We start from the raw sequence: 230,686 nt of genomic DNA, 5'->3' as shown, positions 1-230,686 counted from the left end.
AGGTGCAGGTCTACGAGTTCAACGAACTGGCCCGCAACGTCAACATCATGTCCCAGTTCCTGAAAAACAGGGACGCCGAGATCAAGAAGAACTACCAGGACATGGAGCGCACCTTCGACGAGCTGCAGGCCTCCTACCGCAAGCTGGAGAAGCTCTCCACCGATCTCGAGCGCTCCGAGGAGCTGTACAAGTCGCTCATGGAGGACGCAAGCGACGCCATAGTGGTGATCGGGGCCGACGAGTGCATCCGCATGGTCAACAAGATGGCCGAGGAGTTCTTCGGCTACGAGGCCAAGGAGCTGGTGGGGCTGCCGCTCACCAAGATGCTGCTCCTTTTGAACATCAGCAACATCCCCAAGGTGCACCGGATCTTCCGCGAGGCCGCCGAAGGGGCCCACATAGCCGAGGAGATGCAGCTTTCCCGCAAGGAGGGGGGCGCCATGGTCGCCATGCTGCACGCCTCCAGCATCAAGAGCGGCTCGGAGACCCTGGTGCAGGCGATCTTCCGCGACGTGACCCGCGAGCGCGAGATCATCCTCAACCTGGAGAAGAGCTCCGCCGACCTCGCGCGCCTGAACCGGATGAAGGACTCCTTCCTGGGACTCGCCTCCCACGAGCTGAAGACCCCGCTCACCGTGATCATGGGATACTCCGAACTGATCACCACCGACCTCGCCGACAAGGTGGACAAGACCGTGCTGGAGATGGTGGTCAACATCGCCAACGCCGCGGCTCGCCTGGACAACATCATCAAGGACATGGTGGACGTGTCCATGATCGACGAGAAAAGGCTGCAGCTCAAGGTCGAGGAAATCCAGCTGAACCGCCTCATCGAGGCGAGCGTGAACGAGCTGCGCTTCTTCTTCTCCATGAGGAAACAGGAGGTGGTGCTGAGCCTGGACGAGTCGCTTCCCACCATCCGCGGCGACGCGCTGCGCCTCATGCAGCTCCTCTCCAACATCCTGGGCAACGCCATCAAGTTCACCCCCGACGGCGGCCGCATCACGGTCAGCACCTCGGCCAAGTACCTGCTGCGCGGGCCGGCCGGCGCCACCGACGAAAGCCACCCCGGGCGGGAGCACCACCTGTTCCTGGAAATCACGGTCACCGACACCGGCATCGGTATCGATCGCGAGGACCAGCTGCGCGTCTTCGACAAGTTCTACGAGGTGGGCAACATCCAGGAGCATTCCAGCGGCAAGGTCGCCTTCAAGGCGAAAGGGGCGGGGCTCGGCCTCTCCATCGCCAAGGGGATCGTCGACATGCACGGCGGCGAGATCTGGGTGGAGTCCACCGGCTACAACCCGGACCGCTTCCCCGGCTCCACCTTCCATATCCTGCTCCCCGTTTCCCCCGGGCTGAACGCGGGAACCACGGACTACAGCAGGCTTTTGCGTTAACCAAATCTCAGCAACTTCATCTTGAATCTGCCGACCAACTCCTGTATAAAAATAAGGTTTTTCTGCCGTTCATGAGTCCCCGTTGCCGGGGTGATTCACGCTTAGTTTGGAGGGATGCATGAGGCTCAGCCTCTTGGCAAGTGGCAGCAAGGGGAATTCCCTTTTTCTGGAAACCGATTCCTGCCGTTTGCTGATCGATGCCGGCCTCTCCGGTCGGGAGACCACCAACCGGCTCGCCTCCATCGGCGTCGACGCCGCCACCCTGGACGGCATCCTGGTCACCCACGAGCACACCGACCATATTCGCAGCGTCGGCACGCTGGCCCGGCGCCTGAAGATTCCCGTGCTCGGCTCGAGCCGGATGCTGCAGGCGGCGCACCACGTCATCGGCAAGGCCGAGTGCATCGAGTTCGAAGCGGGCGCGCCCTTCACCTTCAAGGGGGTCTCCATCGATCCCTTCCCGGTGACGCACGACGCCTGCGACCCGGTCGGCTTCCGGATCGAGAGCGGCGAGGGGTGCATCGGCTTCGCCACCGACCTCGGCATCGCCACCCGGCTCACCCAGGAGAAACTGAAGGGGTGCCGGGCGCTGGTGCTGGAGTTCAACCACGACGAGCAGATGCTGCAGGACGGGCCGTATCCCTGGCACCTCAAGCAGCGCATCCGCTCCCGCCACGGGCACCTCTCCAACGCCGAGGGGGCGAACCTTCTGGAGGAACTTCTGCACGGCGACCTGCAGGGGGTCTTTCTCTCCCATCTTTCCGAGGTGAACAACGATCCGGCGCTGGCGCTTGCCGCCGCGCGCGGGCTTTTGAGCCGCCAGAACCTGTGCGGCCCCGATCTCTTCCTGGGGTGTCAGCACCAGGTAAGCGGCGTGTTTAAAGCAGATTAAGATAAAGATTAAGATTAAGATGCTGGTTACTGTGCCCTAGGCACCGTCCTGGTACTTGGTCAGCCTTTATCTTTTCTTTATCTCAATCTCAATCTCAATCTTAGTCTTAGTCTTAGTCTTAGTCTTAATCTCAATCTAATCCATCAGTACCAAGGGGGAAGAATTCGTGATCGAACGTTACAGCCGTCCTGAAATGACCCGCATCTGGGAACCCGAGAACCGCTATGCCAAGTGGCTCGAGATAGAGATCTACGCCTGCGAGGCGCACGCCGAGATGGGGCGCATCCCGAAAGAGGCGGTAGCCCGCATCAGGGCCAAGGCGAGCTTCGACGTGGCGCGCATCGACGAGATCGAGCGCACCGTAAAGCACGACGTCATCGCGTTCCTCACCTCGGTTGCCGACTACATCGGCGACGACTCCCGCTTCGTACACCTCGGCCTCACTTCCTCCGACATCCTCGACACCTCCTTCGCCATGCTCTTGAAAGAAGCGGGCGAACTGATCATCTCCGACATCAAGCGCCTCATGGCCGTGATCAAGACCCGCGCTTACGAGCACAAGATGACCCCGCAGATGGGCCGCTCGCACGGCATCCACGCCGAGCCGGTCACCTTCGGCCTCAAGATGGCGCTCTGGTACGACGAGATGGCCCGTAACCTCAAGCGCATGGAATCGGCCCTGGAGACCATCTCCTACGGCAAGATCTCCGGCGCCGTCGGCACCTTCGCCAACATCGACCCGCAGGTCGAGGAGTACGTCTGCAAGAAGGCAGGCCTGAAGCCCGCTCCCTGCTCCACCCAGGTGCTGCAGCGCGACCGTCACGCCGAGTACTTCACCACCCTCGCCATCATCGCTTCCTCCATCGAGAAGTTCGCCGTCGAGATCAGGCACCTGCAGAGGACCGAGGTGCTCGAGGCCGAGGAGTTTTTCAGCAAAGGGCAGAAGGGCTCTTCCGCCATGCCGCACAAGAGGAACCCGGTGCTTTCCGAGAACCTGACCGGCCTGGCCCGCCTGATCCGCGGCTACGCGCTTTCCGCGATCGAGAACGTGCCGCTGTGGCACGAGCGTGACATCTCCCACTCCTCCGTCGAGCGCATCATCGGCCCGGACGCCACCGTTACCCTGGACTTCATGCTCAACCGCGCCATCGGCCTCATCGAGAACCTGGTGGTCTACCCGGAAAACATGATGCGCAACCTGAACCAGATGCGCGGCCTGATCTTCTCCCAGCGCGTGCTCCTGAAACTCGCCGAGGCGGGCGCTTCCCGCGAGAAGGCCTACGCCCTGGTGCAGAGAAACGCCATGAAGGTGTGGGAAGAGGGCAAAGACTTCCAGACCGAGCTCCTGAACGACGAGGAAGTCACCTCGTTCCTGCCGGCCGAGGAGATCAAGGAAGCCTTCGATCTCGGTTACCACATGAAGCACGTCGACACCATTTTCACGAGGGTCTTTGGTGGATAGCCTCCTCTACTACCTGAAACCGGACGAGATGGACCCGTTCTATCTCTTCTGGGCCAAGCAGGCGCTGATTTCCGTCGTCATCATCGCCGTTTTCTACCTCCTCTCCAGGCTGCTGCAGGTGCTGATCGCCAAGATCGGCACCCGCCTGTGCGCTGCCACGGAGACGGATCTCGACGACAGGATCCTTGAGCGGGTCTCCGGACCCGCCATGCTCCTGGTCAACTGCGCGGGCCTGTACCTGGCCATCAAGCGTCTGCCGCTGCACGACAAGGTCGGCATCGCCGCCTCCGGGCTCTTGTTCGTGGTGAACATCACCATCCTCACCGTGATCGCCTACCGGGTGCTGGACGAGCTCCTCAAGGCGTACGGGGCGCGGGTGGCCGGGGCCGAGGTGAGCCGCCAGATCATGCCGCTGGTGGAGAAGCTGTGCACCATCTTCCTGGTGGTCACCGCGCTCATCATCACCCTCAAGCACTTCAACTACGACATCCTGTCGCTGGTCACCGCCCTGGGCGTCGGCTCCCTGGCCATCGGCCTTGCCGCCAAGGACACCCTGGCGAACATGGTGTCCGGCTTCACGCTCATGATCGACCGTCCCTTCCGGATCGGCGACCGCATCCAGCTGGGCGCCCAGGTGGGGGACGTCATCGACATCGGCCTGCGGAGCACCAAGATCAAAGCGCTCGACAACACCTACCTGATCATCCCGAATTCCGAGCTTTGCAACAGCACTCTGATCAACATGGCCTTCCCCGACGTGCGCGGCAAGGGCAGGATCAACGTCGGTATCGGCTACGGCTGTGATGTCGCACTCGCCAAGGAACTGATGGTGCGGAGCGCCATCGAGATCCCCGAGGTGCTTAAGGAACCCGCTCCGGAGGCGTTCCTCGTCAACTTCGGGGACAGCGCGCTGAACCTCTCACTCTTTTTCTGGGTCGCCGACTACACTCATGTTTTCGCCGCCTCCGACAAGATCAACAGCGCCATCCTGAAGAGCTTCCACAGTAACGGCATCACCATCCCGTACCCGACGCGTACGGTTATCCATGAAAAGGACACCAACAATGCCCCACAGGATTGAGATCACCCTTAAGGACGAGGTCCGCGACCCGCGCGGTGAGCGCATCAAGCGCGAGATCGCGCACTTCCTCCACCTTGAAGTGGCCGACGTGCGCACCATCGACGTCTACACCGTCGACGCGCCGCTCTCCGCCGACGAACTGGCCCAGGTTGCCGCAGGTCCCTTCAGCGACCCGGTCATCCAGAACTATTCGATCGACAAGCCGGCTGCCGCCGGTTTCGATTACCTGGTCGAAGTCGGCTTCCGTCCCGGCGTCACCGACAACGTCGGCCGCACCGCGGGCGAGGCGATCGGCTACCTGCTGGGTCGCCCGCTGGCGGCAGGGGAGGGGGTCTACACCTCCGTACAGTACCTGATCTCCGGCAAGCTGGCCCAGTCCGACGCCGAGAAGATCGCCACCGGCCTGCTCTGCAACACGCTGATCCAGCGCTACCAGATCCTGGACGCGGCCACCTTCAAGGCCCAGGGGGGCGTCGCTCCCTTCGTCCCCAAGGTGCAGGTCGAGGCGAAGGTCGAGGTGAACACCATCAACCTGGAAGTCTCCGACGAGGAGCTGATGCGCATCAGCCGCGACGGCGTGCTGGCGCTCACCTTGGACGAGATGAAGATCATCCAGGCGCACTACCGCGACCCGCAGGTGGTCGAGAAGCGCAAGGCTCTCGGCCTGGGCGCGGCGCCCACCGACGTCGAGCTGGAGGCGCTGGCCCAGACCTGGTCCGAGCACTGCAAGCACAAGATCTTCTCCGCCGACGTCACCTACGACGACGGCACCGGCAGGACCGAGAAGATCAACTCCCTGTTCAAGAGCTACATCCAGAAGACCACCGCCGACGTGCGCGCCGCCCAGGGCGACAAGGACTACTGCCTCTCCGTCTTCAAGGACAACGCGGGGGTCATCAAGTTCAACGACGACTGGTCCCTGGTATTCAAGGTGGAGACCCACAACTCCCCGTCGGCACTGGACCCCTACGGCGGGGCGCTGACCGGCATCGTCGGCGTCAACCGCGACCCGTTCGGCACCGGCAAGGGCGCCAAGCTCATCTTCAACACCGACGTGTTCTGCTTCGCCGACCCGTTCTACGAGAAGGAACTCCCGAAGCGCCTCCTGCACCCGCGCCGCATCTACGAAGGCGTGGTCGAGGGTGTGGAGCACGGCGGCAACAAGAGCGGCATCCCGACCGTGAACGGCTCGCTGGTGTTCGACGAGCGCTTTGCCGGCAAGCCGCTGGTATTCTGCGGCACCGCCGGACTCATGCCCGCCACCATCAAAGGTGAGGCGTCCCACAAGAAGAACATCATCCCGGGCGATCTGATCGTGATGACCGGTGGCCGCATCGGCAAGGACGGCATCCACGGCGCCACCTTCTCCTCGGAAGAGCTGAACGAGAACTCGCCGGTATCCGCGGTGCAGATCGGTGACCCGATCACCCAGAAGCGGATGTTCGACTTCCTGATCCGCGCCCGCGACAAGGCGCTGTATCGCTTCATCACCGACAACGGGGCAGGGGGGCTTTCCTCTTCCATCGGCGAGATGTCCGAGGAGTGCGGCGGCTGCCAGCTCGACCTCTCCAAGGCTCCGCTCAAGTACCCGGGCCTGGCCCCGTGGGAGATCCTGATCTCCGAGGCGCAGGAGAGGATGAGCCTCGCCGTGCCGCCCGAGAAGATCGACGAGTTCATGGAAATGGCCAAGCGCTACGGCGTCGAGGCCACCGTACTCGGCACCTTCACCGATTCCGGCATCTTCCACATGCTCTACGGCGACAAGACCGTCGCGTACCTGCCGCTTTCCTTCATGCACGCCGGTTTGCCGCCGATGCAGATCCCGGCGCGCTGGGAAAAGCCGGTGCACGAAGAGCCGAAACTGGTCCCGGCCGCGGATTACACCACCGACGTCAAGGCGCTCCTTTCCTCTTTGAACATCTGCTCCAAGGAGAGCGTGGTGCGCCGCTACGACCACGAAGTCCAGGGTGGCTCCGTCGTCAAGCCGTTCACCGGCGTTGACAACGACGGCCCGTCCGACGCCGCCGTGGTGCGCCCCATCCTCGACTCCTTCGAGGGGGTCGTCGTCGGTCACGGCATCTGCCCGCGCTACAGCGACATCGACGCTTACGACATGGCCGCCAACGCCATCGACGAGGGCTTGAGGAACTACGTGGCCGTGGGCGGCTCGCTCGACCTCGTCGCCGGCCTGGACAACTTCTGCTGGTGCGATCCGGTCCTGTCCGATCGGACCCCGGACGGCCCCTACAAGATGGCCCAGCTGGTGCGCGCCAACAAGGCGCTCTACGACTACTGCACCGTCTTCTCCATGCCGCTCATCTCCGGCAAGGATTCCATGAAGAACGACTTCTACGACGGCACCACCAAGATCTCCATCCCGCCGACCCTGCTCTTCTCGGTCATCGGCAAGATGGAGGATGCGCGTCTCGCCGTGACCATGGACGTGAAGCGCGCCGGTGACCAGGTGTACCTGCTGGGCGCCACCGCCAACGAACTGGGCGCCTCGGAGTACCTGGCGCAGAAGGGCTTCATCGGCAACAACGTCCCCAAGGTAGACGCACAGGCGGCGCTGGCAACCTACCGCGCCTACGGTGCGGCGCTGAAGGCCGGGCTGGTCGCTTCCTGCCACGACCTCTCCGACGGCGGCCTTGCGGTTGCCGCGGCCGAGTCCGCTTTTGCCGGCGGCTTCGGCATCGAGCTCGACCTGGCGCAGGTGCCCTTCAAGGGCGACGCGGCCGACAAGAGCGACATCGTGCTCCTCTTCTCCGAGTCCGCGTCCCGCCTGCTGGTGACGGTGCGCGCCGAGAAGGCGGCCGACTTCGAGAAGGCCATGGCCGGCACCGCCTGCGCCAAGATCGGCGCCGTCACCGCCGAGCCGGCCGTGAAGGTCAAGGGCCTGGCAGGCAACGTGGTGGTCAACGCCGCCAATGCCGAACTGAAGGCCGCCTGGCAGGAGCCGCTCAAGGACCTCTAGGAACTTCTTCCGCTCCTATCCCATACCCTCGCCCTCCGGGAGAGGGTGGCCGAAGGCCGGGTGAGGGAGGTGCCACGAAGTGAGGACCGCGCAGCTGCCGACGCCCTCACCCCGGCCCTCTCCCAGGGGGAGAGGGAGGAATTGGAGCATCTGACAAGCCCCTCACCCCACCTTTTCCGGGGGGAGAGGGAGGATGTGGACCTGGACGTTGTATCGCGAATCTTTTATATGCAGAAAAAAAGCGGGTTGTGTAATAATGAGAACCGCTGTGCCCGCTACTAACCATCCGATAGAGGACTTTATTGATGACCAAGGCTAAAGCGCTTGTCATAACAGGCAACGGCACCAACTGCGAAACCGAGGCGGCCCACGCCTGCAAGCTGGGCGGCTTCGACGAGGCGCGCATCGCCCATATAGCTGAACTGCTGACCGGTGAGGTCACCCTGGACGATTACCACTTTCTGAACCTGACCGGCGGCTTCCTGGACGGCGACGACCTCGGGAGCGCCAAGGCCCAGGCCAACCGCCTGCGCTACGCAGCCGTGGAAGGCAAGGAAGAGCGCCTGGTGGACCAGATCACCCGCTTCATCGCGGACGGCAAGTTGATCCTCGGCGTTTGCAACGGGTTCCAGCTCCTGGTGAAGATGGGGATGCTCCCGGCCCTGGGCGGCAACTACCTGAACCAGACCGCGACGCTGACCTACAACGAATGCGGCCGCTTCCAGGACCGCTGGTGCTACCTGAAGGTCGATGCTGCTTCCCCGTCGCTGTACACCCGCGGCATCGAAGGGGGCGTCTACCTCCCGGTGCGCCATGGCGAAGGGAAGTTCCTGGTCGACGACGCCAAGACCCTGGAGGCGATCGAGACCAAGCATCTCTCCTGCCTCAAGTACTCCGACAAGAACTACACCGCCGCGAGCATGGAGTTCCCCGAGAACCCCAACGGTTCCGTGAACGCCATCGCCGGCATCTGCGACGAGACCGGCAGGATCATGGGGCTCATGCCGCACCCGGAGGCATTCGTGCACCGCACCCAGCACCCGCGGTGGACCCGCGAGGAACTGCCGGAAGAGGGCGAAGGCCTGATCTTCTTCAAGAACGCGGCGAAGTACGTGAAAGAGAACTTCTAGTATCAGGTAAAGAGAAGTATCTCCCTCACCCGGCCTTCGGCCACCCCTCTCCCGCCTGCGGGCCGTAGCCCTACGGTGGGCGCAGGCCCGGAGGGCGAGGGTACTCGGTCCCTTCTCCCCCCGGGAGAAGGTGCCCCGTAGGGGCGGATGAGGGCGCTTGCCAAACCTCAAATGCTGAATAAGCAGCGACATTAGACAGCAGTTCTTTTGAATAAGGAGCAGTCGTGGAAGAAATGATGATGCGCAGGCCCGAAGAAGAGTGCGGCATTTTCGGTGTATTCAACCACCCGGAGGCGTCGAACCTCACCTACCTCGGGCTCTACGCCTTGCAGCACAGGGGACAGGAAAGTTGCGGTATCGTCTCCTCGGACGGAAGCAATCTGCACGCGCATAAAAGCATGGGACTCGTAGCCGACGTCTTCGGCAATCCCGAAATCTTCAAGACTCTGCCCGGCCGTTCCGCCATCGGTCACGTGCGTTACTCGACCACCGGCTCCTCGGTGATCAAGAACGTCCAGCCCATCAACGTGGACTACTCCCGCGGCTCCATCGCCATAGCCCACAACGGCAACATCGTCAACGCCCAGATCATCAAGGACGAGTTGGAGGCCTACGGTTCCATCTTCCAGACCACCATGGACACCGAGATCATCGTCCACCTGCTCGCCACTTCCAAGCAGAACTCGCTGCTGGACCGCATCACGGACGCACTCTCCCGCATCCAGGGCGCTTACTGCCTTCTTTTCCTGACCGAGAGCCGCATGGTCGCTGCGCGTGATCCCAACGGCTTCCGTCCGCTTTGCCTGGGTCGCCAGGGGAGCGCCTACGTGGTCGCCTCCGAGAGCTGCGCCCTCGACCTGATCGACGCCGAGTTCATCCGCGAGATCGAGCCGGGCGAGGTGATCGTCATCGACAAGAACGGCCTGACCTCCTTCTTCCCGCTCAAGAAGGTCGAACCGACCCCCTGCATCTTCGAGTTCGTCTACTTCGCCCGTCCCGACTCGCTCATTTTCGGCAAGAACGTGTACCAGGTGCGCAAAGAGCAGGGGCGCCAGCTGGCCCGTGAGCACAAGGTCGATGCGGACATCGTCATTCCGATCCCGGATTCCGGCGTCCCCGCGGCGCTGGGCTATGCCGAGGAGTCCGGCATCCCGTTCGAACTGGGCCTGATCCGCAACCACTACGTCGGCCGTACCTTCATCGAGCCGCAGCAGGCGATCCGCCACTTCGGCGTCAAGATCAAGCTGAACCCGGTGCGCGAGGTGCTCAAGGGCAAACGCGTCGTGGTCATCGACGACTCCATCGTGCGCGGCACCACATCCCGCAAGATCGTCAAGATGATCAGGAACGCCGGGGCCGCCGAGGTGCACGTGCGCATCTCTTCGCCGCCGACCAGCTACCCCTGCTACTACGGCATCGATACCCCGAACCGCAAGGAGCTGATCTCCTCGTCGCACTCGATCGATGAGATCCGCCGCTACATAACTGCGGACTCGCTCGGCTACCTTTCCGAAGAAGGTCTCATGTCTACCGTCGGCGCCGAGAATGCCGGCTTCTGCACCGCCTGCTTTACCGGGGGGTACCCGGTTAAATTCCCGCGTCTGATGGATCAGGATGAGCCGCAGATGGGACTATTCGAAAAGGAGACCGCCGAGCAATGACCGAAAAGGAAAGACTGAAAAAGATCATCATTGAGCTGTCCTACGAGAAGAGGAACGTGACCCTGGCTTCCGGTCGTCAGAGCGATTTTTACTTTGACGGGAAGCAGACCACGCTGCACCCCGAGGGCGGCTACCTGACCGGCAAGCTTTTCTTCGAGGCCATCAAGGACGTGGAAGGTGTGGAAGGGGTAGGCGGGCTTACCCTGGGCGCCGACCCGATCGCCACCGCGACCTCCGTGGTCAGCTTCCTGGAAGGGAAGCCGGTCCCCGGCTTCATCATCCGCAAGGAGCCCAAGGGGCACGGCACCGGCGCCTGGCTGGAAGGGCGCAAGAACCTGAAGCCCGGCTCCAAGGTGGTCATCGTCGAGGACGTCGTGACCAGCGGCGGTTCTTCTTTGAAGGCCATCAAGCGCGCCGAAGAGGAAGGGCTGGTGGTGCTTGGCGTGGTCACCCTCGTTGATCGTGAGGAAGGCGGCCGTGAGAACATCGAGGCCGAAGGGTACTGGCTGAAATCCATCTTCACCAAGGCCGAGATTCTCGCATAATCTCCGGCGTCACCTGTGTTACCGAAGGCGGCAATTATCCATTGCCGCCTTTTTTTGAACCTCAAACTCGGAACACAGAGGACTCGGAGGTGCACAGAGGTCACAGAGGAAAATCTTTAAAGCGGGTTTTGTTTTTCCCCTCGTTTTGCCTTTTCCCTGTGTACTCCGTGTACCTCTGTGACCTCTGTGTTAATGCTTTTGCCTTAGGTTTTTATGCAAGAAATCCTGGAAAGAAATCGCGCCTTGCTAGCGCAGGTGGATGACTGGTTCGCCCGCTGCATGACGGCTCACCCGGAGCACATCGCCTGCCAGGGCGGCTGCTCGGGCTGCTGCCGGGGCACCTTCGACATCACGCTGCTGGACGCGTACTACCTCAAGCGCGGCTTCGATGCGCTCGCCGACGAGGTGAAGGAGCGCGTGCTGGTGAAGTGCCGGCAGCGCCTTACCCTGATGCGGCAACAGTGGCCGGAACTCGACCACCCCTTCGTGCTCAATTACCGCCCGGAGGAGGACTGGGAACTGCTCATGCCGGACGAGGACGAGACGCCCTGCGTGCTGCTCGGCGAGGACGGCCGCTGCCTGGTCTACCAGCACCGGCCGATGACCTGCCGGCTGCATGGGATCCCGCTGGTGGACACGGAAGGGGAGGTGATGCACGACGAGTGGTGCACCATGAACTTCACCGCTGTGGACCCTCTCGAACTCCCCGCGCTCACCGCTCCCTTCGATGCCATCTTCACAGAGGAGGTGGCGCTGTTCCGGGATTTCACCCAGAAGCTGCTCGGGCAGAGGGTGAGTGAGCTGGACACCTTCATTCCGTTGGCGCTGATGATCGACTTCGACCGGTTTGATTGGAAACGCTTTAACTCTCCCTCTCCCTTCGGGAGAGGGTTGGGGTGAGGGCGTCGCTCTCTCATCGGAACTGATAGTTGCTGCATAGCCCATGGCCCTCACCCGGCCTCCGGCCACCCTCTCCCGGAGGGAGAGGGGATGGGCAAGACGAATCTTTTTAAAGGATATCAATATGGCCCTTCCTTCCACCATTTACCGCGCCTCCGTTCAACTCTCTGATCTGGACCGCCAGATCTACGCCGATATCCAAACGACCATCGCCCAGCACCCGTCCGAAACTGCGGAACGACTGCTGGCGCGGCTGTTGGCGTATGCGCTTTGCTACGACGAGGAACTCGCGTTCACCAAGGGAGTCGGTTCCGGCGACGAGCCGGATCTGCGGAGCAAGGGGCCGGACGGGCGGGTAAAGCTCTGGGTCGAGGTGGGCCAACCGGATCCGGAGCGGCTCGCCAAATCGAGCCGCCACGTCGAGCGCGCTTTCCTGTTCGCCTTCGGCGCCAACGTCAGCCGTTGGCTGCCCCAGCATCAGCCAAAACTGGCCGGCATCAAGAACCTCTCCGTTTTCACCCTCGATTTCAAGTTTCTCACCCTGCTTTCTGCTAAACTGGAACGGGTCATCAACTGGTCCGTCACTGTCACAGAGGGAAACATCTATCTAACCGCCGGCGATCAGACCATTGAGACTACACTGGAACATGTCTGCGGTCCTCCCCTGGTAGGCTGATAGAGGGAGGAGAGGAGGGGGCAATACTATGTTTGTGCCTCGTTACGTCATTTCTCTGTCACTGCTCCTGCTAGTCAACGTCACCTCGTCCTCTGGTCTTGCCGCCTCCTGTCCGCCCACCCCATGGGACGAGATCGGTCCCTTCTACCGACCCAACGCGCCGGTGCGCGACACCATCGGCAAAGGTTATCTCCTGAGCGGCACGGTCCGCTCCTCAGCCGATTGCTCGCCCATCCCCAAGGCCCGCATCGAGTTCTGGCAGGCCGGTCCTGATGGCCGGTATGACGATGCCTACCGCGCGACCGTCTACTCCGACAGCAACGGGGGTTACCGCCTGCAGACCAATCCGGCCGTTCCCTACGCCAACCGCCCGCCGCATATCCATATCCTGGTGGACGTGAAGGACTTCGAGGGACTGGTGACGCAGCATTATCCCAAACGAGGGGCCAAAGGGGCGCAACTTGACCTGGTGCTGGTGCCGGAAGGAAAGGATGGAGGGGAGTCGAAAGGCCGGGCCGGTGACCTGGTCCGGCCCGGAAAGGGAACCCGCTAGGTTTACTCTTTGTCCAGCGGCGCCTGCATCATTACAGCCAGATCCTTGGCGTTCTGCGGTGCAGCGCCACCCATGTCATTGTTGAAATAGATATAGACATCCAGGCCGCGGCTCAAATATTTCCTGATCCTCACCACGTCCTTCTCCAGCTGTTCCCTGGTGTAGAACCCGTTGTAGCTCCCCTCCATACCATGCCGCCTGATATAGACGAAGTCCGCCGTAATCGGCGGCGCGTCGATGAATACCGGGTGGTCCGCCATGCACAGCGACACGTTGCGGCTTTTGCACAGGCCGACGACCTCGTCGGTGAGCCAGCTTTCGTTTCTGAATTCCAGCGTGTGCCTGCCATGGTACGGCGCGACCTGGTCCAGGAAACTCTCCAGCCTCTTCAGGTCCACCTTGAACTGCGGTGGGAACTGCCAGAGCACGACCTGCAGTTTCTCCTGTAGCTGACGGGTAGGCCCGAAGAATTTCGACAGGGCATCTTGGATGTCGTGCAATCTCTTGATGTGGGTGATGTACCGGCTCCCTTTGACCGCGAAGGAGAAGTTCGGCTCGCTCTCGTCGTGCCAATGTTTGAACATGGCGGCCGTAGGAGTCCGGTAAAAGGTGACGTTGAGCTCGACCGTGTCGAAGACGGACCGGTAGTGTTCGAACCAGTCCTTGGTCTTCAGTTCCGGCGGGTAGAAGTTGCCGCGCCAATGGTTGTAGCTGAAACCGCTGCAGCCGAGATAGAGCTTTGCCATTGCCTTGCCTCCTCTTTACCAGGAACGCTGCCAGCGCATGCCGAGCCAGTCCGGTCCTATCACCGGAGCGATGTGAGTGGCGTTTTCAGGGGTGACGAAGAGCTTGCCGACGCCGTAGGACAAAAGCCCGGAGGCGATTACGTCACGCCAGCGGTGACTGTTGTTGTCGACGCGATTGTACCCCACGTATGCCGTGGCGATCCAGGCGGGCACCCCGTATTTCCAGCCGTAGCGCTCGCTGAGGAAGGCAGCGCCGGAACCGGCGAAAGCAACGTGACCGGATGGGAACCCGTAGGGATGACCGTTGGGGCGCCGGCCCCAGTCGGTCTCGTTGAAGCCGAGCCGGGCCACGGAGGTGAGTGCCTGGTTGGCAGCAAGGTTGCGCAGCCATTGTTTCTCTCCTTCCGTGTCGTGCTTGAAGAATGCGATCGCGATGGCGGACACGGGGATGGCTGCCATGACCGTGTGGCCGATGAGCGCGCTGTCGGCAGAGGCTGTCGAGACTCTGAACAGCGAGAACCAGAGGACCAGCATTACCAGGAACGAGCGTGATGATGACATCTGCGGCCTCCTTCTGGTGGCATCCGGTGTTGGCACACCGGCTGCGGGCTATGCGACCTGGCGCGACGGTGACGTTAAAATTTACAAACCTGGCAAGTATACCCGATGCTGTTGTAGGGGCCAGTTTTCGAGGATGGCAGAGATTCTCCCCCCTCCCGCAAGGGGAGGGGGCACGACGGCCGCCCTTGACTGGCCCATTCCGCTCAGCCACCTTACCCACCCCCCTAAGGGGACAGGCACCTTGCGGAGCCAGTCCCCTCCTTCGGTGAAGGGCGGGCGCGGGCAATAAAAAAGGCGGGACCTTTCGGTCCCGCCTCGGTGTTCGTCGTGTACTGCCTGTTACATCTTGTGGCACCTGTCGCACTCGCCGCTGGAGGTGAAGGCGTCCTTGCCGTTGTGGCAGGCACCGCAGGAAAGACCCTTCTCCATGTCGCCCATGGTGTGGTGCTTGGCGCCGGCCTGCATCGGGAAGATCTTGTTGTGGCAGTCAGCGCACTTGTAGGCTTCCAGGTGGAAGTCGTGGCTGAACTTCACTTCGCCGCCTTCGTTCTTGAAGAGAATGTTGCCCGGTTTGTAGCCTTTGTGGCACTTGTTGCAATCGCCGGCTACGGAGAACGCCTCTTTGCCGTTGTGGCAGCCGCCGCAGGACTTGCCTTTGTTCATCTCGGCCATGGTGAAGTGCTTGGCGCCGGCCTTGAAGGCGAAGAGCTTGGTGTGGCAGTCCTTGCAGCTGAAGGCTTCCAGGTGGAAGTCGTGGCTGAACTTGGCGTCGGTCACCCCTTTTGCTTTCCAGGTGATCTCGCGCGGCTTCATGCCGGCGTGGCACTTGCCGCAGTTGCCGACGACGGTGAAGGCCCTCTTGCCGTTGTGGCAGGCCCCGCAGGTCTTGCCTTTTTCCATCTGCGCCATGGTCACGCGGCCGTCTTTGCCGGTGATCACGGTGCCGTTATGGCATGCTCTGCAGCCGTCGCTGATTTTGGCGAGGTGCGTGGCGTGGCTGAACACAGTCTGGCCGACACCTTTGACTTTGAACTCTACGTTACGCGGTTTGCCCTTGTGACATTTGACGCAGCTCTTTTCATCGGCTACGCTAAAAGCCTTGATGCCGGTGTGACAGGCACCGCAGGACTTGGTCTTTTCCATCTCCGCCATGGTGAAGTGACGCTTTGCCTTCAGATTGAAGATGGCGTTGTGACAGATCCTGCAATTGTTGTTATATTTCAACAGGTGCACGTCGTGACTGAAGACAACGGCTTCTCCGTTCTTAAGAGGGAACTTGACGTCTTTGGTCTCCTTGGCAAAAAGCGCAACCGGCGACGCACAGACGATAAGAACCATAAGCAAGGCGAGGCGAAACTGCATGGTACACTCCTTCTGGCTGTTTATTTGCTATCCACCTAGGGCAATAGCCGGGATAATATACACATCGCAAAGGGCATCGTCAATTCAAAACTATTGATTGTTTTTTATGTTTGGCCAATTTGGCGTCTTGATAAGGAGGGAAGATGAAAACGATTTTGCTCTCCCTTTTGCTGCTTTCTCTGCTGATCCCCTCCGCTGCCCGCGCTGCTTTCTACCAGTGGACCGACGCCCAGGGCGTCGTTCACTTCACCGATAATCGCAACAACATCCCCAAGCAGTACCGCGACAAGGCACACCGGGTCGAGGTCTCTGACAGCGCTCCGGTTGTCGTGTCTCCTGGCGCCACAGCCGCTCCCCGGCCGGCAGCCACCCCGGAACAGGCTCCGGGCGGGCATGACGAACGCTGGTGGCGGGACCGCTACAAGTCGCTGCGCAGCGAACTGAAGTCGCTCCAGGACCAGCGCACCGCCTTGCAACAGCAGCTGGTAGAGCTGCGCCGCAAGCGCACCATCTTCCAGCGCGCCCGGGACCGGGAGGCGATCAACACCATGGAAGCACAGGTCTCCACCATCGACGCCAAGATCAGCGACATGCTGAACCGCATAGCCGCCCTCGACCTCGCCGCAGCCCAGGCCGCGGTGCCGCTAGAGTGGCGTCAGTAGCTTCCTCGCGCAATTTATTAGCGGTTGCGGGCCTAGTTAAGCTGTGCTATAAAAAACTGCCGCTCAACTCAGGGAGAATCCGGATTATATGAACCAAATCGATAACATAATCGACAACGCCCTTGCCGAGGACATCCATACCGGCGACATCACCACTCTCTCCGTGGTTGCCAAGCCGCGCCGCATGCGCGCCAGGCTGGTCGCCAAGGAGGAGATGGTGCTCTCCGGCGTCGACGTGGCCCGCCGCGTCTTCGCCAGGCTCGACTCCGGCATCGTTTTCACCGCCCACTTCGAGGACGGCGCCCGGCTGACCAAAGGCGACATCATCGCCGTGATGGAGGGGAACGCCGCAACGCTGTTGCAGGGGGAGCGTGTCTCCCTCAACCTGCTGCAGAGGATGAGCGGTATCGCCACCCAGACCGCCGCGTACGTGAAGGAACTGGAAGGGACCGGCGCCCGCGTCGTCGACACCAGGAAGACCACCCCCGGCCTGCGCGTGCTGGAGAAGTACTCGGTCCGGGTGGGCGGCGGCACCAACCACCGTACCGGTCTCTACGACGGGGTCCTCATCAAGGAAAACCATATCGCCGCAGCAGGCGGCATCGCCGAGGCGGTGCGTGCCGCGCGTGCCTACATCCCGCACACCCTGAAGATCGAGGTGGAGACCGAGACGCTGGACGAGGTCAAGCAGGCGCTCGAGGCGGGTGCCGACATCATCATGCTGGACAACATGTCCCTGGAGCAGATGACCGAGGCCGTGCAGATAATAAATAAGAGGGCGCTGGTCGAGGCGTCCGGGGGGGTGAACCTGAAAACGATCAGGTCCATAGCCCAGACCGGTGTGGACATCATATCGGTCGGAGCGCTCACCCACTCGGTACGCGCGACCGATATTTCCATGCTGATGGAGGGCGTTTGAAAGACTCCGGGGTCGACGGCAGGATAATCGAGCTGTTCCGCTCCGGCGACGGGGTGGTTTCCGGCGCTGCGCTGAGCCGCCTCCTGGGGGTATCGCGAACCGCAGTCTGGAAGCACGTCAAGGGGCTCCGCGCCAGCGGATACCTGATCGAAGCCGTCCCCTCCAAGGGTTACCGGTTGGTCTCTTCACCCAAAGTTCTCACCCAGTTGGATCTCTCAGCAGGCCTCGAAACCAAGAGGGTCGGCTCCAGCATCATCTGTCTCAAGGAAACCGAGTCCACCAACAAGGTCGCCTTCACGTTGGCCGAGGAAGACGCCGCGGAAGGGACCGTGGTCATCGCCGACGCCCAGAGCGCCGGCAAGGGGCGGCTCGGGCGCATCTGGCTTTCCCCGCCGGGTGTGAACCTGTATTGCTCAGTGGTGCTGCGTCCCGCTATCGCGCCGATGGCGGCCTGCCAGCTCACCTTTCTCTCCGTGGTCGCCGTGGCCCGCGCCATAGAAAGCTGCACTACGCTCACGCCGCAGATCAAGTGGCCCAACGACATCCTGATCAACGGCAAGAAGGTCGCCGGGCTCTTGAACGAGATGAACGCGGAGACCGAGAAGGTGAACTTCGTGGTGCTCGGCATCGGCGTCAACCTCAACCTGGACATGGCGTCGATATCGGAGTCGCTCCTGCGCCATCCGGCCACCTCGCTTTTACAGGAGGGGGGCGTCGAGGTGGACCGGCTCGCCTTCACCCGGGCGCTGCTGGTCGAGTTGGACCGGCTTTACGACGTGTTTCTGGCCGAGGGGGAGGCGCCGGTGCGTGCCGAATGGCTGGAGCGCTCCGCCATCAAGGGGCGCCGTGTCAAGGTGAGCCAGGGGGAGCGCGAGTTCGTTGGCATGGTGCAGGGGGTGGACGCCTTCGGCGCCCTGTTGGTGCAGCTGTCCGACGGCAAGGTCGAGACCGTGCTCTCCGGCGACGTCGCCCTGGTTTGAGACCAGAAAGAAAAAGGCGTTTATTTAACGCAATGACGCGAAGGCGCAAAGGAAATACCTATCTTTTCAGGTCTTAAAGCTTTTGCAGTTCGATATCCCGTTTCTGATTTTCTTTGCGGCTTTGCGGCTTTGCGTTAAAAAACTGGTTGTGGTTTCAGGAGGTTTGACTTGCTTTTGGTGATCGACGTCGGGAACAGCAACATCGTTCTCGGGATTTACGATGAGGAACGATTGGTTCAGGACTGGCGGGTTTCCACCGACAAGTCCAAGACCATTGACGAGTACGGCATCCTGTTCCACGACCTGTTCCGCCTGTCGGGCATCGTGTTCTCGGACGTGAAGGACATCATCGTTTCCTCGGTGGTGCCGACCCTGACCGGGGTCCTGGAGAAACTGGCCCGCCAGTACTTCAAGATCACCCCGTACGTGGTCGGCCCCGGCATCAAGACCGGGATGCCGATCCACTACGACAACCCGAAAGAGGTGGGGGCGGACCGCATCGTGAACGCCATCGCGGGCTTCGAGAAGTACCGTTCGCCGCTCATCATCGTGGACTTCGGCACCGCCACCACCTTCGACTACGTGAACAAGAAGGGCGAGTACTGCGGCGGCGCCATCGCCCCCGGGCTTGCCATCTCCATGGAGGCCCTGTTCCAGAAGGCGAGCAAGCTGCCCCGGGTGGACATCGCCCGCCCGCCGGCCATCATCGCCAAGAACACGGTCAACTCGATGCAGGCCGGCATCTTCTTCGGCTACGTGGGGCTCGTGGACGGCATCGTGCAGCGCATGAAGGCCGAGGGGAAGGAAAACGTCAAGGTGATCGCCACCGGCGGGCTGGCCTCGCTGATCGCGCCGGAATCTACCACCATCGAGGCGGTGGACGAGTTCCTCACCCTGGAGGGGTTGCGCATCATCTACAAAAGGAACAAGCCGTAAGGTCGGCGGAAGGGACTGGCTCCGTTAGGTGCCTGTCCCTCTAGCGGAACGCTTCTTTCCGCTCAGCCGGCTTCTCCAAGAACTAAGGGGACAGGCACCTGGCGGAGCCAGTCCCCTCCTTGGCGGAGCGTTGTTGATCTCGTTCCCAAGGTCCACCTTGGGAACGCAAAGACTCTGCGAAGTTCCAACTTCCCTCGGATGCGAAGCTGGAGCTTCGCGCCATATGGGGTTCCCAAGCTGGAGCTTGGGAACCAGGAAAACCAGGAAAACAAGCCGTAAGGGGTTAAAAGGTCACGCGCTAGATAGCGGGTGAGGGAGGTACGTCAAAATCCAGTGAGAGTTCAGCCAGGTAGTTGGTAGTTCGTTGTTTGTTTCGTCTGCTTTACTCAAGTCGGTTTCTCGTTGAAGCGTAGGTCATTCATGATCTTCATTCTAAAGGGAGGGCGTTATGGGAAGGTATGAAACGGCAAAACTGCGTAACCTCGGTATTGTTGCTCACGGCGGCGCCGGCAAGACCTCGCTGGCCGAGGCGATCCTGTTCGACACGGGCATGATCGACCGGCTGGGGCGGGTCGACGACGGCAGCTCCACCATGGATTTCGAACCGGAAGAGATCAAGCGCCGCATCTCGATCACCTCTTCCCTGGACCACTGCGAGTGGAAAGGGCACTCCATCCACATTGTCGACACCCCGGGATACGGCAACTTCATCGCCGACACCCGCGCCTGCATGAGGACGCTCGACTGCGCCGTCGTCATCCTGTCGGCCATCTCCGGCGTCAAGGTCCAGACCGAGGAGGTCTGGCAGTGGGCCAACGAGTTCGAGATCCCGCGCATCGCCTTCGTCAACAAGATGGACCGCGAACGGGCCAGCTTCCTGCGCGCCATCGACGACATGGAGAAGGCGCTGGGCGCACGCGGCGTCGCGGTGCAGATGCCCCTGGGCGCGGAGGAGAACTTCGAAGGGGTCATCGACCTGGTGCGCATGAAGGCCTACCGCTACCAGAAGGATTTGTCCGGGAAGTTCACGGAAGGGGAGATCCCGGCCGAGTACCTCGATGATGCCAAGCGCCTCAGGGAGATGATGGTCGAGACGGTGGCGGAGGCGTACGACGCCCTGACCGAGAAGTTCCTCGACACCGGCGAGCTCTCCGAAGAGGAGATCCTGGACGGGCTCAGGGTCGGCACCATGCGCAGCACCTTCACCCCGGTATTCTGCGGCTCGGCGGCCATGAACATCGGCGTGGCGCAGCTTTTGGACGCGATCTGCGACTTCCTGCCGTCGCCCCTGGATCGGACGGCGGCGGTTGGGGTGGATCCCAAGACCGAGCAGGTCATCGAGCGCGCCCCGTCCGAGAGCGAGCCGTTCTCGGCGCTGGTGTTCAAGACCACCTCGGACCCCTACACCGGCAAGATCACCATCTTCCGCGTGTACTCCGGCGTGCTCAATTCCGACTCCCTGGTCTACAACTCGACCAAGGGGGTCCAGGAGCGCATCGGGCAGATCTTCGAGCTGGAAGGGAAGAAGCAGCACCCGATCAAGCAGGCCGTGGCCGGCGACATCGTGGCGGTGGCCAAGCTCAAGGAGACGGTTACCGGCGACACGCTCTGCGACGAGGCCAAGGCAATCGTCTACGAGCCGGCCCAGCCGCTGCAACCGGTGATCTCCTACGCCATCGAGCCCAAGACCAAGAACGACGAGGATAAGATCCACGGCGCCCTGCAGCGCATGATCGAAGAGGATCCCACCATCGAAAGCCACCGCGACCCGCAGACCCGCGAGTTCATCATCTCCGGTATGGGGCAGGTGCACCTTGAAGTCGTGGTCGAGAAGTTGAAGCGCAAGTTCGGCGTCGACGTCATCCTGAAGACCCCCAAGGTCCCGTACCTGGAGACCATCCGCGGCTCGGCCAAGGTGCAGGGGAAATACAAGAAGCAGTCCGGCGGGCGCGGCCAGTACGGCGACTGCTGGATCGAACTGTCACCGCTGCCGCGCGGCGAGGGGTACAGGTTCGAGGACAAGATCGTGGGCGGCGTCATCCCGCGCCAGTACATCCCCGCGGTCGACAAGGGGATCCAGGAGGCGGCCAAGGAAGGGTTCCTGGCCGGCAACCCGGTGGTGGACTTCAAGGTCGCGCTCTTCGACGGCTCGTTCCACACCGTCGACTCCTCGGAGATGGCCTTCAAAGTCGCCGGTTCCATGGCCTTCAAGAAGGCGATGGAGCAGTGCAAGCCGGTCCTTCTGGAGCCGATCGTCAACATGAAGATCACCGTCCCCGACGAGAACATGGGCGACGTGATCGGCGATCTCAACTCCAGGCGCGGCAAGGTGGTCGGGGTCGAGCCCAAGGCGAACTCGCAGATCATCAGGAGCGTGGTGCCCATGTCGGAGGTGCTGACCTACTCCAACGACCTGCGCTCCATGACCAGCGACCGCGGCATGTTCACTTCGGAATTCTCCCACTACGAGGAGGTCCCGAGCCACCTGGCCCAGAAGATCATCGCCGAGGCGCAGGACCAGAAGAACAACAACCACAAGAGCGCATAGCTGACCTTTCAGCCCACCTTCGCCAAGGCTACGGTGGGCAGGCCCCACCTTCGCCAAGGCTACGGCCGGCAGGCCCCCAGTAAGCCTTGACCAAGGGGGCTCGCCCACGAAGCCTTGACCAAGGGGGCTCGCCCCACGAAGCCTTTGCCAAGGGGGCTTGCCCCACGAAGCCTTTGCCAAGGGGGGCTTGCCCCACGAAGCCTTGGCGAAGTGGGGTTAATTTCGAATGTCATGACAGGGAGGATGAGCCAGATGGCGAAGCAATTTACACCCGATGAAGATGAAACTGTAGACCCCAAGAAGAGTTCGCAACAGCGACTCCTTTTGCTTCTGCTGCTGCTCATCGCCCTTTTTGCCTACCTTTACTTCTTCACCGGGCTGATCAAGCCGCGCGAAGAAGCGCCCGCGCCTGCGCCGCCTGCGCCCGCACCGGCCGTTGTGAAAAAGCCGCTGCCGCCGCGCCCGCAGGGCGCCGCTTCTTCGGCCTCCGCCAAGGCTACGGCCGACAAGTCGGCTGCCGGTGCTGCTGCTAAACCGGCTGGGGAGGCTGCGGCCGGCAAGCCGGCTGAGGCGAAACCCGCCCCGGCCAAGCCGGGTGCGCCCGCGGCAGCGCCGGCAAAGCCCGAAGCGCCCGCAGCCAAGCCCGGGGCACCTGCCGCCAAGCCCGGAGCACCGGCAGCCAAGCCCGAGGCGCCCGTTGCCAAGCCCGGTGCACCCGCTGCAAAACCTGGGGCGCCTGCGGCGAAGCCGGGTCAGCCCGCAGCAGCGCCCGCCGCAGCTGCCAAGGAGGCCAAGCCTGCCGCTGCAGCGAAAGAAGCCAAGCCTGCCGCCGGCAAGGAGGCCAAACCGGCCGCCAAGGAAGCCAAAGCCGCGGCAGCGGGTAAGGAGGCCAAACCCGCTACCGAGGCCAAAGAAGCCAAGCCCGCCAAGCCGGCGGCCAAGGCCGCTGCCAAGGCCGCTGCCAAGGCCGCTGCCAAGGCGAAAGCAGGTGCCTTCGCACTGGAACTCGACAGCGAGGTCGCCGAGAGCGAGGTCCCCTCGGTCACCGCGAAGCTGAAAAAAGCCGGCGTCACGCCGGTGGTCACCACCAAAACCCACAAGGGCGAGCCGATGCACCGCCTGTTCCTGGCCGACTTCGCCAACCGCGACGAGGCCGCCGAAGAGCTGTCACGCCTCAAAGGCGTCGCGCCCAACGCCTTCATGCTCAAGGAAGGCGGCCGCTACGCGGTCTACGCCGGTTCCTTCATGAGGGAAGGCAAGGCCGCCGTGGAGCAGGACCGCCTCTATGACAAGGGGGTCCGCCTGGTGCTCAAGAAGGCCAACATCCCGGTGACGGTGGTGAAGGTGCGCGGCGGCAGCTTCGCCGATCCCTCCAGCGCGGAGAAGGCGGCAGCGAACCTCAAGAAGACCGGCCTCAACGCCAAGGTCGTCAAGGCAGGGAAGTAAGCAACGTGTCGAAGGTCACCTTCAGGATTTCTGCGGCTGCGGCCCCGTACGTCGGGGCCGACAAGCCCAGGGAGAACCGGCTGCAGGCCGCCGCAGGACGGGTGGTGCTCCCGCCGGGTGACCTGGTGCTGCTGCTGTACTACCTCTGCCACGACCCGGACCCGGAGGTGAAGCAGCAGGCGATGGGGACGCTGCGCTCGCTGCAACGGCCGCTGTTGGAGCAGATCCTGGCCGACCGCGAGCTCCATCCGCAGATCCTGGATGCGCTGGTGCAACTGCATGGCAGGAAACCCGAGATCGCGCCGCTACTCGCCGGACATCAAAACCTCAGCGAAAAGGCCGCCGCCTTCTTGAAGGCGCAGGGGGGGGCCGCAACTGCCGCTGATCCCCGGGCCGCGGCGCCGCATGCGGCGCCCCACAAGGAGCACGACCTGGAGGAGGCCGACGAGAAGACCGGTCCCGATGGCGACGAGCCTATCGACGAGGAGGAGTACCAGTCCAAGTACCAGATGGCCCAGTCGATGGGGGTGAGCGACAAGATCAAGGTGGCCATGACCGGGGACAAGGAGTGGCGCGCCATCATGATCAAGGACAACAACAAGCTGGTCTCCGGCGCCGCCATCAAGAATCCGCGCATGACGGAGTCTGAGGTGCTGGGGATCGCCAAGTCCCAGATCCAAAACGACGAGGTGATCCGCGTCATCTGCGCCAACAAGGATTGGATCAAGAACCCGCAGATCAGGAAGGCCCTGGTGGAGAACCACAAGACCCCTCTGCCCAACGCGCTCCGCTTCCTGGGGACCTTGGGTGAGAAGGACCTCGCCAACCTCGCCAAAAGCAAGAACATCAACAGCATCATTGCGACGCAGGCGCGCAAGATTTTGCTGAGCAAGAAGGAAAATAGGTAATTCAGGGGGATCTCGAATGGCTCTGGTGAACCAGGCAAAGCGTGAAATCAACGCGAAGATAGTCTTTTTCGGCCCCGGTCAGGCAGGTAAAGGTACCAGCCTCAGGCACGTCTTCAATAAACTCAAGCCGGAGTTCCGCGGCGCGTTGAAGGTGATGAGCGTGCAGGGCGCCCGCATGCTCTTCTTCGACTTCACCCCGCCCGGCGACGGCAACGTCGACGGCTTCCGGGTCCGTTTCCACCTCTACACCGTCTCCGGCCCGCTGGTGGACCCGGCGGCGTGGAAGATGGTGCTGAAGGGCGCCGACGGCGTCGTGTTCGTGGCCGACTCGGCGCCGCAGCGTCTGGCCGACAACCAGGCCGCCCTGGGGCAGCTGGTCGAGTACCTGAAGGGGTACGGGCAGAGCCTGACCACCATGCCGACCATCCTGCAGTACAACAAGAGCGATCTCGCCGACGCCGCTGCCCTGGCGGAACTGGAGCAGCAGCTGAACCCGTCGCGGCTGGTCAGCTTCAAGACCAGCAGCCACACCGGTGAAGGGGTACTGCAGGGGCTCATGGCGCTGGTAAAGAGCATCCTGACCGGGCTGCGCGCCAAGGGGACCGATGCCATCGCCAGCAGCGAAGGACTGCAGCAGATGGTGGAACCGCCGGCAGCCGCGGCCCGTCCCGCTGTGGAGCCCCCCGCTGCGCCCGCGCCCGCTCGACCCGCCGCTGCCGCTGTTCCCGAGCCTCCGGTCGCACCGGTGACACCGTCTGCGCCGGCGGCGCCGGAGGAAGCCCCGCTATCGCTGGAGATAGCCGGTGACCCGGTGGCCACCGGCGATGTGGTCCGGGTGCCCCTGACCATCCGCAGCGGGGACCGGGAAAAGACCGTGGTGCTGACCCTGTCGCTTGGGCTTTCCGAGGAATAGCCGTTGGGGCCCGACTTCGATATCTACCTGCTGTGCCGGCTGCTGCTGGCCTCGTTCCTGGGCGGACTGATCGGCCTGGAGCGGGAGATTCACGGCCGTCCGGCCGGGTTCCGGACCCACCTGCTGGTCTCGCTCGGCGCGTGCCTGTTCACCATCACCTCCATCGAGATCTACCGCATCTTCGGTAACTTCACCGGGGGGGCGGTCGGGGTCGACCCGGGGCGCGTGGCCGCCCAGGTGGTCACCGGTATCGGTTTTTTGGGGGCGGGCGCCATCATCAGGGAGCGCGCCTCCATCCGCGGGCTTACCACCGCGGCCTGCCTCTGGGTCGCCGCCGCTCTCGGCGTTGCCTGCGGCATAGGTCTATTTTGGCTTGCGGTTTCGGTCACCCTGGTGGCCCTGGCGAACCTGCTGCTGCTCAAGGAAGTTGAGAAACGGTTGTCGCGCGACACCTACGTGCTGGTCAAGGTGTGGGGTGAGGACCGGGCCGACTTCGTCACCCGCGTCTACGAGGCTCTCAGCGGCGCCGGGGTCGCGAGGGTGGACGCCAAACTGCAGAAGGACATCGAGCACGGCGTGATATTCATGGAGTTCCAGGTCAAGCAGCCCAAGAAATCGAGCGCGGCCGACCTCATGGCGCGCCTGAGCGTAGTGCACGGGGTAAAGAGGATCGGAATCGACTGACCCAAAAGGGGACAGGCTAGTTTTGCAACCGCTAGGCTGCATACAGATAGAAATGTAGCCTGTCCCCTTTTAATTCCCCGTTTAAAAGCAGGTAACAAAGGAAAGGAGAACAGAGCATGGCGGAACTGAAAGGAAGCAAGACGGAGAAGAACCTGCAGGAAGCGTTCGCCGGCGAGTCGATGGCGCGCAACAAGTACACCTACTACGCGGCGGTGGCCAAGAAGGAAGGGTACGAGCAGATCGCGGCACTGTTCCTCGAAACGGCCGACAACGAGAAGGAGCATGCCAAGCTGCACTTCAAGGCGCTCTCCGGGCTCGGCGACACCATCACCAACCTCAAAGCTGCGGCAGCAGGGGAGTACGCCGAGTGGGTGGACATGTACCCGCGCATGGCCAAGGAGGCCCGTGAAGAGGGGTTCACCGCCATCGCCGCCATGTTCGACGGCATTGCCGCCATCGAGAAGGCGCACCAGGAGCGTTACAAGGCTCTGCTCGCAGCGATAGAAGAGGGGACCGTGTTCAAGGAAGATGCCCCGACCAGCTGGAAGTGCCGTAATTGCGGCCACATCCACGAGGGGACCGACGCACCCGACATCTGCCCGGTGTGCCATCACCCCAAGGCGCACTTCGAGCGTCTCGCCGAAAACTACTGACCTGCCGGGGTGGGGGAGGCACCTTCTCCCTCACCCCTGTTCCGCTCCATCCCCGTTGGGCCTGCCTCCACGCTGCGTGCAGTTCATCCAAGACAGCAAAATCCCTTGTATACGGCAGACTTTACGTGTTATGATGCGGCGGTTTCTCATTAGCAAAGGAGGCTTGCATGGCAATCATCACAATTTCCAGGGAGATGGGTACCGGCGCCTACGCCATTGCCAAGGAACTGGCAAAGAAGCTCAAGTACACCCTCGTTGACCGGGTAAAGATCGAGGAACTGGCCCCTGCCTACGGGCTCACCCCCGAGATCCTGGAAAGGGTGGACGAGAAGCCGCCGTCCTATCGCACCGCCGAAGACCGCCTCCAAGCCGCGCATCTTGCCACCATGGAGCTCATCCTGCTGGACTGCGCCAAGAAGGGTAACGTGATCCTTTACGGAAGGGGGGCGCAGGATCTGATCAAGGTGCTCACCAACGTGCTGAGGGTCCGCTTCATTGCGCCCTTTGAGGACAGGGTGGAGAAGTTCGCCGAGAGGGAGTGGATCGATCCGGACCTGGCCCGCGAACTGATCAGGAGGAGCGATCACCAGTTGGGCGGCTTCATTCATTTCTACTTCAACCGCGACTGGAACGATCCGCTGGCGTACGACCTCATTTTCAATACCGAAGCTTCCAGCTCCCACGCCATGATCGAGGCCATCATCGCGGCCTCCAAGGATCCCCGCCTCAAGGAAGGGGAGGAGGAGTCTATGGCGCTGCTCGAGGACCTCATCATTGCCAAGAGGGTTGAGGCCGAGCTGCTCAAGTCTTCGCTGGCCCGTGCCCTCAAGTTCTGCATCAGCTGCGAGGACGGGGTGGTCACACTTGCCGGCCACGTGCAGACCGAGGAGGAGATCGAGGAAGCGATCGAACTGGCCCGGTCGGTCGAAGGCGTCACCGACGTCGAAAACGAGCTGGATGTGCTGAGCTACAAGCCGGTGAAAGACTAAGACTAAGATTAAGACTAAGATTAAGATTAAGATTAAGATTAAGATTAAGATTAAGATTAAGAATAACAAAGGGGCTGGAACGAGGAATACACCTCATCTCCAGCCCCTTTTTCATCATCTTATTAAATCTCAATGCAGTCTTAATCTTAATCTAGCCGTTAGGCTCTTTGTTTTTGCGCCCGATTCAGCGCCTCCACGCAGCTGTAGGGGATGGCCATACTCCCCTTGCCGGTGCCCATGCTGATCCCTTCCTCTATGCCGTGATAATCGGAGCCGCCGGTCCAGATCAGCCCCTTCTTTTCGGCCGTAGCTACCAGGAAGGCGCTTTCCTGCTCGTTGCAGACGTTGTTGAAGGCCTCGACGCCGGCAAGCCCCATCGTGCACAGTTCGTCGATGATGCGGTTCAGGGTGTCGCGGTCGTTGGTGATGGTGGTGGGATGGGCCAGCACCGCGACCCCGCCCAGCCTCTGCACCGCTGCCAGGGCCTCTTCCATCGGGAAGTAGCGCTTGGGGACGTCGCACGGGAGCAGGTAGCGCACGAAGGCGTCCTGCATGTCCCTGGCGTACCCCTTGCCCATGAGGACCTGGGCGATGTGGGGGCGACCCAGCGCCCCTCCCGCCAGTGCGGCCGCTTCGGCGCTGGATATGGGGGCTCTCCCTTCCGTCGCCAGCTTCTCGTTGATGCGTCCCACGATCGCCTCGCCGCGGGCCTCCCTGCGGTCCCTGAATTCCTTGAGAATCAACTGCAATTGAGCATCGCGGTGGTCGAGCAGGTATCCCAGCAGATGGACGTCCTTGAAGGAACTGTACGCCACCGAGAACTCCAACGCGGGCAGCACCTCCACGCCGGCGGCTGCGCCTGCCGCGACCGCCTCGTCGATGCCGTCCACCGTGTCGTGGTCAGCCAGCGCGATCGCCTTGAGGCCCAGCCCTTTGGCCATGGCCACCAGTTCGGTGGGGGTGCGTACCCCGTCGGAAAAGGTGGAGTGTAAATGCAGATCTACCAGTTCTTTCATGTATCTCCCTCATTTTTGATCTGGCCATTATAGGGGTTTCTCACGTTTGTGCAACCGTTAAGGATGCACTTAGCAGTTGCCTTGGCGGGTACCATCTTGTATAAGGAAGCATTACTTTTTGGAACAACAGGGGTGTGTGTGGCAAAGACCAAGGGGATGGCAGGAGCGGTATTCGCACTGTCCACGTTCATCATAGGGGGGATTCTCACTTTCACGGGATTGGGGCTCATAGCGTTTATGAAAAACCAGGATCTGCTTGGCTGGGGGGAAGGGCGCAGTATCGGTATACTGTTCGTGTGTGTGGGCCTTCTCGCTTCCATCATGGGCGTACTGGTAATGCGTGTGATCAACAACAGGTTGTAACATGAAGGACGACCAGATCCACCAGGCGATAGCGATCCTCACCGAGGCCGTCAAGGCGTGGGTGAGCCCCGCGGTGACCATCGTAGCCACCCAGGGCAAGGATCCTTTCAAGGTGCTGGTCTCCTGCATCCTGTCGCTGCGGACCCGCGACCAGGTCACCGCCGTGGCATCGGCCAGGATTTTTGCACTGGCGGATTCTCCGGAAAAGATGTCCCGCCTGGATGTGCCGCAGATCGAGGCCGCCATTTACCCGGTCGGCTTCTACCGCGTCAAGGCCGAGCAGATCCTCGAGATCTCGCGCTCCTTGTGTGAACTGTATCGGGGCGCGGTGCCGGACGACCTGGAAACGCTGTTGAAGTTCAAGGGGGTAGGGCGGAAGACGGCCAACCTGGTGCTCACCCTCGGTTTCGGCAAGCCCGGTATCTGCGTCGACATCCACGTGCACCGGATCTGCAACCGCTGGGGCTACGTCACGACCCGCACTCCGGAGCAGACTGAATTTGCCCTGCGAGAGAAGCTGCCGGCTGAGTACTGGATCATAATCAACGATCTTCTGGTAACTTTCGGACAGAACCAGTGCACGCCGCTTTCACCTAAATGCTCTACCTGCCCGTTGTACGATCTGTGTGATAGGGTGTCAGTTACTAAATCAAGATAAAACAGTGTTGCACAAACTGGCTCTTTGAGTATAATGGGGCCTTGAGTTTTTACAGCAAAGCGATAATGCTATCCGCTGGTGCCGAGCATCAGCCACTCTGGGGGGATTATGCTTAAGAAGATAGGTTTCGTCGGTCTGGGCACCGTCGGTGTTCACATGGCAGCTAACCTTGCCAAGTCGGACTACCAGTTAACGGTGTTTGACCAAGACGCAAATGCGATGGCTGAGCTTGCCAAGCTGGGCGTGAAAGTCGGCGAATCGCCGATGGCGACTGCCAAGGGGCAGGACCTGGTCATCGTGATCGTGCCGGAGAGCAAGTACCTGGTCTTTGGCGAGAACGGCGTCCTGGAAGGGATCGATCCCGGCACCATCCTGGTCGACATGGGCACCCACTGCCTGGAGACCATCGAGCGCATGGCCGAGGAAGCGAAGAAGCGCCGCGTCATGTTCCTCGAGGCGCCGGTGTGGGGGAGCAAGGAGCATGCGGCCAACGGGCTGCTGACCATCCTGGCCGGTGGCGACGAGGCCCTTTTGGGGCGCTGCCGCGAGCCGTTCTCCTATTTCGGCCTCAATATCATCCACATCGGCAAGATCGGCGACGCCACCCGCATGAAGCTGATCGTCAACCTGCTGCAGGCCGAGATGATGCAATCCCTCTCCGAAGGTCTCGTCTTCGGCGAGAAGATGGGCTTCAAGCCGGACAAGATCCTCGAGGTGCTCGACTCCGGCGGGGTTGCCTCGCCGCTGTTCCACTCCAAGGGGCGTTCCATTGCGCGCGGCGACTTCAGCCGTAACCTGGCGCTCAAGTACGTCGATTCGCAGATGCGGCGCGTACTGGAGATGGCCGAGAAGCTGGAGCTCGACCTGCCGGCCGCGAAGACCGTCTCCTCCATTTACGACCAGGCCGTCAAGGACGGCAGAGGCGAAGAGGATTTCTCCGCCATCGTGAAGCTGCTGCGCAAGTAATTACGTTCCGATACCGCTGTCAAAAGAGGCGCCCCCAAAAAGGGCGCCTCTTTTTTTTGTCCTGTAGGGGCGAATAAATCATTCGCCCTCTTTGCTGGAAGGGACTGGCTCCGCACCTGTCCCTCTAGCGGAACGCTCCATCCCGCTCTCCACAATATCGAAACATAAGGGGACAGGCACCTGGCGCCAGTCCCCCAAGCCCAAAGGGGACAGGCACCTGGCGGAGCCAGTCCCCCTCAAGCACCGCCCGAGCCTAACGTTCCCCTCTTTGCGAAGGGGGGACAGGGGGGATTTGCCTCTCCGCCGCCGCTGCGTCAAAGGCGGGCGAATAGTTATTCGCCCCTACAGACGGTCGTAACACCTCCTTTGATTTACAACTGCTGCTGAAAATGAAAAAAAATTGTGTGTACAAAAATCAGCCAGCTGCAGTAAAAATAGATATTCAATTTTTTAAAGCGCGATTGCAGCGGTTTTAGCATGTGCTAATTGTTGTTCGTGTGCAGTAATAACAATAAGCACTATTCACTGTTACGGTTATCAAAGCTGAACATAGTATTGTATAAGCCGTGACGTTATTACTACTACAGTAGTAATGGGAGAACTATGGGGAACACGAGAAACAAGAAGCTTATGTTGTTGGGGCTGTCTTTGAGCTTTTTGGCCGTCGCTGGCTACGGCTTCTATTCCTGGCAACAGTCACATGCGGACCATAGCAGGCAGATCAGCTACACCACCTTCATCCAGAAAGTTTCGGCCGGCAACATAGCCAAGGTGAGGATTGTCGGGGACGAGATCACCGCACACGCCAAAAACGGCGAAAAATTCAGTCTCTATCTCCCGGCCGGAGCCTACCTGGGCGATCTGCTCATCGCCAAGAAGGTAGACTTTTCCTCCACACCTCCTTCCGGCGGGCCGAACTGGTTCGAGATCGGCTTCCTGGTAGCCATAGGCATCTTCCTGTTTGCCATTTTGAGGCGTTTTACCGGTATCGGTAGGAGCCGCGCCCGCATGGTCGACTACTCCGAATCGACCACCCGTTTCGGCGATGTCGCCGGCGCCGAGGAGGCCAAGGCGGAACTGCTGGATACGGTCGAGTTCCTCAAGGACCCGGAGAAGTTCTCGACCTTGGGCGGCAAGATGCCCACCGGCGTGCTCCTCGTGGGCCCTCCGGGCACCGGCAAGACCCTGATCGCCAGGGCGGTCGCCGGCGAGGCCGACGTCCCGTTCTTCTCCATCTCCGGTTCCGAGTTCGTTGAGATGTACGTAGGCGTGGGGGCTTCCCGCGTCAGGGACCTCTTCGCCCAGGCCAAGAAGGCCGCACCCTGCATCGTCTTCATCGACGAGATCGACGCGGTGGGGCGCAAGCGTGACGCCGCCGCTGGTGGCGGCGCCAGCGACGAGCGTGACCAGACGCTGAACCAGTTGCTGGTGGAGATGGACGGCTTCGAGGTCAACTCCGGTGTGGTGGTGCTGGCTGCCACCAACCGACCCGAGATCCTGGACGCCGCGCTGCTCCGTTCCGGGCGCTTCGACCGCCAGGTAACTGTCGGTTCCCCCGACATCAGGGGGCGCGAAGCCATCCTCAAGGTGCACGCCAAGAACGTCCCGCTGCACGACGAGGTCGACCTGATGGTGATCGCCCGCGGCACTCCCGGCTTCTCGGGCGCCGACCTGGCCAACGTGGTCAACGAGGCCGCCATTCTCGCCGCGCGCTCCAACAAGGGCGTGGTGGAGATGATCGACTTCGACCTGGCCAAGGACAAGGTGCTTATGGGCGCCGAGAAAAAGTCCATGGTCCTCTCGGACAAGCTGAAGCTTTCCACCGCGTACCACGAGGCGGGCCACGTGCTGGTCGCCAAACTGACCCCGGGTTCCGATCCGGTGCACAAGGTGACCATCATACCCAGGGGCAGGGCGATGGGGGTGACGGTGCAGATCCCCGAGGACGACATCTACTGCTACACCAAGGAGATGCTGGTCGCCCACCTCAAGGTGCTCATGGGGGGACGCGCCGCCGAGGAGCTGATCTACAGCACGACCACCACCGGAGCCGGCAACGACCTGGCGCGCGCCACGGACACCGCGCGCAGGATGGTCAGCGAGTGGGGCATGTCGCGTGCCTTCGGCCCGGTCGCTTTCGGGCATAACGAGAACACCGACAACGGCGGGAAGAAAGGCTTCAGTGACGTCACCGCGCGCGAGATGGACAACGAGATCCGCTCCATCGTCAGTGGTTGTTACCAGGACGTCGTGACCCTGTTGCAGGCCAACATGGACGCACTGGAGCGGCTGACCAGGGAACTGGTAGTCAAAGAGACCCTTGACGCTGCAGAGATCGACGCCATTCTCGGATTCGGCGGCGACGACAGCGACGAGCCCATATCTGCAGCAGCCTAACCACTCCTGTCCGCGACCAACCGGGGGGACCGGCGCGCTCTTCACCAAGCGCCTGTCCCCCCTCACTTTTCCCGCCAGCAGCAAAAGCTTGCCCCCCCAGCCGATCGATGTTATGAAAGAGCCTGGCTTTGGCCGATCAGAATCGAGGAGCACCCGATGACCAATAACGACGTCTTCCGCAGACTGCGCTATGCGCTCAACCTCAACACCCAGGCTGTCGTGGAGGCTTTCCGCCTGGCGGACATGAAGATGGGGCAGGCTGACATCACCAGCCTGGTCAAGAAGGACGACGAGGAAGGGTTCCGCGAGTGCGGCGACGACGTTCTGCAGGCCTTCCTGGACGGCCTGATCGCGTTGAAGCGGGGTAAGCGCGAAGGGGCGGAGGGCAAGGCGGCAGCGCCAGCGGAGCAGCTGACCAACAACGACATCCTCAAGAAGATCCGCATTGCACTGAGCCTGAAAGAGGACGAGATGCTGGCGATCTTCAAGCTGGCCAAGTTCCCGGTTTCCAAATCCGAACTGAGCGCGGTCTTTCGTGCCAAGGGGCAGGAAAACTACAAGCCCTGCGGCGACCAGATGCTGCGCAATTTCCTGAAGGGGCTGACCATGAAATACCGGGAAGGTGCCCAGAACTAAAGGCTGAAGGGAGGTTCGCTTGGACCGTCACGAAGTCGAAGATGCCGCCGCCGCGGCCGGAACTGCCGAAGCCGAAGCTGCCGAAGCTGCCGAAGCTGCCGAAGCTGCCGAAGCTGCCGAAGCTGCCGAAGCTGCCGAAGCGGAAACTGCCGAAATTGCTGCTGCGGGAAATACCAAAGTCAAAGCTGCCGAAGTCGTCGACCCGGTTGCCATCGCCACCGGCTTAGCAGTAGTACGCAAGCGCCGCTGGTGCCTCTGGATCGTCCTCATCGTTTACCTGCCCACCATGTACGTGACCCAGAAGATTACCCATTCCTTCAGCGGATCCATGCCGGTGTTTTTCTGCTGGTTCGCGGTGCTGCTTGGCGTCATGTTCTATTCCGCCACCGCTCGTTGCCCGCGCTGCCGCAACTATTACCACATGCACGGCATGATGCTGCTTTACCTGCGCAAGTGCCTGCACTGTCAACTTCCCCTCACCGCCGACAAAGGCGACAAGCTCTAGGGCGGGGTTGCTCCTTTTCCCTGGGCCGTTTCACTGTAAGCCCTCTGCGCCCTGTCCACCACTGAGAGCTCCGCCTCCAGTGCGTACAAGAGGCTGTCCCCATCCACCTCGCTCTTGCGCATCAATACTTCCATGTCCCTCACCCCTTGCTCGCTCAACTCATGGGACAGGTACTCCTCAATGGCCTCGATGTCGAATTCGAAGGCGCGGTAGGCGCGCTGTACCGCCTGCCCCTGCTCGGCGATGGGCTCGAATGCGTCTCCCAATTCCATGCGCGGCAGCCGCGCATTGCGCGAAAGCCTCGGGTAGCGGCACTCTCCGGCGGATTTTTCCGCCTCGACCAGGTAGGAGTTCCCCTGGTAGTTCATCCCGTCGGCGTGCTGCACCAGTTTTTCACCGGCACCGGTCATGGTGTTGACTTCTTCCCTGAAGGCCCGGTAGGCCCGCGGCAGGTCGGCCTCGTCGGCGAACTTTATATCCTCAAGCGCCTTACGTGTTTCCTGTGTCTTTAGCTGTGCGTACTGCAGGTCCTCCTGCACCGTCTGCAGCGAGGCACTGCTTCCTTGCCGCGATCCACCCCACCACGATGTGCATCCCGTCAATGAAATCCCAATGAAGACTACTGCCAGCCAAACGAGAGAGCGCGGTGAGTTCAGTTGTCTCATGACAGGCTCCTGTTATGCTAATGCGATTGGTTAATCGTACTTAATGTGCAGCAGGTGTCAACGCGGCTGGTGGAACAATATCCATGCCGCCGTATGAGCCGTGCTGGCTACGACTCTTACCAAGAAGGCGCTGCGGCAGAATGTGCTTTTTGGTAAAATGAGCGTACTTAGCTCTCATGCTAATGAGACTGAAAGCGCTTCAATTACAGCTGCGTTTGCCGTTTTCATTGGTGATCAGCAGCGTGGAGGAGATCATGAAAAAGTATCTTTTGGCTTTGATGATGACACTGGTGGCGCAAGGAGCCGGGGCCGCCGTGGTTGGGCACAACGTGGAGTACCGCCAGGGGGACACGGTCCTCGAGGGCTACCTGGCCTATGACGACACCATCAAGGAGAAGCGCCCCGGCGTGCTCATCATCCATGAATGGACCGGCGTGAGCCCATACGAGAAGATGCGTGCCGAGCAGCTTGCCAAGCTGGGGTACGTTGCCTTTGCCGCCGACATCTATGGCAAGGGGGTGCGCCCGGTCGGGCCCGAGCAGGCGGCCAAGGAAGCTGCCAAGTACCGGGGTAACGACCGGAGCCTGATCCGCGCACGTGCCGCGGCTGGGCTTGAGAAGCTGGCGGGGTTACCCAAGGTCGATCCCAGGCGGATGGCGGTCATGGGGTACTGCTTCGGCGGCACGGCCGCGCTGGAGTTGGCCAGAAGCGGCGCCGACGTGCTCGGTACGGTCAGCTTCCACGGCGGGCTTAGCACTCCCAACCCGGCCGACGCCAGGAACATACGCGGCAAGGTGCTCGCGCTGCACGGAGCCGACGACCCGTACGTGAAGCCGGACGAAGTGGCCGCGTTCCAGAAGGAGATGCGGGACGCCAAGGTCGACTGGCAGATGAACTTTTACGGCAACGCCGTGCACAGCTTCACCAATCCGAAGTCAGGCAATGACAACAGTAAAGGGGCCGCCTACAACGAGAAGGCCGACCGGCGCTCCTTCGAGGCCATGAAGCTGTTCTTCAACGAGATATTCGCAAATCGTTGAAAGGCAAAAGAAGTGGTGATCATGGGTGGCGCTCCGCCCCTGGTCCACCGGACGCTGTAGGGGCAAATAATCATTTGCCCAGCCCCGGTGCCCGACCACCGCGTTCGGCCAGAGCGGCATCTGTGCGGCAGAGGGGGCGAATGATTATTCGCCCCTACGTTGATACCGTGCAGACATAGCGGATTCGACCGATTCAGTTAGATACCGTGCAGACATGGGCGGATCGTTCGAGGGCGTGCAGAAATGGCGGATCCAACCGATAAATCGCCGCACCAACAAGGCCTGCAACGCTACCGGGAGATGCGGGACTTTAGCCGCACCCCCGAGCCCTCCGGTTCACAATCGCCTCCCGGTGACATCTTCGTGGTACAAAAGCACGCAGCCTCCCACCTCCACTACGACTTCCGCCTGCGCCTGCACGGCGCCCTCAAAAGCTGGGCCCTCAGCAAGGGCCCATCCCTCGATCCGGGCCAACACAGGCTCGCCAGCCAGACCGAAGACCATCCCCTGGACTATGCCTCCTTCGAAGGAATCATCCCCGCCGGCAACTACGGCGCCGGCACGGTGCTGATCTGGGACCAGGGCACCTGGGAACCCTTGGAAGGCGGGAAGGGTGATTACTACCGCGGCAGGCTGCATTTCATACTGCACGGGGAGCGGCTCAAGGGGCGCTGGACCCTGACCCGGCAGCAGGACGATCCGAAGAAGTGGATGCTCACCAAGGACAACGACGAGTACGCCACCCAGCAGGACCCGCTCAGCCAGGAGACCAGCGTGGTCAGCGGACGAACGCTCGAGGAGATTGCGCAGGACCGGGACCGGCTCTGGACCTCGGACCAGGGGGAGGTCGCTTCCCGTGCCGGCTTCGGGCACGTCCCGGGAGGGAGTCTCCCCGCCTATCTTGAACCGCAGGCTGCCACGCTGGTGGAGCAGGTGCCGGTTGGAGACGAATGGCTGCATGAGATAAAGTACGACGGCTACCGCATGGTGTGCCGGATCGACAAGCCGGGCAACGGGGTCCGTTTCTACAGCCGGAAGGGGTACGACTTTACCGGGCGGCTCAAAAGCCTGAAGCAGGCGATGCTGGCTCTGCCGCTTGAGCAGGGATGGTTCGACGGCGAAATCCTCGTTTTCAGCGCCTCGGGAGGGAGCGATTTTCACGCGCTGCAGCAGGCGTTCAAGGAAGGGAAGGAAGCCGGCATCGTCTACCTGGTCTTCGACCTGATGAACTACGAAGGGTATGACCTGAGGGGGGCGCCGCTGGTCGAGCGCAAGGCGCTCTTGCAGGAGTTGCTTCCCCCGGACGGCCCGGTGCGGTTCGTGGATCACGTGGTAGGGCAGGGGAGAGAATTCTTCGCCGCCGTATGCGAGCAGCGCCTGGAAGGGGTACTCTCCAAGCGTCTTGACGCGGAGTACCAGTCGCAACGGACCAAGACGTGGCTCAAGGTGAAGTGCGCGCAGCGTCAGGAGTTCGTGGTCGGCGGCTTCACCGAGTCCGATGCCGGGCGTCCTTTCGGCTCCATGCTCGCCGGCTACTACAACGACAGGGACGAACTGGTCTTTGCCGGGAAGATCAAGACCGGGTACAGCATCGATGCAAGCCTGGCGCTGTTGCAGACCATGCAGCCTTACGAGCAGCCCGAGCCTTCCTTCGTGAACCCGCCCAGCGGCGAGGAGTACCGGAACCCGCACTGGCTGAAACCCGAGCTGGTTGCTGAAGTGGCCTTTGTGGAGCTTTCGGGGAGCGGCTTGCTGCGTCATGCCTCGTTTAAGGGGCTGCGGGAGGACAAGAAGGCGATCGAGGTGCGGTTGGAGGAGCCCGAACTGCTGCAGGACGAACCGGTGCCACCCACCCCCCAGCCCCCTCCCGCCTTCGCGGACCGGAGCGCTACGGCGCGCAGGCCCGTCAAGGGAGGGGGAGTCCCATCTGTCGACGATGTCCACGACGTCCACCACGTCCGCCATACCGGCGAACAAGCCGAGGCGCCGCCCTCACCCCCGCCCCTCTCCCGGAGGGCGAGGGGAGAACTACCGCGGCCGGGGAAGGTGGTGCCGGTGTTCCCCCACGAGCGCATTACCCGGGAGGACATAGAGCGCTACTACGAAGCGGTGGCCCCGCGCATGCTCCCTTACCTGGCCGACCGGCCGCTGACGCTCATCTCCTGCCGCACCAACATCTACGCCTGCAAGTTCACCAAGCACGCGACCAACATCCCCGCGCCGGTCAAGGCGGTGGACGCCGGACACGAGGAACGCTACATCGCCATTGATTCGTGGCCCGCGCTGCAGGTCCTGGTACGGTTGGGCGTGGTCGAGATCCATGCCTGGCAGTCGCGCTACACCGACCTGGAACACCCCGACCGGATGCTCTTCGACCTCGACCCGCCCGAAGACGAGAGCCTGCCGTGGGAGCGCCTCGTCGAGGCGGCACTGATGCTGCGCATCCACCTGCAGGAGTACGGTCTGGAGAGCTACCTGCAGACCACGGGAGGGAAAGGGTACTACGTGGTGGTGCCGCTTCTTCCCGCTGCCGCCTGGCCGGAGATGACCGGCTTCTCCAAGCGGATTTCCAAGGAGATGGAGGCGAAGTACCCGGACCGTTTCACCGCCCAACTCGCCAAGGAGAAGAGAGGGGGGCGGATCTACCTGGACTGGATGCGCAACGGCCGGGGCGCCAACGCCGCGGAGCCTTATTCACTGCGGGCCCGCCCCGGTGCGCCGGTCGCCACGCCGATCACCTGGGAGGAAATGGTGGCCGGGGCAAGGCCCGCCTACTTCAACCTGCGCAACATCCCTGAACGCCTCGCGGCACTATCGCAGGACCCGTGGCCGGGATACTTCGAGCTTCGTCAAAAGTTGCCAGGTTAGAGAGCTTGACTTGCCCCCGCGGGCGGCGTTATACCTGTGCAATTCACTTTTCCCGGAGCATGCATGCCCGTTCGCTTCATCCACACCTCCGACGTTCATCTCGGCAAGACCTACCGCGCCTCCGGCTGTGACGCCCAGCGTTACCAGGACTTCTTCACCACCTTCGCCGCCATCGTCACCGACGCCGTGCGCGAGCAGGTCGACTTCGTCCTCATCGGCGGCGACCTGTTCCACACCGGCCAGATTCTCCCCAGGACCTTCGCCAAGACCATCGAGATCCTGCAGCCCTTGAAGGATGCCGGCATCCCCTGCCTTGCCGTGGAAGGTAACCACGACTGGATCCACCGCCGCGACAGCATCTCCTGGATGGAAGCGCTCTCGCAGTTGGGCTACATCTACCTGCTGCGCCCCTCCAGGAGCGCCGATGGCGGCTACCTCTTCGACGCGTTCGACCCGGAGCAGGGGAGCGGCGGGCACATCGAGGTCAAAGGGGTGAACATCTACGGCCTCGGTTATATCGGCTCCCAGGCGGGCAACCATGTCCCCCGCATTTGCGACGCCATCAGCACCAGGCGCAACATCCTGCTCTTCCACGTCGGTGTCTGGACCTATTCTCCGGTCGAGATCGGCAACATAAAGCCCGAAGAGGCGCAACCCCTGGCGGCATGCTTCGATTACGTCGCTCTGGGCCACGGGCATAAGCCCTACATCGTCAACGATGCCGACGGTCGCCCCTACGCCTTCAACCCCGGCTCGCCCGATTGCGTCAACTTCGGGGAGGAGCGCTACGACAAAGGGTACTACCTGGTCGCGCTGGATCAGGACGGGAAGGTTCAGCATGAATTCCGCCGCACCACGCCGCGGCCGATGCTGGTGGTCACCGCCAACCTGGACGGGGCGGGCAACGCAACGGACGCCCTGGAGCTGTTCAAAGCTCAAATGGCGCAGAAGCTCGCCGGTTGCGCGGATGACCGGGCACCGCTTGTCGAAGTGCGCCTGGCCGGTAAGGTTGGTTTCCACCCCTTCGAGTTGAGCCGCGACCGTCTGCGCGCGTCGCTGTGCGAGATCTGCGAGCCGTTGCACCTGGAGATCAAGAACCACCTCTCCCTGGTCGCCGGCGGGGGAGGGGAGGAGAAGGTCAAGAAGAGCCTCGCTGAGATAGAGCGGGACGTCTTGGGCGAGCTGATCGGGGCCAACAGCCACTACCAGGGGCGCGTGGATGAATTGACGCGCCTGAGCCTGGCGCTGCGGGACCTGGTGCTCAAGGGAGACGTGGAAGGCGAGGAGCTTTTAAGTCTGCTCTCTTCGGGAGGTGACCAGTGCGCATAGTCTCGGTCCACCTCAGGAACATCAAGTCGCACCGCGACAAGGAACTGGTCTTCTCCCCGGGGATCAACGTCCTTTCCGGCGCCAACGGCTCGGGCAAGAGCACCATCTTCGAGGCGATCGGCTACGCCCTCTTCGGCGTCGACGCCAAGGATTTCGTCTCCAATGCGGAACGCTTCCTTACCATCGGCGCCAAGCGCGGCGAGATCGCAGTAGTTTTCGAACCCGCGCCGGGCGAGATGTACCGGGTGACGCGCACCGTGGGGGCTGCCGGCAAATGGCTCCTGGCCAGGGAGATCGGCGGCGAGTTCGAAGTCGAGGAACACGCCAACATGGAGGAGACCGAGGCGCGTATCGCGCAACTGCTCGGACTCTCCGCCGGGCGGCCGCTGTCGGAACAGTTCAAGCTGGTGATCGGCCCCTTCCAGAACGACTTCCTCGGCCCCTTCGTGATCAAGCAGCCCGCCAAGCGCCAGGATGCCTTTGACGAGATCCTCGGCATCGATGCATGGCGCAAGACACAAGACAAAACAAAGGTTTTGACCAGCACCATTAAGGCAAAGGTCGACGTGCTGCAGGCCGAGGTGGATAGCAAGTCGGAGCAGGTTGCCGTCCTCCCCGCCAAGGAAGAGGAGCTGGCGCTCCTACGGGCGCAGGGCGAGTCCAAGCGGACCGAGCTGGCGACGAAGACCGCGGAGCTTGAGCATGCGACGGCCTTGTTGGCCACGCTGGAGTCGAAGAAGGAGGCGATCCAGGCCATCCAGCAGGAGGTGCAGGGGCTGGAAGAGCGGGTCGAATCCGGCAAGAACTACGTCTCCACCCAACAACTGCTGGTCGAGCAATCGCGTCAGGCGGCGGCGGTGGTCGCGGCGTCGGCCGCGGGGAAGCAGGGATACGACGCGGCCGAGGCCAAGCTCAAAGAACTGCGCGAGCAGCAACAGCAGAAGCATCAACTGGAAAAGAAGCTTGCCGACCTGGAGCGGGAGCAGGGGAGCGTTCAGGCGATGTTGGACGCGGAGAGCCGCGAACTCGAACTGGCCAGGTCGACGATGGACGCGGAGCGCACGCGCCTGAAGAGCGACCAGGACGCACTGGCGACGGCCCTGGCGGAGCAGAAAAAGCTCGAGACCGTGGCGGCCCAGGGACTGGCTGCGGCGGAGCAGAGCCGGATTCTTTTCCGCAAGCTCCCCATGCACAACCTTGAGACGACGCTCCCGTACCTCAACGTCGCCCTGAGCCGGATCGAAGATATCGACCGGCAGATCAGCGAACGCGAGAGCGTGTTGGCGGGGGCTGCGCCGCTCAAGGCGGAGGCAGAACAGTTGGCGGCGCGCCAGCTTCAACTGGAGCAGATCCAGACGCAGCGGTCCGAACTCGCCGGGCGCAGGCATTCCCTGATCGAGGGGCGCGACAAGATCGGGGCAGGGGCCTGCCCGTTCTTCCAGGAGCCCTGCCAGATCCTGCAGGGGGGTGACCCGGCAGATCTCTTCGATGCCCGCATCGCCGCCCTCGATGATGAGATAGCAGCCCTGGACCGTAAGGCGGCTGACCTAGCGGCACAGGTCAGCACCGCGCAGCAGGCCGCTCGTGAGTTGGCAGGGGTGGAGCAGGTGGCCCTGGAGTTGACCAAGGCGGGGCTGGAGCGGACCAGGCAGGAGGAAGAATTCAGCCGCAACTACGCCCAGATCGCCACACCAGCACTTCGTGCTCCGCTTGAAGAGTGGTTGGCAACTGCCGGTGTTACCGGGATTTCTCTTGCGGAATTGTCCGGCGCCGACGTCGAACTGGCGGCCGCACCACAGCAGCGCCGGAGCGCACTGGCCCAGGCGACGGATGCCTGGCAGGGTGTTATCAGCAAGCTGGAAACGGCCCTGGAAGAGCGTGTGAAGCAGGCGGCCGAGCCGGTCCAGGAATGTGCACGCAAGCTCGCCGAACTGTCGGCACGAGGGGAGGCGCTGGAACAAAAGGAGCGCGAGATGGCCGACGCGCAAAAAAAGGCTGTCCTGCGCGAGCAGTCTGTGGCGCAACACGGCGCGCGGCTTGCCGCGTTGCTCACGGAGGTGGGAGCGCGGAAAACCGAAGTCGCCGCTTTCGCCGATGTGGAGCGGAGCCTGAAGGACGCCGAGGAAGAGCTGGTTCGTTTCCAGCCCGCGCGCGATACCTACATCGCCAACCAGAAGGCGGCGGAAGAGCTGGGCAAGCACCAGGAGACGCTGGAGAAATACCAACGTGGACTGCAGGCGCTCGCCACGACACTGGCCGCCAAGCAGGCCGAACTGGCAAAGCTCGTGGCCGATTATCGCCCTGAGCAGCACGAGGCCGCGAAGAACGATCGCGAGCAACTGGTGATGGCGGCTACGAGGCTGAAATCCGAGATTGGCGCCATAGCCGAAGGGGTGGTGCGGCTGGAAGGGGAGACCTCGGCGCTGCGCGCCGTCGCCGCCGAGATCGAGCAGAAACTGGCGGCCATCGAGAAGCTGAAGGAGCAGGCCGACCTGGTCAAGTTCCTGCGCAACCAGGTCTTCAAGAATGTATCGGCCCAGCTTTCCGAGCGGTTCCGCGAAGAGATCAGCTTCCGCGCCGACCGCATTTACCGCAGCATCAGCGAGTCCGACGAGGAACTGCTCTGGGGCGAAAATTACCAGATCGTGCTCAAGGACATGGTGGACGGTAACATGAGGGAGCGCAGCGACGACCAGCTCTCCGGAGGGCAGATGATGAGCGCCGTCGTGGCGCTGCGCCTGGCCCTGCTGCAAACCATCGGCGCCCGCATCGCCTTCTTCGACGAGCCCACCTCGAACCTCGACGCCGAGCGGCGCGAGAACCTGGCCAAGGCCTTCCGCGCCATCGACGTCGGCCAGGAGGAAGTCACCGAACACTGGTACGACCAGCTCTTCCTGGTCAGTCACGACGTGAGCTTCACCGAGATTACCGACCAGACCATACAACTCGACTAACCCTCATTCATACGCCCCCTCTCCCTCTGGGAGAGGGCTGGGGTGAGGGCGCTGCAATAGGCGATGATCCCCCTTCGTGGTACCTCCCTCACCCGCCCTTCGGGCACCCTCTCCCGGAGGGAGAGGGCATTAGCGGAAGATTTTCGCGCGTTGCTAATCAATAAGGACATTTGTTCATGAATAACAAACACCGTGGAGCCTGGTTCATCGTCGCGTCGGCGGCGGGATTCGCCACGCTCGGCATCCTCATAAAAAGCGCGTTCGCCGGCGGCGCCAATATCAGCACGGTACTGGCCGGGCGTTTCCTGCTGGCTGGCCTCTTTCTCTTCGGCATCCTGCGCGCCCGCGGCATCAACTGCAGCCTGGACCGCAGGACCGCGCTGCAGCTCATCCTCATGGGCGCGGTCGGCTACGGCGGCATGTCCGGGCTTTACGCCAACGCCATCCATTACCTCCCCGCGTCGCTCACCGGCATGCTCCTGTACACCTATCCCGCCCTAGTCACCATTCTGGCGCTGATCGTGGGGGACGAGCGCTTCAACGCGCCCAAGGGGATCGCACTCGTGGTCTGTTCGGTAGGACTCGTCCTGGTGCTGGGGGCGTCGTTCGAAGGGGCGCAGCTTGCAGGCGTCCTTTCCGTCCTTGGGGCCGCGGTGATCTACAGCTGCTACATCATCATCGGCAATCGAATCCTCAAGAACATCGATCCCATGGTGACCTCGCTCTGGGTCTGCACCGCCGCCGGGCTTGCCTTCTTCTGCTATGGCGCCGCCAAGGGTGAATTGATCCTGGATGTTAGCCTGCGTGGGTGGCTTTCCATCGTCGGTATCGCCGTCTTCCCGACGTTGTTCGGCGTCATGGGATTCTTTGCCGGCCTGCGCCTGATCGGCGCCACCAACGCCTCCATCATCAGCATGTTGGAGCCGCTGATCACCGTGCTCCTGTCCGTCATCCTGCTCGGCGAGCGCATCACCCCGCTGCAGGGATTCGGCGGTGCTGTGCTCCTTTTCGGCGGGTTGATCCTGCAGCTTTGGGGGCACGAGGCAAGGCACGAGACGGTCACAGAAGTTTAGAGGACCGTCGGCTTTCGTCCACTCTCCCTCTCCCCCCGGGAGAGGGTTGGGGTGAGGGCACTGCCTTAGGCTAGATATCGCTTCGTGGCGCCGCCCTCACCCGGCCTCCGGCCACCCTCTCCCAGAGGGAGAGGGGACACGGTGAAGCGCTCATCCCCGCCAATCGCCTGCTATCGTTGACTTTCCGGCACCGATCTGCTAGAGACATAGGGCTTGTAGCTAACCCGGCTTAAAGGAAGACATGGAAGAGTTCTTCATAAAGTTGTCCATCATGTTGGTTCCCGCGTTGATGGCAATTACCTGCCATGAGGTGTCGCACGGCTGGGTCGCAGACAGGTTCGGCGACAACACGGCGAGATACCTGGGGCGCCTGACGCTCAACCCGCTGAAACACCTCGATATCCTGGGCACGCTGATGATCTTCGTGATCGGGATCGGTTGGGCCAAACCGGTGCCGGTCAACTTCGGCAACCTGCGTCACCCCAAACGGGACATGATCTGGGTCGCAGCCGCCGGCCCCATCACCAACTTCTGCCTGGCAACGGTTTCGGCTGTTGCCATGCGCGCCGTGATAGCCGGCACCCAGGGCGCCGCCGACGGGTCGATGCTGGCCGCCTTCGCCGACCCGATCACCCTGATGCTTGCGTTCTCGGTCTACATCAACCTGCTGCTGGGCGTGTTCAACCTGATCCCGGTGCCGCCCCTGGACGGGGGACGGGTCGCGGTCGGATTGCTGCCGTACGGGCTGTCCATGGCGCTGGCAAGGGTGGAGCCGTTCGGCATGATCATCATCGTGGCGTTGGTGTTTCTAACCAATGCCTTTAGTTATGTAATTGCACCCGCCCTCAACTTCGGCGTGCACCTGCTGGCCGGTCCCTACGCGAACCTGGTCTTCGGTGTCACCAAGCTGATGATGAAGGGGTAGGGGAGCAGAATCCAAAAAGGAGTTCGATTCTATGAGCAACAACCGTATCGTTAGCGGCATGAGACCGACCGGAAAGCTGCACCTGGGGCACTACCACGGGGTTCTGTCCAACTGGATGGAACTGCAGCGCAACTTCGAGTGCTTCTTCTTTGCCGCCGACTGGCACTCGCTGACCACCGAGTACGCCAGCACGGACGGTATCCAGGACAGCATCAACGAGATGGTGCTCGACTGGCTCGCTTTCGGAATCGACCCGGAGCAGAGCGTGATCTTCAAGCAGAGCCGGGTGCCGCAGCATGCGGAGCTGAACCTGATCCTCTCCATGATCACCCCGGTCTCCTGGCTGGAGCGCAACCCGACCTACAAGGAGATGCAGGAGAACCTGACCACCAAGGACCTCTCCACCTTCGGCTTCCTCGGCTACCCGGTGCTGATGGCTTCCGACATCATCGTGTACAAGGCCGCGCGCGTCCCCGTGGGGCAGGACCAGATCCCGCACCTGGAGATCACCCGCGAGATCGCCCGCCGCTTCAACTACCTCTACGGCGAGGTCTTCCCGGAGCCGGCCGCGCTCTTGACCGAGACCCCGAAGGTGCTGGGCATCGACGGCCGCAAGATGAGCAAGAGCTACGGCAACGCCATCTTCCTGTCCGATGACGCCGAGGAGACCAGGAAGAAGGTCATGTCCATGGTCACCGACACCCTGCGCCCCTTCAAGCGTGATCCGGGCGAGCCGGACCGCTGCGTGGCCTTCACCCTGCATTCCCTCTACGTCGATGCCGACAAGCGTGCCGAGATCGTCGAAGGGTGCCGCGGCGCGCAGCTTGGCTGCGTAGACTGCAAGAAGATCCTGGCCCAGGCCATGGTCGATACCCTGGCGCCGTTCCGCGAGAAGCGCGTGGAGCTGGCCGAGAAGCCGGGCCTGGTGGATGAAGTGCTGGCCGAAGGGAGCCGCAAGGCCGAAGTCGTCGCCAAGCAGACCATGGACGAGGCCCGCGCGGCGCTCAAAGTCTAACGGCTTTAACGGCTTTAACGGACGTTCAAGGTTCAACGTTCAACGTTCGATGTACCTTCTGCCTGTGGGGAGCGGCATCTCGGCGGCACCTTTGTCACGTTGAGCGGTCAGGGGAGTAACAAGTAACGGCGACCTCGCCCGTCGCGGAAATCCCTCTCGAACGTTGAACATTGAACGTTGAACCGCTTTTTAGGAGTTTTTTTGTCGCTCGAAGAGATGCAAAGCAACCTTTTCTCCGAAGCCCTGGAGCAGTCGTACCGGGTGCAGATCGAGGAGTTCGAGGGACCGTTGGACCTCCTGCTCCACCTCATCAAGAAGAACGAGGTGGACATCTACAACATCCCTATCGCTGCCATTACCAGGCAGTACCTCGACTACATGGAGATCATGAAGGATCTCAACCTGGATATCGCGGGTGAGTTCCTCGTGATGGCGGCGACGCTGCTGCAGATCAAGTCGCGCATGCTCCTGCCGGTTACCCCGGAGGAGGACGCCGATGGCGAGGTGGAGGACCCGCGCGCGGAACTGGTGCGGCGCCTCCTGGAGTACCAGCGCTACCGCGACGCTTCGCAGATGCTCAACTGCCGCAACCTCCTGGGGCGCGAGGTCTTTGCCCGCAAGTTCGACTCCCCCGAACTGGGTGAACTGGATCCGGTGGAAGAGCCGGCCGACGTCGAGCTGTTCGAGTTGATCGAGGCCTTCCAGAAGGTGCTGGCGCGCGTCTCGGTCGACACCTTCCACGACGTCGTAGCCGACGGCATCTCCATCGCCGACCGCATCGGCGAAGTGCTCTCCATCCTGCATGCCGAGAAGACCGTCTGTTTCGACTCGCTCTTCAACACCGGCATGACCCGCGATCTCCTGGTGGTCACCTTCCTCTCCATCCTCGAGCTGTGCAAGCTCAAGCTGATCAAGGTAGTGCAGATGGACAGCATGGGCTCCATCTGGCTCCATCTGGCAGCCAAAGAGGAAGGAGAGGGTGAGGGAGGCGAAGAGGGCGAGGGCGTTGCGGAAGGGACTGGCTCCGTTTAGGTGCCTGTCCCTCTAGCGGAACGCTCCATTCCGCCCAGCCACGTTACCCAACCCCTAAGGGGACAGGCACCTGCAAGCCCCTCTCCCTCCGGGAGAGGGTGCCCGAAGGGCGGGTGAGGGAGGTGCCACGAAGGAGGATCATTGCCTATTGCAGCACCCTCACCCCAGCCCTCTCCCGGAGGGAGAGGGGGGTTGGCATCTTGGCGGAAGTTCATCGCTAGTCAGGTTTGGTTTTTAAGGTCTACGGAGGCATCTGTTGTCGGGAAAGTCGCTAAAAGGAATCGTTGAAAGCATCCTGTTCGTCCACGACCAGCCGCTCACGCTGGACCGGTTGGCCGGCATCCTGGAGGAGTACGACCGTGCCGACCTGCGCGCCGCGCTGGACGAGTTGATCCAGGATTACGAAACCGCCGAGCGCGGCATAGTGTTGATCCAGGTGGCCGGGGGCTACCAGCTGCGCAGCCGTCCCGAGCACGGCGACTACATCCGCAGGCTCAACAAGACCAAAGGCGTGAAATTCAGCCAGTCCGCCCTGGAGACACTGGCCATCGTCGCCTATCGCCAACCCATCACCCGCGCCGAGGTGGAGTACCTGCGCGGCGTCGATTCCGGCGGGGTCATGAAGAGCCTCCTGGAAAAGAAGCTGCTGCGCATCATGGGCAAGAAGGACGTTCCCGGCAAGCCGCTCATCTACGGCACCAGCCGTGAATTCCTGGAACTCTTCGGCCTGAAGGACCTGAACCAGCTCCCGACGCTCAAGGAGATCCAGGAACTGGTGCCGCCCGATCCGTTCGCCGACCAGCCGGCGCTCCCGCTGGGATCCGGCGTTGCCACCGACTCCGCGCCTGCCGCCGACTCTGTGGAAACCGACGCTTCCCTCGAATCCGTTGATTCCATTGACTCCTTGGAACCCGTTGAAGGGTAATCGCTGCTGAGTTAAAATATTGCCTGGTGCGCTGTTCATTAGCATTTCCGCAAAAGGAGGCTGGTATGGTACGGCAACCTGCAGTAGCTGGTAAGTTCTACACCGGCGATCCCAACCGGCTCCGCCGGGAGCTCGCAGAGATGATGCCGCAGGGTGAGACCCGCAAGGCAATCGGCATCATTGCCCCGCATGCGGGCTACGTCTATTCCGGCAAGGCGGCAGGCAAGGTCTACGCCGCGATCGAGGTCCCCGATGCCGTGCTGATCCTGGGGCCGAACCACACCGGCGCCGGTGTAGCCGCGGCGCTCGCCCCGGAGAACGAATGGCTCACGCCGCTGGGCCCGGTGCCGGTCAACCGGCGCCTGTCGCAACTCATCCTCGAAAACGCCCCGCTGGTCCGTGAGGATCCGCTGGCGCACCGCTTCGAGCACTCCCTGGAAGTCCAGGTCCCTTTCCTGCAGTACCGTAACCCCCGCGTCTCCATCGCCGCCCTCTGCCTGGCGCTCCCCGACTATCCCTCCATCGCCCGGATCGGCGAGGGGATCGCCCGTGCCATCGCCGCCTACGGCGAAGACGTGCTCATCGTGGCCAGCTCCGACATGACCCACTACGAGTCCGCCGCCGCTGCCAAGGTGAAGGACGACCAGGCGCTGGCCCGGCTCGCCGACCTGGATCCGGAGGGACTTTTGAAAGTCTGCCGCGAGAAGAACATCACCATGTGCGGGGTCATCCCGGCCACCGCGCTCCTGGTCGCGGCCAAGATCATGGGAGCCGACTCCTGCCGCCTGGTGCACTACACCACCAGCGGCGAGGTGAACGGCGACCTGAACAGCGTCGTCGCCTACGCCGCCCTGATGGTTTCCTGATGGAGATAATCACCACCCACGTCAACGCCGATTTCGACTGCATCGGGTCCATGGTCGCTGCCAAAAAGCTCCATCCCGATGCGGTCCTGGTCTTTTCCGGCGCCCAGGAAAAAGGGGTGCGGGACTTCTTCCAGAAAGCGCCACACCCTGAATTCGAGTCCCTGCGCATCAAGGACGTGGATTTCTCCACCGTAACCCGTCTCATCGTCGTCGACTGCCAGCACTCCGCCCGCCTGGCCAAGTTGGGCGAGCTCGCCCAGAAGGAGGGGGTGGAGCTGCTGATCTACGACCATCACCCCATCAGTTCCGGCGATCTCAAGGCCGACGGCGGCATCATCCGTCCCTGCGGCTCCACCACCACCATCCTCGCGACGCTTTTGATGCAGCGCGGCATCGAGGTGAGTCCCGCTGAGGCCACCCTGATGATGCTCGGCATCCACGAGGACACCGGCAACCTCACCTTCCCCTCGACCACGGCCGAAGACTACGCGGTGGCGGCCTGGCTCCTGGAGCGCGGCGCCCAGCTGAACGAGGTCGCCGACTCCATCGGCCGGGAACTGACCGTGGAACAGGTCTCGCTGCTGAACGACCTGCTCACCTCGCTGAAGACCAGTTCGCTCAAGGGGGTGGACGTCTCGGTTGCGCACGCCTCGGTGGACCGCTATATCGGCGACATCGCCTCGCTGGCGCACATGATCCGCGACATGGAGAACCTGCAGGTGCTGTTCCTGGTGGTGGGGATGCAGGACCGGGTCTTCATCGTCGGCCGCAGCCGCATCCCGGAGGTGAGGGTGGGCGAGATCCTGCGCGAACTGGGCGGGGGAGGGCACGCTACCGCGGCGTCGGCCACGGTGCGCGGGTTTACCCTGATCCAGGTGCTGGAGCAGCTGGACGCCGTGCTGAAAAAACGGGTCGATCCGATCCGCGTCGCGCGCAGCATCATGTCCTCGCCGGTCAAGACGCTTCCCCCCGACTGCACCATCGAGGAGGCGCGCGAGCGACTGGTGCGCTACAACGTGAGCGCCATGCCGGTGCTCTCGGGCGACCAGGTGCTGGGCATCATCTCGCGCAAGACGGTGGAGAAGGCCCTCTACCACAACCTCAACGCGGTGCCCATTTCCGAGTACATGCACTCGGAGTTTTACGCCGCCAACCCGGAAACGCCGATCAGCGAGATCCAGAGCTACATGGTGGGGGGCGATTCCCGCCTGGTGCCGGTCCTCGACCAGGGGCGGCTGGTGGGCGTAATCACCCGGACCGACCTTTTGCGCTACAGCCTGGGGGGCGAGGCGATCTACGACCTGTCCCGCGACGCCATCCAGGTGAAGAACCGCGAGGTCGAGGGGATGATGAGGCGCTACCTCCCCAAGAGCTCGGTCGAGATCCTGCACAACCTGGGGCGGGTCGGCGACCGGCTCGATCTCCCGGTCTACGCGGTCGGCGGCTTCGTGCGCGACCTGCTGCTCGGGCAGCAGAATGCCGATGTCGACGTCACCGTCGACGGTGACGGCATCCTTTTCGCCGAGACCTTTGCCGCCGAGTTCGGCTGCCGGGTGAAGAGCCACGAGAAGTTCGGCACCGCCGTGATCGTCTTCCCCAACGGCTTCAAGATCGACGTGGCCAGCACCAGGCTCGAGTACTACGTCTCGCCCGGAGCACTCCCCACCGTGGAGCGCTCCTCGCTGAAGATGGACCTGTACCGCCGCGACTTCACCGTGAACACCCTGGCCATCGCGCTCAACAGCCAGTCCTTCGGGAAGCTGATCGACTATTTCGGAGCCTACCGCGACCTGCAGGCCAAGGTGATCCGCGTGCTGCACAACCTCTCCTTCGTCGAGGACCCGACCCGGGTGTTCCGCGCCATCCGCTTCGAGCAGCGCCTCAACTTCAAGATCGCCAAGCACACCGAGGACCTGATCAAGAACGCGGTGAAGATGGACTTCCTGGTGAAGCTCGGCGGCAGGAGGCTCCTCTCCGAACTGGTGCAGATCCTGAGGGAAAAGGAACCGCTGCAGGGCATCGGCCGCATGGCCTCGCTGGGGCTTTTGCGCTTTATCCATCCCTCCATCGAGTTGACGCCGGAATTGCAGGCCGCCCTGGAGGAAGTGCGCTACGTGGTGTCCTGGTTCGACCTCTTGTACCTGGAGCGTCCCTACGAGCGCTGGGCGGTGTACTTCCTCGCGCTGTGCGAGGTGCTCTCGCATGAACAGTTCTGGGCCACCTGCACCAGGCTTGCCGTCAGTGAGCACCAGAGGGAGCACCTGGCCGAGATGCGGCGCCAGGGCGAGGAACTGATCGGCGCCATGGAGCGCAAACTCGCGCGGCAGGAGCGGCTGGAGAGCAGCGAGATCTACTTCACCCTGCGCGTGCTTTCCGTCGAGATCCTGCTCTATCACATGGCCAGAAGCCACAACCCCGAAACCAAGCGCTGCATCTCCCTTTATTTCACCAAGCTGCACGGTATGGAGCCCCTCATCGGAGGGGAAGAGCTGAAACGGCTGGGCATCAAACCCGGTCCGATCTACCGGGAACTTCTGGACGCGGTGTTGAGCGCAAGGATGAACGGAAAGGTCTCCAGCAAGGACGACGAAATCCGGTGGGTGCTTAAGCTTATCGCGTAGCTGTTGCAAATTTGCCACACCACCGTCTTTTCACGGTGGTGACGTAAAATCCCGGTTAATAACGTTTTTTGTCAGAAGAGCCAGTGATGTGAGGCGTTTACAGCACATTAAAGAACCCTTCCCCAGTGTTTCACCTTTTCCCCTTTAGTTCATCTTGACGTGTCGCTTACGTAATTTCAGATGGTTAGCGGATTATTGTGGTGTCATACCTTTTTTGGCCTCTGATTTGCAGTAGTGATGGCGCATCTCTGCATGAACCGGAAAAGGGGAACGTATGAAGAACCTGAAGCGCGCCGTGGCTATCGTAGTAACCCTCCTCTCTATTGCAACTCCCTGTTTCGCAGACGAAAACGCAATGAAGACCATCTTCGAGGATTCTTTCTACGGCGGTCTCGCCGGCGGCCTGGTCGGCGCCGCCATGCTCGCTTTCACCGACAAGCCCGGTGACCATTTGCAGAACGTAGGCATCGGCGCGGGTATCGGTGTCATCGTTGGCGCCGTCTACGGCGCGGTCACCACTTCCAGGTCCCTGGCCGAATACGACAACGGCAAGGTGAAGTTCGCCATTCCCACCATCCACCCCGAATTCAGGGAAGGGAACGTCAAGGGGCAGAGCAACATCGTCGCCATGGCCGAACTGCTGCGCGGCAAGTTCTGATCCAAAACCCTCATCCAAACGACCCAAAGGGAGGCTCTTGCCTCCCTTTTTTTTTGCACCCGCGCCGGGCGTGGGATAAACTTCACGGGTTTGCAGTTCACCAGCCGGGGGTGCCCATTGGCGGAAATCGAAACTCGCACCGATTTGCTTTCCTATACCGACGCCATGCTCACCTGGGTCAGCGGACGAGGCCGCATCCTCATCGTGGTGCACGACAATCCCGACCCGGACTCGCTCGCCTCGGCCATGGCGCTCAGGCACCTCTTCGCGGTACGACTGAACCGTGAGGCGGTGATCGCCTTCTCCGGCATGATAGGGCGAAGCGAGAACCTGGCCATGGCGAAGCTGCTGCAGATCCCGCTCACGCCGTTCCCGCTGATCGACCTGAAGGCCTTCCCCGTAATCTGTCTTTTGGACACCCAGCCCGGCACCGGCAACAACTCGCTTCCCCCCGAGGTGCGCGCCGACATCGTCATCGACCACCATCCCATGCGCGACAGCAGCGCGTCCTGTCGCTGGGTCGATATCCGCCCCAACTACGGCACCACCGCCACCATCCTGTACGAGTATCTGAAGGTGCAGGGGGTCTCGGTGGGGACCAAGCTGGCCACCGCGCTCTTCTACGCCATCAAGTCGGAGACCCAGGACCTGGGGCGCGAGGCAACCAGGCCGGACCGGGACGCTTACCTGGTCCTCTTCCCCCTGGCCAACAAGACCCTGCTGAACAGCATCACCCGGCCCAACCTCCCCAGGGAGTACTTCATCGCGCTGCACAGCGCGCTGGAACATGCCAGCCTCTACGGCAAGGTCCTGGTCGCCTCCCTGGACGGGGTGCAGTTCCCCGAGGTAGTCTCGGAGCTGGCCGACCTCCTGGTGCGGCTGGAGGGGACCGAGACCGTTCTCTGCCTGGGGCACTACAGCCAGGAACTGATTCTCTCCATCCGGACCACCAGCGAGGAGATCAACGCTGGCGAACTGATCCGCAAGCTCGTGGCCGGCATCGGCGCCGCCGGCGGACATGGCATGATGGCGGGGGGAAAGATCGACAACGTGGCGCCGGAGCGGGTCGCGGAACTCGAAGCGGTGCTGACTCAGAGGTTCCTGGCGGAGCTCCAGGTGACCGACCCACCATTAGCGTTAGTCCCGTAAACAATTCATGAAAGCGGTTGCCAAAGCCCCCTTAAAATGCTAGTAAATACGGTATGTCCGTATTCCTAGATAACGCAGCGACTTCATTCCCGAAACCGGATGCCGTGTACCAGGCGATGGACGCTGCCATGCGGGAAGTCGGTGTCGCGCCGGGTAGGGGAGGGTACCGCCAGTCGCTTGCCGCCGCCCGCATCGTCTTCGAAGCACGCTCCGCATTAGCCCGCTTTTTCGGGGTCTCGGACTCCTCCCGCCTCGTCTTCACCCACAGCGCAACGGAATCGATCAACATCGCCGTGTTCGGACTGCTGAAACCCGGCGACCACGTGGTCTCCACCAGCGTCGAGCACAACGCGCTGTCGCGTCCGCTGCACCTGGCAGCGAAGCGCGGCGTCGAGGTCACCTTCGTGCCGTCGGAGGCCTGCGGCGTGGTGTCGGAACAGGACATCGCCCGCGCCATGCGCCCCAACACCAGGCTGGTCGCGCTGGCGCACTGCTCCAACGTCACCGGCGCGGTGCAGCCCATCGCCGGGATCGCCCGGGTGGCGCGGCAGGGGGGCGCGCTGTTCCTCGTCGACGCAGCGCAAAGCGCCGGCTTCTTCCCCATCGATGTGGAACAGATAGGGATCGACCTCCTGGCGGCGCCTGGCCACAAAGGCCTTTACGGTCCTCCCGGCACCGGCATCCTCGCCGTCGGCCCGGGCATAGTCCTGGAACCGCTGCAGGTGGGCGGGACCGGCGGCAGTGCCAGCAACCCCGAGCCCCCGGAGCAGATGCCCGAGCGGCTGGAGAGCGGCACCATCAACACACCGGCCATCGCCGGTCTCAAGGCGGGGCTGGAGTTCATCGAGGCGACCGGCCTCGACGTGATCCGGGCCCGGGAGACCGCCTTGGTGGACCAACTGCTGGCAGGACTGTCGGGTATCACCGGGGTGCGGCTGTACGGCCCGCTCCAGGGCGAGCGCGGCGCCGCCGTCTCCTTCAACGTGGAGGGGCACGATCCGGCCGCCCTTGGTTACCTGCTCGACAGCGAGTACGACATCAGCGTGCGGGTGGGGCTCCATTGCGCACCGGACGTGCATCGCAGCATCGGCAGCTTTCCCGAGGGGACCGTGCGGGTGAGCCCCGGCTTTTTCAACACCGAATCGGATATCGACTTTTTTATTAAGGCGCTGCGTGAGATAATATCATGAGCGCCGCGCCGACTCATTAGTCGGGCGCAGCACGTCACCATGCTGCACGAGCCTGCGAGGGTATTGCTGATGAGGACGGCGCCGGGCGAATGATCATTCGCCCCTACCATTAACCAGCACGAGACGGCCATGGAGCCGTGGAAGGGGATACTACGAAAAGTTCAGCTTTGTTGGTCAGGGATGAGGTATTCGGTTTTTCTGAAGGCAGCAACGTACAGGGAGTGGATATGAAGAAAATCTATGTTCTTGATACAAATGTACTTCTGTACGACCCGCAGGCTCTCACCAAGTTCGAAGACAACTCCATCATCATACCCATCACGGTTATCGAGGAAATCGACCGGTTCAAGAAGGACATGAACGAGACCGGCCGCAACGCCCGCCAGGTGTCCCGGCTCATGGACGCCTTCCGCAAGGAGGGGTCGCTGTCGCAGGGGCTCGAGTTGGATAGCGGCGGCACCCTGAAGATCGAGATCTACGAAGAAAAGGTGATGAAGCGGCTCCCGCCTGAGTTGCGCGAGGAAAGGGGCGATAACCGCATTCTGGCGGTGGCCGTGGACCTCATGGAATCGCAGAAAGAGATGCCGGTCATCCTGGTCACCAAGGACACCAACCTGCGCATCAAGGCCGACGCCCTGGGGCTCTCGGCACAGGATTACGAATCCGACAAGGTCGCCATCGACGAGCTCTACACCGGCTGCGCCACCCTCGAGGTGGGCGCCGATGCCATCGACCGCTTCTACAGCCAGGGATGGCTGGACATGGATACCAACGGCTACCTGCCCAACCAGTACCTGTGCCTCACCGAGGTCGGCAACCCGTCGCACAGCGCCGTGGGGCGCTTCGACCACGTCTCGCGCAGGATGGTGCCGCTCTCCAAGCTGGACCGGGAAGGGGTCTGGAGCCTCTTCCCCAGGAACCTGGAGCAGTCCCTCGCGCTGGACGCCCTGTTGGACGACGACATCAAGATCGTGACGCTGGTCGGGAAAGCCGGTACCGGCAAGACGCTCCTCGCCATCGCCGCCGGCCTGCAGAAGACCGCCGAAGAGAACGTCTACAACCGCCTGCTGGTATCGCGCCCGGTGTTCCCGATGGGGCGCGACCTGGGCTTTCTTCCCGGCGACATCGAGGAGAAGCTTTCCCCCTGGATGCAGCCGATCTTCGACAACGTCGAGCTCCTTCTCAGCGGGCACGAAGGGGAGAAGCGCCACAGCAAGGGGTACAAGGAACTGATGGCGATGGGGATCCTCGAGATCGAGCCGCTCACCTACATCAGGGGGCGCTCCATTCCGAACCAGTACATGATCGTCGACGAGGCGCAGAACCTCACCCCGCACGAGATCAAGACCATCGTGACCCGCGCCGGCGAGGGGACCAAGATCATCCTGACCGGCGACCCGTACCAGATCGACAACCCCTACGTGGATGCCGAGAGCAACGGTCTCACCTACGTGGTCGAACGCCTGAAGGAACAGGCCATCTCCGCCCACGTCACCATGACCAAGGGGGAACGCAGCGACCTGGCCGAACTGGCGGCGAACCTGCTGTAACGGACGCGAAAACCTTAGAACGGGAGAAAAAAGGGGGCACGCTGCTGGTGCCCTCTCTATTTTTTTATGCTTTTACTTGCGCTGGAATCTTCATGTGACGAAACCGCGGCGGCGGTGGTTAGGGACGGCAGGACCGTCCTCTCCAGCATCGTGGCAAGCCAGATCAGCACCCATGCCGAGTACGGCGGGGTGGTCCCCGAGATCGCCTCGCGGCAGCACCTGGAGGCGGTCTCCATCGTGGTGGAGCAGGCGCTCCAGGAAGCGGGGGTGGGGATCGCGGACATCGAGGGGGTGGCGGTGACCCAGGGGCCGGGGCTTGCCGGTGCGCTCCTGGTCGGCATCTCCGCCGCCAAGGGGCTCTCCTTCGGGAGAAGGATCCCGCTGGTCGGGGTGAACCACATCGAGGGGCACCTGCTGGCCGTGTTCCTGGAGCGTCCGGTGGAGTTCCCCTTCATCGCCCTGGCGGTCTCCGGGGGGCACTCGCACCTGTACCGGGTCGACGGCATCGGCCGCTACACGACGCTGGGGCAGACGGTGGATGACGCCGCCGGCGAGGCGTTCGACAAGGTTGCCAAGCTGATCGGACTTCCCTACCCGGGGGGCGTGGCCATCGACCGTCTCTCCGCCGGTGGCGATCCGCAGGCCATCAAGTTCCCGCGACCGCTTTTGCACGACGGCACCTTCAACTTCAGCTTCTCGGGGCTGAAGACCGCGGTGCTCACCCACGTGAGCAAGCACCCGGAGGCAAAAGAGGCGGGCATCAACGACCTGGCCGCCTCCTTCCAGGCAGCGGTGTGCGAGGTGCTCACCAAGAAGACGGCGGCGGCGATCGCCGAGACCGGCATCAAACGGCTGGTGGTGGCGGGCGGGGTGGCGTGCAACAGCGGCCTGCGCCGCTCCATGGCGCAGTACGCCGAGGCCAACGGGGTGGAGCTTTCCATCCCCTCGCCGAAGCTGTGCGCCGACAACGCGGCCATGATCGCGGTCCCCGGCGACTTTTACCTGGGCGCCGGTTACCAGAGCGGCTTCGACTTGGACGCGCTTCCGGTCTGGCCCCTCGACAAACTCGCGGCGCGTTTCCAGGGAGGGAAGTGATGGAGAAAAAGATCAAGGCCAAGAAGGAGTTCGGCCAGAACTTCCTGGTGGACGACAACGTGCTGCACCGCATCGTTTCCTGCGTGGCGCCGGCAAGCGACGACTGCATCCTCGAGGTCGGGCCGGGGAGGGGGGCGCTGTCACGCCTCCTGGTGGCCAGCGGGGCGCGCTTCGTGGCGGTCGAGTGGGACCGCGAGCTGATACCCTTTCTGCATGCCGAGTTCGCCGGCAACGACCGCGTCGAGATCGGCCACGGCGACATCCTGAGGGTGGACCTCCCTCAGATCCTCAGCACCCGGGCTCCGGGGCGCAAGTGGAAGGTCGCCGCGAACCTCCCCTACAACATCTCCTCCCAGGTGCTCTTCAAATTCATGGAGCACTGCGACCTCTTCGAATCGCTGGTGCTCATGCTGCAAAAGGAGGTCGGCGACCGCCTCACCGCGCCTCCCGCCTGCAAGGACTACGGCGCTCTCACCGTGCTGCTCAGGCTGCACTTCGACATCCGCCGCGAGTTCATCGTGAAGCCCGGCTCTTTCCGTCCCGTCCCCAAGGTCGATTCGGCGGTGCTCACCTTCACGCCGCTGGCCGCCCCGCGGGTCGAGGTGGGGGACGAGGAGCTGTTCCGCCGCGTGGTGAAGGGTGCTTTCATCCAGCGCAGAAAGACGCTGTTGAACTCGCTGCGCTCGGCCGGTTTCGATGACGGCGACGGCTCACTTAGCGCCGCGCTCTCCCGCTGCGGCATCGACGGGCTCAGGCGCGGGGAAACCCTGTCGCTGGAAGAGTTCGCGGCGCTCTCCAGGGACTTGTGCTCGGGGAAAAGTCTGGCATAAACACACATGAGTGTGCTATATAAGAACGCTAATTTTTTGTCATAAGAGGAGTGCGCCTCATGAAAGTATGCGTGATCGGTTCCGGATACGTCGGCCTCGTGGCCGGCACCTGTTTCGCCGAGAGCGGTAACGACGTCATCTGCGTCGACGTCGACCAGGAAAAGATCGAAGGTCTCAAGCGTGGCGTAATCCCCATCTACGAGCCCGGGCTGAAGGAAATGGTGCTCAGAAACGGCGAGGAAGGGCGCCTGAAGTTCACCACGGACCTGGATGCCGCCGTCAAGGAGTCCCTGGTCTGCTTCATCGCGGTAGGGACCCCGCCCGGCGCGGACGGCTCCGCCGACCTGCAGTACGTCCTTTCGGTGGCCCGCAACATCGGCCGCTCCATGGATAGCTTCAAGATCATTGTGGATAAGTCCACGGTCCCCGTGGGGACTGCGGACAAGGTGCGCGCGGCGGTGAAGGAAGAGCTCGACGGCCGCGGCCTGCACATCGAGTTCGACGTGGTCTCCAACCCCGAGTTCCTGAAAGAAGGGGCGGCCATCGACGATTTCATGAAGCCTGACCGCGTCGTGATCGGGACCGACAACGTGCGCACCGCGGAAATAATGAAAGAGCTGTACTCGGCCTTCATGCGCAAGTCCAACCGCATGCTGGTCATGGACATCCGGAGCGCCGAGATGACCAAGTACGCCGCCAACGCCATGCTGGCGACCCGGATCACCTTCATGAACCAGATCGCCAACCTGTGCGAGATGATGGGCGCCGACGTCATGGCCGTGCGCGAGGGGATCGGCTCGGACTCCCGCATCGGCTACGACTTCCTCTTCCCCGGTGTCGGCTACGGCGGCTCCTGCTTCCCCAAGGACGTGAAGGCGCTGGTGCGGACCGCGGACGAGTGCAACTACGACTTCGTTCTCTTGAAGGCGGTGGAGGAGGCCAACGAGCGCCAGAAGCGGATCCTCTCCGACAAGATCGAGCGTCGCCTGGGGCAGGGGGGCGGCAAGCCGCTCGCCGGCATGAGCATCGCCGTCTGGGGCCTGTCCTTCAAGCCGCGCACCGACGACATGAGGGAGGCACCCTCGCTCACCATCATCAACCGGCTCCTGGAGCTGGGCGCTACCGTGCAGGCCCACGACCCCGAGGCCCTCAACGAGGCCAAGAAGCACTTCGGCGACCGCATCGGCTACCACATGAACCAGTACGAGCCGCTCAAGGGCGCCAACGCCCTGGTTATCATCACCGAGTGGAACGAGTACAGAAACCCCGACTTCGACCGGATCAAGGCGCTCTTGGTCAACCCGCTCATCTTCGACGGCAGGAACCTGTACCAGCCCGGCCGCATGCGCGAGATCGGCTACGAGTACCACCCCATCGGCAGAAACGGTGCGGCATCGTGTGAAATGGAATAACGGCCGTTCAACGTTCTACGTTCAACGTTCGCCCAGTTTTTTTGCTTTGGCTCTTTTCTTCCTGGCGGCAGCTGGTGTCCCTGCCGCCAAGGCACAGTTCTTCGAAGGCAGGGAACCTGTCGAACGTTGAACGTTGAACGTCGAACGGGTTTTGAGAGGTTTTATGCGCATACTGGTCACCGGCGGTGCCGGTTTCATCGGATCACATCTTTGCGAGAGGCTCCTGAAGGAAGGGCACGACGTCATCTGCCTCGACAACTTCTTCACCGGCAGCAAGCGCAACATCGCACACATGCTGGACCACAGCAGCTTCGAGTTGATCCGCCACGACGTCACCGAGCCCATCCTCCTCGAGGTGGACCGGATCTACAACCTGGCCTGTCCCGCTTCGCCGATCCACTACCAGTACAACCCCGTGAAGACCACCAAGACCAGCGTCATGGGCGCCATCAACATGCTGGGGATCGCCAAGAGGGTAAGGGCCAGGATCCTGCAGGCCTCGACCTCGGAGGTGTACGGCGACCCGCAGGTGCACCCGCAGACCGAGGCCTACTGGGGCAACGTCAACACCCTGGGACTGAGAAGCTGCTACGACGAGGGGAAACGCGTCGCCGAGACCCTGATGATGGATTACCACCGCCAGAACCACGTCGATGTCAGGATCATCAGGATCTTCAACACCTACGGCCCCAAGATGGCCGAAAACGACGGCCGCGTGGTCTCCAACTTCATCCTGCAGGCCCTCAAGGGGGAGGACATCACCGTCTACGGCGAGGGGGAACAGACCCGTTCCTTCTGCTTCGTCTCCGACCTCGTGGAAGGGATGGTGCGCATGATGGAGACCCCCGGCTTCACCGGCCCGGTCAACCTCGGCAACCCCGCCGAGACCACCATCCTGGAATTCGCCAAGAAGATCATAGCTCTCACCGGGTCCACCTCGCGCATCGTCTATCGCCCGCTTCCGGCGGATGACCCCAAACAGAGGCAGCCGGACATCACCCTGGCCAAGCAGATGCTGGGCTGGGAGCCCAAAGTGAGCGTGGACGACGGGCTCAAGCAAACCATCGACTATTTCCGCTCCGTCCTCACCTCGGCATAGGAACGCATGCAGAAACGATTTTTTCTAGTACCGGCCGCAGTGATCATCTTCATTCTCTGCTTCACCGTCTTCGGTGACCGGGGACTTTTGCGCATCAACCACCTGCACCGCGACCTGGACGAGACGCAGAAGCGCCTGAACGAGTTGAAAGAGGAAAACGACAAGCTGAAGCGGGAGATCGCCGCGCTGCAGTCGGACCGGCGCTACCTGGAGAGCATCGCCAGACGCGACTTCGGCCTGGTGCGCAGCAACGAGGTGATCTACCAGTTCCCGGGAGGCGGCAAACCCGCTGCTGCCGGCACTCCGGCACCGGGGCCCGCGGCGGCAAAACCGGCCCAGCCTGCGCAGCCGGCGCCGCGCTCCGGCAAGTAACCAAGCCCCCAGCGGGCATTTTGAGGGAAAAGGTATGACTCAGGCTGGAAAGCAACACTGCGTGGTCTGCGCCTGGCGCGAACACTGCTCCAAGAAATTCTGCGTGCCCGACGGCGGCGCCCGCTGCCCGGACTTCACACGCGACGTGACCATAAAACCCGTGCCCGACGCGGAAAAGGATAAGGAAAGGGAGGAGAAGATATGAAGGAGCAGCTGCGCGCATGCATCCTGAAGGGAATCGAGGGGTGTTTCGCCGACGGCACGCTCACCTCTGGTGCGGTCCCGGCCATCAACGTGGAGAAGCCGGCGCACGCCGAGCACGGAGATTTCGCTACCAACGTCGCCATGCAGATGGCCAAGCTGGAGCGCAAGGCGCCCCGCGCCGTGGCTGAGGCCCTGGTCAAGAAGCTCGCCGAGGCGTCCGACCTGATCCAGTCGGTTGAGATCGCGGGGCCGGGCTTCATCAACTTCTTCATCAAGGACAGCGCCTGGAGAAAGATCCTCACCGACATCGACCGCGCCGGTGACGGCTACGGCAAGAGCAGGGTGGGCGCCGGCAAGAAGGTCCAGGTCGAGTTCGTCAGCGCGAACCCCACCGGCCCGCTGCACATCGGCCACGGCCGTGGCGCCGCCACCGGGGATGCGGTGGCATCGCTGCTCTCCGCCGCCGGTTTCGACGTGCAACGCGAGTACTACATCAACGACGCCGGCAACCAGATGAACACCCTGGGTCTCTCCGGTCTCCTGCGCTACAAGGAGCTCCTGGGCGAAAAGATCGATTTCCCGGAGAACTGCTACCAGGGCGACTACATCAAGGACATCGCGCGGGACGCCATCACCAAGCACGGCGACCGCTTCCTCAAGGCGCCCCAGGAAGAGGGCGTCGCCTTCTTCGCCAAGATGGGGGGCGACCTGATCCTCAAGGGGATCGACGACGACCTGCAGGACTTCGGCATCCGCTTCGACAACTGGTTCTCCGAGCAGTCCCTGTTCGACGAGGGGAAGGTGACCTCCGCCATCGCCGAGATGCAGGAGAAGGGGCACATCTACGAGCAGGAAGGGGCGCTCTGGTTCAGGACCACGGCCTTTGGCGACGACAAGGATCGCGTCGTGGTGCGCAGTAACGGCGTCACCACCTACTTCGCCTCCGACATCGCCTACCACCGCGACAAGTACGCGCGCGGCTTTGACTGGGTCATCGACGTATGGGGCGCCGACCACCACGGTTACGTACCCAGGCTGAAGAGCGTCGTGCAGGGGCTCGGCCGCCCGGCGGACGATCTGGGCATCATCCTGGTGCAGCTGGTATCGCTTTTGCGCGACGGCCAGCCGGTGGCCATGTCCACCAGGAGCGGCGAGTTCGTCACGCTCAAGGAGGTCGTGGACGAGGTGGGCCGCGATGCCGCCCGCTTCTTCTTCCTGATGCGCCGCTCCGACAGCCAGCTCGACTTCGACCTCGAGCTCGCCAAGCGTCAGAGCAACGACAACCCGGTCTATTACGTCCAGTACGCCCATGCGAGGATCAAGAGCATCTTCGACACGGCAAAAGAGCGCGGCGTGGAGCCGAACTTCTCCGGCGTGCGCCTGGAGCTTCTGCAAACGGCCGACGACATGAGCCTGATCAAGAAGCTCTCCCTCTACCCGGAGATCCTGGAAGGGGCGGCGGTGAACTTCGAACCGCACCGGATCACCTACTACCTGCAGGACCTGGCCGGCGAGTTCCACAGCTTCTACAACAAGAGCCGCGTGATCACGCCGGAGGAGCCGGAGTTGACCCAGGCCCGTCTGTTCCTCTTGCACTGCGTGGCGGTCACCTTGAAGAACGCGCTGACCGTGCTTGGCATTTCGGCTCCGGAGAGGATGTAGGAGGAGCGCATGCGGCTTGACTACAGCGACAAGATGAAGGCGGTCAGGGAGAGCGCGGAGCGCGTGAAGCCCGTGCAGAAGAACCGCCCGCGCCGCGAACCGATCGGCACCTTTGCGGTGGTCGGCCTGTTGCTGCTTGCCCTGGGGTACGGCGCCGGGGTGCTGACCGGATGGTTCCTGTTCAAGGGGAAGGTCGACGCCAAGGCCCTTGCCGCGGCGCAGGCCGCGGCCCAGCAGAAGGCACAGGCCGCAGCCGTGGCGCAGCCGGCGCCCGCCGCTCAACCGGGGCAGGCGGTTCCGCCCGGCCAGCCGGGGCAGCCCGCTCCCGACGTCCCCCTTACCTTTTACAAGACCCTCCCTTCCGGCGGCAAGGGGGCCATGGGGAGCGGCATCAACACCAAGCTTCCCGAGGTGCAGTCCAAGGCGGCAGCACCGGCGCCGGCCGCGAACGCGGCGCCCGCTGCCGAACCGGCATCGGCCAAGCCCGCGGCTGCCGCTGCGGCCGCCAAGGCGCCCGAGGCGAAACCGGTTGACATGGCCGGCGACAAGGCTGCCGATACCGCCGCTGACAAGCCGGCCGCTGAAAAGCAGGGGGGCGAGGCGCGCTACCTGGTGCAGGTCGCTTCCTACAAGGACAGGAAAGAGGCCGACGCGGTGCGCGCCAAGCTGGTCGCCAAGGGGGTGGCCGCCTACCTGGTGGAATCGAAGCTGCCGGACAAGGGGGTGTGGTACCGGATCAGGGTAGGGCGGCACCTCTCCAGGCAGGAGGCGCAGCAAGTGGCCGGGAAGGTGGGGAGCGGGGCGACCGTGGTCGCCGAATAGCTTTTTTGCCCCCTCGGTAGTTTTTTTTCTCTCCCCGAGCTACAGTTAACCCCGGGATGGGGAGGCACTATGGAAAAGCGAAAAAAGCTGGGCGAAATATTCGTCGAGAACGGGCTGCTCACCGAGAAAACGGTGGAGCGGATGCTGGCGGTGTCCAAGAAGCTGGGCAAACGCTTCGGGACGGTCCTGGAAGACCTGGAACTGGTCACCGGTGAGGAACTGGCCCAGGCCCTGGCGACGCAGTATGGCTGCCGCGTTGCCAGCAACTTTGCCGGCTACAGCTTCTCGCCGCAGCTGCTGAGGATCATCTCGGTGGACGTGGCGATGCAGAACAACATCTTCCCGCTCAAGCTGGACGAGAAGAGGCTGGCGCTGGCCATGGCCGACCCCACCGAAACGCGGGTGGTGCGCAACATCTCGGCCAACCTCGGTTTGACCATCACCCCCTTCATCGCCACCAGGAAGGAAATCTACGCCGCGATCTGCAGGAACTACCTGCAGAAAGAGGTGTCCAGCGCCGCAGCCCACACGGTGCTGGTGGTCGAAGACGACAAGTTGATCGGGACCATGTTCGGCGATTTCCTGGGGCGGGAAGGGTTTCGCGTCATCCATGCCGCGGATGGCCTGGAGGCCTACAAGGCGGTGCTCACCGAGAAGCCGCACGTGGTGCTCACCGACCTGATGATGCCCAAGCTGGACGGCTTCGGGCTCTTCGACGCGCTACGCAGCGTGCCCGATTTCAACGCCATACCGGTGATACTGATCACGAGCTCTTTGCAGCCCGAAGACGAGGTGAAGGCCTTCGAGAAGGGGTTCTTCGACTTCATCGAGAAGCCGGTGCGGGAGGAGACCCTGATCACCCGGGTGAAGAGGGCGCTGCAGTTCAGGGAGCGCAAGTACCAGTTGACCTAAGCGGTTCGCCGCAATCTGACCAGGACCACGCACCCTCCAGCCCCGTCCGGCGCTGGAGGTATTTATTTGAGGAAGAGCCATGTGCGCCATACAGACCGTCAAGTGCCCGCACTGCCGCAAGGAAACCCCGCTGGCCGGGAACCCGTACCGCCCCTTCTGCTCGGAAAGATGCAAGATGATCGACCTCGGCACCTGGGCCAGCGAAGGGTACCGCATCCCCGGCGAGAAGGCGCCGCAGCACCAGGATGACGATGAGGACGAGGGGTAGCAGGACCGTTTCCACCACCGTTTGAGACACATCATTTTATTGCAGCCATGCAATGATCAAAGCAGTAAAGGAGCCTTTCATGTCAGAAGTACGTCTCCGTTTCGCACCGAGCCCGACCGGTTTTCTCCACGTTGGAGGGGCGCGCACGGCGCTTTTCAACTGGCTTTTGGCCAGGAAGCAGCACGGCACGTTCGTGCTCAGGATCGAGGATACCGACGTGACCCGGTCCACCCAGCAGTCGGTCGACGCCATCTTCGAAGGGATGAAGTGGCTGGGCCTGGACTGGGACGAGGGGCCGTTCTTCCAGTCCGACTACTTCCCGGTGTACAAGGAGTACATCGACAAGCTGGTCGCGGAGGGCAAGGCGTACAAGTGCTACTGCAGCGTCGAGGAGCTCGAGGCGAAGCGCGAGAAGGCGCTCGCGGAAGGGGGAAAACCCAAGTACGACGGTACCTGCCGTGATCTCCCTCCCCAGGAGGACGACGGCCGTCCCTACGTGATCCGTTTCAAGACCCCCAAGGAAGGCGCCACCACCTGGAACGACCTGATCAAGGGGAAGGTCTCCTTCGAGAACGCGGAGCTGGACGACCTGATCATCCAGCGCACCGACGGCACCCCGACCTACAACTTCGTCGTGGTCATCGACGACGTCACCATGAAGATCACCACCGTGATCCGCGGTGACGACCACGTCAACAACACGCCGCGCCAGATCCTGATCTACCAGGCGCTCGGTGCGCCGGTCCCGGTCTTCGCCCACGTGCCGATGATCCTCGGCGCCGACAAGGCCCGTCTCTCCAAGCGCCACGGCGCCACCTCGGTCATGGCCTACCGCGACATGGGCTTTCTCCCCGAGGCGATGGTCAACTACCTGGTGCGCCTGGGGTGGAGCTACGGCGACGAGGAGATCTTCTCCCTGCAGGACCTGATCGAGAAGTTCTCCATCGAGAACGTCGGGCGCTCCGCCGGGGTCTTCAACCCGGACAAGCTCCTGTGGCTGAACGCGCACTACATCAAGACCGGCGACCCGGCGCGCCTGGCCGACCTTCTGATACCGTTTTTGAAGGAACGCGGCGTCGATCCGGCCCAGGGGGGACCGGACCTGGTGGCCGTGATCAAGACCCTGCAGGAGCGCGCGAAAACCATGCTGGAGCTCGCCGACGGTGCGCTGTTCTACTACAGGGACGAGCTTTCCTACGACGAGCAGGGTGTCGCCAAGGCGTTCAACGCCGACACGCCGGCGCTGCTGACGGCTCTGGTTGAGAAGTTGGCGGCCCTGCCGGCCCTGGACCAGGCTAACATCGAGTTCGCCTTCAAGGAACTGATGGCGGAGAAGGGGATCAAGCTGGGCCAGGTCGGCCCCGCCGTGCGTCTCGCCCTTTCCGGCACCACCGCGTCCCCGGGGATCTACGAGATGATCGAGGTGCTCGGCCTGGAGCAGACCAAAAAGCGCATCGAACGCGCCATCGCCGTGCTGGCGAAGTAGCGCGAGGGTAGGGCGGAAAAGAAAAGGAGGGCGCCCCCACGGGGCGCCCTCCTTTTTTCATCGCTGTGCCGCAAAAAATGAGGCCTGCAGCGGACGAGCCGGCTGCAGGCCATGGCATTACATGTTTCTTGTGGTGCGGTTGCTGATTAGGCCGGGGAGATTGCGGACACCGGGCAGGTGTCGACGCAAGCGCCGCAGTCGATGCAGGTATCTGCAGCGATGGTCCTCTTGCTGCCAGCCTCGCTGATAGCGTTGACCGGGCAGGAATCGTCGCAGGCGCCGCAGTTGATGCATTCGTCGCTGATGGTATGTGCCAAAGTATTCACCTCCTTCACCTGGAGTTAAAAGTTGAGGTGGAAACTAGCACAGCGCTCGCAAAAAGTCCACCATAAAGCTGTAGACAATAAACTGCTAATCGGGAGAAAAATCTTGAACTGCGGGCCACTCTCCTGTATATATAAAAAAAGGTTTTATTTGTGTACTTTTTGTCCGGTGCGGATCTTCCTCGTATCACTGGGCAAACTACAATCACGGGGGTTGTTAATCGATGGATATTCTGGCACTTAACTGCGGGAGTTCTTCTGTAAAATACCAGTTGTTTGACTGGGATAAAAAAGTGGTTGTGGCAAAGGGGATGGTGGAACGCGTCGTCATCGGCGACTCCTTCATCCTGCACGAGGTCCCCGGGCAGGAGACCTACCGTGAAGACTCCGACTGCCCGGACCACAAGACCGCAGTGGACCTGATCCTGAGAACCCTGACCTCCCCGACCCACGGTGTACTGAAGGACATCAAGCAGATCGCGGCAGTGGGTCACCGCGTGGTGCACGGCGGTGAGAAGTTCACCAAGTCGGTGCTGATCGACGACGAGGTGCTGGCCGCCGTCACCGAGGTGCAGCACCTGGCGCCGCTGCACAACCCGCCCAACATCGCCGGCATCGAAGGCGCCATGGCGGTGCTCCCCGGCGTGCCGCAGGTCGCCATCTTCGATACGGCGTTTCATCAGACCATGCCCGAGCATGCCTACCTCTACCCGCTCCCGTACGAGTGGTACGAGAAGTACGGCGTACGCCGCTACGGCTTCCACGGTACCTCGCACCTCTACGTTTCCAAGCGCATCGCCGCGATCCTGGGCAAGCCCGCCAACCAGTGCAACGTCATCACCATGCACATCGGCAACGGCGTCTCCCACTGTGCCATCAAGAACGGGGTATCGGTCGACACCAGCATGGGGCTCACCCCGCTGGAAGGCGCCATGATGGGGACCCGCTGCGGCGATATCGACCCTGCCATCCCCGCTTTCATGATGCAGAAGGAGAACCTCTCCGCCAAGGAGATCGACTCCATCCTGAACAAGAAGAGCGGCGTCATCGGCATCACCGGCCGCTTCACCGACCGCCGCGACGTCATCGAGAACGCCAATGGCGGAGACCGTCTCTGTTCGCTGGCGCTGGACATCGAGGCCTACCGTCTCAAGAAGTACATCGGCACCTACATGGCGGTCGTGGGCAGGCTGGATGCGGTCGTCTTTACCGCCGGGGTAGGGGAGATGGGGGCGCCGATCAGGGAGCGTGCCATCGCCGGGCTCGAGCACCTGGGCATCGTTCTGGACAAGGAGCGCAACGCCTCGGCCATGACCAGGAAGCGCGAGACGCTGATCACCACCGACGATTCGCCGGTGAAGGTGTACGTCATCCCGACCGACGAGGAACTGGTCTTTACCGAAGACGTGGCCGCCATCCTCAACGGCACCTACACCGACCACATGAACTTCGAGTACAGCTTCTCCAGGCCGGACTTCGTCAGGAAGTAGGTGGCAGGCGAGGGCAAGACAGCAAAATGCAAGGCACTAAAAAGGCCGGCGGGGTAACCCCGCCGGCCTTTTTCTCTATTTTACTGCGATTGTTGCCCGTCCTTCATTGCCCCCTCTCCCTCCGGGAGAGGGTTGGGGTGAGGGCATCGCAATCGGCAAGAAATAAATTCTGGCAGCACCCTCACCCGCCCTACGGGCACCCTCTCCCGGAGGGAGAGGGGACTTGGTGCAAGCCTCTGCAGAATGCGGCGGGTTACCCTTGCGCCTGCACCGCGGTGATGGCGGTGACGTCGACGATGTCCTGCACGGAGCAGCCGCGGGAGAGGTCGTTGACCGGCTTGGCCAGGCCCTGGATCACAGGGCCGATCGCCTTGGCGCCGGCCAGGCGTTCGACCAGCTTATAGGCGATGTTGCCGGCGTCGAGGGTCGGGAAGACAAGCACGTTGGCCTTGCCGGCCACGCCGCTACCGGGGGCCTTCTTGGCGCCCACCGCGGGGATGAGGGCGGCGTCGGCCTGCAACTCGCCGTCGATGGAAAGCTGCGGGTCCATTCCCTTGGCCAGTTCCAGCGCCTTCAGTACCTTGTCCGCGTCGGGGTGGCTGGCGCTCCCCTTGGTGGAGAAGGAAAGCATGGCGACGCGGGCCGGGACGTCGAGGAAGGACTTGCAGTTGCGCGCGGTGGCGATGGCAATCTCTGCCAGCGCCTGGGCGTCCGGGTTCGGGTTCACGGCGCAGTCGGCGAAGAGAATGACGCCGTTCTCACCGAAGTTGGGGGTCTGGGTGGCCATCAGGAAGAAGGAGGAAACGGTCTTGATGCCGGGAGCGGGACCGACGGTCTGGAAAGCGGCACGCAACACGTCACCGGTGGTGCCAGTGGCGCCGGCCACCTCGCCGTCGGCGTCCCCTTCGCGCACCATCATACCGGCGAAGTAGAGGTTGTCCGGTGCGGTCAGCATCTCCTGGGCCTGCTGGGGGGTGAGCCCCTTGGACTTCCTCAGTTCCACGAGTTTGCCGACGTAGGCGTCGAGCTTGGGCGAAGTGGCGGGGTCTACCAGTTCCACGCCGGCCAGGTTGATACCCTTGGCCGCGGCCGCTGCCTGGATCGCCTCCGGCTTGCCCAAAAGCACGATCTTGGCCAAACCTTGTTCCACGATCTGCTGCGCGGCGAAGAGCATCCTCTCGTCATAGCTCTCCGGCAGAACCACCGTCTTGAGTTTTGATTTCGCCTTCTCGTGAATCTGCTTAACCAACGGCATGAGCATTCCTCCGTAATTGAATTATAAAACCGTGTTAGTTATATAACCCAGCAGGCGGGATCGGTCAATAAAAAAGCCGCCTTTGGCGCTCAGCGGGGGAGGGGCGTCCCGCACTCTTCAGGGTCTCCCTGAAGTTTGGCGACCGCGTGCGGCACCGCCGCCCACACGAAGCCGATGTTCTCGGTGGCGCCTTTGGGGCTGCCTGGGAGGTTGATGATCAGGCTGTTCCTGCGGATGCCGGCGACGGCGCGCGAGATGATGGCGTGCGGGGTCTTCTTGAGGCTTTCCATGCGCATCACCTCGCCGAAACCGGGGAGCAGCCGCTCCACCACGCGCTCGGTCGCCTCCGGGGTAACGTCGCGCGGCGAGACGCCGGTGCCGCCGGTGGTGAGGATGAGGTCGTAGAGGCCGCTGTCGGCCCACTCTGTGAGTTTGGCGGAGATGAGGGCGCCCTCGTCGGGGATCACGTCGGTGCAGGTGACGGTGACGCCGCGCTCTTCGAGCCAGGCACGCAGGGCGGGGCCGCTGCCGTCGGCACGCTCCCCGGTGGAACAGCGGTCGCTGAGGGTGAGAATGGCTGCTCGCATGTAGAGGCTCCTTTTGCTGGGTGGACGTTTGACGTCCGACTGGTCTGAGGCAGCGGAAGGGGGACAGGCACCTGCGGAGCCAGTCCCCATCGACGCGTGTCTTAGTTCTCGCGCTTAAAGACGCCGCTCTTGCCGCCTTCTTTGTAGTGCAGCTTCACGTCGGATATGACGATGCCCTTGTCGGTCCCCTTGCACATGTCGTACACGGTGAGCGCGGCCACGGTGGCGGAGGTCATGGCTTCCATCTCCACACCGGTGCGCTCGAAGGCGCGCACGGTGGCCATGACGCCGATGGTCCCCTTCGCCTCGTCCACCTCGAACTCTATGGCGACGTGGTGGATGGCCAGCGGGTGGGAGAGGGGGATCAGGTCGGGGGTCTTCTTGGCGCCGGCGATGCCGGCCAGCCTTGCCACGCCGAGGACGTCGCCCTTGGCCATCTTGCCGGACACGATGGACTGCACGGTCTCGGGTTTCAGGGTCAGCACGGCGCCGGCTACGGCGGTGCGCATGGTCGGGGTCTTCTGGCTTACGTCGACCATGATGGCGTTGCCGCTGGCGTCAAAGTGGTTGAACGACATGTTAAACCTCCATTTCCAAGGTGGGATCGAGCAGGTGCAGATCGACTTCCGCGCCGGCGGCGAACTCGGTCGCCTCGGCTGGGAGGATGGCGAGCGCGTTGCAGCGCAGCATGGTCTTCAGTATCCCGGTGTTCTGATCTCCGGAGGTGCTGGCGATATAGCGCCCTGCCTCGATGGCGACGTGGACGCGCAGGAAGTTGACCTTGCCCGCCTTCTTGCGGGCCCCTTCCTTCAATACCCCGCGCACGGTGCGGCGGAACACCTTTTCGTGCCCCATCATGCGCAGGATGGCAGGGCGGGCGAACTCCTCGAAGGTGATCATGGTTGAGACCGGGTTGCCGGGGAGGGAGAAGACCGGGACGTTCCCCTTCATGCCGAAGGCGGTGGGGCCGCCGGGCTTGATGCCGGGCTTCCAGAACTGTTCCACCACGCCCAGCTCTGCCAGTACCTCGCGCACCAGGTCGCGGTCGCCGGCGGAGACCCCTGCCGAAGTGATCAGCACGTCGGCCTTGAGTCCCTCGGCGAGCAGGGCCCGGTGGCTGTCGCGGTCGTCGCGGGCGATGCCCAGGATGACCGGCTCGGCGCCGCAGAGCTTGATGGCGGTGGCGAGAGCAAGCGTGTTGCTGTTGACGATCTGGCTCTCCTTGGGCTCGGTGCCCACTTCGACCAGTTCGTCACCGGTGGAGAGGATGGCGACGCGCACCTTGCGGTAGACCGGGACGAGGACCGTGGAGAAGGAGGCCAAGAGGCTCACCTGGGGCGCGCCGATCACGGTGCCCCGCGCCATGATCGCCTCGCCGCTGCGCACGTCCTCGCCCTGGAAGCGGATATGGTCGTGCTTTTTCACCTGCTGCAGCAGCTTAACGGTCTCCGCCGTGTTCTCGGTCTCCTCTATCGGCACGACCGCGTCGGCGCCCGGCGGGATGGGGGCTCCAGTCATGATGCGCGCGGCGCATCCCGGCGTCACCGCGTCCTCGGAGCTGACCCCCGCGGGGATGTAGTCGGTGACCTTGAGCACGGTGCCCGGCGCACAGTCGGCGCTCCTGACTGCGAACCCGTCCATGGCGGAGTTGTCCCAGCGCGGCATGTCCTTGGGCGCCACGTACTCTTCGGCCAGCACCCGTCCGGCTGCTTCCAGAAGCAGCACCCTTTCCACGCCAACGGGCGCCACCTTTTCGATGACCATGCGTCTGGCTTGCTCGTAGTTCGTCATCTGTCCCTCTTTGTTTGGTGGTAATGGCAGAAACGAAAAAGGGCCCGACTCCGTGAAGGAAGAGGGGCCCGTGCGCTGATGCGGCGGTGCTTCTCCTTTCCAAGAGGGAGGCGGTGCCGTTTCCGGCAGCACCCATCGGCTGCGGCGCCTTGGGGTTTTTCCCTTTAGACGACCGCCGCTCGGAGACGTTCTGCATATTTCCCAAAGCCATAGCATATTTGGGCGAAAATAAACAATTATTTTACCTTAAGGGTGGCACCCCTGGGCGTGCCCCTAGGACGGTAACTCCGCGTGATTCAGCTGTTTTTGCTCGCGGTCCTGCCTTGCCGTGGAGCCGTATACTTTTCCTGTCCCTCTGCAGGTGCACCTGTAGCTGGCTCATTAAAGTGGTTGATTTCCGTTTGACAAACAGGGTATGGTTTTTTAGCGTGTACCCGGCAGTCGAGCGGGATATGCTGGCTGCGGGATGACCCTCCGCTTGAGGTTAAGTGGTTCAAACACCTGGAATCAGGAAATAATTATGTCATTGGTAGATACCTACGGCAGGCGTATCAACTACCTGCGTCTCTCGGTCACCGACCGCTGCAACCTCCGCTGCAGCTACTGCATGCCGGAAGAGGGCGTCGAGAAGCTGAGTCACTGCGAGATGCTCTCTTACGAGGATCTGCTCAGGATCTCGGCCGAGGCGGTCGCCGCCGGGATAGAGAAGATCCGCGTCACCGGCGGTGAGCCGCTGGTGCGCAAGGGGATCGTCGATTTCCTGGGGCGGCTGGCGGCCTTGCCGGGCCTGAAGGAACTGGTGCTGACCACTAACGGCCTGCTGCTGAAGGAGATGGCCCAGGGGCTGAGGGACGCCGGGGTGCAGAGGCTCAACGTAAGCCTCGATTCGCTCAAGCCGGAAACGTTTGCCGCCATAACCCGCGGAGGGGACCTGCAACGGGTGCTGGACGGGCTCGACGAGGCAGAGCGGGTGGGCTTCCCGCCGCACAAGATCAACGTGGTGGTGATGCGCGGGGTGAACGACGACGAGATCCTCGACTTCGTGGCGCTGACCCTGAAGCGTCCCTATGCGGTCCGCTTCATCGAGTACATGCCTACCTGCGGCGACGCGGACTGGCGTGACCTCACCGTGCCCGGCGCCGAGATCAGGGAGCGCATCGCACGCGAGTACACCATCGAGGAGAGCACCAACAGCGAGCGCTCCGGCCCGTCCAAGAACTTCCGGGTCCAGGGAGCGCCGGGGTCGCTGGGGATCATCACCGCCATGACCGGGCACTTCTGCGACGGCTGCAACCGCCTCAGGGTGACCGCGTCCGGAGTGGCCAAGGGGTGCCTGTTCTCCGGGACCGGTGTCGACCTGAAGCCGGTGCTGGCAACCGGAGATGACGAACTGTTACGCAAGGAAATCCGGCGCATCGTGGCCGCCAAGCCGGGGCGGCACGAGGTGACCGATGAAGGTGTGGAAACCAAACCATTCGCAATGTCCCGCGTAGGCGGGTAGAGGAGAAGGCATGATCGGAAAGGTAATCGCCGTCAATATCAGCAAGAACAAGGGGGAGAGGAAGACCCCGGTCCCCGAGGTCACCCTGCGCGAGGAGCACGGCATCGTCGGCGACGGCCATGCCGGGGACTGGCACCGCCAGGTGAGCCTGCTGGCCCAGGAGAGCATCGCCAAGATGCAGGCGCTCGGGCTGGACGTGAAGGAGGGCGATTTCGCCGAGAACATCACCACCGAAGGGGTGGATCTGGTAAGCCTCCCGATCGGTGCCAAAATCGAGCTGGGGGAGACGCTTCTGGAGGTTACCCAGATCGGCAAGGAGTGCCATACCCGCTGCGCCATCTACTACCAGGCAGGCGACTGCGTCATGCCCAAGGAGGGGATCTTCGCCAGGGTGCTCAAGGGCGGGGTGGTGAGGCCGGGGGATAGGGTGGTGGTGTAAGACCGACCGGCAGCGGTGGACTGGCGTGCGGCTTTCTGGTGGACCACATGGACCCGGTGGACTCAGTGGACCTTGTGGACGCTGCAACTGATATAAACTGAAAAGCCGCGAGGCGCTACGCGCTCGCGGCTTTTTTGCATAAATCTGCGGACTTCTCAGTGCTCGCAGGGGAGCAGCACGGTGAAACTGCTGCCGCGACCGGGGACGCTTTCCACGTCGATGCAGCCGCCGTGCTCCCTGATGATGCCGTAACTCACCGACAACCCCAGCCCGGTGCCGTTGGCCTTGGTGGTGTAGAAGGGGTTGAATACCTGCCTCAGGTTCTCCAACTGGATGCCGACACCGGTGTCCGATATCTTCACCTCGTAGTTGTCCCCACTCCCCACCGGCGCGCTCCTGATATCGAGCACGCCTCCTTCGGGCATGGCCTGCACGGCGTTCAGGATCAGGTTGGTAAATACCTGCCGCAACTGGTCCTGGTCCCCTTCGACGACGGCCACCTCCTCGGCGTAGAACTCGAACACCTCGATCTTCTCTAGGGAAACCTGGTGCCCGATCTGCCCCACGATCTCGTGCAAAAGCTCGTTCAGGTGCACTTCGCCACGCTCCATCTGCTCGCGCCGCGCGAACTTCAACAGGTTGGAGACGATGCGCTCCACGCGCTTCACCTGCTGGAAGATGGTGTCCACTTCCTCGCGGTTGGGCGCATCCTCCGGTACCGAGAGCTGCAAGAGTTCGGTGTTGCCGCGGATGATCGCCATCGGGTTGTTGATCTCGTGGGCGACGCCTGCCGCCAACTCGCCGATAGCAGCGAGCTTCTCGACTCTTAGCAGTTCTTCGCGCGTCTGCACCAGGAGCCGGTTCTTCTCTTCCAACTCCGCGGTCCTCAGCTGCACCTTCTGCTCCAGGTTCCGGTTCAGCTCGATGATACTGTCCTCGCGCTCGGCAAGCGACTGGCTCATGTCGTTGAAGCGCTCGGCCAGATCGCCTATCTCGTCGCGCGAGTCGATCGTGCTCTTCACGTCCCGCTCGCCCGCCGCCACCCGCCGCGTCAACAGCTCCAGTTCCTTGATGGGCTGTGCCAGCTTGCGTCCCAGAAAGCCGGACATGGAAACCCCGGTCAGCCCGCTCAGGAGGAGCACGAAGCTTAGCAGCACGGCCATATCGGTCTTCACCGCCGAGTAGTGGCTCTCCAGCATCCCCACGTACAGCGCCCCGATGGGGACCCCCTGCAGGGAGAGAATCGGCTCGTAGGCGGTCAGGTACCAGTCGTTGACCACGAAGGCCCGGCCCACCCACTTGGCTCCCTTCAACAGGACGCGGTCGTACACCGGCGCCGAGAGCTTGGTGCCGATGGCGCGGCTGCCGTCGGTGTTGGGGACGTTGGTGGCGATCCGGACGTCCCCCTGGAAGATGGTCGAGTTGCCCACGTCGCGGCCGTTCAGTTTGGCCCCCTCGTAGACCACCGTCTTGATCTTGTCCACCAGCTTCTTGTTGTTGTTCAGCAACACGCCGCCGTAGAGGGCGCCCACCACGTTGCCGGCGGGGTCGCGCACCGGCGCGGCCACAAACAGGAACATGGCGCCGTTGAGCGGCGCGGGCGGGGTGGGGTCGGAGCGGGTCCCGGTCACCTGGACGTGCGCCTGGCGCACCAGTTCCTCCCCCTCCAGCGCCAGTTCTGCGGTGGGGATGATGGTGGTGCCGCTCACCAGTTCCCCCTTCAACGCCCGCGCGACGAACTGGTTGCGCAGCTTGTCGTCGCCGAACTGCTGCGGGTTGTTGGCGCGGAAGATCACCCTGCCGGAGGCGTCCACCGCCGCCAGGACGTCGAGGTGCTCGCTTTTGCGCACCGGCGCAAGGGTGGCGGCCAGGGCGCGCTGGTCCGCGGCGACCACGGTCTCCGAGGTCCTGCCGAAGGAGGCGGAGAGCTTCACCGCGTCGTAGAGGCGGGTCAGCTCGTTCAGGTATGCCTCGCGCGCCACGGAGAGGTCGTAGCGCACCTTCTCCTGGGCCTGCGCGGCCACCTTGGCGCTCAGGATGAAGACGCCGGCCATCCAGCAGATCAGGATGGCGATCGCCAGCGGGATCAGCGTGGCGACCGTGAGCTTGGTCTTGATGGGGAAACGGAGCCTGGGGATGTTCATGAGGGGATGGTGATCTCGTACTCGACGATCTTGCGGTCCAGGGTCTTCCTGGATATGCCCAGGATCTCGGCGGAGCGGCTCTTGTGGTAGCCGGTCCCGAGCAGGGTGCGCTCGATGTGCGCCTTCTCCATGTTCTCAAGGGAAACCAGCTGCGGTTCGACGGGCGCCGCCGAAGCTTTTTGCTGCCTACGCCAGATGGGGAGCTCCTTGGGGGTGACCAGCGGGGTGCGCGCCAGGATCACGGCGCGCTCCATCACGTTCTCCAACTCGCGAATGTTGCCTGGCCAGTCGTAGCCGCACAGGAGGTGCAGCGCCTCCGGGGTGACGCCGGTCACTTCTTTTTTCATCTTGAGGCTGTACTTCTTGAGGAAGTGCTGCGCCAGCGGCTCGATGTCGTCCTTGCGCTCGCGCAGGGGGGGGAGGGGGATGTTGATCACGTTAAGGCGGTAGTAGAGGTCCTCGCGGAACCTGCCGGCGCGCACCTCCTCCTCGAGGTCCTTGTTGGTTGCGGCGACGAAGCGGATGTCGGCGCTCTTGGCGCGGGTGGCGCCCACGGGAATGAAGTCGCGCTCCTGGATCACGCGCAAAAGCTTCGCCTGGATGGGAAGGCTCATGTCTCCGATCTCGTCCATGAACAGGGTGCCGCCGTCGGCTTCCTCCAAAAGTCCCTTCTGGTGGGTGATGGCACCGGTGAAGGCGCCGCGCACGTGCCCGAAAAGCTGGCTTTCCAACAGGGTCTCGGTGAGGGCGGCGCAGTTGATGGAGAGGAAGCGGCGCTCGCGCCGCGGGCTGTTGTAGTGGATGGCCCCGGCGATCAGTTCCTTGCCGGTGCCGGACTCCCCCAGCACCAGGATGTTCGCCTCGCTGGCCGCGACCTGCAGGGTGAGGTCGTAGGTCTCCTGGAACACGGCACTTCTGAAGATGATGGCGTCCTGCAGGATCGGCTTGCCCAGCTCGGTCTTGAGAGCCCGGTTTTCCTGCAACAGCTGCTCCTTCTCCAGGGCGTTCTTCAGGACGCTCAGGATCTTCTCCTTGGGGAAGGGCTTGGTGACGTAGTCGTAGGCGCCCAGCTTGATCGCCTCCACCGCGGCGTCGATGGTGCCGAAGGCGGTCATGATGATGATGGGAAGTGAGGGGCGGAGCTGCTTCACCTCCTGCAGCACGCTGATGCCGTCCAGGTCGGGCATCCTGACGTCCTGCAGGATCAGGTCGGCGTCGCCGGGATCCCCCTCGCGTAGGCGGCGCAAAAGCTGCGCGCCGGCATTGAAGGTCTCCACGAGGTAGCCCTGGGTCTGCAACAGCTTCTTCAGGTAGATGAGGATCCCTTCCTCGTCATCGCAGATGAGAATTCGTTCTTGTGTCATTTTGGGGCGTTCCTCGCTTCTTTCCCGCGCCGTTGCTGGAGGGGCCGTCTTGGACAAAATGTCACACGTTTTGACAAAACGTCACAATTGTTAATTAAAGTTAATCTTCTGAAAATTCCCGACTAGCGCAGACAACATTATCATTTCGGACGTTTACGGTACACAACTATTTTTCTCGTAAACGTTTACGGGCTGGCATGGCAATTGCCGTATACGCGGTGCTTATCCGGCGTCGACGACGTTTATCATGGAAAAAGGAGAGATTCAACATGGCAGTTTCACGACGGGAGTTTCTGCAGGGGGGGGCGGCTGCTGCGGCACTGATCCTCTCCGGCAAAAAAGCAGAAGCGGGCGGCGCAGACAGCTCGCAGATGCGCACCAAGGGGCTGAAAAGCTCGACCACCATCTGTCCTTTCTGCGCGGTAGGTTGCGGGCTTGTGGTGCATACCAAGAACGGCAAGATCGTGAACATCGAGGGGGACACCCAGCACCCGATCAACCAGGGTGCGCTCTGCTCGAAGGGTAGCGCGCTGTTCCAGGTGGCCAACAACGAGCGTCGCCTGCAGAAGGTGATGTACCGCGCCCCCGGTAGCGACAAGTTCGAAGAGAAGTCGTGGGACTGGGCCCTGGAGCGTATCGCGCAGAAGATGAAGGATACGCGCGACAAGTCCTTCAAGGCCAAAGAGATCAACAAGAAAGACAACAAGGAGTACGTGGTCAACCGCACCGAAGGGATGGCATTCCTGGGCGGCGCAGGTCTGGACAACGAGGAGTGCTACCTCTGGAGCAAGTTCGCCCGCTCCATGGGGGTCGCCAACCTCGAACACCAAGCCCGAATATGACACTCCGCTACAGTCGCCGGTCTGGCGGCTTCGTTTGGACGTGGGGCAATGACCAACCACTGGATCGACCTGAGAAACGCTGACGCGATTCTCGCCATCGGCTGCAACCCGGCCGAGAACCACCCGATTTCCATGAAATGGATCGAGGCGGCCATGGATCAGGGCGGCAAGCTGATCGCCGTCGATCCCCGCTTCACCAGGACCGCCTCCAAGGCGGACCACTACGCGCAGATCCGTCCCGGCACCGACATCGCCTTCCTGGGCGGCATGATCAACTACGCGCTGCAGAACAACATGGTTCACGAGGAGTACGTCCGCGAGTACACCAATGCCACTTTCATCGTGAACGACAAGTACGACTTCAACGAAGGGATCTTCTGCGCGTTCGACGACCAGGAGAAGACCTACGATGCCAAGGCTTGGGCCTACGCTGTCGACGGCGCCGGCAACCCCAAGCGCGACCACTCCATGAAGGATCCGCGCTGCGTGTACCAGCTCCTGAAGAAGCACTACTCCCGTTACACCGTGGACATGGTCTGCAACATCACCGGCACCAAGAAGGAAGACTACCTCGCTGTCGCCAAGACCTACTGCTCCACCGGCCGCGCCGACAAGGCGGGCACCATCCTCTACGCCATGGGCATCACCCAGTCCACCCACGGTTCCCAGAACGTCCGCGCTACCGCCATGCTGCAGATGCTGCTCGGTAACATCGGCATCGCCGGCGGCGGCGTCAACGCGCTGCGCGGTGAGTCCAACGTCCAGGGGTCGACCGACTACGGTCTGCTGTTCCACCTCCTGCCGGGCTACCTGAAGTCCCCGGAGTTCGACAACGTCGACCTGAAGGCCTACCTCGAGAAGTGGACCCCGAAAACCAAGGACGCGAAGAGCGCCAACTGGTGGGGCAACACCCCGAAGTACACCGTGAGTCTGCTGAAAGCCTGGTACGGCGACAACGCCACCAAGGAAAACAACTTCTGCTACGACTACCTCCCCAAGAGAAGCGGCAACTACTCCTTCGTGAAGCTGATGGAGAAGATGGGTAAAGGGGAACTGCAGGGCCTGGTCTGCATGGGCCAGAACCCGGCCGTCGGCGGTCCGGACTCCCTGAAGACCCGCGAGGCCCTGGGCAAACTCGACTGGCTCGTCACCGTCGACCTCTGGGAGACCGAGACCTCGATCTTCTGGAAGCGCCCCGGCGTCAACCCGAAGGACATCAAGACCGAAGTCTTCATGCTGCCGGCAGCCTCCTCCGTCGAGAAGGAAGGTTCCATCTCCAACTCCGGCCGCTGGGCCCAGTGGCGCTACAAGGCCGCCGAGCCGGTCGGTGACGCGAAGAGCGACCTCTGGATCATCGATCAGTTCGCCAAGCGCATGAAGAAGGCATACGAGAAAGGGGGTGTATTCCCCGAGCCGATCACCAAGCTGGCGTGGAACTATGGGCAGGGCGAGGAGCCGGAAGTGCACATGGTCGCCAAGGAGATCAACGGCTACTTCACCAAGGACATGACCATCGTCGACAAGGACAAGACCCTGGAGTTCAAGGCCGGCGACCAGGTCCCGATGTTCAAGTATCTGCAGGACGACGGCTCCACCGTCTCCGGCAACTGGATCTACTGCGGTTCCTACACCAAGGACGGCAATCTGATGGCGCGTCGCGACCTCGCCGACCCGACCGGCCTGGGCATGTACCCGAAGTGGTCCTGGGCTTGGCCGGTAAACCGCCGCATCATCTACAACCGCGCCTCGGTCAACCCGGACGGCGTGCCGTTCAACCCCAAGCGCGTCGTCATCACTTGGGACGCCCTGGAGAAGAAATGGAAAGGCGACGTGCCCGACGGTCCGTGGCCGCCGATGAACGACGCCAAGGAAGGGAAGTACCCGTTCATCATGCTGGCTGAAGGCCACGGCCGTCTCTACGCTCTGGACATGAAGGACGGTCCGTTCCCCGAGCACTACGAGCCGATCGAAAGCCCGGCCAAGAACCTTCTCTCCAAAACCCAGACCAACCCGGCGGTGAAGGTGCCGGCCAACATGACCAGCGACACGGCGAAGTTCCCGTACGTCGGCACCACCTACAGGATGACCGAGCACTGGCAGGCAGGCGCCATGACCCGTTCGCTCCCGTGGCTTGTGGAACTGGTCCCGACCATGTTCGTGGAGATTTCCCAGACCCTGGCCCGCGCCAAGGGGATCAACAACGGCGACATGGTGAAGGTTACCAGCGAGCGCGGTTCCATCGAGGCGAAGGCCCTGGTCACCTCCAGGCTGAAGCCGTTCAATGTGCAGGGGAAAGAGGTAGAGCAGGTGGGTCTCCCCTGGCACTTCGGTTATGCAGGTCTGGCTACCGGCGACTCCGGCAACGTCCTTACGCCGTCGGTCGGTTGCGCGAACACAAGCATCCCCGAGTTCAAGGCATTCCTCTGCAACATCGAGAAAGGGGGTAAACGCGCATGAGCAGCGAGAACCAGGATTTCAACAAAAGCAAGGCATTTTTGATCGACATGACCAAGTGCACCGGCTGCCGCGGCTGCCAGGTTGCCTGCAAGCAGTGGAACCAGCTGGGCGCCGAGAAGACCGAGTTCTTCACCGGCGAAGGCTACCAGAACCCGCCGCTCATGTCGGAATACACCTTTACCCGCATCAAGTTCCGGGACTACGAGAAGAACGGGCAGAACGAGTTCGCCTTCTACAAAGAGATGTGCATGCACTGCAACGAGCCGGCCTGCGCATCGGTCTGCCCGGTAGGCGCCTTCAAGAAGACCAAGGAAGGCCCGGTCACCTATGACGCGGATCGCTGCATCGGCTGCCGCTTCTGCATGGTCGCCTGCCCGTTCGGGGTGCCCAAGTACGAGTGGAGCAAGGCGCTGCCGCTGGTGAGAAAGTGCACCGGCTGCTACTCCAGGGTGAAGGAAGGGCTGAAGCCGGCCTGCGCCACCACCTGTGTCTCCGCCATCACCTACGGCAACCGCGATGAGATGATCAAGGAAGCCAACAAGAGGATCGCGGCACGTCCGGAGAAGTACCTGAAGAAGCTCTACGGCTCCGAAGAGGCGGGCGGCACCTCGGTCATCTACCTGACCGCGCTTCCCTTCGACGAGCTCGGCTTCAAGCCGGTCACCAAGCGTCCGCTCCCGTCCTACACCTGGCAGGCGCTGCGCCTGGTCCCGGGCATCTTCCTCACCGTCGGCAGCTCGCTGTCGCTGCTGTCCTGGTTCAACCACAGGAAGGAGAGGATCGCCAAGGAAGAGGAGCAGAGAAAATCCGGCGCTACGCCGAAGGAGGAGAGCTAGATGACCGCTGCAAAGATAATCGCTAACGAGATCAAGGGCTACCACCGCTTCGTGCAGTTCCTGATCGTCCTGGTGGCTGTGGGCGCGCTCGCCTCCCTGGCCCGCTTCGTGTTCGGCCTGGGCGTCACCACCAACCTGAACGACACCTTCCCGTGGGGTCTCTGGATCTCCTTCGACGTCGTCACCGCGGTACCGCTTGCGGCCGGCGCCTTCACCCTCGGGGCCATCGTGCACTGCTTCCACATCAAGAAGCTCGAGCCGCTGGTACGTCCGGCCATCGTGACCGGCTTCCTCGGTTACTCCCTGGTCTGCGTCGGTCTGCTGCTCGACCTGGGGCAGCCGCAGCGCGGCTGGCACACCCTGGTGTACTGGAACCCGCACTCCCCGATGTTCGAGGTTTCCATGTGCGTCATGGCGTACACCACGGTGCTCTTCCTCGAGTTCCTGTCGCCGGTGTGCGAGAAGTTCGGCTACCACGTGCCGCTGCGTCTTTTGCGTACCCTGGAGATGCCGCTGGTGGTCGCCGCGGCCTCCATCTCCACCCTGCACCAGTCCTCGCTGGGCACCTTCTTCCTGATCGCGGTCGACAAACTGCACAGCCTCTGGTACAACCCGCTGCTGCCGCTGCTGTTCTGGCTTTCCGCGATGTGCGCCGGTATCTCCATCATCATCGTGGAGGCCACCATGAGCCACAAGTACATGGGGCAGCCGGACGAGAGCGAACTACTCGAGACCCTGGCCAAGATCCTCCCGTGGGTCATCACCGTGTACCTGACCGTGAAGTTCTTCTCCCTCTTCGCTCTGACCGAGGGGCCGCTCACCAACCGTCCCGGCCTGCTGATCCTCTTCGTGGTTGAAGTGGTCGGCGGCATGATCATCCCGCTCTTCATGCTGATGAGCAGGAAGGTTCGCGAAGACGGCCGCCTGCGCGCCACCGCCGCCTGGCTGGTGATCGCGGGCATCATCCTGAACCGCTTCAACGTTTCCATGTTCGGCATGGAGGCTCCGGGCACCTTCTACTACCCGTCTTTCATCGAGACCCTGGTCACCGTCGGCATCATCGCTGCGCACGTCCTGTTCTTCGTGCTGATCGCGAAGTACTTCCCGATCTTCGAGCACCATCCGGAAACCGTCGACTACTCGATTCCGGACCACTTCCACAAAACCGAGAAAGGCCACGCTCACGGTGCGGCCAAGGCCTAGCGGAAGTTGCAGCAGCAGTTTGAATCTTTCGCAGTAACAGCTTAGAAGTACGAGGAAACCCTCCCGAAGTCCCCTCTCCCGCACAGGCGGGGGAGGGGCAGGGCGGGGGAGCAACAGCTTTAAGCCAGATCAGATTCAAGGAGTGCGCAGGTGGCAACCATTTACAGTTTCAAGAAGGGCGTCATGGAGCAGGTGGAAGGCGGGGTGGTGACCGAGTACCCCCTGCAGTTGGTGGTGAACGGGCGCGAGATGGCCACCCTGATCGCTTCACCCCACGACCTGCGTTTTCTGGTCGCCGGCTTCCTGCGCCTGCAGGGCTTCGTCTCCAAGGTGGACGACTTCCTGGCGCTGGCCATCTGCCAGGACTTCGGCGCCGCCAGCGTCACCATCCGGGGCGAGCTTCCCGAGCGTCTCAAGCCGGTGCTTACTTCCGGCTGCGGCACCGGGATCAGCTTCAACATGCCCAGGCCGGTCGAGAAGTCCGGCCCCTCCCGGGTGCACGCACCCGAGACCATCTTCGCGCTGATGAACCAGCTGGCGCAGCAGTGCGAAGGGTACAAGAACCACGGCGGGATGCACTCCGCGGGTGTGGGGAGCGACACGCTGCTCCTGCATGCCGAGGACATCGGCCGCCACAATACCATTGACAGAATTGCCGGCGAGGCCCTCCTGAAGGGGATCTCGCTGGCTGGAACCATATTGGTCACCTCTGGGCGGGTTTCCACCGAACTGGTCGCCAAGGCATCCATGCTCGGCATCGACCTGATCGCGTCGCGCACCTCGCCCACGGACATGGCGGTGAAGATGGCCGAGGAGGCCGGCATCACCCTGGTGGGGTACGTGCGGGCCGACAGCTTCAAGGTATACACCCACGCCGAAGCCATCAGCGTGTCGGGGCAGGAGAAGATCGCAGGCGTTACCGGCGTCATCCTCGCTGGGGGCGCTTCCAGCCGCATGGGGAGCAACAAGGCCCTCCTGCCGCACAAGGGTGGGCGCTTCATCGAGAGCATCTACCGGGAACTCTCCGAGATCTTCCCCGAGGTGATCCTGGTGACCAACACCCCGGAGCAGTACCAGTTTCTGCCCTGCCGCAAGGTGCCCGACCTCTACCCGGGCATGGGGGCCCTGGCAGGGATCCACGCGGGGCTCGCCCAGGCCGGCACCCCGAGCGTCTTCACCGTCGCCTGCGACATGCCGCACCTCGATCCCGCCCTGATCAGGCATATCGCCGGGCGTCGCGGCGACTGCGACCTGGTGCTCCCCAAGAGCGAGCACGGCTACGAGCCGCTGCACGCCCTGTACAACAAGAGCGCCCTGGCCGCCATGGAAGAGTGCCTGGAGCAGGGGAAGCGGCGCATCGTCTCCATCCTGCCGCAGCTGAAGGTGAACGAGATCGCCGCCGAGGAGGTGGCGGGCTTCGACCCGAGTTTCGACTCCTTCAGCAACATCAACACCCCGCAGGAATACTACGAGTTGAGAAACGGCGACAAGGCGAGGCCGGGCATCGAGAGCCTCCCTGCCGCGGAAGAAGCACAGCAAGCGCAGGCCTAGCCCAGGGGGCGGTCTGAACCAAGAGGCGTCAACGCAACAGCTCCCCGGCGCGGGAGTTCAAAGGAGAAGGTAAATGTTTGGATTCGGTATGCCGGAAATGATCATCGTGCTCGTGATAGCCCTCGTTGTTGTCGGCCCCGCCAAGCTCCCGCAGCTGGGACAGGCACTGGGGAGCAGCATCAAGAATTTCAAGAAAGCCTCCGCAGGCGAGGACTTGGTCCAGCTGAACGAGGAGAAAAAGGCCTAGCCTCGGCAAAGGCCGGTCAATACTTTCAAGGCCCTGGGGTTTCCCGGGGCCTTTTTTTTTAACGAAAGTTCTCAAGGAAGTGGGGGCGTCTGCCGATCTAAACGATAACCGGTTGAAAAAGCCGGTTCTGCGGTTTCGGTGGCAATGATTGCCGCCGTGTCGTGACAAGGAGACGGTAGATGCTGACGCAGTGGCACGAGGATATGGCGACGGGCAGCGAGGCGGTGGACAAGCAGCACAAGGAGCTGCTGCGCCGCGTCGACGACCTGCTCAAGGGGGCCAAGAGCAGGAAGGGCGCCGACGAGATCGGCAGGTTGATGTGGTTTTTGAAAAAGTACGTGCGGTGGCACTTCCGGGACGAGGAGAAGCTGATGCTGGAAGCCGGCTATCCCGGCTACCACTCCCATAAGACCCAGCACGAGATCTTTTTCCGGGAGGTGCTGCGGCTGGAGACGTTGCACGCCGAGCAGGGGGACAACACTCTGATGATCGTGGCCGTCATTACCGCCATGTGCGAGTGGCTCCGCTCCCACTTCAACAAGCTGGACAAGGAGTTCATCGATTTTGTGAAGCAGACCGGCCAGAACGGCAACGGCAACGGCAACGGTCACAGCGATAGCCCCGAGGGGAACGGCGAGCAATAGCGGGTGGTTCGGGCGCGGCAGCAGAGATGTTAGCCCGGCAGCAGCATATATATAAAGGGGAGCCCGGTTGATCGGGCTCCCCTTTGTGTTTAGCCCTGCCAGCGTATCTGAGTCCCTCTCCCTCCGGGAGAGGGTGGCCGAAGGCCGGGTGAGGGCGCCGGCCTCCGGTTACGCTGTCTCCTTGTGGCAACGCCCTCACCCCAACCCTCTCCCGAAGGGAGAGGGTTGGGGGGGGGAGATCAAGGGAGCCGCCGTATCTGCCGTATATCCCTCTACGACCGGTGCACCGCCAGGGGACCCCAGGCCTGCTGCACGCACATCACCTCGACGCTATTGATGTTGACCCGCGCCGGGACCGAGGCCACCCAGACCACGATATCGGCGATGTCCTCCGGTCGCAGCGGCTCGGTCCCCGTGTACACCCGCTGCGCCTTCTCGTCTTCTCCCTTGAAGCGGACCCTGGAAAACTCGGTCTCCGCCATGCCCGGCTCGATGTTGGTCACCCGCACCGCCGTCCCCAAGAGGTCGGCGCGCAGGTTCCGGGAGAACTGCTGCACGAAGGCCTTGGTGGCGCCGTAGACGTTGCCGCCGGGGTAGGGCCAGCTTCCGGCCACCGAGCCGATGTTGACCACGTGGCCGCGGTTGCGGGCCACCATCCCGGGAAGGATGGCGCGGGTGCAGTACATGACCCCCTTGACGTTGGTGTCCACCATGGTCTCCCAGTCCTCGAGCGACGCCTGGTGGGCCGGCTCCAGCCCGAGGGCGAGGCCGGCGTTGTTGACCAGCAGGTCCACCTCAGCGAACTCCGGCGGCAGACCGGCGCAGGCGGCGGCAACGGCGTTGCCGTCGCGCACGTCCAGGGTCAGCGCGTGTACTTTGGTCTTGCCGGCAAGCTCCTCCCTGAGGGCCTGCAGCTTGTCTTCCCGCCGCGCGGTGAGCACCAGTTTCCAGCCCAACTCAGCCAGCGCCCGCGCGCAGGCGGCCCCAAATCCCGACGATGCTCCTGTAATGAGGGCACATTTCTCCATGTCGTTCCTCCTGGGCGCAGTCGCGCCGTTGCGGGCGTTATATTAATTTAGATCGACGTCCAACACAAGGCGTAGCTTGCCTTGTTCCCACCCTGGCTGTGCTGCACTCCCGTTGCCGCCAGCCGCCGCGCCCCTGCGGCATTTTCCCATGAAAAATCCGCCGGTCGGTCGTTGCTGGCCCCCGACAATCGGGTAAAGTATTCCAGTTGTTTCACTTGGGGGATACAATATCTAATGAGCCCTCGGGGGCAAAGCGAGCGGGAGGTGCACGCCATGCGCAAAATCTCTCATAGCTGCGAAGTACACGCTGCGCTTGATACCGTGTGGAAGCTTCTCATCGAGAAAATGGAACAGCCGCATTCCTACCTGCCGGGGGTGACGCAGTCGCGCACCCTGCAACACTACGGCAACGGTCTGCTGCGTGAAATAAGAGGGGAGGGGATACTGATCACCGAGAAGGTGGTCCTCGACAAGACTCACGGGGAGGTGCGCTACTTTCTCCTGGAGCACCCGCTGTTTACCGGTCGGGTGGTGAACCGGGTGGTGCCGTCCTCGGTGCAAAGCCCGGTGGCGCCGCAGGTGCTGACCATTGAAGTGGACTGGGCGCCCAAGGACGACGAGGCCGAGCGGATGATCCGCAGCGACCTCCCGGAGCAAATCCAGAGAGAGGTGATCAGTTTGAAAGAAAAAGCCGAAGCGATGGAGGCGCAGGAGGCGAAACCCCTTTCCACATCGTACGCATTCGGCGTCACCATGGCGCTCCCCTTTGCCGATGCCCTGCCCAGGGTGCACCAGGAGCTGCAAAGGGAGGGGTTCGGGGTGCTGTTCGAGATCGACGTGAAACAGAAGTTCAAGGAGAAGCTCGACAAGGACTTCCGCAACTACCACATCCTCGGGGCCTGCAACCCGGGCCTCGCCTACCAGGCCTTCGGCGCGGAGATCGACATCGGGACGCTGCTCCCCTGCAACGTCGCGGTCTACTCGGTGAGCGAAGCGCGTACCGTGGTCATGGTGATGGATCCCGTGGCGGGACTCTCCCTGGTGGGGAACAGTCAACTGAACGAGCTCTCGGTCACGGTCAAGCAGGGCCTGCAGCGGGTCTTGGCGGGGCTGCACCCCGTTGCGGTGTGAAGCCATGGTCCGGATAAAGAGAATATACGACGAGCCGGCAGCGCAGGATGGTGTGCGCGTGCTGGTAGACCGGCTCTGGCCCCGGGGGGTCTCCAAGGACGGGGCGCACCTGGATCGCTGGGAGAAGGAACTCGCTCCCTCGGACGAGCTGCGCCACTGGTTCGGGCACGATCCCGAGAAATGGCAGGATTTCCGGGCGCGCTACCGCCAGGAATTGCAGGGGCAGGGGGCGCTGCTCAAGGAGCTGGCAGGAGTGTGCGCCCACAGCACGGTGACCCTGCTCTATGCCGCGAAGGACGAAGAGCACAACAATGCGGTCGTACTGAAGGAACTCCTGGAGGACTCCAGCATCGGCTGAGGCCGCGGCCAGCCCGCGGTTTAGGAGGCTAAGATGGGAGAGAACCTGGCTAGAAAGATACTGAAGGAACACCTGGTGGAAGGGGAGCTGGTGCCGGGGCGGGAAATCGCGATCCGGATCGACCAGACCCTGCTGCAGGACGCGACCGGCACCATGGCCATGCTGGAGTTCATGGCCACCGGTATCCCCAGGGTGAAGGTGGGGCTGGCGGCGCAGTACGTCGACCACAACCTTCTGCAGACCGATAACAAGAACGCGGACGACCACGTCTTTCTCGCCACGGCGGCACAGAAGTTCGGGGTCCATCTCTCCAAGCCGGGCAACGGCGTCTCGCACCAGGTGCACCTGGAGCGTTTCGGCGTCCCCGGCACCACGCTCCTTGGCGCCGACTCGCACACCCCCACGGCCGCAGGTCTCGGACAGCTCGCCATCGGCGCCGGGGGGCTCGACGTGGCGCTGGCCATGGCGGGGTATCCCTTCCACCTCACCTGCCCCAAAATCTGGGGTGTCAAGCTGACCGGGCAGTTGCAACCCTGGGTCTCCGGCAAGGACGTGATCCTGGAGATGCTCAGGCGTCACACGGTTAAGGGCGGGGTAGGAAAGATCATCGAATATTACGGGCCGGGCATCGCCACCCTATCGGCAACCGACCGCGCCACCATCGGCAACATGGGGGCGGAATTGGGCGCGACGACGACTGTGTTCCCAAGCGACGATAACACCCGGGCGTTTCTGGAGGCGCAGGGACGCGGCGACGTCTGGCGCGAACTCTCAGCCGACGCGGACGCATCTTACGACGAGTACGACGAGATCGACCTGTCCCAGGTGGTGCCGCTGATCGCCTGCCCGTCTTCGCCGGACAACGTGGTGCCGGTCTCCGAGATCGAGGGGCTCAAGGTGGACCAGGTCATCGTCGGCAGTTCGGTCAACTCCTCCTTCCGCGACCTGATGACCGTCTGCCGCATCCTGGAGGGGCGCCGCATCGCCCCCGGACTTGCCTTCCACATCAACCCCGGCAGCCGCCAGGTGCTGGAGAACGTGGTGGCCCACGGCGGCTTCATGATGCTCCTTTTGGCCGGCGGCCAGGTGCACCAGCCCGGCTGCCTGGGCTGCATCGGCATGGGGCAGGCCCCCGGCACCAACCAGGTCTCGCTTAGAACCTTCCCGCGCAACTTCCCGGGACGCAGCGGCACCAAGGAGGACCGGGTCTACCTCTGCTCCCCGGAAACGGCCGCCGCGGCAGGTGTCTTCGGCGTGGTCACCGACCCGCGCAAGCTCTCGGAACTGCTCCCCTGGCCGGACGTGAAGAACCCGGACCGCTACCTGGTGGACGACGCCGGCATCCAGGCGCCGCCGGAGGACGGCGGCCCGGTCGAGATCGTCACCGGTCCCAACATCGTCCCCTTCCCGGAGTTCCCCGCACTCCCGGACCAGCTCGACGTGGAGGTGATCATCAAGGTGGGGGACAACGTCTCCACCGACACCATCATGCCGGCCGGGAACAAGGTGCTCCCTTTCCGCAGCAACATTCCCGCCATCAGCAAGTTCGTCTTCGAGCAGGCCGATCCCGAGTTCGCGATCAGGGCGGCGGAAAAGGGGGACGGTGCGGTGGTGGGGGGCGAGAACTACGGCCAAGGGTCGTCGCGCGAGCATGCGGCGCTCGCGCCGCGCTACCTCGGCATCCGGGTGAAGATCGCCAAGAGCTTCGCCAGGATCCACCGCTCCAACCTGATCAACTTCGGCATCCTGCCGCTGGTCTTCAAGGACCCCGCCGACTACGACCGCATCAAGCAGGGGGACCGCATCACCATCCCGCGGCTGCGGGAACTGACCGAGAGCGGCGCCACCGAGATCCCGATCCGGGTCGATGGAGCCGAGATCGTGACCCTCCTGAACGCGTCGCAACGCGAGCGTCGCGAGCTGGTGGCGGGGGGACTGCTCAATACAGTAAAGGAGGAGAATCATGGCTGAGACCCTTAGGGAGCTGCTCTCCGAGGAAGAGCTGCTTGGTTTCTACGAGCAGATGGTGCTATGCCGCGAGTTTGAGGAGAGCTGCGCCGAGCAGTACTCCAAGGGGCACATCACCGGCTTTTTGCACCTGTACTCCGGGCAGGAAGCCGTCGCGGTCGGCTGCACGGCCGGGCTGCAGCAAAAGGACTACATCCTGTCCGCCTACCGCGACCACGCCCAGGCCATCGTGCGCGGCGCCGAGCCCAAGAAGGTGATGGCGGAGCTGTTCGGCAAGGCGACCGGCCTATGCAAGGGTAAGGGGGGCTCCATGCACCTCTTCGCACCGGAGCTCAACTTCATGGGAGGGTACGCCATCGTGGGGGGGCAGTTCCCGATCGCCACCGGTCTCGCCTGGGGAAGCCAGCTGCTCGAAGAGGACCGCGTCACGGCGTGCTTCTTCGGCGACGGCTCGATGAACCAGGGGACCTTCCATGAGTCGCTGAACTGGTCGCGCCTTTGGGACCTGCCGGTCCTGTTCGTCTGCGAGAACAACTTCTACGGCATCGGCACCGAGGTGCATCGCGCCTCCGCCCAGGCCGCCCTGCACCGGCGCACCTGCGGCTACGACATCCCCAGCGAGAAGGTGGACGGCATGGACGTCATCGCCATGTACCAGGCCACCAAGCGTGCCGCCGAGTGGGTCAGGGAGCGGCAGCGCCCCTACTTCATCGAGGCGGTCACCTACCGCTTCCGTGGCCACTCCATGTCCGACCCCGCCAAGTACCGCAGTTCCTCGGAGACCGATGTGTGGAAAAGCCGGGACCCGATCATCAACCTGTCGCGCCGGCTCATAGAGGAGGGGATGGCGAACCAGGAACGACTCGATGAGATCACCAGGCGCTGCCTGGCCCAGGTGGAGGAAAGCGTCCGGTTCGCCGAGGAGTCCCCGTGGCCCGAGGACGGCGAGGTTTGGGAGGATATCTACGTTTGACGCCGTACCGATGGCGCCCCGTTCCGGGGCGCCATCGCGGCCGTTTCCGTCACGTCGCCCGCTTGTCCGCCCGTTACCCAGTTACCCCTGCGGTGAAAGCCCTGCCCGCCTTGTCGGTCACCGGCCGACCGTGGCCAGCTCCGCCCTGACCCGGTCGCGCTGCCGGTCGATCTGTTCGTCGGTCGCACCCAGCCCGCGCAGCATGTGCTCGGTCATGTTGAGCGCGATCTCTCCTTCTCCTGAAAAGACGGCATTGGCTCCGGCGCGGTACAGCGTGGGCATGTCCCTGAGGTAGCTGGTCCGGGCCAGGATGCGCAACTGCGGATTGAGCTGACGGGCCAGCCGGATCACCTCCTCCTCGCCCTGCATCCCCGCCGAGGTCAGCACCAGCGCCACCGCCTGCTCGATCCCGGCCGCCTCGAGGGTTTCCTTGAGGGTGACGTCGCCGTAGAGCGCTCCTATTCCTTCCTGTTGCAGTTGCCGCACCGTGTGCAGGTTCATCTCCACGACGAAGGGCTCGATGCCGTTCTCCGTGAGCAGGCGCGCCAGCGTCTTCCCGGTGGGGCCGTACCCGACCACGATGGCGCGATCGCTGCTGGTGAAGGTGGCGCCTTCCACGCGGGCGCCCGCGTAGTCGGGGCGGGAACGCGCTTCCAGCCACTGCCACAACCGTGTCCCTTTCGTCTGCCGCTCCAGGAACGGGATGGTGCGGTACAGAAGCGGGTTGAGGCTGATGGAGATGATGGCCGCGGCCACCAGGGTGTTGGCGCCGCTTTGCTCCAGCACCCCGAGATCCCTCCCGACCGACGCCAGGATGAAGGAGAATTCCCCGATCTGCGCCAGGGCGAAGGCCACCGAGAGGGCGACCCGGGGGGCGTAGCCCAGGGCAGACATGATGACGACGGCGGCCAGGGGCTTGCCGATGACGATGATGGCGAGGACGGTGAGCACCAGGCCGGGTTGCTGCATGAGGTGGGCAGGGTCGAACAGCATCCCCACCGAGACGAAGAACAACACGGCAAAGGCGTCCCGCATCGGCAGCGCCTCGGTCGCGGCACGGAAGCTGAAGTCGGACTGTTTCACCACCATCCCGGCCAGGAAGGCGCCCAGCGCCATGGAGACGCCGAAGAACTTGGCGGAGGCCACGGCGATCCCCAGGGCCAGCACCAGCACGGTCAGGGTGAACAGTTCACGCGAGTGCGTTTCCGCCACATGCTCCAGGATGCGCGGGATCACCTTGCCGCCCCCCCAGAAGGTGACCACGATGAGCAGGGCGATCTTCACAAGCGCCAGTCCGACGGCGGCAGGGAGGCTGCCGCCGCTCGCCTGCGGCCCGAAGAGGACCGGCAGGATTACCAGCAGGAAGACGGTCAGCAGGTCCTCGACCACGAGCCACCCTACCGCGATGTGCCCGGCCGGGGTGTGCAGTTCGTTGTTGTCGACCAGGACCCGCAACAGCACAACTGTGCTCGCCACGGAGACGGCCAAGCCGAAGATGATGGCGGCGGGCCAGCTCCACCCAAGCCCGATCGCCACGGCAGCGCTCAGCAGGGTCGCCACCGCACTCTGCCCCAGGGCTCCGGGAACGGCGGCGCGCCTTACCTCCAGCAGTTCCTTGAAGTGAAACTGTAGGCCTACCCCGAACATGAGGAGAATTACGCCGATTTCGGCGAACTGCTCGGCCATGTGCCGGTCGGCGACGAACCCGGGCGTGTAGGGGCCGACGGCGATCCCGGCAAGAAGGAAGCCGACTATGGAAGACAGACCGATGCGGTGCGCCAGGTATCCGAAGCACAGGGCGGCCACGAAGCCGCCGGTCACGGTCATGATGAGGTTGAGGTCGTGCATCAGGTTCTCCTTTGTTCACTATCGCTCTTCGGCTCGCCGGGCGTCTCGCGCCGAGCCAGCCTCTTCGCATCGTCCCTTTGCTCCAATTCCAGGACGATCGGGCTGGCGATGAAGATGGATGAATAGGTCGCTATGACGATGCCGGCAACCAGGGCCAGGGCGAAATCGCCTATGGCGTCTCCTCCGAAGAGATACAGGGATATGGCGGCCAGAAAGGTGGTAAGTGAGGTGATGATGGTCCTGGGCAGTACCTCGTTGATGCTCCGGTTGAAGAGTTCTCCTTTTGCTTCCAGCACCGACCTGTTCAGGTTCTCTCTGATACGGTCGAAGATCACCACTGTGTCAGTCAAAGAATACCCGGCAATGGTCAGAATGGCAGTGATGAAAAGAAGGTTGACCTCTTTGTCGAGGAGAAGAAAGAGGGCGATCATGGCCAGGACATCATGCAGCGTGGCTGCTACGGCTCCTATCCCGAAGTTGAAGTCGAAGCGCCAGGCGATGTAGAGAACGATGCCCACCATGGAGAGTGCCACAGCCTGCAGCGTGTCTTTTTTGAGCTTGTCGCCGATGGACGGGCCTACCTTGTTGGAACTTTCCACCACGAACGCGTTGTCGGGGAACTCCGTCTGCAGCCGCCCGGTTATGCTGTCGGCCACGTTGAGCGAATCGGCGCCGGACTTGCCGACCTTGACGAGGAGGCGGTTGCCGCCGCTGATCTCCTGGAGGCTTACCTCTTTGTGCAGCTCGGCCGTGAGGACCTTGTGCACCTTTTCCTGCTCGACGGGGTGGGTAAAGGCCACCTGGACCGAGGTGCCGCCGGAGAAGTCGATCCCCATGTTGGCCTTGTTGGTTGCGATCTGCAGCGCCCCGAAGAGGCCGATGATGGTGATGAGCGCGGAGATGGCAAAGCTGAACTTGCGCTTTCCGATGAAGTCTATCTTGGTGTTGCTGATAAATTGCACGGTTATGGCTCCCTGGTGCCGGGTGGTCCCGGCTCTGTCTGTGGGGGAACGGCTGTCGTAGCCGAAAATGCCGGCCCAACGACGGGCAGGGCCGCCCAGGTGGGAAAAGGGCGCACAACGGCGCAGGAGCGCGCACGGGCGCGCAGTTCCGCCTGGGCGGACCGGAGACAGGTCGGCGAACGTTGGGCGCTAGCTCGCGCCGGGCGCCGGGCCTGTCGGCGAGTGGGCCGGATGAATGACGAGAGAGTGGGACGCTAGGCTGGAGGAGCCCTGGCAGGGGGGGGGGTGCGATCAGCAGACGCGAAGGCGAGGGTGGGAGGCGGCGATACGGTATGACTGCCCAGGATGAGAGGCGCCTGTGTGGGGACTTCCGCCAAGGCGGCCAGGGGAGACGCGTGCGCCGTTTTGAGCGGCTGGCTCCCCTTGGTGGAGTGCAGCAGACAGGCATCGTGGAAGCTCTGAGTCAGGTGTTTGGCGGACAGCAGGGGGGCGTCGCACGGATTCGGTACGATGATTCCCTGCGCGACAAAGAAGACTGCGACGGCCAGAACCAACGCCAGCAGGTTTATTTTCGATGTCGACCGCTTCATGACCCATTTCATGCCTGCGACCCTATCGTACTTGGTGTGGCGTTGCAAGACTTTTGCATCCGCGGTTGTGTAGACATGATCCCATGGGCTGCAACTGACTGAATTTGAACTCTGCATCGTTGTGTTCGCTTAATGCTTTGATAGTATTGGAACCTCGTATTGCGAAAGTAACGATTACCTGCGCTAACGGAGACGATGTATGGCTGAAATGACCTATCGGGACGCCATCAACCTGGCGCTCAAAGAGGAAATGCGGCGCGACAGGACCGTGGTCACCTACGGCGAGGACGTGGCGCTGTACGAGGGGGCCTTCAAGGTGACCCGGGGGCTCTTGTCGGAGTTCGGGGAGTTGCGGGTGCGCGACTGCCCCATTTCCGAGAACACCATCGTCGGGGTCGCGGTCGGCGCCGCCATGGCCGGGGTGCGGCCGGTGGCGGAGTTGATGACGGTGAACTTCGCCCTGCTCGCCATGGACCAGATCGTGAACCACATGGCCAAGGTGCGCTACATGTTCGGCGGCCAGACCAAGGTCCCCATGGTGATCCGGATGCCGGGAGGCGGGGGAAGCCAACTGGGCGCCCAGCACTCGCAGAGCCTGGAGAGCTACTTCATGCACTGCCCGGGCATGCTGGTCGCGTATCCGGCGACGCCCGCCGATGCCAAGGGGCTGCTGAAGACCTCGATCCGCGACGACAACCCGGTCATCTTCCTTGAGCACGAGCTTCTCTACAACAGTAAGGGGGAAGTGCCGGAGGATCCGGAGTTCCTTGTTCCCTTCGGCAAGGCCGTCGTGATGAGGGAGGGGGAGCAGGCAACCCTGGTGGGGTACGGCCGGATGGCGATCCTGGCTCTGCAGGCGGCGCAGCAGTTGGAAAAGGAAGGGATCTCCTGCGAGGTGATCGACCTGCGCACGCTGGTCCCCCTGGACATGGAGACCGTGCTCGCGTCGGTGCGCAAGACCGGGCGCGCCATGGTGATCGAGGAATGCTGGAAAAGCGCAGGGCTCGGTGGGGACATCGCCTCTCGCATCTACGAGGGATGCTTCGACACACTGCTCGCGCCGGTGCGCCGCATATCGGGGCTGGACGTGCCGATGCCCTATTCCCGCAAGATCGAGAAGCTCTGCATCCCGCAGCTGGAGGGGATCGTCCAGGGCGTACGTGACCTTCTTAACGAACCTTTCTGAGGAGCCACCATGAACGAGATCGTCATGCCTAAACTCTCCGATACCATGACCGAGGGGAGGCTGGTCAGTTGGAAGAAGCGGGTAGGGGACGAGGTGCGCCGCGGCGAGGTGATCGCCGAGGTGGAAACCGACAAGGCGAACATGGAACTCGAGGCCTTCGTGCCCGGGGTGATGCTGGAGATCAAGGTGCAGGCCGGCGAGATGGTGCAGGTGGGGACGGTGATCGCCGTGATCGGCAAGGCGGGCGAAAAGGGAGGCGTTGCGTCCCCCGCCGAAAGCTCCCAGCCGGAGACGGAAGCTGCGCAGCCCGAGGCAGCCCCCCTGGCGCAAGGGGAGGCACTGGACACCGTGCAGGGACAGGGGACCGAGGCCTCCAAGGGGGCGCCCGAGGAAGGCCCTCAGGGTGGCCAGGGGGGCGCCGCGCCGACCGCTGAACCGGCCCGTGTCGAAGATCTTGCCGCCCAGCAGGGTGAGCACCAGGCTCCCGCCGCACCGCCTGTTCCGGGAGAGGAGGCGACCCAGCCGGCAGCAGAATCCCCAGGCGCTGCTACGCAGTACATCCAGACCCGGGCCCCCTCGCCCGGCGGTCCTGCCCCGGAAATGAGCGCCCCCGGCAGAGAACGGGCTGCGCCGGTCGTCCGCCGCCGCGCCAGGGAACTCGGCATCGACTTGGCCCAGGTGCGGGGCACCGGCCCCGAGGGGCGCATCCTGCTCCAGGATCTGGAGGGGGAGGGGGGGGGAGCTTCCCACCCTGCCGAGGCCGCTCGTCCGGCACAGGCACAGGCACAGGCACAGGCACAGGCCCAGGCACAGCCCCAGCCCCAGCCCCAGCCCCAGCCCCAGGGGGAGGCGCCGCCTGCTGAGGCGAAGGCGCAGGGGCCACGACTGGTGCAGGAGGTGAAGGCCATGTCCAGGCTCAGGGCGGCGGTAGCCAAGACCGTCGCGGATTCCTGGGCACACATACCGCACTTCACCGTGACCATGGACATAGCCATGGACGAGGCGGAATCGGTGCGGCGCCAGTTGAAACAGGGGGGGATCCGGGTCACGGTGAACGACATCATCGTCAAGGCGGTCGCGCTCGCCTTGACCAGGTTCCCGCAACTGAACGCAAGCTACGCCCAGGACGGGCTGCAATTTCACGGCGAAGTGAACGTGAGCGTGGCGGTGGGCGTGCCGGAGGGAGTGCTCATGCCGGTGATCCACGGCTGCCAGGATCTTTCCCTTACGGCGATAGCCCAGGAGGCCGACCGGCTGGTGCAGCGGGCAAGATCGGGCGCCCTGACCGAGCAGGAGATGAGTGGTGGGACCTTCTCCGTCTCCAACCTGGGCATGTTCCAGGTGAGCAGCTTCAGCGCCATCATTCCCCCCTCGCAGGCGGGGGTGCTCGCGGTCGGGGCCGTGGTGGACGTCCCGGTGCTGCGTTCAGGACTGCTCGCCAACGCCAGGGTGATGAAGGTGACCCTTTCCGCCGACCACCGCGTGGTCGACGGTGCCTATGCTGCCCAGTTCCTGGTCGAACTGCGGGACGTGCTGGAACATCCGGTGCGCCTGCTCATGTAACCGAAAAGGGGCAGGTCTTCGGCCTGCCCCCGTCTTTCCTCCCCTCCCGGCTTCCCTCCATGGTGCACCGATCCCTTTGAAATCCCTTCCCATAACCCGACAGTCTCATCCCGGCGCGGCACCGTTTTTCAAGGCGGCCGGCATGGCAGGGCTCCCCCTGTCCCGTCCGTCCTCTTTTTTCATTATGAAGCTAAAGAATGGTTCCCATGAGCCGATAGGAAAAAGTGCTGCAGGACCAAAACACTCCCTGAAGGGAAGTGCCTGACGGCATCAACACACACCAAGAACTGGGGGAGAGCTATGAAGTGCTTGATAGTAGATGACGAGGCTTTTTGCCGTGACTTTGTCGCCACCTTGCTCAGCGCGACGGCGGACTGTCACCAAGCCACCAGCGGCATGGAGGCTCTCGAAAAATATAACGCCGCCCTGGCCAGCGACGAACCCTTCGACCTGGTGATCATGGACATCATGATGCCGGGGATGAGCGGCCATGACGCGGCCAAAGCGATCAGGCATATCGAGAAGGAGCAGAAACCGGCCAAGCGCGTGAACATCGTCATGCTGACCGCTCTGAACTCTTCCAACGATGCCATGGAGTCGTTCTGCAACGCGCAGTCGGCGGCCTACCTGGTGAAGCCGGTTTCCAAAGAGGGGCTTTTCAACGTCTTGTCCAAGCTGGGCTTGATGAAGCGTTAGCCATTGCCGGCGGGGCTGCAGTTGTCTCCAGGCAGGCTGCAGCCCCGCCGTTTCCCTACGCTACTTTGAACTGGGTCACCAGTGTGCCCAGGTCATCCGACAGGCTGGCCAGCTCCGCGGCGGCCATCGAAGAATCCTGGGCTCCCTGCACGGTGAGCTGCACCACTTCGGAGATCCTGGTTATGTTGCCGGTAATCTCGCTGATGGTGGCCGTCTGCTCCTCCGCCGCGGTGGCGATCTGGTTTACCTGCATGCTTACCGCGTTGATCTGGTCCAGGATCTCCTGCAGGGCGGACCCGGACTTGGCTGCTTCCTCGGTCCCCTGCTGCACCTCGCGCACGCCCTCCTCCATTGCCAGCACCGCCCCCTTGGTTTCACCCTGAATGGCCTTGATCATCTCGCCGATCTCCCGCGTCGCTTTCGTGGTCCGCTCCGCGAGGGCGCGCACCTCGTCGGCAACGACCGCGAAGCCGCGCCCCTGTTCACCGGCCCGGGCCGCCTCGATGGCCGCGTTCAACGCCAGCAGGTTGGTCTGATCGGCAATGTCCTCGATGGTCCCCACGATGGCCCCGATCTGGTCGGAGCGCTCGCCGAGGCTTTCCACGGTACGGGAGGTCTCGTTGACCCGGTCGGCGATCCGGTTCATCACCTCGACGGTCTGTGCCACTACCTGCGCCCCGGTCTCGGCTGCGCTGCTGGCCTGCTTGGAATTCCGGGCGGCTTCGTGGCAGTTGAGCGCGATCTCGTTGGAGGTGGCGGACATCTGCTCGCTTGCGGTGGCGACCGTCTGGGCCTGGCAGGCGACCTGTTCCGCGCCGCTGGCCATCTGCTGGGAACTGCGCTGCAGCAGGCTCGACGACGCGGCGATGCAGCTGGAGATGTCGCCGGTGCGCGTGACCACGTCCCGCAGGTGTTGCAGCATGCTGGCGATGGCAGCCATGAGCCGTCCCGTTTCCGCCGAATCGTCGGCCTCGACCTTTGCCGTCAGGTCGCGCTGGGCGATGCGCCCGGCGGTAGCGACGGCGGCCTGCAGGGGAGCGCTAATGCTCCGGTCCAGCCACAGGGCGCCCACAAACGCAACACCCACCGAGATCAACAGCAGGGCGAGTATGGCCAGCCTGGCCCCCCGTGCGTTTGCTGGAGCCCGGACCTGCAGCGCGCCGCGGTCCGCGACGGCGGCGCTCACTTGCCCCAGCGCCTCCCGGATCTCCCCGCGCCGCGCCTTAAGGTCCCGTAGCGCCTGGAGCGCCAGGTCCTTGTCCCCCGCGTTTATCAGCTGCAACGCCCTGCTGCGGGTGGCTTGGGCGGCGGCAATTTTCGCCGACAGGGCTTCCAACAGTGCTTTATCCTTATCCCTGGCCGGAACAGACTTAAGCTTGGCGAGCTGGTCGGCAACGGCTTTCTCGGATGTGGCTGCCGTGTTCAATTCGGATCGGGCTGCCGCGATTCCCCCCGTGGCCATCGCTTCCGCCAGTCGCTGGCCGGCGCCGGCGTTTGCGGAACCTATCTCCGCGATAGCCCTCATCTGCACCAGTTGCAGATCGGCTTGGCCTAGCGCGCTGCTGGCCGCGACCCCCATGCCGTACAAAGCGGTGGCTGCCAGAATCACCGACAGCGCGCTGCTGATGCCGAAACCGACGAGGAGTTTGGCCCTGAGGTTCAAGTTGGTGCGCATCCCTTGCCTCCCTTCGAGCTGGCGCTCTGCTGTGAAAATTAAAACAAATTCACAGTATAGGGTGGGATGCCGACCTGTCAAGGCGGGACCTAGGGGAGTCCCGCACCGCCCGGAGGGCGCCCAGGCTGTGTCGGAACAGGCGTCATTTGTCTTTGCAGCCGACTTCCCACTGTGTTAGGTTGCGCCACCAGGTGTGCCTTTAAAACCGACAGATAAAAAGGGGACAGGCTACTTTTCCAAGTGGTGGTACCAAGCTCGCAAGTCGGCAGCGCAAGGAGCGTTCCATTCTCTTTTGGCGATGGACATACTTAGAAAAGTAGCCTGTCCCCTTTTTACCTTTTTTGGGAGGGAGTGTCACTATGGATGAAAAACTGAAAGAGGCGATTTTTCAGCAGGTTGAGCGCGAACCGTTCGCGCAGGCGTTGAAGATGGAACTGGTTGCCCTCGATGACGGGTTTTCCGCTGTCGAGATGGCTTACGAGCCGGAGGCGATGAACAACATGTTCGGTCGAGCCCACGGCGGCGCGATTTTCGCCCTCATCGACGAGGCGTTCGAGACCGTCTGCCAGACCGTCGGCAGCGTCACCGTCGCCCTCAACGTCTCGGTGAACTACGTGGCCAGCCCCGAGGTCGGTGCGAGGCTCAGGGCGGAGGCGCGGGAGGTGAACAGCACCAGGAAGACGGCCAGCTATGACATAAAGGTTCATGATCAAGACGGCATGCTCATAGCGGTATGTCAGGCACTGGCATATCGCACGGGAAAGCCGCTCCCATTTCTCACAGAGGGCCAGTCGTAGCGATAGTAGTACTCTCCGCACTCAGCCGATAGTGACAGCAATCACACGACAGAGTTATAATGATCTTGATCCGGCTCGCCTGTGAGTGCCATTCGCCGGGCAGTGGAAGTTTAACTGCCGGATGTTGGGACAGAGAGGGCTGGAGAGGGAAACCTGTAATGGTTGAGGAGGAGTTATGAAAAGAACTTTTCTGATCCTCGTAGCGCTACTGTTGATCGGCGCTAGTGGTCATGACGCTTGGGCAGAGGTGAACCTCAGCATCAATATCGGCCCGCCGGTCGTGATGGGCGCTCCGTCGGCCATGGTGATGGTGCCGGGGACCAGGGTTTACTTCGCACCCGGATTCGAAGCGGACATCTTCTTCTACGGCGGTTATTGGTGGTCGCCGCGCGGCGATCGCTGGTACCGGGCGGGGGATTACGACGGCCCGTGGCGCATGGTGGCCCGCAGTTCCGTGCCGCGCCCCGTGTACCGGGTGCCCAGGGAGTACCGCGACATGTACGGTAAGGAACGCCATATCCCCTACGGTCAGTGGAAGAAAGAACGCGGGGGACACGGCAACAGAGGCGGCCGCGGTCATGGTCGCGGCCACGACTAACGTTCAGCCGGAGTGGCCGATGGCCAGCCACCAGGCGTAAAGCACCACCGAGGCGCTGGCCAGCGCGAGCAGGGCGTTGGCCAGCCGCCCCGGCCTGCCCAGGTACCCCACCAGCAGCTCAGCGACGAATCCCAACAGACAGCCGAACATGAAACCGAAGAGGTGCGCCCCGAGGTCGGTCCTCTCCCCCTCGGTGCCCAGCAGTACCAAAAGCGACAGCGCCGCTGCGATGGGGAGCGGCCAGCGCCTGCGCAGGTGGTGCCGGTAGCGCATCATGGTGAGGGCGCCCAGGATGCCGACCGCCCCGAACACGGCCGTCGAGGCGCCTACCGAAGTGTGGCTGGGAAGCTGGACGTAGGCGTTGGCGAGGTTGCCGCAGACACCGGAGGCGAGCAGCAGGGTCCAGGCGAGCCCCGAGCCGAGGTCCCGGCACAGGTAAACGATGAAGACGCCGCCGATGGCCAGGTTGCTGATGAGGTGCAGCGCGTCCGCGTGCAGGGTGAGCGCCGTCACCAGGCGCCACCACTCACCCTTCAGGATGAGCCCGGCATGGGCGTTGCCGATGTCGAGCCAGTCCACCGGATAGTGCCCGAAAACCTTCACATCCAGGTTGGTCAGGTTGTGGAAGGTGGCCAGCAGGACCAGGATGGACAGGGTAGGGAGGGTGTTCTCCTTCATGGGGTGCACCGGCGGCAGGAACGGCGGCCAGTTGCGGTTCTCCTCGACGTAGAGGTTCAGTTCGCGGCAGGCGGCGTCATAGTTCTCGGGCGCTACCCACACCTGCCACCCCCGCGGCCCCGGCTCCAGGCGGCACTCGATGAAACGCGACTCCAGCACCAGCGCCCACAGGCGGGCCTGGCGCAGGGACAGCTTGCGCCCCCGCTCCTCCACCCGCCACACCGGAACGATACGCCAATCATCCTGAGGCTCTACGCCTTGTTCATGGTCCTCGGTCATGCCCGGCAGTATGTCAGATCCTTCCCGCGCCGTCACCAATAAAGGGGACCTTTCACCGCTGGCTTCTTCTCCTGGTCGCTCCATGCTGCCATTACCCGCCGCCGGCCCGCTGCAAACCGCGGCCAGAGACCCCTTTCCTTGACTATTTTTGTCCCAGTGCTACAAGAAGCTAGTGCTGACGCACGGTTAAATCAAGGGGGGGCTGACGGAAAGATTGATCCCAAGGAGAAACGAGGATGCGATCCAGAGTCAGACTGGCTATAGCGGCGCACCCGCAGGGGATGCAGCCTCTCGTTGGACGTTGCGGCGCTCCTTGTGGCAGGCACCGTCATCCTTCACGCCGGTGGCCCATCAGGATGCGCTGGCACCGCCGGCTGATCCGCATCGGCAAGAGGAGGTACGTGAACATGATCAGCGACAAGATAAGAGAACTGGCGGAGCAGGTGGGACATGCCTACGTGGCTAGCTGCGATAGCGGCGGGCGCCCGCACCTCGCGGCAGGAAGGGGCATCGCCCTGTTCGAGCCCAACCGGCTGGTGTTCGAGTCCTGGTTCTGTCCCACGACCATGAAGAACCTGCAGGAAAATCCCCACGTGTCGGTGGTGGTGGCCGACGAAACGGGAAACGGGTACCAGTTTGTGGGGAAGGTGGAGAAGGCGACCGACACGGCGGTCCTGAACGGATATGCCCCTGAACTCGAGCCTGCCGGGTTGCCGCAGGTGCAGTGGAGGCTCGAGATCAGGGTAGAAGGTGTGATGGCTTTTACTGCCGATGCTCATTCGGACCGCCCGCTCGGGTAGGTCCGCTGCCAGTTTCACTTTGTCTTGAGGAGCAGTTCTTCTGCCCTGGGCAGGTCTTCCTCCGCTACCTCGATCTCACCGCTTACCTCTTCCTTGCCAAGGCCGGTCACGAAATACTCGATCCCACCCTGCTTCAGCACCGCCTCGACGCGGGCCAGTTCGGCCTCGCTCTTGGCATCGTAGAACTTCACCATGGTTTCCTCCTTGTTCGCTGGGGCGCCTCAGAGGTGGGAGGGGGGCTGAACGGTCAGCTCCGCCTCTCGTGCCGCACGCTCGCGGCTGATCCTGCTGCGCGGGCTTTCCAGGGCGCGGTCGACGGACCAGCGACCTGCACCGAACATCATGATGTTCGCCGCCACCGCCAGGGCGAGAAGCTGGAACTCCACTCCCGGGGACAGCTGTTTTCCGCTCCAGGTGGTCAGGAATCCGTTGTCGTAGTTCAGCACACCAAATGATGCCAGCATCACCAGGATGACGGCAGCGGCTGCGATACGTACGTAGGCTCCCAGCATTAGTGCGATACCTCCACAGAACTGGGTCATGATGATGAGAACGCCGACTATCTTCGGCATCCCTAGCTGTGTGGTCATCACAGCCATAGCGTGCTCGAATCCCAGTCCATAGAACCATCCTAGCAGATTTTGTGCGCCATGTAGAAACATCACGAGCCCCAGCCCTACTCTCAGTACCGTCCCACTCCAGCTGTCGTTGGTCAGCAATAACCTTTCCATTGTCCGTTCCTCCTTTCGTCGTGGTGTTGCTCGGCCCCTTAGTTCAGCCGCGTGTCGGCATGTGGCACTGTCCCGGATTTGGCTTAGCAAATTCTAATCACATCCTTTGCAAAAGCAAGAGACTTCTTCCCTGGGCAACAGGTGGGGCATTTCGCCTCACGCGCTACGTCATTTAGCGCAGGGGGGCGCGGGATTCGGCGTAAAGACTGCGCGGCCAGCCCCGGACACGGCCGCGTTTTGTTGGTGCGCGGTCGCACCCCGCCCACGTCGCATTAATTTCGCTCTCAACGGGCTCCAAAAATCGACAGAGATTTCTTCAACTTGGCAGGACCAACTGTGGCGGCCTTTTTTAATAATCATGGTACCTGAGGCTAAATGTGCGAACTTTGCACAATTTGGGCACGTTTTAGGCAAATGTGTGTGGTCAAATGCCCACGGGGCGCGGTCAGTACTCGGTTGAATGCATTGGGGTGTGAAATGAAGAGAAGGGTCCTGATAGTTGACGACGTAGAAGATATCAGGCAGATGCTGCGTTTCATGGTGGAGAGGGAAGGGCACGTCATCGTGGCGGAGGCCGCCAACGGTGTCGAGGCGGTTGAGAAGTACCGCGAGCACCGCCCGGACGTTACCATCATGGACATCGACATGCCGTTGATGACCGGCGTCGAAGCGGCACGGGAGATCCGCGACATGGGTGGCAGCACCCGGATCGTTTTCTGCAGCGGGGGATATTCCAAGTTCGAGACGCCCCCCCAGGAACTGCGCAGTGAGGGAAGCACCTTTTTGCGCAAGCCCTTTCTGCCTGCACAGTTGTACCAGGCAATTGCTGCCTGATCCGTACCTTTATGTGATGCCGTGATTGCTTGTCATGGATTGTTCTGTATCGGTTGCAATGATGTGATGTTATGTAGTGTGATGAAGTGATGTGATGTGGTGAATGCAATGTTCTTTCTAATGTACTTGTCTTGCTGATATGATGGAGACCTGCAGTTTGTAGATGTTATGGCCTTTTGGGCCGCAAATGTTGTCTGATTACTTTAACGTTGTCTGTATCTGAGTCGTGACTGGGAGCCTGTTTGGGCTCCCATTTTTTTGGTCCGGAAGGAAGTGACACACCTCCGTCTGCCTTGGCCGCCGCCTCCTCAGTGGGTGCTCTTACCTGCTGCTGTGAGCCGGCTGCCAATTTGATGTATGCGATTTGCCCCTGCTTGTGCTAGGGTAGTGTTTTGCCATGCGCCGGGCGCTGCCCCTGCGTCCGCTACAGGCAATACAATGAACGGTAGGGTGGGTATTTCATCATGACCTCAGAACATCTGCAAAAAGTAACCGACCAGCTCGCCAAGCTCCACGGTCACGCCTACTTCAGGGTAGAAGAGGGAACGCTCAAGGAGTGTCTCACCGGCTTGATCCTCGATGCGGTCGAGGGCGATCTCGCCGAGCAACTGGCCAGTGGTTCCTTCGACCTGGAGGTGAGCGTCGGGGTCCAGGAAGGGGAGACCGAACCGACGGTGGACTACCGCGTCGATCGTCCCGGAGTCGTCTACCGCGCCGATGCCCCCGTTTCCCGGCTCAGCGTCCCGGCGCTGGAGGATCTCGGCCGTCACCTGGAGCACCTGGTGCAGCAGGCGCAGGCGGCGCCGGTGGTCGAGGAAAAGGGACCGGGCAGCCACATCGTGCGCAAAAAACAGGACCACGACCACCACGAAAAGGAGGCGGCCGCGGCCCGGCTCAAGGTCACCCCGCAGTGGCTGAAGAGCGTGGTCCCCTGCACCGATTACAGTTACGACGAGATCGACGGCAAGAAATACATCAGGGAGTACTACTGGTCCCGCGAGCTGATCGAGCGGCTCTTCAAGATCAAGTCGAGCAAGACCACGCCCGAGGACCTGCAGTACGTGGCCAAGGAATGCTGCGACGGCGATGCCGACTGGGCGCGCGACCTGATCGCCCGGCTCAAGTCGCCCAACCGTCCCGAGCAGCAGCCGAAGGAACAGCCGCAAAAGAGTCAGCCGCAGAAGGAAAAGGAAAAGGGCGCCGTACAGCAGCAGGCGAAACCTGCGGCGGGCGACCGTCCCCGCAGCCGGTCCCGGCACAGGAAGTCCTTCCGGCACGGCAAGGATGGCGGGCGCAAGCCCGAGGGTGCGTCCGAGGCGAAGAAGCCCTCCTGAACGCCCCGTCTTCGCGCTCCTCCCGCCGCCGCTTGCGGCTCGAAAATGAAAAGGTCCCCCTCGAACACGAGGGGGACCTTTTTTTTGTTACCTGAGGGGTGATGATGAGAGGGATTTAGCGGAAGATTGTCGCTCATCAGGTTTTGTTACTTCTCGCGTAGGTACTTGGCGAAGGCGGTGTCCACCTTCTTGATGTGCTGGATCAGCCAGTTGGCCAGGGTCCTGTTGGTCTGGATCACCAGGGGCAGGGTGGCCCCCTCGTTGCGGAAGGAGTCGGTCAGCTTGTGCACGTCGGCGATGAAGGCGACGTGCTGCGCCTTGTGCGCCGGGTAGTCGGGATAGTTGCTCCCCTTTTGGAGTTGCTCCTCGGCGGCGAAATGTTCTTTGACGTAGTCCTCCAGGAAGAGCAGCAGCTTGAGGACCTCCTCGTTGCCTTTTCCCTCGTTGCAGGCGCTCAGCAGGCGGTCGAACCTTCTGAAAATCTCCTTGTGCTGCTCGTCGATCTCGTTCACGCCGATGGCCAGGTCACTGGTCCACTCGATGTTCATGTTGTGCTCCTTTTCGGTTTGTCTGCTGTCGTTATGGTGCGCTCTGGTACCGGTTGCTGCGGAGCGTCACAGTTCGTTTTCGGCGGGGGCGAGCGGGTCCACCCCCGGCAGTTCTATTTCGAAGCAGGTGCCCATCCCCGGGGTGCTCGACACCCGGATGTCACCGCCGTGGTCCTTGACGATGCCGTAGGAGACCGAGAGGCCGAGGCCGGTGCCGGTGTCCTTGGTGGTGAAGAAGGGGGTGAAGATCTTCTCCTGGTGCTCGGCGGAGATCCCCTTGCCGGTGTCGCGGATCTCCACGATGCAGCCGTTGCCCGGTCCGTGGCGGCGGGTGGTGAGCCTCAGCGTCCCTCCGTCGGGGAGCATGGCCTGCACCGCGTTGAGGATGATGTTGCTGAACACCTGCCTCAGCTGGTCGGTGTCGCCGGTGACCGGCCCCAGGTTCATGTCGTATTCCCATTTCACCGAGACCGCGTCCATGGGGACCTGGTGCCTGATCTGCGCCACGATGTCGTCCAGCACCTCGTGCACCATGAACTGGCGCTGGTTCAGCGACTTCTGGCGGGCGAAGGTCAGGAGATTGCCCACGATTTTGGCCATGCGCTCGGTCTGCTGGCTGATGATCTCCACTTCTTCGTGGTTGGGGTGATCCTCGGGGAGGCACATCTCCAGCACCTCGGTGTTGCCGCGGATGATGGCCAGGGGGGTGTTGATCTCGTGGGCCACGCCGGCGGCCACGATGCCGAGGTCGGCGAGCTTCTCCGCGCGCGCCAGGTCCGCCTGGGTCTGCGCCAGGAGCTTGGTCTTGTCCGAGAGTTGCGCGGTGCGCTCCTCGATCTTCAGCTCCAGGGCCCGGTGCAAGAGGCCGATCTCCGCCTCCTGGCGCCCCAGGGCGCGGGTCATCAGGTTGAAGGCCTCGGCCAGGTCCCCCACCTCGTCGGTCGACTGCACCTCGATCTGCAGGTCGCGCTCGCCGCGGGCCACCCGGTGCGCCAGCTTCTCCAGTTCCTTGATCGGGCGGGCCAAAAGGGTGCCGATGAAGCCGGAGACGGCGATGCCGATCAGCGAGGTGACGAAGAGCACCAGGTACAGGATGGAGTTGACGCTCTTTTGCATGTGCGTGTAGGGCTTTTCCAGCATCCCCACGTAGAGCGAGCCGATCGCTTTCCCCTGCAGGTCCATGATGGGCTCGTAGGCGGTGAAGTACCAGTCGTTGACCACGAAGGCGCGGCCGATCCACTTCTTCTTCTCCTGGATCACCTGCTTGTAGACCTGCTCGGAGACACGGGTGCCGATGGCCCTGGCGCCGTCGGTGGTGCGCACGTTGGTCGCGATGCGGGTGTCGCCGAGAAAGATGGTGGCGCTCCCCACGTCGGTCCCCTTGAACTGCACCCCCTCGTAGACGATCTCCTTGATCTTGTCCACCAGGGCGTTGTTGTTGTTGAGGAGGATGCCGCCGTAGAGCGCGCCGATCACGGCGCCGGCGTTGTTCTTGAGCGGGAAGGCCGACACCATCACCATCCCGGAGCGCTCGGTCTTGTCGGCGCGCGGCCGGGCATGCGGCGTGGAGATAAGGGGGATGGTGGCGCGGTTGGTGAGGGATATCCCTTCCTTGCCCAGATCGTCCGGGGTGAGCACGGTGGTCCCGGTGACGGCGATCCCCTTGAGCGCCTGTTCCACGAAGTAGGCGGACTGCCGGTCCCCTTTGAGCTGCGGGCTGTGGGCGCGGAACAGCACCCGTCCGGAAGCGTCCACCGCGGTCAGGATGTCGAGGTGCTTGTTCTCCATCCGGGTGCGCAAGAGGGACTGGATGTTCTTCTCCCCCGCCACGATGGAGTTGGAGTTGTAGGGGTTGGTGGCGGTGAGATCCATCAGCTCGCGGATCCGCTCCAGTTCGTTGCGGTACACCTCGCGCGCGGAGTTGAGGTCGGTGCGCACCTTTTCCTGGGCCTGGCTGGCGATCTTGTCGTTGATGATGTAGAGGCCGGCCAGGGAGCAGATGAAGAAGGCGACGAAGAGGGGGGCGACGGAGCCGACGGTGAGTTTGGCCCGGATCGGGAAACGCCTGAGCATCAGCGCGCTCCCTCGTCTTCCAGCCCGTATTCCTCGATCTTGCGGTCCAGGGTGCGCCTGGCGATCTCGAGGATCTTGGCGGCGCGGCTCTTGTTGTTGCCGGAGGCCTTGAGGACGTGCAGGATGTGCTCGCGCTCCACGGTCTCCAGGGAGACCAGGCGCTTGCCCCCTTCCTGCCTGGTTTCGGGAAGCGGGGGCGGGGTGCGCCAGACCGGGAGGGTTTCCGCGGTGATGGTGCTGCCGCGGGTCAGGATGGCGGCGCGTTCGATGGCGTTTTCCAGCTCGCGGATGTTGCCGGGCCAGTTGTACGACTTCAACAGCTGCATGGCCTCGCGGGTGAAGTCGTTGATGTCGCGCTTCATGCGCGCCGAGTACTTGGCCAGGAAGTGCCGCGCCAAAAGCTCGATGTCCTCGCCGCGGTCCCGCAGGGGAGGGAGGTGCAGCGAGATCACGTTGAGCCGGAAGAAGAGGTCCTCCCGGAAGCGCTTCTGGCGCACCTCCTCCTCGAGGTCCTTGTTGGTCGCTGCCAGGAAGCGGATGTCGACGCTCTTGGCCTTGGTGTCGCCGACCGGGATGAAGTCCCCCTCCTGCAGCACGCGCAACAGTTTCGCCTGGATGGCGGGGCTCATGTCGCCCACCTCGTCCAGGAACAGCGTGCCGTGGTTGGCGGCCTCCAAAAGCCCCTTCTGCGCGGTGATGGCGCCGGTGAAGGCGCCCTTCACGTGGCCGAAGAGCTGGCTTTCCAAAAGGGTGTCGGAGAGCGCGGCGCAGTTGATGGTGAGGAAGCGCTCCTTGGCCCTCGGGCTGTTGTTGTGGATCAGGCTGGCGACCAGTTCCTTGCCGGTGCCGGACTCCCCGAGGATCACCACGTTGGACTCGCTTTGCGCCACCAGCATGGCCATGTCGTGCACCCTTCTGAAGGTCTCGGAGCTGAAGATGAGCGGGGTGGACGCGGAGGGGATGCCCAGTTCGTCCTTGAGGGCGCTGTTTTCCTTGAGCAGTTCCTTGCGCTCCAGCACCTTTTCCAGGATGCCGAAGATCTTTTCCTTGGGGAAGGGTTTGGTGACGTAGTCGTAGGCCCCAAGCTTCATCGCCTCTATGGCCGAGTTGATGGAGGCGTAGGCGGTCATCATCACCACCGGGACGTCCAGCTTCATCCTCTTCACGCGCTGCAGTATTTCCAGCCCGTCCAGGTCGGGCATCTTCACGTCGAGGAGCATCAGGTCGCCGTCGTCAAGCCCCCGGTTTTCCAGGCAGTTCATCAGGGAGGTGCCGGAGCTGAACACCTCGAGCTCCAGCCCCTTGGCCGATAGAATCTTGCTCAGGTACCTGAGGATCTCGACCTCGTCGTCGCAAATGATCACCTTGCCGTTATACATAGTTCTTGGTCACCTGTAGACTTGGGGCGGCTGTGCTTCCCGGCGCGCTGCACGGCCTTTGGGGAGTTGCCCCGGATTGTGTAGACATCGGATCACTATCTTTCGCCGGAGCCTTTCTTGTCAAGGGAAAACCTGTCCAGGCGCCGATCTGCGCCGATCCCTCTCCCTCAGATGAGAGGGCGGGACAAGGCTCTCCTCTGTATCTGGGGCATGTGGTTTCTGTCAGACCCGGCATCGCTACTGTCTCAGTGTCACATACGGTCGCAAAGGTCTAGATAATACCACTTTATCCTTTGAATAACCATATCCCGAACGAATTATGTTACTCTGCTCCAGCGAGTAATGAAGCGAGGACAACAAAATTACAGCAACAGGGAGCTTTCATGATTTTTTTTGCTATTCTCTTTAAGGCCATCGTCTGGATCGTAGTCTTTCGCTCCGCACTCAGGAGCGACGGAACCGGGATGCTGGTGCGTGCCGCGGCGGTCGCGGTGATACTGACCGTGATGGACAGATTCAGCGTTGCGGCCAACCTGCGCCTTTCCGCGCACCTGCTCACCCTGTTTCTCTACCTGCTCATGTCTTTTTGCCTCATTCCCGTCGCATGGAAGGTGCGAAACGGTTTCGTTTCCCTCGCTTGCGGCGTGGTGGGGACGCTGGGCGCACTGGCCGGGATCAATTTCGTCATGGACCTCGTGCGTGGCCTGGTTCCGTTACTGAACCGCTAGCCGCCCCGGCGACGCCTGATATACTGCTCCGGTCAGCGCCGGAAATGGAGGAAGCCATGCGTCTTGCCGCATCTTTGTTGCTGTTCGCTCTTGTCGCCCTGCCGGTGTCCGTCTGGTCGGCGCCGGACCAGGTCCACCTTTCCAAGGGGCAGACCGTGTACGTTCCGGTTTACTCCAACGTTTTCAGCGGGCCGCGCAACCTGCCGTACCAGTTGGCCGCCACCCTCAGCATCAGGAACACGGACATGGATTCCTGGCTGCGCATCACCGCCATCGACTACTACGACACCAGCGGGAAACTGCTGCGCCGCTACCAGGACAAGCCGCTCTCCCTGGCGCCGCTGGCCAGCACCTACGTCCATATCGAGGAGAAGGACGTGGCCGGCGGCTTCGGCGCCAATTTCATCGTGAAGTGGCAGGCCGACCGCACCATGAACGCGCCCATCATCGAAACCGTGATGATCGGCGCCACTTCCGGACAGGGCATTTCCTTCGTCAGCCCCGGACAGGTGATCCGTCCGGGGACCAGGTAGCCTGCCGCCGCACCTTTTGCGGGAGGAGCAGCCGTGATCTCATCGGGGAACGGCCCGCGCAACCACCCAGACCAGCCAGCGCAGCTTCAGGTCCCCTGGCACAGCCTCGATCCGGGCGAGCTCTACACCCGCCTGGAAACAGGCCCGGGTGGCCTCGACCCTGCCGAGGCGGCGCGGCGGCTCACCCGCTTCGGCGCCAACGAACTGACCGCCGCCAAGCCGCTCTCGCCCTGGCCCGTCTTCTTCCGGCAATTCAAAAACGTCCTCATCGTCATCCTGTTCGTCGCGGCCCTGCTGTCGGCTTTCCTCGGCCATGCCGTCGAGGCGGTCACCATCGCCGTCATCGTCATTTTCGCGGCGCTGCTCGGGTTCTGGCAGGAATTTCGGGCGGAACGGGCCCTGGAGGCGCTACGGCGCATGGCGGCGCCGGATGCCGCGGTACTTCGGGGGGGCGCCGAGGTGACGGTGCCGGCCCGCGACCTGGTGCCGGGCGACCTGCTCCTGTTGCGCCCCGGCGACCGGGTCGCCGCCGATGTCAGGCTCGCCCAGGCGTACAACCTGCAGCTCGACGAGGCGGCGCTGACCGGAGAGTCGCTGCCCGTGGATAAACGGGCGTCGGTTGCCTTCTCACCCGAAACCCCGCTTGCCGAGCGCGGCAACATGGTCTACGCCGGCACGGTGGTGAGCTACGGCCGCGGAGCCGGCGTGGTGGTCGCCACCGCCATGCAGACCGAGTTCGGCAGCATCGCCCGGATGATCTCCGGCATCGAGACCGGCAGGACCCCGCTGCAGGAAAACCTGGACCGGGTGGGCAACCTCTTGGCCCGGGCCGCCCTGGTCGCCGTCGTCGTCATCGTTGTTGCCGGGCTTTGGCGCGGCGAACCGTTCATCGGCATGCTCCTCTTCGGCATCGCCCTGGGAGTAGCGGCGGTCCCCGAGGCACTACCCGCCGTGGTCACCATCTCGCTCGCCCTGGGCGTGCAGCGCATGGTCAAGCGCCACGCCCTGATGCGGCGCCTGGCCGCGGTGGAAACCCTGGGGAGCACCACGGTGATCTGCTCGGACAAGACCGGGACGCTCACCAGGGACGAGATGACCGTGCGCAGAGTGTACTGCGCCGACGCATGGTACGACCTTTCCGGCGCCGGCTACGCCCCGGAGGGGGAGTTTTCCCTTGAGGGGAGGGTGGTGCCCCCCGCCGCCGCAGTGGTTGAACTGCTGCGCGTGGCCGTGCTGGCCTGCGACGCCCGGGTGGTCCGGGACGAGGCATCCGGGCGTTGGTCGGCGCAGGGGGACCCCACCGAGGCGGCCCTGGTCGTCGCTGCGGCCAAGGCGGGGCTATCCCAGGCCGAGCTGGCCGCCAGATACCCGCGCCTTGACGAGATTCCCTTCAGCTCCGAGCGCAAGCGCATGACCACGCTGCACGGCGAAGGCTCCGCTCTGTTTGCCTGCGCCAAGGGGGCGCCCGAGGTGATCCTCTCCGCCTGCACCACCCAATTGGCAGGGGGGACTGGCTCCGAAGGTGCCTGTCCCCTTGGAAACGGCGAACCACCGCTGGACGAGGCCTCGCTGGCACGCATCGCCGGGGCCGCGCGCGAGATGGCGGCTGCCGCCCTGCGTGTCCTGGCCGTGGCGCGCAAAAGCGGCACCGACCGCAACGGGGCCGAGAGCGGCATGACCTTTCTCGGCCTGGTGGGCATGATCGATCCGCCCCGTCCCGAGGCCCGCGCCGCCATCGGCGTCTGCCGGGAGGCGGGCATCCGCCCCGTCATGATCACCGGGGACCATCCGGTCACCGCCGCTGCCGTGGCACGCGAACTGGGGCTTTTGGACCGGGAGCGGGTGGTGACCGGCGCCGAACTGGAGTCCATGGACGACGCAGCGCTGGAGCGCGCGGTCCCCGACATCCGGGTCTACGCCCGGGTGTCGCCGGCGCACAAGCTCCGGGTCGTCGCCGCCCTGCAAAAAAATGGCGAGGTGGTCGCCATGACCGGCGACGGGGTCAACGATGCCCCGGCGCTCAAGAAGGCGGATATCGGCATCGCCATGGGGATCACCGGCACCGCGGTCAGCAAGGAGGCCGCCGCCATGACCCTCACCGACGACAACTTCGCCTCCATCGTGGCCGCGGTGGAGGAGGGGCGGGCCATCTTCGACAACATCAAGAAGTACCTGATGTACCTGCTTTCCTCCAACATCGGCGAGATCGGTCTCATGATGGGCGCCATGCTGGCCGGGCTGCCGCTGCCCCTGGGCGCGGTGCAGATCCTGTACGTGAACCTGGCCACCGACGGCCTCCCCGCCCTGGCGCTCGCGGTCGATCCGGCCGAACCCGGTCTCATGCGCCGTCCGCCCAGGGACGCCACGCGCGGCATCTTCACCCGCGCCGTGGTGACGCTGATACTGGCGGGCGGGGCCTGGTCGGCACTGGTGAACCTGGCGCTTTTCGCCTGGGCCCGCGCCTCGGGGCGTTCCGATGCCGAGGCCATGACGGTGACCTTCGTGTCGCTGGTGCTGATCCAGTTTTTCAACGCGTACAATTTCCGTTCGGACCGCGATTCCATCTTCAGGCGCCCCTTCGCCAACAGGTGGCTGAACCGCGCGGTCCTCTGGGAGATCGGCCTGCTGCTGGTGGTGGTCTACCTGCCGGTGCTGCACCGGCCCTTCGGCACCTTCTCCTTGACACCCCTCGACTGGGGCGTCATCATCCTTGCTTCGGGATCGATCGTCCCGGCCCTGGAACTGGCCAAGTGGGTTGTGCGGCAGCGGGGCGCCGCAAATTGACATAAAGTGAGGTTTCATGGATTTTCACGCACTACGCGACATCGTTGTTCTCTTCGGTCTGGCCCTCCTCACCGTGGTAGTGCTGCGCAGGTTCAAGTTTCCCTCCATCGTCGGCTTCCTGATCACCGGCCTGCTGGCCGGCCCCTATGCCCTGGGCTTCATCCGGAACACCCACCAGGTCGAGCAGATGGCCGAGTACGGGGTGGTGCTCCTGCTGTTCACCATCGGCATCGAGCTGTCGTTGAAGGAGCTGATGCGCATCCGCCACATGGTGCTCCTCGGCGGCGGTCTGCAACTCGTTCTCACCATCGCCGCGGTGGCGGCGCTGGGCTCCCTGGGAGGCTTCCCGCTTCCCCAGGCGGTCTTCTTCGGTTTCCTGGTCGCGCTCTCCTCGACCGCCATCCTGATGAAGCTGATGATGGACGCCGGCGAGATGGACACCCCGCAGGGTAAGGCCGCACTCGGTATCCTCATCTTCCAGGACCTCTGCATCGTACCGCTGATGCTCTTCACCCCCTTCCTCGCCGGCGGCGGCAAGGGGCTGGCCGACATCGCCCTGGTCTCGGCCAAGGCGGCGGCCGTCATCGTCGGCGCCCACTACGGCGCCCGTTTCGTGGTGCCGTGGCTCTTCGAACAGGTGGTGAAAACCAGGAGCCGCGAGCTCTTCGTGCTCTCCATCATCTTCGTCGGCATGGGCACCGCCTGGGTCACGGCGCAGGTGGGGCTCTCGCTGGCTCTCGGGGCCTTCATCGCGGGGCTCTCCATCTCGGAATCGGAGTACAGCCACCAGGCGCTCAGCGACATCATGCCCTTCCGCGAGGCCTTCATGAGCCTCTTTTTCATCTCGGTGGGCATGCTGCTCAAGCCCGCCATCCTGTTCAAGTTCCCCGTGCTGCTGCTGGGCCTCGTGCTTTCCATCATCGTGGTCAAGGCGCTGCTCGCCTCCGCGGCAGGGATCGCCCTCGGGCTCCCCATGCGCATCGCCCTCATTGCCGGACTGTCGCTGGCCCAGATCGGCGAGTTCTCCTTTGTCCTTTCCAGAAGCGGCTTGAAGTACGGCCTGCTCACCCCGGAGACCTACCAGCTTTTCCTGGGGGCTTCCATCGCCACCATGGCGCTCACCCCGCTGTGCATGAAGCTGGCGGGACCGGTGGCCGACTTCATGACCGCGACGCTGCCGCACTCCTGGACCCGCGGCCGCAGCAGCCTCGCCCAAAACGGCGACAAGGTCGGCTACCAGGACCACGTCATCATCGTGGGTTACGGGGTCAACGGCAAGAACCTGGCGCGTACCCTGAAGAACCTGGAGATCCCGCGCGTCATCATCGAGACCAACCCCTTCACCGTGCGCAGCCTGAGAAGAGAGGGGGAGGAGATCATTTTCGGCGACGCCTCCAAACCCGAGATACTGGAGCACGCCCGGATCCATGACGCACGCATCATGGTGGTCGCCATCTCCGACGCTGCGGCCAGCCGCCGCATCGCCGCGCAGGCCCGATCCATGCACCCTTCCATTCACGTCATCGTGCGCACCCGCTACCTGCTGGAGATGGAGCCCCTGTTCCGGCTGGGGGTGAACGAGGTGATCCCAGAGGAGTTCGAGACCTCGGTGGAGATCCTGTCCCGTGTGCTGAAGCGGTTTTTGATCCCGCAGGACGTGATCGAAGACTGCATCGCCGATGTCAGACGCGACGGATACGACATGCTGCGCAGCGTCAGCAAGCGCCACAGCCACGCCGTCGGCATCGCCGGGTTTCTTTCCGGCGCCGAGATCGGCAGCTTCAGGGTGCGCAGGAGTGCGCCCATCGAGGGGGAGAGGCTCAGGGGAGGGATGCTGCGCTCCCGGTCCGGGGCCACCGTGGTGGCCGTCAAGAGGGGAGACGACATCGCCGCCAATCCCGACCCGGTTTGGGAGTTTTTGGAGGGGGACATCGCGCTTCTCCTGGGCACCCCCGAGCAGATGCGCGCCGCGGCCAAGCTGTTCGAGCCGGGCTGAGGCCGCGTCTTCCCTCACCCGGCCTGCGGCCACCCTCTCCCGGAGGGCGAGGGTACAACATCCGGTCACGCTGTTCTGTCCATGCCCCTCTCCCCTTGGGAGAGGGCCGGGGTGAGGGAATCGCCTTCAGCTAAACGTTTTTCTGCCGAAATAGGTACAATGTATCGCCGTCAACCCAACCCTCCGCGAAAGGAGTTCTCGCTTATGCACGACAAGGAAAAGAATATCCTTTGCCCCCAGAACATTTGCGAGCTGGAGGCGCTCCCCATGGACGCCGAAGGCCTGGTCAAGGATTTCGCACACCACTACTTTCACCACCTGGGGCGCGACAGGTTCTGCCGCAACATCCGCTACCACTACCAGGCCATCGCCTATACGATCCGCGAGCGCCTGATCGAGCGCTGGAACAACACCCGCTACGCCTACATCAACGCCAACACCAAGACCGGCTACTACCTTTCCCTGGAATTCCTGATGGGGCGTGCCCTGGGCAACGCCGTCCTCAACCTCGGGCTCGACGAGCCGGCGGCGGAGGCCATGCAGCAGCTCGGGCTGCACCTGGAGGACCTGGCCGACCAGGAGATCGATGCAGGCCTTGGCAATGGCGGTCTGGGCCGCCTGGCGGCCTGTTTCCTGGACAGCTGCGCCACCCTGCAACTGCCGGTCATGGGGTACGGCATCCGCTACGAGTACGGCATGTTCCGCCAGCGCATCGAGGACGGGCGCCAGGTCGAGGAACCCGACCACTGGCTGCGCGACGGCAACCCCTGGGAGATGGAGCGCCCCGAGTACACCCAAAGGGTCCGCTTCGGCGGGCGCTGCGAAACCAGGCGCAACGACGACGGCACCGTGAGCTTCTGCTGGCTCGACACCCATGACGTGTTCGCCGTTCCCTACGACCTCCCCATCCCCGGCTACCGCAACGGGACCGTCAACACGCTGAGGCTGTGGAAGGCCGCCGCCACGGACGTGTTCGACCTGGAGGAGTTCAACGCCGGGAGCTACACCGAGTCGGTCGCCATGAAGAACGAGGCGGAAAACATCACCATGGTGCTCTACCCCAACGACGCCAGCGAAAACGGCAAGGCGCTCAGGCTCAGGCAGCAGTACTTCCTGGCCTCGGCGAGCCTGCAGGACGTCCTGCAGCGCTGGATCTCGCGCCAGGGCAAGACCTTCGCACACTTCGCCGAGCGCAACTGCTTCCAGCTGAACGACACCCACCCGAGCTGCGCGGTCCCGGAGCTGATGCGCCTGCTCATGGACGAGCAGGGGCTCACCTGGGACGAGGCGTGGCAGATCACCACCCGGACCATGGCCTACACCAACCACACCCTGCTCCCCGAGGCCCTGGAGAAGTGGTCCGTGCCGCTGTTCAGGCAGCTTATGCCGCGCCTTTTGGAGATCATCCTGGAGATCAATGCCCGTTTCCTGGGCGAGGTTGCCAGCCGCTGGCCCGGCGACAGCGAGCGCCTGCGCAACATGTCCATCATCGAGGAAGGGGAGGTGCAGCAGGTGCGCATGGCCTACCTCGCCATCGTCGGCAGCTTCTCGGTGAACGGCGTGGCCGCCCTGCACTCCGAACTGCTGGTGCAGGGGCTGTTCCGCGACTTCTACGAACTGTGGCCGGAGAAGTTCAACAACAAGACCAACGGCGTCACGCCGCGCCGGTGGCTGGCCCGCTGCAACCCCGGGCTCACTCGGCTGCTCACCGCCAGGATCGGTGACGGCTTCGTGGCCGACCTCTCCAAGATCTCCGAGGCGGTCCGTTTTGCCGACGACCCCGAGTTCCGCAGGGAGTGGCACGACGTGAAGAGGGCCAATAAGGAGCGGCTGGCAGCCCTGGTGCAGGAGCAGTGCGGCGTCACCTTCAACCCGGACAGCCTCTTCGACGTCCAGGTGAAAAGGATCCACGAGTACAAGCGCCAACTGCTGAACGTGCTGCACGTGATCCACCTCTACGACCGGATCAAGCGCGGAGACACCGACGGCTGGACCGACCGCTGCGTGCTGATCGGCGGCAAGGCGGCGCCCGGCTACTACATGGCCAAGCTGATCATCAAGCTGATCAACAACGTGGCCCGCGTGGTCAACGAGGACCCGGTGGTGGGGGACCGGCTCAAGGTGGCGTTCCTGCCCAACTACCGCGTCACCGCCATGGAGGTGATCTGCCCCGGCACCGACCTCTCCGAACAGATCTCCACCGCCGGCAAGGAGGCCTCCGGCACCGGCAACATGAAGTTCATGATGAACGGCGCCATCACCATCGGCACCCTGGACGGCGCCAACATCGAGATCCGGGAGGAAGTGGGGGACGAGAACTTCTTCGTCTTCGGCCTCACCGCCGAAGAGGTGGAACGGGAGCGGCGCAACTACAACCCCGCCGGCATCGTGGCCGCCGATCCGGACCTGGAGCGGGTCATGCAGCTGCTGACCAGCGGGCACTTCAACATGTTCGAGAAGGGGATCTTCGATCCCATCGTGAAAGCGATCATGAGCCCGCACGACCCCTGGATGGTCGCCGCCGATTTCCGCAGCTTCGTCAGGGCCCAGCGGCAGGCCGCCGAGGCCTACCAGGACCGTGAGGCGTGGGTGCGGATGAGCATCGTCAACAGCGCCAGGAGCGGCAAGTTCTCCACCGACCGCACCATCTCCGAATACAACGAGGGGATATGGCACCTCCGCCCGGTGGACCCGGAGGCGAAGGGGTGACGCCCGCCGCGGCGCCAACTTCTCCTCAAGATTCCTTTGCGGGTGCCGATACGTCACACAAAGTGTCGAGATTGACGACCTGACAGCAGAAACTGTGCAGTCGCGTGTCACAATCCGGTGGCGAGATAGATCCAAAAAACCTCGGAGGAATAAATGTCTACCGCGAATTTGCCGATCAAAAAAGGTGAGTCGAGCAGCGAACTGATCCAACTGGTGAGCTTCAACCTGGGCGCAGAAGAGTATGCCGTCGAGGTGCTGAAGGTGCGCGAGATCATCAGGATGACTCCCATCACCCACATACCCAACACCCCGCCCAGCGTGGAGGGGATCATCAACCTGCGCGGCAAGGTGATACCGATCATCTCGCTGAGAAACAGGTTCAGCATGTGCAGCACCGACGACGACCAGCACACCCGGATCATGGTGATGGACATCGACGGCAAGCTCATGGGCTTCATCGTCGACGGTGTCTCGGAGGTGATCAGGATATCGAGCGGCGAGATTCAGCCCCCGCCCAGCATCGCCGCGGGCGGCGTCGACCAGGACTTCATCTGCGGTGTCATCAAGCACGGCGAGCAGTTGCTGCTCATGCTCCAGCTCGACCGCATGTTCACCAGCGCCGAGCAGGATGCCTTCGCCAGTTTCGGGTAGGTATGTGAAACAGAAGTGACTGTAAAAATAAGAGGGGAGGGGGGCGGAGCCTTCCTCCCCTTTTCACGTTCCCACGCCATCCCCACCACCGCTTCGCTTCCCCTGCAGCGCCATATTCTCGATGCCGTTCCCAGGTCCTGCTGCTTCCTCTTCGCCTCCTCAATGATCTCCTCAGCCGTATTGATCGCCTCGATATGCTTTTTCGTAAGTTAAAAAAAATAAATTGAATTTGACAAATTAAATTATGGCACATATATTCGCGGCCACCTTGACGCCGCTGGGCGGCACGATGCCGTTGCTGAAAGCGCTTGCCAACGCTTGCCCCAATCGGCCCCTGCCTTCTTCTGTGTCATGGATAACCATTTCAAGGGGGGTTCAAGATGTCTAGAAACAGATTGACGGCTTTTCCCGCAGTATCGCTTCTTCTGTCAATCTCCTGCGTCTCTCCTGCCACGGCTGCCGATTTGATGGTCAGTGGCGGGGTACAGACATTGTCAGGTGAGCAGAGTTTTGACAATGTGACCATTGTCAATGGCGGCAGGTTGTACGTTGAGCCTTACAATGGTTCGACAGGCGGCTACCTGAAACTCACGGCAAAGAGCGTCATCGTGGACTCCACATCGGCAATCATAGCCGATGGCAGGGGGTATCGCGGTGTGTTCAACAGCAACGGTGAAGGACCCGGATTCGGCCGCGTCGGTAACAGCGATGGCGGTGGCGGCGGCGCCTATGGTGGCAAAGGAGGCAACGGCGTCACCGACGCTGGCTGGACGATCGATGGCCTCGGCGGCACCCCGTACGGGGCAGCGGACACGCTCAGCATCGAAATGGGGTCGGCTGCCGGTGCTGCCGCGCCTTGGGACTACCTCAACAACGGCGGCTTCGGCGGCAACGGTGGCGGCGCTCTCTGGATCGAGGCGGAATCCATCAGCAACGCCGGGATCATCAGCGCCGGCGGCGAAGACGGCAAGATTTACTACAACGATTCCACCGGCGGAGGCGCGGGGGGCGGCATCCTCCTCTACGGCGGCACCATCGTCAACACCGGGACTCTGAAAGCCAACGGCGGTGGGGGCGGGACCTTAGGCTGCGGCACCCCCGGCATGTGCGGACAGGATGACGGCGGCGGCGGAGGTGGCGGCGGCCGGATCAAGATCTTCTACGGGACCCTGCAGAACTACGGAACTGTTTCCGTCGCCGGTGGTAGAGGTGGCCTCTACGCCCCCGCCGGCGCAAACGGCACCTTCTTCAGCATTGCCAAGGGAGCGCCGCCCATCGCCAACGCGGGCGCCGACAATTCCCTCAATGAAGGTACGGTTGTGGTTCTGGATGGATCGGCCAGCCGCTCTATCAGCGGAGCCCCTCTGTCCTACGGGTGGTCCCAGATCGCTGGTCCTAAGGTGGCCTTGAACACGGCTGATCCGGTTCATCCTACCTTCGTCGCCCCGCTGGTTTCGGCCGGGGGGAGCACCCTGTCTTTCCAGCTGATCGTCAACGATACCCACTTTCCGAGCGCTCCCGATACGGTAAACGTCACGGTCAAGAACGTGAACCACCCGCCCCAGGCCCTCGCGGGTGACGACCAGACCGTCGCCGAGAAGTCCCAGGTGCAGCTGGATGGTTCGGACAGCTGGGATCTCGACGGTGAAAATCTGTTCTACGCCTGGCAGCAGGTTGCGGGTCCTACGGTGCCGCTGCTGGACAGTACCGTGGCGGCCCCGACCTTCTTGGCACCTGCCGTGGGTGTGGATGGCGCCAGGCTTACCTTCCTGCTCACCGTAAGCGACGGGATTGATACCGCGACCGACACGGTGGACGTTGTCGTGGAAAACGTGAACCACGCGCCGGTCGCGAACGCGGGAGCGGACCTGACCCGGAATGAGGGAAGCATCGTCGCCCTCGACGGGACCGCAAGCAGCGATCCCGACCTCGATGCTCTGAGCTATACCTGGGCCCAGGTCGGTGGTCCCGCCGTCGCCCTGTCCGACGCCCACAGCCCGAATCCCACCTTCACCGCGCCTCTCGTGGGCTTGGGGGGCGAGACCTTGACCTTTAAGCTGGTCGTGAATGACGCTCTCGTCGACAGCGAAGTGGCGGATGAGGTGGTGGTACAGGTACTGAATGTAAACGATCCTCCCTCCTGTGATCACGCCCAGGTCGTGCCGGGCGCGCTCTGGCCGCCCAACCACAAGCTGGTCCCGGTTACCCTCACCGGTGTAAGCGACCCTGACAACGACAAGGTGACCCTTACCATCACCGGCATCACCCAGGATGAACCCATTGACGGTCTTGGCGACGGGGATACCAGCCCCGATGCGATCATCCAGGGGGGCAAGGCACTGTTGCGTGCCGAGCGTTCCGGGACCGGCAACGGCCGTGTCTACCGGATCAACTTCAGCGCGGATGACGGTCAAGGCGGCGTCTGTGACGGTGCGGTGCAGGTCGGCGTGCCCCACAGCAAGAACCCCGGCGACTCCATAGTGGACGACGGGCAGAATTACAACTCTGTTCAGCCCTGACCAGCTGAAGTTGCATTTGCCTCACCAGGCTGAAGCTGCATTCGCGGCGGCGGGACCATCCCGCCGCCGCTTTTTTTCCTGGCAGCGGGCAAAAGTGTAAAGCTGTAAAGGAAATCGACAGAGGTTTTCTAGAGAAGTGTCGATAAGTTTAACAGCCTGCGGCGCCTGCTCCGGTAGCGTCGGGGGGCTGTCTTTTAAACGGGCGGATCCTTTGTTTGTTCCGGCAACAACCGTCCGCGTCTGTTAAAGAGGCTCATGGCACTGTCTATGCTACTATCCGGATAAGTCGGTGGCGGTTCCTTTCTGGATGTGTTGCAGAGCACAGAATTTCCGCCGATGGAGGAGGTGGCCAGTATGGAATATTTAAGCTACGGCCACGAATGCATCATCTACATTGTTCTTATCTTGCTTCTTTGCCATCTGCTTCTGGATGTGCTGCCGGTGTGGTTCAGGCGTGCACGCCACCTCCTGTCATCGGTGCCGGTCAGGATAACGGGCGGTCTCCTGATAATCATCATCTCGTTTTTCCTTCTGTAGGTTGTTGCGTATGACATTGGACGGCCGGTGCTAACAGCACGGGTAGACGTGAAAAGGCCGGGAACATCGATCCCGGCCTTTTTGCTTGTTCTTGCAGAAAATTGTCGCTTCTGAGAAAGTTTCCGAAGCGTTCCCGCCCCCGGAGGGGGAGGGACAGGGAGGGGGAAGCGTAGCGGCTCGATCCGGCTTCCCCCCTGCCAGCCTCCCCCCTCCAGGGGGAGGTGCGCTTTCTATTGGCCCCTACACGGTGGATAGAGGTATTAGCAGGGGCGAGAGAGGCGGGCGAATGATTATTCGCCCCTACAGGGGGGGCGCAGGCTGCTGGGGAAGGGACTGGAGCTCGAGCTTGAGGCGGCAGGATTCCTGGAGCAGATCGCTTTTGGCCTTGGCGCCGTAGAGTTCCACCGACATGTCCTCGGCCCCCCCCAGGGTAAGCCGCAGGAGGTCCTTGTCGAGCACGCAGTCGAGCTGCTGCACCACCGCGTTGCGGCGCCGGTCCAGGCCGTCGCACAACCTGAGGATGCCACCCAGCCGGGAGACCAGGAGCTGGTCCGCAGCGGACAGCCGGGTGTACTCGTCGTGCTTTTTCTTGGGCATGGACTTGCGGTGGTAGCGGGCGATGTTGGCCATCAGCTCGCGCTCGCGCGGGGTGAAGCCGAACAGGTCGGCGTGACGGATCAGGTGGTAGGAATGCTTGTGGTGGCTGGAATAACTGATGAAGTAGCCGACGTCATGCATGATGGCGGCTGCTTCCAACAGCCTCAGTTCCTTCTCCCCCCAGCCGTAACGCTTGGCGAGCGCCAGGAAGATCTGCCGTGACAGCTTTGCTACCTGCTGGGCGTGCCCTTCGTCGCAGTGGCAGGAGCGGGCGAACTCCAGGGAACTGTCGCGCCAGGAGCGCTGTTTCTTCTCCGGCAGCAGGTTGCGCCGGCGCAGGCCGCGCAGGATGAGCCCCTCGCGGATGCCGCGCTCGTTCACCTTCAGGTGGTTCACCTGGAAGAAATCCATCAGCTCGTCCACGGCGGTGACGCCGGCGACGATGATGTCGGAGCGGTCCGGGTTCAGGCCCGGCACGGCGCGGCGCTCCTTGTCGCTCTTTCTCACCAGCATGGCCAGCAGGTGCACCAGCTCCGAGCGGAGCAACTCGTAGCCGTGCAGGGAATCGAACTTCTCGCCCCTGGCGGCGGCGACCATGGCGGCGATGGAGGTGACGGTGCCCCCCGAGCCGACCAGGCACTGCATGCCGGTGCGCTCCCCGGTGTAGGCGGTCTTCAGGCTCTTGCGGACATGCTTGCGCAGCTTCTGGTGCTCGGCCTGCTGCACCGGATCGCTCTTCAGAAAGCTCTCGGTGAGAAAGACGGCGCCCAGTTCCAGCGACAGCATCTCCTCGGTGTGCGCCCCCAAGGCGGAGATGAGTTCCAGGCTGCCGCCTCCTATGTCGAAGATCAGGTGCCGCACCCCTTCCAGCTCGAAGTTGTGCTGGGCCGAAAGGGCGGCCAGCTCCGCCTCCTCCTCGCCGCTGATAACCTCGATTTCCAGCCCGGTCTGCTCCCTCACCGCGGCCATCAACTCGCGGCCGTTGCCGGCCTTGCGCACCGCGCTGGTCGCCACCGCCTCGATTGAGGTGACCCGGTAGCCGTCGATGATCTTTTTCTGGCGCGACAGCGCCTCGATGGCGCGCTGCCACGCCGCAGGCGAGATGAGGCCGGTCTGGTGCAGTCCTTCACCCAGGCGCACCAGCACCTTCTCGTCGTCGAGGATCTTGTACTTGCCGTTTCCCGCCGTCTCCACGATGATGCTGCGGATCGAGTTGGTGCCGATGTCTATGGCGGCCAGCCGGTTCTGTTTCAACGCCTACTCCTTGAGCATGATGGGATGCCAAGATTGTATCAGGACGGGGCGGATTGTGACAACCCGGGAGGGCGGGAGTGGTGACGCTACGTCAGAGCCTTCAACACTGCCTTTCTCGCCTTCTTGAAACCCTTGCGCACCTTTTTGAGCGTTGCGTCTTCCAGTCCGCTGACTTTCTTTTCCGCCTTGGTGAGTATCTTGGCGATGCGCTTGGAGCGCTTGTTGCCGAAGTCATGCATCTGCAGCAAGGCGTTCTCGATCCTTTCCAGGTCGGAGCCCAGTTTTCTGCCGCACTTCTCCGACATCTCCCCGGCGAAGCGATCGCGGGTCGCCTGCGCCAGGTTTTCCACCTTTTCCCGCATCCCCGTCACGCGCTGCTGCATGAGCTGCGCCGGCTCCTGCTGTTCGTCCTGCTCCCTCCCGGCCAGTTCCCGGGCCTGTTGCAGTATCGACGTGAGGTGGCGCCGGTTCACCCCGCGCACCTTGCTCAAGCCTTCCTCTCCTGCCTGCGCGATCTTGGTGAAGCTGTCGAACCCCGCGTCGTACAGCCGTTTGCCGAGGATCGCGCCGACGCCTTTCAGCTGTCTGAAATCTGCTGCCGACTGGACCATCTTTGACACTCCTTGTGCGTTTTTTGGGGACTGGCTCCGCAGGTGCCTGTCCCCCTCGTTTGCCAGGTGCCCCTCGTTTGCCTGATGCCTGTCCCCCTCGTTTTCCCGGCGTGATTTCCGGTCAGCCACCCTGGCGCAGGCGTTCCAGCGCCTTGGTCTTTGAGGTGACGATCCGGCCGGTTCCGGTAACCAGTTGCAGGAATAGTGGTTCGCCGCTGCCGCTGGCGCTTCTTTTGAACGATACCGTGCCCCCCTTGGGGAGGGTGAGGGATGATTCCTCCCCGAGGAGCGCCTGTGTCACCAGCCCCAGGTCCGGCTCGTGGCCGACCAGGGCAACCTCGGTCACCTGGGGGTAGAGCTTGAGCAACTCGTCGAGCTTTTCCGGGCGGAAACCAGGCGAGAGCTGGGGCGCCACGATCAGCTCGCGCTTGTAGCGCAGCTTTTCGGCCAGGATGTCGGCGGTCTGCACCGCGCGCACCAGCGGGCTGGTAAGGACGAGGTCGGGCTCGATACCGAGCGTGGCGAGGCTCTTGGCCGCCTTGCGGAAGCGTCTCCTGCCGCGGCGGGTGAGGTAGCGGTGCTCTTCGGGCACCTCCGGTGTTCTCTCAATGGCTTCCGCGTGTCTGACTATGTGGATGATCATGGACGTCCCCCTGGATTAGGCAACGTTAAAGACTTTAACGAATCTGTTTCAATTTGCAACCGGCTGTCTCAACCTGTGGCCGACTGGGCGGGCAAACGTGCCGTTGGCGGCCCGACAGTGGCAGGGGCACTCGTGTGAGTGAGCGGGGAAATGTGATGAGAGATGCAGGTGAGGTCGAAGGGGAAAGGTATCCCTTCCGGTGGGGGAGGGGACAGCCCTCTCCCAGAGGGAGAGGGTGGACCCGCGGGAAGTCAGTGTGCAGGACGTAGCCTCAGCGCACCAGGAGCTGCTCCAGGTTGTTCTTCATGGCGGCGGTGATGGCCTCGGAGGGGACCGAGCCCCCTACGCCCCTGAGCCAGAACCGGTCCACGGCGGTGTCACCCCGGGTGTCGATGGTCATCTTCACGGGAAACAGGCAGCGCATACTGAAGTAGTCCAGCAGGTCGCCGAGAAAGCCGAGCCGGTCGACGCCTTTCAATTCGACGAACAGGCTGCCGTCGTGGCGCGTCGTCGGCTCCATGGTGAAGGAGAGGAGCTCGATGCCGGCGGCCTTGTGGTTGGGCTCGGTGCCGGCAAGGCGCAGGAAATCGATTCCTTGCGGGCTTCCGGCAAAGGAGGCGCTCTTCAACTCGAAGCTGGAGCGCCAACTGCTGGCGTTGATCTTTTCCGCGCTCCCCCGCACGATGCCCACGCGATGCTCCGCGAGTCCGGCGGCAAGCCTGCCGCTCCATCCCGGTGCAAGGAAGCCGGACATCTCCAGGCGGTAGCCGCCGGGGCGTGCGGGCATGGGCTCTATGGTGAAGCCGGTTTCCTGGAAGCCGGCGTAGGCCGTGTCTGTCGTTGACGCTGTCATGGTGGCTAAGCTGTTCATTGCCGCTCTCCTTTATGTGGCTGACGCTGCAGCGCGTCAGGGAATTTCAGGCCGCTGTGCCCGTCTTTTACTTTCTGTCCTGCTACCGGTAGGAGAGCATCTCGCGGCCGCAGCCGGTGAGAAAGTCGAAGACCTCGCCGCGGCTCACCAGGAAGCGAGGCATGTCCTGGTTCATCAGGTCCTCCAGGAAGTGGAGGGTGCCGGCGTCGTCGCGCTCAAGGTCGTTCATGACCGCGGTGAGCATCGGCAGGATGTCGTACAGGTCGTCCCGGTTGAAAGGGGCGTCGTCGCCGGGACCGGAGAACTTGGCGTCGAATCGGGTCTGCGTCACCTTCGGGTACTTGTACTTCAGGTCGGAGGCGAGAACGGTAAGTTGCATGGTGTGCTCCTAATGGCAGCCGCACCTGGTAGCGGTGCAGGCGGTGCGGCAGGCCGGCTGCTGCGGTGCTGTCTCGCCGGCCTCCTCGTAGCTGTCCAGGGAAGCCTTGGTGATGAACCATCCCTGGTCGGAGAGGGTCCCCTGCAGCGCCTTCTGCTTGAGCAGCATGAGCACCCGGGTCTCGGTGGTGGAGAGTTCGATGGCAGCCTCCGCTGCGGTGACGTGTGCTATCCCGTCGATGATCTCTGTCATGGCAACTCCTCCTTGGCTGTAGCGCTTTACATGGAGCATGCCACTCTCGTTTTGACCTGGAAGTCGTTGGAATCCCGAGGTAACAGCCGGCGGCACCGCCGCATGGACCCCGCCAACTGCTCATTAAATAGCCAGCGTGCCTGTTCGTGGGCACGGGGGGGCGTTGCTTCCACCTAGGATCGGGCAGTTGAGCGCGCAATGAGTTGGCAGCAAAGCAAGGGGGACAGGCACCTGCGGAGCCAGTCCCCGTAACATGAGAGTTGATAACAAAGGCCAGACATAGTACCCTGCACCGGTATTTCATCACCTATCTGAGAGATCTTATGCCGACTCAATTGCAGCTCGAATCAGTGAGCGGACTGGTGGAAGCTGAACTGTCGTCGCTGGTGGAAATCTACAAGCACCTGCACGCCTGCCCCGAACTGTCAGGACAGGAGCGTGCCACGGCCTCGCTGCTGGCGGGGGAACTCAACACACTGGGCTTTACGGTAACCGAGGGGATCGGCAGGTATCGCAGGTTCGACTGGCCCGGCTATGGCGTGCTGGCGGTGCTGGAGAATGGGGCCGGCCCGACGCTGCTGATGCGGGCGGACATGGACGCGCTGCCGGTGGAGGAGAAGACGGGACTCCCGTACGCCAGTAAGGCCCGGGCCATGTACCGTGACGGGACCGAGGTCCCGGTGATGCACGCCTGCGGGCACGACGTGCACGTCGCTTGTCTGCTGGGCGCCGCCCGGGTGCTCGCCCGTTCCAGGGAGTCCTGGTCCGGGACGCTGGTGCTGGTGGGGCAGCCCGGGGAAGAGGGGGGTGACGGCGCCCAGGCCATGATCGACGACGGCGCGTACCGGCTCTGCCCAAGGCCCGACTACGCACTGGCGCTGCACAGCACCCTGTTCCTGAAGGCGGGCAGCGCGGGCTGTGCCCCGGGCAACTTCCTGGCCAGCTTCACGGAGGTGGAGATCGTGGTGCGCGGCGTGGGGGCGCACGGTTCCGCGCCTGAGCACGGCAAGGACCCCGTGGTGATGGCGGCACAGCTGGTGCTCGCCCTGCAGACCATCGTGAGCCGCGAGATCACCCCGCACGAGCCGGCGGTGGTCACCGTCGGTTCCATTCACGGCGGCGCCGCGTGCAACGTGATTCCCGAAGAGGTGGTGCTGCAATTGAGCATCAGGAGCTATGACGACCGGGTGCGCGACAAGATCCTGGACTCGGTGCGGCGCATCTGCGCCGGGGTGGCCCTCGCCGCCGGCGTCCCCGGGGAGCGCGCTCCCGTGGTTTCCGTGCTCGCCTGCCATCCGGCGACCTACAATGATCCGGTCCTTGCCGGGCGGGTGGCCGAAGCGCTGCGGGCGGCACTCGGGGAAGACAACGTGGTGCGCTCGGCGGCCAAGATGGTGAGCGAGGATTTCGGTTCCTGGGGGCTTGGCGGCGAGATCCCGGTCTGCATGTTCTGGCTCGGGGCCGCCGACCCGGTGCTGTTCGAGGAGGGGCAGCGCCAGGGGGTGTCGCTGCCGTCGCAGCATTCGCCGCTTTATGCGCCGCTGCCGGAGCCTACGCTGCGGGCGGGGGTGAAGGCACTGGTCGCCGCGGCCTGCGACCTGCTGCCGGTGGGATAGTCGTCCAACCTCCCTCTCCCTTGACGGGAGGGGGCCGGGGGGGGTGAAGCAAGAGGAGGGGGGAGCAGGGGAGCTGTCCCCGGAATTATCTGAACAACAAAAGTAAAGGGGCGTATCGCAAGATACGCCCCTTTTGTTCGTGCTACCCAGTCATCCAATCCGCCGGCGAGGGGGGAGGGGGCGAATGATTATTCGCCCCTACAATAATGCGGAACGGGAACGAGGACTGATAAGGCCAGCTACTATCAGCGGTCCTCTCTCGGCATACCGCGTCCTCCGCCGCCTTCTCCGCGTCCGCGCCCTTGTCCTGGCTCGTGCTCACGCGCAGGACGTGCGGGTTCTGCGGGCTCGGCCCTGGGCGCCGGTGTCGCTGCCGGGGCGGGGGGCGGTGCAGCCCTGGGCGCCGGTGTTACCGCCGGGGGCGGCGTCGGTGCTACCCTCGGCTTCTCGACCCGCGGCGTGATGGGGCGCACCGGAGCGGCCGGGACTGCCGGGGTTGCTGCCGGTGCCTTCACTGCGGGCGCTGCTGCCGGAGCGTGGGGTGCTGCTGCCGGAGCGTGGGGTGCTGCGCCGCGCACCGCAGGACCTGTTGTCGCAGGGGGCGGGGCGGTCGTGGCGGCGGGAGGCTCAGCGCCGGGGCGATTGATCGGGCGCGGTACCCTGCGCCGGTTTTCTCCTCTGCTCTCGCCCTTGCCGGTCCTTCCCGTCGGTTCCTTGGTGGCGCCAGGTGCCGGCTGCTGTGGGGCAGGCTGGACCTGGGGCTGCTCTTTGGGCTGGGTCGGGGCAGGCTGCCGTTGTGCTGCAGGCGGGGTGGGGCCCGGCTTGGTCGCGGGGGCAGGCACGCCTGGGGCGGGCGCGGCATCGCGGCGGTTCCACGGCTCCCTGCGTCGCTCGGTTGCCGGTTGTCCCTTGCCGGGACGCACCTGCTCAACCTGGCCACGGCGTTGCTGCTCCACCTTGCCGGCGGCCGGCTGCTCCACCCTCGGGCGGCGCGGTTCTACCCGCACCGGAGGCATCCTTCCCTCGTCCCGGTGACGCCTGGTCTCCACGCGCAGCTGCTCGCGATACCGGCGGGTGTCCCGCTGCACCACGCGCTCGTTGATGGTGATGGTGGCAGCGCGCCTGTTGATGTAGATACCGCGCCGATCATGGATGTAGGGGCGTGAGCGTGTGACCCACCCGCCTCCGCGCCAGCCGTGGTAGTAGACCCGGCGTTCGCGCCAGTTGCAGTCACGGTTCAGCCACGGCCCGATGGCGAAGCCGACGCTGAAGGTGATGAAGGGGGAACTGGGGTAGTAGCGCTCGACGTAGACCACGTTGGGGTCGTACACCGGCACGTAGACGTATTCCGGACGCCCCGGCACGATGCGGATCACGTCGCCTTCGAAGAAGACCTGCTGCTGCCGGGTCGAGAACAGGTTGCCCTGGTCGTAGGCGAAGCGGCGCAGTCTCTGGATGGCGTCCATCACGTCCTGGGGCTGCTCGATGTAGGCCTGTCCCACCGATGCGGTCCACTGGTACTCGCGGTCCATCATGTACAGCACCTGCGGGTAATGCGCTATTGCGCGCACGCTGTAGTCCCAGGGCTGGTTGTCGATGCGCGGGGTATCGCCGTAGAGCCGGACGAAATTGGCCGCATCATGGATCTGGTCCACGAAGGTTGCCGCCGGCAGTATCTGCGCTATCAGCGGATCGGGGTAGAGTGCGATCCGGGCGAGCAGGTCATCCAGTTCCTCCGGATAGAGGAGGTCGTCGTCAAGGTAGCCGCTCTGGTCCGACATCTGGTAGTATCCCGGCTCCGACTGTGCCTGAACCGGTGCGGTAGTGACAGTAACCGGAACCAGTACTGCCATCAGCAGGATGATCAATAACCTATTCATAGCTTTCTCCTAAAGCTGCGTTGCCTTTAGCCACCGCTTCAGTCTAGCAGAAGCCGCCAGGCATGGCAAAACGCATGGAAAACCGCGCCAGGCGTGTCAGCAGGCGGCGCGCATCTCCAAGATCTTGGCGTGCAGCCCCTCCATGTCGAAGGGCTTCTGGATGTAGTGCAGTTGCCGGTCGGCGCTGATGCCGCACTTGGCGATGATGTCGGACGAATAGCCGGTCATGAACAGCACCTTGGTGTCCGGACGGAGGTCGGCTATACCGCGTGCCATGTCCAGACCGTTCATTTCCGGCATGATTACGTCCGAGAGCACGAGGTCGATGTCGTGGCCGGGTTCACCGCAGATGGAGAGGGCGACGTGCGGAGTTGCCGCCTGGATCACCTGGTAGCCGATCTTCTCGAGCATCTGGGTCGCCATGGCCCGCAACATGTCGTCGTCCTCGACCACCAGCACGGTGCCGGTGCCGCGCAGCGTGGCCGGCGCGTTGTGGGCGGCAGGGAGCACTTCCCCGGTCAGTCGGGGGAGGTAGATCCGGAAGGCGGTGCCTTGCCCGGGCTCGCTCTCCACGTCGACGAAGCCGCCGTTCTGGGTCACGATGCCGTAGACCGTGGCCAAGCCGAGGCCGGTTCCTCTGCCCACCTCCTTGGTGGTGAAGAAGGGCTCGAAGATCCTTTTCACCAACTCCCGGTCCATACCGGTCCCGGTATCCATGACGCTCAGGCAGGCATAGGGGCCGGGCTTCGCGTCCAGGCGGTAGTCGCAGAACTCTTCGTCCACCACCACGTTCTCGGTCTTTATGGTGAGTTCGCCGCCGTCGGGCATGGCATCCCTTGCGTTCACGGCCAGGTTCATCAGGATCTGGTCCACCTGCGACGGGTCGATTTTCACCGTCCACAGCGTGGGGTCCGGGATGAAGCTGAAGCGGACCTCCTCGCCGATAAGCCGGCTCAGCGTCTTCTCCGTTTCCAGGCAATGATCGTTGAGGTTCACCGTCCTCGGCGAAATGATCTCCTTGCGGGAGAAGGCGAGCAGCTTGCGCACCATGTCGCGGGAGCGTTCGCCTGCCCTGATGATCTCCTGAAGGTACATCCATAACGGGGATGATTCGGACGCTTCCAGCTGGCACAGCTGCGCGTAGCCCAGCATCACGCTGAGCATGTTGTTGAAGTCGTGGGCGACGCCCCCCGCCAGTTGCCCGACCGACTCCATCTTCTGCGAGTGTCTGAACTGCGCCTCGATCTTTCTGTGTTCGGTGATGTCAATGCCGAAGCAGAGGGTGCCGATGCGGACCCCTTTCTCGATGATGGCGCTGTTGCGCCAGGAGATGGTGCGCACCCCCCCGGTCTTGGTAACGATCTGTCCTTCGCAGGCGTCCATGCGCTGGCTGTCCTTGCCCTGTTGCGGGGCGCCGCACATCTTGTAGAATGCCTCCGCCCCCATCACCGTCTCGAACCAGTTCCGGCCGGTCAGTTCCTCCTGGCTGTAGCCGGTCACCTCCTCGGCGGTCCTGTTGAACAGGGTGACTCTCCCCTTGAGGTCAAGCCCGAGGATCATGACGCAGGCGGCCTGGATCAGGTTTTCCGTGTACTCCTTGGCGGACCGGAGCGCTTCCACCGCCATTCTGCGCTCGGTGATGTTGACCACGGAAAGGACGGTGCCGGCGATGCGCCCTTCCTGATAGACGGGGGTGGCGCCGCAGGCGATGGTGATGCTGCTGCCGTCCTTGCAGACCAGGTCGGCTTCGAACTGGACCAGGTCCTCCATGCCGGTGGCAACAAGGTGCAGCTGCTCGATCACCATGTCCTGCGACTCCGGGCAGACCAACTCCGGGATCCCCTTGCCGTGCAGCTCCTCCGGTGTATAGCCGCTAGTTTCGGTGCAACGGCCGTTGACCATGCCGATGGTGCCGTCCAGGTTGAGCACGATCAGGGCGTTGGCGCTGCTCTCCATCACTTTGCGCAGGAAGTCGTAAGAGTCCTGCAACTTGCGGTTGGCGCGGTTGATGGCCCGGAAGGGGAGCAGTATGAAGACGATCAGGGCGATGCTGAGCCCGATCACCGCCACCACGAACGTCTTCTTGAGGATGGGGAGCAGCGAGCGGCTGATCTCGACGCTGCCGATCACCTTGTCGCCGTAATGGATGGGTTGCGAACGCTGGATTACTGGGATGTCAGGGGTGCGGCCCCTGGCCGCCAGTTCCTTGCCCAGGGCGTCGAGGATACGGTGCTTCTCGTTTTCTTTGTGGGAGTGGTTGGAGAGCAGGGTGTCCAGGCGGTGCGCCTCGCTGTGCCAGGACTGGGGGACCAGGTCTCCGAGGCCGGAAATGATCCCCGCGTTTATTTCGGCTTCGGTTTCGAGGCTGCCGACGGCGTATTGGTAGCTGATGGCGAAGTAACCGACGGGAAAGAACAGTGCTACGAAGAAGGCGAGCAAAACCGTGCAGTTGGCGGTAAAGTGGGCTGTCTGCTTCTCAGAACCAGTCATGGCAAGCGCTCCTTGCGCAGCGACCAAATCAGGATCTCGTGCGTTGCGATCAGGCTGTGGCCAATTGCCTCGATCACCAGCGACGTAAATTAGCACCATTTTAGGAAAAAGAGAAGAACATTGTACGCATTTCACCTAAAAACGTTCATCCAGTTACCACGGCAAACCACTAACAAGGAGAACATCTGAGGAGATCTGAGACAACCAGGAGCGGGAGATAACCACTCATCGGGGTAAAACGAAAACTTTCTGTCTCCTCTTTCTCCGCTTTTCTCAGATGTTCTCAGATTTTCTCCTTGTGAAGGGTTCCAGGTTTGTATTTGATGTATACGTATCAGCACCGTCAACAGCGCCCATATGCGATTGACACTGTCAGGGGCTTCTTGTATAAATTGCGGTGTTACTGAATGGAAATTCGTGCTACTGCGCTTGGCGCGGCACGGGGAGGAAGATCATGCACATGGCGGACGCTCTGCTCTCGCCCACGGTAGGCGCGGCCATGTGGGCCGTATCCGCGGGGGGCGTCGCCCTGGGCTCGGCACGGTTACGCCGGGAGCGGGACGACCGCCTGGCCCCGCTCATGGGCGTGCTGGGGGGCTTTCTCTTCGCCGCCCAGATGATCAACTTCTCCATCCCCGGCACCGGGTCGAGCGGCCACCTGACCGGGGGGATCCTCCTCGCCATACTGCTAGGCCCCAGCGCCGCCTTCCTCACCGTCGCCTCCGTCCTGATGATCCAGGCGTTTTTCTTTGCCGACGGGGGACTCCTTGCCCTCGGCTGCAATATCTTCAACCTCGGCATGATCCCTGCGCTGCTGGTCTACCCGCTCTGTTACCGGAGACTCGTCGGTCCCGCTCCCGGGCGTCGGCGCGAAGCCGCGGTCACCATGTTCTCGGCCCTTATCGCCATGCAACTGGGCGCGCTCTGCGTGGTCCTGGAAACGGCGGTCTCGGGCATCTCCGCGCTGCCGTTGGACAAATTCCTGCTCCTGATGCAGCCCATTCACCTGGCCATCGGCCTGGTCGAGGGGGCGGTAACGCTGGCCGTGGTCTCCTTCCTGCGCAAGGCGCGCCCCGAACTGCTCACCAGGGGGAACCGTCCCAGCGCCGTTTCCGGTCGCGTCGTGCTCGCGTCTGTGCTGGTCGGTGCCGTGCTCGTTGCAGGCGGCCTGTCCCGGTTCGCTTCGGAAAAACCTGACGGGCTGGAGTGGTCGGTGGCCAAGGTCGCGGGACAAGCCTCCCTCTCCGAGCACCGCGCCGGGGTGGGCGGTTTCCTGGCCGCGCTGCAGAAAAAGACCGCCCGTTTTCCCGAGTACCAGGCCGTTCCTGCCGCAGTGCCGGGCAGCGCATCCGCTTCGGCAAGCAGCGCCCCGCAGGCGGGTGCTGTGGCCGGCAAGGGGAGCGCGGTAGCGGGTATCGTCGGCACCGTCGTCTCCGTCCTGCTGGTTGCGGGCTCAGCCTTCCTGCTGCGCAGGTCGAACCGTGGAGCGGTAGCCCCCGAGGCGTAGCGGTGGCCCGGCTTCGGCCGGCGAGGATGGGAGCCTGATGGCATCGGTACACGGGGCATTGCTGGATTTGAAGCGGCTGGATCAGCTCGCGGCGGGGGACACCGCCGTGCACCGGCTGGACCCACGCGCCAAGGTGCTCGCCACCCTGGTCTTCATCGTCTGCGTCGTTTCCTTCGGCCGTTACCAGGTTTCGGCCCTGATTCCCTTCTTCATCTTTCCCGCCTGTCTGATCGCTGCCGGACGCCTTCCCGCCGGCTACCTGGCTGCCAAGGTGGCCCTGGTGGCGCCGTTCGCCGTTGCGGTCGGCATCTGCAACCCCTTCTTCGACCGTAGCGTCCTGGTGCACCTGGGGCCGCTGGGCATCACCGGGGGATGGCTCTCCTTTGCCTCCATCGTCGTGCGCACCGCGCTTACCGTCGCCGCCGCGCTCACCCTGACCGCACTCACCGGGTTCGCCTCCATCTGCCGCGCCCTGGTCCGGCTGGGGATGCCCAAGGCGTTCGCCATGCAGCTTCTCTTCCTGTACCGCTACCTGTTCGTGCTGGCCGAGGAGGGGGGGCGGGCGTCGCGGGCGCGGGAACTGCGCTCCTTCGGCCGCAAGGGGTTGGGCCTCGCCAGCTACGGCTCGCTTTTGGGGCACCTGCTGCTGCGCACCTGGCAGCGGGCCGAGCGGATGCACATGGCGATGCTGGCGCGCGGCTACACCGGAACCTTTCCCGCTGCCCAAGGGGGGCGTTTCGGCGCGCGGGAATTCGCCTTCGTGCTCTTCTGGAGCGCACTCTGCATCATCTTGAGGCTGTACAACGGCGCCGAACTGCTCGGGACGCTGGTAACGGGGTATCTGCCATGAGCCACCACATTCTGGAAATCGACCACCTGCGCCACGTCTATCCCGACGGCACCGAGGCGTTGCGCGACGTCACCTTCAGTGTCTGCCACGGCGAGTCGGTGGCCGTGATCGGCGCCAACGGCGCCGGGAAGTCCACGCTCCTGGCGCACCTGAACGGCCACCTGCTGCCCCATTCCGGCGAGGTGCGCATCGGGCACGTCCCGGTGGACCGGACCAACCTGCACGAGGCGCGGCGCACCGTGGGCATGGTGTTCCATGACCCGGATGACCAGCTCTTCATGCCCACCGTGTACGAGGACGTCGCTTTCGGGCCGTTGAACCTGGGGCTGACCGGCGCCGAGTTGGAGAGTTGCGTGACAGGGGCGCTGCGCCGGGTCGACGCGGAGCACCTGTCCGGGAAGGCGCCCTATCATCTCTCCGCCGGGGAGAAGAGGAGGGTGGCCATCGCCACGGTGCTCTCCATGTCGCCGGACATCCTGGTCATGGACGAGCCGACCAACGGACTCGACCCGTACGCCCGCAGGCAGCTGATCGGGCTTTTGAAGGATTTCCACCACAGCAAGATCATCACCAGCCACGACCTGGACATGGTGCTGGAGGTGTGCGAGCGGACCGTGGTGCTTTCGCAAGGGGTGGTGCGGGCCGACGGGCCCACGCTGGAAATCTTCCGGGACGAGGTGCTGCTCAGGGAGTGCCGGCTGGAAAAGCCGCTTTCCATGCAGGGGTGCCCCGTCTGCGGCAAGGAGGGGACTGGCTCCGCCAGGTGCCTGTCCCCTTAGTTGTTTGGGGGAGCTGTCAGAGCAGAAAGGAGCGTTACGCTAGAGGGACAGGCACCTGACGGAGCCAGTCCCTTCTGAAAAAAAGAAAGCCCCGGATTCCTCCGGGGCTTTCGTAAAGTTCTACGCTATGTGATTGGGATTAAACCCTGCTGACGTTGGCTGCCTGGAGGCCTTTCGGTCCCTTGACGATTTCGAAGGTCACGCTGTCGCCCTCGGTGAGGGATTTGAAGCCGTCGCTGTTGATAGCGGAGAAGTGAACGAAGACATCCTCGCCGTTCTCCTGCTCAAGAAAGCCAAACCCCTTGCTGTCGTTAAACCACTTTACAGTACCGTTTACCATTTACTTACTTCTCCCATATTACTTCTTTTTGGTTTTAATCCACGGGTATTCGAGGACGCGTAACAATACCACCCAGCCAAAGGCGTGTCAATCTATTTTAAATTAGATTTAAAGTTTTTTGCTTTGTATACGGAATTCGCCGCGTTGACATAGCCGGTCCGCTGTAGTAGCGTGACCTGACCGCCACACTGAACCGGTTTCGGCACATCCTGCTGCTATGCCAGAACGCCGTATCGATAAGCTTGCTAGAGCTGTAACCCGAGGAAATGAGCCTATGAAGATCTGGATCGATGCCGATGCATGCCCGCGAGTGATCAAGGAGATAGTGTTCCGCGCTTCCCAGCGCCTGAAGGTGCCGGTCTGTCTGGTCGCCAACAGCGACCTGTCCCGCGCGCACACCTCCCTGATCACATCCGTCCGTGTCGCTGCCGGCTTCGATATCGCCGACGACTATATCGCCGACCATGCCGCGGCGAGCGACCTGGTCATCACCGCCGACATCCCGCTGGCCGCGCGCGTGGTTGAAAAGGGAGGCGTGGCGCTCGACCCGCGCGGCGAGCTCTACACCGAAGAGAACGTCGGCGAGCGCCTGTCTATGCGTAACCTGATGCAGGAGTTGCGCAACGATGGCATGCTGCTCGGTGGCCCGCCCCAGTTCAACCTTGCCGACCGGCAGCGTTTCGCCTCGGCACTGGACCGCCTGCTGACCCGCATGGTGCGCGGCGACCGTCCCTGACCTTTACGATCCCCTTCCAACCTTCCAACCCTTAACAGTCCTCTCTCCGCCTGGAGAGGGTCCACCCTACACAGTCCCCTCTCCCTCTGGGAGAGGGTCAGGGTGAGGGGCTTCTCTCCTGTTACAGTCTTTCTCCTGCCCTGAATCTACATTTCCCTCAGTGTGATAAAATCTTTTGTAACTCAGGCTCAGGTCGTGTTAATGTCTGCTCAAAATTCACGGCTTCTCAATAATATCTGAGACAGTGCGACGCCTATGACAGCACACTATCAACAAAGGTCTGCCCAGGAAGTGGAACTCGAGCACAAGCGTGCCGAGCTGGCCTCCCTGCGTGCCCGGCATGCCGAGGCCGCTGCCGTCTTGCACCATCTGCGCGAGGAGATCGCCGGTTTCGAGAGAAGCTACCAGCAGACGCTTGGGCGGCGCATGGCCGAGTTGGAACGGCTGGAAGAGGAGATCGCCCGCCTTTCCGGAAGCTACGTCCCGCCCGAGACGGACGGCGTCGACGAGCAGACCTGCCGGCGCGACGAAGATGATGTCAGCGATGGCCAGACCTACCGGCGCGGCACAGCCTTCCGCGGCGAGGGACAGGTGCGGGGGCGGGTCTGGAAGGCCGATGAGGGCGACATCAAGGCTCTCTATCGCGAGGTGGCCAAGGCCATTCATCCCGACCTGGCGGGGGAGGGCGCCGGCTCGCTGCGGCATGAGTTGATGCTGAAGGCGAACAAGGCCTACGCCGAGGAGGACCACCGTACCCTGCGCGAGATCCTCAGGAACTGGCGCAGGCATTTCCCGGAGCAGGCCGAGCAGAGCGACCTGAGGGCCGAGCTGGCCCGGCTGAAAAAGCAGATAGCGGTCGAGATCGAGGCGATCCGGGAGATCAACGAGCAGGTCGAGCAGTTGCGCGGCAGCTACGTGCACCGTTTCAAGCTGCGCGTCGATGAAAGCGCCGCGGCTGGCAGCGATCTCTTTGCCGACCTGGTGGCTGCTGCCGAGATCAACATCGCCCGCGCCCAGCGGCGCCTGGCCGCCCTGCAGGGGGAAAAGGGGCGGGTCCGTGCGCAAGGCGCGAGCAAACGCAGCCGCACGGTCACTTTCCCCAACGACCTTCCCTGCGGCACGCTATACCTGCGCGAGCTCAACTCGGTCAGTTTCAACGCCTGGAAGAAGGCGGGGCCCGCCATCGGTCCGGTGCAGGTCTACCTGGACCAGGCCCTGCGGCTGGATGTGAAAGAGGGGGCGCCGCGGAAGCTGAAGTCGTTGCAGGGGCTCGGTCCGGAGGATCTGCAGGCCCTCTTTTTGTACGACGTCTGCGACGCCGACCTGGACAGCATCGTCCACCTCTCCGGGCTCGAGGAGCTTTACCTGTGCGGGCCGGAGTTGAGCGACGCGGCGCTGCTCAGCATCTCGACGCTCGCCAACCTGAAACGGATCTACCTGTACCAGACCCGCATCTCCGATCGCGGCTTGGTGTACCTGCAGGGGATGCAGGGGCTGCAGGGGCTTACCAGCAGCGGCAACAGCATCACGGACGAGGGGTTAGCGGTATTCCAGCAGGCGATCCCGGGGGTGAAGACGGTGAGCTTCAAGTGGAAGAGGTGAGGTAAGGGCGGGGGACGCTGTACAAATTGTAGAATAAACCCAGGAGATGATTTCCCTGGGCTTTTTTTTGTTGAAAAAGCAGTTACGCAAAGAACTTCAAGTAGGCGCGAAGAACGCAATGAAAGCTTTTGGGGTTACCATCCCGAGTCTTTCTTTGCGTCCATCGCGGATACTCAGCGTTCTTTGCGTAACTGCTTGTATTTTTTTTAAACGTTGAGGAACCTTGCCATGTCGGCAATCAGGTCATCGGGGTCCTCGAGACCCACCGACAGACGCACCAGCGTATCCTTGATCCCGCGCGCCTCGCGTTCGGCCGGCGGCATCGCCGCGTGCGACATCTTGGCGGGGTAGGAGAGGATGCTCTCGACGCCCCCGAGGCTCACGGCAAAGGCCGCCAGCTTCACCCCTTCCAACAGCCGCTTGGTGGTGTCGTAGCTGGCAAGCTCGAAGGAGAGCACACCACCGGGGCCGCTTGCCTGGCGGTTGTGGATCTCGTAACCGGGATGGTCGGGGAGGCCGGGATAGTAAACCTGCCGCACCTCTTTCTGCTCGCCAAGCCATGCCACTATTTTCCGCGCACTTGCCTGGTGTTCCTCCATGCGTACCTTGAGGGTTTTCAGCCCGCGCAGCACCAGCCAGCAGTCCTGCGGACCGAGCACGGCGCCGAAGGCATTCTGGATGAAACGCAGCCGCTGCCCCAACTCGGCATCCTTCGCCACCGCGAACCCGCAGATGACATCGGAGTGGCCGTTGAGGAACTTGGTCCCGCTGTGCACGACGATATCGCAGCCAAGCTCCAAGGGCCGCTGCAGGTACGGGGTCATGAAGGTGTTGTCAACGATGGTGAGGATCGCGTGCTCCTTGGCCAGCGCCACCGCGGCGGAGAGATCGGTGATCTTGATCAGCGGGTTGGACGGGGTCTCCAGGTAGAGCGCCCTGGTCTCCGGACGGATGGCCGCGGCAATGGCGTCGTTGTCGGTTGCATCGACGAAGGTGGCCTCCAGCCCCCACCCCTTGAACAGGGTGGTGAGCAGCCGGAAGGTGCCGCCATAGACGTCCTCGCACACCACCAGGTGGTCGCCCGGCCGGAACAGGAGCAGGGTGGAGGCGGTGGCCGCGATTCCCGAGGCGAAGGCGAGGCCGACGGCTCCCTTTTCCAGCCCGGCTACCGCCTCTTCCAGCGCCTCGCGGGTCGGATTGCCGGAGCGGGCGTAGTCGTAGCGCCCGAAGCTGTCGATGGAGCGCTGCGCAAAGGTCGAGGAGAGGTAGATGGGGTGGCTGACGGAGCCGTGCTGGGCGTCGATCGGGTCCAGGCCGTGGATCAGTTCGGTGGCGAATTTCATGCGTCTTCTCCTTCAAAAGCCTGCGCCAGGTCGGCGATCAGGTCGTCCTTGTCTTCGATCCCCACGGAGAGGCGCAAGAGCAGGTGGTTGATGCCGAGCCGCTGCAGTTTCTCCGGCTCGATGTCGGCATGGGTCTGCACCTGGGGGAAGGTGATCAGGCTCTCGACCCCGCCCAGGCTCTCGGCGAAGGAGATGATCTGGGTCTTCATCAAGAGCTGGTTCACCAGCGCCGGTTCGGTCACTTCGAAGGCGATCATGGCGCCGAAGCCGCCGCACTGGTGCTGCATCAGCGCGTGCCCCGGGTGATTGGGGAGGCCGGGGTAATACACGCGCCCCACCTTGGGATGCTGCTCGAGCCACTGCGCCAGCGCCAGGGCGTTTTCCTGCTGGCGGTCCATGCGCAGGCCGAGGGTCTTGATGCCGCGGATGGTGAGCCAGGAATCCTGCGGCCCGAGTACCGCGCCGGCGCCGTTCTGGTGGAAGTAGACCTTTTCGGCCAGCGCCGCGTCCTTCACCGCCACCAGGCCGCAGACGACGTCGTTGTGGCCGGCCAGGTACTTGCTGCCGGAGTACACGGTGATGTCGGCGCCAAGGTCGAGGCAGCGCAGCAGGTAGGGGGTCAGGAAGGTGTTGTCGACGATGCAGAGCATGTCGTTGGCCTTACACACCTCGGCCAGCCCGCGCACGTCGGCGACCTTCAAAAGCGGGTTGGTGAGCGATTCCACGAAGAGAGCGCGGGTGTTGGGGCGGATCGCCTGGCGCACCTGTTCCACGTCGCTGGTGTCGACATAACTGAAGGTCAGGCCGAACTGCTGGAACAGCTTCTCGAAGAGCCGGTAGCTCCCGCCGTAGAGGTCTTCGGTGACGATCAGGTGGTCTCCCTGCTGGAACAGGAACATGAGGCTGGTGATGGCGGCCATCCCAGAGGCGTAGGCGAAGCCGCGGCTGGCGCCTTCGAGCCGGGCCAGACCTTCCTCGAGGGCCTGGCGGGTCGGGTTGCCGGAGCGGCTGTAGTCGTACCCGGTACTCTGACCGAGGCCGGGGTGGCGGAATGTGGCAGTCTGGTAGATGGGAACGGTGACGGCGCCGGTCCGGCTCTCACGCTCCAGGCCTATCTGTGCTGCGGTTGTTGCGATGTTCATCGTAGCCTCCGAATGAAAAAAGTCCCCTTCCGGGGTCGGAAGGGGACTTGTCTCTATGGCTCGGTCCGCACTTCCTTATCTTCCGGAACTTCCGTTCCGCAGGATTTGGCACCTTCCCCACATGGGGAGGTTGCCGCGACGTCATAGGGCCCGTCCCTCGATCGCTCTAGATAAGTAATGCTATTCGGTTGTAAGGGGTTCTGCTTGAATCAGTGTCTTACTAATACTGGGACGCTGAAGTTTTGTCAACCGTAAATCTCGACTCTTTGACTAATGTAAAAGTTATTTTCGGCAAATCTTTACCCTACCGCGCTGCTGGTGTTGCCTGGTGCCGCCGCATTATGCTGGCGGCGCGCCTGGAGCGCTTGTGGTATATGGAGGCCTGTTCCTATATCTGGAGCAACGGTTATCACCTATTTCTCTTTCATAGCTGACGGCAATCGAACATTGTGTCGATTCCTTTTTTCGCTTACTGACATCCGCTAGTCACATTGCCTGTCATTGCTTACCCTCAGTGGCTATACCGGCTGACACAAACAAACTTTATTTTGTGGATTTGACAATGCATGGAAACCTGCCACTATATTGCAAGGCAGATAATGATCAATGGAGGGATAATCAATGGCAACTTTGGTAGAGATTGCGGCTCAGATCGTAGCGTCACATGCGTCTAGCACTCCTATGACTTCTGATCAGCTTATATTCGAAATCAGCAAAGTGCACAGCGCCCTCAAAAACCTTGAAGCCGGCGAACCTGTCGAGGGTGTAGAGGAACCGAAGGCTTCCATGACCGTCAAAGAAGCGTTCAAGAAAGGTGAGGTCGTCTGCATGCTGTGCGGTAAAGGGGGCTTCAAGACGCTGGCCCGCCATCTGAACACCGCGCACGGCATGAAGCCGGGCGAGTACAAGAAGCAGTTCGGCATTCCGGGCAAGCAGCCGCTGGCCGCCAAGAACTACTCCGAGGCGCGCCGGAAGATGGCGCTGGACCGTGGGTTGGCCGACAATCTCGCCAAGGCGCGCGGCGTGCGCATGGCCAACATCGAGGCCAAGAAGGCCGTTCCCGCCAAGGCAGCCAAGCCTGCCAAGGCCGCGAAGGCTGCCAAGCCCGCCAAGGTCACCAAGGTCGCCAAGGCTCCCAAGGAAAGCGCCAAGGCCAAGGTGGCCTGATCCCGATCGTTCCCGACTCTGTTAAAAAGCCGCTCCCACACCGGGGCGGCTTTTTTTATATTCCACACCCCCTCGCCCTTCGGGAGAGGGGCAGGGGTGAGGGCGTTGCCAAGGTCAAAATAATTGCAGCTCGCCAGAGCCCTCACCCGCCCTTCGGGCACCCTCTCCCAGGGGGAGAGGTTCATCGTGTCGCAGCGCGTCCCCTTATTCCTTTTTTGCATTGGTTTTTGCCGGCAGCTTCGGTTAAACTCGCCACCCCGGCGCAGTTGCTCACAAAGTGGCCATTGATTGCTCATTGCGTTTGTTTGGTTGCCAAAGCGATGCCTGCGTGTGACAATGCTTGCTTGGGAGAAAAGACACGGATGAAATAGTGTCAGTAGGTGGTGCCGCCGGGTCTTTCTTGGTTCGAATCAGATGTATATCGTGAAGCTGCAACTGACATGCGCCGCCTACGGGAGTCAGATATGCGGACACTGGTAGATCTATTCCATAGTTTCGCGCCGCGGGGCGACAAGACCGCCTTGGTGAATCGCACCGGCGTGCGCCGTTTCGCTGTCTCGTATGGCGAGCTTTCGGTACTGTCCCTGAAAATGGCGGCCCTGCTGGCGCGACACGGCGTCGAGCCCGGCGACCGCGTCCTCTTGTGGGGTCCCAACTCGTCCTGGTGGGGCGTTGCCTACTGGGGCATCATCATGCGCGGCGCCATCGCCGTTCCGGTCGACTTCATGTCCGACCGCGGCCGCGCCGAATCGATCCTGAAGCTGACCCAGGCCAAGGTGGTGCTGCAAAGCCGCTTCAAGCCGGAGCGGCTCCAGGTGGAAAACTCCCTGCTGCTCGAGGACCTGAAGTACCTGCTGGAGGAGGTAGCACCGTACCCGGACGTGGTGCATCCCGCGCCGGACGACATCGCGCAGCTCATCTACACCTCGGGAACCACCGGCAACCCCAAAGGGGTGATCCTGACCCACAAGAACCTGGTGGCCAACATCCTGCAGATCAACCGGCAGGTGCCCATCATCACCCCGGAGTTTTCCTTTCTCTCGCTGCTGCCGCTGTCGCACATGTTCGAGCAGATGGGTGGCTTCTTCACGCCGCTGTACCGCGGCGGCGCCGTCATCTACCCGCGCACGCTCAAGCCTTCCGCCATCATGGAGGCCCTCGGCGAGGAAGACGTCTACGTCATCATGTCCGTGCCGCGCCTGATGCAGCTTTTGAAGACCACCATCGAGCGCGAGTTGGCCGAGAAGCATCTCACCGGGGTTTTTGCCGCGCTGGCCAGGATCGGGGCGGGGCTCTCCAAGCCGGCGCGCAAGAAGCTCTTCTTCCCGGTGCAGAGGAAATTCGGCGCCCACTTTACCGTCTTCGTCTCGGGCGGGGCTCCGCTCGACCCGGACGTGTTCCGCTTCTGGGACAGCATGGGCTTCACCGTGCTGGAGGGGTACGGGCTTTCCGAGTGCTCGCCGGTCCTCTGCGTCAACACCATCGACAAGCAGGTGGCGGGCTCGGTGGGGCCGCCGCTTCCGGGCGTCGAGCTCAGGCTGGACGGCAAGGAGGTGGTGGTGCGGGGCGACAACGTCTTCCCGGGGTACTACCAGAACGAGGCGGCGACCCGGGACGCCTTCACCGCCGACGGCTGGTTCAAGACCGGCGACCTGGGCGAGATCGGGCCGGATGGCTGGCTCACCATCAAGGGGCGCGAGAAGGAGCTGATCGTCACCGGCGGCGGGGTCAACGTCTACCCGGACGAACTGGAAGCGGTGCTGAACAAGGTTCCCGGCGTCAAGGAATCCTGCGTCATCGGCCTGGACCGCGGGGCAGGGGAGGAGGTGCACGCGGTCCTCTTGCTGGACGATAGCGGCGCCAAGCCGGACGAGATCCTGGCCCGGGCCAACGCCCAGTTGGACACCATGCACCAGATCACCGGCTGCACCATCTGGCGCGAACCCGAGTTCCCGAAGACCACCACGCTCAAGATCAAGAAGTTCCAGGTCAAGGAGCAGGTGAAACAAGGCGCCGCCGCGGGAGGCGCCGGTACCACCCAGGACCACCTGGTTAATCTTCTGGCCAAGGTGACCGGTGCCGACCCGGCTGAAATCAAAGAGGAATCCCTGCTGGTCGCCGACCTCGGGCTCACCTCGATCGGGCGGCTGGAACTGGTCAACTACCTGGAGCAGGAGTTCCGTCTCGACATCGAGGACTCCCAGATCGGGCCCCAGACCAGGGTCGCCGAGGTGCGCCGCATCATCGCCCGGCGCGAAAAGGGGCACCGGCGCGGCCACTACCGCTTCTGGACCAACTCGGCCCCGGTGCGCGCGCTGCGCATGCTGGGCGACGCGCTCCTGAACTACCCCCTGTACCGGCTCTTCGTGAAGCTCGAGGTGCGCGGGCGCGAGAACGTCGAACACCTTGACGGGCCGGTGATCTTCATCGGCAACCACCTGGGGTACTTCGACCAGCCCTCGCTGATGTTCGCGCTCCCCAGGGAGGTCCGCTACCGCACGGCGACCGCGGCCTGGGAGGAATTCTTCTTCGGCGACTACCACGGCCTGGACCGTTTCCTGCGCCTGGCAGCCTACCAGTACGGGACCCTGTTCCTGAACCTGTTCCCGCTGCCGCAGACCAGCGGCTTCTCCACTGCCGTCAAGTACATGGGGAAACTGACCGACCGCGGGCTCAACACCCTCATCTTCCCGGAGGGGGGGCATTCGCACGACGGCGCCATGCAGGACTTCCAGCTCGGCCTGGGCATCATCGCCAAGGAGCTGGAGATTCCCATCGTGCCGGTGAAGATCGTGGGGACCGACAAGATCCTCCCGCCTAAACATACCGGCCTTCCCAACCGGGGCACGGTGACGGTCAGCTTCGGCAAACCGCTCCGCTTCCGGTTCGAGGAACCGGCCGAGATCGTGGCGCGGGCGCAGGCCGCGGTGGCTGAAATTCAATGATGTTGCGATGAAGGAGTGTGTGGGATGAAGGAACCCGTTTCTCTGGCTTACCGCCGCTATGCCCTCGGGCTTTTGCTGGCGGTGAACCTCTTGAACTACATCGACCGGCAGGTGCTGTTTGCCGTCTTCCCGCTGATCAAGGCGGACCTCTCCATAACGGACACGGAACTGGGCCTCCTGGGCAGCGCCTTCATGGTGAGCTACATGGTGATCGCCCCGGTATTCGGCTGGCTGGGGGACCACTGGGACCGGGTCAAGCTCGCCTCCACCGGCGTGGTGATCTGGAGCTTCGCCACCATCCTGGCCGGTTTCGCCCCGGGCTACCGCTCGCTCCTCGCCGCCCGCGCCACCGTCGGGGTAGGGGAGGCCAGCTTCGGCACCGTCTCGCCGGGACTCATCGCCGACTTTTTCGAAAAGGAGAAACGCGGCAGCGTCCTCTCCTGGTTCTACGTCGCCATTCCCGTCGGCAGCGCCCTGGGCTATCTCTTGGGCGGCGTGCTCGGCCAGCGTTTCGGCTGGCACTCGGCCTTCCTGATGGTCGGCCTGCCCGGGCTTCTGGTCGCCGTGCCGCTCTGGTTCCTGCGCACCCCCGAGCGCCAGATGGCGGACGACCAGCCGGCGGCGGGGCAGGGGGAGGGGCTCGTCGGCTACCTGCAGCTGTTCTACAACCGCTCCTTCGTCACCAACACGCTGGCCATGGCCGCCATGACCTTCGCCATCGGCGGGCTGGCCCAGTGGATCCCCACCTTCCTGTTCCGCACCCATGCCCTCAACGTGGAGAAGGCCAACCTGATGTTCGGCGCCGTGACCGTGGTGGCCGGTATCCTCGGCACACTGGCGGGGGGCATCCTGGGCGACCGCTGGCAGAAGAAGAGCAGCAAGGGATACCTGCTGGTATCGGGGTGGGGTTTCTTCATCGGCGCCCCTTTCGCCGCCTGGGCCATCCTGGCCGGTGACGTCCCCTCCTGCATGGCGGCGATCTTCATGGCGGAGTTCTTCCTGTTCCTCAACACCGGTCCGCTCAACACCGTCATCATCAACGTTACCAACCCCGGCATGCGCGCCATGGCCTTCGCGGTGAACATCTTCTTCATCCACGCCCTGGGCGACGCCATTTCCCCGTCCATCCTTGGGTGGTTCTCCGACCAGTGGGGGCTGCGCAACGCGCTGTTGTCGACCCCGCTGGTGATGGCCCTGGCCGGCGTCTTCTGCTTCGTCTGCGGCCGCTTCGTCGCCCATGACATGGCGCAGGCCGAGCCGGCCCCCTGACCCCTGGACTCCCTATTACCCGACGCGAGGTTACCTTGAACGCTCACAACACTTTTCGTTCATTGCTCCTGATTGTGCTGCTTATCTGCGCCGCGACCCTTTCCGGCTGCGCCACCGTAAAGAAGCCTCTTACCGGCCTGGTGCCGGGGCGCAGCATCACCACGCTGCAGTCATCGGTGAGCCTGTCGGCCACCTCGGGAGAGCGCAGCAGCGCAGGCCGGGGCTACCTGGTCTACCAGGCGCCCGACCTGTACCACCTGCTCATCCTGTCCCCGTTCGGGCAGACCATGCTGGAAGCCTTCGGCGAGGACGACCGTTTCACCTGCGTCATCCCCTCCAAGCAGGTCGCCTTCACCGGGCTGCTCTCGGAATTGCCGCAGCAGAGTTCGCTGAAGAGCCTGCAGCTGTTCCGCTGGGTGATGGCGCCGTCCCCGCTGCCGCTGCCCGGGCCGCTCAAAGAGAAGGTGGAGGTCGCCGGGACCACCTACTACTTCGACGAGATCGGCATGCTGGAGCGCAAGGTCGCCCCGTCCGGTGACCAGGTGCGCTACCAGGGGTATCAAAGCCTGGACGGGGTCCCCTTCCCGGAGACCATCGAGATCCGCAGCGCCGCCGGGGGGGAGGTGCGCATCGTCTTCGACGAGCCGCAGTTGAATGCGCCGGTGGAGGCGTCGACGCTGAAACCCGAGCTGTCGGGAATGGCGGTCTATCCGCTCTCCGAGTTCAGGGCCATGTGACGCGACAAGGTTGACCGCGCCCGGTTCTTTGCCATAATTAGCCCTTGGTTGTGTTTTCGACGGCAGTTCGATCAGAAGGAATTGTTGTTGCTATGGCTGCAGTTGCTGAGCCGTTCAAAACAAAACTTTTAATTATTTCCGCGTCTTGCTATCCTTACTCTCAGGACCGGCGGGGAGTGCGGTAAGAACGGTCAGCAGCAGAAGCAGACTCAGCTCACCGGCAACAAATCCTTCAGGAGTCGACGCCATGAGACACGCACGTTCAACGCTACTTGTAATCGCTCTGCTGTCACTCAGTGCCTGCACCATCTTCGCTGCCAAACAGCAGCCCCAGGTACAACCGGCACCGGTAAAAGAACTCTCGGTCCCGGTCGGCAAGAACTGGAAAGTCGTCGAGGAACCGCCCGCCCTGGGCAACGAGCGGCGCGAGCGGCTGCCGTTCCAGACCGAGCAGTCGGTGCAGCCCGAGGGGACCCAGCGCCCGACCGCGGCGCCCGAGGAGAAGGGACGCAAGATCGAAACCACGCGTTAAGGGGACAGGCACCTGGCGGAGCCAGTCCCCCTATAGCTACCTTACCCGTCAGGCGGGCGCCCCCGGTGCCCGCCTACATCATGGACCGATCCGGTCCAGCCATGGCACTTCCCGAAGCACCCCGGTAATCCAGCAATGCCATACCACCCTCCAAGGGGAGCCCGATGGACAGAAAACTCTATCTCAGCATCCTTGCGGCCTTGATAACGGCCGCTGTTGTCGTAGTGATGGTTATCCTGGCCGCTCCCGTCTTGAAGCCGCTGGCCTGGGGACTCATCATCGGCGTTGCCACCATGCCCCATTACAACCGCGTGCTGCGTCGCTACCCTGAGCATCCCGACCGCTCGGCCGGAATCATGGTGTTCGCCGTCGCGATCTGCTTCGTCCTGCCGGTGGCAGCACTGGTGGTCACCGCGGCGGTCAACGCCCCCGAGTGGTACAGGCAGGTGGTGCAACTGGTGCAGACGGTAGCGAAGACAGGCACCACCAACTTCGGCCACTATCCCGTGGTGCAGAAGATCATGTCGCTGGTGGACCGGTTCGACATCGACCTGGCCGGCCTCGGGGGCAAGATCGCCTCCACCAGTTCCACACTGGTACTGGGGCTTGCCGCGGACCTGGCGCGCAACATGTTCAGCTTTCTCGGCACCCTTGCCATTGCACTGTTCATCCTTTACTTCATCTATCGCGACGGGGAACGGGCGGTTGCCACCTTCATCGGCAGACTGGCCCCCGATCCGCGCAAGGCCCAGCACTTCGCCTCCCAGGTCCGCTCCATCACCACGGCGGTGACGGTGGGTACGGTCCTTACCTGCGCCACCCAGGGGGCGCTCGCCGGGCTCGGCTACTGGGTCGCGGGGGTGCCGGCGCCGATCTTCTGCGGGGCGCTCACGGCCATCGCCGCACTGGTCCCCGTGGTGGGCACCGCGGTGGTCTGGGTGCCGCTGGTCGGCGTCCTCGCCCTGAACGGCTCTTACCTCGCCGCAGGGCTGCTGGCCGCCTGGTGCATCATCTTCGTAGGCATTGCCGACAACGCCATCCGCCCCCTGGCCATCGGCGCCTCCAGCGACATCTCGACCCTGGCCGTGGTGCTGGGCGCCATCTGCGGCGTGGTCAGCCTGGGGCTCCTTGGTCTCATCGTCGGGCCCGTCATCTTCGCCGTCCTGTTCTCGCTGTGGGATGATGCCGTAGCCGATGCCGAGGCAACGAACGAAGCAGAAATTCCCTGATGCCCGCGCCTTGGCCCGGCTGCAGAGGCGGGCGGCGGAGGAGGATTTTTCGTATGGTAGCTACCCAGAGGATAACCCGGGCGACCCTCGCCGCTTTGGTCCTTTTGATCGCCGTTTTCTGCTACGGTCTCGCCTGCGCCGCTGACGGCGAGTCCGCCGGGGAACACGCCCTTCTTGCCAAGTACGCCGCCCTGAAAGGGAAGCTGGACAAGAACCAGTTCGGCGCCCCCATCTACTTGGAGTCGACGGAGGGGCAGGACTCGGTGCGGGTCGACATGTACGGCGTCTTCCATCACCCCTTCGAGACCGTGCGCGAGGCGCTGCAGTCTCCCGCGGCGTGGTGCGAAATCACCCCCCTGCACATCAACATCAAGGCCTGCGTCTACAAGACCACCAAGCAGCAGACGCAGTTGACCCTCTACAGCGGCCGCAAGTACTTTCAGCCCCCCTCCGACGCCTATCCGCTGAAGCTTGCCTTCCGGGTCGGGGCCAGCCGCCCCGATTACCTGGAGCTGTCACTGGTGGGCGAGGAGGGGCCTTTCGGCACCCGTGACCACCGCATCGGGGTGCAGGCGGTCCCCCTGGAGGGACAGGCCACTTTCCTGCACTTCAGCTACACCTACAGCCACGGCACCATGGCGCGCATGGCCATCAAGACCTACTTCGCCACGCTGGGGCGGGACAAGGTGGGCTTCACCATGGTCGGGGAGGACGGGAAGCAGACCTACATCGACGGGGTGCGCGGCGCGGTGGAGCGCAACACCATGCGCTACTACCTGGCCCTACAGACCTACCTGGACACCCTGAAGACCCCGGAGGGGCAGCGATTCGAGCAGCGCCTGAACCGCTGGTACGACATGACTGCCAAGTACCCGCGCCAGTTGAAGGAGATCGACAAGGCCGCCTACCTGAGCAACAAGAAAATGGAGCGGGCCCAGCAGGAGGCTTTGCAGGCCAAGCAGGGGAGCTGATCGGCGCCCTCCCATTACCGAAAAGGATATGTGACTAGCGACGATCATCCGCTAGTCCCTCTCCCTCTGGGAGAGGGTGCCCAACGGGCGGGTGAAAGCGTTTGCCGGCTCAGATAATCTGCTCTGGGCAACGCCCTCACCCTAGCCCTCTCCCGGAGGGAGAGGGGGCTGGAACCATGTGGCGGAAGATCATGCCTGATCGGAAAAGGATATGTGATGGCAGAACCGATTGTCGAACTGAGGGGGGTGGGCAAGAGTTTCCACGAGGGGGACCGGGAGCGGGTCGTGTTTCGCGACGCCTCCCTGTCCATAGAGCCCGGCGCCTGGGTCTTCCTTTTCGGGCGCAGCGGTTCCGGCAAGTCGACCTTGCTGAACCTGGTCTCCGGCATCGACCTTCCCGACCGGGGAGAGGTGAGAGTGGACGGCTCCGATCTTTCCCGCCTCTCCGAACGCGAGCGCACCCTGTTTCGCCGCAACCACATCGGCTTCGTCTTCCAGTTCTACAACCTGATCCCCACCCTTACCGTCGAGGAGAACGTCCTGCTTCCCCTGGAGCTCTCCGGGACCCTGACCCCGGCGGGACGGCGCCGTGCCGCCGAGCTCCTGGACGCGGTGGGCCTTGCCGACCGGGGGCGCGCCTTTCCCGACCGGCTCTCCGGGGGCGAGCAGCAGCGGGTCGCCGTGGCCCGCGCCCTGGTGCACGCTCCCAAGCTCGTCCTCGCCGACGAGCCGACCGGCAACCTCGATGCCCAGACCGGGCGCCAGGTGCTCGACCTGTTCCAGCGCCTGCTCCGCCCGGCCGGCACCACGCTGGTGCTGGTGACCCACAGCGGCGAGGTGGCCTCCCTGGCCGACCGCGTGCTCAGCATCAAGGACGGCGTCCTGGTCGATGCCGCCGGCGTCCCGGGGGCAGGGGCATGATCCTGTGGCGCGCGGGGATGCGCAACGTGCTGCGCCACCCCTGGCTCACGGTGCTGGCGGTCCTGGGCGTCGCGCTCGGGGTAGCCGTGGTCACCGCGGTGGACCACGCCAACGAGGCGGCCCAGCGTGCCTTTCGTCTTGCCGCGGAGACCGTCGCCGGGCGCGCCACGCACCAGGTCGTCGGCGGCCCGACCGGCCTTGCCGAGGATATCTACCGCAGGATGCGCGTGGAGCTGCGCGTGCGGGGCTCGGCCCCGGTGGTGTCCGGGCACCTGCAACTCGCCGGCCGTACCTTCCAACTGATCGGCATCGATCCCTTTGCCGAACCTCCCTTGAGAAGCTTTTCCTCGCGCTTCGCCGACCGCGGCCTGCTCACCACCCTCATGACCCGCCCGGGCACCGTGCTGATGCTCCCGGAGAGTGCCGCAGAACTGCGCCTGGAGCGCGGCGCGACCTATCCCGCCGACAGCGCCGGTGTCAGGCGGCAGCTGGCGCTGGCAGGGTTCCTGGAGCCTCCCGACCAGGTGAGCCGGGTGGCGCTTGCCTCGGTGCTGGTGTGCGACATCGCCACGGCGCAGGAGCTGCTGGGCATGGTGGGGCGACTGTCGCGCATCGACCTGATCCTGCCGGACGGGGCGGAGGGGGGCAGGGTGCTCAGGGAGGTGCGGGCCATCCTCCCCCCCGGCGCCGACATCGTCCCCGCCGGCGCCAGGGCGGGCGCCCTGGACCAGATGACCCGCGCCTTCCGGCTCAACCTGAAGGCCCTGAGCCTGCTCGCCCTCGTGGTCGGCATGTTCCTCATCTACAACACGATGACCTTCTCGGTGGTACGCAGACGACGTCTGATCGGGATGCTGCGGGCGCTCGGGGTGAGCCGCAGGGAAGTCTTCGCCATGATCTGCGCCGAAGCGCTGCTGATCGGGGTAGCCGGCACCGTGGCCGGCCTGGTGGCGGGGGCGCTGCTTGGCTCGGAACTGACCCGGCTGGTTACCAGGACCATCAACGACCTCTACTTCGTCATGGAGGTGCGCCGGGTGCCGCTGCTACCGGGCGCGCTCTGGAAAGGGGCGCTTCTCGGCGTGGCCGCCACCCTGGCCGCCACCATGCCCGCCGCCCTGGAGGCGACCGGCGCACCCCCGCGCGCGGTGCTGTCGCGCTCGCAGGTGGAGACCCGGCGCAGGAGGCTCCTGCCGCTGGCGACCTGCGGCGGCTTTGTCCTTATCGCCGCCGGCTGTGGGCTGTTTTTCACCGAGCGTGGCGGCATCGTGGGCGGCTTCCTCGGGCTCTTCGCCGTCATCGTCGGCTACACCCTGCTGGTTCCGGCCGCCGTCATGCTCCTCTCTGCGCTGCTGCGCCCTCTGCTGGAAACGGTGCTCGGTTCGCTGGGCAGGATGGCCGCCCGTGGCGTGGTGGTGTCCCTCTCCCGCACCGGGGTGGCGACGGCGGCGCTGGTGGTTGCGGTCTCGGCAGGGATCGGCGTCGGCATCATGGTGGGAGGGTTCCGGCTCACGGTGCAGAACTGGCTCGCCAACTGGCTGCAGGCCGACGTCTACGTGACCTCGGCGGATCGCGGCGGCGGGCGCTACCGGCCTCCGCTCGACCCGGCCCTGGTGCGCCGCCTCTCCGTGCTCGAGGGGGAGGCCCTGGTGACGCTGTCGCGCCGGGTCCGCATCGAGGGCGCGGCCGGTGGGACGGAACTGTTTTCGTTGCAGGTCCCGGAGCGGACCTTCCTGCGCTATCCCTTCAAGGAGGGCGATCCCGCCCGCGCCTGGAGCACATTCCGCAGCGGCGCAGCCGTGCTCGTTTCCGAGCCCTACAGTTACCGGCATCACCTGCACCCGGGGGACAGCGTCACCCTGCGCACCAGCCGCGGCGAGCGCCGCTTCCCCGTCGCCGGCGTCATCTACGACTACGGCTCCGATACCGGCATCGTCATCATGAGCCGCGCCGGTTACCTCGCCAATTTCGCCGATGAGAGCGTGGACGGCATGTCCTTCACGGCGCGGCCGGGGCTGGACCTGGCGCGGCTTTTGGAGTTGGTGCGGGCAAGGGTAGGGGGGGAGCAGGTGACGGTGGTCTCCAACGCGCAGTTACGCCAGGCCACGGTCGAGGTCTTCGATCGCACCTTCGCCATCACCGGGGTGCTGCGCATGCTGACCATGCTGGTCGCCTTCGTGGGGATCCTCTCCGCGCTCATGGCCATGCAGGTGGAGCGGGCCCGCGAGCTCGCCGTGCTGCGCGCCATCGGGCTGACACCGGGGCAGGTCTGGGGTGTCGTCTGTGGCGAGACGGTCCTGATCGGGCTCATCGCCGGGCTGCTGTCGCTCCCCCTGGGCATCGCCGAGGCGCTGGTTTTGATCTACGTGATCAACCTCCGCTCCTTCGGCTGGACCATGCAGCTCGCCATCACGCCGGCGCAGCTCGGCCAGGCCTTGCTCCTCTCGGTGACGGCAGCGTTCCTGGCCGGCATCTATCCGTCGCTCAGGATCGCCCGCACCTCTCCCGCCTTGGCCCTGAAGGAGGAGGATTAGCATGCGACGGATCCTGATCTGCGCGGCTGCTGCTTGCGCCTTGCTGCTGATCTGGTTCTTGTGGTCCGCCACGCGCCCTGCCGGTAACACGCGCCAGGAGACCTTCAGCGTCTCCCAGACCCTGGGCGGTGCCGCCGCACCCGGGTATCTGCGCGCCGACAAGCCGCGCCGCTTCTCCTTTCCCGCCGACCACGGACCGCATCCTGGCTTTCGCAACGAGTGGTGGTACTTCACCGGCAACCTTCATGCCGCCGACGGGCGTCGTTTCGGCTACCAGCTCACCTTTTTCAAGACCGCGCTTACTCCCGTTGCCGTCACCAGGGCATCGGCCTGGGGGACCAACGAGGTCTACATGGCGCATTTCGCGGTGACCGATGTGGCGGGCAGGAAGTATCGCTTCGCCGAGCGCTTCAGCCGGGCCGCGCTGGGGCTGGCCGGGGCCGGCGGGGATCCGCTCGCGGTGCGCCTGGAAGACTGGTCCGCGCTGCAGACCTCGCCCCGCCCCTGGGGTGTCCGCCTGACTGCCGCCGAGCCCGATTTCGCCGTCGACTTCGATCTGGTCAGCGTCAAGCCCGAGGTACTAAATGGGGCAGGGGGGCTGAGCCGCAAGGGGGCGACGCCGGGAAACGCCTCGTACTACTACTCGATACCGCGCCTGGCAACCTCGGGGACGCTCCGCCTCGGCACGGAGCGGTTCGCCGTGAGCGGGCTCTCCTGGCTAGACCGTGAATGGAGCACCAGCGCCCTCGAACCGGACCAGGTCGGCTGGGACTGGTTCGCCCTGCACCTCGATGACGGCAGGGACCTGATGTTCTACCAGCTGCGCAGGCGCGACGGCAGCAGCGATCCCTTCTCGGGTGGGACCCTGGTCGCCGCCGACGGCAGCAGCAGAAACCTGAGCCGTGATGAGGTGCAGTTGGAAGTGGTGAGTTGGTGGCAGAGCCCCGCCAGCGGCGTCCGCTACCCCTCGGTGTGGCGGCTGCGGATTCCGACACAGGGGCTTGCCCTGGAGGTGGTGCCCTGGTTAGCAGAACAGGAGCTGCTTACTGCGTTTCGCTATTGGGAGGGGGCAGTCGCGGTGCGCGGTTTGGATGGGAGCCCCGGCGGTTCCGGGTACTTGGAGATGACTGGGTACAAGGGTGCTGCTGCGGAAAACAAGGAACCGTTGCGCTGAGGCAGTGTGGCAAGCAGAGGGGACCGGCTCCGCAGGTGCCTGTCCCCCTAGCGGGACGCTCATTTCAGCCCTGCCGAATTCGCCATGCCCCAAGGTGACAGGCACCTGGCGGAGCCAGTCCCCTCCTTCGGATGAGGGCCCACGGGCTAAGAGAGCCCCAAAAAGAAAAGCACCCGGCGCTGTTGCCTGGTGCTTTTCACGTTGAGTAGCAGATTGTGTTTAATGCAGAAACAAAAAAAGGACTTAGGAAATCCCTAAGTCCTTTGTAAATGATGGTGGAGCTGAACAGGATCGAACTGTCGACCTCTTGAATGCCATTCAAGCGCTCTCCCAACTGAGCTACAGCCCCATCGAAGGAGTCCTGTTTATAGCAAACGCTGATTTGACTGTCAATACATAATTCTGTGCTGGACCAAAAAAAATTATCCCGCATAGCCGCCCTGGTTGCGGCTCTACGTTCCCGTGCCTGCTCAATTAACCACTTCCTGTTCCAGTCTCCTAAGATTGTGCCCTGCATGATGAGTTGGCTGCCACCCTCCTGTGATAGTGAATTGAGGACTGGCTCCGCAGGTGCCTGTCCCCTTCATCCATGAGGGTTCTGCGAAATCGTTATTTCCATTCGTCCTATACAGCCATCGCCTCTGTGACCCGATAGTAACAACTGCAGCCAAACTGTGGTCAGTTGTCACCATGGCTGGCTATCCAGCTTGCGTTGTATGAACTATCGGCCGAGTACTCTGAACCCCCGGGAGAGTGGCTGAGGTGAAATCCGATCCCCAAAATTCCTTCCAGCACAACGGCTTCGTAAAAACAATCCTCTCTAGAGCTGTAGTTACCGCCCTGGCCTGGACCCAGCTGCTGGCCCTCGCCGTATGGTGGAACGTCCACGTTGCCTACCAGCAGGCGCATGAGCTCGCCAAGACCCAGGCAGAGATGGCGCTGGCCAAAGACCTCGCTTTCAGGAAGTGGGCCTCCAAACGAGGCCGGATCTACATGGAGCACGGCCCGCTGGTCTCTCCGAGCCCTTTTCTGAACCACGTACCGGACCGGGACCTGGAGACGACCCGGGGACTGCGTCTGACGCTGAAAAATCCGGCCATGATCATGAACGAGATCATCCGGGAGGCGCCCGAATTTCACGGCGTCAACACCAGAATTACCTCCAGGCTGTACCTCAACCCCTTGGACGCGCCCGACCCGTGGGAGCAGACAGCCCTGTTCATCGTCGAGGGGACCCGCGAAAACTACCATGCCGCCACCATGATCGACGGGCAGCCGTACCTGCGCATGATGCAGCCCATGATCATGGAGGAGTCCTGCCTCAAGTGCCACGCCTGGACCGGTATCAAGGTGGGTGAACTGCGCGGCGGCACCGACGTCTCGATTCCGCTGGCTCCTTTTTATGCAGCTGCAGGAAAACAGGCCCGGGGAGTCGCCCTCAGTCACGGTGCCATCTGGCTCCTTGGACTCGTCTCCATCGGTTTTCTTACACGCCGCACCATTACAGTCGAGGTGGAGCGCTCGCAGCAGGAGGCCCAACTCAAGGAGAAAAACCTCGAGTTGCAGGATTCCAGGCAGTACCTGTTGACCATCATCGACTTTTTGCCCGATGCCACCCTCATCATCGACAGCTCGGGGCAGGTGGTCGGGTGGAACAGAGAGTTAGCCAGGCTGACCGGCGTGGCGGCCGAGGCCATGATCGGTCGGGGCGATTTGCAGTATTCCCTCCCTTTCTACGGGCACCGTCGCCCGCTCCTGATCGATGTGGCCATGAATCCGGTGCTGGACTGCGACGGACGCTATGAAGGGTTTACCCGCATCGGCGACATCGTGCACGGCGAATGCTGGGTCCCGTGTGTCGGAGACCGCCCAGCGTACCTTACCTCGGCCGCTTCGGTGCTGCGCAACTCCAAGGGGGAGGTCATCGGCGCCATCGAGTGCATCCGGGACAACACCGAGCAGATGAAGGCGCAGAAGCGGATCAAGCTGCTGGCAAAGATCTTCAACGAGAGCGGCGAAGCGATCGTCATAACCGACAGCGAAAACAGGATCATGGAGACCAACAAGGCCTTCGCCCAGTTCACCGGCTATTCGCGCGAGGAAGCCCTCGGCAAGAATCCCAGGGTGCTCAAGTCGGGCATAGAGGACAAGAAGTTCTACGAGAACATGTGGCGCTCCATCCTGGAGACCAATTACTGGCAGGGAGAAATCTGGGACAAGCGCAAGGACGGCTCGCTCTATCCCAAGTGGCTCACCATCACTGCCATCCGCGGCGAGGACAACGTCATCACCAACTACTTTGCCACCTTCTCGGACATCACCCAGCGCAAGGAGGCGGAGAAGCGCATCGAGCAGTTGGCCCATACCGATACCCTCACCTCGCTTCCCAACCGGCACACGCTGGTAGAGCGGCTGACCCAGGCGCTGGAACAGGCCAGGCGCGGCGGCCACCTGCTCGCCGTCCTTTTCGTCGACCTGGACCGTTTCAAGATGATCAACGACACGCTCGGGCATCATGTCGGCGACCTGCTGCTCATGGAAGTGGCCTCCCGGCTCAAGGGCTCGCTGCGGGCCGAGGATGTCGTGGCCCGTTTCGGCGGGGACGAGTTCGTGGTGGTGCAGCCCACGATCCGGTCACAGGTGGAACCCGCGCACCTGGCCGAGAAGATCCTCAAGACCGTGGCGGCCCCGTACTTTTTGGACAACAACACGGTCTACACCAGCCCGAGTATCGGCATCAGCGTCTTCCCCAATGACGGGACCACCGTTGCGGAACTGTTCAAGAACGCGGACGCGGCGATGTACCATGCCAAGGCCGCCGGGCGTAACACGTACCAGATGTTCACCAAGGAGATGCACACCGCCGCGCAGCAGCGGCTCGCCATCGAGAACAGCCTGCGCAGCGCGGTCGCCGGCGACCAGTTCGTGCTCCATTACCAGCCCCAGGTGGACGCGGCCACCGGCAACCTGGTCGGCTTCGAGGCCCTGGTGCGCTGGCAGAGCCCGGAGAGCGGCCTGGTCTACCCGGACCGCTTCATTCCCGTCGCCGAAGAGACCGGGATGATACTGGAGATCGGCAGGCATGTGTTCGAGAAGGCCTGCCGGCAGGCTGCACGGTGGCGCGCAGCGGGGCATCCGGTGGTACCCATTGCCGTCAACCTCTCCGCCCGGCAGTTGCGGCAGCCCGATCTTCCCGAGATGCTATCGGAGATCATGAAAGAGTGCGGCGCCGATCCCCACATGATCGAGTTGGAGGTGACCGAAAGCATGACCATGGAGCGTCCCGTGGAGAGCGTCAGGATCCTGGGCGCCTTGAAAGCCATGGGGATCGGTCTTGCCATCGACGATTTCGGCACCGGGTACTCGTCACTGAGCTACCTGAAGCTCTTCCCGGTGGACAAGCTGAAGATCGACCGCTCCTTCGTGAAGGACATCGAGGTCGATCCCGACGATGCCGCGATCGCCTCCGCGACCATCGGCATGGCGCACACACTGGGCAAGAAAGTGGTGGCGGAAGGGGTGGAGACTCAGGCCCAGCTTGACTTCCTCGTTCAGCACGGCTGTGACATCATCCAGGGGTATTTCTTCAGCAAGCCTCTGACAGAAGAAGACGCGGAGCAGTATCTGGCGCAACGGGCGGAGAGTGAAAGAGGTTAGGGAAAGTTACTTGACCCGCGTTCGTTTTGTTGGTATAAGATGTGTCTCTTTTGCGGCGGGATAACAATTCCGTTTTAAAAGATGCCGGAGTGGTGAAATTGGTAGACGCACTGGACTCAAAATCCAGCGCCGCAAGGCGTGCCGGTTCGACCCCGGCCTCCGGTACCATATATACAATCAAAAGGCTTAGCCCCTTCGGGCTAAGCCTTTTGTCTTTCCATGCCACGAGCACGCGCCGCCGCGTCTACGCCTCCTGGAATCCCTTCCCGATATGGCATCATGGAGCGCTCCCGTGACCGCTTTCCATCTTTCCCCCTAGTGGTTTCAGCCCTTTACAAGAAGTTTTACATTGATCAAGGCTAACTCTGCGTGTTAGTGTGCCGGGCGGCTGTTCGAGCAGCCCCATCGGAGGCGTTCATCCTCCAGGACATGAAGAAACAGGCCCATCTGAAACCGGGGCAGAAGGGTACCAAGCGGCTCGGCCTGCAAACGGGTCACAACGACAGTGATCATTCAAGGAAAAATTTTGCTGGTAAGAGGTTAAATCATTATGGGACGTACTTTGTTGAACATTTTTGTGGGGCTCTGCATCTTTATACTGGTGTCTGGTTGTGGGGGGCAGAATCCTAACAACCAACAGCCCCGGAATACCCAACTGCGATTCCGCACTGGCATTGAATATCCGGTGCCTGCAACAGCTTTTTCCAACGCATTCGGCGATACAGCTACAGGTGATTTAAATGGTGATGGACGAAATGATGTTGTGGTTATCGAGGCAAATGGTAGTAAAGGAATCCTTATCTATTACCAGAATGCAACAGGCATGCTGAATGAGCCACTAGTTGTTAATTCATCCTTAGAACTAAAGGGAATTGCCATCGGAGATGTTGATAATGACGGTTTGGCGGATTTAGTGATTACCGGAGACATTCCTGGGCTTCCAGGACTACGTGGCAGAGTAAAAATTTATACTCAGAATGGATCAACACATGCTCTCAACGAAGCCCGGGAATATGCTCTCTCAACCGCTACCGCAGGAACACTCGCAATCGCTGACCTCAACGGTGACGGTCGCAAGGATATTGTGGTAGCAAGTGTTCAAGGAAGCAATGGACTTTTATCGATCTTCTTTCAAGAAAACGGTGGACTAGGCGCTGAACAAACCTACACCTCGGTTTCGGTTGTATATGGAGGAGAGGTTCATGTGGCGGATGTAAACAATGATGGCCGCAACGATATCATCGTTCAAAGCGACCTGAAACAGGTGGCGGTAATTAAGCAACTTTCGATGGGGGGCTTCGATATAACACCCGATTTTTACACCGTCCAAACAAGTTATTGGCCGGATTTTAGATCGTTTGCGGTGGGGGACATTAACGGCGATGGTTTAGCAGATATTGTTGCCGCTGACCCTGCGAGTAATGGTCTCAATATTTTTGTTCAAAACTCCGATGGAGGCATAACCGGCCCTCAAATTCTTCAGTTGACGCTCTTGACTGCCCAGGATGAAGTTAAAATTGCCGATATGAACGGAGACGGATTGAACGATATCGTCATATTGAGTGGGCAAAGCATGGTACACATCCTACCTCAGTCAGCAGATCATTCATTTGATACCTCGAAATCGTTTTATTTACAGACGCGGTTTGCTGGAGGAACCTCAGTTCATCAGGCAATGGCACTGGCCGATGTTACTAGCGATGATATGCCTGATATCATTGCTACCTTAGGGACGGGTTTATTTGTTTTGCCAACGAAGTAACCGGGGCGAGGAGTTGTGCCTCTAGTCCCGGCGGGACACACGCTGCATGTTGGCCGTGGCCTTTCTTGACGACCACAGCCTGCCCGTGGTGGTCTATAACATAGCCGATGCAGTTACCGGGGTGCCGGTTGTCAAACCGGAGGAGACTTCATCAGAGGATTAACGGGATTACGACAGTGATTTCATCGAGAGACAATACATCGGGGACAAGGACTGAACAGGCGGTTTGCCCTAAGTGTGCAGCAATGCGGCCACCTAATACTGACACCTGCCCCAGGTGCGGGGTTATCTTCGCCAAGGTGCGGCAACGTTCGGACCAGGCGCCCGCCCAGTCAGAGGAAGCCGTTTATGCTCCTGCTGCTGTTGCAGGGGGACCTGCCGCCTCTGGTGTGGTCGCGGCCCGGTGCGCATTCCTCGCCCTGCTCGCGTTCTATAGCTTGCGTATCCTGAGCCATTCCATTGCCTCCAATTACGTCGGCGAAACATTCCTGCACTTGGTCAATCTTCCCTTCCACGAGGCGGGGCACGTCCTGTTTTCGCCTTTGGGCCGATTCCTCCAGGTTGCCGGGGGGACGATCATGCAGCTTCTCGTCCCGGTGGTTGTGGCAATCTCCTTCTACATGCGCCGTGACTTTTACGCTGCAGCCGTTGGTATCTGGTGGTTGGGGGAGAGCATGGCTGATGTGGCTCCTTACGCGGACGATGCGCGTGCCGGGCAGCTCCCGCTTCTGGGCGGCGTGACCGGGAGCGAGGTGGAAGATTACCACGACTGGGAAGTGATGCTCGGGAAGCTTGGACTCCTGACATGGGATCACGGGATCGGCACATTTTTCTTTGCAGCCGGTGGTGTCGTCATGGCAGCTGCCATCATCTGGGGGACGATGGTGTCATTGCGCCAGCACAGTGCAGAGCGTGGGTAACTCTGTTGGTGCTGTCATAGTCTCTGATAATACGCCGGCAGGGAGAGCGACATGAAGAAACTATCGCTATGGTTGACGCTTTTGTTGTCAGGCTGCACAGGAATGCCGGAACGGGTGAAACCGGTTGACAACTTCGACGTGCAGAAGTACCTGGGGAAATGGTACGAAATCGCGCGACTGGATCATTCCTTCGAACGAGGCTTGAGCCGCGTCAGCGCGGAATACAGCTTGCGAGAGGATGGCGGCATCAAGGTAATCAACCGAGGCTACCTGGCAAAAGAGAACAGATGGAAGCAAGCCATCGGCAAGGCGTATTTTGCAGATGCCCCTGACAAAGGTTTCCTGAAGGTCTCCTTCTTCGGCCCCTTTTATGGCTCGTACGTCATATTCGACCTTGACCATGACAACTACCAATACTCGCTGGTCTGCGGTCCAAACACAGGTTACCTCTGGATACTGTCACGAAGCCCGGCTATGGAAGCTTCGGTTAAAGACCGCCTCGTGGCAAAGGCTGCTTCACTCGGCTTTGACACCAGCAAACTCATCTACGTTACCCACGACTAAAGAAAATGATCGCAGGAGCCACATTGCCATCTGAAAACGGAACTCGTAGAGTAGTCATTGCCGCTGCCTGCACGCTGCTCATGTTGAACCTGGGGACGGTGTATGCGTGGAGCTTCTTCCAGAAACCGCTGTGCGAAGCCTATGGGTGGTCCAACAGCCAGGTCGTCTGGACCTTCAGCCTCGCCATCTGCTTCCTCGGTCTTTCCGCCGCTGCCGGCGGTCTCATCCTCCCCAAAAGCGGGCCGCGTCCGCTTGCTCTTGCCGGCGCTGTCTTTTTCGGTTCGGGGTATCTCCTCGCGGCGCTCGCACTCCGGATGCACTCGTTGCCGCTTCTCTATCTCGGCTACGGTGTTGTCGGCGGCATCGGCCTCGGGCTCGGCTACGTAACTCCCGTCGCCACTGTGTCACGATGGTTTCCCGACCGCAAGGGACTGGCAACCGGGACGGTCGTGATGGGGTTCGGCTTCGGCGCGCTGCTCATGTCGAAGGTAATCGCTCCCTTTTTGCTGCGCAGCGTCGGCGGAGACATGGTGCTCGCCTTCACGGTGATGGGCGTAATCTTCCTCGCTCTTTCGCTGCTGTCCGCCGCCTTTATTTGCAACCCTCCCGTTTCTTCGCCTGCCAACGCTACAGCCAGTGCTGTTTCGGACGGTGACGCGGGCACTGCCGGAAGTTGCATCGCCTCAACCCCCTTCGTCTTGATGTGGTTGATCTTCTTCTGCAATATAACCGCCGGGATCGCACTCATCGGTTTCCAATCCCCATTGTTCCAGGATGTCTGCGCCAAGCTCGACCCGGCACTCGGGGCGGAAACCCTCGCCGGCTACGGCGGAACCCTGATCGCCGCAAGTTCCGTGTTCAATGGCATCGGGCGCTTTCTGTGGGGCGCTTTATCCGACCGTCTGGGGAGACTCCGGACCTTCAGGCTGATCCTTGCTTCGCAGATCGCAGCGTTCGCCCTTTTGATGCAGGCCTCGCATCCATGGCTGTTCGCGGCCCTTGTCTGCTACATCCTGCTCTGTTATGGAGGCGGGTTCGGGACCATGCCTTCGTTTGTCCTGGACATGTTCGGAGCGCGGCTCATGCCCGCGGTTTACGGCGCCATCCTCACTGCCTGGTCGGCTGCCGGGGTTGCCGGGCCACAGCTTGTGGCGGCGATGAAAGACCGCTTTCCCGGTCAACCCGCGCTGGCCTCGTTCTACAGCTTTGCCGCCGCCGTCTGCTTTCTCGGCACGGGAATGGTGCTTTCCTTTTTCGTGAAGGAAAAAAGTAAGCAAGCAGCGCGAGTCGGATAGTTACCCATGCAAAAGGAGAGCAGCACGATGTTCGAGATGCAGTACAACGAGGAGATGGAAGCAGAGGTGCGGCGGTTGGAGGCTAAGAAGAGGGCGACGGAGGCGGGACACCCGGAATGGGACAACGCCTGCGCTTCCTGCGGCTGCCAGCTCGCCGGCACCGACGACAAGTTCTGCGAGTCCTGCCGCCGCTGAAGAACGCTAACCATACCCCCGTTCAGCCTTAACGGCATGCCGGTCAGCCCTGACCATACCCCCGTTCAGCCCTACACGCTGGCCTTAGGGGGGATCCCCCTTGAAGTTTGAGGTAAAACAAAAGGGCCTCTGCAGGAGACCCTTTTGTGCTTAACGAGTAATGCAAAGTCTGTGACTTACATCTGCATGCGCTCCTCAGCCTTGGTCCACTCTATGTTCTGGAAGAAAGAGTTGATGTAGTCGGCGCGTTTGAGGCCGTAATCGGTCATGAAGGCGTGCTCGAACACGTCCATCACCAGGATGGGAACGCAGCAGGTGGGGTGACCGACGTCGTGCTCGTTGATCCAGCAGTTCATCAGCCTGCCGCTGTGCGCGTCCTGGTACAGGATGGCCCAGCCGATGCCGCGCATGGCGCCGACGGACTTGAAGTCCTGGACCCACTCGTCGTAGCTCCCGAAGTCCTGGTGCAGCCGGGCCGCCAACCTGCCGTCCTGGTTGATAGGCTGGTTCCCGCCGAGGTTCTCGAAGTAGAGTTCGTGCAACTTCATGCCGTTGAACTCCCATCCGAAACGCCTCTTCAACTCGGCAAACGTGGGGTCGGAGCCCTTGCCGTCCTTGCGCAACTGCGTGAGCTGCTCGTCGAGGGCATTGCTGTTTTTCACGTACCCTTGGTACAGGGTGAAATGATTGTTGAGAAGCGCCTCGCTGAAGCCGGGCATCCCGATCAGCTGGGAGTAGTCTTTCGCCGTGAACGCCGTCATGTCTCTCTCCTTTTTATGTAGTATTGGACCTTTGCAGCGGCTCCGCAAAAATACTGACCAATTGTACAAGGATGATTAGTGCTGTCAAATGTTGAGTAAGCAGGGAGGCCTTGCCGGCTGGTTGCCATAGATTATTTTCATTGACCGCTGGTGCTTCGATGGTTAAAGTGACGGTTTGACTGTGAATTGGACAAACACTCTCCATTTCATCTTTCTTGCACATTTAGTAGTTACTGTGTCGCTTGCCGATGCCGTTGGGACAGGAAAAGGGGACAGGCTACTTTTGCATGCGGTGGCAGATAGGCACTTGGAAAAGTAGCCTGTCCCCTTTTCAGTGCAAGGACAGTCATAAGAATCAACCAAGAGGTGGTCTCGTGAAAAGAATCGTAGGTGCCGTCATACTGTTGACCGTTCTGGGAGTGGCCGGCTATTTCTACTTCAAACAACCCCCGAAAGCGCAGTACAAGACTCAGAAGGTCGAGCGCGGCGCCATCACCTCCACGGTTTCTGCCACCGGCACCTTGAACGCGGTGGTCACGGTCCAGGTGGGTACCCAGGTCTCCGGGACCATCGCCAAGCTCTACGTGGACTTCAACTCGCCGGTAAAGAAAGGGCAGCCTATAGCGCAGATCGACCCGGCCCTGTTCAATTCCGCGGTGCAGCAGTCGCGCGGCAACGCACTGAACGCCGAGGCGAGTCTCGCCAAGGCCAAGGTGACGCTCGCCGACGCCAAGAGGACGCTGGGGCGCAACAGGGAACTGCTCAAAGAAGGGATCATCGCCCAGAGCGACCTCGATGCGGCCCAGACCGCCTACGACTCGGCGCTCGCCGGGGTGAAGGCGGCCGAGGCCTCCGTGATGCAGACCAGGGGCGCCCTGAAGCAGGCGGAAACCAACCTCAATTACTCCACCATCAGGTCGCCTGTGGACGGCACCGTCGTCTCCCGCAACGTGGACGTTGGGCAGACCGTGGCGGCCTCCTTCCAGACGCCGACCCTGTTCACCATCGCCCAGGACCTCACCAAGATGCAGATCGACACCAGCGTCGACGAGTCTGACATCAGCAAGCTCAAGGTGGGGCAGAAGGCGACCTTCACCGTGGATGCCTATTCGGACCGGCAGTTCGAGGGGTCCGTAGTGCAGATCAGGAACGCGCCGGTGGTGACCCAGAACGTGGTCACCTATGTCACCGTCATCGCGGTGGACAACAAGGAGTTGAAGCTTAAACCGGGCATGACCGCCAACGTCACCGTGGAGACCCTGAGGAAGGACAACCTGCTCAAGGTCCCCGCAGCCGCGCTCCGTTTCAAGCCGCGCTCCGACAAGGACACGAAGGCCTCCGGCAAGCCAGGGAGTGGCGGCATGACCGGCACCGGCGGTGGACAGGGCTCAGGCCCCGGTGCCAAGGGAAGGCCGGGGGGCAAGGACGGCGGGCAGAAGGTCTACACCCTAAACGCCGAAGGAAAGCCTGTGCCGGTTTCCATCACCACCGGTATCACCGACGGCAGTTTCGTCGAGGTCTTGACCGGCAACCTGAAGGAAGGCGACGACGTCATCGTGGAGCAGGTGAGCCAGGACAAGAAGAAAGGCGGCATGGGGTCGCCCATGGGGCCGAGGTTCTAATGGACGAAGTAGTACGTCTCACAGACGTGGCCAAGATCTACACCATGGGTGAGGAGCGCGTCGAGGCGATGAAGGGGGTCTCCTTCACCGTGCACCGGGGCGAGTTCGTCTCCATCATGGGGGCCTCCGGCAGCGGCAAATCCACCTGCATGAACATCCTGGGATGCCTGGACGTTCCCACGCGGGGGAGCTACTTTCTCGACGGCGTGGACGTGGGCGGCCTTTCCGCCGATGCCCTGGCCGAGGTGCGCAACAAGAAGCTGGGCTTCGTCTTCCAGGGATTCAACCTGCTGGCGCGGACCACGGCGCGGCAGAACGTGGAGTTGCCGCTGGTGTACGCCCAGGTGCCGGCGGCCGAGCGCAGGAGCCGCGCGCTGGAGGCGCTGGAGCGGGTGGGGCTCGCGGGGAGGGAAGGTCACTACTCCAACCAACTCTCCGGCGGACAGCAGCAGCGCGTGGCCATCGCCCGGGCACTGGTGAACCGCCCCTCCATCATCCTGGCCGACGAGCCCACCGGCAACCTCGATTCCAGGACCACCATCGAGATCATGTCGATCTTCCAGGAACTGAACCGGCAGGGGATCACCATCATCATGGTCACCCACGAGCCCGACGTGGCCGAATTCACCAGCCGGCACATCATCTTCAAGGACGGTCAGGTCATCTCCGACCAGCCCTACCAGGCCAAGAGCGCCGTCTTGCCCGCGGAGGCCCAGCAGCGATGACCACCCTGTATCAAAGCCTGCTCATAGCCCTGCGCGCCCTGCGCGTCAACAAGATGCGCGCCCTGCTCACCATGCTGGGCATCATCATCGGCATCGCCGCCGTCATCGCCATGGTCGCCATCGGCTCGGGCGCCAGCAAGATGATCTCGGACCAGATCTCCAGCATCGGCTCGAACCTGCTCCTGGTGCTACCCGGTTCGGTCACCTCCGGCGGCATGCGCTCCGGCTCCGGCGGCACCCAGACGCTCACCTATGACGACGCCCGCGCCATCAAGGCCGAGTGCCCGTCGGTCGCTGCCGTCGCCCCCAACGTGCGCGGCTCCGGCCAAGTGGTGTACGGCAACCAGAACTGGTCCACCGTGGTCTACGGCGTGACCCCGGAGATGGTCGACGTGCGCGACTGGACCATCGTGGCCGGGCGCAACCTGACCCAGTCCGACGTGGATGGCGCGACCAAGAACTGCCTGATCGGCCAGACCGTCGCTGACAACCTCTTCGGCGGCACCGACCCTGTGACCAAGATCATCAGGATCAAGAAGATCCCGTTCACGGTGGTGGGAGTGCTGGGGCGGAAAGGGCAGTCGCCCCAGGGGCAAGACCAGGACGACGTGATCTACGTGCCGCTGCGCACCGCGCAGAGAAAGCTCTTGGGGAGCCAGTTCCCCAACGTGGTCGGCTCGATCATGGTGCAGGCCAAGAACGCCGAGGTGCTGGACAAGGCCGAGGACGAGGTCACCGAGCTTTTGAACCAGCGCCACCGCATCGGCCCCAACCGCGAGGTCGATTACACCATCAGGAACCTCTCTGAACTGCTGGCGGTCACCGAGCAGTCCTCCAAGGTGATGTCCATCCTGCTCGGTGCCGTGGCCTCGATCTCCCTCGTGGTGGGCGGCATCGGCATCATGAACATCATGCTGGTCTCGGTGACGGAGAGGACCCGGGAGATCGGTATCCGCATCGCCATCGGCGCCAAGAAGCGGGACATCCTTTTGCAGTTTCTGACCGAGGCCGTGCTCCTCACCACCTGCGGCGGCGTGATCGGCATGCTGCTCGGGGTGGCGGGGGCGAAGCTCGTGGCGAGCTTCATCGGCTGGCCCACCCTGATCTCGGTCAACACCATCATCATCGCCTTCGCCTTCTCGGCAGGGGTCGGGGTCTTCTTCGGCTTCTACCCGGCGCGCAAGGCGGCGTCGCTCAACCCGATCGACGCACTCAGATACGAGTAACCGTTTAACTAGCTGGTCGAAAGGATCGCACATGAAGAGAAACAGGAATACCGCGCTGGCCCTTTCCCTTGGCCTGGTGCTCGGCGCCGCCACCTCGGCTTTCGCGCAGCCCACCGTCAACCTGACGCTGAAGGATGCCATCAGGATGGCCTTCGAGAAGAACCTCGACCTGAAGGTGGAACTGTACAATCCCGCAATGGCCGAGGCCGATATCCAGCGCAACCTTGGGATCTACGATCCGCTGCTTACCCTGGGGATCAACTACGAACGCAGCAACAGCAGCAACATCCTGAACTTCCGCTCGCAACCGATGGACCAGGTGACGGCCAACGCCGGGGTGAGCCAGCTGCTCCCCACCGGCGCCGTGGTCGGCGTCACCGCGCAGAGCGGCTGGATCAGCAACTCCGCCAAGTACTACTCCAACGCCGTGGACCTGACGCTGCAGCAGCCGCTGCTCAAGGGGTTCGGACAGGAGAACACGGAACTGGCCATCAACGTCTCCCGTTTCACCAAGGGGGAGACCATGAACGTGTTCAGGACCCGGCTGAGCGACACCGTCGCCAAGGTGCGCAACGACTACTTCCAGCTCTACAACCTGCTCGAGGTGCTCGAGGTGCGTCGCACTTCGCTGGCGCTGGCCAAACGGATCCTGCAGGATGACCAGGGGCGGGTGAAGGCAGGCGTGCTCCCGGCGTACGAGCTTTTGAACTCCGAGTTCCAGGTCGCCACCCGTGAAAAGCAGGTCATCGACGCGGAGCGGGCGGTCCGGGACCAGATGGACGTGCTGCGCGTCGAGCTGCAGTTTCCGCCTACGGCGGAGATCGTTCTTGCCGACCAGCCCTTCCGCGGCAGCTACAATGTCTCGGAACAGGAAGCGGTGGAAGATGCACTGGGCAACCGTCCCGAACTGGCCACGCAGCGCGACGTGATCAGGATCAACGACCTGCAGCAGCGGGTGGCCAAGAACCAGACCCTGCCCGATGTCACCCTCAATGCCAGCGTCGGCACCGGCGGTTTCGACCGCCGCTTCCTGCGCGGCATGGAGAAAACCGCGACCATCGATGAGCCGAGCTGGGGGATAGGGCTGCAGTTCAGCTACCCGTTGGGCAACCGCGCCGCGGAGAACGACTACATCAGGAAGAAGCTTGCCCTCGAGCAGGCCCAGACCCAGCTGCAAAACCTGGAATCGGGCGTGCTGCGGGACGTGAAGGCAGCGCTACGCCTGGTGGCGGCAAGCTACACCCAGCTGGACGTGACCGCGCGCGGCAGGGCGTACGCCGAGGACCGGCTGCGCGCCTTCCAGAAACGTCACGATGTCGGCCTGGCCACCACCAAGGACGTCTTCGACGTGGAGAACGACCTGGTGGCTGCCAAGGGGAACCAGATTCAGGCCCTGGTGGATTACAACAACTCCATCACGCAACTGTGGCGGGCGACCGGGGAGATCCTGGACCAGGAAGGGATCAGCGTGACCGACACGGATGCCGACCACCTGTATCAGAAGATGAAGTAGTCACCAGAGCCGCTCGATTGCCAGCCGCACGATCCACGCTACAATTGGCGGGTGTTAATACAGCGGGCGGAGGTGGCTATGCAAAAGGTGCGCTACGAGCATGTTCATCAGATCAAGTGCACCCCCATCGGGGCCAGGACCATTGCCGACCTGATCCGCAATTTCGACGAGAGCCTGCAGCTCTTCAAGCACTGGGAAGAAAAAGGAATACAGCTGGACCCGCATGGCGTAGGGAGCAACTACGCCATTTTTTACACCTACGATGAGGAGGTCGCCGAGCAGGAGGGGTTCGAACGGATACGGACCGAGTCGGGAAACCCGCTGCCGCGCCGCTGATGGTCGATAAGGGGGACAAAGTTGAGAAAGGGGACAGGCACCTGCGGAGCCAGTCCCCTTTTTGTTGCCAGCATGATGAAGGGGACAGGCACTTGCGGAGCCAGTCCCCTTTTTGCTTCCAACAAACGCCCCACCTGTGCGATACTTTGCCGTCACCATCTCCGCAAAAGCGTCAAAGGCAAAGGAATCAATGTCACATCTGCACCGTTTTTCCCGTACCGAACTTCTCATTGGACCTGCTGGACTCGATAAACTGAAAAACTCGACCGTCGCCATCTTCGGCCTGGGCGGGGTAGGGAGCTACGCCGCCGAAGCCCTGGCTCGTGCCGGGGTAGGGCGCCTGGTCATCGTCGACTTCGACGAGATCTGCCTCACCAACGTCAACCGTCAACTGCACGCCATGGACGGCACGGTGGGCAAGGCCAAGGCCCTGGTCATGGCCGAGCGCATGCGCCTGATCAACCCGCAGGCGGAAATCGTCCCCTACCACGACTTCTACTCGGCCGAGAACAGCGACTTCCTGCTGCACGATCACTATGACTACGTGGTCGACGCCATCGACCACATCACCAGCAAACTGCACCTGATCCGCACCTGCCGCGAGAAGGACATTCCCATCATCTCCAGCATGGGCGCCGCAGCCAAGCTCGACCCGACCAAGATCGGCGTGGCCGACATCTCGCAGACGCACAAGTGCCGCATGGCGCGTTCAGTGCGCAAGCTTCTGAAAAAACAGGGGATTGAAAGCGGAGTGAAGGTGGTCTTCTCGACCGAGGAGTACCGCGAGCAGGAGATGAAGGACGGCGGCTGCAAGGGAAACTGCATCTGTCCCAACAAGGACGATCAGAAGTTCTCCTGCGAGCACCGCCGCGTGATCCTGGGTAGCGTTTCCTTCATCCCCTCCATCTTCGGACTGACCATGGCGGGGGTGGTGGTAAACGACCTGTTGGCGGGTAAAGCGATCCGTTAGAGCAGTGTCTGCAGCGCCTTGTAGCGTTTGCTGGCTTTCTTCAACTCCTGCTTCATGTCGTCGGGCAGGGTGGATTTGAAGTTGCGGACCGCCCCCTGGTACTCGGTGTCGAACTTGGCGGTTGCATCCACCAGCTCGTTGACCGTGGGGGAGGGGGACAGCGCCAGCGCCTGCATCTTCTTGGAAGCGACATTGAGGGCCGCCACCGCTTCGCTGCTCTGCTTGTATTTCTCCGGGGGGGTGGCGGTCTTGGCTTGCAGCTGTTCTATCTGTGTGGCCAGGATGGAGAAATCCTTCTCCTCGTCGGCCGGCATGTGCGGCGCCGTCCTCTGGACGTTCGCCGTTTTCCATTCCGTCGCTATCTTGGTCGCCGCGTCCTTGCTGCGCTGCTGGCCGGAGTGGATGCAGTAGGTCAGCTTGACGAAGCTCTCCACGTAGGCCTTTTCCGCTTTCATCTTGCTATAGTAGGTGAACCCGCCGGCGCCAAGCGCCACCACCAGCACCAGGGCTATTATCGCGGTCAGGTTCTGCGGTCTTTTCACCGTCGTACCGGTGTCGACAGAACGGGAGACCTGCGGCAGATAAAGGTTCGCCGAGGGCACCGGGAGTGAGAAGCCCCCCGATCCTCCCTCCGTCTTGGGCAGTGGCGTGGGCTTGCTCCCTTGCGAGGTGACCAGGTACTCCGGGTAGGGGACGCCGCACCCCAGGCAGAAGATCTCCTGGCCGAGCTGCTCCCCGCAGGCGGCGCAGGAAACCTGGCCGATCTTGCGGAAGGCGCGCGCTCCGAACGACTCCCTGTGGACGTAGAGCTTGGCCTTGCAGGACGGACAGGTTGTAGCAGTCCCTTTTTCAGACACGGCTTCGAGGTCGAGTTCGATCTGGGCTTGGCATTTGGGGCAAGTGGACTTCATGTAGGTGATCCTCTTTGAAACGGTGCCGGTGCACCGACCGTATGTGTTAGTAGGCCTCTCCCACTCCCACGAAGGCGCCGTCGGCGCCGCGGAGGATGTCGTCGAAACTCTTGGGGTCGGAGAGGAGCTGGTCCGTGAGCCCGTCATTCCCGATGCTGTACAGGTCGTAGTCCGTGTTGATGCTGACCACCGCCGTGTCCTTGCGGGGAGGGCCGCCGTCGGAGAGCCTCACGTAGACGTAGGGGTTTTTCCAGGGATCGAGGAACTGGCCCTGGTTCAGCTGGGCCAGGTTGGCCGGCAGTGCCCCCGTTTCCAGGCTGTATGCGGCGATCGCCTTTTCGATACCCCGCAACTCTTCCATGGCACGGGCGCTGTAAACCTTGCGCTTGACGTCGCCAAAGGCTGCCAGCGCCATGAGGGTCAACGCGGAAAGGATAGCCACTACCACCAACAACTCCACCAGGGTGAAGCCGCGCTGGCGCTGCAGGTTGTGCTCTTGAGAGGGCCGGTTCGGGCAATGATGCTGTCTGAAAACGGTCACTGAGTTATTCCTTCGCTTTGCGCGCACGTGGCGAGCGGGTGGGGACTACTTTTACGATAAAAGCCGCGGGAGCCGCCATCCTATACTATTAAGGCTTTTCGCGCAATCATTACTGGAATTCTTCTCTTTTTCTGATGGCGGTGCACAATTCGAGGGCGTTGCGCATCGAATAGCCGTACCGGCTGTTATTGAACATGACGAAGGTCGTTCGTGCTGACTGGCTCAGGCGTTCGGCATGCCGTGCGATCTCCTGCAACTCGTGGTGCGGGTAGAGGTACTCGTCGGTGGGGGCTTCGCTGTGCCAGCTGTCGCCGTTTCTGCCGTGCAACCTGAAGTAGGCGATGCCGGTGGTGGCGGCGGGATGGAAGGGGGCTGTGGAGAGGTTGCCGAACTGGGGCTCGTCGCAGGTAACATAGGTGATTTTGTGCTCCTTGAGAAAGGCCAGCATGTCGTCCCGGTGCTGTGACGTGAACCAGCTGCCGTGACGGAACTCTGCGGCGATGGGGATTCCTGCCATCAGTTCCCTGCAGTAGTGAAGATAGTCCAGGTTGGCCTTCTTGTAGCCGAACCAGGGCGGGAACTGGAAGATGACGAAGCCCATCTTGTGCGCCTGTCTTAGAGGCTCTAAGGCTGCCACCAGCGTCCGGGCCATGGCCTTGAGCAACTCGGGCTCGGCCACGTGCAGTTCCTCCCGTTCCAGGTCCCCCGGCGCCAGCATGACGCGCAGCTCTTCCGGCAGTCGGCGCGGGTCGATGTTATGGCCGGTAAGGGCGCCGAAGGCCTTTACGTGGAAAAGAAATCCCGGCGGCGTGCGCTCGGCCCAGGCCTGCGCCATTTCGACAGAAGGAATCTGGTAGTAGGAACTTTCTATTTCCACGGTGTCGAACTGCCGGGCATAGAACTTCAGGCGGGCTTTTGGGGTTGAAGCACCGTGCGGATAAAAGGCGCCGCTTTCGATGAGGCTGCTTTCGGTCCAGGAGCAGGTGCCGATGCGGATCTTGCCCGGTGCCATGAGACCTCCCTGCTCCACATCCCCTCTCCCTCGGGAGAGGGTGCCCGAAGGGCGGGTGAGGGAGATGCCTGTTGCGCCAAATGGTTGCAGCGCCCTCACCCCCAGCCCCTTCACATTCCCTCTCCCTCGGGAGAGGGTGCCCGAAGGGCAGGTGAGGGAGATGCCTGTTGCGTGAAATGGTTGCAGCGCCCTCACCCCCAACCCCTCTCCCGGCGGGCGAGGGGGGACAAAGGATTCAAGTCATATGGACCGATCTTCCAAGAACCGACTGACCGAGCACATGCTGCCGCACTTTGCCAGTGACACCCTCTTTGACCGGATCGCCCGCGCCGTGTGCCGGGCCGGCTGCCTGCCGCGCAAGGAACTGTACGAGGCGTGGGAGGTGGCGCGGCGGGTGCACCGCCGGTTTCGCGGTGGGCGGGTGATCGACCTCGCCGCCGGTCATGGCTTGCTGGCCCAGGTGCTGCTCGTCCTGGATCGCGATTTGCGCGAGGGGATCGGCGTCGACCTGCGTGTTCCGCCCAGTGCGGCCCTCCTGGCCTCCGAGATCCGCGCCGACTGGCCCGCTGCCTCGGACCGCTTCACCCTCCTGGAACAGGACCTGAACCTGGTCCAACTGCACCGGGACGACATCGTCGTTTCCGCCCATGCCTGCGGCTCGCTTACCGATCTTGTCCTGGCAAAGGCCGCTGCAGCCCGGTGCCGGGTGGCGGTGCTTCCCTGCTGCCACGACCTGCGCAGTTGCGACGATGGTGGTCTTTCCGGCTGGCTGGACGGCCCCCTCGCCGTCGACGCCACCCGGGCCGCCTGGCTGCGCTGCCAGGGGTACCGGGTCTACACCCAGACCATCCCGTCCGACATCACGCCGAAGAACCGCCTTTTGATGGGCGAGCCGCTCTAGAAAATCGCGTTCAGAATTAAGTTGACCACCGAGAGCACCAGGCTGAACAAGAGCGCCCAAAGGAACCCGCCCACGGAGAAGCCGCTCACCAGGGCGCTGGTCAGCATGATGAGTAGGGCGTTGATCACGAAGGTGAGCAGCCCCAGGGTCAGGATGTTGAGCGGCAGGGTAAGCAGCATCAGCACCGGCCGGATAAAGGTGTTGATGAGGCCGAGCACCAGTGCCGCGATCAGCGCCGCACCGAAACCCGACAGGCGCACCCCCGGCAAGAGATACGCGGTGATGACGATCGCCACGGCGTGAATCAACCACTTCACAATAAATCCCACGTTTAACCTCCTTGGTTTCCAGCAAAAAAACAACCCGCCCATTATACCTGATTCTCTTCCGTGACAAAGCTCTGTTAAATGCCTCCGGCAGCGGGGGGGCAGGGCTTCGTTTTGAGCGGTTGTTTCGGCTCCTCAAAACGATGTTCAATCAGACAGTAAACGCCTGCTCGACACCCCCTCTCAAAAGCATTAAAGGTGGTTTATGGTTGGTGGTGGCAGTATTGTAACTCCGCATAAATATTGATTATAGCGATTAACTTGCTCCTATAAAGCAGTTGACAGCGCTGCCAATACTCGGGTATATTTCGCCGACTCTCACATTAAACAACAAGGGGGACAGGCACCTGGCGGAGCCAGTCCCCTGAACAAAAGAGGATACGTAACCCATGAAGGAAATTCTTTCCGGCAACGAAGCCATTGCCAGAGGCGCATACGAGGCAGGGGTGAAAGTTGCCTGTGCCTATCCCGGCACCCCTTCCACGGAGATCCTGGAAAACACCGTCCGCTACAGGGAGATCGACTCCTCCTGGGCCACCAACGAGAAGGTGGCCCTCGAAGTCGGCATCGGCGCCTCCTTCGTCGGCGCCAGGGCCCTGGTCACCATGAAGCATGTCGGCGTCAACGTGGCCGCCGATCCCCTGTTCACACTCTCCTACACCGGCGTGAACGGCGGCCTGGTGCTGGTCTGCGCCGACGACCCCGAACTGCACTCTTCCCAGAACGAGCAGGACAGCCGCAACTATGCCAAGTTCGCCAAGGTGCCGATGCTTGAGCCCGGCGATTCGCAGGAGTGCCTGGAGTTCACCAAGCTGGCCTACGAGATTTCCGAGAAGTACGACACCCCGGTCCTGCTGCGCACGACGACCCGCATCTCGCACAGCAAGTCGGTGGTAAACCTGGGCGAGCGCACCGACCTGGTCCGCGAGGCGAAGATCGAGAAGAACGCCGCGAAGTTCGTCATGCTGCCGGGCAACGCACGCGTGCGCCACGTTGTGGTCGAGGACCGCACCGTGCAACTCTCCAAAGACGGCTGCAGCATGCCCATCAACCGTGTCGAGATGCGTGACGCGAAGGTCGGCGTCATCACTGCCGGTATCGCTTACCAGCACGTGCGCGAGGCACTGCCGGAGGCTTCGGTGCTCAAACTCGGCATGGTGCACCCGCTTCCCTTCGACCTGATCCGCGAGTTCGCGGCCAAGGTGGAAAAGCTTTACGTGGTCGAGGAACTGGACCCGTTCATCGAGGAGCAGGTGAAAGCGATCGGCATTCCCGTCATCGGCAAGGAGATCATCTCGATTTGCGGTGAGCTCACTCCGGGCCGGGTCAGGAAGGCGTTCGGGCTTCCCGAGAACGCCCAGGCTACCGTCGAGAAACTCCCGGCGCGTCCCCCCAACATGTGCCCGGGTTGCCCGCACCGCGGCGTCTTCTACACCCTGAACCAACTGAAGGCCTACGTTTCCGGCGATATCGGCTGCTATACGCTTGGATTCATGCCGCCGCTGTCCGCCATGGACACCTGCGTCTGCATGGGCGCCTCCATCGGCATGGCCACCGGCGCGGTCAAGGTGCTCTCCCCGGAGGAGAGGAAGAAAGTGGTCGCGGTTATCGGCGACTCCACCTTCCTGCACACCGGCATCAACGGCCTGATGGACATGGTCTACAACAAGGGTGCGGCGACCGTCATCATCCTGGACAACAGGATCACCGCCATGACCGGCCGCCAGGAAAACCCCGGCTCGGGGCACACCCTGATGGACGATCCCACCAATGCCGTCGACTTCGAGCTTCTGTGCAAGGCGATCGGCGTCAAGAATGTGCGCACCATCAACCCGCTCGACCTGGACGAGTGCCGCACGGTGATCTCCGAGGAGATGGAGCGCCCCGAGACGTCGGTCATCATCACCGACAAGCCCTGCGTCCTTATCAAGAGGGAGGGGATCTTCAAGGCGGGTGCCCCGCTGCAGGTGGTCGAGGACTCCTGCACCGGCTGCCGCGCCTGCTTGAAGATCGGCTGCCCCGCCATCGAGTGGGTGCCGTCCAGCGGCAAGAAGGGCAAGGCACACATAGATCCGTTGTTATGCAACGGTTGCGACGTCTGCAGCCAGCTGTGCAAGTTCTCTGCGATCCAGGAGGCAAAATGAGCGACAAGGTAACCAACATCGTCCTGGTAGGCGTGGGTGGCCAGGGCATTCTGCTCGCCGCCGAGATCCTTTCCGAGACCTTCATGCTGGCGGGCTTCGACGTCAAGAAGAGCGAGATCCACGGCATGTCCCAGCGCGGCGGCTCCGTCGTGTCCCACGTCCGTTACGGCAAGGAAGTCTTTTCCCCGATGGTCCCGGAAGGGGAGGGGGACATCCTGTTCGGCTTCGAGCTGATGGAGAGCTATCGCTACCTGTCCCTGCTGAAACCGGGGGGGACCGTGGTTGTCAACGACCTCTGCATCGCTCCCCCGTCCGTGCTGGTCGGGCAGGAGACGTACCCGGCGGACATGGCGCTCAAGATCCAGGAGCTCTGCCCGGACTGCCTGCTGGTGGACGGCCAGAACCTCGCCATCCAGGCCGGCAACGCCCGCGCCGCCAATACGGTGCTCTTGGGTGCGGTTTCCAAACGTCTGGACATCGAGGAGAAGTACTGGATCGAGGCCATCGAAAAGATGGTGCCCAAGAAGGCGCTCGAGGTTAACCTCAAGGCCTTCCAGATGGGGCGCGGGCTTAAGTAAACAAACCTAAAGTCAAAAGCACATTTGTAACGCAAAGACGCAAAACAAAGGCAAAAGATCTTGGGTTTAAACCAGTTTTCCCGGGTTTCTTTGCGCCTTTGCGGCTTTGCGTTAAATACGCCTTTAGGCCTCTGCTGTCGCATTTGAGTTAAGGAGTCAGTCATGTTTTTCAACGAGGAATTCGAGACACTGCCGAGGGAGGCGCTCCAGGCGCTGCAGCTCAAGAGACTGAAGGCGATGGTGGCCCGGGTCGAGAAGAGCGTTCCCTTCTACAAGGAGGCGCTCGCCAAGGCCGGTGTCACTTCCGATTCCATCAAAACGCTCGCCGACCTGCAGCGACTCCCCTTCACCTACAAGCAGGACATGCGGGACTCCTACCCGTACAACCTGTTCGCGGTGCCCATGGAGGACATCGTCCGCATCCACGCTTCCTCCGGCACCACCGGCAAGCCGACCGTGGTCGGCTACACCAGGAAGGACATCGACACCTGGAGCGAGCTGATGGCGCGCTCCTTCGTGGCGGCCGGGGTACACAAGGGCGACATCATCCACAACTCCTACGGCTACGGCCTCTTCACCGGCGGCCTGGGCGCGCATTACGGCGCCGAGCGGCTGGGGGCCTCGGTGATCCCGATGTCCGGCGGCAACACCAAGAAGCAGATCATGATCATGCAGGACTTCGGCTCCACCGTGCTCACCTGCACCCCGTCCTACTCGCTGTTCATGGCCGAGGCAGCCAAGGAAGAGGGGATCGACTTCCGCGACCTCAAGCTGCGCGTCGGCATCTTCGGCGCCGAGCCCTGGTCCGAGGAGATGCGCCGCGACATCGAGACCAAGCTGAACCTCTCCGCCGTCGACATCTACGGCCTCTCCGAAATCATGGGACCGGGCGTCGCCATCGAGTGCTGCGAGGCGAAGAAGGGGCTCCACGTCTGGGAGGACCACTTCATCCCGGAGATCATCAACCCGGAGACCTGCGAGGTGCTTCCCGAAGGGCAGATGGGAGAGCTGGTCATCACCACCATCACCAAGGAAGGGATCCCGCTCATCCGCTACCGGACCCGCGACATCACCTCCATCACCTACGAGCCGTGCGCCTGCGGCAGGACCCACGCCCGCATCGCCCGCATGAGCGGCAGAAGCGACGACATGCTCATCATCCGCGGCGTCAACGTCTTCCCGTCCCAGATCGAGGCGATCCTCATGGGGGTCGAGGGGGTCGAGCCGCACTACGTGCTCATCGTGGAAAGAAAGGACAACCTCGACACGCTCGAGGTCCAGGTCGAGGTGGGCGAGAACATCTTCTCGGACGAGATCAAGCACCTGCAGGCGCTGTCGGCCAAGATCGAGAAGCAGATCAAGGAGATGCTGGGCGTCACCTGCCGCGTGAGACTGGTGGAACCCAAGAGCATCACCCGCAGCGAAGGGAAGGCGAAGCGCGTCATCGACAACAGGAACAAGGCCTAAGGAGGGAACGTCATGCACGTAGAACAGATCTCCATTTTCATCGAAAACAAGTTCGGGCGTCTGGCCGAGGTGACCCGCATCCTGGGCGACGCCGGAGTGAACATCCGCACCCTGTCCCTGGCGGACACCTCCGACTTCGGCATCCTGCGCCTGATCGTGAACGACACGGAAAAGGCGCGCACCGTGCTCAAGGAGCGCGGCTTCACCGTGAGCAAGACCGAGGTGGTCGCGGTCGAGATCCCGGACCGCCCCGGCGGGCTCGCCGACATCCTGCAGGTCCTGGATGCGGACGGCATCAACGTCGAGTACATGTACGCCTTCGTGGAGCGCTGCGGCGAGAACGCGGTGATGATCTTCCGCTTCGACGAGACCGACAAGGCCATCGCCACCCTGACCGGCAAGAGCTTCAACGTGCTGCCGGGGGAGAGGCTGTATAGCATGTAGGTTTTAGCCCTTGGTCCCCTCGCCCCCCGGGAGAGGGTGGCCGAAGGCCGGGTGAGGGGGGGCGTAGGCAAGATCCCCTCACCCCGACCCTCTCCCAGAGGGAGAGGGAGAAAGGGCGGTGGCGCAGGCAAGATCCCTCACCCCGGCCCTCTCCCATAGGGAGAGGGGGAAAAGGTCGTAGGCGCAAATAATCATCCGCCCGGCACCCGTGCCCGCACCTGAACCGTTTCTTTAACGGCTGTCGTACAACCTGTTCATATTCAATGTGTTTAACCAAAGAGGGGGCAACAGATGAGAAAGATGTTCGCTGTAATCGGTATCACCATGCTGCTTCTGTGCAGTGCCAGCGCGGCCTTCGCCGCGGCTCCGATCAAGATCGGGGGACTCTTCGCCGTTACCGGTCCTGCTTCCTTCCTTGGCGAACCTGAAAAGAACACCCTCGAACTGCTGGTCAAAGAGGCCAACGCCAAGGGGGGCATCAACGGCTCCAAGATCGAGCTCTTCATCTACGACACCGGCGGCGACGCCACCAAGGCGGTGCAGCTCGCCAACAAGCTGATCAAGAACGACAAGGTGGTGGCCATCATCGGACCGAGCACCACCGGCGAGTCGATGGCCGTGATCCCGGTCGCCGAGAAGGAGCAGATCCCGCTGGTCTCCTGCGCTGCCGGCATCAAGATCACCGACCCGGTGAAAAAATGGGTCTTCAAGACCCCGGCCAACGATCACGTCGCCGCCGAGAAGATCCTGATTCAGGCCGAGAAACTGAAGCAGAAGAACATCGCCCTGATCACCGTTTCCGACTCTTTCGGCTCCTCCGGGCGCGAACAGCTGAAGCAGATGGCGGCCAAGCGCGGCTTCAAGATCGTCGCTGACGAGGTCTACTCGCCCAAAGACACCGACATGACCCCGCAGCTCACCAAGATCAAGGCTGCCAAGCCGGACGCCATCATCTGCTGGGGCACCAATCCCGGCCCGGCCATCATCACCCGCAACATCCAGCAGCTCGGCATCAAGACCCAGGTCTACCAGAGCCACGGCGTCGCCTCCAAGAAGTACATCGAGCTCGCCACCGCCCAGGCCGCCGAGGGGATCATGCTCCCGGCCGGCAAGCTGGCCGTGTTCGACCTGCTGAAGCCCAGCGACCCGCAGGCGAAACTCCTGAAGGACTACAACACCGACTACAAGAAGAGCTACGGCGTCGAGGCTTCCACCTTCGGCGGCTACGCCTATGACGGCTTCCAGCTGGTCGCCGCGGCCATCAGGAAAGGGGCCGCCACCGCGGCCCAGATCCGCGACGGCATCGAGAAAAACGGCCGCATGGTCGGCGTGTCCGGCATCTTCAAGATGACGCCCACCGACCACAACGGCCTCGACCTGGGCGCCTTCGAGATGGTCCGCATCGTCAAGGGCGACTGGGTCATCGTAAAATAACGACCGGCGGCGGGATGCCGCTCAAAAGGGGAGGGAAATCGTGAAAAAACTTGTCTCGACTGCTTTTGCTTCGTTTGCATTGCTCTGCCTGTCCACTGCTGCACTGGCAGCCCAGCCCATCAAGATCGGCGCGCTTTTCGCCGTGACCGGCCCGGCTTCGTTCCTTGGTGAGCCCGAGCGCAACACGGCGCAGATGGTGGTCGACGAGATCAACAAGGCCGGCGGCGTCAAGGGGCGCAAGCTGGAGCTGATCACCTACGACACCGGCGGGGACGCCACCAAGGCCGTCCAGCTCGCCAACAAGCTGGTCAAGAACGACCAGGTCGTCGCCATCATCGGCCCCAGCACCACCGGGGACAGCATGGCCATCATCCCGGTCGTTGAGAAGGCGCAGATCCCGCTCATCTCCTGCGCGGCCGGCAGCAAGATCACCGAGCCGGTGAAAAAGTGGGTGTTCAAGACTGCCCAGAACGACGGGCTGGCTGTGGCCAAGATTTACGAGCAGCTGAAGAAAGAGAAGAAGACCAGGGTGGCCATCCTGACCGTCTCCGACGGCTTCGGCTCCTCCGGGCGCGAGCAGTTGAAGGCGCAGGCGGCCCACTACGGCATCCAGATCCTTTCCGACGACACCTACGGCCCGAAAGACACGGACATGACCGCGCAGCTGGCCAAGATCCGCGGCTCCCAGGCCCAGGCCCTCATCTGCTGGGGCACCAACCCCGGTCCGGCCGTCATCGCCAGGAACGCCAAGCAGCTCGGGCTCTCCATCCCGGTCTACATGAGCCACGGCGTCTCCTCCAAGAAGTTCATCGAACTGGCCGGCGATGCCGCCGAGGGGATTCGTCTCCCGTCCGGCAAGGTGCTGGTCGCCGACCTGCTGCCGAAGAACGACAAGCAGAGGGCGTCGCTGCTCGCCTTCATCAAGGACTACCAGAACCACTTCAAGGCCGAGGGCGACCACTTCGGCGGTCACGCCTGGGATGCGGTCATGCTGCTGAAAGGCGCCATCGAGAGGGGAGGTGACACCCCGGCCGGCATCCGCAATGCACTGGAAGCGACCCGCAACTTCCCGGGCATCGGAGGCGTGTTCAGCTACTCCGCCAAAGACCACGCCGGTCTGACCAAGGATGCCTTCACCCTGGTCGAAGTGCGCAAAAAAGACTGGGTGCTGGTCAAGTAGGTAAAGAGGATTCATGGAGCTTTTAAACCAGGTAACGCAGTTCGTCATATCGGGGCTCGCCACAGGTTCCATCTACGCCCTGATCGGCCTCAGCTTCGCCATCATCTTCAATTCGACAGGGATCATCAACTTCGCCCAGGGTGAGTTCGTCATGCTTGGCGGGGTGTTGACCATCTTTTCGCTGAACGTGCTGCACCTGCCGCTTCTGGCGGCCATCCTGGTCGCGGTAGCGGTAACGACCGTCATCGGCCTTGTTTTCGAGCGGCTGGCCATCCGGCCGCTCAAAAATGCCACCCCGCTCATGCTCATCATCATCACCATCGGCGCCAGCATCCTGATCCGCGGTCTGGTGATGCTCCTGTGGGGCAAGGACACCCAGGCGCTGCCGGCCTTCTCCGGGACCGATCCCATCAGCGTCGCCGGCGCCACGTTGTTGCCGCAGCACCTCTGGATCTTCGGGGTCACCGTCCTGGTCATCATCGGCTGCCGGCTCTTCTTCAACCACACCATCAGCGGCAAGGCCATGCGCGCCTGCTCCTTCAACCGCCGGGCCGCCAACCTGGTCGGCATCAGCGTCGGGCGCATGGTGCTCTTCTCCTTCGTGATTTCCGCGGCCGTCGGCGCGCTGGCCGGCGTGATCATTGCGCCGCTCACCATGACCGCCTACGACGTCGGCGTCATGCTGGGGCTCAAGGGGTTCTGCGCCGCCATCATGGGGGGCATGGGGAGCGGTCTGGGCACCGTCCTGGGTGGCCTGATTCTCGGCACCCTCGAGTCGCTGGGCGCCGGCCTTATCTCGTCCGGCTACAAGGACGCCATCGCGTTTTTCATCCTGCTCCTGATTCTTTTCATCAGGCCGCAGGGGCTTTTCAAGAAGGGCGAAACAGAGCGCGTCTAGTTCCTCTCCCCTCGGGAGAGGGTGCCCGAAGGGCGGGTGAGGGAGACGCCACGTAGTGAGCGAGGCGCCTGTTGCAGCGCCCTCACCCTTGCCCCTCTCCCGGAAGGCGAGGGGGTGTTTACCGGTAGCCGTTGTACCAATGACGTGGAAGGATGAATTTGCTTTGAAATCGGACAGAATAAAATTTCTCGTTTTTGCCCTCGTGGTGCTGCTCATGCCGCTGCCGCTCTCCGGTGGGTATCTCACCAACGTCCTCATCTTCGTCGGGATTAACAGTGTGCTCGCCCTGGGGCTCAACCTCCTTTTGGGCTACGCGGGGCAGATCTCGCTCGGGCAGGCCGCCTTCTTCGGCCTGGGCGCCTACGGCTCCGGCGTCTTGACCACCGCCTACGGCCTCAACCCCTGGCTGGCCATGATCGCGGTCGCGGTCTGCGTCGCCCTGTTCGCCTTTGCCATCGGCTTCCCGGTGCTGCGCCTCAAGGGGCACTACCTGGCCATGGCGACCCTCGGCGTCGGCGTCATCGTCAACATCGCCTTCAACGAGACCGTGGACCTTACCGGCGGACCCTCCGGGCTCTCCGGCATCCCCAACCTCAGCATCGGCAGCCTCACCTTCGACTCGGACCTGAAGAACTACTACCTGGTCTGGGTGTTCGCGCTGGGCATGATCCTGTTGTCGCTGAACCTGGTCAACTCCCGTTTCGGCCGCGGTCTGCGCGCCATCCACGATTCCGAGGTGGCCGCCCGCGTCATGGGGGTCAACGCGAGGCTCATGAAGGTGCAGGTATTCACCCTCTCGGCATTCATGTCGGCCATCATGGGGAGCCTGTACTGCCACGTGATGACCTTCATCTCGCCCAACTCGTTCGGCTTCCACTTCTCCGTCGAGCTCCTCACCATGATCGTCATCGGCGGCCTGGGTAGCGTGTACGGCTCCATCCTGGGGGCGTTGCTCTTGACCATGCTCCCCGAGATGCTGCGCACCTTCCAGGACTATGACATCATCGTGTACGGCCTTTTGCTGATCACCATGACCATCTACCTCCCCGGCGGCCTGGTTGAAGGGATTCCGGCGCTGTTCCGGCGCCTGGTGCCGGCGAAGAAGGTAACGGAGGGGAGCGATGCTTAGCCTGAACGGAATCGGCAAGAGGTTCGGCGGGCTGACCGCCCTGGAGGGGATCAGCTTCAACGTCGGCAAGGGATCCATCACCGGCATCATCGGCCCCAACGGCGCCGGCAAGACCACGCTCTTCAACGTCGCCACCGGGATCTATCCCCCCTCCTGCGGCGCGGTGCTGCTGGAAGGGAAGGACATCTCCAAGCTGCCGCCGGAAGGGCGCGCGCGGCTGGGACTGGTGCGCACCTTCCAGAACATCGAACTCTTCGGCAAGATGACCGTGCTGGAGAACGTCATGGTCGGCCTGCACACGCAGAGCAGCTCCGGCTTGTTTGCCTGCTCCTTCCGCATGCCCTGGCAGATGAGCGAGGAAAAGCGCATCCGGGCGCGGGCCATGGAACTGCTCGACTTCGTCGGCATTCCCGAACTGGCCGAGGTTCAGGCCGGGACGCTTTCCTTCGGCAAGGGGAGGCTCCTGGAGATCGCCCGGGCCATGGCTCTGGAGCCGAAGCTTCTCTTGATGGACGAACCGGCGGCGGGGCTCAACAGCAGTGAAACTGCGGAGTTGGCGGACCTCATCAAGAAGATCCGCGACCTGGGTGTCACGGTGGCGCTGGTCGAGCATGACATGGACCTGGTCATGGACATCTGCGACCAGTTGGTGGTCCTCAATCTCGGCACCATGCTGGCCGAAGGGACCCCGCGGCAGATCCAGGACAACCCGGCCGTCATCACGGCGTACCTCGGAGAGGAATAGCTCCACTCCCTCACCCCCGCCCCTCTCCCGGAGGGCGAGGGGGGAAGACCTCCAGTTCCCTCTCCCTGTGGGAGAGGGTGCCCGAAGGGCGGGTGAGGGAGTCGCCACGTAGTGTGAGAGGCGCCTGTTGCAGCGCCCTCACCCCCGCCCCTCTCCCAAAGGGCGAGGGGAGAATGCCTCACGTCCTCTGTCGGAGGGCGAGGGGGCATAACCAAGGAATTTGCTAATGCTAAAGATCAAGAACATCAACGCCTATTACGGCAAGGTGCACGCGCTCAAGAACGTCTCGCTGCACCTCAAAGCCGGCGAAATAGTCACCCTCATCGGCGCCAACGGCGCGGGTAAGACCACGCTGCTCAACACCCTTTCGGGCATCATCCCCACCGCAAGCGGCGAGATCCTGCTTGAGGGGAAGAATATCGTGGGGCAGGCGGCCGACCGCGTGGTCTCGCTGGGGCTGTCCCAGGTGCCTGAAGGACGCCAGGTCTTCAACCCGCTCATGGTCGAGGAAAACCTGGAACTGGGCGCCTACCTGCGCTATCGCGCCGGCGGACAGCGAAGCGAGATCGCCGCGGACCTGGAGCGGATGTACCAGATGTTCCCGAGACTCAAGGAGCGCCGTCGCCAGGCCGCGGGGACCCTGTCGGGGGGAGAGCAGCAGATGCTGGCCATCGGCCGTGCGCTCATGGCGCGCCCGAAGCTTCTGCTGCTCGATGAACCCTCCATGGGGCTCGCCCCCCTGGTGGTGCAGGACATCTTCAGGGTGATCGAGCGCCTGCGCAGCGAGGAGGGGACCACCATCCTCCTGGTCGAGCAGAACGCGCGCGCCGCGCTGAAGGTCGCCGACCGCGGCTACGTCCTCGAGACCGGTAAAGTGATACTTGAAGGAAAGGCATCCGAACTGCTGGAAAACAAGGATGTGCAGCGCGCCTATCTCGGGCGCGACAAGAAAGAAATTTGGGAGAGGTAGCTATGCAGATTTGGGAGCCCGAATACGAGTGCATGCCGCGGGAGGAGATCGAGCAGCTCCAATTGGAGCGGCTCCAGGCTACTCTGAACCGCGTTTACAAGAACGTCACCTGCTACCGCACCAGGTTCAAGGAGATGGGGATCGTCCCCGAGGACGTCCGGTCCCTCGCCGACCTGGCCAAGCTCCCGTTCACCACCAAGGAGGATCTGCGCCTCAACTACCCGTACGGCATGTTCGCGGTGCCACTGCGCGAGGTGGTCCGCATCCACTCCTCCTCCGGCACCACCGGCAAGCCCACCGTCGTGGGCTACACCAAGCACGATCTCAAGGTCTGGTCCAGCCTCGTGGCCCGCTTCATGACCGCGGCCGGCGTCAACAGCGACGACGTGGTGCAGATCGCCTTCGGCTACGGTCTCTTCACCGGCGCCTTCGGCCTGCACTACGGCTCCGAGATGATCGGCGCCTCCGTCATCCCGATGGGCGCGGGCAACACCGAGAAGCAGATCATGATCATGCAGGACTACCGCACCACCGCGCTGGTCTCCACACCGAGCTACGCGGTCACCATCGCGGAGCGGATGGAGAAGATGGGGATCGATCCCAAGGGGCTCACCCTCAAGGTCGGTCTCTTCGGCGGCGAGCCCTGGTCCGAGGCGATGCGCCGCGAGATCGAGGAGCGGCTCGGCATCACCGCCACCGACAACTACGGCCTCTCCGAGGTGATCGGCCCGGGCGTCGCCGGCGAGTGCCTGTGCAAGCGCGGCATGCACATCTCGGAGGATCACTTCATCGCCGAGATCATCGATCCCGATACCGGCGCGGTGCTCCCTCCGGGGAGCGTGGGCGAGCTGGTGCTCACCTCGCTCACCAAGGAAGCGTTCCCCATGGTGCGCTACCGGACCCGCGACATCACCTCGCTCGATTATGAAAAGTGCGACTGCGGCAGGACCATGGTGCGCATGAAGAAGACCATGGGGCGTTCCGACGACATGCTCATCATCAAGGGGGTCAACGTCTACCCGTCGCAGATCGAGGACGTGCTGTTCGCCATCGAAGGGTGCCAGCCGCACTACCAGCTGGTCGTGGACAGGAAGGGCGCCCTCGACACCCTGGAGATCCGCATCGAGGTGACCGAAAACATCTTCTTCGACGAGATGAAGAAGCAGAAGGCCTTTCTGGACAAGGTGGAGAAGAAGATCGACTCCGTGCTCGGCGTCGGCGCCGTGGTGAAGCTGGTTGAGCCCAACAGCATTCCTAGAGCCGAAGGCAAAGCATGCCGCGTCATTGACAACAGGAAAATCTAGACTAGCATTGATTCCGCTTTTGCTTTCAAGCCGGGTGTCATTGACAAGGCTGCAAGCATATTCAACTGGGGTACGCCCCCCCGATACTACCAAGGAGGAATCAGGATGAAAAAAGTTCTTATTGCTACTGCTGCCGTGCTGTCTATGTCGGTGATCGCCGTTCCGGCATTCGCCGAAGCCAAGAAAGGCGAGAAGATCGACGCCAAGGCCAAGTTCGACCAGCACTGTGTCGCCTGCCACCCGAAAGGCGGCAACATCATCAATCCGAAAAAGGGTCTCGGCAAGAAGGACCTTGCCGCCAACGGCATCAAGACCGAGAAGGACATCGTCGCCAAGATGCGCAATCCCGGTCCCGGTATGACCAAGTTCGACGCCAAGGCCGTGCCCGATGCCGAAGCCAACGCCATCGCCAAGTACATCCTGGCCACCTACAAGTAATTCCGCTTGCCAGAGGGGACAGGCTCCGTTAGGTGCCTGTCCCCCTAGTGGAACGCTCCTTTCAGCTCAGCCGCCTTCCCCAAACACTAAGGGGACAAAGCACTAAGGGGACAGGCACCTGGCGGAGCCAGTCCCTAAAAGTAAAAAGCACCTGCCGCCCTAGCGCCGGCAGGTGCTTTTTTTATTCCAATCAATCCCTCTACCTTCAAATCCCTCACCCCTGCCCCTCTCCCGGAGGGCGAGGGGGGAGCCGAAGAACCTTCCCTGTACGGCGGAATATGGTGCCATGTCTTCACATTGGCGTTTGACTTTGCTGCCTCCAATGTTAAACACAACTAATGTTTTTTAACCCGGTTTACCAAGGAGCAGGCGATGGCAAAGAATAACTGGTTCTTGAAGTGGCCGGCCCTGCGCCAGGTTGCCAGCGGCGATCCGGCCGGATTGGGTGAATCCGCTATGACAGAGAGAACGCGCTCCCTTAAACCAAGGACCGCCGAAGCGGACAAGGTGGTGGGGTCGGTCTGCCCTTACTGCGGCGTCGGGTGCGGCCAGAAGGTCTATGTCAAGGACGGCAAGATCCTGGACATCGAGGGGGACTACGACTCGCCCATCTCGGAGGGGTGCCTGTGCCCGAAGGGCTCGGCTACCATGCAACTGGTCACCGGGACGCACCGGACCATGAACGTCCTGTACCGGCGCCCCTACGGCAAGAAATGGGAGAAGATCCCGCTCAAACAGGCCATGGACATGGTGGCGGACCGGGTCAAGCAGACCCGCGACGAAACGTGGGAGGAGCAGCACGAAAAAGGCCATCCGCTGCGACGCACGCTGGGCATCGCACACCTGGGCGGCGCCACGCTGGACAATGAGGAGAACTACCTGATCAAGAAGCTCTTCACCGCCTTGGGCATGGTCCAGGTGGAGAACCAGGCACGCATCTGACATTCCTCAACCGTCCCCGGTCTGGGGATCTCGTTCGGCAGGGGAGGGGCGACCACCTTCCAGCAGGACCTGCAACACTCCGATTGCATCGTAATCCAGGGCTCCAACATGGCGGAATGCCACCCGGTCGGCTTCCGCTGGGTTATGGAGGCCAAGCGCCGCGGCGCCACCATCATTCATGTCGATCCCCGTTTCACCCGCACCAGCGCCGTCGCCGACATCCACGTCCCCATCCGCCCCGGCAGCGATATCGCCTTCCTTGGGGGACTGGTCAACTACATCATCAGTAACGAGCGCTGGTTCCGCGACTACGTGGTCAACTACACCAACGCCGCCGCCCTGGTTTCGGAGGATTACCGGGACACCGAGGACCTGGACGGTCTCTTCAGCGGCTGGGATGCGGAGAAGGGGCAGTACGATCCTTCTTCCTGGCAGTATCGCGGCGTGGAAGTGACACCTGCCGCCGGGCACCGCGAGATGTTCTCCGGTGAACCCCGTGCCGAGCGCGGCGCCATCGTATCGGCGGAGCAGCACGATTTCACCCTTACCGATCCCCTGTGCGTATTCCAGATCGTGAAAAGGCACTTCTCCCGCTACACGCCGGAGGTGGTGCAGGAGGCATGCGGCGTTCCTCCCGAACTGTTCGAGAAGGTGGCGCGCGCCTTGTGCGACAACTCGGGTCGGGACCGGACCAGCGCGTTCTGCTACGCCGTCGGGTGGACGCAGCACTCGGTTGGGGTCCAGTACATCCGCACCGCCGCCATCGTGCAGATGCTCCTGGGCAACATCGGGCGTCCCGGGGGCGGCATCATGGCCCTGCGCGGGCACTCCTCCATCCAGGGATCGACCGACATCCCCACCCTCTACAACATGCTGCCGGGCTACCTCCCCATGCCCAAGGCCTCCTACGACACCGACCTCAAGAAATACCTGGAGTACAACGAATCGGCCTCGGGTTGGTGGAGCGAATTTCCCAAGTACACCGTGTCTTTGCTGAAGGCCTGGTATGGCCCCGCCGCAACTTCCCAAAACGACTGGTGCTACCACTACCTGCCCCACATCTCGGGCGATCACTCCCACATGGTCACGGTGGCGGCCATGGCCGACGCCCAGGTGCAGGGCTACTTCGTCATGGGGGAAAACCCGGCGGTGGGGTCGATGAACTGCGCCCTGCAGCGCAAGGGGCTGCATAACCTGAAGTGGCTCGTGGTGCGCGATTTCGCCCCCACCGAGACGGCGGAGTTCTGGCGCAACGCACCCGAGATCGTTGCCGGCGACGTCAAACCGGAGCAGATCGGCACCGAAGTCTTCTTCTTCCCCTGCGCCGCCCATACCGAGAAGGACGGCACCTTCACCAACACGCAGCGCCTTTTGCAGTGGCACCATAAGGCGGTGGAACCGCCCGGCGACTGCCGCTCCGAGTTGCATTTCATCTGGCATTTGGGCAGGCGACTGAAGGAGCTGTACCGGAGCTCCTCCGAGCAAAAGGATTTTCCCCTGCGCGACCTGACCTGGGACTACCGCAGCATCGGCGAGATCGAGGAACCGGATGCCGAGGAAGTGCTTGCCGAAATCAGCGGCTACACCCTGGGGGATCACAAGTACCTGCCCGGGTACAAGGAACTGAAGGATGACGGCAGCACGGTCTGCGGCTGCTGGATCTATTGCGGTTGCTACAAGGATGGGGTCAACCAGCCAGCCCGCAGGAAGCCGGCATCGGAGCAGACCTGGGTGGCGCCGGAATGGGGCTGGGCGTGGCCTGCCAACCGGCGCCTGCTCTACAACCGCGCCTCTGCCGACCCCGATGGCAAGCCCTGGTCGGAACGCAAGAAGTACGTCTGGTGGGATCCCGGTGAGCGCAAGTGGACCGGCTACGACAACCCCGACTTCATTGTCGACCGTCCTCCCGACTACCGTCCGGGGCCCGGCGCCAAGGGGATCGACACCCTTTCCGGCATCGATCCTTTCATCATGCAGGCGGAAGGGAAGGCCTGGATGTATGACCCCAACGGCCTTCTGGACGGCCCGCTCCCCACCCACTACGAACCCGAGGAGTCGGTGCTGAAAAACCCGCTCTACGGACAGCAGTGCAACCCGGCGCGCATGGAGTGGATTCGCAACGACAACCCTTACCACAAGGCATGGGGCGATCCCGATTACCCCTTCATCGCCACGACCTACCGCCTCACCGAGCATCACACCGCCGGGGGGATGAGCCGATGGCTGCCGTGGCTGTGCGAACTGCAGCCCGAGATGTTCATCGAGGTCTCGCCGGAGCTTGCCGAACTGCGCGGGTTGGAAAACGGAGGCTGGGCCACCGTGAGCACCATCCGCGGAGAGATCGAGGCGCGGGTCCTGGTGACCGGGCGGATGCAGCCTTTCGTGCAGCAGGGGCGGACCCTGCACACGGTCGGCATCCCGTATCACTGGAGCTGGATCGGCCGTTCCACCGGTGACGCCGCCAACGAGCTCACCGCCTTCGTGGCCGACCCCAACGTCAGCATCGAGGAGTCGAAGGCGTTCTCGGTCCAGGTGGTGGCGGGGAGAAGGGCGAAAAAACGGCGGGCGGCGGCCCAGGGGCCGCTGGTGGAGCGCGAGGTGTCCGGACCCGAGCGGGATCTCGCGCCGGTACATGAAAAGCCCGGCGGCAAACACGGCCTACACGCAGGCAAGACCGAAATGACGGAGGAATCATGACCACTCCAGCTACCGGTTTCTTTACCGACACCAGCGTCTGCATCGGCTGCAAGGCCTGCGAGGTCGCCTGCAAGCAGTGGAACCAACTCCCCGCCGATGGTGACTTTTTCAGCGGCCGTTCCTACGACAACACCATTCACCTGGAGGCGACCACGTGGCGCCATGTCGCGTTCGTGGAGCGCCAGGCCCGGCTCTCCGGGCAGACCACGTCACGGCCATTCTCCTGGCTCCTCATGTCCGACGTCTGCAAGCACTGCCAGCGCGCCGGCTGCCTGGAGGCCTGCCCCACCGGCGCCATCGTGCGCACCGAGTTCGACACCGTCTACGTCCAGCCCGACGTCTGCAACGGCTGCGGCTACTGTGTTGTCTGCTGCCCCTTCGGCGTCATCAACCGGCGCGAGGACGACGGCCGCGCCTGGAAGTGCACGCTCTGCTACGACCGCCAGAAAGACGGGGTGGAGCCTGCCTGCGCCAAGGCCTGCCCGACCGATTCCATCGCCTTCGGCAAGCTCGATGACCTGAGGGAGATGGCCCAGGCCAGGCTGCAGGAGCTGCACCGGCGCGGTGTGACCGAGGCATGGCTCTACGGGATGAGCGAACGGGACCAGCCCGGCACGGAAGGGCTGCATGCCTTCTTCCTGCTGCTGGACCGACCCGAGGCCTACAACCTCCCTCCCGACCCTATCGTGCCGACCAAGGGAGTGGCAGGGTCGTGGGGCGTTATGGCGCTGGCCGCGGCCGGGATGGCGGCAGCGGCACTAGCCGCCACCCACAGCAGGGGAGGTGACCGGAAATGAGCCTGGCACAGAGCAGGTTGCACGTAGGAAGGGAGATGAGCCCGGGACTGGCGCTGCAGATCGGCGAGGGGGCCGCGCAGCAGGTGAAGCATGCCGAGCCGGATGCCGGCGGGATCGTGCCGCTGTGGCGGCAAGTGCCGTCGCAACACCGGACCGACCACAACTACTATGACCTGGCGCTACTCAAGGAGCCGGTCTGGATCTGGTCCGTCCCGGCGTACTTCTACATGGGTGGCGTGGCGGGAGGAAGCGCCATGCTGGCCGCCGCCCTGCACGGCAAGAAACGATTGCGCCGGTTGGCAAACTGGTGCCGCTTCCTTGCCTTTCTCGGTACCACGATAGGCCCGGTACTGCTCACCTACGACCTGGGGAAGATGAGCCGTTTCCTGAACATGCTGCGCGTGTTGCGCCCCAGTTCTCCGATGAGTATCGGCTCCTGGTCCCTTGCCGGTACCGGGATGATGGCGGCCCTCTCGCTGTTGCAGGGGGATCGTTCCGGGGCTGTTACCCGTTACGGCACGGCGGTCGGTGGGCTCCTGGTGGCCGGCTACACGGGGGTGCTTTTGGGCAACACCGCCAATCCGCTCTGGCGCGAACGGCGGCTGCTCCTGCCGGCGCTGTTCATGTCTTCGGCCGCAGCCAGCACTGCCGGCGTGTTGCAGATGATGCCGCTCGACGAGCGCGAGGAAAAGGTGGTGCAGCGCTTCGGCATGGTCGGCAAGGCGGGCGAAGCCGCCTGCATGGTGGCTATGCAGAGGAATGACGCCACGGTGCCGGAGGTGGCGGCGGCCGCCAGGGAAGGGAAGGGGGGAGTGCTGTGGACGGCGGCCAAGGCCGCGCTGGTGTCCGGCATTCTGGTCGAGTTGCTGCCGGTGCGCTCTCCCTTGAAGAGGAAGGTCAGTGGCGCCCTTACCACCATCGGCGCCATCTGCCTGCGCTTCGCGCTTTTGGAATCGGGGAAGGCGGCGGCGCGTGAGCCGCAGACGACGATCAATGTGCAGCGCAGGAGGATGAAGGGGTAAGGGTTGGTTGCGGTAGAGGGACGGCATAAGCAAAGAGCGCCGCAGGAAATTCCAGCGGCGCTCTTCTTGTTTCCCGAGCAGGCTTCTATCCCCTCTCCCTCCGGGAGAGGGTGCCGGAAGGGCGGGTGAGGGAGGTACCCAGATGCACGATCTTGCCTATTGCGGCGCCCTCACCCCTGCCCCTCTCCCGGAGGGCGAGGGGGAATTGGCCGGCAGTTTCATCTTTCCCTTTACAGCGTCTGCTTGGCGGCAGTGACCTTGATCTCGAGCACGGCCCGTGCCCAGGGGAAGGTGGCCTTGGTCGAGTCGAAGGTCGGGCCGGAATCGAGGACGGTCCCGGTCCCTTCCACGAAAAACCCGGTGCCCGGGCCGTGACTACCTTCCACCTCGCGGGTCCCCAGCGTGATCAATACCCTCGGGTTCTGGGCCAGGTTGTTCTCGGTCACGTGCATGTAACCGACCGGCACCAGCAGTTTCCCGTCGGGGCTGATCCGCAGGTAGCTGTTCCAGGTGTTGACCATGTGCGGGCCCTCGATCCCCTGCGTCACTATGGCCACCACGCCCTCATGCGCCATTACTTCTTTCATCTTGTCAGGAATGGGAATCATCATATAGCTCCTCCTTTGGTGGCTACCACTGTCTCAGTTCAATCGGAAAGCCGTCGCAATCCCGTATTTCGGCGCGTTTGGAAGGTCCCAGCGCTACCGGACCCCAACTGGGGGTAACGCCTTTGCCGGCCAGGTAGGCGAGGGCGGCGTCCATGTCATCCACCTCCAGCGCCATCATCCGGTAGCCGGTGCCCCACGGTTCCAGTGCGGTAAGCGTGGGATCCTTCACCCGCATCAGTTCCAGCACCGTGTCTCCCAGGGCGAGGTAGGCGATTTCCTCGAGCGGCGCTGCGGCCACTGTCATTTGCTGCCGCACCGTGAAGCCGAGGACATCGGTATAAAACCGGATGGAACGTTCGAAGTCGGTGGGAATAATCTCTATGTGATCAATCCTTTTGAACACGTTTGTCTCCTTATCGCTGTATCTACTTACCGTATTACCTGCTGCGATATTTACTGCGCCTCCGCTATGAGTGCCGCTTCCGGCGCTTTATCAGGAACCCTCATCCACTGTGCCGCAACAAGCGAGACCACGCCAAGCACGGTGCCGGCGATAAACGGTATGCGGTAATCCATCATCCAGAAGTACCCGCCCAGAGCAGGCAGGAAGACGGCGGCTATGTGGTTGATGGTAAACCCCACAGACATGGAGGACGCGATATCTGCCGGATCGGCCACCTTCTGGAAATAGGTCCTGATGGCAACTTCGAAATTGTAGAGGATGTTGTCCAGTATGTACATCAGCATGACCAGATTTTTCGAGGTGGTGAAGGCGTAGACCAGGAAGATGACGATGACGCCGGAATATTCGATGGAAGAGATGGTGCGCTCGCCGAAGTGGTTGATCGCCTTGCCGATCAGCGAGTTGAGGATGTAGGCCACCACGTTGTTGACGATGAAGAGGATGGTCATCTCGCGCACCGTGAAATGGAACACCTGGACCAGGAGCAGGATCGAGAACACCACGAAGATCTGGCGCCTCGCGCCGGACAGGAGCGTCAGCAGGTAAAAGAGCGAGTAGCGGCGGCGCAGGATCATCTTCTTGCGCTGCGGCACGATGCCGGCGTGGGTGGGGTTCTGGAACAGTCCCCAGATCCCTGCGGCCAGCACGAGACCGCCGATGGTCAGGTACATCTCGCGGTACTGCGCGATGCCGCTCAGGCAATACACGATGATGCCGGCGACGACGCTTGACACCGCCGCCAGAGCACGCAGACGACCGAAAATAAGTGGCGACACGGCCGTCGAGAAATATTGCAGCGTGAGCGACTGGTTGGTGCTCTCGTAGTAATGGAAGCCGAAGCTCATGACCACGGTGGTGAAGATGACCCAGCCGTAGGAGGGGATCAGGGCGGTGATGCCGGTGCCGAGGCCGAGGAGGACAATGGAAAGTGCCGCCAGTTTGTGCTCCCGGACCAGCAGCAGCACGAACACCACCAGCAGCGACAACAGCCCTGGGATCTCGCGCACCGACTGGGTCACGCCGACCTGGCTTCCGTTCAGATGCACCATCTCGGCGGCGAAGTTGTTGAAGAGGATGGTATAGCCCTGCAGGCCGATGGTGGAGGCTGCCGTGAGCACCACCAGAAAGCGCAGTATCGGGCGCTGCTCCGAGGCCAAAAGCCCCGTGTCGAATTTTCCCAGTACACCTTTCATGCAAACTCCGGTCGTAAAAATGAGGCAAAAGGGGACAGCAAAAGGGGACAGGCTGCTTTTCCAACCTCCGTCTGTCCATCTAAAAAAGTAGCCTGTCCCCATTTGTTCAGAGCGCTATCTTTAGCACCGATGGCCTCAGCTGTACATACTGCTCTCTCTAATGATCGCGGGGCGGCTTGACATTAATGGGGCGCCAGCTACTTTTTATGAATGTTTTTCAGCACAGTGTACGCCCGCCTGCAATGGTAATGGCAGGGAGTGGACTGAATAAACCTTGGATGGCAAAGGAGGAAGTCATGCAGAAATACCGCTGTACAGTTTGTGGTTATGTCTATGATCCTGAGGTAGGTGACATCGATAGTGGCGTGGCCCCGGGGACTGCTTTCGAGGATATCCCTGATGACTGGGTCTGCCCCGTGTGCGGTGTGGACAAGAGCATGTTCGAGCCGGAATAGGCAGCAGGGGAGATCTCATGAAGTGCGTGATCATCGGCGGCATCGCCGCCGGCCTCTCGGCGGCAAGCCAGATCAAGCGACAGTCTCCGGAGGCCGAGGTCATCGTCCTCGAGAAAAGCGGCGATGTCTCCTACGCCGCGTGCGGGATGCCGTACAACCTCTTCTTCAGGGACCGTCCGGTGGAGAAACTGTACGCCATCCCCCTGGAGGCCATCCGCGGCGAGCGCGGGGTCGACTACCGGCTGCACCAGGAGGTGACCCGCATCGATGCCGACGGGAAAAAGGTCGAGGTCACCGATCTGCAAACCGGCCGGACTTACAGCGAAGGTTACGACTTTCTGGTCTACGCCACGGGAAATAAAGCGATCCGCCTGGACACCCCCGGTTTCGACAGCAGCGACGTCTTCTATTTCCGGACCCTGGAAGATACCCGCCGCGCCAAGGAATTCCTCTACGGGACCCCACCTGCCAAGGTGCTCCTGGTCGGAGCAGGCTACACCAACCTCGAAGTTGCCGATGTGCTCACCAACCTGAAGCTCAAACCGGTGATCGTCGAAAAGGCTCCCGTCATCCTCCCCGCTTTTTGCGAGGAGGTGCGCAGCAAGGTCATGGAAAAGGCGCGGGAAAAGGGGATCGAGCTTTTGACCGGCGTCGATATCGAGGAGAAGGCGGGGCGCCGGGTGAAGACCTCTGCCGGGACCTTCGAGGCCGACATGGTCGTGGTCGCCGCGGGGGCGAGGCCCAACACCGCCCTTTTTGCCGCGGCAGGCGGGGAGTTGGGGGTTGCCGGCGCCGTCAAGGTGGACCGCTACCTGCGCACCAACCTGGAGGGCGTCTTTTCCGGCGGTGACTGCGCGGAGCATTACGTCCGGCAATTGGGGCTGAACTCGTACTTCCCGCTGGGGCCCGCCGCCAACAAGCAGGGACGGGTGATCGGCCACAACATCTGCAATCCCGACCGGATGACGGAGTTCTGGGGCATCGACCAAACCGCCGTCTTCAAGTTTTTCGACTACACCGTCGCCACCACGGGGCTCAACGAGCGGCAGCTGCAGACGCTGTCCAAGGACGTGGTCAAGGTGGTGGTGGACGGGCCCACCCGGGGCGAGTTCCCCGGCGGCGGCACCATCCGCATCGTGCTTTTGTGCGAGAAGGGAAGCGGCCTGTTGCTGGGTTGCCAGATGGTGGGCGAGGACGTGGTGGCCAAGCGGCTGGATATCCTGGCGACCGCCATCTACAAGAATATGACCGTGTTCGAGATCGCCGAACTGGACCTGAGTTATTCACCGCCTTACGCGCCTGTCTGGGACCCGGTCCTCGTTGCGGCCAACGTGGCATTAAAAAAAGTCTGAGGAGAACACATGAGTGTCCTGAACAGCTACAACACCCTCGCCACGCTCACCGTGGACGGTAAGACCTACCGCTATCACTCCTTGAAGGCCTTCGCGGCCAACTCGGGCATCGATATCAGCCGCCTCCCATATTCCATGAAGATCCTGCTGGAGAACCTGCTGCGCCGGGAGGACGGCGTGGTGGTGAAAAAGGAAGATGTCGAGGCGGTGGCGCGCTGGGACGCGCTGGCGGAGCCGGACCAGGAGATTCAGTTCATGCCGGCCCGCATCCTGCTGCAGGACTTCACCGGCGTGCCGGCCGTCGCCGACCTGGCGGCCATGCGCTCGGCCCTGAACCGGCTCGGCGGGCGCCCCTCCGACATCAACCCCATGCAGCGCGCCGACCTGGTCATCGACCACTCGGTGCAGGTGGACCAGTACGGCAGCCAGTTGGCGCTCAAAGCCAACTCGGTGCTGGAGTTCGAGCGCAACCACGAGCGCTACCAGTTCCTGCGCTGGGGGCAGTCCGCCTTCCGCAACTTCAGCGTGGTGCCGCCGGCGACCGGCATCTGCCACCAGGTGAACCTGGAATACCTGGCGCAGGTGGCGCTGGTGAACACGGTCGAGGGGGAGGACGGGGGTGAGTGGGTGCTGCCTGATACCCTGGTCGGTACCGACTCGCACACCACCATGATCAACGGCCTGGGCGTGGTGGGCTGGGGCGTCGGCGGGATCGAGGCCGAGGCCGCCATGCTGGGACAGCCCTGCTCCATGCTCATCCCGAAGGTGGTCGGCTTCCGGCTCACCGGCGCCCTGAGCCCGGGCGCCACCGCAACCGATCTCGTTCTGACCATCACCCAGATGCTCAGGAAGAAGGGTGTCGTCGGCAAGTTCGTCGAGTTCTACGGCCCCGGCGCCGCTTCCCTCAACATCGCGGACCGGGCCACCATCGGCAACATGGCCCCCGAGTACGGCGCCACCATCGGCGTATTTCCAGTCGACGAGCAGACCACCGCCTACCTGCAACTCTCCGGCAGGGGCAAGGTGGTGCCGCTGGTGGAGGCGTACTTCAAGGAGCAGGAACTGTGGCTCTCCTCCGACCGTCCCGAGCCCGTCTTCAGCGACACGCTGGAACTGGATCTGGCCGACGTGGAGGCTTCCCTTGCCGGCCCCAGCCGCCCCATGGACCGGGTGCGCCTGAAGGAAGTGCGCGGTTCGTTCCGCAGACAGCTGGTCACCCTGCGGCAGCAGGACGCGGCCAACGTGGACAAGGAGACCCTGAACCGCTGGCTCGGTGAAGGAGGGTCGCCGGTCACCGTGGCGCCGGAGTTGATGGCGGAGCACCCGGACAAGGCGCTCGGCTCGCTGGGCCAGTGCGTCCCGGTGCGCCAACCCGACGGGACCAGCTACAACCTCTGCCACGGCTCCATCGTCATCGCGGCCATCACCAGCTGCACCAATACCTCCAACCCCTCGGTGATGATCGGTGCCGGCGTACTGGCGCGAAACGCGGTGCGGCGTGGGCTCCAGGTGCGCCCATGGGTCAAGACCAGCCTGGCCCCAGGATCAAAAGTAGTGACCGACTACCTCGCCGCCGCAGGGCTCACGCCCTACCTGGACGCGCTCCGCTTCCACCTGGTCGGCTACGGCTGCACCACTTGCATCGGCAACAGCGGCCCGCTGGCCGAACACATCTCGCGCGCCGTGGTGGACGGGGATCTCGCGGTCGCGGCGGTGCTATCCGGCAACCGCAACTTCGAAGGACGCATCAACGCCCACGTGCGCGCCAACTACCTCGCTTCGCCCCCGTTGGTGGTCGCCTACGCCTTGGCCGGTAACATCAACATCGACCTCACCCGCGATCCCCTCGGCACCGACCCCAACGGAGAGCCGGTCTACCTGAAGGACATCTGGCCCGACGACAAGGAGGTGGCGGAACTGGTGCAAAGCTGCGTCCACGCAGAGTCCTTCGCCGCCAACTACGCCGACGTGTTCCACGGTGACGACGAGTGGCGCAGCCTGGTCGTTCCCACCGGCGAACTGTACCAGTGGCAGGAGGATTCCACCTACATCAAGGAGCCTCCCTTCTTCCTCGACCTGCCGCCGCAGCCCGAAACGGTACCCGACATCACCGGAGCGCGCTGCCTGGCCCTGCTGGGCGACTCCATTACCACCGACCACATCTCGCCGGCAGGCTCCATCGGCAAGGCTACTCCCGCCGGGCGCTACCTGATGTCGCTGGGCATCGAGCCCAAGGACTTCAACTCCTACGGGGCGCGGCGCGGCAACCACGAGGTGATGGTGCGCGGCACCTTCGCCAACACCCGCATCAGGAACGTCCTCGTTCCCGGCGTGGAAGGCGGCGTCACCATGTTCTTCGCCAAGGGGGACGGCAGCGGCAAGCAGATGTCCATCTACGATGCCTCGGAGCAGTACCGTGCCGAGGGTACGCCGCTGGTGGTCATCGCGGGCAAGGAGTACGGCACCGGTTCCTCGCGCGACTGGGCCGCCAAGGGGACCAAGCTCCTCGGGGTCAGGGCGGTCATAGCGGAAAGTTTCGAGAGGATCCACCGCTCCAACCTGGTCGGGATGGGGATTCTGCCGCTGCAGTTCCTTCCCGGCGAGAGCTACAAGAGCGTCGGCCTCAACGGCGCCGAGAGCTTCGACCTCTCCGGGCTGGACGAAATCACGCCGGGGCAGAAGCTCGAGGTGAAGTACACGGGCATGGATGGATCGGCCGGATTATTCACGGTGCTGGTGCGCATCGACACCTCCAACGAGCTCGATTACTACCACCACGGCGGCATACTGCCGTTCGTGCTGAGGCAGTTTCTGAAGAAGTAGCCTGCCGCTTTTCCAAAAATCCCCTCCCCAGGAGGGGGAGGGCTAGGGAGGGGGAAAGTTTGCATCCCCCCTCCCTGCCTCCCCCCTCCGGGGGGAGGAGTGTCCGACCCACCTTTCTTTAACCTTTGCACCCCGTTATTTCATCACATTATTGGCTATCGCTTATAAAAAACCCTCTTGACCACTGATACCCCCTGGGGGTATTGTTGTTGTAACGATATACCCCGTGGGGGGTATTGGAGAGCCGGAGGGAGCTATGAGCGACTCGTCGAAAAACAAGCTGAACACGCGCGTGAAAAGGATCGCCGGGCAGGTGGCCGGTATCGAGCGGATGCTGGAGGAGAAGCGCTACTGCGTCGACATCCTGAACCAGATATCCGCAGTGCGCTCCGCCCTGGATGCCCTGGGCGTGGAACTGCTCACCCGCCACCTGGAGAATTGCGTCCTGGGGCAGGGGGGCGACAAGCAGCACGACCAGGCCAAGCCTATGAGCCAGCAGCAGTTGCTGGACGAGGTGAAAACGGCACTGTCGCGTTTCCTGAAGTAGTGCTTTACGGAGGAAAAGGTAATGACTGAGAACACAACGTTTCGTGACCCTGTCTGCGGGATGGAAGTCGGCGCAGCTGCACCCCTTTCCGCCACGCACCAGGGAACCAGCTACAAATTCTGCTCGGCGAACTGCCTGGAGAAGTTCCTGGCGTCTCCGGAGCGGTACCTGAGCCAACCCACCGCGTCTGGAACCGAGGAGTCGCCGGTATCGGCAGAGTCGCCCGCCGCGCCCGATGCGCCTGCAACGGAGCAGGCAGAACAGTGCGAACTGCCACTTTTGGGCATGAATTGCGCCGGGTGCGCCGGCCGGATCGAGAAGACCCTGAATGCGACGCAAGGCGTCGTGACCGCTGCGGTCAACTTCGCCACCACGCGCGCCACCATCAAGTACGACCCCAATGGAACCAGCCCGGACGCCCTGAAGCAGGTGGTGCGCGACATGGGGTATGACGTGCTGGAGGCTGGCGGCGCAGCGGAGAGCGACGAGGCCGGCATGCTGGAAGCGCAGACCCAGGTGCACGAGGCACAGTACCGGAAGAACAGGACGAAGTTCTTGCTGGCGCTGGCCCTGACCCTGCCGGTGGCCGTGCTGGCCATGGCCGGACACGTGGTGCCTGCCCTGGCCGACGTTTTCAATTTCCCGGGGCGCTCCTGGGTCGAACTTGCACTGACCACCCCGGTCCTGTTCTGGGCCGGTCGCGAGTTCTTCACCGGCGCCTGGGCTGCCGCCAAGCACCGCGTCGCCGACATGAATACCCTGGTCGCCCTGGGCACCTTGTCCGCCTACCTCTTCAGCCTGGTCGCCACCATCGCGCCTGAATGGCTCATGGCCGGCGCCGCCGGCGAGACGGGCGCTGCCGGGCACGGACATGCCATGGCCTCGCCGGTGGGCGTCTACTACGAGGTGGCCGCCATCATCGTCACCCTGATCCTGATGGGGCGCCTGTTGGAAGCGCGGGCCCGAAGCAAGACCAGCGGCGCCATCCACGCCCTGATCGGCCTGCAGCCGAAATTGGCCCGCGTGGTGAGAGGTGACCGGGAGGAGGACATCCCCATCGCAGAGGTGGTACTTGGCGATGTCATCGTGGTGCGCCCCGGGGAAAAGGTGCCGGTGGACGGTGAAGTCATCGAGGGGGGCTCTTCGATCGACGAGAGCATGCTGACCGGTGAACCGCTACCGGTGCTAAAGAAACTGGGCGACACCGTCATCGGCGCCACCCTGAACAAGACCGGCTCCTTTCGTATGCTCGCCACCAGGATCGGCAAGGACACCGTGCTGCAGCAGATCGTGCGCCTGGTGCAGCAGGCCCAGGGGAGCAAGGCCCCGATCCAGCGCCTCGCCGACCTGATCGCCAGCTACTTCGTGCCAGTGGTCATCAGTCTCGCCATCGCCACCTTCGTGATCTGGTTTGATGTCACGCCGCCGGAAACGCGTCTCAACATGGCGGTGCTCACCTTCGTCTCGGTGCTGATCATCGCCTGCCCCTGCGCCCTCGGTCTGGCCACCCCGACTGCCATCATGGTTGGGACCGGGCGTGGCGCCCAAAGCGGCATCCTGATCAAAGGGGGCGAGGCGCTGGAGACCGCTCACAAACTGACGACCATCGTCCTGGACAAGACCGGCACCATCACCCGCGGCGTTCCCTCGGTGACCGACGTCGAGACCTTCGTGGTCGATCGCCGCACCCTGCTGCAACTCTGTGCCTCGGCTGAGGCGGGCAGTGAACACCCGTTAGGGGAGGCCATCGTGCGTTCCGCAGAGGAGGAGGGGCTCGAGCGTCTGCCGGTGACGGGCTTCAACGCGATCCCCGGGCACGGCATCGAGGCTGAGGTGGACGGCAAGAAGATCCTCGTCGGGACCGAGTTGCTGCTTACCAACCACGGAATCGCAGTCGATCCTTCCAAAGCCCACCGGCTGGCCGATGCCGGCAAGACCCCGGTGCTGGTGGCTATCGACGGCAGGTTCGCCGGTGTCATCGCCGTTGCCGACCCGATCAAGGAAGGCTCTGCCGGCGCAGTAAAGCGGTTGCACGACCTCGGGCTCGAGGTGATCATGCTGACCGGCGACAACCGCCGCACCGCCGACTCCATCGCCCGCCAAGTCGGCGTCGACCGCGTGGTCGCCGAGGTGCTGCCGGACGGCAAGGGGGAGGAGATCAAGAAGCTCCAGGCACAGGGGAAAGTCGTCGCCATGGTCGGCGACGGCATCAACGACGCCCCGGCGCTGGCGCAGGCTGACGTGGGGATCGCCATGGGTAGCGGCACCGACGTCGCCATCGAGGCGGCCGATATCACGCTGGTACGCGGCGACCTGAACGGCGTCATCTCCAGCATCGCGCTGTCGCGGGCCACCATCGCCAACATCAAACAGAACCTGTTCTTCGCCTTCATCTACAACATCCTGGGCATCCCGATAGCCGCCGGCATCCTGTACCCGTTCACCGGCTGGCTGTTGAGCCCGATCATCGCCTCGCTCACCATGGCGCTTTCGTCGGTGAGCGTGGTGACCAACGCCCTGCGGCTGCGCGGCTTCACCGTAGAGAGGGGGTAACCATGGACACGTCTCAGATCTTCGTCACCCTGGGCGGAGTTGCCCTGATTTCATTCAACCTCTGGTTCTTTTTCGGCAAAAAGGCTACCATCAAGCCTGTTGCCGCCAAGGGAGCCCTGTACGCCTGCCCGATGCACCCGTGGATCACCAGCGACGACCCGACCGCCGACTGCTCCATCTGCGGCATGAAGCTGGTCAGCAGCGACGAGGTGGGCAAGTAGCGGTTGCAACGGCCGTGTGTGGAATATTCTGCGCATCACGTTGAATATTCTCCCGCGGCCGTTGCCATGTCCTGGCCGCAGGCAGGCGCCGGTCGTGGTTTTTCGGGTAGTTAGGCATGTGCCGCCGGTTTGGCATGACACTTGATAAAGAGCTAGCCGGTAGTTGTTGAAAGGAGATGCCGCGGGGTTCCGCCTCCTCGGTCCCGCGGCATCTTTTGACAGCAGCTTCCTCCCTCACCCGGCCTCCGGCCACCCTCTCCCGGAGGGAGAGGGAATGGACGGCGCCGCCCAACATGCTTGTTTCCCCCCTCGCCCTCCGGGAGAGGGGTGGGGTGAGGGCGTTTCGCTACATGACACCGATCGACACCGCAGCACGGAGACACAATGAAACTGCACACCATCTCGATCAACAACCTGAAGCGCCGCAAGGCCAAGATGGCCTTCCTGACCATCGGCCTCATGGTCGGCATCGCCACCATCGTCACCCTGGTCACCCTGACCCGCTCCATGTCCACCGACATCGAGCGCAAGATGGACGAGTTCGGCGCCAACATCCTGATCACCCCGCAAAGTAACGGCCTCTCCATGAACTACGGAGGCATCAACCTGGGCGGCGTCACCTTCGACCAGCGCGAGATCAAGCAGGAGGACCTGGACAGGGTCCGCAAGATCAAGAACAGCCAGAACATCTCCGCCATCTCCCCGAAAGTGCTGGGAGGCGTCAAGATCGGCACCCACGACGTGCTGCTGGTCGGTGTCGACTTCGCCGCCGAGTTGAAGATGAAGCAGTGGTGGCAGATCTTCGGCAGCGAGCCCAAGGGGGACAACGAGGTGCTGCTGGGCAGCGACGCCTCCAATACCCTCAACGCCAGCTCCGGCGACAGCATCGAGATCAAGGGTGAGCAGTTCAAGGTGGCCGGGGTGCTGAACCAGACCGGGTCGCAGGACGATTCCCTGGTCTTCGTTGCGCTCCCGAAAGCCCAGAAGCTCCTGGGCAAGGAAGGGAAGATCACCATGGCCGAGGTCGCAGCCCTCTGCTCCGGCTGCCCCATCTCGGACATGGTGAACCAGATCGCTGAACTGCTGCCGGAGAGCAAGGTGTCCGCGATCCAGCAGGTCGTGGCGGGGCGCCTGAAGGCGCTGGACCAGTTCAAGCGCTTCTCTTACGCCATGGCCAGCGTGGTCGTCTTCATCGGTTCCCTCATCGTCTTCGTGACCATGATGGGGAGCGTCAACGAGCGCACCACCGAGATCGGCGTGTTCCGCGCCATCGGCTTCAGAAAGAGCCACATCATGCGCATCATCCTGCTCGAGGCCGCGCTGGTGAGCCTGCTGGCCGGGGTCCTCGGTTACGCGGCGGGTATGGGGGGCGCCAAACTCGCGCTCCCGTTCATGGCCGAAACCAAGAATGCGCACCTGGTCTGGGACACCACGATAGCCTTCGGTTCCATAGCGCTGGCGCTGCTGCTTGGCATCCTGGCCAGTCTCTACCCGGCGCTGCACGCGAGCAAGATGGACCCGACCGAAGCCCTGCGGGCGCTTTAAGAGAGGACGACATGGCTATCATAGAAATCAAGAACGTGAAGAAGCAGTACCAGACGGGCTCGGACCTGGTCGAGGCGCTGCGCGGCGTGGACATAACCATCGAGGCGGGCGAGTTCATCACCATCATGGGGCAGTCCGGTTCGGGCAAGAGCACGCTGCTGTCAGTGCTGGGCGGCATGAACCATCCTACCAGCGGTGAAGTGGAGATGGCCGGTGTGAAGCTGTACCAGCTGAAGAGCGAGGAGTTGGCTGACTTCCGCGCTCAGAACCTCGGCTTCGTATTCCAGTCCTTCCATTTGATCCAGTACCTGACGGCACTGGAGAACGTGATGCTGCCGCTAGCGATCGTGAAGATGAGTACGGCCGCCAAGAAGGAAGCTGCCCGCCAGGCACTGGAGCGTGTCGGCCTGGGCGCCAAGACGGACCGGCTTCCCAACCAGCTTTCCGGCGGCGAGCAGGAGCGCGTCGCCATCGCGCGCGCCATCGTCAACAATCCTCACATCCTGCTGGCGGACGAGCCTACAGGAAATCTGGACTCGAAAACCAGTGAGGAAGTCATGGCGCTGTTCAGGCAGCTGAATGAAGCGGGCCAGACCGTAGTCATGGTTACTCATAACCCCGAGAACGGTGCTTACTCGGACCGCACCATCCATCTCAAGGACGGCTTGATCAGCGCATAGATTCGGTTTGACTTGCTGAACACCCCAAAAGATCTGGGGAGCACACTCTTCTTTTACTTCGTGCTCTTCAGATTTTTCTTTTTATGCCGATTTTTTCTGAGTGAATATGTAAAAGCCCCTGCTACTGTGTATAATATTCCACGGTAACTGCCGAATATCCTTCTGAGAAATTGACTGCGTTTCAGACAAACAACTGTAAAACAGGCGCTTAGAAAACGGGCACGGATTGTGTAAATACTTTGTGAAAGCTACTGCCAAGTTTCTGGAGTCACCATGAAATACCGGCTTTTCCCGCTGTACCTGCTGTTGACCATCCTGATGACCGCCCCTGCGGTTCTCGCCGATGATGCAAAGCCCGCCACGGAAAACATCGACCAGCTCGTGCAGACTGCTCTGGCCAACAACCCGGAGCTCAGGTCCACGTCGGCACGCTGGGAGATGTACAAGAGCCGCATCAAGCAGGCTGGCGCCCTGGAAGATCCCATGATCATGTTCAAGCTGCAGAACATGATCGTCACCGATCCCTTCAGCTTCACCAAGGACTCGATGACCCAGAAGGTGGTCGGCATCAGCCAGCAGATCCCCTTCGCCGGCAAGAGGAAACTCAAGGAAGACATCGCCGCGGCCGAGGCCGAGACCTACCGCTGGAGCGTCGAGGAGCGCAAGCTCGAACTGACCCGGATGGTGCGCGAAGCCTACTACCAGGTCTACTTCACCGACAAATCCCTCGCCATCATCGAGAAGAACATCAAGATCCTCGACGACTTCATCACCCTGGCGCAGACCAAGTACTCGGTCGGGCAGGGCGCGCAGCAGGACATCTACAAAGCGCTTCTCGAGCGTTCCAAGATGCTGGACATGAAGATCTCGCTGGAGCAGCAGCGCAGGAGCCTCGAGGTGAGTCTCAATTCGCTGCTCAATCGCCCCCAGAGCACCAAGGTCGGCGCTGTCGCCGATTTCAAACTGGCCCCCTTCGGCTACACCGCGGAACAGCTGGTCGACATGGCCGAGGAGAACCGGCCGCAGCTCAAGTCGGTCAAGGCGCAGATCGAGAAGGGAAGGGCGGGGCACCTGCTGGCGCAGAAGGAATCCTATCCCGACTTCAACGTCTCCTTCGAGTACATGCAGCGCCAGAAGGCGATGGGGAGTGACGGTTCCGACATGTATTCGCTGGGCGTGACCTTCAACCTCCCCATCCAGAAGGAGCGTCGTGCTGCGATGCGGGCCGAGTCTTCCTCCGAGATCAACATGGCCAGTGAGGAACTGAACGGCGCGCGCAACACCATCTCTTCCGGTGTCAACGATCTCCTGGCGCAGATGGAACGGCGCAGGAAGCTGATCGACCTCTACACCACCGGCATCATCCCCCAGGCCGAGCAGTCGCTCGAGTCGGCGGTGATCGGCTACCGGGTCAACAAGGTGGACTTCCTGACCCTTTTGGACAACCGGGTCACCCTGTTCAACTACGAGCGCGAGTACTACGACTCCATGGCGGATTACCAGATGAAGCTGGCCCAGCTCGAAGCGCTGGTCGGCAAGGACCTGCAGTAACTTCTGAACACTGAATTTATTACCCCGCGAGGTATTTACCCATGAACAAAAGCGTCAAGGTCGCAATTCCCATCGTCCTGATCCTGGTCGCCGCGGCAGCCGGTGGAGGATACTACCTGTACCACCAGAAGCGCCAGGCGCCGGCCGGCAAGGAAAAGGCGGCCCAGGGTCAGGTGCTCTACACCTGCGCCATGCACCCCTTCATCATCAAGGACAAGCCCGGGACCTGCCCCATCTGCGGCATGCAGCTGATCAAGAAGGTGGAAGGGACCCAGGCCAGCGCCGAGGAGCAGAAGATGCTCGGGCACGTCTCGCTGTCGCCGACCCAGTCCGTGATGGCCAACGTCGCCACGGTGCCGGCCGAGTACGCGCCGCTTTCCAAGGAGATCAACGCGGTCGGCATCGTGCAGTACGACCAGTCCAGGCAGGCCAAGGTGACCGCATGGGTGGCGGGGCGCATCGACAAGCTGAACGTGAACACGGTAGGCGCCTTCGTCTCCAAGGGAAGGCCGGTGGCGGAAATCTACTCGCCCGACCTGGTCGCCGCGCAGCAGGAATACCTCCTGGCGCTGAGAAGCCGCGATCAGTTCAAGAAATCCACCATCGACGCCATCTCCCAGGGGGGCGAAGGCCTGGTCGCGTCGGCACGGCAGAGGTTGAAGCTTCTCGGGGTCAAGGATGAGCAGATCGCCGGGCTGGAGAAGGCCGGGCACCCCAACATCAAGCTCCCCATCTACACGCCGCTCTCCGGCGTGGTGATCGAGAAGGTGGTCCAGGAAGGGCAGTACGTGAACATGGGCGACCCGCTCTTCAACATCGCCGACCTCTCCACCGTATGGGTCGAGGTGGAGGTGTACGAGAACGAGTTCAGCTTTGTGAAGATGGGGCAGCGCGTGGAGATCCTTTCCCAGTCGTACCCTGGCAAGACCTTCGCCGGCCGCGTCTCCTTCATCTATCCCTTCCTCGATCCCAAGACCCGTACCGTGAAGGTGAGGGTGGAACTGGCGAACCCGGGGCTCAAGCTGAAGCCGGACATGTTCGTCAACGCGCAGATCAAGGCGCCGCTGGGGAGCGCGCTGGTGGTGCCGGCCACGGCGCTCATGGACACCGGCAAGCGTCAGGTGGTCTGGGTGGAATCCCAGCCCGGCATGTTCGAGCCGCATGACGTCCAGGTGGGTGCCCGCGTCGGGGACAAGGTGCAGATCCTGTCCGGCCTGAAGCAGGGGGACAAGGTGGCGGCGTCCGGCGGCTACCTGATCGATTCCGAGTCGCAGCTTGCCGGCGGCAGTGGCGGAGGCGGCCACGAAGGGCACGCCGGAGCTGCAGCTCCCGGCGCCGCGGCCCCTGCAGCTCCCGGTGCGGCAGGCCAGCACCAGGGGCACGGCGCCCCGGCTGCACCCGCCGCGCCGAAAAAAGGCGGCGGCATGGATATGGGCGACATGAAGATGTAGTTGTTGGAATTACTATGAGCACTGAGGTTTTACATGATTGAAAAGATCATCGAATATTCCGCCCGCAACCGGGTGATAGTGCTGATGCTGTTCGCCCTGCTGATCGCCTGGGGCGTCTGGGCGGTCTACAAGACCCCGGTCGATGCGATACCGGATCTCTCCGACAACCAGGTCATCGTCTTCACCGACTACCCGGGCCGCTCGCCGCAGGTGGTCGAGGACCAGGTCACCTATCCGCTGGCGGTCAACCTGCAGGGGCTGCCGCAGGTGCGCGCCGTGCGCGCCTCCTCCGCCTTCGGCTTCTCGATGATCTATGTGATCTTCGAGGACAAGGCGGACATCTACTGGGCGAGGACCCGCGTCCTTGAGCGCCTGAACTACGCCGCCAGCCTGCTGCCGCAGGGCGTCGTGCCGACGCTCGGGCCGGACGGCACCGGTGTCGGTCACGTCTTCTGGTACACCCTGGAAGGGAAGGGGTACGACCTCGAACAGCTGCGCACCCTGCAGGACTGGTTCGTGCGCTACCAGTTGAACACCGTGCCCGGCGTGGCCGAGGTGGCTTCCATCGGCGGCTTCGTGCGCGAGTACCAGGTCGATCTCGACCCCAACCGCCTCTTTGCCTACAACATCAAGGTCGGCCAGGTCATGGAGGCGATCAAGAAGTCCAACAACGACGTGGGCGGCAGGCTCCTGGAGCAGGCCGACGCCGAGTACCTGATCCGCGGCCGCGGCTACGTGAAGTCGACCGCGGACCTGGAGAACATCGTCGTCGGCGCCGACATGCGCGGCACGCCCATCTACGTGAAGAACCTGGGCACGGTGCAGCTCGGCGGCGCGATACGCCGCGGCATGCTGGACATGAACGGGCAGGGCGAGGCCGTGGGCGGCATCGTGGTCATGCGCTACGGCGAGAACGCGAAGGACGTCATCGACCGGGTCAAGGAGAAGATCGTCTCGCTGGAGAAGGGGCTTCCTCCGGGCGTCAAGATCATGGTCTCCTATGACCGCAGCGACCTGATCGAGCGCGCCATCCACACGCTGAAAGCCTCGCTCATCGAGGAATCCATCGTGGTGTCGCTGGTCATCCTGGTATTCCTGCTCCACTTCCAGAGCGCGCTGGTCATCGTGCTGACGCTCCCCATCGCGGTGCTGATCTCCTTCATCACCATGAAGCTCATGGGGGTCAGCTCGAACATCATGTCGCTGGGCGGCATCGCGATCGCCATCGGCGTCCTGGTCGACGCCGGCGTCATCATGGTGGAGAACTGCTACCGCCACCTCTCCGAGATGCCCCCCGAGGAGCGCAAGGAAAAGCGCCTGGACGTGATCATCACCTCGGCGAAGCAGGTGGGACGCGCCATCTTCTTCTCGCTGGCCATCATCATCCTCTCCTTCGTGCCGGTGTTCCTGCTCGAAGGGCAGGAAGGGAAGATGTTCCACCCGCTCGCCTTCACCAAGACCTTCTCCATGATGGGCTCGGCCTTCATCGCCATCACGCTGGTGCCGGTCCTCATGTACTTCCTGATGCGCGGCAAGATGCCGCCGGAGAGCTCCAACCCGGTCTCCACCTTCTTCATCAGGCTCTACTCGCCGGTGATCCGGTGGGTGCTGAAATGGAAGAAGACCACCATCGCGCTGAACGTGGTGGCGCTCGCCGTCGCGATCCCCATGTTCATGAGCATCGGCAGCGAATTCATGCCGCCCCTGGACGAAGGGTCGCTGCTCTACATGCCGGTGACACTGCCCAACATCTCGATCAACGAGGCCAAGCGCCTGATCCAGGTGCAGGACACCGTGATCAAGAGCGTGCCCGAGGTCGAGCACGTGCTGGGCAAAGTCGGCCGCGCCGAGACCTCGACCGACCCGGCGCCGGTCTCCATGTTCGAGAGCATCATCATCCTGAAACCCAAGGAGAAGTGGCGCCCGGGCCTCACCAAGGCCGACATCGTTGCCGAGTTGGACGGCAGGCTGCAGCAGATCGGGGTCAGAAACGGCTGGACCCAGCCCATCATCAACCGTATCAACATGCTCTCCACCGGCGTGCGTACCGACCTCGGGGTCAAGATCTTCGGCGCCGACCTCAACGTGCTCAAGGACCTGGCCGTGCAGGCCGAGGGGATCCTGAAGACCGTGCCGGGCGCCGCGGACGTGGTCGCCGAGAGGGTCACCGGCGGCAACTATATCGACATCGACATCGACCGCGAGGCGGCGGCACGCTACGGTGTCTCGGTCGGCGACATCCAGGAAGTCATCTCCACCGCGCTGGGCGGCGAGATGCTCACTACCTCGGTGGAAGGGCGCAACCGCTTTCCGATCCGCCTGCGCTACATGCGCGAGATGCGCAGCGACATCCCCTCCATCCAGCGCATCCTTGTTTCCGGCATGGAAGGTTCGCAGGTCCCGCTGTCGCTGGTGACCAAGTTGAAGGTCTCCACCGGCGCCCCCGAGATCAACAGCGAGGGTGGGCTTCTGCGCTCCATCGTGTTCCTCAACGTGCGCGGACGCGACATGGGCGGCTTCGTCAACGAGGCGAGGACGGTGCTCGAGAAGCAGATGAAGCTTCCCCCGGGCTACTACATCGCCTGGTCGGGACAGTGGGAGAACCAGGTGCGCGCCAAGGCGAGGCTGCAGATGCTGGTCCCGGCCGGGATCCTGATCATCTTCATCCTGCTCTACTTCACCTTCCACTCCGCGCTGGAGGCGAGCATGGTCATGCTCTCGGTCCCCTTTGCGCTGGTGGGCGGGGTGTACCTGGTGAAACTGCTCGGCTACAACATGTCGGTTGCCGTCTGGGTCGGCTTCATCGCCCTCTACGGCATCGCGGTGGAAACAGGGGTGGTCATGGTCATCTACCTGCACGAGGCTCTGGACAAGAAACTCCTTAAGGGGCCGGTCACCGAGCAGGACATCGACGACGCGACCTTCGAGGGGGCGGTCTTGAGGCTGCGGCCCAAGCTGATGACCGTGGCGGTGGCCCTGATCGGCCTGGTCCCCATCATGTGGTCCTCCGGCACCGGCGCGGACGTCATGAAACCGATCGCGGCGCCCATGATCGGCGGCATGATATCCTCCGCGGTGCACGTACTGATCATGACCCCGGTGATCTTCGTACTGATGAAGAAACACGACCTGAAGAAAGGGAAGCTGAAGTACTCGGGGATGAAGCATTAGACGAATATGCTACGGTCGTAGTAGAATATTCTCCGATGTCGCTGTAGTCCGGCGCATCGACGTGCCGCTGAAACGGTACTTTAATTCTTGGCATAACGCGTGCTTATCCAGTAACAGATTATTTTTCACGCAAAGGAGAAACAACATGAAAAAACTCGTCGTCCTGGTTGCCGCCGCACTCGCTCTGACTGCCCCGATCGCTTCTTATGCCATGGACCATGGTTCCATGAAGATGGACCATGACATGGGTAGCGCCGCTCACGAAGAGGTTGTCAACGGCGTCAAGGCTACCTTCAAGGTCATGAGCATGAAAGAGCACATGGCTGCCATGAAGATGGAACTCCCCAAGGGGATGAAAGAAACCCACCACCTGGCGGTCGAATTCAAGGACGCCAAGACCGGCAAGCCGATCACCGAGGGTGAAGTGAAAGTGAAGGTCCAGGGACCGGACAATGCCGAGCAGACCAAGGATCTCATGGGGATGCAGGGCCACTTCGGCGCGGACTTCGACCTCTCCAAGAAGGGCAAGTACGGCGTCATGTGCAAGTTCAAGGTCAAAGACGGCCAGGTGCGCAGCTCCAAGTTCTGGTACACCGTGAAGTAGGTTCACCCCGAGGCGGCTTCAGCAACGAAGCCGCCTCTCTTATTCCCCCCTGGTTACCTTCTGCTTCTTGAGCCAAGGCTCGAGGTCCGGTTGCACAACTTCCTGATTTACAGTCAATGGCCCGCTGGTGTCCAAAGGAGTCTGCCATGCACAACGTCAAGGTCTCGATGGTCCGATTCTTACTTCTGAGCCTGCTGCTCCTTGCTCTGGCCGGATGCAATTCGGCACAGCAGGCTCCTGCCGAGCCGAAGGGGAGGGTGAACGCCACGGCTGCCTTCGTCAAATACTTCGGGCCGGTCCCGCCGGTGGACAAGGGGACCTGCTACGGTTTCGTCATTTACTTCCCGTCGGCAAAGCAACCCGGCAAGGTGCTTCCGTTTCCGTTCTTCACCTTCGACGAGGCGAGCATGAAGAAGGTGGCGCTGGGCAAACTGATTGCGGGCATGGGGGACCAGAAGGCGTACCAGGGCGAGCTGGCTCAGCCCTTTCCCGCCGGCAGTCGCGTTCTCGACGTTTCCCAGTCGGCCGGCACCGTAACCGTAGACTTCAGCAAGGAAGTCAGTGCAGTAAAGCCCGATCCGCAGCTGCAGCAGGCGCTGGTCAATGCGGTCGCCTTGACCTTGCGGCAGTTCGCCGGAGTCACCAAGGTCGTCATCAAGATCGAGGGGGGCGAAAGTGCGCTGGAGAAATTGGTAGCAAATGCCGATGACCGTGCGGTGCTCCCGCTTGCCGCGCCGCGGCTGTTGGGCGTTGTCGGCATGAAGGAGAAGGGAGCAACCACTATCGAGGAGATAGACGCCTTTTTCGATCGCCCGGTGGACATCAAGGAGTTGACCATGTCCGGCGCCGATGGCAGGAAGATAGAAGGGGATACCTACCAGTCGGTCTTCGACATGGCAGGGGTGCTCAAAGCGAGGAACCCGCAGCAGTACCAGGCTGGCACCCCGCTGAAGGTGCACTGGAAGATCACCGACAAACTCGGGCGCAGTGCCTCGGGTGACGCCGATATTCCCCTGGAGGTAAAGGAACACTGACCGGCCCGTGCCGCTGTCGTTTCAGGAGCTGGCCAGTGCCTCCCTGACCTTGGCCGCCAGCGTCTGCATGGTGAAGGGCTTCTGCAGGAAGCACATGTACTCCTCGACCTTGCCCCGCTGGGCAATGACGTCGGAGGTGTAGCCGGACATGAACAGGCACTTCAAGCCGGGGCGGCTTCTCAACAGCTGCTCGGACAGGTCCCGGCCGTTCATGCCCGGCATGATGATGTCGGTAAGAAGCAGGTCGATCACCTTGCCCGGGTCGGCAGCGATATCGATGGCCTGCTCCGGTGAGGCTGCCGGGTACACGGTGTAGCCCAGCCCGGTCAGGATGGTAGATCCGATTGCCAAGATGGCCGCTTCGTCCTCCACCAGCAGGATTCGCTCCGTTCCTCCCTCCGGCCTTACCCCCTCCGGCTTCGCTTCCTGGGCTGCCTCATGCACCGCCGGCAGGTAGACCCGGAAGGTTGCTCCCTGGTCGGGTTCGCTGACCACCTCGATACTGCCGCAATTCTGCTTGACGATGCCGAACACGGTGGCGAGGCCGAGACCGGTGCCGCGACCAAGCTCCTTGGTGGTGTAAAACGGCTCGAAGATGCGATCCATCACCTCCCGCGTCATCCCCCGTCCGTTGTCCGCCACCACCAGCATCACGTAGTCCCCCGGCGCCAGGTCGGCCATGCAGGGGTGGGCATGCAGGTCGAGGGTGACGTTTTCGGTGAAGATCTGTATCGTGCCGACCCCGGCGATGGCGTCGCGGGCGTTGACGCAGAGATTGGCCATGACCTGGTCCAGTTGTGACGGGTCCAGCTTCACCTTCCAGAGATCGAATCCCGGCGACCAGGAGAGGTCGATGTCCTCGCCGATCAGACGGTGCAGCATCTTGAGCATCCTGGCGATGGTCTCGTTGAGGTCGAGGACCTTGGGCTCGGCGTGCTGCTGCCGGGAGAAGGCCAGCAACTGCTTGGTGATCTCCGCCGACCGCTTGGCGGCATCGAGAATCTCCTTGAGCCGGTCGTGCATCTGAGAGGTCGGTTCGGCGGTAAGCATACCCAACTCGGCGTGCCCGATGATCACGCCGAGCATATTGTTGAAATCGTGCGCTACACCGCCTGCCAACTGGCCGACCGCCTCCATCTTCTGGGACTGTATCAACTGCTGCGCCAGGCCCTGCTTCTCCGCTTCCATCTTCGCTTTTTCCGTGACGTCATGGATTACCAGCACCATCCCCGCCAGCTCTCCGGAGCTGTTGATGATGGGAGCGCTGTTGACGGTGACGGTGCGTTCGGCGCCGCTTCTGGCCTGAAGCCTGTGCTGCCCGTGCAACTCGAGCGCCTGTCTCGCCTCGATCACGTGGTGCAGTTCCGCCATGACTTCGGACACTTCCTTGTTCCCATTAAGCTTCAGCACCTCGTCCAGTGGCTGCCATAGCGCTTCCGCCTCGCTCCAGCCGGTGAGGACCTCGGCAACGTGATTGAGCAGGACAATCCTGTTGTCGGTGTCGGTGGCGATGACACCGTCACCGATGGATTGCAGGGTGACCGTGAGCCGCTCCTGTTCCGCCATGAGGCGCTGCTCGGCGTCACGCAGTTCGGTGGAAGAGTGGTTCAGAGCATCAGCCAGCAGGTCGATCTCGTAGACCCCGCGCCGCACCGACACCTGTGCTCCCTTGCGGTCCTGCAGGTCCTGGGCGAACAGACTCAATTCGCGTACCGCCCGCAGCGGGCGCCGGACCACCACGAACATCAGCAGGGTGCCGACGACGATCCACAGGGCGCCGATCTGCAGGCTGCTGTGCCAGGTGGCCTGCTGCAACTGGTCCGCCGTCTCCAGGCTGAGGGCCATGCGCACCCAGCCCAAGTGGGTGCCGGCGGTGATCGGCGCCCAGCAAACGAGCTGGTCGCCACTGCGTTTGAGCACGGGTTTGGGCGAGGTGGGGACGGTTACGGTTCTGCTGTCATATACGAGCCGGGGGGAGGTGTCGCGTGAGGGGCGCACCACGTTGCACAACAGGTTGCCGGTGGGCTCGATGACCTGGATGGTGACCACGTCCGGCATCTGGGCCGCGTTCATCATGTGCGCCTCCAGACCGGCGTATTCCTTGATCACGATGAATCCGGCGGCGTTGTCGGCGAGGCTATGGGCGAGAACCCGCAGGTTGTCCGTGAGCGCCTGGACGTAGATCGTCTGCTGCCGGCTCCCCGTCCATCGGCCGTAGACGGCTATCATGGCGGTGAGGATCAGGGCCAGCGATACGATGATTTTGACTTCGAGGCGCTTGAACATCGGGGCGGTTATTTGGGCTGCTGTTTGTCGAGCAGGTCGAAGTCGACGCGGGCAAAGAATGCGTAATCGCGTTGGAAATCCGCCCTCACCGGGGTGTCTAGTTTGACCGCTTTCAGCATCTTGCGCCCTTGTTCGGTGCCGCCCAGACTGAGCAGGGCGGTGGTGACCGCGTCGCGAACCTTCTTGGGAACTCTTGGATGGGCGGCGAGAGGGTGGGGGGCTACCTCTTGGGTTTTCATTAGGACCCGGAACTCCTTCTGCATTTCCGGAAAGTCGTCGATCATGCTGCTGTCCAGGGTGGCTCCGGCATCGGCCTTGCCGACCAGGACGCTTTTGGCGACGTTGATGGTGGAACCGCTGAAGGAGACGTTGAAATCGATCTGCTGGCCGGAGAGCAGCGCCTGACGGGTGATGACGCTGCAGACGTTTTTCGGGCCGACGATGGCGATGGTCTTGCCCTTGAGGTCCTTGACCTGGCTGTAAGGCGAGTCCTTGCGGACAAAGACCTGGCCCCGCAGCATGTTGGAGCCCCGCACCAAAGGGATGTATTTCTGCTTCTGGTAGGCCAGGTAGAACATGTTGGGAGCAGCGTAGACGAAGTCGACATCGTCGCCCTTGGCCTCTTCGAGGAACGTGGTGATCTTGTCGTAGAGCTTGAGTTCGATTTTGACGCCGGCCTGGCGGTAGAGGTAATCCACCACCGGAGTCCAGTTCTTGTGCAGCGTTACCGCAGGGAGGTTAGGCACTACCGCCAGCGAATATACCTTTTCTGAGGCGGATGCCTGGCAGGGGAGGGTTGCCATCATGACAAAAGCAAACGCAAGACAGTGCAGCTTTGCCTTGATACCTGACATAAGAATCTCCTCGAAAGTAGTTTTTTGTGACGTGACGAAAAAGTACTCTTTGTACGAGAAGCCTGGTACTGATCCGCACCGCGTGAGGGTGGTACGGATAATCCCTGATTCTTATCGGCATCTAACCGGCTACACTTTATTCTCTTTTGTGTCGATCTTCGACCGCCCTAGCGCGAACGCAAACGCAGGTCCCCTAATAGTGAAGAGATGTTCCACATCGAAACTTTTCCCTCCTCCGTAGAGGTGATGATGGAGCTTCCGTTGTTGCCGAACCCCAGTGACTTGACCCAACCGTGGTGCATCAGACCGGATGACAGACGCTGCAGTCCCGGCAGTGCCAGAAGGTCTACCCTGCCCAGGTTTGCCCCGTGCAAACCAGCGTGAACAGTGGCCACTGCGGCTGTGGTCCCGTCGGGCGCAATCGACAGGGCGGTGATCGGGGCGCCATCACGTGGCGGCGCCAGCCGGGCCTTCTCCGTGCCCGAGCGCGCGTCCAGCAGGACGAGGCCTTCCCCTTCGGACCCGCTTTCGTCCCGAGGCGGGAGGGTAACCAGGGCGGATTTCCCGTCGGGCGACAGTGCTACCGACAAGACAAACCTGGATTTTCTTTCCCAGAGGAGCCGTCCCGTGTTGACCTCCCAGGTGATGATGCGGTAGTCGTCGCCACCTTCACTGCATGCCGCGCTGGCCACCGAGTGGTCGTCGCTTATGTGGAGCGCATGGACGAAGGATGGGAGTTGCTTCGCCAACTGGTGGATCTTGAGGTCGTTTCCGGCCGGGTCGAGCATCCTGAGCTCGCGCACCAGTTCCTTGGACGTTCGGGGATCCTGTACCAGGAGCAGGGTGCCGTCCGGCGCCATGGCGGCAGCGTGGAGGTAGGCTCCCCGCAGGTCAAGGTAACGGTTGCTGCGGTCTGCCAGTTTGACGACGCTCCCCCACCTGCTACCTAGCGCCACCAAGGCGGTGCCGTCAGCAGCCAGGGCCAGCAGTGTATTGGCATAAGCGTCGGTGGCACTGACAGTTTTCCCTTCTTGCCGGGGCAGCACAGGAAGGACCGTGGCAAGGGTGCCGTTATCGAGATCGTAAAGCCGCACGAATTCACCGACGGCGGCTGCGGCAAGCCCTCCGCGGCCCTGGGCTGCAATCGGTGCTGCCTTGCGCTGGTAACTCGGAGCGGAGAGGGGATGCACCTGGTCGCTTCCCACCAGCATGTTGAGGTTGGCGATACGCTGCTCCACCATATCTCTGCCACGCGAGGTCGGGCGCTGACGTCCCCCGGTGGCGGCCACCACCCTGGTCTCCACGTAACTGCGCAACTCCGAGACGTCGAAGCTACCGTCTCCGTTCAGATCCGCCTCTCCCGTCTCTACCCCGTACACCAGTTCGTGCGTGAAGATGCCGTTTCGGTACTTGTCCGACTCGTAGGAGAACTGCTGGCCGGCTGAGGCCGACACGATACTCGCCCCCGAACCGCGACGCAGGTCTCCAAGCAGCGCCTCCAACTGGTCGTCGCCTTGCCGGCCCGAGATCTTGGCCAGGGCCACTCTGCCACGGGGCACCTCGCGCACCACCACCGGGGTCTTCGCGACTCCGGTCGCCGTCATGCCCACCTCTTGGCGATCTTGCGGCTGGTTGCTCGCGCTGGCTGCGTAGGTGGAGGTGTCGACCTCTCCGGCGTGGCAGCTGTCAATCAGCAGTATCTTGTGCCGGGCCGGTATGGCATACAGGGCATCCTCGAGTTCGCTGAAGCTGATCGCGCTTTGTGATGGTTTGGCAAAGTCGGTGTCGGCGGTCGCGAAGTAGTAATCGAGTTTGTTGTCCAACAGCCCGTGCCCGGCCAGAAAGATTACCACGTAGTCGTTTACCGGGACGTTTCTCAGCTTCTCCAGCGATTGCAGCAGATCGGCGCGCCGGGCCGAACCGTTGGTTTTGATATCGGCGGTGACGCTGCGGTAGCGGAAGCCACTCTGCCTCTGAAAGAGGGAGGCGATGTCGGTGGCGTCCTTGTCGGCGTAGACCAGGTTGTGTTCCTTTTGCTCGTACTGCGACACCCCGGCAGCCAGTACGTGCAACACAGGCTTTTCCGGGAGGCCCGGGCGGAAGAGGTCCAGGGACTCGCGTATGCTCTCCACTCCGGAGGCGTCGACCGCGGCGATTTCCAGGTGGTTCACCCCTGCGGAGAGCTGTACCTCCAGCTTCGCCGTCGCGCCGCTCCCATCGCTGGACAGCGCTGCGGCGCCACCCCTGCCGAAGGCGGGTACCCCGTTGTCCCAGACCTTGAAGGCGCGCACCGGTTGACCATGTCCCGCCCCGGAAAGTTCCAGTGTGACCCGGTCTCCCTGCTGGGACCACTGGTCCACACGAACCTCGGGAAGGGGGGCGGGAGACTCGGCTGCCTGTGCGGTGAGACCGTGGCGCGACAACCTCTTCCGGTAGATCGTTTCGAAGGCTGCGATGCTGGCCGCATCACCTGCACCCAGCCGTTTCAGGATCAGGTCTGGGCGGTTGAAGCGCAGGTCGAACTCGTCGAAAGGCGCCATGCGCCCCCCGACGTCGAAGGCCAGGGCCCCGGAGGCGCCGGAGCTCATGTAGTAGCCGTCAGGGCTGTAGACCAGGTAACCGTTTCCGGCGACAGGAAGGAAGGTCGCTATCACCTTCAGTTCCGGGAGCTGCCACAGGGTGGCGGTCTGGTTCTCGGCGGTTAAAAGGCGGTCCTCCCGGTCGTTCACGGCCAGGGAACCAGCGGTGTTCGCCAGCGGCGCCTGGCTTACCAGGGTCAGGTCAGGCACCCGGTACAGGTGCAGCACGGTCTCCCGGGCCCCCGTTGCAACCAGCAGGTTCGACTTGGCCAGAAAGCGCAAGCTGCGGTAAGCGGGAGATGCAGTCGATGTGAGCAGCTTTCCGGAATTGGCATCCCAAAGCCTGAGAGAGCCATCTGCCCCGGAACTGGCGATGTAGGCGCCGTCACGGCTCCAGGCCACCCCTGTCACTTGCGCGGTGTGTCCTTCCAGGTAGCGCAGCACGTTACCCATGGGGAGCGACCTGATGTGGAGACGGTGGTCCACAACGAGGTCTTGGGTTGGGAAACCATCCAGCACCAGTGCATCTGCGCTGCCCCCTCCGTACCCCACAACCAGGGATGCACCATCAGGGGCGAACGCGGTAGCTTGCGGGATATCGGTCCCCTTGACACGCAGGACCGACGCACCGTCTGCCGAATTGAAGACGTCGACCCAGGAATCGGCCCGTGCTACCGACACCAGCCGGCCATCCGGGCTGGCCTCAATGCTGGTGAGCAGTCCTGCGCCGTTTTCCGTCCTGGTGGAGCGCACCACCTTGCCGGACATGGCGTCCGACCAGGCCACACCTCCCCCGATCCAGCGGGCGGAGGCGACCAGGTTTTGGCCGGGGAGGATAACGGCAAATTCAAAAGGGTCGCTGGAGAATTGGAGGGTGCTGTTCTCGAGGGGGCCCTGGGGAGTAACCCGGAGCACGCCGTGGTAGGTGCTGATGAGGGGCAACTGGTCGGTCCCGAAGGCCACCGCGTTCACATGCTCAAGGTTTGCCTGGGCAGGGCGGTAACTGCCCAGGGCTCGTCCGCTTACCAGGTCGATCTTTACTTCACCGCCGCCTGTCATCACGTACAGAAACCTGCTGTTGTCGCTGAACATACCGGTGCCGCCGAATGGGAACGAGTACGCCGGTTGCCCGGGCTGCGACGTGCGGTAAATGCGGAGCGAGTCGCCGGCGACATCTGCAGCCCACGACCCGTCGCTGGAAAACAGTAGCTGCCCCTGGACAGCAAGACCCTTGAACGGTGCGGTAAGGTCCTGGACCTCGCCGGACTTCAGGTTGATCCTGGTGCGCCCTGCGCTTCCCGTAAGCGTCCTGCCGTCTGCTGCGTATACCACGGGAGAAGTGAGGGGGAGGTAACCGGTTGTTTCCTGGCCGGTTCGGGAATCGACCAAAAAGGTGTACCCCCCCATGGCCAAGGCAAGCTGGGCCGAATCGGGGCTGAAGGCCAGGGAGACGCTCCCGTCGTAAATGTCGAGGCTGGAGGGGCGGCGCACGCCTGTAGCTGTCTCCCAGAGCACAAGCTTGGAGCCGGCAGGCCCCCTTTCCAGCGCCGCCACCCGCCGCAGGTCAGGACTGATGGCCACGGCGGTGACCGGATTCTCCGCCGGGAACTGCGCCGTCAACTGCCCGTCTCTCAAGCGCCAGATGCGGACCGCATCCTCCGCACCTGTGACCAGTAGCTTGCTCCCCGCGCTGAAGGCCGCTGACGATACGTACCCTTTGTGGCCCGAAAGTTTGCGCTGCAGCAGGTTGCTGCGCGCGTCCCATACGCCTGCGAACTCTTTCCAGGTTAGCACCAGGTAGCGCGAATCCGGGCTCAACACACCCTGTGCATCTTGCGGCTGTTGCACCACGGTGCGCACCGCGGCCTTGTCCAATTCGACCGGCGGTCCCTTGAGCACGATGTCTGTACGGAACGACGCGCCGTTGGCGCTTACGGTGCCGGTAACCAGGTTCTCGCCCGGGTGCAGTGGCACCTGGAAGGTGGCATCTCGGGTCACCGGCAGCGGTTCTTCGTCCAGAAAAAGTCTCTTTTCCCCCTGGTCTCCCTGGGACCTGAGAGCAATTTCTGCCTGCCGGCGGTCGGCCGCAACCTTGACCACTTCCAGACTCAAGGGTGGGGGGGCTGCCGACGGCGAGGCGGATCCCGCGAAGGAGTTGGTCCGGTCCCCTTCGGCCATGGCAGGAACGGTTACCGCGATTGCGAACAAGAAGGAAACCGCGGCGACGACCATACCAGCCCGTTTCCGCCCGGCAGCGCTGTCGCAGGTGGCACTACCATGCCAGGACCTGAGCATCACCGTCTCGAGTCTGCTCATCACCAGTTTGAGAAGCCCATGCATACCAGTAGTTCCTTTTCATTTCCCGGTAGGATCATCTTCCGCCATCCCCTCTTCCTCCGGGAGAGGGCTAGGGTGAGGGCGTTGGCGCTGATCAGGTACCAGTTTGAGTGAGCTGCAATGTATCACATCCGCCATGCGTATAAAACTCTGGATATAGGCTATTTAATCTGATAGAAAAGGCACCTGGCTTCAAACGGGTTCTTTCAGGTAACCGCCAATGTTTCTTTTTTTCCTCAACATACTGCATCTGAGCGACCACTACAAAAAGCTGCTCAGTGCCAATTACCCCTTCATAAAGCGCGTGTGTGTGAAGGTGGTGCATTGGCACGGAGGCTCTTTGGACGACGCCGCAGCCGACGACGCCGAGTACCTGCTGGGGCGCGTGCTGGATCAGTTCATGGCCGATGATTACCGGCGGCTGCGCACCAGCGAGATCCGCAACGTCAAGACCTTTTTCCGCAGCTGCATCGAGAACCTCTTCAAGGACATTCTGGCCGAGCGGCACGGCAAAGACCGCGGCGGCGAACGGGCCAGGGAATTCGGCGCCGTCGGCGTGCGCGTGCGTGAGCTTATGAAAAGAGGGCACACGACCGACGCCATTCACGCCGAGGTGGCATACTCCTTTGGGGGCAGCCTGTCCTGGGAAGACGTCTATGCCATGGAGCAGCGCATCAAGGGATCCAACGCCCTGCCGCCCACCGACGGCAACAAGGTCGTGCTCTCCCCACCCGAGGAGGGGGGGGACCCGGAGCCGTCGGACTTCGAGATTGTGGACGACAGGTGGAACCCGGAATGGCTTACCATCGAGAAGAGGAAGGAGCTGTTGCGCAGGGAGGTGCTGAAGGACCTCGAGGAACTGCTCGACGACGAGGGAAAGGTGATGGTGCGCCTTTATTACCTCGAGCAGCGGGAGCGCAAGTGCACGGTCAGCGACATTGCCAACTACCTGGGCAAGACCCCCAAAGCGGCGGATCACAAGCTGCGCCGCATCCTGGACGGATTCCGGAACCACCTGGCCGGGAAGGGGATCGGCCCCGACGATATCCTGTGAGCAGGTGAGGGACTATGAGCGAAGATAAAGGTCACCATAGCGGAATGCAACATGACCGCGCCGGCGAGGCGTTGGCTGCGGTCCTGCGCTCCGCGCCGCCTGAGGGGCCGTGCCTTGCTCCCGAGGAGATCGACCTGCTGGTCGAGGTGCGGGCACGGGAGGAGGTGCGCAAACGATTGATGGCGCATCTGGCAAGTTGCGACAGCTGTCTGCGCTCCTTCGGGGTCGCCGCCGAGCTTGCACGCGAGGAGCGCCTGCTGGCCCGTCGCAGGTGGCGCATTCGCGTGCCGCTGGCCCTGGCAGCGCTCCTGCTGGTGGCACTCTCCCTGCGTCTGGTCCGCGAGTCGGCAGCTCCGCGCCTGGCCATGAAGGAATTGGCGCCTCCCGTGGTGCAGCAAGTGCCACCGTCCGGGTCGGTGCCGATGCAGGCCACTCCCCCGGCACAGGCGACGGCTCCCGCTGCAGCCGTGACGCCCGGACAGCCGGCCGCGCCACAGCCTGGCGAGCCTGCCAGCGCCAAGGCCAAAGCCGCCCCTGCCGGAGGGTTTGCCCCGGCGCTGGCCGTTTTGGCAAAACTGCCGCAACCCCGTGCGGGACAAGCAGAGATGCGCTCCTTTGCCGGTTCGGCTGCCGAGTCGCGGGCCCGCGCCCGTTTCCTTGCCGGCGGAGAGCTCCTGGAAGCGAGGCTGTCCCTGGCCCGGGGCGAGCGCGAGCCTGCGGCAGAGCTGCTCCGGCAGGCGGCGACGCACCTGCAGCCGGGCGCCGGCGCGCCTGGTGACGAACTGGCCAGGCTGGTCACCGACCTGAAAAGCGCGGAGCAAAACATTCTGGCGCGCCGGATCGAGCAGCTCTTTACCCCGGTAACCCCCTCCGTCGACCCCCATGTCGCCCTCGGGGCCTGGTCGAAGGCGGTGCTGGTTGCCGCTTCGGCCAACGACCCTGCGCTTTTTGCCACCGGCTGGTTCACCGCGACCGGCAACGCCCTCGTGTCAGGCCCCTTCTCCAGCGATACCGCCGGCCTGATCCGGCAGATACTGGCGGTCGCGGCCGAGGGCGACTCGCCGATGAAGTTCAGCCGGCTGAAGGCCCTCGCCAGGAACCTGGCGGAGGTCACCCGCTAGGGGCGGCGCCAAAGCCTGCCTTGGCCGAAGAGCGGCATCCGGTCCGCAAAAAAAATGTGCGGGGGAAATGTCGGCATTTTCCGTCTCCCTTCTCAGAGTTTGCACCACGACTTTGAGTGACAGGGGGGACAGAAATGACCAGATCCGTGCTGAACCGTGCCGTAAAGAGAGAGAGTCGCGCAGCGGGTAGCGGCAGCCTGCGGCTTAGATTGCTTTGGCTGTCACTGCTTCTTTTGTGCGTCGCCAGCATGACCGCATGTGGTGACCGGGCAAGACGCCGGGAGGCTGCGCTCGCCGCAGCCGCAGGGGAGGCGTCCGTTGCTGCCTACCAGGTCCAGACGGAACATGCGCGTGCCAAGAAGGCCATGGCCGCTCCCGCCGCGGTGATGGCGCCGCCGGCCGCCGGGGCGTACCGCATGGCGGGAATGACGGCTGCTCCTGCCCCGCCCCCTCCCTCGAGCTTCAACACCGAGGAGTACTCCCGTATCGAGGCAAACCGGTTTCTCGAGGTGCTGAAAAACCCGCTTTCCACCTTTTCCATCGACGTGGATACCGCCTCCTACGCCAACGTCCGCCGCTATCTCAGCGGTGGCACCCTTCCTCCGCCGGATGCGGTGCGTATCGAGGAGCTGGTCAACTACTTCGGCTACGACTATCCCCAGCCCCGGGGCGATATCCCCTTTGCCTTCAGCTCCGAACTGACCGACGCACCCTGGCAGCCCGGGCACAAGCTGCTGCGCATCGCCCTGCAGGGGCGCAAGATCCCCACCGAACAGCTGCCCCCCGCGAACCTGGTGTTCCTGGTCGACGTCTCCGGGTCCATGGCCGAGGCCAACAAGCTGCCGCTTTTGGTCAAATCGTTCAAGATGCTGGTCAGACAACTGCGCCCTCAGGACCGCGTCGCCATCGTCACCTACGCGGGGCAGGCCGGGGTAGCCTTGCCCTCGGTCGCCGGCTCCGAAAAGGCCACCATCCTGGCAGCGCTGGACGGGCTTGTTGCCGAGGGGAGCACCAACGGAGGAGAGGGGATCCAAGTCGCCTACCGGATCGCCAAGGAGCAGTTCATCAAGAACGGCAACAACAGGGTCATCCTGGCGACCGACGGCGATTTCAACGTCGGCGTCAGCGGTGAGGGTGAACTGGTGCGCCTGATCGAGACCAAGCGCAACGACGGCATCTTCCTGAGCGTCCTGGGCGTCGGCATGGGGGACTACAAGGATTCCCGGATGCAGAAGCTGGCCGACCGTGGCAACGGGAACTACGCCTACCTCGACAACCTCATGGAGGCGCAGAAGGTACTGGTGCGCCAGTTCGGCGGCACCATGATGGCCATCGCCAAGGACGTCAAACTGCAGGTCGAGTTCAACCCGGCCAAGGTGAAGTCCTACCGGCTGATCGGTTACGAGAAGAGGGCGCTCAGAAACGAGGACTTTGCCGACGACAAGAAGGACGCGGGGGAACTCGGTTCCGGTCACACGGTAACCGCGCTCTACGAGATCGAACTGGCCCTGCCGGGCGCGGCGGGGAGCCAGGAGCTCACCTACCAGACGACCCAGGTGAAGGAGGCGGCCTACCGGTCGGACGAACTGGCCCTGATCCGCTTCCGTTACAAAAAGCCCGAAGGTGACGACAGCGTTGAGCTGGTGGAGAAGGTGAGCGCGAGCGCCGTCTCCTTGCCGCAGGCCTCCGAGGCTACCCGGTTTGCCGCCGCCGTGGCGGAATGGGGACTGCTGCTCCAGGATGCGGAAGACCGGGGGAACGCCTCGTACCAGCAGGTGCTCGAACTCGCCCGCGGAGCGCGTGGCGCCGATGAGCACGGCGACCGGTCCGAGTTCGTCCGCCTGGTCGAGGCGGCGGAAGTCATCGGGAAGAACTAGAAGTTCAGCTCCCTCAACCAGCAGACCATACCGCCCCAGCCCCCACGACGTTGAGGGCTGGGGCGAGGGGGAGACGGCCCGGCGCCGGAGGATATGTATGAAGACTCTGACAGTAGCCGTTCTGCTGGTTGCGGCCTGGGTGGCGCAGGGAGCCGCGTCGGCGGTGCGGTGCGACATGAAGGAGCTGGCGCGCTCCGAGGGTAAAAGAGAAGGGGACCTCCCCAGCGTGGCGCTCAGGGACACGGTATTCGTCTGCGCCGGCATGGAACCCTTTCTTCCCGAGACGTACGACCAGCTCGACAAGGACCTTTTGTTTCTCAGGGCCCGGCACTACGCCCTGGATGAATTCGCCAGCCGGTATCCCGGGCTCCCTGCCGCCAGACTCAAAAAGCTCTGGGAGTACGTGCAGGAACTGAAGGCCGCCCAAAGGGAGCCGCAACCTACACCATAAATGCCCACCTTCGACGCAATCGATCTTGAAATTATCCTCGTATTGAGTAAACTGCGGGCTGCCAAATACAGTCCGTAACCGGTAGAACGCGTGTGCTACTCCTGGCGGCTGTTGGTGATACTGAAATACCATTAACCGCTCTGACTCAGGGGTTGCCTATGCCTGTCAAAAGTTGGATCTTACTTCTGTGTCTGCTGGTATTCACCGGGTGTGCAGCGGGTGGCGCCCGCTTGCAACCCCCAACCGGTACCGGCGAAGAGGAACAGGCCAAGGCGCTGGCGGAGGTCCTCAGGGCCCAGGCAGAGATGGAGGCCCGGGAAAGGCAAATGGCCAAAGCCCGTGCTGAAGCCGAGTCGGCACAGAGAAGCGCGCGGGAGGCAGCCGAAGCTCCCTCGGCCGCCAAGGAAATGCTCGCGCGCCGCAGACTCCAGGCGTCGTGCCAGCGCGAGCTGGCCGAGGTGTACGGCATCGAACTGAAGATGAAAGGGATGGATCCGAACCGGGAAGATAGGGTGAGAAGCCTCCCCGGCGCGACAAGCAGCAATCCTGCAAAAGGTGGCGACCAGGCCACCACGTTCGACCCCTCCATGACCCCGGTCCAGGCGCTGGCCTACCACAGGGGCGCCGTGTCCGGGTTGTTGAAACGGACCGGGGTGGCAAACCCCGAACTGGCTTTCGGCTTCAACGGGCTGGCCGGCGCACTGCGCCAGACCGGGAACTACCCCGAGGCCGAGAACTGCTACCGCCTGGCCCTCCAGGTTATCGAGCTCGCCATCAGGGACGGGCATGCTCCCTCCGGGCTGCAGCAGTTCCCCCTCGAGCTGGACGAAAAGGGGTTCGACCGGGAGGAGGCGGCCAGGGAATTCGTTACGGTGGCGCCGGAATTGAAGACCAGCCGCCGGGTCGAGGAGCGTGAGCTCCCCCCGGATCCCGACATCCTGTCCAAATGCAAGGTGGCCGAGGCCGCCGTCCGCAACAACCTCGGGGTCCTGTTGCGCGTCTGGGGCCGGTACGAGGAGGCGGACAAGGAATACGAAACCTCCTGGCGCATCGTCAAGGAGAAGCTGGGCGAGGGGAGCTTCGAGGCTGCGGTGCTGCGAAACAACATCGGCCTTCTCTACGATGTCACCGGACGTATGGTGGACGCAGAGACGACCTACAGCAAGGCCTTGGCCATTCTCAGGGAGGGGGGGGGCTCACAGGCGGCGCGTCTGGCCGCGGTCACCAACAACCTTGCCGGCCTCTACCTGGAGAAGGGGAAAACCGAGCCTGCGCAGCGGTTGCTGCTGGAATCCATCAGGCTGATCGAGGAACAGCACGGGCCGGTCTCCGCCACCGTCGGTCTGCGTCACTACAATCTGGGCTGGGTCTACCACCTGCAGGGGAAGGAGCCGGAGGCCGAACAGGAACTGCAACAAGCCCTTGCCATCGCGACCCTCGTGCAGCAACCGGCCCTGACCTGGGCGGTGCAAAGTGCCTACGCCAAGGTGCTGCTGGCCCAAGGGAAACCGGGCCCGGCGACACTCCTTGCCAAGAGTGCGGTGAACAGGATCCAGGCCATGCGTCAGGATATGGCAGGCTCCGGGGTGAAGCATGCAGGCGTGTTCCGCACCACGGTAGAGGGAGTGTACCGCCAGCTGGCGGCGCTGCTGGTGGCCCAGGGGCGACTCCCGGAGGCGGAGCACGTCATGGAGCTGCTCAAGGACCAGGAGTTCTCACAGTTCGCCCGCCGCTCGGCCGAGTCCGCCGGGCTTGCCGCCGGCCGGGTGACCCTGACCGGGTACGAAAACGACCGGCACCAGGAACTGGAGCGCGCGGCCGCCCCCCTGGGCGCCCTCTCGGCGCGTCGCAGCGCGCTGAAGGAGAAAACCCCGCGCTCTCCCGATGAGGAGGCCGAGTACTTGAGGCTGGGCAAGGAGATCGACCAGGCGGCCAAGGCCTTCAACGCCACCCTGGTCCGGGTCTGCGCCTCCTTCGGCGCCGAGCGGCGCAGGGAGAAGGAAGAGGTGCGCGAGGCAGTCGGCATCCAGGCCGATCTCGCCGAACTCGGGGCGGGGGCCGTCGCCGTCTACACCATCGTCGACCAGGAGGAGTTGACGCTGCTCCTCATCGCCCCGAAATACCGCCGTGCCTTCACCCGCAAGGTGGGCTCGGCTCAGCTTGCCGACAAGATCTTCGCCTTCCGCAGGCTTTTGCAGCCCGATGCCGCCGGGGTGCTGCGCGACCCGGTCCCCGCGGCCCGGGAACTCTACGACCTGGTGTTTCGTCCCCTGGCACCCGAGTTGGAGGCCGCCGGCGCGCAGACGATCCTTTGGCACCTGGACGGCCCCCTGCGCTACCTCCCCCTGTCGGCCCTCCACGACGGCAGCGACTTCGTGGTGGCCCGCTACCGCAACGTCCTCTACACCTCCGCCAGCAAGGCAAGGCTCAAGGACCGGCCGGCCGGAACCTGGCGGGTGCTCGGTCTCGGGCTCAGCCAGCCGCGCACGGTCCTGGGGAGAAGCTACAGCCCGCTTCCGGGTGTGCCGGAGGAGCTAAAGGGGATCGTCAGGAGCGCCTCGGCTCCCGGCGGGGTCATCCCGGGCGATGCCTACCTCGACGATGCCTTCACCTGGGAACTGCTGCGGGGGCGGCTCGAGGATGCCGGAAGCTACCCGCTGGTTCACATCGCCAGCCATTTCCATTTCGAGACCGGTGACGACTCGAGCAGCTACCTGGTGCTGGGCAACGGTACCCCTCTGACCCTGAGGGAGGTGGAGGACCAGGTGAACCTCTTTGCAGGGGTGGACCTGCTGACGCTCTCTGCCTGCGAAACCGCCGTGGGGGGGGGGAAGGACCAGGACGGGCGCGAGGTGGACGGGCTCTCCATCCTGGCCCAGCGCCAGGGGGCCAAGGCCGTGGTCGCCACGCTTTGGCCGGTGGCGGACCCCAGCACGTCCACCCTGATGCAGCGCTTCTACCGGTTGCGCGAAGAGAAGCGCCTTTCCAAGGCCGAGGCGCTGCGGGAGGCCCAACTCGAACTGCTGCGAGGCGCGAACTCCCCTGGGGCGGGTGAGGGCGAACGGGGTGCGGTGAACCTGGCCCGCGTGGCGGCGCGGCCGTCGGCAAAGGCGGAGCCCGTCGATCCCGGCAGGCCCTACGCCCACCCGTATTACTGGGCGCCGTTCATCCTGATGGGTAACTGGCAGTAGCCCGCCAGCCACTGACGGTGTGGCCGACTGGCAAGGGTGATCTCGTTCCCAAGGTCCGCCTTGGGAACGCAAAGCCTCGCTCCGACTTCCCTCGGTTGCAAAGCTGGAGCTTTGCACCATATGGGGTTCCCAAGCTGGAGCTTGGGAACCAGGAAATACCAACAGCATTCGCTAATAGAGCCTTAAAGAAGGAGTAGCAATGAGTTTTGTCCCCACCTTCTGGCGCGACCGCATCCTGCGTGCCCACTTCCTGGTCAACCTGGGCATCGGGGTCCTGATCGCCCTGGTGTTCACCGTGACCGCCACCACCCAGTGGGGCGAGGTGCTTTTGAACGCCGCCTTCGACGTCATGGTCCGGTACGAGCACAGCAGCCTCACCGCCGATGCGCAGGGAAAGAGCCCGCTTTTCTTCGTGGAGATCACCCCTCAGGAATACCGGCAGTGGGGCGAGCCGCTCATCACCCCCCGCGACCGGCTGGCGAGCCTCGTCGAAACGGCGTGGCAGAAGGGGGCGCCGGTAGTGGCGCTCGACGTCATCCTCGATAAACCGGACCTGCTCGATCCTGCCGGCGATGCCAAGCTGCGCGGGCTCTTGGAGCGGATGCTGAGGGAAAACGCGCGCACCCAGGTCGTCCTTCCGGTCCGCGTCGGAAGCGAGGGAGACCTGCGCCCGCACCTCTTCGAGGACCTGCTGGAGCGCCGCACGGCCGACGGGCGCAAGATCCTGCACCGTGCGGCCCCCATCGTCGTTGCCAGCGAGAGCGACCTGCTGAACCGGTTCTGGGGCGCCTACGAGGTCGGCCGGGACGCACACGGCAAGCCGCAGATCATCTGGAGCCTCCCCGTCGTGGCGGCAGCACTGTACCATGATGCGCGCAGCGGCACTGCTGCGGCGAGCGCAGAACTGGACCGTGCGGCGGCGGCCCTCTTGGCGGCCGGCTCCAGGGAACCCCGTGAGGCGCACGGCAGCGAGGGGGAGGGGCACCATGTCAGCATCGGCACGTCCCTCATCCATCTTTCCGCGCTTCAGACGGGACCCGCCCCCGAGGCGGCCACCACCATGTACCTGGCCGGGGAATCGCACTCTCTCCCCTACACCCAGCGCATCCGCTTCCTGATCCCTGCCGGGGTCCGCGACCGGCGCGACGCCGGCAACTTCCGCCCCGGCCTCTCCCCCGACTCCCTCGCGGGCCGCATCGTCCTGATCGGCAACGGCAGCCCCGAAACCGGCGACATCCTCGCCACGCCGGTGGGACGCATGCCCGGGATGTTCCTGATCGGAAACGCCATCAACACCATCGTGTCCGGGAAGATGCCGGTGCACCTGCCGGCCTGGCAGCATTTCGCCATCGAGGCCCTCATCATCGTTTTCGCCGCCTGGCTGTTTCTGCATTTTCACTCCACCCTGGCCCAGATCCTGTCGTCGCTTGTTTTCATCGTGCTGCTGGTGCCATTCAGCTGGGCCATCTACCAGCAGTGGGGGCTCTTTTTCAACTTCCTCGTCCCCGTGCTCGGCATGCAGTTGCACAAGACGGCCGACGGCTTCGAGGAGATGATCGCCTCCCGGGGGAAGAAGCACCACCATCACCATTAGGAGGAGCTTGGTCATGAAACAACGCACTCTCTGCCTCGCTGCAGCGGCTTTCTTTGCGGTCGGCGCCCTTCCCGGGGTCGGTACCGCTCAGGACGTCGGCATGTTCCTGGGCGACCAGCCCGACTGCAGGATCATCGGTCCCACCGTTAGCCGCAGCTGCACCAAGGACGCTGCAGTGAAGGCCGGTGACGTCATCGAGACCAAGGTGAAGGCCGCCGCGCTTCCCATACAGTGGCTCTCCCCTGAGTTGGTGCGCCTGGACCCGGTGCAGCGCGGATACCGCGTGGCGTTCTCCCCGCCTCCCGGGGGGAGCGGCGTCCTGGCGGTGTTGGGAGACCTGGTGGGCTTTGCGCGCCATGCGGGGCGCCAGACGCACCGGGCCGCGACCCGGGGCCCCGAGGTCGAGCCGCCCCGGCTCCCTGGCGCCGCGGCTACCCTGCTCCCCGGGCAGCGGGTGAGCTTTCGCTGGTGTAGCAAAGAGGCACACAAGCTCGTGATCCGTGACGCCGGCGGGGCCACCGTCCGTGAGATCGAGGTGGCGCCAGGGACGCGGGCCATGAGCGTAACCCCGGAGGAGTTGGGGATGGTGCCAGGGGTGCCCTATCGGTGGGAACTCACTGGTGCCGGCGAGGAGGGAAGCATCCGTCTGCTTGGTGGGCCGGCCGCCAAGATGGTGGCGGATGCACTGAACGCCGTAGACCGGGAGGAGGGAAGCGCCGCGGAAAAGGGGCTCCGGAAAGCTGCCATGGTCAAGTTTCTCTCCGACAACTACGGTGGCGAATTTGCTTTTGGATGGCTGCAGTATCAGTTGATACAAGAGCTTCCCGCGGGCCTCGCCGCCGGCGACAGGGCTGCGGCGCAGCTTATGGAGGCGGGCATCCTGCACTGCCAATAGCTTTTCCGGCCGGATGCCTTGGCCGTTGCCGCCGTCCCCCTGCTGGCGGAGAAGATAATTTCGAAAAAAAGAGGGGGAAAATGCGGCAGGTTGCGTCCTGATCTAGTGAGAGCATGGTGCTGCGAGGCAGAGGTGACGCCGCCGCGGCTGATCGATGCAGCAGTACGGTAGATGCGCGTGTCCTGAGTAAGTACAACAGAAGTGAAAAGTGTTTCTTTTATTGCTGCGAATTATCTTATTCTAATCATTTTGCGGTAGTCAATGTCAGAGAGGAACCTGTTTACTTAAAAAAATAAAGTTACAAAGTAATTAATTTTAGTTGTTGTCAGCTTGATGGTACGTTATTATTTGCGGCACGCACACTATCGTGTGTGAAATTACTGATTGGAGGGTAACTTATGAATTGGAAGGCAGGTCTGATGGTTCTTACTCTAGGCGCGTTTATCTGCAGTCCTCTTTTTTCCGGCACAGCATCGGCTGCCGAGAAAAAGGTCAAGAAGCAGACTTCGGTTGCCAAGAGTGCAAAGACAAGAGGCGAGGCGGACGAGAACATCAAACACAAGTCCGACCAGAACGACCCCAACGCGAAGATCGAAGCCCCTGCCAAAAAGGGCGGCAAAACTCGCGGCGGCTATTGCGATCTTACCGTCGACAACTGGACTCCCTGGAAAATCCAGGTCTATGTTGAAGGCGACTACGTGGGCCTGGTTTCCAGTTACGGCAAGGCTGACGGTTTCTACTCCAGAGGTCCCCTGGTCGTGTACGGCGTGGCGGAATTCGACGACGGCTCGCGTAAGTCTTGGGGCCCTGAGGCAATCTACTGCGATGACAACTTTACCTGGAAACTCTCCAGGTAAGAGCTCAAGCTGTTCAGTGAGTTCCAATAGCCCCGGCGTCGTACCAGCCGGGGCTATTTTTTTCCTTCACAATTTTCCGGCTCCATGGTGCGGCTTGCCCGGCACGAAAAAAAGTACCCGGCAAAACGGCCCGCTGTCCGTCTTACCTATGGAAATTGATTTCTCATAGGAAAGGGAGGAGACCGATGTTACGCGTGTTGCAGGCCGTAGTTCTGGTAATCACCGTTTCGTTGCCGCTTGC

At 62.8% G+C, this 230,686-nt stretch carries 193 protein-coding genes, 2 tRNA genes, 1 pseudogene and 2 riboswitches (2 of these 198 only partly in view); of the genes and pseudogenes, 150 read left to right on the top strand and 46 right to left on the bottom strand.

The window, feature by feature from the left end; genetic code table 11:
• The 11 genes from H7687_RS06860 to H7687_RS06810 all read left to right on the top strand — a co-directional run.
• A protein-coding gene (locus H7687_RS06860) for an ATP-binding protein (RefSeq protein ID WP_183346321.1) crosses the window boundary here: on the top strand, positions 1 to 1,400 show its 3' portion. The gene continues 679 nt to the left of window position 1, outside the view; only the last 1,400 of its 2,079 coding nucleotides appear in the window; its start codon lies beyond the left edge, outside the window; the stop codon is at positions 1,398 to 1,400.
• A gap of 118 nt (positions 1,401 to 1,518) precedes the next feature.
• Entirely contained in the window at positions 1,519 to 2,292 is a 774-nt protein-coding gene (locus H7687_RS06855) for an MBL fold metallo-hydrolase (RefSeq protein ID WP_183346320.1), read from the top strand.
• Positions 2,293 to 2,458: 166 nt separating this feature from the next.
• Positions 2,459 to 3,754 carry an adenylosuccinate lyase gene (gene purB, locus H7687_RS06850; protein WP_183346319.1) on the top strand — a complete coding sequence of 432 codons (1,296 nt, stop codon included), beginning with the start codon at positions 2,459 to 2,461 and terminating at the stop codon, positions 3,752 to 3,754.
• A complete protein-coding gene (locus H7687_RS06845) occupies positions 3,747 to 4,835 on the top strand; it encodes a mechanosensitive ion channel family protein (protein WP_183346318.1) in 1,089 nt (362 codons plus the stop codon). Before purB ends, H7687_RS06845 begins: the two co-directional genes overlap by 8 nt.
• Entirely contained in the window at positions 4,819 to 7,809 is a 2,991-nt protein-coding gene (locus H7687_RS06840) for a phosphoribosylformylglycinamidine synthase subunit PurS (RefSeq protein ID WP_183346317.1), read from the top strand. Before H7687_RS06845 ends, H7687_RS06840 begins: the two co-directional genes overlap by 17 nt.
• Positions 7,810 to 8,114: 305 nt before the next feature.
• Complete coding sequence (locus H7687_RS06835) at positions 8,115 to 8,939, top strand: phosphoribosylformylglycinamidine synthase subunit PurQ (RefSeq protein ID WP_183346316.1); 825 nt, start codon at positions 8,115 to 8,117, stop codon at positions 8,937 to 8,939.
• Positions 8,940 to 9,172: 233 nt separating this feature from the next.
• Positions 9,173 to 10,600 (top strand): amidophosphoribosyltransferase, encoded by a 1,428-nt coding sequence (gene purF / locus H7687_RS06830; RefSeq protein WP_183346901.1) that lies wholly within the window; start codon positions 9,173 to 9,175, stop codon positions 10,598 to 10,600.
• On the top strand, positions 10,597 to 11,145 hold the full coding sequence (pyrE, locus tag H7687_RS06825; protein WP_183346315.1) for an orotate phosphoribosyltransferase: 549 nt from the start codon (positions 10,597 to 10,599) through the stop codon (positions 11,143 to 11,145). Before purF ends, pyrE begins: the two co-directional genes overlap by 4 nt.
• A gap of 213 nt (positions 11,146 to 11,358) precedes the next feature.
• Positions 11,359 to 12,045: a YkgJ family cysteine cluster protein gene (locus tag H7687_RS06820; protein ID WP_183346314.1), complete on the top strand. Its 687-nt coding sequence runs from the start codon at positions 11,359 to 11,361 to the stop codon at positions 12,043 to 12,045.
• A 124-nt stretch (positions 12,046 to 12,169) separates the two neighbouring features.
• Positions 12,170 to 12,721: a YaeQ family protein gene (locus H7687_RS06815; protein WP_183346313.1), complete on the top strand. Its 552-nt coding sequence runs from the start codon at positions 12,170 to 12,172 to the stop codon at positions 12,719 to 12,721.
• A 28-nt stretch (positions 12,722 to 12,749) separates the two neighbouring features.
• Positions 12,750 to 13,274: a peptidase associated/transthyretin-like domain-containing protein gene (locus H7687_RS06810; protein WP_183346312.1), complete on the top strand. Its 525-nt coding sequence runs from the start codon at positions 12,750 to 12,752 to the stop codon at positions 13,272 to 13,274.
• A 2-nt stretch (positions 13,275 to 13,276) separates the two neighbouring features.
• Here the strand turns inward: H7687_RS06810 and H7687_RS06805 are convergent, their stop codons facing one another.
• The 3 genes from H7687_RS06805 to H7687_RS06795 form a co-directional block, all read right to left on the bottom strand.
• Positions 13,277 to 14,020: a DUF72 domain-containing protein gene (locus tag H7687_RS06805; RefSeq protein ID WP_183346311.1), complete on the bottom strand. Its 744-nt coding sequence runs from the start codon at positions 14,018 to 14,020 to the stop codon at positions 13,277 to 13,279.
• A gap of 15 nt (positions 14,021 to 14,035) precedes the next feature.
• A complete protein-coding gene (locus H7687_RS06800) occupies positions 14,036 to 14,581 on the bottom strand; it encodes a phosphatase PAP2 family protein (RefSeq protein ID WP_183346310.1) in 546 nt (181 codons plus the stop codon).
• A gap of 339 nt (positions 14,582 to 14,920) precedes the next feature.
• The gene (locus H7687_RS06795) at positions 14,921 to 15,943 is read right to left on the bottom strand and encodes a cytochrome c3 family protein (protein ID WP_183346309.1); all 1,023 of its coding nucleotides are present in this window, start codon (positions 15,941 to 15,943) and stop codon (positions 14,921 to 14,923) included.
• Positions 15,944 to 16,086: 143 nt separating this feature from the next.
• Between H7687_RS06795 and H7687_RS06790 the strand changes: the two genes are divergently transcribed.
• The 11 genes from H7687_RS06790 to H7687_RS06740 all read left to right on the top strand — a co-directional run bounded on the left by H7687_RS06790 (position 16,087) and on the right by H7687_RS06740 (position 27,581).
• Complete coding sequence (locus H7687_RS06790; RefSeq protein ID WP_183346308.1) at positions 16,087 to 16,605, top strand: DUF4124 domain-containing protein; 519 nt, start codon at positions 16,087 to 16,089, stop codon at positions 16,603 to 16,605.
• A gap of 88 nt (positions 16,606 to 16,693) precedes the next feature.
• Positions 16,694 to 17,524 carry a carboxylating nicotinate-nucleotide diphosphorylase gene (gene nadC, locus H7687_RS06785; protein ID WP_183346307.1) on the top strand — a complete coding sequence of 277 codons (831 nt, stop codon included), beginning with the start codon at positions 16,694 to 16,696 and terminating at the stop codon, positions 17,522 to 17,524.
• Positions 17,521 to 18,504, top strand: coding sequence for a biotin--[acetyl-CoA-carboxylase] ligase (locus H7687_RS06780; RefSeq protein ID WP_183346306.1), 984 nt, complete (start codon positions 17,521 to 17,523; stop codon positions 18,502 to 18,504). Before nadC ends, H7687_RS06780 begins: the two co-directional genes overlap by 4 nt.
• Before the next feature lie 168 nt (positions 18,505 to 18,672).
• Positions 18,673 to 19,440 (top strand): type III pantothenate kinase, encoded by a 768-nt coding sequence (locus tag H7687_RS06775; protein ID WP_183346305.1) that lies wholly within the window; start codon positions 18,673 to 18,675, stop codon positions 19,438 to 19,440.
• Between the two features lie 448 nt (positions 19,441 to 19,888).
• Complete coding sequence (gene fusA, locus H7687_RS06770) at positions 19,889 to 21,988, top strand: elongation factor G (protein WP_183346304.1); 2,100 nt, start codon at positions 19,889 to 19,891, stop codon at positions 21,986 to 21,988.
• A 252-nt stretch (positions 21,989 to 22,240) separates the two neighbouring features.
• Positions 22,241 to 23,434 (top strand): SPOR domain-containing protein, encoded by a 1,194-nt coding sequence (locus H7687_RS06765; RefSeq protein ID WP_183346303.1) that lies wholly within the window; start codon positions 22,241 to 22,243, stop codon positions 23,432 to 23,434.
• Between the two features lie 5 nt (positions 23,435 to 23,439).
• Positions 23,440 to 24,342, top strand: coding sequence for a hypothetical protein (locus tag H7687_RS06760; protein WP_183346302.1), 903 nt, complete (start codon positions 23,440 to 23,442; stop codon positions 24,340 to 24,342).
• A 16-nt stretch (positions 24,343 to 24,358) separates the two neighbouring features.
• Positions 24,359 to 25,255 (top strand): GTP-binding protein, encoded by an 897-nt coding sequence (locus H7687_RS06755; RefSeq protein WP_183346301.1) that lies wholly within the window; start codon positions 24,359 to 24,361, stop codon positions 25,253 to 25,255.
• A gap of 3 nt (positions 25,256 to 25,258) precedes the next feature.
• Positions 25,259 to 25,939 carry an MgtC/SapB family protein gene (locus H7687_RS06750; RefSeq protein WP_183346300.1) on the top strand — a complete coding sequence of 227 codons (681 nt, stop codon included), beginning with the start codon at positions 25,259 to 25,261 and terminating at the stop codon, positions 25,937 to 25,939.
• A 116-nt stretch (positions 25,940 to 26,055) separates the two neighbouring features.
• Positions 26,056 to 26,592, top strand: coding sequence for a rubrerythrin (gene rbr, locus H7687_RS06745; RefSeq protein WP_183346299.1), 537 nt, complete (start codon positions 26,056 to 26,058; stop codon positions 26,590 to 26,592).
• Positions 26,593 to 26,759: 167 nt separating this feature from the next.
• Complete coding sequence (locus H7687_RS06740; protein ID WP_183346298.1) at positions 26,760 to 27,581, top strand: cytidylate kinase family protein; 822 nt, start codon at positions 26,760 to 26,762, stop codon at positions 27,579 to 27,581.
• Positions 27,582 to 27,739: 158 nt separating this feature from the next.
• On the opposite strand, the gene H7687_RS06735 is transcribed toward H7687_RS06740, so the two are convergent.
• Complete coding sequence (locus tag H7687_RS06735; RefSeq protein ID WP_183346297.1) at positions 27,740 to 28,597, bottom strand: PHP domain-containing protein; 858 nt, start codon at positions 28,595 to 28,597, stop codon at positions 27,740 to 27,742.
• A 138-nt stretch (positions 28,598 to 28,735) separates the two neighbouring features.
• On the opposite strand from H7687_RS06735, the gene H7687_RS06730 reads away from it, so the two are divergent.
• The 6 genes from H7687_RS06730 to H7687_RS06705 all read left to right on the top strand — a co-directional run bounded on the left by H7687_RS06730 (position 28,736) and on the right by H7687_RS06705 (position 34,122).
• Entirely contained in the window at positions 28,736 to 28,960 is a 225-nt protein-coding gene (locus tag H7687_RS06730; RefSeq protein WP_183346296.1) for a hypothetical protein, read from the top strand.
• Position 28,961: 1 nt separating this feature from the next.
• Positions 28,962 to 29,618, top strand: a complete 657-nt coding sequence (locus tag H7687_RS06725; RefSeq protein ID WP_183346295.1) for an endonuclease III domain-containing protein — start codon at positions 28,962 to 28,964, stop codon at positions 29,616 to 29,618.
• Between the two features lie 108 nt (positions 29,619 to 29,726).
• Complete coding sequence (locus tag H7687_RS06720) at positions 29,727 to 30,584, top strand: NAD(P)-dependent oxidoreductase (protein WP_183346294.1); 858 nt, start codon at positions 29,727 to 29,729, stop codon at positions 30,582 to 30,584.
• Positions 30,585 to 31,187: 603 nt separating this feature from the next.
• Positions 31,188 to 32,981: an ATP-dependent zinc metalloprotease FtsH gene (gene ftsH / locus H7687_RS06715; RefSeq protein ID WP_183346293.1), complete on the top strand. Its 1,794-nt coding sequence runs from the start codon at positions 31,188 to 31,190 to the stop codon at positions 32,979 to 32,981.
• Positions 32,982 to 33,137: 156 nt separating this feature from the next.
• Entirely contained in the window at positions 33,138 to 33,617 is a 480-nt protein-coding gene (locus H7687_RS06710) for a YehS family protein (RefSeq protein ID WP_183346292.1), read from the top strand.
• Positions 33,618 to 33,636: 19 nt separating this feature from the next.
• Entirely contained in the window at positions 33,637 to 34,122 is a 486-nt protein-coding gene (locus H7687_RS06705; RefSeq protein WP_246404664.1) for a hypothetical protein, read from the top strand.
• On the opposite strand, the gene H7687_RS06700 is transcribed toward H7687_RS06705, so the two are convergent.
• On the bottom strand, positions 34,119 to 34,787 hold the full coding sequence (locus H7687_RS06700; protein WP_183346291.1) for a hypothetical protein: 669 nt from the start codon (positions 34,785 to 34,787) through the stop codon (positions 34,119 to 34,121). The genes H7687_RS06705 and H7687_RS06700 overlap by 4 nt on opposite strands.
• A 254-nt stretch (positions 34,788 to 35,041) precedes the next feature.
• Here H7687_RS06700 and H7687_RS06695 point away from each other — a divergent pair, with 254 nt between their 5' ends.
• The 26 genes and pseudogenes from H7687_RS06695 (at position 35,042) to gltX (ending at position 66,144) form a co-directional block, all read left to right on the top strand.
• Positions 35,042 to 35,827 carry a dienelactone hydrolase family protein gene (locus tag H7687_RS06695; protein ID WP_183346290.1) on the top strand — a complete coding sequence of 262 codons (786 nt, stop codon included), beginning with the start codon at positions 35,042 to 35,044 and terminating at the stop codon, positions 35,825 to 35,827.
• A gap of 243 nt (positions 35,828 to 36,070) precedes the next feature.
• Complete coding sequence (ligD, locus tag H7687_RS06690) at positions 36,071 to 38,695, top strand: DNA ligase D (protein WP_183346289.1); 2,625 nt, start codon at positions 36,071 to 36,073, stop codon at positions 38,693 to 38,695.
• Positions 38,696 to 38,758: 63 nt separating this feature from the next.
• Entirely contained in the window at positions 38,759 to 40,024 is a 1,266-nt protein-coding gene (locus H7687_RS06685; protein ID WP_183346288.1) for a metallophosphoesterase family protein, read from the top strand.
• Positions 40,015 to 42,978 (top strand): AAA family ATPase, encoded by a 2,964-nt coding sequence (locus H7687_RS06680; protein WP_183346287.1) that lies wholly within the window; start codon positions 40,015 to 40,017, stop codon positions 42,976 to 42,978. Before H7687_RS06685 ends, H7687_RS06680 begins: the two co-directional genes overlap by 10 nt.
• Positions 42,979 to 43,154: 176 nt before the next feature.
• Positions 43,155 to 44,051 (top strand): DMT family transporter, encoded by an 897-nt coding sequence (locus H7687_RS06675; RefSeq protein WP_183346286.1) that lies wholly within the window; start codon positions 43,155 to 43,157, stop codon positions 44,049 to 44,051.
• A 241-nt stretch (positions 44,052 to 44,292) separates the two neighbouring features.
• Positions 44,293 to 44,976, top strand: coding sequence for a site-2 protease family protein (locus tag H7687_RS06670; RefSeq protein WP_183346285.1), 684 nt, complete (start codon positions 44,293 to 44,295; stop codon positions 44,974 to 44,976).
• A 31-nt stretch (positions 44,977 to 45,007) separates the two neighbouring features.
• A complete protein-coding gene (trpS, locus tag H7687_RS06665; protein WP_183346284.1) occupies positions 45,008 to 45,991 on the top strand; it encodes a tryptophan--tRNA ligase in 984 nt (327 codons plus the stop codon).
• A gap of 201 nt (positions 45,992 to 46,192) precedes the next feature.
• A complete protein-coding gene (locus tag H7687_RS06660; protein ID WP_183346283.1) occupies positions 46,193 to 47,023 on the top strand; it encodes a segregation and condensation protein A in 831 nt (276 codons plus the stop codon).
• 256 nt (positions 47,024 to 47,279) lie between these two features.
• Positions 47,280 to 47,846 (top strand): annotated as a pseudogene (gene scpB, locus H7687_RS06655) (SMC-Scp complex subunit ScpB); the annotation flags it as partial.
• Positions 47,847 to 48,013: 167 nt separating this feature from the next.
• Positions 48,014 to 48,814, top strand: a complete 801-nt coding sequence (gene amrB / locus H7687_RS06650) for an AmmeMemoRadiSam system protein B (protein WP_183346282.1) — start codon at positions 48,014 to 48,016, stop codon at positions 48,812 to 48,814.
• Positions 48,814 to 51,435 (top strand): CBS domain-containing protein, encoded by a 2,622-nt coding sequence (locus H7687_RS06645; protein ID WP_183346281.1) that lies wholly within the window; start codon positions 48,814 to 48,816, stop codon positions 51,433 to 51,435. Before amrB ends, H7687_RS06645 begins: the two co-directional genes overlap by 1 nt.
• A 274-nt stretch (positions 51,436 to 51,709) precedes the next feature.
• A complete protein-coding gene (locus H7687_RS06640; RefSeq protein ID WP_183346280.1) occupies positions 51,710 to 52,093 on the top strand; it encodes a hypothetical protein in 384 nt (127 codons plus the stop codon).
• Between the two features lie 126 nt (positions 52,094 to 52,219).
• Positions 52,220 to 53,242: a DHH family phosphoesterase gene (locus tag H7687_RS06635; protein ID WP_183346899.1), complete on the top strand. Its 1,023-nt coding sequence runs from the start codon at positions 52,220 to 52,222 to the stop codon at positions 53,240 to 53,242.
• 53 nt (positions 53,243 to 53,295) lie between these two features.
• Positions 53,296 to 54,432, top strand: a complete 1,137-nt coding sequence (locus tag H7687_RS06630) for an aminotransferase class V-fold PLP-dependent enzyme (protein ID WP_183346279.1) — start codon at positions 53,296 to 53,298, stop codon at positions 54,430 to 54,432.
• A 227-nt stretch (positions 54,433 to 54,659) separates the two neighbouring features.
• On the top strand, positions 54,660 to 55,982 hold the full coding sequence (locus tag H7687_RS06625; protein ID WP_183346278.1) for a PhoH family protein: 1,323 nt from the start codon (positions 54,660 to 54,662) through the stop codon (positions 55,980 to 55,982).
• A gap of 66 nt (positions 55,983 to 56,048) precedes the next feature.
• A complete protein-coding gene (gene tsaD, locus H7687_RS06620) occupies positions 56,049 to 57,077 on the top strand; it encodes a tRNA (adenosine(37)-N6)-threonylcarbamoyltransferase complex transferase subunit TsaD (protein ID WP_183346277.1) in 1,029 nt (342 codons plus the stop codon).
• Entirely contained in the window at positions 57,077 to 57,907 is an 831-nt protein-coding gene (rsmA, locus tag H7687_RS06615; RefSeq protein WP_371877556.1) for a 16S rRNA (adenine(1518)-N(6)/adenine(1519)-N(6))-dimethyltransferase RsmA, read from the top strand. The genes tsaD and rsmA overlap by 1 nt, the downstream gene beginning before the upstream one ends.
• A 59-nt stretch (positions 57,908 to 57,966) precedes the next feature.
• Complete coding sequence (locus H7687_RS06610; protein ID WP_183346275.1) at positions 57,967 to 59,319, top strand: UDP-glucose dehydrogenase family protein; 1,353 nt, start codon at positions 57,967 to 57,969, stop codon at positions 59,317 to 59,319.
• A 163-nt stretch (positions 59,320 to 59,482) separates the two neighbouring features.
• The gene (locus H7687_RS06605; protein ID WP_183346274.1) at positions 59,483 to 60,418 is read left to right on the top strand and encodes a UDP-glucuronic acid decarboxylase family protein; all 936 of its coding nucleotides are present in this window, start codon (positions 59,483 to 59,485) and stop codon (positions 60,416 to 60,418) included.
• 6 nt (positions 60,419 to 60,424) lie between these two features.
• The gene (locus H7687_RS06600; protein WP_183346273.1) at positions 60,425 to 60,790 is read left to right on the top strand and encodes an FtsB family cell division protein; all 366 of its coding nucleotides are present in this window, start codon (positions 60,425 to 60,427) and stop codon (positions 60,788 to 60,790) included.
• Between the two features lie 34 nt (positions 60,791 to 60,824).
• Positions 60,825 to 60,995 (top strand): hypothetical protein, encoded by a 171-nt coding sequence (locus H7687_RS06595; protein WP_183346272.1) that lies wholly within the window; start codon positions 60,825 to 60,827, stop codon positions 60,993 to 60,995.
• On the top strand, positions 60,992 to 62,656 hold the full coding sequence (gene argS, locus H7687_RS06590) for an arginine--tRNA ligase (protein WP_183346271.1): 1,665 nt from the start codon (positions 60,992 to 60,994) through the stop codon (positions 62,654 to 62,656). The genes H7687_RS06595 and argS overlap by 4 nt, the downstream gene beginning before the upstream one ends.
• A gap of 9 nt (positions 62,657 to 62,665) precedes the next feature.
• Positions 62,666 to 63,478 (top strand): SPOR domain-containing protein, encoded by an 813-nt coding sequence (locus H7687_RS06585; RefSeq protein WP_183346270.1) that lies wholly within the window; start codon positions 62,666 to 62,668, stop codon positions 63,476 to 63,478.
• 69 nt (positions 63,479 to 63,547) lie between these two features.
• Positions 63,548 to 64,390 (top strand): response regulator, encoded by an 843-nt coding sequence (locus H7687_RS06580; RefSeq protein WP_183346269.1) that lies wholly within the window; start codon positions 63,548 to 63,550, stop codon positions 64,388 to 64,390.
• 79 nt (positions 64,391 to 64,469) lie between these two features.
• Positions 64,470 to 64,658 carry a DNA gyrase inhibitor YacG gene (locus H7687_RS06575; protein WP_183346268.1) on the top strand — a complete coding sequence of 63 codons (189 nt, stop codon included), beginning with the start codon at positions 64,470 to 64,472 and terminating at the stop codon, positions 64,656 to 64,658.
• A gap of 79 nt (positions 64,659 to 64,737) precedes the next feature.
• A complete protein-coding gene (gene gltX, locus H7687_RS06570) occupies positions 64,738 to 66,144 on the top strand; it encodes a glutamate--tRNA ligase (protein ID WP_183346267.1) in 1,407 nt (468 codons plus the stop codon).
• Between the two features lie 146 nt (positions 66,145 to 66,290).
• On the opposite strand, the gene fdxA is transcribed toward gltX, so the two are convergent.
• Positions 66,291 to 66,461, bottom strand: coding sequence for a 4Fe-4S ferredoxin (gene fdxA / locus H7687_RS06565; protein ID WP_183346266.1), 171 nt, complete (start codon positions 66,459 to 66,461; stop codon positions 66,291 to 66,293).
• A gap of 230 nt (positions 66,462 to 66,691) precedes the next feature.
• Between fdxA and H7687_RS06560 the strand changes: the two genes are divergently transcribed.
• Positions 66,692 to 67,957: an acetate kinase gene (locus H7687_RS06560; RefSeq protein WP_183346265.1), complete on the top strand. Its 1,266-nt coding sequence runs from the start codon at positions 66,692 to 66,694 to the stop codon at positions 67,955 to 67,957.
• Positions 67,958 to 68,210: 253 nt separating this feature from the next.
• On the opposite strand, the gene pta is transcribed toward H7687_RS06560, so the two are convergent.
• From pta to H7687_RS06540, 4 genes are all read right to left on the bottom strand, one after another.
• The gene (pta, locus tag H7687_RS06555) at positions 68,211 to 69,212 is read right to left on the bottom strand and encodes a phosphate acetyltransferase (RefSeq protein ID WP_183346264.1); all 1,002 of its coding nucleotides are present in this window, start codon (positions 69,210 to 69,212) and stop codon (positions 68,211 to 68,213) included.
• Positions 69,213 to 69,301: 89 nt separating this feature from the next.
• On the bottom strand, positions 69,302 to 69,799 hold the full coding sequence (locus H7687_RS06550) for a MogA/MoaB family molybdenum cofactor biosynthesis protein (RefSeq protein WP_183346263.1): 498 nt from the start codon (positions 69,797 to 69,799) through the stop codon (positions 69,302 to 69,304).
• A gap of 101 nt (positions 69,800 to 69,900) precedes the next feature.
• A complete protein-coding gene (moaC, locus tag H7687_RS06545) occupies positions 69,901 to 70,377 on the bottom strand; it encodes a cyclic pyranopterin monophosphate synthase MoaC (RefSeq protein WP_183346262.1) in 477 nt (158 codons plus the stop codon).
• Between the two features lies 1 nt (position 70,378).
• Complete coding sequence (locus tag H7687_RS06540) at positions 70,379 to 71,590, bottom strand: molybdopterin molybdotransferase MoeA (RefSeq protein ID WP_183346261.1); 1,212 nt, start codon at positions 71,588 to 71,590, stop codon at positions 70,379 to 70,381.
• A gap of 77 nt (positions 71,591 to 71,667) precedes the next feature.
• A riboswitch (molybdenum cofactor riboswitch) is annotated at positions 71,668 to 71,786 on the bottom strand.
• A 324-nt stretch (positions 71,787 to 72,110) separates the two neighbouring features.
• Here H7687_RS06540 and moaA point away from each other — a divergent pair.
• Both moaA and H7687_RS06530 read left to right on the top strand, forming a co-directional pair.
• Positions 72,111 to 73,091, top strand: a complete 981-nt coding sequence (gene moaA, locus H7687_RS06535; protein ID WP_183346260.1) for a GTP 3',8-cyclase MoaA — start codon at positions 72,111 to 72,113, stop codon at positions 73,089 to 73,091.
• A 10-nt stretch (positions 73,092 to 73,101) separates the two neighbouring features.
• A complete protein-coding gene (locus H7687_RS06530) occupies positions 73,102 to 73,530 on the top strand; it encodes an MOSC domain-containing protein (protein WP_183346259.1) in 429 nt (142 codons plus the stop codon).
• 155 nt (positions 73,531 to 73,685) lie between these two features.
• On the opposite strand, the gene H7687_RS06525 is transcribed toward H7687_RS06530, so the two are convergent.
• Positions 73,686 to 75,674 carry a cache domain-containing protein gene (locus tag H7687_RS06525; protein ID WP_183346258.1) on the bottom strand — a complete coding sequence of 663 codons (1,989 nt, stop codon included), beginning with the start codon at positions 75,672 to 75,674 and terminating at the stop codon, positions 73,686 to 73,688.
• Positions 75,671 to 77,038, bottom strand: a complete 1,368-nt coding sequence (locus H7687_RS06520; protein ID WP_183346257.1) for a sigma-54-dependent transcriptional regulator — start codon at positions 77,036 to 77,038, stop codon at positions 75,671 to 75,673. The genes H7687_RS06525 and H7687_RS06520 overlap by 4 nt, the downstream gene beginning before the upstream one ends.
• A gap of 269 nt (positions 77,039 to 77,307) precedes the next feature.
• On the opposite strand from H7687_RS06520, the gene fdnG reads away from it, so the two are divergent.
• From fdnG to H7687_RS06490, 6 genes are all read left to right on the top strand, one after another.
• A complete protein-coding gene (gene fdnG / locus H7687_RS06515; protein WP_183346256.1) occupies positions 77,308 to 80,337 on the top strand; it encodes a formate dehydrogenase-N subunit alpha in 3,030 nt (1,009 codons plus the stop codon).
• Entirely contained in the window at positions 80,334 to 81,173 is an 840-nt protein-coding gene (locus H7687_RS06510) for a 4Fe-4S dicluster domain-containing protein (protein WP_183346255.1), read from the top strand. The genes fdnG and H7687_RS06510 overlap by 4 nt, the downstream gene beginning before the upstream one ends.
• Entirely contained in the window at positions 81,174 to 82,376 is a 1,203-nt protein-coding gene (nrfD, locus tag H7687_RS06505) for an NrfD/PsrC family molybdoenzyme membrane anchor subunit (RefSeq protein ID WP_183346254.1), read from the top strand.
• A gap of 150 nt (positions 82,377 to 82,526) precedes the next feature.
• A complete protein-coding gene (gene fdhD, locus H7687_RS06500; RefSeq protein ID WP_183346253.1) occupies positions 82,527 to 83,927 on the top strand; it encodes a formate dehydrogenase accessory sulfurtransferase FdhD in 1,401 nt (466 codons plus the stop codon).
• Between the two features lie 73 nt (positions 83,928 to 84,000).
• The gene (tatA, locus tag H7687_RS06495) at positions 84,001 to 84,174 is read left to right on the top strand and encodes a twin-arginine translocase TatA/TatE family subunit (RefSeq protein ID WP_183346252.1); all 174 of its coding nucleotides are present in this window, start codon (positions 84,001 to 84,003) and stop codon (positions 84,172 to 84,174) included.
• 179 nt (positions 84,175 to 84,353) lie between these two features.
• Complete coding sequence (locus H7687_RS06490) at positions 84,354 to 84,818, top strand: bacteriohemerythrin (protein ID WP_183346251.1); 465 nt, start codon at positions 84,354 to 84,356, stop codon at positions 84,816 to 84,818.
• 272 nt (positions 84,819 to 85,090) lie between these two features.
• On the opposite strand, the gene H7687_RS06485 is transcribed toward H7687_RS06490, so the two are convergent.
• Complete coding sequence (locus tag H7687_RS06485; protein WP_183346250.1) at positions 85,091 to 85,846, bottom strand: SDR family oxidoreductase; 756 nt, start codon at positions 85,844 to 85,846, stop codon at positions 85,091 to 85,093.
• Between the two features lie 273 nt (positions 85,847 to 86,119).
• Between H7687_RS06485 and H7687_RS06480 the strand changes: the two genes are divergently transcribed.
• The 4 genes from H7687_RS06480 to pdhA are packed head-to-tail and all read left to right on the top strand — an operon-like array spanning position 86,120 to position 90,276.
• Positions 86,120 to 86,977 carry a DUF302 domain-containing protein gene (locus H7687_RS06480; protein ID WP_183346249.1) on the top strand — a complete coding sequence of 286 codons (858 nt, stop codon included), beginning with the start codon at positions 86,120 to 86,122 and terminating at the stop codon, positions 86,975 to 86,977.
• Between the two features lie 4 nt (positions 86,978 to 86,981).
• Entirely contained in the window at positions 86,982 to 87,335 is a 354-nt protein-coding gene (locus H7687_RS06475) for a DUF488 domain-containing protein (RefSeq protein WP_183346248.1), read from the top strand.
• A 33-nt stretch (positions 87,336 to 87,368) separates the two neighbouring features.
• Complete coding sequence (locus tag H7687_RS06470; protein WP_183346247.1) at positions 87,369 to 89,306, top strand: aconitate hydratase; 1,938 nt, start codon at positions 87,369 to 87,371, stop codon at positions 89,304 to 89,306.
• A complete protein-coding gene (gene pdhA, locus H7687_RS06465; RefSeq protein WP_183346246.1) occupies positions 89,299 to 90,276 on the top strand; it encodes a pyruvate dehydrogenase (acetyl-transferring) E1 component subunit alpha in 978 nt (325 codons plus the stop codon). The genes H7687_RS06470 and pdhA overlap by 8 nt, the downstream gene beginning before the upstream one ends.
• A gap of 117 nt (positions 90,277 to 90,393) precedes the next feature.
• On the opposite strand, the gene H7687_RS06460 is transcribed toward pdhA, so the two are convergent.
• The 3 genes from H7687_RS06460 to H7687_RS06450 all read right to left on the bottom strand — a co-directional run bounded on the left by H7687_RS06460 (position 90,394) and on the right by H7687_RS06450 (position 93,676).
• Positions 90,394 to 92,124, bottom strand: a complete 1,731-nt coding sequence (locus H7687_RS06460) for a cation:proton antiporter (protein WP_183346245.1) — start codon at positions 92,122 to 92,124, stop codon at positions 90,394 to 90,396.
• On the bottom strand, positions 92,124 to 93,086 hold the full coding sequence (secF, locus tag H7687_RS06455; protein ID WP_183346244.1) for a protein translocase subunit SecF: 963 nt from the start codon (positions 93,084 to 93,086) through the stop codon (positions 92,124 to 92,126). The genes H7687_RS06460 and secF overlap by 1 nt, the downstream gene beginning before the upstream one ends.
• A gap of 254 nt (positions 93,087 to 93,340) precedes the next feature.
• Positions 93,341 to 93,676, bottom strand: a complete 336-nt coding sequence (locus H7687_RS06450; protein WP_183346243.1) for a hypothetical protein — start codon at positions 93,674 to 93,676, stop codon at positions 93,341 to 93,343.
• Between the two features lie 199 nt (positions 93,677 to 93,875).
• On the opposite strand from H7687_RS06450, the gene H7687_RS06445 reads away from it, so the two are divergent.
• The 3 genes from H7687_RS06445 to H7687_RS06435 all read left to right on the top strand — a co-directional run bounded on the left by H7687_RS06445 (position 93,876) and on the right by H7687_RS06435 (position 97,121).
• Entirely contained in the window at positions 93,876 to 94,862 is a 987-nt protein-coding gene (locus H7687_RS06445; RefSeq protein WP_183346242.1) for an alpha-ketoacid dehydrogenase subunit beta, read from the top strand.
• Positions 94,863 to 94,871: 9 nt separating this feature from the next.
• Positions 94,872 to 96,425 (top strand): 2-oxo acid dehydrogenase subunit E2, encoded by a 1,554-nt coding sequence (locus H7687_RS06440; protein ID WP_183346241.1) that lies wholly within the window; start codon positions 94,872 to 94,874, stop codon positions 96,423 to 96,425.
• 300 nt (positions 96,426 to 96,725) lie between these two features.
• On the top strand, positions 96,726 to 97,121 hold the full coding sequence (locus H7687_RS06435; protein ID WP_183346240.1) for a response regulator: 396 nt from the start codon (positions 96,726 to 96,728) through the stop codon (positions 97,119 to 97,121).
• 55 nt (positions 97,122 to 97,176) lie between these two features.
• Here H7687_RS06435 and H7687_RS06430 read toward each other — a convergent pair whose 3' ends face one another.
• Complete coding sequence (locus H7687_RS06430; protein ID WP_246404658.1) at positions 97,177 to 98,796, bottom strand: methyl-accepting chemotaxis protein; 1,620 nt, start codon at positions 98,794 to 98,796, stop codon at positions 97,177 to 97,179.
• A gap of 359 nt (positions 98,797 to 99,155) precedes the next feature.
• On the opposite strand from H7687_RS06430, the gene H7687_RS06425 reads away from it, so the two are divergent.
• The gene (locus H7687_RS06425) at positions 99,156 to 99,593 is read left to right on the top strand and encodes a PaaI family thioesterase (protein ID WP_183346239.1); all 438 of its coding nucleotides are present in this window, start codon (positions 99,156 to 99,158) and stop codon (positions 99,591 to 99,593) included.
• Between the two features lie 175 nt (positions 99,594 to 99,768).
• Entirely contained in the window at positions 99,769 to 100,191 is a 423-nt protein-coding gene (locus H7687_RS06420; RefSeq protein ID WP_183346238.1) for a hypothetical protein, read from the top strand.
• A 3-nt stretch (positions 100,192 to 100,194) separates the two neighbouring features.
• Here the strand turns inward: H7687_RS06420 and H7687_RS06415 are convergent, their stop codons facing one another.
• Positions 100,195 to 101,148, bottom strand: coding sequence for a rhomboid family intramembrane serine protease (locus H7687_RS06415; RefSeq protein ID WP_183346237.1), 954 nt, complete (start codon positions 101,146 to 101,148; stop codon positions 100,195 to 100,197).
• 236 nt (positions 101,149 to 101,384) lie between these two features.
• Between H7687_RS06415 and H7687_RS06410 the strand changes: the two genes are divergently transcribed.
• Positions 101,385 to 101,948, top strand: coding sequence for a pyridoxamine 5'-phosphate oxidase family protein (locus H7687_RS06410; protein ID WP_246404656.1), 564 nt, complete (start codon positions 101,385 to 101,387; stop codon positions 101,946 to 101,948).
• 14 nt (positions 101,949 to 101,962) lie between these two features.
• On the opposite strand, the gene H7687_RS06405 is transcribed toward H7687_RS06410, so the two are convergent.
• The gene (locus tag H7687_RS06405; protein WP_183346236.1) at positions 101,963 to 102,142 is read right to left on the bottom strand and encodes a putative signal transducing protein; all 180 of its coding nucleotides are present in this window, start codon (positions 102,140 to 102,142) and stop codon (positions 101,963 to 101,965) included.
• Positions 102,143 to 102,169: 27 nt separating this feature from the next.
• Positions 102,170 to 102,679 carry a DoxX family protein gene (locus tag H7687_RS06400; RefSeq protein WP_183346235.1) on the bottom strand — a complete coding sequence of 170 codons (510 nt, stop codon included), beginning with the start codon at positions 102,677 to 102,679 and terminating at the stop codon, positions 102,170 to 102,172.
• Between the two features lie 477 nt (positions 102,680 to 103,156).
• Here H7687_RS06400 and H7687_RS06395 point away from each other — a divergent pair, with 477 nt between their 5' ends.
• Positions 103,157 to 103,513, top strand: coding sequence for a response regulator transcription factor (locus H7687_RS06395; RefSeq protein WP_183346234.1), 357 nt, complete (start codon positions 103,157 to 103,159; stop codon positions 103,511 to 103,513).
• A gap of 464 nt (positions 103,514 to 103,977) precedes the next feature.
• The gene (locus H7687_RS06390) at positions 103,978 to 104,847 is read left to right on the top strand and encodes a hypothetical protein (RefSeq protein ID WP_183346233.1); all 870 of its coding nucleotides are present in this window, start codon (positions 103,978 to 103,980) and stop codon (positions 104,845 to 104,847) included.
• 146 nt (positions 104,848 to 104,993) lie between these two features.
• On the opposite strand, the gene H7687_RS06385 is transcribed toward H7687_RS06390, so the two are convergent.
• The 3 genes from H7687_RS06385 to H7687_RS06375 form a co-directional block, all read right to left on the bottom strand.
• A complete protein-coding gene (locus H7687_RS06385) occupies positions 104,994 to 105,395 on the bottom strand; it encodes a bacteriohemerythrin (protein ID WP_183346232.1) in 402 nt (133 codons plus the stop codon).
• A 66-nt stretch (positions 105,396 to 105,461) separates the two neighbouring features.
• Positions 105,462 to 107,468: a cache domain-containing protein gene (locus tag H7687_RS06380; RefSeq protein ID WP_183346231.1), complete on the bottom strand. Its 2,007-nt coding sequence runs from the start codon at positions 107,466 to 107,468 to the stop codon at positions 105,462 to 105,464.
• Entirely contained in the window at positions 107,468 to 108,847 is a 1,380-nt protein-coding gene (locus H7687_RS06375) for a sigma-54-dependent transcriptional regulator (RefSeq protein WP_183346230.1), read from the bottom strand. The genes H7687_RS06380 and H7687_RS06375 overlap by 1 nt, the downstream gene beginning before the upstream one ends.
• A gap of 383 nt (positions 108,848 to 109,230) precedes the next feature.
• On the opposite strand from H7687_RS06375, the gene H7687_RS06370 reads away from it, so the two are divergent.
• The 8 genes from H7687_RS06370 to H7687_RS06335 all read left to right on the top strand — a co-directional run bounded on the left by H7687_RS06370 (position 109,231) and on the right by H7687_RS06335 (position 121,304).
• On the top strand, positions 109,231 to 109,575 hold the full coding sequence (locus H7687_RS06370) for a hypothetical protein (protein WP_183346229.1): 345 nt from the start codon (positions 109,231 to 109,233) through the stop codon (positions 109,573 to 109,575).
• Positions 109,576 to 109,631: 56 nt separating this feature from the next.
• Positions 109,632 to 110,108, top strand: a complete 477-nt coding sequence (locus H7687_RS06365; RefSeq protein ID WP_183346228.1) for a DUF3124 domain-containing protein — start codon at positions 109,632 to 109,634, stop codon at positions 110,106 to 110,108.
• Positions 110,109 to 110,141: 33 nt separating this feature from the next.
• Positions 110,142 to 112,892 (top strand): cation-translocating P-type ATPase, encoded by a 2,751-nt coding sequence (locus H7687_RS06360; RefSeq protein ID WP_246404654.1) that lies wholly within the window; start codon positions 110,142 to 110,144, stop codon positions 112,890 to 112,892.
• A 16-nt stretch (positions 112,893 to 112,908) separates the two neighbouring features.
• Positions 112,909 to 114,888 (top strand): monovalent cation:proton antiporter family protein, encoded by a 1,980-nt coding sequence (locus tag H7687_RS06355; protein WP_183346227.1) that lies wholly within the window; start codon positions 112,909 to 112,911, stop codon positions 114,886 to 114,888.
• 204 nt (positions 114,889 to 115,092) lie between these two features.
• Positions 115,093 to 117,597, top strand: a complete 2,505-nt coding sequence (locus tag H7687_RS06350) for a glycogen/starch/alpha-glucan phosphorylase (protein WP_183346226.1) — start codon at positions 115,093 to 115,095, stop codon at positions 117,595 to 117,597.
• Positions 117,598 to 117,750: 153 nt separating this feature from the next.
• A complete protein-coding gene (locus tag H7687_RS06345) occupies positions 117,751 to 118,248 on the top strand; it encodes a chemotaxis protein CheW (protein WP_183346225.1) in 498 nt (165 codons plus the stop codon).
• 518 nt (positions 118,249 to 118,766) lie between these two features.
• Complete coding sequence (locus tag H7687_RS06340; protein WP_183346224.1) at positions 118,767 to 120,767, top strand: PKD domain-containing protein; 2,001 nt, start codon at positions 118,767 to 118,769, stop codon at positions 120,765 to 120,767.
• Positions 120,768 to 121,121: 354 nt separating this feature from the next.
• Complete coding sequence (locus H7687_RS06335) at positions 121,122 to 121,304, top strand: hypothetical protein (protein ID WP_183346223.1); 183 nt, start codon at positions 121,122 to 121,124, stop codon at positions 121,302 to 121,304.
• 300 nt (positions 121,305 to 121,604) lie between these two features.
• On the opposite strand, the gene H7687_RS06330 is transcribed toward H7687_RS06335, so the two are convergent.
• The 6 genes from H7687_RS06330 to H7687_RS06305 all read right to left on the bottom strand — a co-directional run bounded on the left by H7687_RS06330 (position 121,605) and on the right by H7687_RS06305 (position 125,911).
• Positions 121,605 to 123,155, bottom strand: coding sequence for a Ppx/GppA phosphatase family protein (locus H7687_RS06330; protein ID WP_183346222.1), 1,551 nt, complete (start codon positions 123,153 to 123,155; stop codon positions 121,605 to 121,607).
• Between the two features lie 86 nt (positions 123,156 to 123,241).
• Positions 123,242 to 123,766, bottom strand: a complete 525-nt coding sequence (locus H7687_RS06325; protein ID WP_183346221.1) for a helix-hairpin-helix domain-containing protein — start codon at positions 123,764 to 123,766, stop codon at positions 123,242 to 123,244.
• Positions 123,767 to 123,887: 121 nt separating this feature from the next.
• Complete coding sequence (locus H7687_RS06320) at positions 123,888 to 124,409, bottom strand: SixA phosphatase family protein (RefSeq protein WP_183346220.1); 522 nt, start codon at positions 124,407 to 124,409, stop codon at positions 123,888 to 123,890.
• 271 nt (positions 124,410 to 124,680) lie between these two features.
• On the bottom strand, positions 124,681 to 125,280 hold the full coding sequence (locus tag H7687_RS06315; protein ID WP_183346219.1) for a hypothetical protein: 600 nt from the start codon (positions 125,278 to 125,280) through the stop codon (positions 124,681 to 124,683).
• A gap of 82 nt (positions 125,281 to 125,362) precedes the next feature.
• Complete coding sequence (locus H7687_RS06310; RefSeq protein WP_183346218.1) at positions 125,363 to 125,659, bottom strand: hypothetical protein; 297 nt, start codon at positions 125,657 to 125,659, stop codon at positions 125,363 to 125,365.
• 9 nt (positions 125,660 to 125,668) lie between these two features.
• Positions 125,669 to 125,911 (bottom strand): hypothetical protein, encoded by a 243-nt coding sequence (locus H7687_RS06305; protein WP_183346217.1) that lies wholly within the window; start codon positions 125,909 to 125,911, stop codon positions 125,669 to 125,671.
• 323 nt (positions 125,912 to 126,234) lie between these two features.
• Between H7687_RS06305 and H7687_RS06300 the strand changes: the two genes are divergently transcribed.
• Positions 126,235 to 127,527, top strand: a complete 1,293-nt coding sequence (locus H7687_RS06300; RefSeq protein WP_183346216.1) for an amidohydrolase — start codon at positions 126,235 to 126,237, stop codon at positions 127,525 to 127,527.
• A gap of 245 nt (positions 127,528 to 127,772) precedes the next feature.
• On the opposite strand, the gene H7687_RS06295 is transcribed toward H7687_RS06300, so the two are convergent.
• Both H7687_RS06295 and H7687_RS06290 read right to left on the bottom strand, forming a co-directional pair.
• Entirely contained in the window at positions 127,773 to 129,407 is a 1,635-nt protein-coding gene (locus H7687_RS06295) for a DUF3300 domain-containing protein (protein WP_183346215.1), read from the bottom strand.
• A 96-nt stretch (positions 129,408 to 129,503) separates the two neighbouring features.
• Positions 129,504 to 131,897: a PAS domain-containing hybrid sensor histidine kinase/response regulator gene (locus H7687_RS06290; RefSeq protein ID WP_183346214.1), complete on the bottom strand. Its 2,394-nt coding sequence runs from the start codon at positions 131,895 to 131,897 to the stop codon at positions 129,504 to 129,506.
• 454 nt (positions 131,898 to 132,351) lie between these two features.
• Between H7687_RS06290 and H7687_RS06285 the strand changes: the two genes are divergently transcribed.
• The 3 genes from H7687_RS06285 to H7687_RS06275 are packed head-to-tail and all read left to right on the top strand — an operon-like array spanning position 132,352 to position 135,033.
• A complete protein-coding gene (locus tag H7687_RS06285; protein ID WP_183346213.1) occupies positions 132,352 to 133,404 on the top strand; it encodes an energy-coupling factor ABC transporter permease in 1,053 nt (350 codons plus the stop codon).
• A 37-nt stretch (positions 133,405 to 133,441) separates the two neighbouring features.
• Positions 133,442 to 134,254, top strand: a complete 813-nt coding sequence (gene cbiQ / locus H7687_RS06280; protein ID WP_183346212.1) for a cobalt ECF transporter T component CbiQ — start codon at positions 133,442 to 133,444, stop codon at positions 134,252 to 134,254.
• The gene (locus H7687_RS06275; RefSeq protein WP_183346211.1) at positions 134,251 to 135,033 is read left to right on the top strand and encodes an energy-coupling factor ABC transporter ATP-binding protein; all 783 of its coding nucleotides are present in this window, start codon (positions 134,251 to 134,253) and stop codon (positions 135,031 to 135,033) included. Before cbiQ ends, H7687_RS06275 begins: the two co-directional genes overlap by 4 nt.
• Positions 135,034 to 135,172: 139 nt before the next feature.
• On the opposite strand, the gene H7687_RS06270 is transcribed toward H7687_RS06275, so the two are convergent.
• The gene (locus H7687_RS06270) at positions 135,173 to 135,373 is read right to left on the bottom strand and encodes a cold-shock protein (protein ID WP_129126184.1); all 201 of its coding nucleotides are present in this window, start codon (positions 135,371 to 135,373) and stop codon (positions 135,173 to 135,175) included.
• 274 nt (positions 135,374 to 135,647) lie between these two features.
• On the opposite strand from H7687_RS06270, the gene H7687_RS06265 reads away from it, so the two are divergent.
• Together H7687_RS06265 and H7687_RS06260 are read left to right on the top strand one after the other, a co-directional pair.
• Positions 135,648 to 136,109, top strand: coding sequence for a YaiI/YqxD family protein (locus H7687_RS06265; protein WP_183346210.1), 462 nt, complete (start codon positions 135,648 to 135,650; stop codon positions 136,107 to 136,109).
• 255 nt (positions 136,110 to 136,364) lie between these two features.
• Positions 136,365 to 137,711, top strand: coding sequence for a J domain-containing protein (locus H7687_RS06260; RefSeq protein ID WP_183346209.1), 1,347 nt, complete (start codon positions 136,365 to 136,367; stop codon positions 137,709 to 137,711).
• Positions 137,712 to 137,917: 206 nt separating this feature from the next.
• Here the strand turns inward: H7687_RS06260 and H7687_RS06255 are convergent, their stop codons facing one another.
• A complete protein-coding gene (locus tag H7687_RS06255; protein WP_183346208.1) occupies positions 137,918 to 139,054 on the bottom strand; it encodes a trans-sulfuration enzyme family protein in 1,137 nt (378 codons plus the stop codon).
• On the bottom strand, positions 139,051 to 140,196 hold the full coding sequence (locus tag H7687_RS06250; protein WP_183346207.1) for a trans-sulfuration enzyme family protein: 1,146 nt from the start codon (positions 140,194 to 140,196) through the stop codon (positions 139,051 to 139,053). Before H7687_RS06250 ends, H7687_RS06255 begins: the two co-directional genes overlap by 4 nt.
• A 72-nt stretch (positions 140,197 to 140,268) precedes the next feature.
• Positions 140,269 to 140,373, bottom strand: a riboswitch (SAM riboswitch).
• Positions 140,374 to 140,817: 444 nt separating this feature from the next.
• Here H7687_RS06250 and H7687_RS06245 point away from each other — a divergent pair.
• From H7687_RS06245 to H7687_RS06200, 10 genes are all read left to right on the top strand, one after another.
• Entirely contained in the window at positions 140,818 to 141,363 is a 546-nt protein-coding gene (locus tag H7687_RS06245; RefSeq protein WP_183346206.1) for a Ros/MucR family transcriptional regulator, read from the top strand.
• Positions 141,364 to 141,827: 464 nt separating this feature from the next.
• Positions 141,828 to 144,308, top strand: a complete 2,481-nt coding sequence (locus H7687_RS06240; RefSeq protein ID WP_183346205.1) for an AMP-binding protein — start codon at positions 141,828 to 141,830, stop codon at positions 144,306 to 144,308.
• Between the two features lie 24 nt (positions 144,309 to 144,332).
• On the top strand, positions 144,333 to 145,577 hold the full coding sequence (locus tag H7687_RS06235) for a spinster family MFS transporter (protein ID WP_183346204.1): 1,245 nt from the start codon (positions 144,333 to 144,335) through the stop codon (positions 145,575 to 145,577).
• A gap of 35 nt (positions 145,578 to 145,612) precedes the next feature.
• Positions 145,613 to 146,314 carry a lipoprotein insertase outer membrane protein LolB gene (locus H7687_RS06230; RefSeq protein WP_183346203.1) on the top strand — a complete coding sequence of 234 codons (702 nt, stop codon included), beginning with the start codon at positions 145,613 to 145,615 and terminating at the stop codon, positions 146,312 to 146,314.
• A 247-nt stretch (positions 146,315 to 146,561) separates the two neighbouring features.
• Entirely contained in the window at positions 146,562 to 146,846 is a 285-nt protein-coding gene (locus tag H7687_RS06225) for a hypothetical protein (RefSeq protein ID WP_183346202.1), read from the top strand.
• A 164-nt stretch (positions 146,847 to 147,010) separates the two neighbouring features.
• On the top strand, positions 147,011 to 148,075 hold the full coding sequence (locus H7687_RS06220; protein ID WP_183346201.1) for an AI-2E family transporter: 1,065 nt from the start codon (positions 147,011 to 147,013) through the stop codon (positions 148,073 to 148,075).
• A 53-nt stretch (positions 148,076 to 148,128) separates the two neighbouring features.
• Positions 148,129 to 149,046, top strand: a complete 918-nt coding sequence (locus tag H7687_RS06215; RefSeq protein WP_183346200.1) for a hypothetical protein — start codon at positions 148,129 to 148,131, stop codon at positions 149,044 to 149,046.
• Between the two features lie 216 nt (positions 149,047 to 149,262).
• Positions 149,263 to 149,967, top strand: a complete 705-nt coding sequence (locus tag H7687_RS06210) for an ABC transporter ATP-binding protein (protein WP_183346199.1) — start codon at positions 149,263 to 149,265, stop codon at positions 149,965 to 149,967.
• Entirely contained in the window at positions 149,964 to 152,498 is a 2,535-nt protein-coding gene (locus H7687_RS06205) for an ABC transporter permease (RefSeq protein ID WP_183346198.1), read from the top strand. Before H7687_RS06210 ends, H7687_RS06205 begins: the two co-directional genes overlap by 4 nt.
• A 1-nt stretch (position 152,499) precedes the next feature.
• Positions 152,500 to 153,672 carry a lipocalin-like domain-containing protein gene (locus H7687_RS06200; RefSeq protein ID WP_183346197.1) on the top strand — a complete coding sequence of 391 codons (1,173 nt, stop codon included), beginning with the start codon at positions 152,500 to 152,502 and terminating at the stop codon, positions 153,670 to 153,672.
• Between the two features lie 273 nt (positions 153,673 to 153,945).
• Here the strand turns inward: H7687_RS06200 and H7687_RS06195 are convergent.
• Positions 153,946 to 154,021 (bottom strand) — tRNA-Ala (locus H7687_RS06195).
• Between the two features lie 413 nt (positions 154,022 to 154,434).
• Here H7687_RS06195 and H7687_RS06190 point away from each other — a divergent pair.
• The 7 genes from H7687_RS06190 to H7687_RS06160 all read left to right on the top strand — a co-directional run bounded on the left by H7687_RS06190 (position 154,435) and on the right by H7687_RS06160 (position 162,065).
• The gene (locus tag H7687_RS06190; protein WP_183346196.1) at positions 154,435 to 157,329 is read left to right on the top strand and encodes an EAL domain-containing protein; all 2,895 of its coding nucleotides are present in this window, start codon (positions 154,435 to 154,437) and stop codon (positions 157,327 to 157,329) included.
• Positions 157,330 to 157,412: 83 nt separating this feature from the next.
• Positions 157,413 to 157,497 (top strand) — tRNA-Leu (locus H7687_RS06185).
• A gap of 382 nt (positions 157,498 to 157,879) precedes the next feature.
• Positions 157,880 to 159,091: an FG-GAP repeat domain-containing protein gene (locus H7687_RS06180; protein WP_183346195.1), complete on the top strand. Its 1,212-nt coding sequence runs from the start codon at positions 157,880 to 157,882 to the stop codon at positions 159,089 to 159,091.
• Between the two features lie 578 nt (positions 159,092 to 159,669).
• The gene (locus H7687_RS06175) at positions 159,670 to 160,011 is read left to right on the top strand and encodes a hypothetical protein (protein WP_183346194.1); all 342 of its coding nucleotides are present in this window, start codon (positions 159,670 to 159,672) and stop codon (positions 160,009 to 160,011) included.
• Positions 160,012 to 160,062: 51 nt separating this feature from the next.
• Positions 160,063 to 160,575, top strand: a complete 513-nt coding sequence (locus tag H7687_RS06170; RefSeq protein ID WP_183346193.1) for a lipocalin family protein — start codon at positions 160,063 to 160,065, stop codon at positions 160,573 to 160,575.
• A 23-nt stretch (positions 160,576 to 160,598) separates the two neighbouring features.
• Positions 160,599 to 161,870, top strand: coding sequence for an OFA family MFS transporter (locus tag H7687_RS06165; protein WP_246404652.1), 1,272 nt, complete (start codon positions 160,599 to 160,601; stop codon positions 161,868 to 161,870).
• Between the two features lie 27 nt (positions 161,871 to 161,897).
• Positions 161,898 to 162,065, top strand: a complete 168-nt coding sequence (locus H7687_RS06160) for a hypothetical protein (RefSeq protein ID WP_183346191.1) — start codon at positions 161,898 to 161,900, stop codon at positions 162,063 to 162,065.
• Between the two features lie 176 nt (positions 162,066 to 162,241).
• On the opposite strand, the gene H7687_RS06155 is transcribed toward H7687_RS06160, so the two are convergent.
• Positions 162,242 to 162,826 (bottom strand): superoxide dismutase, encoded by a 585-nt coding sequence (locus tag H7687_RS06155; RefSeq protein ID WP_183346190.1) that lies wholly within the window; start codon positions 162,824 to 162,826, stop codon positions 162,242 to 162,244.
• Positions 162,827 to 163,200: 374 nt separating this feature from the next.
• Here H7687_RS06155 and H7687_RS06150 point away from each other — a divergent pair, with 374 nt between their 5' ends.
• The 6 genes from H7687_RS06150 to H7687_RS06125 all read left to right on the top strand — a co-directional run bounded on the left by H7687_RS06150 (position 163,201) and on the right by H7687_RS06125 (position 169,218).
• On the top strand, positions 163,201 to 164,448 hold the full coding sequence (locus H7687_RS06150) for an efflux RND transporter periplasmic adaptor subunit (RefSeq protein ID WP_183346189.1): 1,248 nt from the start codon (positions 163,201 to 163,203) through the stop codon (positions 164,446 to 164,448).
• Entirely contained in the window at positions 164,448 to 165,173 is a 726-nt protein-coding gene (locus tag H7687_RS06145; RefSeq protein ID WP_183346188.1) for an ABC transporter ATP-binding protein, read from the top strand. Before H7687_RS06150 ends, H7687_RS06145 begins: the two co-directional genes overlap by 1 nt.
• A complete protein-coding gene (locus H7687_RS06140; RefSeq protein WP_183346187.1) occupies positions 165,170 to 166,399 on the top strand; it encodes an ABC transporter permease in 1,230 nt (409 codons plus the stop codon). Before H7687_RS06145 ends, H7687_RS06140 begins: the two co-directional genes overlap by 4 nt.
• 31 nt (positions 166,400 to 166,430) lie before the next feature.
• Positions 166,431 to 167,912 carry a TolC family protein gene (locus H7687_RS06135; RefSeq protein WP_183346186.1) on the top strand — a complete coding sequence of 494 codons (1,482 nt, stop codon included), beginning with the start codon at positions 166,431 to 166,433 and terminating at the stop codon, positions 167,910 to 167,912.
• A 78-nt stretch (positions 167,913 to 167,990) separates the two neighbouring features.
• Positions 167,991 to 168,248 (top strand): hypothetical protein, encoded by a 258-nt coding sequence (locus H7687_RS06130; RefSeq protein ID WP_183346185.1) that lies wholly within the window; start codon positions 167,991 to 167,993, stop codon positions 168,246 to 168,248.
• A gap of 190 nt (positions 168,249 to 168,438) precedes the next feature.
• Positions 168,439 to 169,218: a tRNA threonylcarbamoyladenosine dehydratase gene (locus H7687_RS06125; RefSeq protein ID WP_183346184.1), complete on the top strand. Its 780-nt coding sequence runs from the start codon at positions 168,439 to 168,441 to the stop codon at positions 169,216 to 169,218.
• On the opposite strand, the gene H7687_RS06120 is transcribed toward H7687_RS06125, so the two are convergent.
• From H7687_RS06120 to H7687_RS06110, 3 genes are all read right to left on the bottom strand, one after another.
• Positions 169,215 to 170,129 carry a zinc ribbon domain-containing protein gene (locus H7687_RS06120; protein WP_183346183.1) on the bottom strand — a complete coding sequence of 305 codons (915 nt, stop codon included), beginning with the start codon at positions 170,127 to 170,129 and terminating at the stop codon, positions 169,215 to 169,217. The genes H7687_RS06125 and H7687_RS06120 overlap by 4 nt on opposite strands.
• Positions 170,130 to 170,175: 46 nt before the next feature.
• Entirely contained in the window at positions 170,176 to 170,670 is a 495-nt protein-coding gene (locus H7687_RS06115; protein WP_183346182.1) for a type II secretion system protein, read from the bottom strand.
• A 109-nt stretch (positions 170,671 to 170,779) separates the two neighbouring features.
• Positions 170,780 to 171,682, bottom strand: a complete 903-nt coding sequence (locus H7687_RS06110) for a DUF72 domain-containing protein (RefSeq protein WP_183346181.1) — start codon at positions 171,680 to 171,682, stop codon at positions 170,780 to 170,782.
• 244 nt (positions 171,683 to 171,926) lie between these two features.
• On the opposite strand from H7687_RS06110, the gene H7687_RS06105 reads away from it, so the two are divergent.
• Positions 171,927 to 172,583 (top strand): methyltransferase, encoded by a 657-nt coding sequence (locus tag H7687_RS06105; protein WP_183346180.1) that lies wholly within the window; start codon positions 171,927 to 171,929, stop codon positions 172,581 to 172,583.
• Here H7687_RS06105 and H7687_RS06100 read toward each other — a convergent pair.
• Complete coding sequence (locus H7687_RS06100; RefSeq protein ID WP_183346179.1) at positions 172,580 to 172,912, bottom strand: phage holin family protein; 333 nt, start codon at positions 172,910 to 172,912, stop codon at positions 172,580 to 172,582. The two genes, H7687_RS06105 and H7687_RS06100, sit on opposite strands and share 4 nt — an antisense overlap.
• Before the next feature lie 386 nt (positions 172,913 to 173,298).
• On the opposite strand from H7687_RS06100, the gene iorA reads away from it, so the two are divergent.
• From iorA to nrfD (H7687_RS06025), 15 genes are all read left to right on the top strand, one after another.
• On the top strand, positions 173,299 to 175,053 hold the full coding sequence (gene iorA / locus H7687_RS06095; RefSeq protein WP_183346178.1) for an indolepyruvate ferredoxin oxidoreductase subunit alpha: 1,755 nt from the start codon (positions 173,299 to 173,301) through the stop codon (positions 175,051 to 175,053).
• Positions 175,050 to 175,631 (top strand): indolepyruvate oxidoreductase subunit beta, encoded by a 582-nt coding sequence (locus tag H7687_RS06090; protein WP_183346177.1) that lies wholly within the window; start codon positions 175,050 to 175,052, stop codon positions 175,629 to 175,631. The genes iorA and H7687_RS06090 overlap by 4 nt, the downstream gene beginning before the upstream one ends.
• 162 nt (positions 175,632 to 175,793) lie before the next feature.
• The gene (locus H7687_RS06085; RefSeq protein ID WP_183346176.1) at positions 175,794 to 177,098 is read left to right on the top strand and encodes a phenylacetate--CoA ligase family protein; all 1,305 of its coding nucleotides are present in this window, start codon (positions 175,794 to 175,796) and stop codon (positions 177,096 to 177,098) included.
• Between the two features lie 12 nt (positions 177,099 to 177,110).
• Complete coding sequence (locus H7687_RS06080) at positions 177,111 to 177,542, top strand: ACT domain-containing protein (protein WP_183346175.1); 432 nt, start codon at positions 177,111 to 177,113, stop codon at positions 177,540 to 177,542.
• A 291-nt stretch (positions 177,543 to 177,833) separates the two neighbouring features.
• Positions 177,834 to 178,976 (top strand): ABC transporter substrate-binding protein, encoded by a 1,143-nt coding sequence (locus tag H7687_RS06075; protein ID WP_183346174.1) that lies wholly within the window; start codon positions 177,834 to 177,836, stop codon positions 178,974 to 178,976.
• Between the two features lie 40 nt (positions 178,977 to 179,016).
• A complete protein-coding gene (locus H7687_RS06070) occupies positions 179,017 to 180,156 on the top strand; it encodes an ABC transporter substrate-binding protein (RefSeq protein WP_183346173.1) in 1,140 nt (379 codons plus the stop codon).
• 13 nt (positions 180,157 to 180,169) lie between these two features.
• On the top strand, positions 180,170 to 181,054 hold the full coding sequence (locus H7687_RS06065; protein WP_183346172.1) for a branched-chain amino acid ABC transporter permease: 885 nt from the start codon (positions 180,170 to 180,172) through the stop codon (positions 181,052 to 181,054).
• A 163-nt stretch (positions 181,055 to 181,217) separates the two neighbouring features.
• Complete coding sequence (locus H7687_RS06060; protein WP_183346171.1) at positions 181,218 to 182,183, top strand: branched-chain amino acid ABC transporter permease; 966 nt, start codon at positions 181,218 to 181,220, stop codon at positions 182,181 to 182,183.
• On the top strand, positions 182,176 to 182,928 hold the full coding sequence (locus tag H7687_RS06055) for an ABC transporter ATP-binding protein (RefSeq protein WP_183346170.1): 753 nt from the start codon (positions 182,176 to 182,178) through the stop codon (positions 182,926 to 182,928). The genes H7687_RS06060 and H7687_RS06055 overlap by 8 nt, the downstream gene beginning before the upstream one ends.
• Positions 182,929 to 183,154: 226 nt before the next feature.
• Complete coding sequence (locus H7687_RS06050) at positions 183,155 to 183,898, top strand: ABC transporter ATP-binding protein (protein WP_183346169.1); 744 nt, start codon at positions 183,155 to 183,157, stop codon at positions 183,896 to 183,898.
• A gap of 2 nt (positions 183,899 to 183,900) precedes the next feature.
• Positions 183,901 to 185,202: a phenylacetate--CoA ligase family protein gene (locus tag H7687_RS06045; protein ID WP_183346168.1), complete on the top strand. Its 1,302-nt coding sequence runs from the start codon at positions 183,901 to 183,903 to the stop codon at positions 185,200 to 185,202.
• A gap of 105 nt (positions 185,203 to 185,307) precedes the next feature.
• Positions 185,308 to 185,640, top strand: a complete 333-nt coding sequence (locus H7687_RS06040; RefSeq protein WP_183346167.1) for a c-type cytochrome — start codon at positions 185,308 to 185,310, stop codon at positions 185,638 to 185,640.
• Between the two features lie 372 nt (positions 185,641 to 186,012).
• A complete protein-coding gene (fdh, locus tag H7687_RS06035) occupies positions 186,013 to 189,279 on the top strand; it encodes a formate dehydrogenase (protein WP_183346166.1) in 3,267 nt (1,088 codons plus the stop codon).
• Positions 189,276 to 190,076, top strand: a complete 801-nt coding sequence (locus H7687_RS06030) for a 4Fe-4S dicluster domain-containing protein (RefSeq protein WP_183346165.1) — start codon at positions 189,276 to 189,278, stop codon at positions 190,074 to 190,076. The genes fdh and H7687_RS06030 overlap by 4 nt, the downstream gene beginning before the upstream one ends.
• Entirely contained in the window at positions 190,073 to 191,098 is a 1,026-nt protein-coding gene (gene nrfD, locus H7687_RS06025; RefSeq protein ID WP_183346164.1) for an NrfD/PsrC family molybdoenzyme membrane anchor subunit, read from the top strand. The genes H7687_RS06030 and nrfD (H7687_RS06025) overlap by 4 nt, the downstream gene beginning before the upstream one ends.
• Positions 191,099 to 191,328: 230 nt before the next feature.
• Here the strand turns inward: nrfD (H7687_RS06025) and H7687_RS06020 are convergent, their stop codons facing one another.
• Genes H7687_RS06020 through H7687_RS06010 form a run of 3 tightly spaced genes read right to left on the bottom strand, consistent with a single transcriptional unit; the run spans position 191,329 to position 193,362 of the window.
• Positions 191,329 to 191,709 carry a pyridoxamine 5'-phosphate oxidase family protein gene (locus H7687_RS06020; RefSeq protein WP_246404649.1) on the bottom strand — a complete coding sequence of 127 codons (381 nt, stop codon included), beginning with the start codon at positions 191,707 to 191,709 and terminating at the stop codon, positions 191,329 to 191,331.
• Positions 191,710 to 191,728: 19 nt separating this feature from the next.
• On the bottom strand, positions 191,729 to 192,109 hold the full coding sequence (locus tag H7687_RS06015) for a VOC family protein (protein WP_183346163.1): 381 nt from the start codon (positions 192,107 to 192,109) through the stop codon (positions 191,729 to 191,731).
• Positions 192,110 to 192,159: 50 nt separating this feature from the next.
• Positions 192,160 to 193,362: an MFS transporter gene (locus H7687_RS06010; RefSeq protein ID WP_183346162.1), complete on the bottom strand. Its 1,203-nt coding sequence runs from the start codon at positions 193,360 to 193,362 to the stop codon at positions 192,160 to 192,162.
• A gap of 296 nt (positions 193,363 to 193,658) precedes the next feature.
• On the opposite strand from H7687_RS06010, the gene rd reads away from it, so the two are divergent.
• The 13 genes from rd (at position 193,659) to H7687_RS05945 (ending at position 211,349) form a co-directional block, all read left to right on the top strand.
• Complete coding sequence (gene rd / locus H7687_RS06005; protein WP_183346161.1) at positions 193,659 to 193,817, top strand: rubredoxin; 159 nt, start codon at positions 193,659 to 193,661, stop codon at positions 193,815 to 193,817.
• Between the two features lie 17 nt (positions 193,818 to 193,834).
• Positions 193,835 to 195,169, top strand: coding sequence for an FAD-dependent oxidoreductase (locus H7687_RS06000; RefSeq protein ID WP_183346160.1), 1,335 nt, complete (start codon positions 193,835 to 193,837; stop codon positions 195,167 to 195,169).
• Positions 195,170 to 195,178: 9 nt separating this feature from the next.
• Positions 195,179 to 197,992, top strand: coding sequence for an aconitate hydratase AcnA (gene acnA, locus H7687_RS05995; RefSeq protein WP_183346159.1), 2,814 nt, complete (start codon positions 195,179 to 195,181; stop codon positions 197,990 to 197,992).
• 256 nt (positions 197,993 to 198,248) lie between these two features.
• Positions 198,249 to 198,539: a metal-sensitive transcriptional regulator gene (locus tag H7687_RS05990; RefSeq protein WP_183346158.1), complete on the top strand. Its 291-nt coding sequence runs from the start codon at positions 198,249 to 198,251 to the stop codon at positions 198,537 to 198,539.
• Positions 198,540 to 198,560: 21 nt separating this feature from the next.
• Complete coding sequence (locus H7687_RS05985) at positions 198,561 to 201,092, top strand: heavy metal translocating P-type ATPase (RefSeq protein ID WP_183346157.1); 2,532 nt, start codon at positions 198,561 to 198,563, stop codon at positions 201,090 to 201,092.
• A 2-nt stretch (positions 201,093 to 201,094) separates the two neighbouring features.
• Complete coding sequence (locus tag H7687_RS05980) at positions 201,095 to 201,313, top strand: heavy metal-binding domain-containing protein (protein WP_183346156.1); 219 nt, start codon at positions 201,095 to 201,097, stop codon at positions 201,311 to 201,313.
• A 384-nt stretch (positions 201,314 to 201,697) separates the two neighbouring features.
• Positions 201,698 to 202,858 carry an ABC transporter permease gene (locus H7687_RS05975; RefSeq protein ID WP_183346155.1) on the top strand — a complete coding sequence of 387 codons (1,161 nt, stop codon included), beginning with the start codon at positions 201,698 to 201,700 and terminating at the stop codon, positions 202,856 to 202,858.
• Positions 202,859 to 202,869: 11 nt separating this feature from the next.
• Positions 202,870 to 203,538: an ABC transporter ATP-binding protein gene (locus H7687_RS05970; protein ID WP_183346154.1), complete on the top strand. Its 669-nt coding sequence runs from the start codon at positions 202,870 to 202,872 to the stop codon at positions 203,536 to 203,538.
• A gap of 273 nt (positions 203,539 to 203,811) precedes the next feature.
• Positions 203,812 to 205,089, top strand: coding sequence for a TolC family protein (locus H7687_RS05965; RefSeq protein WP_183346153.1), 1,278 nt, complete (start codon positions 203,812 to 203,814; stop codon positions 205,087 to 205,089).
• A 41-nt stretch (positions 205,090 to 205,130) separates the two neighbouring features.
• Positions 205,131 to 206,540, top strand: coding sequence for an efflux RND transporter periplasmic adaptor subunit (locus H7687_RS05960; protein WP_183346152.1), 1,410 nt, complete (start codon positions 205,131 to 205,133; stop codon positions 206,538 to 206,540).
• A 33-nt stretch (positions 206,541 to 206,573) separates the two neighbouring features.
• Positions 206,574 to 209,711: an efflux RND transporter permease subunit gene (locus tag H7687_RS05955; protein WP_183346151.1), complete on the top strand. Its 3,138-nt coding sequence runs from the start codon at positions 206,574 to 206,576 to the stop codon at positions 209,709 to 209,711.
• A gap of 145 nt (positions 209,712 to 209,856) precedes the next feature.
• A complete protein-coding gene (locus tag H7687_RS05950) occupies positions 209,857 to 210,315 on the top strand; it encodes a hypothetical protein (protein ID WP_183346150.1) in 459 nt (152 codons plus the stop codon).
• 146 nt (positions 210,316 to 210,461) lie between these two features.
• Entirely contained in the window at positions 210,462 to 211,349 is an 888-nt protein-coding gene (locus H7687_RS05945) for a GerMN domain-containing protein (protein WP_183346149.1), read from the top strand.
• Between the two features lie 21 nt (positions 211,350 to 211,370).
• Here H7687_RS05945 and H7687_RS05940 read toward each other — a convergent pair whose 3' ends face one another.
• The 3 genes from H7687_RS05940 to H7687_RS05930 form a co-directional block, all read right to left on the bottom strand.
• Positions 211,371 to 213,635 carry an ATP-binding protein gene (locus H7687_RS05940; RefSeq protein WP_183346148.1) on the bottom strand — a complete coding sequence of 755 codons (2,265 nt, stop codon included), beginning with the start codon at positions 213,633 to 213,635 and terminating at the stop codon, positions 211,371 to 211,373.
• An 8-nt stretch (positions 213,636 to 213,643) separates the two neighbouring features.
• Positions 213,644 to 214,489 carry a phosphate/phosphite/phosphonate ABC transporter substrate-binding protein gene (locus H7687_RS05935; RefSeq protein ID WP_183346147.1) on the bottom strand — a complete coding sequence of 282 codons (846 nt, stop codon included), beginning with the start codon at positions 214,487 to 214,489 and terminating at the stop codon, positions 213,644 to 213,646.
• Positions 214,490 to 214,656: 167 nt separating this feature from the next.
• Positions 214,657 to 219,408: a caspase family protein gene (locus tag H7687_RS05930; RefSeq protein WP_183346146.1), complete on the bottom strand. Its 4,752-nt coding sequence runs from the start codon at positions 219,406 to 219,408 to the stop codon at positions 214,657 to 214,659.
• A 217-nt stretch (positions 219,409 to 219,625) separates the two neighbouring features.
• Here H7687_RS05930 and H7687_RS05925 point away from each other — a divergent pair, with 217 nt between their 5' ends.
• The 9 genes from H7687_RS05925 to H7687_RS05885 all read left to right on the top strand — a co-directional run.
• Complete coding sequence (locus tag H7687_RS05925; protein WP_183346145.1) at positions 219,626 to 220,459, top strand: helix-turn-helix domain-containing protein; 834 nt, start codon at positions 219,626 to 219,628, stop codon at positions 220,457 to 220,459.
• A 14-nt stretch (positions 220,460 to 220,473) separates the two neighbouring features.
• Positions 220,474 to 221,580 (top strand): hypothetical protein, encoded by a 1,107-nt coding sequence (locus H7687_RS05920; RefSeq protein WP_183346144.1) that lies wholly within the window; start codon positions 220,474 to 220,476, stop codon positions 221,578 to 221,580.
• A gap of 134 nt (positions 221,581 to 221,714) precedes the next feature.
• Positions 221,715 to 223,457: a vWA domain-containing protein gene (locus H7687_RS05915; RefSeq protein WP_183346143.1), complete on the top strand. Its 1,743-nt coding sequence runs from the start codon at positions 221,715 to 221,717 to the stop codon at positions 223,455 to 223,457.
• Positions 223,458 to 223,554: 97 nt separating this feature from the next.
• Positions 223,555 to 223,908, top strand: a complete 354-nt coding sequence (locus H7687_RS05910; RefSeq protein WP_183346142.1) for a hypothetical protein — start codon at positions 223,555 to 223,557, stop codon at positions 223,906 to 223,908.
• 230 nt (positions 223,909 to 224,138) lie between these two features.
• Positions 224,139 to 227,099: a CHAT domain-containing tetratricopeptide repeat protein gene (locus tag H7687_RS05905; RefSeq protein WP_183346141.1), complete on the top strand. Its 2,961-nt coding sequence runs from the start codon at positions 224,139 to 224,141 to the stop codon at positions 227,097 to 227,099.
• Positions 227,100 to 227,298: 199 nt separating this feature from the next.
• Positions 227,299 to 228,693 (top strand): CHASE2 domain-containing protein, encoded by a 1,395-nt coding sequence (locus H7687_RS05900; protein WP_183346140.1) that lies wholly within the window; start codon positions 227,299 to 227,301, stop codon positions 228,691 to 228,693.
• Positions 228,694 to 228,706: 13 nt separating this feature from the next.
• A complete protein-coding gene (locus H7687_RS05895; protein ID WP_183346139.1) occupies positions 228,707 to 229,588 on the top strand; it encodes a hypothetical protein in 882 nt (293 codons plus the stop codon).
• Between the two features lie 398 nt (positions 229,589 to 229,986).
• Positions 229,987 to 230,445: a hypothetical protein gene (locus H7687_RS05890; RefSeq protein WP_183346138.1), complete on the top strand. Its 459-nt coding sequence runs from the start codon at positions 229,987 to 229,989 to the stop codon at positions 230,443 to 230,445.
• 185 nt (positions 230,446 to 230,630) lie between these two features.
• A protein-coding gene (locus tag H7687_RS05885) for a tetratricopeptide repeat protein (protein WP_183346137.1) crosses the window boundary here: on the top strand, positions 230,631 to 230,686 show its 5' portion. 1,417 nt of this gene lie beyond the right edge of the window; only the first 56 of its 1,473 coding nucleotides appear in the window; its start codon is at positions 230,631 to 230,633; its stop codon lies beyond the right edge, outside the window.

It is taken from the genome of Geomonas paludis (assembly GCF_014193585.1).
Classification (GTDB): Bacteria; Desulfobacterota; Desulfuromonadia; order Geobacterales; family Geobacteraceae; genus Geomonas; species Geomonas paludis.
The sequence above is the reverse complement of the archived record's forward strand: the minus strand, read 5'-3'. Positions and strand labels throughout refer to the sequence as shown.

What these genes read in the sequence shown, in the direction of transcription:
- H7687_RS06855 (WP_183346320.1), top strand. Translation starts at nt 1,519, where the DNA reads ATGAGGCTCAGCCTCTTGGCAAGTGGCAGCAAGGGGAATTCCCTTTTT.
- H7687_RS06840 (WP_183346317.1), top strand. Translation starts at nt 4,819, where the DNA reads ATGCCCCACAGGATTGAGATCACCCTTAAGGACGAGGTCCGCGACCCG.
- H7687_RS06835 (WP_183346316.1), top strand. Translation starts at nt 8,115, where the DNA reads ATGACCAAGGCTAAAGCGCTTGTCATAACAGGCAACGGCACCAACTGC.
- purF (WP_183346901.1), top strand. Translation starts at nt 9,173, where the DNA reads ATGATGATGCGCAGGCCCGAAGAAGAGTGCGGCATTTTCGGTGTATTC.
- pyrE (WP_183346315.1), top strand. Translation starts at nt 10,597, where the DNA reads ATGACCGAAAAGGAAAGACTGAAAAAGATCATCATTGAGCTGTCCTAC.
- H7687_RS06820 (WP_183346314.1), top strand. Translation starts at nt 11,359, where the DNA reads ATGCAAGAAATCCTGGAAAGAAATCGCGCCTTGCTAGCGCAGGTGGAT.
- H7687_RS06815 (WP_183346313.1), top strand. Translation starts at nt 12,170, where the DNA reads ATGGCCCTTCCTTCCACCATTTACCGCGCCTCCGTTCAACTCTCTGAT.
- H7687_RS06810 (WP_183346312.1), top strand. Translation starts at nt 12,750, where the DNA reads ATGTTTGTGCCTCGTTACGTCATTTCTCTGTCACTGCTCCTGCTAGTC.
- H7687_RS06805 (WP_183346311.1), bottom strand. Translation starts at nt 14,020, where the DNA reads ATGGCAAAGCTCTATCTCGGCTGCAGCGGTTTCAGCTACAACCATTGG.
- H7687_RS06800 (WP_183346310.1), bottom strand. Translation starts at nt 14,581, where the DNA reads ATGTCATCATCACGCTCGTTCCTGGTAATGCTGGTCCTCTGGTTCTCG.
- H7687_RS06795 (WP_183346309.1), bottom strand. Translation starts at nt 15,943, where the DNA reads ATGCAGTTTCGCCTCGCCTTGCTTATGGTTCTTATCGTCTGTGCGTCG.
- H7687_RS06790 (WP_183346308.1), top strand. Translation starts at nt 16,087, where the DNA reads ATGAAAACGATTTTGCTCTCCCTTTTGCTGCTTTCTCTGCTGATCCCC.
- nadC (WP_183346307.1), top strand. Translation starts at nt 16,694, where the DNA reads ATGAACCAAATCGATAACATAATCGACAACGCCCTTGCCGAGGACATC.
- fusA (WP_183346304.1), top strand. Translation starts at nt 19,889, where the DNA reads ATGGGAAGGTATGAAACGGCAAAACTGCGTAACCTCGGTATTGTTGCT.
- H7687_RS06765 (WP_183346303.1), top strand. Translation starts at nt 22,241, where the DNA reads ATGGCGAAGCAATTTACACCCGATGAAGATGAAACTGTAGACCCCAAG.
- H7687_RS06755 (WP_183346301.1), top strand. Translation starts at nt 24,359, where the DNA reads ATGGCTCTGGTGAACCAGGCAAAGCGTGAAATCAACGCGAAGATAGTC.
- rbr (WP_183346299.1), top strand. Translation starts at nt 26,056, where the DNA reads ATGGCGGAACTGAAAGGAAGCAAGACGGAGAAGAACCTGCAGGAAGCG.
- H7687_RS06740 (WP_183346298.1), top strand. Translation starts at nt 26,760, where the DNA reads ATGGCAATCATCACAATTTCCAGGGAGATGGGTACCGGCGCCTACGCC.
- H7687_RS06735 (WP_183346297.1), bottom strand. Translation starts at nt 28,597, where the DNA reads ATGAAAGAACTGGTAGATCTGCATTTACACTCCACCTTTTCCGACGGG.
- H7687_RS06725 (WP_183346295.1), top strand. Translation starts at nt 28,962, where the DNA reads ATGAAGGACGACCAGATCCACCAGGCGATAGCGATCCTCACCGAGGCC.
- H7687_RS06720 (WP_183346294.1), top strand. Translation starts at nt 29,727, where the DNA reads ATGCTTAAGAAGATAGGTTTCGTCGGTCTGGGCACCGTCGGTGTTCAC.
- ftsH (WP_183346293.1), top strand. Translation starts at nt 31,188, where the DNA reads ATGGGGAACACGAGAAACAAGAAGCTTATGTTGTTGGGGCTGTCTTTG.
- H7687_RS06710 (WP_183346292.1), top strand. Translation starts at nt 33,138, where the DNA reads ATGACCAATAACGACGTCTTCCGCAGACTGCGCTATGCGCTCAACCTC.
- H7687_RS06700 (WP_183346291.1), bottom strand. Translation starts at nt 34,787, where the DNA reads ATGAGACAACTGAACTCACCGCGCTCTCTCGTTTGGCTGGCAGTAGTC.
- H7687_RS06695 (WP_183346290.1), top strand. Translation starts at nt 35,042, where the DNA reads ATGAAAAAGTATCTTTTGGCTTTGATGATGACACTGGTGGCGCAAGGA.
- ligD (WP_183346289.1), top strand. Translation starts at nt 36,071, where the DNA reads ATGGCGGATCCAACCGATAAATCGCCGCACCAACAAGGCCTGCAACGC.
- H7687_RS06685 (WP_183346288.1), top strand. Translation starts at nt 38,759, where the DNA reads ATGCCCGTTCGCTTCATCCACACCTCCGACGTTCATCTCGGCAAGACC.
- H7687_RS06675 (WP_183346286.1), top strand. Translation starts at nt 43,155, where the DNA reads ATGAATAACAAACACCGTGGAGCCTGGTTCATCGTCGCGTCGGCGGCG.
- H7687_RS06670 (WP_183346285.1), top strand. Translation starts at nt 44,293, where the DNA reads ATGGAAGAGTTCTTCATAAAGTTGTCCATCATGTTGGTTCCCGCGTTG.
- trpS (WP_183346284.1), top strand. Translation starts at nt 45,008, where the DNA reads ATGAGCAACAACCGTATCGTTAGCGGCATGAGACCGACCGGAAAGCTG.
- amrB (WP_183346282.1), top strand. Translation starts at nt 48,014, where the DNA reads ATGGTACGGCAACCTGCAGTAGCTGGTAAGTTCTACACCGGCGATCCC.
- H7687_RS06645 (WP_183346281.1), top strand. Translation starts at nt 48,814, where the DNA reads ATGGAGATAATCACCACCCACGTCAACGCCGATTTCGACTGCATCGGG.
- H7687_RS06640 (WP_183346280.1), top strand. Translation starts at nt 51,710, where the DNA reads ATGAAGAACCTGAAGCGCGCCGTGGCTATCGTAGTAACCCTCCTCTCT.
- H7687_RS06630 (WP_183346279.1), top strand. Translation starts at nt 53,296, where the DNA reads ATGTCCGTATTCCTAGATAACGCAGCGACTTCATTCCCGAAACCGGAT.
- H7687_RS06625 (WP_183346278.1), top strand. Translation starts at nt 54,660, where the DNA reads ATGAAGAAAATCTATGTTCTTGATACAAATGTACTTCTGTACGACCCG.
- tsaD (WP_183346277.1), top strand. Translation starts at nt 56,049, where the DNA reads ATGCTTTTACTTGCGCTGGAATCTTCATGTGACGAAACCGCGGCGGCG.
- rsmA (WP_371877556.1), top strand. Translation starts at nt 57,077, where the DNA reads ATGGAGAAAAAGATCAAGGCCAAGAAGGAGTTCGGCCAGAACTTCCTG.
- H7687_RS06610 (WP_183346275.1), top strand. Translation starts at nt 57,967, where the DNA reads ATGAAAGTATGCGTGATCGGTTCCGGATACGTCGGCCTCGTGGCCGGC.
- H7687_RS06605 (WP_183346274.1), top strand. Translation starts at nt 59,483, where the DNA reads ATGCGCATACTGGTCACCGGCGGTGCCGGTTTCATCGGATCACATCTT.
- H7687_RS06600 (WP_183346273.1), top strand. Translation starts at nt 60,425, where the DNA reads ATGCAGAAACGATTTTTTCTAGTACCGGCCGCAGTGATCATCTTCATT.
- H7687_RS06595 (WP_183346272.1), top strand. Translation starts at nt 60,825, where the DNA reads ATGACTCAGGCTGGAAAGCAACACTGCGTGGTCTGCGCCTGGCGCGAA.
- argS (WP_183346271.1), top strand. Translation starts at nt 60,992, where the DNA reads ATGAAGGAGCAGCTGCGCGCATGCATCCTGAAGGGAATCGAGGGGTGT.
- H7687_RS06585 (WP_183346270.1), top strand. Translation starts at nt 62,666, where the DNA reads ATGCGGCTTGACTACAGCGACAAGATGAAGGCGGTCAGGGAGAGCGCG.
- H7687_RS06580 (WP_183346269.1), top strand. Translation starts at nt 63,548, where the DNA reads ATGGAAAAGCGAAAAAAGCTGGGCGAAATATTCGTCGAGAACGGGCTG.
- H7687_RS06575 (WP_183346268.1), top strand. Translation starts at nt 64,470, where the DNA reads ATGTGCGCCATACAGACCGTCAAGTGCCCGCACTGCCGCAAGGAAACC.
- gltX (WP_183346267.1), top strand. Translation starts at nt 64,738, where the DNA reads ATGTCAGAAGTACGTCTCCGTTTCGCACCGAGCCCGACCGGTTTTCTC.
- H7687_RS06560 (WP_183346265.1), top strand. Translation starts at nt 66,692, where the DNA reads ATGGATATTCTGGCACTTAACTGCGGGAGTTCTTCTGTAAAATACCAG.
- pta (WP_183346264.1), bottom strand. Translation starts at nt 69,212, where the DNA reads ATGCCGTTGGTTAAGCAGATTCACGAGAAGGCGAAATCAAAACTCAAG.
- H7687_RS06550 (WP_183346263.1), bottom strand. Translation starts at nt 69,799, where the DNA reads ATGCGAGCAGCCATTCTCACCCTCAGCGACCGCTGTTCCACCGGGGAG.
- moaC (WP_183346262.1), bottom strand. Translation starts at nt 70,377, where the DNA reads ATGTCGTTCAACCACTTTGACGCCAGCGGCAACGCCATCATGGTCGAC.
- H7687_RS06540 (WP_183346261.1), bottom strand. Translation starts at nt 71,590, where the DNA reads ATGACGAACTACGAGCAAGCCAGACGCATGGTCATCGAAAAGGTGGCG.
- moaA (WP_183346260.1), top strand. Translation starts at nt 72,111, where the DNA reads ATGTCATTGGTAGATACCTACGGCAGGCGTATCAACTACCTGCGTCTC.
- H7687_RS06530 (WP_183346259.1), top strand. Translation starts at nt 73,102, where the DNA reads ATGATCGGAAAGGTAATCGCCGTCAATATCAGCAAGAACAAGGGGGAG.
- H7687_RS06525 (WP_183346258.1), bottom strand. Translation starts at nt 75,674, where the DNA reads ATGAACATCCCCAGGCTCCGTTTCCCCATCAAGACCAAGCTCACGGTC.
- H7687_RS06520 (WP_183346257.1), bottom strand. Translation starts at nt 77,038, where the DNA reads ATGACACAAGAACGAATTCTCATCTGCGATGACGAGGAAGGGATCCTC.
- H7687_RS06510 (WP_183346255.1), top strand. Translation starts at nt 80,334, where the DNA reads ATGAGCAGCGAGAACCAGGATTTCAACAAAAGCAAGGCATTTTTGATC.
- nrfD (WP_183346254.1), top strand. Translation starts at nt 81,174, where the DNA reads ATGACCGCTGCAAAGATAATCGCTAACGAGATCAAGGGCTACCACCGC.
- tatA (WP_183346252.1), top strand. Translation starts at nt 84,001, where the DNA reads ATGTTTGGATTCGGTATGCCGGAAATGATCATCGTGCTCGTGATAGCC.
- H7687_RS06490 (WP_183346251.1), top strand. Translation starts at nt 84,354, where the DNA reads ATGCTGACGCAGTGGCACGAGGATATGGCGACGGGCAGCGAGGCGGTG.
- H7687_RS06485 (WP_183346250.1), bottom strand. Translation starts at nt 85,846, where the DNA reads ATGGAGAAATGTGCCCTCATTACAGGAGCATCGTCGGGATTTGGGGCC.
- H7687_RS06480 (WP_183346249.1), top strand. Translation starts at nt 86,120, where the DNA reads ATGCGCAAAATCTCTCATAGCTGCGAAGTACACGCTGCGCTTGATACC.
- H7687_RS06475 (WP_183346248.1), top strand. Translation starts at nt 86,982, where the DNA reads ATGGTCCGGATAAAGAGAATATACGACGAGCCGGCAGCGCAGGATGGT.
- H7687_RS06470 (WP_183346247.1), top strand. Translation starts at nt 87,369, where the DNA reads ATGGGAGAGAACCTGGCTAGAAAGATACTGAAGGAACACCTGGTGGAA.
- pdhA (WP_183346246.1), top strand. Translation starts at nt 89,299, where the DNA reads ATGGCTGAGACCCTTAGGGAGCTGCTCTCCGAGGAAGAGCTGCTTGGT.
- H7687_RS06460 (WP_183346245.1), bottom strand. Translation starts at nt 92,124, where the DNA reads ATGCACGACCTCAACCTCATCATGACCGTGACCGGCGGCTTCGTGGCC.
- H7687_RS06450 (WP_183346243.1), bottom strand. Translation starts at nt 93,676, where the DNA reads ATGAAGCGGTCGACATCGAAAATAAACCTGCTGGCGTTGGTTCTGGCC.
- H7687_RS06445 (WP_183346242.1), top strand. Translation starts at nt 93,876, where the DNA reads ATGGCTGAAATGACCTATCGGGACGCCATCAACCTGGCGCTCAAAGAG.
- H7687_RS06440 (WP_183346241.1), top strand. Translation starts at nt 94,872, where the DNA reads ATGAACGAGATCGTCATGCCTAAACTCTCCGATACCATGACCGAGGGG.
- H7687_RS06435 (WP_183346240.1), top strand. Translation starts at nt 96,726, where the DNA reads ATGAAGTGCTTGATAGTAGATGACGAGGCTTTTTGCCGTGACTTTGTC.
- H7687_RS06430 (WP_246404658.1), bottom strand. Translation starts at nt 98,796, where the DNA reads ATGCGCACCAACTTGAACCTCAGGGCCAAACTCCTCGTCGGTTTCGGC.
- H7687_RS06425 (WP_183346239.1), top strand. Translation starts at nt 99,156, where the DNA reads ATGGATGAAAAACTGAAAGAGGCGATTTTTCAGCAGGTTGAGCGCGAA.
- H7687_RS06420 (WP_183346238.1), top strand. Translation starts at nt 99,769, where the DNA reads ATGAAAAGAACTTTTCTGATCCTCGTAGCGCTACTGTTGATCGGCGCT.
- H7687_RS06415 (WP_183346237.1), bottom strand. Translation starts at nt 101,148, where the DNA reads ATGACCGAGGACCATGAACAAGGCGTAGAGCCTCAGGATGATTGGCGT.
- H7687_RS06410 (WP_246404656.1), top strand. Translation starts at nt 101,385, where the DNA reads ATGCGATCCAGAGTCAGACTGGCTATAGCGGCGCACCCGCAGGGGATG.
- H7687_RS06405 (WP_183346236.1), bottom strand. Translation starts at nt 102,142, where the DNA reads ATGGTGAAGTTCTACGATGCCAAGAGCGAGGCCGAACTGGCCCGCGTC.
- H7687_RS06400 (WP_183346235.1), bottom strand. Translation starts at nt 102,679, where the DNA reads ATGGAAAGGTTATTGCTGACCAACGACAGCTGGAGTGGGACGGTACTG.
- H7687_RS06395 (WP_183346234.1), top strand. Translation starts at nt 103,157, where the DNA reads ATGAAGAGAAGGGTCCTGATAGTTGACGACGTAGAAGATATCAGGCAG.
- H7687_RS06390 (WP_183346233.1), top strand. Translation starts at nt 103,978, where the DNA reads ATGACCTCAGAACATCTGCAAAAAGTAACCGACCAGCTCGCCAAGCTC.
- H7687_RS06385 (WP_183346232.1), bottom strand. Translation starts at nt 105,395, where the DNA reads ATGAACATCGAGTGGACCAGTGACCTGGCCATCGGCGTGAACGAGATC.
- H7687_RS06380 (WP_183346231.1), bottom strand. Translation starts at nt 107,468, where the DNA reads ATGCTCAGGCGTTTCCCGATCCGGGCCAAACTCACCGTCGGCTCCGTC.
- H7687_RS06375 (WP_183346230.1), bottom strand. Translation starts at nt 108,847, where the DNA reads ATGTATAACGGCAAGGTGATCATTTGCGACGACGAGGTCGAGATCCTC.
- H7687_RS06370 (WP_183346229.1), top strand. Translation starts at nt 109,231, where the DNA reads ATGATTTTTTTTGCTATTCTCTTTAAGGCCATCGTCTGGATCGTAGTC.
- H7687_RS06365 (WP_183346228.1), top strand. Translation starts at nt 109,632, where the DNA reads ATGCGTCTTGCCGCATCTTTGTTGCTGTTCGCTCTTGTCGCCCTGCCG.
- H7687_RS06355 (WP_183346227.1), top strand. Translation starts at nt 112,909, where the DNA reads ATGGATTTTCACGCACTACGCGACATCGTTGTTCTCTTCGGTCTGGCC.
- H7687_RS06350 (WP_183346226.1), top strand. Translation starts at nt 115,093, where the DNA reads ATGCACGACAAGGAAAAGAATATCCTTTGCCCCCAGAACATTTGCGAG.
- H7687_RS06345 (WP_183346225.1), top strand. Translation starts at nt 117,751, where the DNA reads ATGTCTACCGCGAATTTGCCGATCAAAAAAGGTGAGTCGAGCAGCGAA.
- H7687_RS06335 (WP_183346223.1), top strand. Translation starts at nt 121,122, where the DNA reads ATGGAATATTTAAGCTACGGCCACGAATGCATCATCTACATTGTTCTT.
- H7687_RS06325 (WP_183346221.1), bottom strand. Translation starts at nt 123,766, where the DNA reads ATGGTCCAGTCGGCAGCAGATTTCAGACAGCTGAAAGGCGTCGGCGCG.
- H7687_RS06320 (WP_183346220.1), bottom strand. Translation starts at nt 124,409, where the DNA reads ATGATCATCCACATAGTCAGACACGCGGAAGCCATTGAGAGAACACCG.
- H7687_RS06315 (WP_183346219.1), bottom strand. Translation starts at nt 125,280, where the DNA reads ATGAACAGCTTAGCCACCATGACAGCGTCAACGACAGACACGGCCTAC.
- H7687_RS06310 (WP_183346218.1), bottom strand. Translation starts at nt 125,659, where the DNA reads ATGCAACTTACCGTTCTCGCCTCCGACCTGAAGTACAAGTACCCGAAG.
- H7687_RS06305 (WP_183346217.1), bottom strand. Translation starts at nt 125,911, where the DNA reads ATGACAGAGATCATCGACGGGATAGCACACGTCACCGCAGCGGAGGCT.
- H7687_RS06300 (WP_183346216.1), top strand. Translation starts at nt 126,235, where the DNA reads ATGCCGACTCAATTGCAGCTCGAATCAGTGAGCGGACTGGTGGAAGCT.
- H7687_RS06295 (WP_183346215.1), bottom strand. Translation starts at nt 129,407, where the DNA reads ATGAATAGGTTATTGATCATCCTGCTGATGGCAGTACTGGTTCCGGTT.
- H7687_RS06290 (WP_183346214.1), bottom strand. Translation starts at nt 131,897, where the DNA reads ATGACTGGTTCTGAGAAGCAGACAGCCCACTTTACCGCCAACTGCACG.
- H7687_RS06285 (WP_183346213.1), top strand. Translation starts at nt 132,352, where the DNA reads ATGCACATGGCGGACGCTCTGCTCTCGCCCACGGTAGGCGCGGCCATG.
- cbiQ (WP_183346212.1), top strand. Translation starts at nt 133,442, where the DNA reads ATGGCATCGGTACACGGGGCATTGCTGGATTTGAAGCGGCTGGATCAG.
- H7687_RS06275 (WP_183346211.1), top strand. Translation starts at nt 134,251, where the DNA reads ATGAGCCACCACATTCTGGAAATCGACCACCTGCGCCACGTCTATCCC.
- H7687_RS06270 (WP_129126184.1), bottom strand. Translation starts at nt 135,373, where the DNA reads ATGGTAAACGGTACTGTAAAGTGGTTTAACGACAGCAAGGGGTTTGGC.
- H7687_RS06265 (WP_183346210.1), top strand. Translation starts at nt 135,648, where the DNA reads ATGAAGATCTGGATCGATGCCGATGCATGCCCGCGAGTGATCAAGGAG.
- H7687_RS06260 (WP_183346209.1), top strand. Translation starts at nt 136,365, where the DNA reads ATGACAGCACACTATCAACAAAGGTCTGCCCAGGAAGTGGAACTCGAG.
- H7687_RS06255 (WP_183346208.1), bottom strand. Translation starts at nt 139,054, where the DNA reads ATGAAATTCGCCACCGAACTGATCCACGGCCTGGACCCGATCGACGCC.
- H7687_RS06250 (WP_183346207.1), bottom strand. Translation starts at nt 140,196, where the DNA reads ATGAACATCGCAACAACCGCAGCACAGATAGGCCTGGAGCGTGAGAGC.
- H7687_RS06245 (WP_183346206.1), top strand. Translation starts at nt 140,818, where the DNA reads ATGGCAACTTTGGTAGAGATTGCGGCTCAGATCGTAGCGTCACATGCG.
- H7687_RS06240 (WP_183346205.1), top strand. Translation starts at nt 141,828, where the DNA reads ATGCGGACACTGGTAGATCTATTCCATAGTTTCGCGCCGCGGGGCGAC.
- H7687_RS06235 (WP_183346204.1), top strand. Translation starts at nt 144,333, where the DNA reads ATGAAGGAACCCGTTTCTCTGGCTTACCGCCGCTATGCCCTCGGGCTT.
- H7687_RS06225 (WP_183346202.1), top strand. Translation starts at nt 146,562, where the DNA reads ATGAGACACGCACGTTCAACGCTACTTGTAATCGCTCTGCTGTCACTC.
- H7687_RS06220 (WP_183346201.1), top strand. Translation starts at nt 147,011, where the DNA reads ATGGACAGAAAACTCTATCTCAGCATCCTTGCGGCCTTGATAACGGCC.
- H7687_RS06215 (WP_183346200.1), top strand. Translation starts at nt 148,129, where the DNA reads ATGGTAGCTACCCAGAGGATAACCCGGGCGACCCTCGCCGCTTTGGTC.
- H7687_RS06210 (WP_183346199.1), top strand. Translation starts at nt 149,263, where the DNA reads ATGGCAGAACCGATTGTCGAACTGAGGGGGGTGGGCAAGAGTTTCCAC.
- H7687_RS06205 (WP_183346198.1), top strand. Translation starts at nt 149,964, where the DNA reads ATGATCCTGTGGCGCGCGGGGATGCGCAACGTGCTGCGCCACCCCTGG.
- H7687_RS06200 (WP_183346197.1), top strand. Translation starts at nt 152,500, where the DNA reads ATGCGACGGATCCTGATCTGCGCGGCTGCTGCTTGCGCCTTGCTGCTG.
- H7687_RS06180 (WP_183346195.1), top strand. Translation starts at nt 157,880, where the DNA reads ATGGGACGTACTTTGTTGAACATTTTTGTGGGGCTCTGCATCTTTATA.
- H7687_RS06175 (WP_183346194.1), top strand. Translation starts at nt 159,670, where the DNA reads ATGCAGCTTCTCGTCCCGGTGGTTGTGGCAATCTCCTTCTACATGCGC.
- H7687_RS06170 (WP_183346193.1), top strand. Translation starts at nt 160,063, where the DNA reads ATGAAGAAACTATCGCTATGGTTGACGCTTTTGTTGTCAGGCTGCACA.
- H7687_RS06160 (WP_183346191.1), top strand. Translation starts at nt 161,898, where the DNA reads ATGTTCGAGATGCAGTACAACGAGGAGATGGAAGCAGAGGTGCGGCGG.
- H7687_RS06155 (WP_183346190.1), bottom strand. Translation starts at nt 162,826, where the DNA reads ATGACGGCGTTCACGGCGAAAGACTACTCCCAGCTGATCGGGATGCCC.
- H7687_RS06145 (WP_183346188.1), top strand. Translation starts at nt 164,448, where the DNA reads ATGGACGAAGTAGTACGTCTCACAGACGTGGCCAAGATCTACACCATG.
- H7687_RS06140 (WP_183346187.1), top strand. Translation starts at nt 165,170, where the DNA reads ATGACCACCCTGTATCAAAGCCTGCTCATAGCCCTGCGCGCCCTGCGC.
- H7687_RS06135 (WP_183346186.1), top strand. Translation starts at nt 166,431, where the DNA reads ATGAAGAGAAACAGGAATACCGCGCTGGCCCTTTCCCTTGGCCTGGTG.
- H7687_RS06130 (WP_183346185.1), top strand. Translation starts at nt 167,991, where the DNA reads ATGCAAAAGGTGCGCTACGAGCATGTTCATCAGATCAAGTGCACCCCC.
- H7687_RS06125 (WP_183346184.1), top strand. Translation starts at nt 168,439, where the DNA reads ATGTCACATCTGCACCGTTTTTCCCGTACCGAACTTCTCATTGGACCT.
- H7687_RS06120 (WP_183346183.1), bottom strand. Translation starts at nt 170,129, where the DNA reads ATGAAGTCCACTTGCCCCAAATGCCAAGCCCAGATCGAACTCGACCTC.
- H7687_RS06110 (WP_183346181.1), bottom strand. Translation starts at nt 171,682, where the DNA reads ATGGCACCGGGCAAGATCCGCATCGGCACCTGCTCCTGGACCGAAAGC.
- H7687_RS06105 (WP_183346180.1), top strand. Translation starts at nt 171,927, where the DNA reads ATGGACCGATCTTCCAAGAACCGACTGACCGAGCACATGCTGCCGCAC.
- iorA (WP_183346178.1), top strand. Translation starts at nt 173,299, where the DNA reads ATGAAGGAAATTCTTTCCGGCAACGAAGCCATTGCCAGAGGCGCATAC.
- H7687_RS06090 (WP_183346177.1), top strand. Translation starts at nt 175,050, where the DNA reads ATGAGCGACAAGGTAACCAACATCGTCCTGGTAGGCGTGGGTGGCCAG.
- H7687_RS06085 (WP_183346176.1), top strand. Translation starts at nt 175,794, where the DNA reads ATGTTTTTCAACGAGGAATTCGAGACACTGCCGAGGGAGGCGCTCCAG.
- H7687_RS06080 (WP_183346175.1), top strand. Translation starts at nt 177,111, where the DNA reads ATGCACGTAGAACAGATCTCCATTTTCATCGAAAACAAGTTCGGGCGT.
- H7687_RS06075 (WP_183346174.1), top strand. Translation starts at nt 177,834, where the DNA reads ATGAGAAAGATGTTCGCTGTAATCGGTATCACCATGCTGCTTCTGTGC.
- H7687_RS06065 (WP_183346172.1), top strand. Translation starts at nt 180,170, where the DNA reads ATGGAGCTTTTAAACCAGGTAACGCAGTTCGTCATATCGGGGCTCGCC.
- H7687_RS06055 (WP_183346170.1), top strand. Translation starts at nt 182,176, where the DNA reads ATGCTTAGCCTGAACGGAATCGGCAAGAGGTTCGGCGGGCTGACCGCC.
- H7687_RS06050 (WP_183346169.1), top strand. Translation starts at nt 183,155, where the DNA reads ATGCTAAAGATCAAGAACATCAACGCCTATTACGGCAAGGTGCACGCG.
- H7687_RS06045 (WP_183346168.1), top strand. Translation starts at nt 183,901, where the DNA reads ATGCAGATTTGGGAGCCCGAATACGAGTGCATGCCGCGGGAGGAGATC.
- H7687_RS06040 (WP_183346167.1), top strand. Translation starts at nt 185,308, where the DNA reads ATGAAAAAAGTTCTTATTGCTACTGCTGCCGTGCTGTCTATGTCGGTG.
- H7687_RS06030 (WP_183346165.1), top strand. Translation starts at nt 189,276, where the DNA reads ATGACCACTCCAGCTACCGGTTTCTTTACCGACACCAGCGTCTGCATC.
- nrfD (WP_183346164.1), top strand. Translation starts at nt 190,073, where the DNA reads ATGAGCCTGGCACAGAGCAGGTTGCACGTAGGAAGGGAGATGAGCCCG.
- H7687_RS06020 (WP_246404649.1), bottom strand. Translation starts at nt 191,709, where the DNA reads ATGATGATTCCCATTCCTGACAAGATGAAAGAAGTAATGGCGCATGAG.
- H7687_RS06010 (WP_183346162.1), bottom strand. Translation starts at nt 193,362, where the DNA reads ATGAAAGGTGTACTGGGAAAATTCGACACGGGGCTTTTGGCCTCGGAG.
- rd (WP_183346161.1), top strand. Translation starts at nt 193,659, where the DNA reads ATGCAGAAATACCGCTGTACAGTTTGTGGTTATGTCTATGATCCTGAG.
- H7687_RS06000 (WP_183346160.1), top strand. Translation starts at nt 193,835, where the DNA reads ATGAAGTGCGTGATCATCGGCGGCATCGCCGCCGGCCTCTCGGCGGCA.
- acnA (WP_183346159.1), top strand. Translation starts at nt 195,179, where the DNA reads ATGAGTGTCCTGAACAGCTACAACACCCTCGCCACGCTCACCGTGGAC.
- H7687_RS05990 (WP_183346158.1), top strand. Translation starts at nt 198,249, where the DNA reads ATGAGCGACTCGTCGAAAAACAAGCTGAACACGCGCGTGAAAAGGATC.
- H7687_RS05985 (WP_183346157.1), top strand. Translation starts at nt 198,561, where the DNA reads ATGACTGAGAACACAACGTTTCGTGACCCTGTCTGCGGGATGGAAGTC.
- H7687_RS05980 (WP_183346156.1), top strand. Translation starts at nt 201,095, where the DNA reads ATGGACACGTCTCAGATCTTCGTCACCCTGGGCGGAGTTGCCCTGATT.
- H7687_RS05975 (WP_183346155.1), top strand. Translation starts at nt 201,698, where the DNA reads ATGAAACTGCACACCATCTCGATCAACAACCTGAAGCGCCGCAAGGCC.
- H7687_RS05970 (WP_183346154.1), top strand. Translation starts at nt 202,870, where the DNA reads ATGGCTATCATAGAAATCAAGAACGTGAAGAAGCAGTACCAGACGGGC.
- H7687_RS05965 (WP_183346153.1), top strand. Translation starts at nt 203,812, where the DNA reads ATGAAATACCGGCTTTTCCCGCTGTACCTGCTGTTGACCATCCTGATG.
- H7687_RS05960 (WP_183346152.1), top strand. Translation starts at nt 205,131, where the DNA reads ATGAACAAAAGCGTCAAGGTCGCAATTCCCATCGTCCTGATCCTGGTC.
- H7687_RS05955 (WP_183346151.1), top strand. Translation starts at nt 206,574, where the DNA reads ATGATTGAAAAGATCATCGAATATTCCGCCCGCAACCGGGTGATAGTG.
- H7687_RS05950 (WP_183346150.1), top strand. Translation starts at nt 209,857, where the DNA reads ATGAAAAAACTCGTCGTCCTGGTTGCCGCCGCACTCGCTCTGACTGCC.
- H7687_RS05945 (WP_183346149.1), top strand. Translation starts at nt 210,462, where the DNA reads ATGCACAACGTCAAGGTCTCGATGGTCCGATTCTTACTTCTGAGCCTG.
- H7687_RS05940 (WP_183346148.1), bottom strand. Translation starts at nt 213,635, where the DNA reads ATGTTCAAGCGCCTCGAAGTCAAAATCATCGTATCGCTGGCCCTGATC.
- H7687_RS05935 (WP_183346147.1), bottom strand. Translation starts at nt 214,489, where the DNA reads ATGTCAGGTATCAAGGCAAAGCTGCACTGTCTTGCGTTTGCTTTTGTC.
- H7687_RS05930 (WP_183346146.1), bottom strand. Translation starts at nt 219,408, where the DNA reads ATGCATGGGCTTCTCAAACTGGTGATGAGCAGACTCGAGACGGTGATG.
- H7687_RS05925 (WP_183346145.1), top strand. Translation starts at nt 219,626, where the DNA reads ATGTTTCTTTTTTTCCTCAACATACTGCATCTGAGCGACCACTACAAA.
- H7687_RS05920 (WP_183346144.1), top strand. Translation starts at nt 220,474, where the DNA reads ATGAGCGAAGATAAAGGTCACCATAGCGGAATGCAACATGACCGCGCC.
- H7687_RS05915 (WP_183346143.1), top strand. Translation starts at nt 221,715, where the DNA reads ATGACCAGATCCGTGCTGAACCGTGCCGTAAAGAGAGAGAGTCGCGCA.
- H7687_RS05910 (WP_183346142.1), top strand. Translation starts at nt 223,555, where the DNA reads ATGAAGACTCTGACAGTAGCCGTTCTGCTGGTTGCGGCCTGGGTGGCG.
- H7687_RS05900 (WP_183346140.1), top strand. Translation starts at nt 227,299, where the DNA reads ATGAGTTTTGTCCCCACCTTCTGGCGCGACCGCATCCTGCGTGCCCAC.
- H7687_RS05895 (WP_183346139.1), top strand. Translation starts at nt 228,707, where the DNA reads ATGAAACAACGCACTCTCTGCCTCGCTGCAGCGGCTTTCTTTGCGGTC.
- H7687_RS05890 (WP_183346138.1), top strand. Translation starts at nt 229,987, where the DNA reads ATGAATTGGAAGGCAGGTCTGATGGTTCTTACTCTAGGCGCGTTTATC.